Origin of the sequence: Rahnella aceris (genome assembly GCF_011684115.1) — a bacterium.
GTDB classification, from domain to species: Bacteria; Pseudomonadota; Gammaproteobacteria; order Enterobacterales; family Enterobacteriaceae; genus Rahnella; species Rahnella aceris.
The window spans coordinates 459544-690229 of the sequence record NZ_JAADJV010000001.1 but is presented as its reverse complement, the minus strand read 5'-3'; the positions used below and the strand labels follow the sequence as shown (position 1 = coordinate 690229).

Sequence of the window (230686 nt, the reverse complement as noted above, 5' to 3'; positions counted from 1 at the left end):
CACCAGTAATGTCGCCTGTTCACCGCTTTCCATCACCTGCACCTGAGCAAGCTGACCATTAGCAGGCTGGAAAGGACGCATCTGCTGACTGAAATGCCAGCTCTTCGGCATCAGCGGTTTTAAAAAACGATAAGCGACTAAGGCATTCAGAACTAATTCAGCGCGTTGTTCAGCTGCGAGACGAATATGTTTGCACTGTTCTTCAAAATCAAAATACAGCGCCGCATCATCGACACAAAATGACATATTTCCGAAAGCATCAGGAGTTAACATTTTGGCGGGAAAACGGGAACGGAAAATCATGCCATTGGCGAGGTCCAGCATAAGCCGGTCATGTTCTGTATCAAAATACCAACGCCAATTATCATCTGGTTTAATTTTCATTTCGTCATCCTGTTTACCCTCATGCCCTCTGCCTGACTTCATTACCGGCTAATCTGTAAGAATATATTTTTCAGTAACGAAACGATATCAGACAAATCCTGAGCCTGAATTACGGTCAGTGGACAAAATATAGACGAGCCGGGTTAATAAATAAACCCCTGACTCGTCTTCAGGATGAAAAATATTAGATATGGGTAACAATATCTTTGATCAGACCCGGACCTTTAAAGATAAAGCCGGAATAGATTTGAATTAAGGAAGCGCCTGCGGCCATTTTCTCACGGGCCGCCGTTAATGAATCAATACCGCCAACACCAATAACCGGCAGACGCCCTTGTAATTCATGAGAGAGCATACGGATAATTTCTGTGCTGCGCAGCTGCAACGGGCGCCCGCTCAGACCACCAACCTGTTCGCAATAATTTAGCCCCTGAACCAGTTTACGATCGAGTGTGGTATTGGTCGCAATCACGCCATCCATATTATGGCGCACTAAACTGTCGGCTATTTGGATCAATTCTTCCTCAGAAAGATCCGGTGCGATCTTCACCGCAACAGGCACATATTTCTGATGGCGTTGCTGTAACTCAAGCTGCTTATTCTTAATCGCTGCCAGCAAATCATCCAGCGCTTCACCGTATTGCAGTGAACGTAATCCCGGCGTGTTAGGTGATGAAATATTCACCGCGATATAACCGGCGTACGGATATACTTTTTCCATACAGGTCAGATAATCGTCTGCGCCGTGCTCAACAGGCGTATCTTTATTCTTGCCAATATTAATCCCCAGAATGCCGCCAAAATGTGATTTTTTGACATTATTCACCAGATTATCCACGCCATGGTTATTGAAACCCATGCGGTTAATCAGGCCTTCAGCTTCCACAATACGGAATAAACGCGGCTTATCATTACCGGCCTGCGCACGCGGGGTCACAGTACCGACTTCAATAAATCCAAAGCCCATTGCGCCCAGCGCATCAATACATTCGCCGTCTTTATCCAGGCCTGCGGCCAGTCCCAAAGGGTTCTTAAAGGATAATCCCATGCAGTTTACCGGTTTGGTGGGCACTGACTGGCGGATCAAGAATTCAAACGGGGTGCCGGAAATGCGGCTCAACTGACGAAAGGTTAACTCGTGGGCGCGCTCTGGATCGAGCTGAAACAGTGCTTTCCTGACAAGAGGATAATACATGGAGACTCCTGGATTCCCGGTGGCTAGACGGGGCGGTATTATTGACTAAGCGCCGGACAATTGGAAATGATAACCGGCATATTGACCAAATAATTGCTTCGCTGCGCAAACGATTACCTTTTTGTTACCTTTAATTCACTTTTATTTCCTTTCCCCCCATCGCCCCACAGCACACCCGACACGTGCTTTATCTGATTTGAAACTTTCCATAGCCAAAATTGAGATTTCCGCTGCGCCGCCTCTGCCTGCTAGGTTTACCTCACTTCGTTAAGAAAAATGATAGTTCTATAACAGATTGTTATAAGGAATAAGCAAATGCGTGTAGTGACTCTGGCAGGCAGTCCGCGACAACCCTCCCGCTCCTCTTCCCTGCTGGCACTCAGCCACCAGTGGCTGGCGAGCCGTGGCGTTGAAGTCTTTACCTACAATATTCAGGATTTTTCAGCAGACGATCTGCTTTTCGCTAATTTTGGCAGCCCGCAACTCAAGCAACTGAATGCTGAACTGGCGAGTGCTGATGGCCTGATCGTCGCCACACCAGTGTATAAGGCGTCTTTTTCCGGCGCACTGAAAACCCTGCTCGATTTACTGCCAGAACGCGCGCTCGACCATAAAGTGGTGTTGCCACTGGCTACAGCCGGATCTATCGGCCATATGCTGGCCGTCGATTACGCCCTAAAACCGGTACTCGCCTCGCTGAAAGCACAGGAAGTTTTGCAGGGCGTTTTCGCAGATGACAGCCTGATCACCGATTATCAGACGTTCCCTGCGAAGCTGGCCCCCGCACTGGAAGAGCGTTTGATCGAATCTCTGGAAAACTTCTACCTGGCGCTGAGCCGCCGCCGTCCACAGCTTCCGTCTGTTGCATCCCTTTCTGCGCAAGCACTGCGTGTCTGACTTTAAAAGGAATTAATCATGCCTGCTTCTTTCTCTTTATTACGCCGTATCCCGGTTGTGGCCAGCCTGCTGACCAGCCTTTTCCTGAGCGGCACCGCAACGGCTCAGGAAAAGGATCCGGCGCAATTACGTATTGCCTATCAGAAAGGATCTGTCGGACTGGTGCTGGCGAAATCACACCAGTTACTGGAAAAACGTTTCCCGGACACAAAAATAAGCTGGGTAGAATTCCCTGCCGGGCCGCAAATTCTTGAAGCGCTGAACGTCGGAAGTATTGATCTGGGCGGTACCGGTGATTTGCCGCCGTTGTTCGCGCAGGCAGCGGGGGCAGATTTGTTGTATATCGGCTCTGAACCCCCGAAACCGAAAGCAGAAGTGATTCTGGTCGACAGCAAGAGTCCGATCAAAACCGTCGCAGATCTCAAAGGTCATAAAGTCGCTTTCCAGAAAGGCTCCAGTTCGCACAACCTGCTGTTGCGTGCCCTGCAACAGGCGGGCCTGAAATTCAGCGATATCCAGCCGGTCTATCTGACCCCTGCCGATGCACGGGCCGCATTCCAGCAACATGATGTGGATGCCTGGGCTATCTGGGATCCGTATTATTCGGCCGCGCAAGTTCAGGGTGATGTGCGCGTTCTGACCGACGGCTCGACGCTCCACCAGACGGGCTCCTTCTATCTGGCACCGAAAAAATACACCGAGGCCAATCCTCAGTTCATCAGTCAGGTTCTGGAAGTGTTAACGCAGGCGAATGCGCTGACCAAAACTGACCGTGAACAAAGTATCAAACTGCTTTCTCAGTCGATGGGGTTACCGGAAAAAGTGGTCGCCTCTTATCTGGATCATCTGCCGGATATGCCTATCACGCCGGTCAGTGCGGAAACAGAAAAGCGCCAGCAGCAAACCGCCGATTTGTTCTATCAGAACCATATTTTGCCAAAGCCGGTTGAAATTAAAGACCGCATCTGGAAACCAGCCGTACAAGCTAACTGAACATCCATTTAGCCGCCGCTGAGCAGTAACGAATCGCACACTTTGAGAGGAACACAACGATGAGTCTGAACGTATTCTGGTTTTTACCTACCCACGGCGACGGCCGCTATTTAGGCACAGAAGAAGGTGCCCGCGTGGTCGATCACGGCTATCTTCAGCAGATCGCGCAAGCGGCTGACCGTTTAGGTTTTGGCGGCGTGCTACTGCCAACGGGTCGTTCATGCGAGGACTCATGGCTGGTAGCGGCTTCCCTGATTTCTGTCACACAACGTCTGAAATTCCTGGTGGCGCTGCGTCCCGGCATTATTTCTCCGACACTGGCAGCCCGTCAGGCAGCAACACTCGACCGGCTTTCCGGCGGTCGTGCACTGTTTAATCTGGTGACCGGTGGCGATCCGGCTGAACTGGCGGCTGAAGGTTTACACCTCAATCATAAAGAACGTTATGAAGCGTCGGCGGAATTTACGCGTATCTGGCGTCGTGTTCTGGAAGGCGAAACCGTCGATTACGAAGGCAAACACATTCAGGTCAAAGGCGCGAGCCTGATGCATCCACCGGTTCAATACCCCCGCCCGCCGCTGTATTTCGGTGGTTCTTCCGACGAAGCGCAGGATCTCGCCGCCGAGCAGGTGGAACTTTATCTGACCTGGGGCGAACCTCCGGCGTTAGTGAAAGAGAAAATTGAACAGGTGCGTGCCAAAGCTGCCGCACAAGGCCGCACCGTGCGTTTCGGCATTCGTCTGCACGTGATTGTGCGTGAAACCAACGAGGAAGCCTGGCGTGCTGCCGACAAACTTATCGCCAACGTGGATGATGAAACTATTCAACGCGCGCAGGCGGCTTTCGCTAAAACCGACTCTGTCGGCCAGCATCGTATGGCGGCATTGCACGGCGGCGACCGCAACAAGCTGGAAATCAGCCCGAATCTCTGGGCCGGCATTGGTCTGGTACGCACCGGAGCCGGGACAGCGCTGGTGGGCGATGGCCCGACCGTCGCCGCGCGTATGCAGGAATATGCTGATCTGGGCATTGATACCTTTATTTTCTCCGGTTATCCGCATCTGGAAGAAGCGTACCGCGTCAGCGAACTGCTGTTCCCGCATCTGGAACTGGCGAAACCGGAAGATGACAATACTGTGAAGAAAGCCATTTTGCCGCGTGGCGAGCTGGTCGCTCATGACTTTGCGACCAAACGCACCGCCAGTCAGCACTGAGGAGAATACCGATGACAACGACACAACGCTGGCTGAACCGCGCTGCTCCCTGGGTAGTGCCGGTGGTTCTGATCTGTGGCTGGCAGCTGGCTGTCGAAGCGGGCTGGTTATCCAACCGCATTCTGCCCGCTCCCAGCGCAGTGGTGGAAGCCTTCTGGACACTGGCGAAGAGTGGCGAGCTGTGGCAGAACCTGAAAATCAGTACCTTCCGCGCTCTGATTGGTTTCGCTATCGGCGGCAGTCTCGGCTTGCTTCTCGGCTTTATTACCGGGCTTTCCCGCTGGGGCGAACGTCTGCTCGACAGTTCTCTGCAAATGCTACGAAACATTCCGCATCTGGCGCTGATCCCGCTGGTAATCCTGTGGTTCGGCATTGATGAATCCGCCAAGATCTTCCTGGTGGCGCTGGGAACGTTGTTCCCGATTTATCTCAACACTTACCACGGCATCCGCAATATCGACCGCGGTCTGCTTGAAATGTCGCGCAGTTACGGGCTTTCCGGTTTCCCGCTGTTTATTCAGGTGGTATTACCGGGCGCGTTGCCATCAATTATGGTCGGCGTACGATTTGCGCTGGGGTTCATGTGGCTGACGTTGATTGTGGCCGAAACCATTTCCGCCAACTCCGGGATTGGTTATCTGGCGATGAATGCCCGCGAGTTTTTACAAACTGACGTCGTGGTTGTCGCCATCGTGCTTTACGCCATTCTTGGCAAACTGGCCGATGTCCTTGCCCGCCTGCTGGAAAGTGTCTGGCTGCGCTGGCACCCTGCATATCAGAAAAAACAAGGAGATGCCGCATGAACGCCCCCGCACGTATTCCGCAAGGCACGCCGGTGACACTGTCCGGCATCACCAAAAAATACGGTAACCGCGCCGTGCTGAACGATATCAATCTGCGCATTCCGCCCGGCCAGTTTGTAGCCGTCGTCGGGCGCAGCGGTTGTGGCAAAAGTACCCTGCTGCGTTTGCTGGCCGGGCTGGAAAAAACCACTCAGGGCGAACTGCTCAGCGCCAGCGCACCGCTGAGTCAGGTGCGCGAAGATACGCGTCTCATGTTTCAGGATGACCGCCTGCTGCCGTGGAAAAAGGTGATTGATAACGTGGGATTGGGCCTGAAAGGCCAGTGGCGTGAAGCCGCACAAGCTGCACTGGAAGAAGTCGGGCTGGCAGATCGTGCCGACGACTGGCCGTCAGCATTATCCGGCGGACAGAAACAACGCGTGGCACTAGCGCGTGCATTAATCCACCGCCCTCGCCTGCTGTTACTGGATGAACCGCTGGGCGCACTGGATGCCCTGACGCGCATCGAGATGCAAAGCCTGATCGAGCGTTTGTGGCAGCAGCATGATTTCACCGTGCTGCTGGTGACGCACGATGTCAGTGAAGCGGTGACCGTCGCTGACCGTGTGATCCTTATCGATCAGGGGCAGATTGGCATGGATTTAACGGTTGATTTGCCACGTCCGCGTCGTAAAGGTTCTGCGCGACTGGCGGAGCTGGAAGCCGAAGTGCTGGAACGCGTGCTGACGCCACAGCCTCCACACACGGTGGCGCAGGAAGCAAAACGCGCGCAAAACTGATCTCTCTGTTCAGCGAATACAAAACGAAAAAAGGGCGATGTTTCCATCGCCCTTTTGCTTTGCGGTTAATTGCGATTACGCATCTAACGCTTTGGTAATTTTCTCGAACAAATCACCGGACAGATTTTCCAGCCCTTTCAGCTGTTGCAGCGCCTGACGCATCAGCGCCTGACGGTTTTGGTCATAGCGTTTCAGGCGGATCAACGGCTCGATCATACGCGCCGCTACCTGCGGGTTACGGGTGTTAAGATCGGTGAGCATTTCAGTCAGGAACTGATAACCGCTGCCATCTGCGGCATGGAATGCAGAAGGATTGGCAGACGCAAAAGCACCGATTAATGAACGGACCCGGTTCGGGTTGCCCATGCTGAATGAACGGTGGTTCAGCAGTGAGCGGACTTTCTGCAATACATCGGCTGCCGGGCTGGTCGCCTGCTGGATAAACCATTTATCCATCACCAGACCGTCGTGATGCCAGCGCTCATCGTAAGCCGCCATCAGGGATTCACGGCAAGGCAGTTGCGCGGAAACCGCCGCAGACATCGCCGCCAGAGAATCCGTCATGTTATCAGCCTGCTCAAACTGCGCTCTGACAAGTTGATCTGCCAGCGTCACATCGGCAAAGGCCAGATAATGCAGGCAGGTGTTACGCAGCGAACGTTTACCGATATCTTCATGCACGACACGGTATGCAGGCAGACGGTTAGCGTTGTAAACCGCCAGGAATTCATCCGCCATTTCGGTTGCCAGACAACGGGTGATCGCATCGTGAACAGCGCTGATCGCTTCAGGATCGATAATATCGAACAGTTCAGCAATTTCATTTTCAGACGGCAGAGTCAGAATCTGCGACGCCAGCGCCGGATCAATGTTCTCATCCAGCAATACCGCCCGGAACGCATCTGCCACATGCAACGGGAGGGACAATGGCAGTTTCTGCTGATGACGCGCTACGTTCAGTTTGATGTAAATTGCCAGCAGGCTTTGTGCCGCATCCCAGCGGGCGAAATCATTACGCGCGTACTTCATCAGGAAAGTCAGCTGATGATCGCCCCATTTGTAATCGAGTTTCACCGGTGCGGAGAATTCACGTAGTAAGGAAGGCACCGGCGGATATTCCACGTCGTCAAACACAAACGTCTGCTCAGCTTCAGTCACGTTCAGCACGTTACTGACCGTCTTACCCTGTTGTTTCAGCGCAATCACATTGCCCTGCGGGTCATACAGTTCAATATCCAGCGGGATATGCAGTGGCAGCTTTTCAGTCTGATCAGGCGTCGGCGGGGTTTTCTGGCTGACAGTCAGGGTGTATTGCTGTTTTTCCACGTCATAGTCGTCGCGCACGGTCAGCACTGGTGTACCAGACTGGCTGTACCAGCGACGGAACAGGGAAAGATCGACGTTTGAGGCATCTTCCATCGCCTGTACAAAATCGTCACAGGTTGCCGCGCTGCCATCATGACGCTCGAAATACAACTGCATGCCAGCCTGGAATTTCTCTTCACCCAGCAAAGTGTGCAGCATGCGAATAACTTCTGAACCTTTCTCGTACACCGTCAGGGTGTAGAAGTTATTCATTTCAATGACTTTTTCCGGACGGATCGGGTGCGCCATCGGGCTGGCATCTTCAGAGAACTGCGCACCACGCATGACACGTACGTTATCGATGCGGTTAACTGAACGCGAGCCCAGATCAGAGCTGAATTCCTGATCGCGGAATACGGTCAGGCCTTCTTTCAGGCTCAGCTGGAACCAGTCGCGGCAGGTCACGCGGTTGCCGGTCCAGTTATGGAAGTATTCATGGCCGATCACCGCTTCGATACCGAGGTAATCTTTATCGGTTGCGGTTTCGGCTTTCGCCAGCACGTATTTGGAGTTAAAGACATTCAGGCCTTTGTTCTCCATCGCGCCCATGTTGAAGAAATCAACGGCGACAATCATAAAGATGTCGAGGTCGTATTCCAGATTAAAACGGGTTTCGTCCCATTTCATGGACTGCTTCAGGGATTCCATCGCCCAGCCTGCACGATCCAGATTGCCACGATCGACAAACAGTTCGAGCGCTACATCCCGGCCGGAACGGGTTTTGAAGGAATCGCGCAACACATCAAAATCACCCGCGACCAGCGCAAACAGGTAGCAAGGTTTCGGGAACGGGTCCTGCCATTTGATCCAGTGTTTGCCGCCTTCCAGCTCACCCTGATCAATACGGTTACCGTTTGACAGCAAATAAGGATAGCGGGCTTTATCCGCCACAATGCGGGTCGTGAAACGCGCCAGCACATCCGGACGATCCAGATAATACGTAATATGGCGGAAACCCTCGGCTTCACACTGCGTACAAAGCGCTTCACCGGAAAGATACAATCCTTCGAGCGCAGTGTTTTTTGCCGGATGAATTTCATTAACAATCGCCAGTTCAAAGGCTTCCGGCACACCGGTAATTTCCAGTGCGCCTTCTTTTAACTGATATTTTGGCCAGTCCTGGCCGTTAACCTTCAGGCTAATAAGGGTCAGGTCTTCGCCGTTGAGCACCAGCGGCGCGCCCTCTGCGCCCTGTCGTTTAATCTGACTGACCGCAGTCACAAGGGTCTTCTGTGCATCAAGCTCGAAATTAAGGTCAATGTCCGTGATGGTATAGTCCGGCGCACGATAATCGTGGCGGAACTTGGCTTGTGGCAGTTGAGTCATAAAAAACCTTTTGACGTGTTGGTGGTTAGTAGTGATGGCGATATTGATTGATGAAGCAGGTTTTGCAAGTCAGCGAATCGCTGCACAGCACACCGGACGACCTTCATACTTTTTATCTTTAAACTCTACCACAGGCATCAGGAAATCCCAGATTGTTGCCAGTTTGTGAGTGCGTATGCGCACCTTTCAACCAAAACACAGAAATTTCTGTAAAACAGCGGGTTTGGCGCATCCGGCAAAAACACAACCGTCACGGACAGCTTGTCGTATGGCTTCATGGTATTCACATACTGGTCGTGATGTGGGTGATCGGTATTTGGGGCAAAAAAAACCTGAATCACTCTCGAAAACATCAGTTCGTTTACTATCGTGAACAAACGTAGCGAAATGAACATAAGAAAACCGGGGTTTAATCGCCCCCAATTTTTTCTTCCTTAATGTCAGATTGATTAAATTTATGTAATCAATTCGTGCTTTTTTTACGCCGGAAAATCGCCAGCTTGCCCATATTTCCTACATTTAAGCACATTTAGACCTCGACCATTCCCCGACAATTATGATGTGATGAGGGTTCTTTGACGGGATAATACGGTATACTTCACAGACTTTGCTGTTTTATCCAGAACGTTTTTTTTACGGAACGGTTGTTTGTGTTCAAACACTCAGTTTCTGACGAGGATGCTGTAAACGCGCTATGACTCCATACGCCTCCCCGATTTTGACTTCGCTGTTAGATACCGATGCCTACAAGCTTCATATGCAGCAAGCAGTCTACCATCGCTACCACAACATCAGCGTCGTGGCAGAGTTCCGTTGCCGTGGTGATGAACTGCTGGGCGAATACGCCAGCGAGGTCCGCCAGCAAATCCAGATGATGAGTCAACTGGCGCTGACGGACGACGAGTTCACCTACCTTTCCGGGCTGCCGTTCTTCACGCAAGATTACCTGAACTGGCTAAAAACCTTCCGCTACAATCCTGAACATGTAATGGTTTCCGATCGCAACGGACATTTGCATGTGCGCATCGAGGGCCCGTGGCGTGAAGTGATTATGTGGGAAGTGCCTCTGCTCGCGGTCATCAGTGAAGTTGTCCATCGCCAGCGTTCTCCACAAGTGACGGCGCAAATGGCAGTGGAGCACCTGCGTAAAAATCTCGCCAGTTTTAAAGAACAGGCCGCAGATATCGATCTCGGTGCCTTCCGTCTGATGGATTTCGGTACCCGTCGTCGTTTCTCCGGTGAAGTTCAGGAAGCCATCGTCAGCACACTGAAAAATGAATTCCCTTATCTGGTCGGCACCAGTAACTACGATTTAGCGCATAAATTGCAGCTGGCACCGGTCGGCACGCAAGCCCACGAATGGTTCCAGGCACATCAGCAAATCAGCCCGGTTCTGGCTAACAGCCAGCGCGCGGCGTTGCAGGCCTGGCTGGACGAATATCCGGATCAGCTGGGGATCGCTCTCACTGACTGCATTACGATGGATGCTTTCCTGCGTGATTTCGGCAGCAAATTCGCCAATGCCTATCAGGGACTGCGCCATGATTCCGGGGATCCGTTTGAATGGGGTGAGAAAGCGATAACGCATTATCATGCGCTGGATATCGACCCGATGACCAAAACGCTGGTCTTTTCCGACAATCTGGATCTGGACAAAGCGTTACACCTGTATCGCCATTTCCATCAACGGGTGAATCTGATATTCGGGATTGGTACGCGTCTGACATGTAATATTCCGGGCGTGAAGCCGCTGAATATTGTCATTAAATTGGTACAGTGCAATGGCAAACCTGTCGCGAAACTCTCTGACAGCCCAGGCAAAACGATTTGCCAGGACAAAGCTTTTGTTAAAGCCCTGCGCAAAGCTTTCGATCTGCCGCTGGTGAAAAAAGCGTCCTGACTCTCCCTAAAGTGCCGGAAATCAATCCGGCGCTTTATTCAGATTTTCTTTCCTTTATATAGTTGCGATCTAATTCTGCTCGGCTTTTATTCACTCTCTCAATATTTCCCCACAACTCTCTTCATTCGCGCCACAATTCTTGTCCGCTGACGACGATTTCTGCTTGTGTCCTGAGAAAGCCTAAGTAACATAGCAAAATCCCTATTTACAGGGTGTCCAATATTTCTTAGTCAACATATATAAAGAAAGAGAGAAATCTATGAGCGTTGTGCCTGTAGTCGACGTACTGCAAGGCCGTGCTGCGGTTGACAGTGAAGTCACCGTACGCGGTTGGGTACGTACCCGGAGAGATTCTAAAGCTGGTATCTCATTCGTCGCCGTTTATGACGGCTCCTGCTTTAATCCTTTACAGGCCGTCATCAATAATTCTCTGCCCAATTATCAGGAAGACGTATTGCGTCTGACGACGGGTTGTTCAGTAGAAGTGACCGGTATTGTTGTCGCCTCACCTGGCGAAGGCCAGAGTTTTGAGTTGCAGGCAACGACCGTCAACGTTGTTGGCTGGGTGGATGACCCTGATACTTATCCGATGGCGGCAAAACGCCACAGCATCGAATACCTGCGTGAAGTGGCTCACCTTCGCCCGCGCACCAATCTGATTGGTGCTGTCGCCCGTGTGCGCAACACCCTCTCTCAGGCCATTCACCGTTTCTATCATGAAAACGGGTATTTCTGGGTGTCCACACCGCTGATCACTGCCTCCGATACTGAAGGCGCGGGTGAGATGTTCCGCGTATCGACACTGGATCTGCAAAATCTGCCGCGTACAGACAAAGGCGAAATCGACTTCAGCGAAGATTTCTTCGGCAAAGAAGCGTTCCTGACGGTTTCCGGCCAGCTGAACGGCGAAACGTATGCCTGTGCGCTGTCCAAGGTTTACACCTTCGGTCCGACTTTCCGTGCAGAGAATTCCAACACCAGCCGTCACCTTGCGGAATTCTGGATGGTAGAACCGGAAGTCGCATTTGCGACACTGGATGACATCGCAGCACTGGCTGAAAACATGCTTAAATATGTTTTCAAAGCCGTTTTAGACGAACGCGCAGACGATATGGCCTTTTTTGCTGACCGTGTAGACAAAGATGCTGTTGCACGCCTTGAGCGATTTGTAACATCCGATTTCGCCCAGGTAGACTACACCGATGCAGTAGAAATATTAATGAATTGTGATCAGAAATTCGAAAACCCGGTTTCATGGGGTGTCGACCTTTCTTCTGAGCATGAACGTTATCTCGCGGAACAGCATTTCAAAGCGCCGGTGGTGGTTAAAAACTATCCGAAAGATATCAAAGCCTTCTACATGCGTATGAATGACGATGGTAAAACCGTCGCGGCAATGGATGTTCTGGCACCGGGCATTGGTGAGATTATCGGTGGCTCTCAGCGTGAGGAACGTCTGGACGTACTGGACGCCCGTATGGCTGAAATGGGGCTAAATAAAGAAGATTATTGGTGGTATCGCGATCTTCGTCGTTACGGCACAGTCCCGCATTCAGGCTTCGGCCTTGGCTTTGAACGTTTAGTCGCCTATGTAACCGGTGTTCAAAACGTTCGTGACGTGATCCCGTTCCCACGTACACCACGTAGTGCAACCTTCTAATTAATTAAACTATTTTTAATTAACATAATAGTTACAAAACTAAGGCCAGCTTTGCTGGCCTTAGTCATTTTCAAAGATAGATCCCTGTCACAAAGTTCCGTAAAATACACATTTTGAAATACATTCTTTCCTGCTGAAACATATTTAGTAATTTAGTAGCATTTTCGCTGTGGATTAAGCTCACCACGGATGGAATAGTGCGTTCAGACACAGGAGACACCAAACTTTCGTGAATAGTTCCGTAAAGAATTATTTAGGCAGTGGCAGGTGTCCAAATAAAACCAATGAGGGTAATAATAATGATGAAGCGCAATATTCTTGCAGTGGTAATCCCTGCTCTGTTAGTTGCTGGTGCAGCTAATGCAGCTGAGATCTATAACAAAGATGGCAACAAACTGGATCTGTACGGTAAAGTTGACGCACGTCACACCTTCTCTGACAATGCTGGCGACGATGGCGACCAGACCTATGTCCGTTTCGGCTTCAAAGGCGAAACTCAAATTACTGACCAACTGACCGGTTACGGCCAGTGGGAATACAACGTTCAGGCTAACCATGCAGAAAGTGCTGGCGATGAAGGCAACAAAACTCGTCTGGGCTTCGCAGGTCTGAAATTTGGTGATGCAGGTTCTTTCGACTACGGTCGTAACTACGGCGTAATCTACGACGTAATGTCCTACACCGACCAATTGCCAATCTATGGCGATGACACCATGTACCAGAACAACGACAACTTCATGGTTGGTCGTGCTAACGGTGTGGCAACTTACCGTAACAGCAACTTCTTCGGTCTGGTTGATGGCCTGAGCTTCGCTGTACAGTACCAGGGCAAAAACGACGAAGGTCGTGATGGTCGTGGCGCAGTTGATTCCAATGGTGACGGCTGGGGTACTTCTGCCGCTTACGCTATCGGCAACTCAGGTGTTAGCATTACTGGTGCTTACTTCTCTTCTAACCGTACTGTTACTCAGAAACAAGACGGCACTGGCGACAAAGCTGACGCATACGCATTCGGCGCTAAATACGACGCTAACAACCTGTACCTGGCAACCTTCTACGGTGAATCACGTAACACCACCGATTACGGTAACCCGGATGCAATTGCTAACAAAACTCAGAACTTCGAAGTTGTTGCTCAGTACCAGTTCGATTTCGGTCTGCGCCCATCTATCGCATACCTGCAGTCTAAAGGTAAGAGCCTGAACGGTTTCACCAACAACGGTTCTACCTACGCTGGCGGCGATGCTGACCTGGTTAAATATGTAGAAGTTGGTACTTACTACTACTTCAACAAAAACATGTCTACCTATGTTGACTACAAAATCAACCTGCTGGACGACAACAGCTACACCAAAGCAGCGGGTCGCAGCACTGACGACATCGTGGGTGTTGGTCTGCAATACCAGTTCTAATATCACTTAACGATGCGCTTACGGGCGCATCAAAGTGGATATCAAGGCAGAGCTTCGGCTCTGCCTTTTGCATTTCTGAGTCTTGAAAAGACCGCTTTTCCACCCTCGCCTATAAAATATTTTAATCTCCCACGCCTTCTCACAACTCTGTTTTCTTTTTGCCGCAAACGGTTGGCAAAAGGGGGCGCTGGCGTTACCCTGATGACCTCTTTCGTAATATCAGGCTATGGAATTTTCCGACATGTTTGAAAAAATCACTGCAGCACCTGCTGACCCTATCCTGGGTCTTACCGATCTTTTCCGCGCTGACGACCGCTCTAATAAAATCAATCTGGGGATTGGTGTTTATAAAGACGAAACAGGTAAAACGCCGGTTCTGGCCAGCGTGAAAAAAGCCGAACAGTTCCTGTTGGAAAATGAAACCACTAAAACCTATCTGAGTATCGACGGGTTGCCTGATTTTGCCCGTTGTACACAGGAACTGCTGTTTGGCAAAGACAGCACGGTTATTGCTGATAAACGGGCACGCACCGCACAGACTCCGGGCGGCACCGGCGCTTTGCGTATCGCAGCGGATTTCATCGCTACACAAACCAGCGCCAGACGCGTGTGGGTCAGTAATCCGAGCTGGCCGAACCATAAAGGTGTGTTCTCTGCTTCCGGTCTGGAAGTTGTGGAATACAATTACTATGACGCTGCAAATCACAGCCTTGATTTCGATGGCATGCTGAAAAGCCTGAGCGAAGCGAAAGCAGGCGACGTGGTGCTGTTCCATGGCTGCTGTCACAATCCAACCGGTATCGATCCTACAGAAGAACAATGGGCACAGCTGGCAGAATTGTCGGTGAGCAACGGCTGGTTACCGTTGTTCGACTTCGCCTATCAGGGCTTTGCAAAAGGTCTGGAAGAAGATGCGGCGGGTCTGCGCCTGTTCGTGGCAAAACATAAGGAATTGCTGGTCGCCAGTTCTTACTCGAAGAACTTCGGCTTATACAATGAACGCGTAGGTGCTTGTACGTTAGTCGCAGCCGATGAAGAAACTGCCGGTCGCGCTTTCAGCCAAATGAAATCGGTTATCCGTGCAAACTACTCCAACCCGCCGTCACACGGTGCTGCGGTTGTAGCCACCATACTGGGTAACGAAGCTTTGCGCACGCTGTGGGAGCAGGAACTAAGCGATATGCGCCTGCGTATCCATCGTATGCGCCAGCTATTCGTCAGCACCTTGCAGGAAAAAGGCGCTCAACAGGATTTCAGCTTTATTATTAACCAGAACGGGATGTTCTCTTTCAGCGGCCTGACCAAAGATCAGGTATTGCGTTTACGTGATGAATTCGGCGTGTACGCGGTGAACTCCGGCCGTATCAACGTTGCCGGCATCACGCTCGAAAATATGGCACCGCTGTGTGAAGCCATCGTCGCCGTACTGTAAAAGATAAGCAGTGTTGCTCAATTAAAAAAGCCCGTCAGGTATCCTGACGGGCTTTTTGTTTTTTGCTGATAAACAGCAAACGTAATTACCAGACCGGCATTTCATCCTGCAGGAACGGGTTCGTTTTACGCTCATAACCAAAGTCTGACATCGGGCCATGACCGGGAATAAAGACCATGTCATCGCCGAGCGGTAATAATTTCGTTTTGATGGAATGAATCAGCGCCTGATGGTCACCACGCGGGAAATCACTGCGGCCTACGCCACCCTTGAAAATCACATCACCAGAAACGGCAATTCGCGCTTTATCATTGATGAAGACAATATGCCCCGGCGTATGGCCTGGACAATGCAACACGGATAAGATTTCTTCACCAACACTCACTGAATCCCCTTCTTCCAGCCAGGTATCCGGCGTCAGCGGGTCACAATGGTCGAGGCCAAACATCTGGCTTTGGGTCGGTAACGCATCCAGCAGGAATTCATCTTCTTTTTGTGGTCCGATAACCGGTACCTGATAGTGCGCAGCCAGTTCTGCTGCGGCACCCACGTGATCAAGATGTCCGTGAGTCAGCAAAATTTGCGTAACCAATACACCTTTGGCAGAAACTTCCTGGATGATCCTGGCGGCTTCACCGCCCGGATCAACAATGGCGGCCTGATTGGTTTTAGCACACCAAATCAGTGAGCAGTTTTGGCTGAACGCCGTGACGGTAATAAGATGGGTTTTCATAGAGCTCCACAAAATGACCTGCACATTCCGGCAGGCCATTAATTACACACATCACCAGGTCCGTGCGGGACCGGTATCGATGTGCACAAAGTTACTTCGTGGATAATATCCTACACCACCCATCCGCATTTTTAATGCTGCTTTGCGGATATTGCTCAGTTCGATGCCCTGAATATGGAAATCCATTGCCTGCCCAAGCGTGTGATAGCTGTGCTTCGCTACCCCGCTTCCGGGTTCACGCATGCTGTTGTTTGTCGCCAGTGAGCGGTAACCCGAAATCAGCTGGACTGGTTTATTCGTTCCGCCAAGCATCACCTGCAAACGATAGAGGTGATCGAACAACGCGGGATCGATAGATTTTACTTTTTCCGCACGATAGTCCCTGAACAGATGATTCAACCGGGCCAACTCATCCTTGTTGTAACGCTTTCCATCAAAAAACTCGGTTTTGAGGGTTTCGCCGGTATTGATATTGTTAACGACTAAAATACGCGGGCGAGGTGTGGAAAGAGTGGCGAATGCACGACCTGGAAGTAATGCAATCCCCATAGCGGCACTGCCTAATGCCAGCCATTTACGGCGATGTTTGTCGATTTCATTCATGAACAGTTTACTATCCGGTAAGAGAGTCAAAAATAAGCTCTGATCTGAGCCGTTTTGAACCTTAACTGCCAATTTTCTGCGAGTCAAGGGAACCCATATAAGCAAAACGAGCGTGCCAGTGGCTCACGCTCGTTCGATGGCCAAATACTCTGACCCTTATCAGATTAGTTTTACTGCATTTATTGAAGCAAAATTTCCGCCTGAGGCAGAATTTGTGCACCGGATCTCACCGTTGAATCATAATTGTAAATATCTGTTCTGAATTGCGGCTTACCGTCATCCGCGACCCATGCCGTCAGATAAAACAGTTTTACCGGTATATGATGGCGTATTGCCACATACGTGGTATTGCCGCCCTGCAATGCAGAGGATATTCGCGTGTCATTCCAGCCTGCATCCTGTAACAGCATATTGGCTAATTCAGAAGCCTTATTCACCCTCACACAGCCAGAACTCAGCGCACGAATGTCTTTGCTGAACAAGTTATGGTTTGGCGTGTCATGCAGATAAATAGCATCAGAACTCGGCATATTAAATTTATACCGCCCCAGAGAGTTGCTTACGCCCGGCGCCTGACGGATGCGATAGGGGAAATGGTTGGGTGATATCATTGCCCAGTCGATCATTGAAGGATCGATGATTTCAGCATCGTTACTCCAGCCAGACAATACCTGATAGCCATGTTGCTGGAAGTAACCGGGATTGTTCATGGCTTTAGGCACGATATCTTCACGCACTAACGTTGTGGGCACATTCCACGGTGGATTGACCACCACATTATTCAACGCACTGCTCATTAACGGCGTTTTACGGCTTGGACGACCGACAATTACCCGTGACGACAACACTTCATTGCCATTGAGATAATAGGTGAGCTGATAGTTTGGAATGTTCACCATGATTCCGGTGTTCACATTGCCTGGAAGAATGCGCAGACGCTGAATATTCAGCGCCAGCAAGGTAGCACGCAATTGCGGAGAGGCATTCAGCCACTGACGGGTACGTCCGCCAATAATACCGTCCGCTTCCAGCCCCTGCCATTTTTGAAAACGCTTAACAGCTTCCACTAAATCCGGTGTGTACTGATTATCAGCGACAGCCACTGGCGCGGGTGTCGCTGGCACTTCTGTCGACTGAACCGTTGGCAGGACATCTTGTACTGATGTTGCGGAAGGGCTGACAGCCGGGGTCGATTGCTGGGCCTTATCAGCGGTTTCATCAACAGACAGATCGTCATTTGCCGCGCTTCCCGGCGTGTTCGGGGCGATAGTTTCATCTGTCGGTTTAGCCACCTTATTCTCTTCAGGCGAGGCGACCATCATACCGGTTCGGGTCAGGATCTCCCGCAAGGCCGGGACATCGTCACTGATCTGGTCCGGACGCAAACTGGCTGATCCTGTCATCACGGGCCATGGTCGATTGTCCGTCAGCATGGTTTTCAATGCATCATGCATTTTGGTGTAATAAGGGTGCTGTGGTGCGAGAGTCGACAAATAGTGTGACGTATTGCCCTGACGCACAGCCAGCTGCCACTGATTAATCACAGTCAGCGACGGCGTCGTCATTTTGTACGGTGTGGCGCTGTATAACCACTTATCTCCATTGGCTTCCACGCTGCTCGTAAACTGCAAATAGCCCAGCATTGCATCTGACAACACCACATCACGGGCCATGCCGGTAACTTGCGGATCCGTCAGCCATTTCACCCATTGCGTGAACTGAGGCTGGATCCCCGATATGGCCAGCTCGGCGAGTTGCTGCTGGAATAACTGAACTGTTTCGCGATCGTTCCACATGGGCTGCATATGATTTGCAGCATAAAGCGATGACAGAGATGACAGATACAACGGCCTGATGCCCCTTGGCAATAACTCTGCCTGCAACTGGCTCATGCTCTGTACGCTTGATAGCGTGGTTTTTCCTAATGGCAGCGCGGGCACGGTAGCCCATGCAGCAAACCACGGCGAGAGACCGCTCGCCAGCAGACAGCTGGCGACTAAAAACCTGAGAGACCTTTGATTCATTAACATCTTCCCTTGCCTCCCGATAAGGTGCTCAATCTCATCCCCAAAATTGAGCCAACAGCTCTTGGAATAAGTATATAAAGAGAATTCTTTTTTTGCGTAGGAACTCAATGAAATAGAGCCCGCGTGTAACGTAAAGACTCTAAGCCAGCTGTCAGTTTAAATAAAGTCTTCCCTTACGTGTTTATGTGCTGTTTTCAGGCATTCGTCTATAAATTGCGCAGCACCCTAGCGTTGGCTTACAAACTATTTAGTTCACCACAACTTTTTAAAGAAATATAAGTGAAATGGATGCAATTTCAATAAAAAGCCCCGGCGCTCAGGCCGGGGCTTTTAAAAATCAGACATCTTATTTCTCTGAAAACACTCAGGAAACGTCAGCTTCCGTATTGACCAGTGCCGGAAGTTCAGGTGCGAATCCACGCAAACCGACCACGTGTACATGTTCATTATTGCCGAACACTTTACGTACCAGTTTATAGGTCGTGCCTTTTTCAGGGCTGATGTTTTCCGGTGCCGCAATAATCAGCTGCATTTCCAGACGGTCGCAAAGCTCGAACAGCGTGGCGATAGATTTAGCATCCAGACGTGCGGCTTCATCAAGGAACAGCAGACGACAAGGCGAAATATCCTTCCCACGCATACGGCTCGATTCGTCTTCCCAGCTCTGAACCACCATCACCAGAATCGACATACCGGTACCGATCGCTTCACCCGTTGACAGCGCCCCGCTTTCTGCGCGTAACCAGCCGTCAGAACCACGGTTCACTTCCACTTCCATTTCGAGATAGTTGCGGTAATCCAGCAGTTCTTCACCAATAGTTTGCGGTGTGCGCTGACCCATATCGATTTGCGGGTTCAGACGCTGATAGAGTTTCGCCAGCGCTTCCGAGAAGGTCAGACGGTTACTGCTGAAGAGATCCTGATGCTGTTCCTGCTGTTCAGACAACACATCCAGCAGTCCCGCGTGCGCTTCGCGTACATTCACGTTCAAACGCACACTTTTCACCTGACCAAAGGCCACAGCCTGCAGGCCCTGGTTCAGCTGGCGGATACGGTTCTGTTCGCGCTGAATGGTTTTACGGATGATATTCGCCACACTTTTCGAACTGATGGCCAGTTGCTGCTCGCGGGCTGTCAGTTCTTCGGTCAGACGGCCCAGTTCGATTTCCATCTGTTCAATCGCTTCAACCGGATCATCGGTACGAATAATATCCTGACGGATACGTTCGCGCAGATGCTGGTATACAGCAATGTAGAACTGGATTTTACGTTCAGGGCGTTTTGGATCTTCGGACAGACGCAGTACATCGCGCAGATGTTCGTTATCAGAGACCGCCAGACGCAGCGCGCCAAGGGATTTATCCGACATGGAACGCAGTTCGTCGCCATCCATATACGCCAGCTCACGACGGTGCAAACGACGTTCAACGCCATTGTCTTTCACCAGACGCATCACCGCACACCAGCCCGCTTTCGAGGTCACTACCTGTTCGCGGCTCTGATGATAATCACGCTCAAGTTTGCGCAATTTCTTCTGCAGGTTATCCATTTCTGCTTCGCAGAAGGTGATTTGTTTTTCGAGCTGATTACAGCGTGCCCGGTTGGTGCTGAGCGCGGTGTGCAGTTCGTCACGGCGGGTTTTAGCACGTGCTTCAGCATTTGCATCAGCCTGAACACCGATATCCTGCAATTCCTGGCTAAGTTCTTTGAGCATATCGCGTTTGGCATCGAACGAACTTTTCAGCGAGGCCAGAACCTGACTGTACTGCGTCAGTTGTGTCTGATGCTGACGCATTTGTTCACGGGCACGCGTACGTTCCGCTTCCGCATGTTCCAGACGCTGACGCAGTTTGTCATTCAGATCACTGTTTTCATTCAGCATGCCGGCGGAGTCGGTATAGCTGAAGTGAGCACGGCGCTGAACCACTTCCGTCAGAGCGAATGCCTGTTGCTTCGCCAGACGCTGTGCATGCTGCGCCTGTGCGTAATCTTCTTTCAGTTGCTCATGCTGTTCCGGGTCGCTTTGCAGCACCGATACCAGCGGTTCCAGCTTGCTCAGTGAAACACCGTGTTGCTGAATGAAACGGGCGGAATCCTGTGCCTCTTCCATTTCTTCGCGGATTTCTTCAACGCGATCAATCAGCGTTTCGTCACACAGCAAGCCGACACGTGGCTGCAATTTATTGAGCATGCCGATAGCGTCTTTCGCCTGCTCGTATTGCTGACGCTGTTGCTGATTCTGGCCTTCATGCGCATTGATAGCGCGTTCCAGTTCGCCACGACGCCCGCTCAGAGTGCGGATTTCAGCTTCCGGGTCGGCGTCAAACGCCACGGCTAAATGACTGCCGATGAAACGACTAAATGCCTGATGTGCACGCTGAATTTTCTGCACGTCAAACGACAATGTCGCGTAACGCTCTGACAGGTTTTCGCGTTCTTTATGCAAGGTTTCCAGACGGTTCTCACGCGCCGCACGGCCAAACAATGGCACCTGTGGGAAGTGAGAATAACGCCACTGGCGATCACCCGTTTTGACCAGTACCGCGCCCTGCATTTCTTCTACTTCAAAGACATTGTCATCAAATGACTGTGGATCCCCTTCGATAAGATAGAGGTCTTCCGGGCAATCATCCAACCCATCCAGCTGATCGCGGATCAGGGATAAATCAGGCACCACAATCGCGTGGCGGGACGGACCATACAATGCAGAGAAGTAAGGCGCATCGTCGATGGTGACGTCATCATAAATTTCCGACAACAACACGCCACCGAAGCGTTCTGCAAGCGCGATCATGCGGGAATCTTCCGCACCACTTGGCTGGCTGAGGCGGGTTATCTGCCCTTCAATACGACGCTTGCGGGCAGCCACTTCGTCACGCTCAACCGTCGTTTCGCGTTCCGTTTCCAGCAACTGCTGCATGTATTCGGTCACCTGCTGGCTGCTTTCCAGCGGTTCCTTACTTTGCTCGCTTAACTGGCTAAGTGCTTCCTGCGCGGCCAGCCAGACGGGTGCACGGGCGGTCAGTTCGCGAATGCGAGACTGAACACGTTCAAGTTCCTGACGCATTTCCATGCGACGCTCACCTGCCTGCGACACAACACCCTGTAATTCTTCGATCTGTACTTCCAGCTCACGCTGCATTTCGTCCAGATCTTCGGGATGCACATCCTGACCCGTACGCTTGCAGAATTCCTGCAACTGACGTTCGGCATCCTGCTGTTCACGCAGGCGGCCTTCAAGTTCGGACAAGCGCATGCGCAGCGGTTCGACACGTTCGGCCTGATGCTGTTGTGAAGACCAGTCGCGCAGTAATTCACGCGCCGTTTGCCAGGCGTCACTGCGGCTCACTTCACCGGCGATTTTTACCACCAGCTGATAAGCCGTTTCAAACTGATTATGGGCGGCAGAAGCGACGCTCATCTTCTGTTCCAGCATCAGCAGGATTTCAGTCGCTTCCTGCTCTTTACTCTGGAAAGTTTCCAGCCATGCTTCACTGTTCTGAATGCTCAGATCGGGGATCTGGCACAAATCGCGCGCACGCTCAATGGCCTGCAACGCCTGCTGATACTGAATCGCACGGGTCTGCTGAACATCCAGCGCCTGCTGGTAATCGGCCAGCTGGCTTTTCAGCTCATCCACTTCCAGTTCAGCGGCTTCAGCGCGCGCTTCATGTTCAGCGTGCAGCTCGCTGGCTTCAGCCACCACTTCGTTCTGTTCTTCGAGACGATACGTCAGCTCTTCGAGATCACTTTCATAACGCTCGATTTTTTCCTGTTGACGCATTGCCGTCTGAACCAGACTCAGATGATCGCTGGCAGCCTGATAATCGGTTTCTAAATCGCTTTGCGCACCACTTTGCTCAGCCAGTTCACGTGCCATTTCGACATGACGGTATTGCTCGCCGGACAACTGTTTGCGGCTGGTGAACAAATCATTACGCAGTACCAGCGCACCATCGAGATGAATACGGCGTTCATTGGCGTGACGCATATAGTCTGCAGCCACGTAAGACGTCGCTTCAGAAATCAGGTGTTTAAACAGGTCGCGGTCAGACTGAGTAACGCGGATAGCTTCCAGCGTCATACGGTTTTCACGCAGCGCCGCTTCCATATCCTGGAAGGCTTTCCGCACACCACTGTTTTCCGGCAACAAATAGTCGCGCAGGGAACGGGTGATGGCACTGGAAATACCGCCATAAAGCGAGGCTTCAATCAGACGATAGAACTTGCTACGGTCGGATGCCGATCGCAAACGACGTGGAATAACACCCAGATCAAACATCAGGGCATGGTAATCGGTAATCGAGTTGAACTGCTTGAACTGCACGCCTTCCATCGCTTCCACGCGATCTTTCAGTTCCTGCAAAGACAGCACACGAGCCTGACGCTCGCCGACCGTTTCAGTCAACATTTCCGTCGGATTGACCGCAACCGGCAAGCCCTGAATCGTGAAAGGTTTAATGTCGACTTTACGGTCACGACCAGCGACCTGCTGCAGACGAACCCCCACGACAATACGCTGGTGACGGGAGTTCACCACATCCAGAACCGAGTAACAGACACCCGCGCGCAATTTACCGTGCAGGCCTTTATCACGCGAACCGGAAGTTGCGCCCGCTTCGGTGGTGTTACGGAAATGCAGCAACGTCAGATCGGGGATCAGCGCCGTAACGAAAGCCGCCATCGTGGTGGATTTACCGGCCCCGTTACCGCCGGAAAGCGTGGTGACCAGTGAGTCGAGGTCAAAAGTACGGGCAAAGAACCCGTTCCAGTTAACCAGCGTCAGTGAGCGAAATTTACCGCGTTCAATCATTCCTGTTCATCCTCTGCGCTCTCATGCCCTTGCTGCACTGCCAGCGATTCGCCGTCCTCACTTTCGTCATTCAGTGACAGCGCGCTGTCGACGGGCATTGCTTCACCGTCGCGGATCATCCGCAGTTGTGCTTCGCGCGCGTCATCGCCGCTGCGGACATCCGCACCAAACCGGAATACCGCTTCAGTGATACGGAATTTGCTGCTATCAACCCCCATGAAATACACCATGCCCAGCCGGCGTAGTCGGTTCAGGGACGTGCGGACTTTGTCCTGCAATTTCTGGCGATCCAAATCTGAGCCGGTTGAACGTTGGTTGACGTATTTAAGTAATTTGCTTTCATCCGCCAGGCTCAGTAATTCGTCATACAGTTCCTGCTGGGTAAAAATCCCCTCATGCGCCAGACGTTCCGGGCTGAGATACAGATAGCAAAGGATTTTACCCACCATCATATCCAGCTCAGATAGTACGGAGCGCGGGATAAGCGTGGTGGAGCGCGGGCGCAGGTAGAAGAAACCTTCTGGTGCCCGGATTAACTCCACGTTGTAGCGGCTGTAAAAGAGTTCCATTTCTTCCTGATAGTCCATCAGGAAAGCGTGGTTATCCAGCTCATCAATACCGATATGACGGCCAGAACGCAGCTGGCTGTCGAGAGCAGGAAACACTGAGTTCGCCAGTGCCTGCGCCAGCTTAGCTGGCATTATGTGTTCAATATTTGTCGATGACATGGGCCTGCACCTTGGCTCCGTAATCATTGATTGCCTGCCATTCGGCATGCAATCCTGAAAAATCTGCTTCAGCCACACCAAGGCGCACAGCCTGGTCGACCACAATTCGCGCGACATCAAAATGTCGGGCACGCGGATACTGTTTAAGATATTCGCGCATTACCATGCCCAGATTGAGCGGCGTTTTTTGTTGCTGATAAACCTGTAATGCCTGTTCAATCAATGCCGCAAGTTGTTCGCGGATTTCGTTAAATTCTTCAAACTCAAGATCTGGCGGAAGTTCGCCGGTCACTTCCTCGCTGCGCAAGGCCAGTTCTTCATCGCGCATATCCAGCAGACGGTCAGCATTGGCGAAGGTCAGCGTCCATGGCTGATCAAAATAGTTCTGAACCGACTGGCGCAGACGCTGGGCGAACACCCGGTTTTTATCCATGTCGATGGCGGTACGGATAAATTTATGCACATGCCGGTCATAGCCAATCCACAGGTCAATAGCCTGCTGGCCCCAACTGGTAATGCGGTCGAGTTTGTTCTGCAGGTCGAAAACCAGTTTGTCGACAAAGCTCAAATCGAGTTCGACCATCGTGGCATCCTGAATACGCATAAGATGCGCCTGCAACAGGTTACCGGCCGCCTCGAGCGTATCCTGCAATTCACGCAGCGTGCCGGAAGTTTCTGACAGGAGGATTTCACAACTGGAAATTGCCGCACGCCAGTCTTTATTGAGCAACGCGGCAATGTCGTCTTTCACGCCCTGCTGCTGCTCGTCCATGATCCGCTGGGTCATGTCGATACTGTCAAAAATTTCAGCTACGGAGTATTTAAGTGGCGCGTAAACATTGCGATGCCAGTGAAAATCATCACCGCCCTCTTCGGCTGCATCGGCTGCACGCTTGAGTTCCTGAGCAACGATCGACAACTGCATAGACAACCGCAACGTTGAGAACTCACGCTGGCGGATGTAATAATCTGAAATGCCGATCGCCAAAGGCGTCAGGCGATAAATGGCATTACCGTCGGCCAGTTCACTGACAAAACGGTTGAGCAAACGCTGACGCACCATGTCATTGATGGCGTTATTGGCACGTACGGTGATGGTTTCATTTGTCTGCTCAAATCCCTTGCTGACATGACGAAACGCGTCGACCAGTTCACCCTCACTCATTTCTCCATCAAGGCGCTCGCTGTTTAATGTGGCGATTGCCAGAAGAAAAGCCAGCCGCTCCGTTGGCAGCGAAATTGAGAAATCATTTTTGCGTGCCCAGGCGACCAGTTCGGGTACAGTCTGGGAAAATTCACTCATAATTCGTCCTTCAGAATGGGTTTGTGCGCCATCACGTGGATGTAACGTCCCAAACTAACAAAAGGTTCCTGACGACAATAACGCTGTTCCAGCGCCAGAAGCTCATCAAAATCCTGTTTATGTTGTTGTCTGTTTCGCAAATAATCGTGGAACACTCTAACACCGGTCTTGCCGCTGATCTGCATCCCAAGTTCTTCCAGCCACTGGTAAACCTGTGCGGGCTCCAGCGGGTGATCGGGTAACAGGGAGCTTTTTTTGATTTTTGGCACACCCGCTTCAACATGAGCAAAATTGCCAAGGATCATGTGCCGCATGACCAGACCGTGGATATTGTAAAACATCAGTGATATTGCGCCACCGGGGGTCAGACAATCGACCAGTGCGGCCAGAGCCTGTTGAGGTTCGGCCAGCCATTCGATGACCGCATGGAACAATATCAGATCAACCGGCTGTTCCAAATGTTCGGCGATATGCTGAGCCGGACATTGTACAAATTGCATGTTGTCGCTCACACCTTTTTCCAGCGCAGCCGCCTCGGCGCGGCGGATCATCTCACCGGAGAGATCACACAACAAGACCTTATGTCCTAAAGCTGCCAGTTCACAGGCCATTTGTCCTTCACCGCCGCCCGCATCAAGGATGCGCAGTGGCCGCTGAGGCAAAGTCTGTAGTAAATCATGCAGATCCTGACCCAGCACAGCCTGACGGATACGTCCCTTTGTTGTGCCGTAGATATTGCGCGAAAACTTCTCGGCCATATCGTCGAAATTACGATCCTGCATGAAATGAACCCTGTTTCTAAAAACAATTTGTTAATGATGGCTGTGCGGTGATACCGGGTGAAGTGCTATTTTGGCACAGGCTGGCATAGAATAAATCATCCTGACGCGGATTCACGCCCGGATGTCGTTTTTTCACCCAAAAGGATCGGTTTCTGATGTTATTTATCCTAAAAAAGACGCTGGGGGGCCTGTTATTACCTCTGCCATTTATTCTGCTCTTCATGGCGATTGCACTGGTGTTGCTGTGGATGACCCGCTGGCAAAAAACCGGAAAAGTGTTTTTTTCACTGAGTTGGCTGCTTCTGTTGCTGCTCAGCTTGCAACCTGTTGCGGATAACCTGCTGCGTCCTATTGAATCGGTTTACCCCACTTATCAGGCCAGTGGCAATGTGCCGGTAAAATATGTTGTCGTACTGGGCGGCGGTTATACCTATAACCCGGCGTGGGCACCGAGTTCTAATCTCATCAATAACAGCCTTCCTCGCGTGGCCGAAGGGATCCGCATTTACCGGGCAAATCCCGGTTCAAAAATGATCTTCACCGGTGCGCGGGCCATGACTAACCCGATGAGCAGTGCTGCGGTCGCCGGGAAAGTTGCGGAGAGTTTAGGGGTGCCGGAGAGCGATATTATTCTGCTCGACAGGCCACGGGATACACATCAGGAAGCTTTGCAGGTTAAAGAAATGCTGGGAGAGCAGCCGTTTGTGCTGGTGACGTCGGCAAACCATCTGCCGCGGGCAATCATTTTCTTCCGGCAACTGGGACTGAACCCTATTCCGGCACCGGCGAATCAGCTTGCGATAGATTCCCCGCTCAATCCGTGGGAAAAAGCGTTGCCTCAGGCACTGTTCTTGTCTCACAGCGAGCGGGCATGGTATGAAGCGCTGGGGCGCGTATGGCAATGGATGACGCTGCCGGCACCCGCAGCGAAGTAACTCAGTTAAGCCACGGCAACAATTGTTGCCGTGCATAATCGAATTGCCGGCGATCAAGCTTACCGGTATGAATCAGATGCGCGACTGATTCCCACACCAGATACAACCAGCGCCGTGCGAGGAATGTTTCTGAAACAGGTGCTTTTTGCAGATAACTGAACAGCAATTGCTCGCTCATGCCTTTTTCCCACAACCTGAAAAGATCAAACTCCCTCGGCGCCCATAACACGGTGCCGGGATTAATCATTGCCAGCAGTTGATCGCTGCGAGGATCTTTGAGCATGCTGCGCAACGAGAGATTGCCGTGTACCAGTACCGGTGTATCGTCGAACTCTTCAAATAGCTTAGGAATGCAGGCACGGGAACGGAAAAGCAGCGTGCGATCTTCAGGTGTGAGTTCGGATGCCTGTAAATTCGATAACGTTGCCCACAACACCTCCACCCGCTGCGGGTACCAGTTTTCCCAGCGATTTTCCTGCGTGCTGTCAACAGAACCGACGCAACCGTGGCTGTCAATCCGGTGCCACGCCAGCATCGCCTCGACAATTTGCTCCTGCAAGATTTGCCAGCGATCAGGGGTGCGTGTTGGCGCTTCCGCCGATACGCCGCGCAGACGTTCAATCAGCAATATTTCCTGATATGGTTTCTGATGCGTGGTGACCATGCCATAAACCGTCGGCACCCTCACCACGCCCTCCCGCGCCAGCATTGATAATTTATAAGCCTCCTGCCCGGCAATTCCCTGACAAGTAAAACTCTTCGCCATCAATGGCATCGCGTAACCCTGCTCATCATAAAGGGAAAAAAGATGGGCATAAGGCTGCTCACTGACACATTCGAGGCGGGATAAACGCTCGCCCAGCACAATACTCAATTCGGCTTTTAGCTGTTCCATAACGTGTTCGCAGTGACGAATAAATTAACGTTTATGATGAAAGTTTCAGGAAAGGATTACCCCGTTTCAGATCAAACAAAAACCGGATAGTCGGGGCAGAAACAGGAAGGCAGTGCGCAAAACGAAAAGAGAACAGTGATGACAAAACGGAATGCCGGAACATTCCGCTTTTATGACTTTTTATACTCTGTGTGGTCAGGAATTTTTATGCCCCAAAATCACGCGCACACGTTCCAGATCCTCAGCGGTATCGACACCCACAGAAGGAATGGCCTTCGCTACATCAACGTGGATTTTTTCACCGTACCACAGCACCCGGAGTTGTTCGAGTAATTCGATGTGCTCAAGTTTAGTCGGTTCCCACTTCACATACTGGCGAATGAAACCAGCACGGTATGCATAAATACCGATGTGACGAAGGAAGACATCACCAACCGTTTCTTTCGACACGGCAAAACGTTCACGTTCCCACGGAATTGTAGCGCGGGAAAAATACATGGCGTAACCTTTGGCATCCCGAACCACTTTGACCGCATTCGGGTTAAACGCTTCTTCCGCTGTTTCAATTGGCACTGCCAGTGTTGCCATTCCTGCTTCACTGTTTGCCAGATTATCAGCCACCTGACGGATGATAACAGGCGGGATCAGCGGCTCGTCGCCCTGAACATTAACGATAATTTCATCATCGGAAAACTGACATAAATCGATGACTTCTGCCAGACGCTCAGTGCCTGACTGATGATCAGGTCGGGTAAGACAAACTTCACCACCCGCAGCTTCAACCGCCGCCACAACGTCAGGATGGTCTGTCGCAACAATTACACGTTTAGCACCCGACTCCCGTGCACGTTCCATCACATGCACAACCATAGGTTTACCGTTGATATCGGCCAACGGCTTACCCGGCAAACGGCTTGACCCGAAGCGGGCCGGGATAATAGCAACAAAACTCATGGGTGTGTCTCATCAACAGAAAGCGGGCGGGCCTCGTTTTCTAATAAAACAGGGATCCCTTCACGCACGGGATAAGCCAGGCTGTCTGCCTTACACACTAATTCCTGCGACTCTTTATTAAAGTAAAGCTTCCCGTTACATACAGGGCATGCAACGATTTCAAGCAAACGGTGGTCCATAAATTCCTCCCGGAGGCGAATACACCGCATTTTCAGCAAGGTGTAACGTAAAAAAGCATTGGAAACACAACATAGCGGTTCAGGAGAATAACATAACGCCGCACCCCGCGTTAATCCTCACTCATCCTCCGATACGACTTCAAAGAAGTTACATTTCTGTAAATAAAAAATATCTCCTGAGGAGCATTGCGCTGCCGATTTCGTGGGAGTACAATTTTTTTGTGATGCACGTCACACTAAACACCTTCAATATGAGCACTAAAAATGAAAACCATTAACAAAATCATCGCAATGTTCGCTAACTTCAGCCACTAAGCTGGATGCCACCTGCAATCATCGTGAAATAACGGCTGCCTGATGCAGCCGTTTCATTTTGTGACATTAAATCTGCCAGTCTCTTTCCCAAAACACCGTTAACGTTTCAGGTACTTTCAAGGTTTTGACTTTTTCAGCTCCCTGCCACTGTGCAAACCGGCTGATTGCTCCGTGTATATCTTTTGCACGTCGTGAAGACATCGTCACATCGGGCTCGAGATGGAGGCTTTTCACTTCCAGTAGTTTTTCTTTGCGATGCATTTTTGCATCCACCCGACCAATCAGTTCACCCCGCTGCAGTATGGGTAGCGTGAAATAGCCGTACTGGCGTTTTGCTTCCGGCGTATAGCATTCGATCCGGTATTCAAAATTAAACAACATTGAGGCGCGTTTACGATCCCATACCACGGGATCAAAAGGTGAAAGCAGCGTGGTGACCGTTGAACCGATCCGTGATTCAGTGGCTTGTTGCAGAAGGGGAAACTGTTTCCGGTGGACATAGTAAATATCTTCAAGCCCGGCCACTTCGACCGGTGTAATTTCCTCGTCCATCAGTAATTGTGCAATCACAGCCTTGGTATTCACCCGCCTGAGGCGATAATAGTCCGCCAGCCATTCCGGTCTAAAGATGCCAAGATATTGCGCCGAACGCCGCAGCATCTGATATTCCGCTGCAGACTGTTCAAGAGTCTGGCTCGCATCGTCCCAGCCAGGCATCACCCGTTCAGCAAGGTCGTAAACCCGGTGGAAATTACGCCGTTCAGACACCATCAGTTTCCCGGAAGTAAACAATGTTTCCAGGTGTTTTTTATGAGGCTTCCAGTCCCACCAGCCGCTGGCAGACTTTTTATCTGTACTGAAATCGGCCGAACGCACAGGGCCATTTTCAGCAATGTGTCCCAGCAGTGCCTCAATATCCGTCTGATGTTCATCAAACCAGGTCTGAGAAAATTTCCACCCCATCCCCTGAGGATTGAGCATCCGGTGGCGCAGGAGTCCGTAATCTTCACTGGGAATAAAACAGGCCTCATGTGCCCAATACTCGAATATTTTTCCTGCCGGGAGGGCTTGTTCCAGCCATTGAGGGTCGTAATTACCTAAGCGGCTGAACAACACCAGATAAGGACTGCGCGCAACCACGCTTATCGTGTCAATTTGCAGCAATCCCATATCACGGATCGCCTGAACGACATCCGCAGCAACAGGCTTTCGGGTCACTGGTTTAAGAAGATTTTGCGCAGATAGATGCAGGGTGCGGGCTGAAGCAAGAGATATAACCGGGTGAGACATATCGGTATCCGTGGCAGCAATTTAACTGTGGATACCGATAGCATATTTTTACCGGAGCGTAAAATTCAACTCAACGGTGAACAACAAAACCGGACTCAGAAAGCAATAACATCAGCCGCGGAAGGGCCATGTGTTACGCTGCGGTAAGTGGTGAACTCCACCTTCTGACCGGCACTCAGAGATTTATTCCCTGTATTGGCGATGGAAGTACGCTGAACATAAATTTCAGAAGAACCATCAAGCGGGCAAATAAAACCGTAGCCTTTAGCCTGATTATACCATTTAACTAAACCCATTTTTAACATCATAATTTCTATCCTTTCTTTTGGGCATCCATGAACACACTTTTTTATTATTGTTCGGATGCGTTTGCCCATTGCTAAGTTATTTTTTTATAAAAAACCTCTAATGAGCGAATTAGTTTTAACGACTACTTTTACAACTTTCACGACGTCTTATAAACGCCGTATTTACCTTTTCAGGTATGTAAAACCCGCCATCCGGCGGGTTTTACTCTGCTGATATGATTAGCGATTAACGTTGTTTCATATCATCACGTTTGTCTCTTATCAGAGTGCAATAACGTTAGCAGCAGCAGGACCGCGCGGGCTATCCTGAATGGTGTATTCTACACGCTGGCCTTCGGCCAGAGTTTTGAAACCATCGGTTGCGATTGCAGAGAAATGTACGAATACATCCTTACCGCCATCAGCCTGTTCAATAAAACCAAAACCTTTGCTTTCATTGAACCACTTAACCTGACCATTTTTCTTCGACATATTTAAAACCTTTTACAAAATATAAAATCCTGCCATTCGGCAATGCTAGCCAATAGTTCAGACAATTACTTATGGGGAGGACTTAGAAGGTTCGTCTTGGAAGCGGAATCATCGGGAAAGAGATAACGTCTGGGAGGAACTGCTTTACTCTACACTCATACATAAATAGCGCTGCAACACAGGCTGCACGCATTTACTCATAAGTGCAGCGCAATAGCAAGTCACGTTGCGCAATTATTCTGACGTTAAACATTAACGGTGAATATTAGTCTTTAAAATCAGGGGGATTGAAACTTTAGATTTACGTAAATTTTTATCAGACGCACGAAAACGGGCTGTTTTTGCTGTATCAATGCATCTTTTGCAAAATAAGCTCAGCTATTCTTTGGAGCAGTTTCTCAGCCTGATCACCCTCGATTTTGGCGTCAACCGGTAAATACCACCAGTCTGGCTGAGCAAAAGAACGACATTTTACTGCATCCTTTTCAGTCATCAGAAGGATCTGTCCTGGTGCCTTCACAGCTGACAGTTGTCCGGAGGTGTAAGCCTGATGATCCGAAAAAGCGACTTCCTTTTGTACATTTATCCCTAGCTGTTTCAACGTGGAAAAGAAACGCGGTGGATGCCCGATGCCGGCAATCGCAACCACATTTTTCAATGCAGAAGCATCACACTGTTCACCTGTGACCAAATTTATCGCTTTGCCAGGTTGCAAGAACATCGCTAACTCACCAGGACGGGCTGTGCCGCCATTGGTAATAACCGCATCCACTGAACGCAAACGAGATTCTCTTTCACGCATAGGTCCTGCAGGTAACCAGTGACCATTACCAAAACGGCGGACTCCGTCGATCACAACAATTTCGATATCACGCTGAAGTGCATAATGCTGTAATCCGTCATCCGTAATGATAACGTCTAACTCATTTGCACCAAGTAATGCTTTTACCGCATCAGAGCGAACCGGAGACACCGCAACCGGTGCCCCGGTTCTCTGAAATATTAGCACTGGCTCATCACCTGCCTGCGTGGTGGGCGTCGCCTCCGTCAGCAATAAGGGATAGTGCTCAGCCCTGCCACCATAACCGCGCGAAACGACTCCAACACGAAAACCATGCTGCTGGAGTGTTTCAACCAGCCAGATCACCACCGGCGTTTTACCATTACCTCCGGCAGTCAGATTTCCGACCACCACGACAGGCACCGAAGCCCGCCAGCTTTTTTTCAGCCCCGTTTTATAGCTGTAACGGATCAAAGTTGAAACTAACCCGTACAACCATGAAAGAGGCAGGAGTAACAGATATAGCGGTGATTTCCCTGACCAGATGCGCTCAATCATTGGCCAAACTGCATCCGGTACAGCTGTGAGTAAACACCACGCTCTTCGAGCAGGCTCGTATGTGAACCACGTTCCACCACGCAACCATCTTCAATGACCAGAATCTCATCGGCCTTTTCAATAGTGGATAAACGGTGTGCGATCACCAGGGATGTGCGGTTTTTCTGTAGTTCGTCGAGTGCAGCCTGAATAGCACGCTCAGATTCAGTATCAAGGGCAGATGTCGCTTCATCAAGGATCAGAACCGGCGAGTCACGCAGCAAGGCACGCGCAATTGCGATACGCTGACGCTGGCCACCAGAGAGCAGAACGCCATTTTCACCAATGACCGTATCCAGCCCTTGATCCATTTTGCTGATAAAGTCCATCGCGTAAGCCATCGTCGCCGCTTTTTCGATTTCTTCGCGGGAGTACATATCCGTACGGGCGTAAGCGATGTTATTGGCAATGGTATCATTGAACAGGTGGACGTTCTGAGAAACGAGTGCCACCTGATCACGTAATGACGACAGGGTATATTCCCGCAGATCATGACCATCCATCAGGATATTACCTTCCTGAATGTCATAGAAACGGGTCAGCAAATTCGCGATAGTCGATTTACCGGAACCTGAGCGGCCAACCAGTGCAACAGTTTTACCCTCCGGCAGGTTGAAGGAAATATCACGCAAAGCAGGAATATCGCGTCCCGGATAAGTGAAGGTCACGTTTTTGAATTCGACATTTCCGTTAACGCGTTTGACTTCCAGTTTCCCTTCGTCTTTTTCCTGTTCCATATCCAGGATTGAGAACAGCGTCTGACAAGCGGCCATACCGCGCTGGAACTGGGAGTTCACGTTAGTCAGGGACTTCAGCGGACGCATCAGGGCAATCATAGAAGAGAACACAACGGTGATAGTACCCGCGCTGAGCGTTTCCATCACGGACGGGAAGCTTGCCGCATACAACACGAATGCCAATGCCAGAGAGGCGATCAACTGAATAATCGGGTCTGAAATTGAAGAAGCGGAAACCATACGCATACCTTGCTGGCGCATACGGTTACTCACTTTATCAAAACGCGCGGTTTCAACTTTCTGGCCACCGAAGATCAACACTTCTTTATGACCTTTGAGCATCTGTTCCGCGCTGGTCGTCACCTGTCCCATAGTGTTTTGCATTGTTTTACTGATATTACGGAAGCGTTTAGACACCACACGGATAACAACAGAAACAATCGGCGCAATCACCAACAGGATTACAGAAAGCTGCCAGCTGTAATAGAACATCATGACAAACAGACCAATGATTGACGCACCTTCACGTACGACGGTCACGAGCGCACTGGATGATGAAGACGCCACCTGCTCGGAATCATAGGTGATACGGGAAAGTAAGGTACCGGTAGATTGCTGGTCAAAGAATGCTACGGGCATTCTCATCATGTGACCAAACAGACGACGACGCATATGCATCACCACTTTGCCCGAAACCCATGAAATGCAGTAACTCGAAATGTAGCCACTGACCCCACGCACAACCATCAGACCGATAACGACCAATGGCATCCAGAGTAGGATCGAGCGGTCAGCTTTACCAAAACCGTCATCCAACAGAGGCTTCAGCAAAGACAGCATGAAAGTATCACTGGCAGCGTTTGCGACCAGCGCAATAGCCGCAGCGATCAGCCCGGCTTTAAAAGGTGTGATCATCGGCCAAAGGCGACGAAATGTCTGCCATGTGGAGAGATCTTTATCGTTCATCATGCAATATCAACCAGCATCGAAAGAAATAGCGGTCTATTCTACTCATTATCTGTAGATACTCCAAACTGGCGGTGATACCAACGGGGGATTAATTGCTCACGTAAGCCTTTAATTGTCCAATAATCATCAAAAACGAAGAGGCTGAGTTGACCCGATTCAGACGTTGAATGCCAGTCATAGTGCGCTTTGTTGTATCTGCTAACAACTTTATGTGCCGGCAGATGCCATTTATTAAAACGGGATGCGGACGCCAGTGCGATAACCGGCTTAACTGCCCGCAAAAATGGAGGTGTCGATGACGTATTGCTGCCATGATGAGGAACCTGAAGTACAGTGGCTTGCAGTTCGCTCCGCCACTTCCTGACTAACGCTTTTTCTGTTTCAGTTTCAATATCTCCGGTCAGGAGCAAACTGAATGAACCGTCATCAATGCGGATAACGCAGCTGTCGTTATTCCCTGCATCCTCTGACATTTTATCCGGCCACAAAACGTTAAAATCCAGCCCCTGCCAGCGCCATTGCTCGCCTGCTATGCATTTCAGATGATGCTGATCCGACAAAGCACTTTCACGTACGCTGGCTGCAGGATAACGGTTTTGTAACGGGGCCAAACCGCCCCGGTGATCCATGTCATTATGACTGATAATTATCTGTTCCAGCTGAATATTCTTCCAATTTAAATAAGGGATAATATTTTGTTCAGCGGCTGAGCCCCCTTCCCAACGGTTGCCGGTATCATAAAGAATGCCCCGGCCGTTTTTGCTGATAAGAACAGACAAGCCATGTCCGATATCAAGCATATCAACCCGCCAGCGCTCCGATGGATTTCTGTTCAGCCAGACAGAAGAGATCGCAAAAAGCGACAGCAACAGTGAAAGGCAATATCTCAACGGGCAAATCCGCCAGCACAGAAGCACCAGCCATCCCATCAGGCTCACGGCCAGAAATGACTCACCCAATGGGATCCAACCGTCCGGTAATGCTTTTACCCCCCACAAAGCCAATCTCAATGTGGCATCCGCCAGTTGCCAAAGCAGAGCTTGTGCGTTATCCATCAATGCGCAGGGCGCGGCGTTCGTCAACAAGGCCAGTAATACCAGCGGGACTGTGATCAATGAAACAACCGGAACTGCCCACATATTGGCCGGAAACGAGAAGACGTTTACGCCGTGGAAAATCCAGACCTGTAAGGGCAACAGAAGAAGTGTCATTCCCACCTGCAGATGCCCCCAGCGAAACAATGCCCAATACCATGCCTGCTGAAACATTGCAGGAAGAGGCACCCACTGGAACCAGAAAACCAGAGCCCCCACCGCGAAGCATGACAACCAGAAGCTGTCGGACAATAAATTCATAGGGTCGACCAGCAGAAGCATAGCCACCACCCAAAGCCATATCTGGCACGGATGACAGCGGACACGGAACAGACGCAGCAGGATCCACATCAACACCGCAAACGCTGCACGCAGCGCAGGTGCATTACCTCCGGAAAGCCAGGTATAGAACAGCAGAAAAACGCCGCTCACGAATAACGGAAATCGGTAGTCAATCAGTTTTACCGGCAGCAGATACTGCAATCCACGCGCCAGCCACCATCCAAATAACGCCGCAATTCCAATATGTAGGCCTGATATCGCCACCAGATGCGCGATGCCAGTCTGTTGTAACAGTAGCTTATCTGCAGCCTGTATTAATCCTTTTTCGCCAAAAGCCAGTGCAATCAGTACAGGCGTATTTTCCATCGGTGGCATCTTCTGCTGCAACCGCTGAATAAATTGCTGACGAAGCGAACTTCTGGCATCTAATAGCTGCCTGTTACGGACAGTTGCTGTCAGAGGTGCATGCTGAGCCAACGCCCAACGCTGGGCATCAAATCCGCCTTCATTCAGCAAGCTGTGGACGGGCCGCATACTGACGATCATATCCCAGCGCTGGCCCGCTAACAGTTCTCCCTCTGTCTTGTCCCATTTAGTGCGGAACATGACCGGCGGGAAAATTATTTTTCCTTCTGCTTTTTCTATTTTGAAGAGTACAGAAGAGGTACTGGTGCTCCCGAGATTAATACTCTCTACCACGGCGATAACATGACGCTTTGTGCCCTGAAGCGCTGAAATCTGATCGAGCTGAATACCGCCCTGAAACGAGGCCCAACTGAAACTCAGCAGGCCGATCGCTATCAGGCTGAATATTTTGTGATGAAATCTGAAGCAGCATGAGGCGCAAAGACACAGCGTGACCAGATGAATAGCCGAAGGAAGTTGGGAAAAAATAAGCAGTGGCAACATCCCTGCAATAACCGCTAAAGCAGCCTCGTCCAGTGAAATTTTGATGTTTTACTCCCTTCACGTTCATCAGACATGTTTTCGTGCCGGAGTATGATTTTCATGCAAAGAAGGAGCAACCAGGAAAGCAAAACGCTGCGTGACGTTACGCAAAAATTTTATGATCGCAACTGAAAGAGGGGGAACTTATTCGTCATAAAGCAAAAAAAACGGCACCCCGAGAGGTGCCGCTTTACGTTCGCTATAGGCAGACATTTACGTTCAGGCGAAAGCCTCAGCCGTAAATATTCGCGCGATCACGCAACTCTTTCCCTGGCTTAAAGTGAGGAACGTACTTGCCGTCCAGCTCGACTTTATCGCCAGTTTTAGGGTTGCGCCCAACACGCGGAGCACGGTAGTGAAGAGAAAAACTGCCAAACCCACGGATTTCGATGCGTTCACCATCAGCCAAGGTTGCAGCCATATGCTCAAGCATCTCTTTCACTGCATCCTCAACAGCTTTCGCCGGGATATGAGAGTGCTGGCCAGCAAGTCTTTCAATAAGTTCAGACTTGGTCATAGTACCTCCAAGCTTTGCAGCTAAACTACCGTTTCGGGGCGACTGAGCCGCCCCCCGTCATTACTCGCCTTTTGCCGCTTTGAACGCTTCAGCCATAGCACTAGAGAAGTTGCTTTCGTCTGGTTTGTTGTTAACAACAGCGATTGCATCTTTCTCGTCTGCTTCGTCCTTAGCACGGACGGACAGGCTTACTACGCGGTTCTTACGATCAACACCGGTGAATTTAGCTTCTACTTCATCACCAACGCTCAGAACCAGAGTTGCGTCTTCAATACGGTCGCGAGAAGCTTCTGAAGCGCGCAGGTAACCTTCTACGCCGCCAGCTAATTCAACTGTAGCACCTTTGGCGTCAACTGCTGTAACTTTACCAGTAACAATAGTACCTTTCTTGTTAACAGACAGGTAGTTATTGAATGGATCTTCAGCCAGTTGCTTCACGCCCAGGGAGATACGTTCACGTTCTGCATCAACTTGCAGAACCACAGCTGCGATTTCGTCGCCTTTTTTGTATTCACGTACTGCTTCTTCGCCTGCAACGTTCCAGGAGATGTCAGACAGGTGAACCAGGCCGTCGATGCCGCCGTCCAGACCAATGAAGATACCGAAGTCAGTGATTGACTTGATTTTACCTTCAACGCGGTCGTTCTTGTTGTGGGTTTCTGCGAATTGCTGCCATGGGTTGTTTTTGCATTGTTTCAGGCCCAGGGAGATACGACGACGTTCTTCGTCGATATCCAGAACCATAACTTCAACAACATCGCCCACGTTAACAACTTTAGATGGGTGGATGTTTTTATTAGTCCAATCCATTTCAGAAACGTGAACCAGACCTTCAACGCCTTCTTCGATTTCTACGAAGCAGCCGTAATCAGTCAGGTTGGTAACGCGACCAGTCAGTTTAGTACCTTCTGGGTAACGTTTAGCGATAGCGACCCAAGGATCTTCGCCCAGTTGTTTCAGACCCAGTGATACACGGGTACGCTCACGGTCAAATTTAAGAACTTTAACAGTGATTTCATCGCCAACATTAACGATTTCGCTTGGGTGTTTAACACGTTTCCAAGCCATGTCAGTGATGTGCAGCAGGCCGTCAACGCCGCCCAGATCAACGAATGCACCGTAGTCAGTGAGGTTCTTAACGATACCTTTAACTTCCATGCCTTCCTGCAGGTTTTCCAGCAGTTGATCGCGCTCTGCGCTGTTCTCAGACTCAATTACTGCACGACGGGAAACAACAACGTTGTTGCGTTTCTGGTCCAGTTTGATGACTTTGAACTCAAGATCTTTGCCTTCGAGATGCAGCGTGTCGCGAACAGGACGAACGTCTACCAGTGAGCCTGGCAGGAACGCACGAATACCGTTCAGCTCAACAGTGAAACCGCCTTTAACTTTACCGTTGATAACACCGGTAACAGTTGCAGATTCTTCGTAAGCTTTTTCCAGCGTGATCCAAGCTTCATGACGTTTAGCTTTTTCACGGGACAGCAGAGTTTCACCGAAGCCGTCTTCAACAGCGTCCAGCGCAACATCAACTTCGTCGCCAACCTGGATTTCCAGTTCGCCCTGTGCGTTTTTGAATTGTTCTGCCGGGATTGCAGACTCAGATTTCAGACCGGCGTCAACCAGTACGATATCTTTGTCGATAGACACAACAACACCACGAACGATGGAACCAGGACGGGTTTCGATTGTTTTTAAGGATTCTTCAAAGAGTTGAGCAAAAGATTCAGTCATGTTGATAATCTTTAGGTTCTTAAGTTTAACGTCCATCTGGCTTCCTGCTGGATGGGGTTGTTTCAAATGCCCCGCTACAGATCCTTGCGGCGAGGTTAAAAAAAACTATAGCCAAAACTGGCACTGAATATTCTTCAGCACCAGAGTGAGGCTCGATTACCGGGTTTGTTTTTGCGGCAATCCTAGAATTTCTGTGGCATAAGCCAGTGCTTTTTCGATGACTTCGTCGATGGACATGCTGGTTGAATCCAGCAACAACGCATCGGAAGCAGCCACTAGAGGCGCGACGGGCCTGTTACGATCACGGTCATCGCGCTCTTTGATCTCGGCTAAAAGCCGTTCAAAGTTAACACTAAAGCCTTTTTCCTGCAACTGTAGCATTCTTCTGTTTGCACGTTCTTCCGAACTGGCATCCAGAAATATCTTCACCGGTGCATCAGGGAAAACCACCGTCCCCATGTCACGACCATCCGCAATCAGGCCCGGTGCATCACGGAATGCGCGCTGCCGGCGCAATAATGCTTCACGAACGCGGGGAAATGCCGCCGCCTGAGACGCAGTATTGCCTACCGTTTCGGTGCGGATTTCATGGGTAACATCCTCACCTTCTAAAATAACGTGCAACTGCCCATCCTGAGCCACAAAACGAACGTCGAGATGTGCGGCAAGCGGAACTAGCGCCTCTTCTGAGACAATATCAACCTGGTGATGCAAAGCCGCCAGCGCCAAAACGCGGTAAATCGCGCCGGAATCCAACAGATGCCAGTTAAAGGCTTCGGCCAACGCTTTACACAACGTACCTTTACCTGCACCACTTGGCCCATCAACGGTGATTACCGGGGCTAAAGCCGTCATTTTTGTCTCCTTTCGGTGGGGTATGCCCGCTTCATTAGCCTCACAGGACTAATTCAGGAGCGGCATTATACGCTGCCTTCACTGCAACTGTTACCCCACATTTTTCAGTTGGCTAAAAAGCGGACGGTTCTGAGCCTGAAAACAAAAAAACGGACATCAGGGATGTCCGTTCATACACGGGCAACCAAGTGAAAAACTATGCCAGTGTGCTGATTGCCGCCAGACGGTCAAAATAGTCCGGGAACGTTTTTGCGGTACACTTCGGATCAAGAATGGTCACCGGCGTATCGGATAACGCCACCAGCGAGAAACACATCGCCATGCGGTGATCATTATAGGTGCCAATTTCGGCAAATTTCAGCGATTGAGGCGGATCAATACGAATGTAATCTTCGCCCTCTTCCACTGTTGCACCGACTTTACGCAGCTCAGTCGCCATCGCCGTCAGGCGATCGGTCTCTTTAACACGCCAGTTGTAAATATTACGCAACGTTGTCGGGCCTTCAGCAAACAAGGCAGCGGTAGCAATGGTCATTGCTGCATCAGGAATATGGTTCATGTCCATGTCAATGCCGTTCAGTTCACCGCGGGTACATTCGATATAATCATCAGCCCAGTGAATAGTAGCACCCATTTTTTCCAGCACGTCTGCAAAACGAATATCGCCCTGCATGCTGTTTTTGCCGATTCCGGTCACACGAACCGTACCGCCCTTGATCGCCGCAGCGGCCAGGAAGTAGGACGCTGAAGAGGCATCACCTTCGACCAGATATGCCCCCGGAGACACATAATGCTGACGTCCTTGGATGCTAAATCTCTGGTACTCGTGGTTTTCCACTTCAATACCAAAGGTTTTCATCAGGTTCAGCGTGATATCGATATAAGGTTTGGAAACCAGATCACCTTTAATCTGAATGGTTGTATCGTTATCTGCCAGCGGAGCTGTCATCAATAACGCTGTCAGAAACTGGCTGGAAACACTGCCATCAACACTGACGTCACCGCCACTAAATCCACCCTGCAGGCGCAAAGGCGGATAGTTTTCCTGCTCCAGATAATCAATCTGCGCACCGCCCTGACGAAGCGCATCAACCAGATGCCCGATCGGGCGCTCTTTCATGCGCGGCTCTCCGGTCAGTACAACATCCTGTTCGCCCAGGCATAATGCTGCCGCCAGCGGACGCATTGCGGTTCCTGCATTCCCAAGAAACAGTTCCAGACCTTTAGCATTGGAAAAAGCCGTGCCCAGACCATCGATTTCACACTCGGTGCGGGATGCAGATAAACGATGCGTGACACCCAGTTGAGTGAGTGCTGTCAACATATGACGCACATCATCGCTGTCGAGCAGGTTAGTCAGGCGGGTAGTACCCTGTGCAAAAGCAGCCAGTAAAAGTGCGCGGTTAGAAACACTTTTTGAGCCAGGTAAATTGATGCTGCCGTTAACCAGCGCAACGGGTTGTAATGTCAGGGATTCCACTCTTTCTCCAATTCTTCTTTTCATAAAATGACCCCGGACATTGAGCCGGGGTCATTTTTAAGGCTTCTCAATGAAGCATTCTGCGAGCCTGAAAGCCAGCACACTTAACCGTGACGTTTTTCGAACTCCGCCATAAAGTCGGTCAGGGCTTTTACGCCTTCAATCGGCATTGCATTATAAATAGATGCGCGCATACCGCCAGCCACGCGGTGGCCTTTTAGTGCATGCAGACCGGCTTCCTGTGCCTGATCAAGGAACAGTTTATCCAGCGAGGCATCTGCCATCTGGAAAGGAACGTTCATCCACGAACGGTTAGCCGCCACCACAGGGTTACGATAGAAGCCGGTGCGATCGATTGCGCCATACAAAAGTTCGGCTTTTGCACGATTGCGCTTTTCCATTTCGCGCAGACCGCCCTGCTCTTTCAGCCACTTGAATACCATACCTGACAGATACCATGCAAAGGTCGGCGGGGTATTGAACATAGAGTCGTTCTCAGCCAGCACGGTATAATCGAGGATAGAAGGCAATTCAGTGCGCGCTTTGCCCAGCAGATCATCACGAACGATAACCAGGGTCAGACCCGCAGGACCGATATTTTTCTGCGCGCCAGCATAAATCACCCCAAAACGGCTGACGTCAATCGGGCGGGAAAGAATGCAGGATGAATAATCTGCTACCACGATTTTGTCGCCAAAATCAGGCATTTCATCAATAGCGATACCATCGATAGTTTCATTCGGGCAATAATGAACGTAGGCAGAATCTGCACTCAGTTTCCATTCGCTCATCGGCAGAATGCCACGCTTACCATCAATCGTAGTGGTGACATCAATCACGTTTGGCGTGCAATATTTTTGGGCTTCTTTAACTGCGCTGTGTGCCCAATAGCCACCATCAATATAATCAGCGGAGGATTTTTCACCCAAAAGGTTCATTGGCACAGCAGCAAATTGCGCACGGGCGCCGCCATGGCAGAACAGCACTTTATAGTTCGAGGGAATATTGAGCAGGTCACGGATATCCTTTTCGGATTCTTCAGCAACCTGGATAAATTCCTTACTACGGTGACTGATTTCCATCACCGATGTACCCAGTCCGTGCCAGTTACAAAGTTCCTGTTCCGCACGACGCAATACTTCAGCCGGGATCATTGCCGGACCTGCACTAAAATTATAAACCTGAGTCATTTCCCCTCACCACTTCTCTGAGACAGTCACATAGTAGTCACTAATTTAACGGTTTTATCATCCGAGACAAGCAGTCTGCAACGGTTATTGATGACGACCTGATAAACAGCGATGAGATGTTGATCACAAGGTTCATTCCTCCTTTTAACCCTGATTTTTCGGAATAATATGTGTAAGCACCGTCAAATTTCACACGGTATAACAGCGTGTTCAAACTCAAGCCTTTGACTTCACACAGCGATTACATTCTTAACACGAATACATGGAGCTAATGTGCAAAACCCCGTATCATTGCACGTTTTTAGCACGCTCAAAAGTGAACTCAATGACCCAAACTTTTATTCCTGGTAAAGACGCGGCGCTGGAAGACTCCATTTCCCGCTTCCAACAAAAACTCACCGATCTCGGCTTTAATATCGAAGAAGCTTCGTGGCTGAATCCGGTTCCCCACGTCTGGTCAGTGCACATTCGCGATCGCGACTGCCCGCTGTGCTTCACCAACGGTAAAGGCGCCAGCAAAAAAGCCGCACTGGCTTCTGCTTTGGGTGAATATTTTGAGCGCCTGTCGACTAACTATTTCTTCGCTGATTTCTATCTGGGCAAAGAAATCGCTAATGGCGATTTCGTTCATTATCCGAATGAGAAGTGGTTCCCGCTTCCGGAAGACGACAGTCTGCCCGCCGGGATCCTGGATGAGCGCCTGCACGCATTTTATGATGCCGATAAAGAACTGGTTGCCCGTGATCTGATCGACCTGCAATCAGGCAATCCTGATCGTGGTATCTGCGCTCTGCCATTTACCCGTCAGTCCGATCTGCAAACCGTCTATATTCCGATGAACATCATCGGCAACCTGTACGTTTCCAACGGGATGTCCGCGGGTAACACCGCCAATGAAGCGCGGGTTCAGGGGCTGTCAGAAGTCTTCGAGCGTTATGTCAAAAACCGCATCATTGCAGAATCCATCAGCCTGCCTGAAATCCCTGTTGAGGTTCTGGCACGCTATCCTGGAGTGGTTGAAGCCATTGCCAAACTGGAAGAAGAAGGTTTCCCTATTCTTTCTTATGACGCCTCGCTGGGCGGCAATTATCCGGTCATTTGCGTGGTTCTGTTCAACCCGGCGAACGGGACCTGTTTCGCGTCCTTTGGTGCACACCCTGATTTTGGCGTCGCACTGGAACGTACCGTGACGGAACTGTTGCAAGGCCGCAGTCTGAAAGACCTGGATGTCTTCACGGCGCCTACTTTTGACGACGAAGAAGTGGCTGAACACGCTAACCTTGAAACCCATTTCATCGACTCAAGCGGTCTGATTTCATGGGATATGTTCAAACAAGACGCAGACTATCCGTTTGCAGACTGGAGTTTCAGCGGTACCACTGAAGAAGAATTTGCGACACTGATGGCTATCTTTGATAAAGAAGATGCTGAAGTGTATATCGCCGATTACGAACATCTGGATGTATACGCCTGCCGCATTATCGTTCCGGGCATGTCTGACATTTATCCTGCCGAAGATTTATTGCTGGCGAATAACAGCATGGGCGCGCATTTGCGTGATCAACTGCTGGCGTTGCCGGGCAGCGATCTGCCAAAAGAAACCTATCTTGAGATGATCACTCAACTCGACGATGAAGGTCTGGATGACTTTACCCGCGTTCGCGAACTGCTGGGGATCGCCAGCGGCAAAGACAACGGCTGGTACACGCTGCGTGTCGGTGAGCTGAAATCTATGCTGGCTCTTGCCGGTGGTGATTTGGATCAGGCGCTGACCTGGGCTGAATGGGCGCATGAGTTCAATTCCTCGGTGTACAGCGATGAGCGCAACAACTATTACCGCTGCCTGCAAACCCTGCTCCAGTTGTCTCTGGAAGAAGATCGCGAGCCAGCCCAGTACTACAACGCTTTCGTGAAAATGTATGGTCAGAAAGCAGTTGAGGATGCTTCGGCGGCCATCAGTGGAGAAGTCCGTTTCCACAGTCTGTTTGCAGTCGACCCTGAGCTGAAGGCCTTGCCAGCCCATCAGGCGCTGCTTGGTGCATACGAAAAGCTGCAAGTCGCCAAACGTCGTCACTGGTCGAAAGCCTGATTCACTGACACTTTGAAGCGATTAAAACCGACGGGATTTCCTGTCGGTTTTTTTGTTTATAAATTCGCTATCAGTTCACTATAAATCCTAAGCTTCTGCTGCTGTATTTGTCCGCAAAAGTTTGACTCGACCATCAAAATGACGTGTAATTCCGCGCGAAATAATACCCGCTTGTCATTTTTGCGAGAAAAATATAGCAATTATTTTATAAGTTAATTGAAAGTGAAATTTATAAAATCAAAATAACGATATTTATTAACACTGAATCCTTTGTATTAACTGAAATCTGAAAATAAACGCTTGCTTTCTCAACTTTATTTGCAAAAATTAAAATCTTTTTATTCGTTTATTTTCAATTAATTACCCATAAAACCACCCCTTTGGCAGTCCATTAAAAACCACCAAAAACCCCCTCATATGATCCACGTCAATTTTTACGTTATACTGCTTTGCTAGTATCTCGTTGCGCAGTGCATAGCCCTGAATAAGAGAGTTAATGTGAAAGCTGACAACCCCTTCGATCTCATTTTACCCGCCGCGACAGCGAAAATTGCTGAAGATGCTGGCGTTTATAAAGCCACCAAACAGCCGTTAAAAACATTCTTTTTAGCCATTACTGCTGGCGTCTTTATTTCTATTGCTTTTGCTTTTTATATCACCGCCACTACAGGCACCGGTACCGTCCCTTATGGCCTTGCAAAACTGGTTGGGGGCATCTGCTTCTCTCTGGGTCTTATGCTGGTTGTCGTATGTGGTGCGGACCTGTTCACGTCCACTGTACTTATCGTCATTGCGAAAGCCAGCGGTCGAATCACCTGGGGGCAATTGGCGTGCAACTGGGTCAATGTCTATATTGGTAACCTGGTCGGCTGCTTATTCTTTGTGGCTCTGATTTGGTTCTCCGGTGAATACATGGTTGATAACGGTTTGTGGGGACTGAACGTTCTGCAAACTGCTGATCATAAAATGCATCACACATTTATCGAAGCCGTATGTCTGGGGATCCTCGCAAACCTGATGGTTTGCCTGGCGGTATGGATGAGTTACTCCGGCCGCAGTCTGATGGATAAAATGTTCGCTATGATTTTACCGGTCGGCATGTTTGTCGCCAGCGGCTTTGAACACAGCATTGCTAACATGTTCATGATCCCTTTAGGCATCGTAGTGAAAAATTTTGCGACACCAGAATTCTGGCAGGCTGTCGGGGCAACACCGGCACAATTCGCAGAGCTGAATATCCCTAACTTTATCATAGACAATCTCATCCCTGTGACCATCGGTAACATCATTGGGGGTGGTTTGCTGGTAGGGTTAACGTACTGGGTCATATATCTTCGCGATGAGAAACACCACTGAAACAATGTGGCAGTCTTGTTACGACAGTTTTACACGTGATTTTTAAAGAAATCCAAATTAGAAGGTAGGTGCAAAATGTCCAAGCTCAATGAAAAATTGACCAACGCATGGCAGGGTTTTAGTGCTGGTGAATGGCAGAATGGCGTAAACGTCCGTGACTTCATTCAGAAGAACTACACACCGTATGAAGGTGATGAGTCCTTCCTGGCTGGCGCTACCCAAGCGACAACCACCCTGTGGGATAAAGTAATGGATGGTATCAAACTGGAGAACCGTACTAAGGCTCCAGTAGATTTCGATACCGACGTTGCCTCTACCATCACCTCTCACGATGCCGGCTACATCAACAAATCATTGGAAACCATCGTTGGTCTGCAAACTGACGCGCCATTGAAACGTGCCCTGATCCCTTTCGGCGGCATCAAAATGGTGGAAGGTTCATGTAAAGTTTACGGTCGTGAACTGGATCCGGCACTGAAAAAAGTCTTCACTGATTACCGCAAAACCCACAACCAGGGTGTTTTCGATGTTTACACTAAAGACATCCTGAACTGCCGCAAATCTGGTGTGCTGACCGGTCTGCCAGATGCCTATGGTCGTGGCCGTATCATCGGTGACTACCGTCGCGTCGCGCTGTATGGTATCGACTTCCTGATGGCCGACAAATACGCACAATTCCAGTCTCTGCAAGACGACCTGGAAAATGGCGTAAACCTGGAAATGACCATCCAGTTGCGTGAAGAAATCTCAGAACAACACCGTGCTCTGGGTCAGATTAAAGAAATGGCTGCTAAATATGGCTGCGATATCTCTGGTCCTGCAACAACTGCACAAGAAGCTGTTCAGTGGACTTACTTCGGTTACCTGGCTGCCGTTAAATCTCAGAACGGTGCTGCGATGTCCTTTGGCCGCGTCTCTACTTTCCTTGACGTGTACATCGAACGTGATATCAAAGCAGGCAAACTGAACGAAGAACAAGCTCAGGAACTGATTGACCACCTGGTTATGAAACTGCGTATGGTGCGTTTCCTGCGTACCCCTGAATATGATGAATTGTTCTCCGGTGACCCAATCTGGGCGACAGAATCCCTGGCAGGTATGGGTGTTGATGGTCGTACTCTGGTTACCAAAAACAGCTTCCGCTTCCTGAATACCCTGTACACCATGGGACCTTCACCAGAGCCAAATATGACCATTCTGTGGTCAGAAAAGCTGCCAATGAACTTCAAAAAGTACGCAGCGAAAGTGTCTATCGATACCTCATCTGTACAGTATGAGAACGATGATCTGATGCGTCCTGATTTCAACAACGATGACTATGCTATCGCTTGTTGTGTGAGCCCAATGGTTGTGGGTAAACAAATGCAGTTCTTCGGCGCTCGTGCAAACCTGGCGAAAACCATGTTGTACGCAATCAACGGCGGCGTTGATGAAAAAATGAAAATCCAGGTTGGTCCTAAAGAAGCACCAATGATGGATGAAGTGCTGACCTTTGATAAAGTCATGGATCGCATGGATCACTTCATGGACTGGTTGGCTAAACAGTACGTGACTGCGCTGAACATCATTCACTACATGCATGACAAATACAGCTACGAAGCATCGCTGATGGCTCTGCATGACCGCGATGTTTATCGCACCATGGCATGTGGTATCGCAGGATTGTCTGTTGCTGCTGACTCCCTGTCTGCTATCAAATATGCAAAAGTTAGCACCATCCGTGACGAAGACGGCCTGGCTGTAGACTTCAAAATTGAAGGTGAGTATCCACAGTTCGGTAACAACGATTCTCGCGTAGATGACATCGCTTGTGACCTGGTAGAACGTTTCATGAAGAAAATTCAGAAACTGCGTACCTACCGTGGCGCTGTAGCAACTCAGTCTGTTCTGACCATCACCTCTAACGTGGTTTATGGTAAGAAAACAGGTAACACTCCAGATGGTCGTCGTGCTGGTGCTCCGTTTGGGCCGGGTGCTAACCCAATGCACGGTCGTGACCAGAAAGGTGCGGTTGCCTCTCTGACCTCCGTTGCTAAACTGCCGTTTGCTTACGCGAAAGATGGTATTTCTTATACCTTCTCTATCGTGCCAAATGCGCTGGGTAAAGACGATGATGTGCGTAAAGCCAACCTTGCGGGTCTGATGGATGGTTACTTCCACCACGAAGCGTCCATCGAAGGTGGTCAACACCTGAACGTGAACGTCATGAACCGTGAAATGCTGTTAGATGCGATGGAACATCCTGAAAACTATCCTCAGCTGACCATTCGTGTTTCTGGCTACGCAGTGCGTTTCAACTCACTGACTAAAGAACAGCAACAAGACGTTATTACCCGTACTTTCACTAAGTCCCTGTAATAATTCAACCTTGTAATCTGGTCTGATAAAAAGGCTCCACAACGTGGAGCCTTTGTTTCATCCCTCCCTGCCCGCACTGTCTGTACGACAGTCTGTTTTGCCAGAGCGCTATACGTTGTGGACTTCTGGCAAAGCAGTACCGCCATTGCTGACAATCAACCTTATTGATTGTCTGGTATCATAAACCTGTGGTTTCCAGTTTATCTCTGCCAGGCCAGCATCCGCACATGTAGACTGCTATTTATTGGTCACTATGGAGAACAACCCGCAATGTCAGTTCAAGGTCGCATCCACTCATATGAATCCTGTGGCACCGTTGACGGCCCAGGTATCCGTTTCATTGTTTTCTTCCAGGGTTGCCTGATGCGTTGCATGTATTGCCACAACCGCGATACCTGGGATACACATGGCGGAAAAGAGATCAATGTTGATGATTTAATGAAAGAAGTCGTGACGTATCGTCACTTCATGAATGCTTCCGGCGGTGGTGTAACAGCCTCTGGTGGCGAAGCCATTCTTCAGGCAGAGTTTGTGCGTGACTGGTTCCGCGCCTGCCAGAAAGAAGGGATCAACACTTGCCTGGACACCAACGGTTTTGTCCGCCGTTATGATCCGGTGATCGACGAATTATTGGATGTCTCTGATCTGGTCATGCTTGATCTCAAGCAGATGAATGATGACATTCACCAGAATCTGGTGGGCGTGTCCAACCACCGCACTCTGGACTTTGCCCGCTATCTGGCAAAACGTAATCAGCGCACCTGGATCCGTTATGTCGTGGTGCCGGGCTGGTCTGATGATGATGACTCCGCGCATAAGCTGGGTGAGTTCACCAAAGATATGACCAACATCGAGAAGATCGAACTGCTGCCATACCATGAGTTGGGCAAACACAAATGGACGGCAATGGGTGAGAAATACGGTCTGGATGGCGTAAATCCACCCACCAAAGAGATCATGGAAAGAGTGAAAAATATTCTTGCCAGTTACGGGCATAAAGTTATTTATTAACAGTCTGATATGCTCATAAAAAAGACGCCAAATGGCGTCTTTTTTGCTTTATGGCTCAGAACATACCCAAAATCATTGGGGTTGCGGCTTTAATTATGAAAAAGGATTAAGCAGTCGCTACAGGATTATGCGTATGATCCGCTTTGCGCATCAGCATCACCAGATACACCAGCGAAACCACCGCAATCATCACGAACAACAGACGGTCGGAATAACTCTGCATTAGCATCGCGGTCATTGTCGGCCCGGCGAGGCTACCGATGGTGTAACTCATCAGTAATGCCTGGTTCATCGCCACCAACTCCTCTGCGTTGACTTTTTCGCAAGCCCAGGACATAGCGACCGGATACAGCGTGAAACCAGCACAGCCCAGAATAAACAGCGTCGGAGCCATCGCATAGCCACTGAGCATCGCAATGCTGCCAAGGATAACGGCGAAGATCTGAATGCGCAGAACCATCAGACGGCCATAACGGTCAGCCAAACGCCCTACCGGCCATTGCCCGATAATCCCGGCGCTGACCAGCAATGCCATCCAGTAACCTACATCTGCATCGCTCATTCCCTGATGCGTCAGGAACAAAGGCATCAGGCCGTATAAAGATCCCAGAACGATGCCGGAAATAATACAGCCGTTAATCCCCAGCCGTGCATTACGGCGTCTGAACATCGGCATTACCGCATGACGCGGCTGCCCGCTTTCCTGGTTCTCAATATGCGTTAATAACAATGGCAGCATTGCAATGACAATCAGCGCTGTCACCCACGGCAGTACACTTAAAATTGCCGTCGGCACCGTACCTACCAAAAGCTGCCCAACCACCGTGCCGATGTAATACATGATCATATACGCTGCCAGTAACTGGCCGCGGTTTCTGACGGTTCCGCTGCGTAGCAACGCACTTTCCACCACCACCCAGATCAATGCGCAGCCGATGCCTGCAACGAATCGCGCCGTCACCCAACTCCAGAAACTTATTGAAAGTGCCAGACCTGCGGTCGCGACAGCAAACAGGATGCAGGAAAGGTAGTAACTGCGGTTAAAACCAACACGTTTAATCAGTCCGCCCGCAAGCAAAGTACCCAGCAGATTACCGGTAAAATAAGACGAACTGACGAGTCCGACCTGCCAGGTTGGAAGTTGCTCATGACTGAGCCACAAAGGGACCAATGTGTTTAAAACGGCGATAGAAATCGTCAACAACAGAAGTCCGCACAGGAGCAGAGAAACAGGACGGGAATAGGCGGACATAGGGCGGTGATGACCACAAAGAGGAAGAAATTGCGCGCATCATGCCACCGGCGGTTTAAAAGTCAATCTGGCAAAAATTGACCTGAGCACAAAGTGGAGAAGAATGATTGAAAACACTAATCAAGCTTAATGATTAAGATGAATGACACTTTAAAGACAGGTTAATATCACCATGATAACAAACAAGTTTGCATTTCCCGCAGCCATTACATTTTGCGTCATCAACAGAAGGTTGATTCTGTTGATTAAAAAATATTGCCGTGCGCGGACAGGCAATTTCGCACATTCGGCACAAGTCATCCAGCCGTCCCAGACACTGGGACAAAATAACCGGACGCAAACCAGTATCCATTGGCACACACTGATCCAGCGCCTCTCTTTCGCAAGCCTGAGTACAGGCACCGCAAAAGTCACATTCAGCATAATCGATAGCCAGCGAAGCCTTTCCTCCCTGGATGCTTATAATGCCGACCGGGCACGCCTGTGCGCAACGTCCGCATCCATCACATTGTTGCTGAAACATCGGTTCGGCAATGGCCTGAGGCGGACGGGCAATCACGCGCGCCAGCAAGTTCGCAGAAGGCTGTGCCGCCTGTTCAATTGCCTGTTTGCCCGGTGACAGCAAGCCGCGGAATAACCCACGGCGGCTGACCGTTCTGCTGCTCATCCAGGCACGATAGTATCTGGCGTCGCGGGAATCGCTCATCAGAAATACAGATCCACGACGGGCGCTTCCAGACTACGTTGTTGTTTCCAGCCCTGTAGTGTGGATTCTGCCAGTACGGCCACTCCGAGATAAAACGGGTGTTCTGCTTTCTGACGGAGTAATTCGAAATAGCGTCCGGCCCACGGCAATAAATGCTCTGTCAGAAATTCATCCAGCAAAGAAGGTGAATTCTCGGCTAACCATGCAGACATCATCAGCAGCAAACCGATGTGATCTTCCGGCTCTGCCTGCTCCAGATGGGGTTCAATACCGTTTTCACGCATCCACTGGCGCAATGCCAGCGTTGAATCGCCAAACAGCACTGATTCTTTGTCCAGATACACCGAGCCCCAAGGTGGCGCGGGTAACGAATAAGGGCCGATAAAAAGACGCTGATACGCGTCATCCAGACTTTCAGACGCGGCCGTAATCTGGCTGAATGTTTCTCCCGCCTGAGTTTTAGCCTCGTCACTCGCACATGGCCATGACTCGGTCCAGACGCTGCTTTCAAGTAACGTAATTAAGACGCTAACTTCAGGAGAGCTCGGCGGATAAAACAGCATCGCGCCTAATACTTTACCGGTTAAACTAATTGATTCTGCTGACATAATTAACTCATTTTGCAGAGGCACATCCTTACTGGCGACGTGCCTCCTGATAAACCTGACTACCTGAAATTAGCCGCCCACTGCCATTCCCACTGTCATATGCAGACCGTAGAAAATCGCCCGACCAATCAGTTCTCCGGCAAACACCAGCACAAAGGCCAGTATCATTGAGGCCAGTGCAGGTCGTTTACGCAGTATAAGCGGACAGAACCAGCAGCCCAGTCCAAGAACAACCAGCACCAGCCGCCACACCGACAACACACCGTATTGTGGGATAAGCGCTGACGCAGCCTGAACGGAACTGCTGATGCCTGCCAGACTGGCGCTTTGCATAACAACAACAGCCATACTCACGACCAGTGACACAAAGCTGATGACCGGCAGCAGACGTAGCGCACAACCATTAATATTAGCACCACGCAGCAGCAGGTAGCCCAGAACCGGTCCGCCAATCAGTACCGTCAGGCCAAAATGAAACGCGGTATACGCATTGTCCCAGGTTGGCACAGTATTGATTGCATACACACGACACATCGCGAAGACGAATCCAACACCTGCCAGCATGGTCACGATTAACCAGATTTTAGCGAGCACGCGTGGCATCTTGTTGATCATCGCCAGCAGCCAGTAAATCCCGCCCAGCGCAAAGAAGAGCGAGCCGCTGCCAATTTCGTTGCTCAGCGGCGACGCGCCCAGCCGGTTAAGCGAATTGAATGCCCGCAGCGGTGACCCCAGATGCAGAACCGAGGCGATGAAAGCGATCGCCATCAACACCCACAAAAAGAACATCGAGAGATGGATCTGGCGGTATTCTTCCCTACTGCGCTGAGTCAGCAACGCAATGGCAAGCACAATAAATGCGCCAACGACACATTGCCCCAGAACCGTAAAGACCATCAAAGGCCATTCATGCCATCCGTTTCCCATCTCAAACCTCCTTCGGGTTAGCCAGATAACCCGTGGTATCGCCTACAGGACGGCAATTCGCATTGGGTTTAATGACGATATTTGGGTGAGTGAAATGTGAAGCAGGCAACGGTGCCACTTCAGCCAGTTCACCGTATTTCGCACGCAGTTCTTCGATTGGCGCCATATCCAACGCACGCAGCGGGCAGGATTCAACACAAATCGGTTTTTTACCTTCAGCAATGCGTTCGTAGCATCCGTCACATTTGGTCATGTGACCTTTGGCTTCATTGTATTGCGGCGCGCCATACGGACACGCCATATGGCAATAACGACAGCCAATACAGATATCTTCGTTTACGACCACAAAACCGTCTTCACGCTTATGCATCGCGCCACTCGGACAGACCTTGGTGCAGGCGGGATCCGCACAATGGTTACAGGAAATTGACAAATAATAGGCGAAGACATTCTGATGCCAGCCATCTCCGTCTTTTTGCCAGTCGCCGCCAGCATATTCATAGATACGGCGGAAACTCACGTCCGGGGTTAAATTTTTGAAGTCCTTGCATGCCAGTTCACAGGTTTTGCACCCTGTGCAGCGGCTTGAGTCAATATAAAAGCCATATTGAGTTGTCATGATTTACTCCGTTAAACCTTAGCCACTTGCACAAGGTTGGTATGAGAGGGGTTACCTTTCGCCAGCGGTGAAGGTCTTTGAGAAGTCAGTACATTAATGCTGCCCGCACGATCTATTTTTTTACTGTCAGGGGAATACCAGGCACCTTCGCCAAGTGCGACAACGCCCGGCATCATGCGCGGTGTCACTTTGGCGGCTATATGCACTTCCCCGCGATCGTTAAAGATGCGGATCATGTCGCCGTTGGTGATACCACGCTGTGCGGCATCCATCGGATTGATCCACATTTCCTGGCGACAGGCTGCTTTCAGTACATCAACATTGCCGTAAGTGGAGTGGGTACGCGCTTTGTAGTGGAAACCCGTCATCTGTAACGGATATTTACTGGCCAGCGGGTCGTCATAGTTTTCGAAACCGGCGGCATACACCGGTAATGGATCAATAACGTCCTCTTTAGAGAGTTCCCATTCAGCCGCAATCTTGGCCAGTTCAGCAGAGTAAATTTCGATTTTACCGGACGGCGTACTCAGCGGATTGGCCGCAGGATTTTCACGGAATGCTTTGTAAGCCACATGATGCTGGTCGGGGTCACGTTTTTTGAATATGCCCTGTTTGCGGAAGGTCTCGAAATCTGGCAGTTCTGGCAGCGCTTCACGTGACTGCTGATACAGATGACGCAACCATTCTTCCTGCGTACGGCCTTCGGTGAACTGCTGCTCTACCCCCATGCGGCGGGAAAGCTCGCTGGTCATTTCATAGATGTTCTTGCACTGGAAACGTGGCGTAATCGCCTGATCGGCAAAAATTACATAATCCATGTTGCCGCACGAGGCATCGAGACAGAAATCCATCTGCTCAGAGGCCGTGCAGTCCGGCAGGATAATATCTGCGTATTTTGCTGACGAGGTCATGTGGTTATCAATCACCACAATCATTTCACACTGTTTGTCATCCTGCAGAATGTCATGGGTGCGGTTGATATCTGAATGCTGATTGATCAAACAGTTACCAGCGTAGTTCCAGATAAACTTAATGGGCACATCAAGTTTATCCTTGCCGCGCACGCCATCTTTCATGGCGGTCATCTGCGGACCACGCACAATTGCATCCGTCCACAGGAACATAGAAATACTGGTCTGAACCGGATTTTCCAGCGTCGGCATACGTACAAACGGGATCTCATAGGAACCTTCGCGGGCACCGGAATTACCGCCGTTAACGCCCACGTTGCCAGTAAGGATCGCCAGCATCGCAATTGCACGGGTTGCAATTTCTCCGTTAGCGTGACGCTGCGGGCCCCAACCCTGCGTGATAAATGCTGGTTTTGCCTGTCCGATTTCACGTCCCAGCTTGACGATTTTATCCACGGAGATGCCCGTGATTTTTGCCGCCCATTCAGGCGTTTTCGCTACACCATCTGGCCCTTTGCCGAGAATATAAGCCTTGTAATGCGCATTCTCAGGCACACCCGCCGGCAAGGTTTTTTCGTCATACCCGACGCAATACTTATCGAGGAATAGCTGATCAACCAGATTTTCAGTGATCATGACGTGCGCCAGCGCCGCTGCCAGCGCGCCATCAGTACCCGGACGGATCGGCACCCATTCGTCTTCGCGTCCGGCACCGGTATCGGTATAGCGCGGATCCACAATGATCATACGGGCGTTCGAACGCTGGCGAGCCTGTTCGAGGTAATATGTCACCCCGCCACCGCTCATACGGGTTTCACCCGGGTTATTGCCGAACAGCACCACCAGTTTGCTGTTTTCGATATCAGACGGGCTGTTGCCGTCCGCCCAGCCGCCATAGGTATAATTAAGACCCGCTGCAATTTGCGCTGAACTGTAGTCGCCATAATGATTCAGATAACCACCGCAGCAGTTCATCAGACGAGCGATCAGTGTCTTACCTGGCGGCCATGAACGCGTCATCGTGCCACCCAGCGTACCGGTGCCGTAATTCAGATAAATCGCTTCATTGCCATAGCGATGAATAATGTCTTTAAGGCTGCCCGCCAGGGTGTCAAAGGCTTCGTCCCAGCTGATAGGCTTGAATTTCCCTCCACCACGTTTGCCCACACGTTTCATCGGATACTTCAGACGGTCCGGGTTATAAACACGACGACGCATTGAGCGCCCGCGCAGACAGGCACGAACCTGATGCAGTCCTTCATAATTGTCATTACCGGTATTGTCGGTCTCGACATAGCGGATCTCGTTATCAACGACGTGCATTCGCAACGGACAGCGGCTGCCGCAGTTAACAGTACAGGCACTCCAGACGATTTTCTCATCTGTAGCTTTGGCAGGAGCCTGTAGCTTTTCCGCACGTATTGATTTGAACGGCAACGATATGCCGCCAACTGCGGCTGCTATACCGGCGAGTGTGGTTCCCTTAACCAGGTCACGGCGGCTGATCCCACCGCCTGAATCGGTTTTATTACTGTTTGAATCTGACATTGCTTACTCCGTAACGCCCTTATCTGAAGGACGAAAATTTAACAACCCTGTCATCGGGCCCTGGCTCGTGGCTCGTGGCTTCTTTAGACTTTTTCTATTTGAATCAAATTTGTATGCTGAGGATTACCCTTCGCTAACGGTGAGGGGCGTTGGGTTGTCAGCGTGTTCATACAGGCACCATGGTCAATACGGTCACCACTCATATTGGCCTGATGCCATGCGCCCTGCCCCATAGCCACAACGCCGGGTATGATGCGCGGGGTGACTTTTGCCGCTACACGCACTTCACCGCGGTCATTAAAGACTTTCACTTTGTCACCGTTTTCAATGCCACGGGTTTTGGCATCGATCGGGTTAATCCAGACTTCCTGCCGGCAGGACGCCTGCAAAACATCGATATTGCCGTATGTGGAATGGGTGCGGGCTTTGTAGTGGAAGCCGAACATCTGCAACGGAAACTGGCTACGTTTCGGATCGTCCCAGCCTTCAAAGGTTGAGGCATATACCGGCAGCGGACTAATGGTTTCATCTTTTTGCAGCTCCCATTCGCCGGCAATTTTCGCCAGAGCAGAGGAGTAAATTTCGATTTTACCGGAAGGTGTTTTCAGCGGATTGGCCTGGGGATCCTGACGGAATTTTTTATAAGCCACAAAATGCCCGGCAGGATCCTTACGCTTATATATCCCCATTAGCCGTAGTTCTTCATAAGCAGGCAATGCCGGGTCTTTCGCCAGCATTTTGGCATACAGATATTGCAACCACTCCCGCTGGGTACGGCCTTCGGTGAACTTGTTATAAACATCCGGGCCAAGACGACGCGCGACTTCGCTCATCATCTCGTAGATGCCTTTACGTTCGAACTTAGCGGACGTTGCGGGCTGGATGAAAATCAGATACCCCATATTTCCGGCGTAGTCATTTGGAATAATATCTTCCTGCTCGACGGTCATAAGGTCAGGCAGCAGGATGTCGGCGTACTTCGCCGAGGAGGTCATGAAGTTTTCCAGCACGACGATCATCTCGCACTGCGTGTCATCCTGCAGAATATCGTGGGTTTTATTGATGTCGGAATGCTGGTTGGTGATGGTATTACCGGCATAGTTCCAGATGAATTTGATCGGCACATCCAGTTTGTCTTTGCCGCGCACGCCATCTTTCGTGGCAGTCATCTGCGGGCCACGGGCAATAGCATCAGTCCAGCTAAAACAGGAAATCTGTGTGTTGACCGGATTTTCCAGCACGGGCATGCGTTCAATGGTGATGGTATAGGTGGATTCACGTGCGCCACTATTGCCGCCATTAATGCCAACATTGCCGGTTAAAATCGGCAACATAGCGATGGCTCTGGACGTCAGTTCACCGTTGGCCTGACGCTGTGGGCCCCAGCCCTGAGAAATATAGGTGGGTTTTGCCTGACCGATTTCGCGGGCCAGTTTGACAATACGATTGGCCGGAATACCGGTAATGCGGGACGCCCATTCAGGTGTCTTTGCCGTCGCATCTTCGCCCTGGCCGAGAATATAGGCTTTGTAATGACTGTTGGCCGGTGCATCCGCAGGCAGGGTTTTTTCGTCGTAGCCCACACAATACGAATCAAGGAAAGGTTGGTCGACCATGTTCTCAGTGATCAGCACATGCGCAAGGCCAGCCACCAGTGCGGCATCCGTCCCCGGGCGGATAGGGATCCACTCGTCTTCCCGACCTGCAGCAGTATCCGTATAACGCGGGTCGATCACGATCATACGGGCATTGGAACGCTGGCGTGCCTGTTCGAGGTAATAGGTGATGCCGCCACCACTCATGCGCGTTTCAGCCGGATTGTTACCGAACAGGACGACCAGCTTGCTGTTTTCAATATCTGACGTACTGTTGCCCTCGTTACTGCCATACGTGTATGGCATGGCGCAGGCGATTTGCGCGGTACTGTAAGTGCCGTAATGACTGAGAAAACCGCCATAGCAGTTCATCAGGCGGGCAACCAGCGAAGCGTAAGGGGAAGAACGGGTGATGTTGCCGCCTACAATGCCGGACGTGTAATTGATATATACCGCTTCATTGCCGTATTTCGCGACAATACGCTTCAGGTTATTGGCAATTTCATCGAACGCCTCTTCCCAGCTAATGCGTTTAAACTTACCTTCACCGCGCTTGCCGACGCGCTTCATCGGATAATTCAGGCGCTCCGGATGATTCATGCGGCGGCGGATAGAACGCCCGCGCAGGCAGGCGCGCACCTGATGATCACCGTAAATATCCTGCCCGGTATTGTCTGTTTCGACCCAGTACACCTCATCATCACGTACATGCAAACGTAACGCACAACGGCTACCGCAGTTGACTGAACAGGCGCCCCACACCACTTTATCTTCGGAGACTAAATGCTTCGCCTCACCCACTCCCTGGGCCAGTGCTTTACGGCTAAAAGGAAGGGATACGCCATCCGCAGCCACGGCCAGCCCTGCCAGCGTTGATGTTTTGATCAGTGTCCGGCGGCTGATACCACTTTTTAGCGTGGTGATTTCTGGTTTGATTTCCGACATTTTTCGCTCCGGTAATGAGGCAATACCCACTCAAACAGCATGGATACTACTTATTAGGGGGTACGAAACCTTGTCTGCTATCAAAAAAGGCGGGGTTGAAGAGAAAGAAATACGGAATTCGTAACGTAACGCATGATTTCATGCATAAAAAAAAGCGCCCTAAGGCGCTTTTCGCTATGTTAGTGCAGATATAACGGGATTAACCGATATATTCTAAACCGCCCATGTACGGACGTAATACTTCCGGCACTTCGATACGGCCATCAGCTTGTTGGTAGTTTTCCAGCACGGCGACCAGTGTACGACCTACAGCCAAACCAGAACCATTCAGGGTATGAACCAGACGTGGTTTTTTATCGGTTTTGTTGCGGCAACGCGCCTGCATACGACGGGCCTGGAAATCACCCATGTTGGAGCATGAGGAGATTTCACGGTATGTATCCTGCGCTGGCAACCAAACTTCCAGATCGTAGGTTTTGCAAGAACCAAAGCCCATATCGCCGGTACACAACAAAACTTTGCGGTATGGCAAATTCAGCAGCTGAAGCACCTTTTCTGCATGGCCGGTCAGTTCTTCCAGTGCGTCCATTGAATCTTCAGGACGAACGATTTGCACCATCTCAACTTTGTCGAACTGGTGCATGCGGATCAGACCACGGGTGTCACGACCATACGAACCGGCTTCTGAACGGAAACATGGCGTATGCGCTGTCATCTTCAGTGGCAGAGATTCTTCTTCAAGAATTTCATCACGGGTCAGGTTGGTCAGCGGCACTTCCGCCGTCGGGATCAGCGCATAGTTACTGCTGCCCGCCTCTTCATCCAGGGGTTTGGTATGGAACAGGTCTTCGCCAAACTTAGGCAACTGACCGGTACCGTACAACGTTTCCTGATTGACCAGATAGGGAACATAGGTTTCCAGATAACCGTGTTGCTCTGTGTGCAGATCGAGCATGAACTGCGACAGCGCGCGATGCATACGGGCGATTTGCCCTTTCATCACGACAAAACGCGCACCCGTCAGTTTAACGGCAGCGGCAAAATCCAGGCCGCCAGCCATTTCGCCCAGCGATACGTGATCGCGCACGGTGAAATCGTACTGACGCGGCGTGCCCCAGCGGCTCACTTCCTGGTTATCGTTCTCATCTTTACCGGCAGGCACGGAGTCATCAGGCATGTTTGGAATAGCAGAAGCGATATCGCGGATGTCATTTTGCAATGCATCCAGTTCAGCTTTCGCTGCATCCAGCTTCTCACCCAGCGTATTCACTTCCAGACGCAGGGGTTCGATGTCTTCGCCACGGGCTTTTGCCTGACCGATAGATTTCGATCGGGAGTTACGTTCAGCCTGTAGAGTTTCCGTTTCTACCTGCAAGACTTTGCGGCGTTCTTCCTGAGAACGCAGCGTTTCCACATCGAGTTTAAAACCTCTGCGAGCGAGTTTTTCTGCAACTGCGTCTAGCTCATTACGCAGCAGATTGGGATCCAGCATGCTAATCCTGTACGTGTCGTTATTGAATGTTAATTTGATGATGCACGCTGTCTGAAATGGCAGCGTGTCAAAGAGTTATCACGGTAACCTTACCGCAACGATAAAATTAGCGGTAGCGTTTTGTCGGGCTATTTTGATCTTGTTCGGCAAGCCATGCCAACTTTTCGCCGATCTTGCCTTCAAGCCCGCGTGATGTCGGGTAATAATACTGCGTACGGGCCATTTCAGGCGGGAAATAATCCTCTCCCGCCGCATATGCATTCGGTTCGTCATGCGCATAACGATACTCAGCACCAAGCCCCATTTCTTTCATCAGTTTGGTCGGCGCATTACGCAAATGTTCCGGCACATCAAAATCTGCCATTTCGCGTGCATCACGCATGGCAGATTTGAATGCGGTGTATACAGCATTACTTTTCGGTGCACAGGCCAGATACACAATCGCCTGGGCAATCGCACGCTCACCTTCAGCCGGGCCAACACGGGTAAAACAATCCCAGGCAGCGAGCGCCACCTGCATGCCCCGTGGATCGGCATTCCCGACATCTTCTGAAGCAATCGCCAACAAACGTCGGGCGACATACAACGGATCACCACCGGCGGTGATGATTCGGGCATACCAGTAAAGTGCCGCATCAGGCGAAGAACCCCGCACTGATTTATGCAATGCAGAGATTAAATCGTAAAAACGATCGCCTTTATTGTCGAAGCGCGCACTGCGTTCACCGGCAATCTCAGTGAGTAATTCCGGCGTGAGTGTCCTGTAACCATTGGCGTCGATTTCCGCCATATCGGCCATCATTTCAATACTGTTCAGCGCCCGGCGCGCGTCGCCATTCACCAGCTCCGAAAGCATCCGGCGGGTTTCCGGCGGAACACGGATTTTCTCATTGGCGTAACCGCGCTCAGAATTGCTCAGCGCCTGATCAATCACTTTCTCGATATCTTCAGCCGTCAGTGATTTAAGTAAATACACACGAGCGCGAGACAGCAATGCGGAATTGAGTTCGAAAGAAGGGTTTTCGGTGGTCGCACCAATAAATGTAATGGTGCCATCTTCAATGTGCGGCAGGAAAGCGTCCTGCTGACTTTTGTTAAATCGATGGACTTCATCAACGAACAAAATGGTACGACGCCCGGCATCGCGATTCTGCCGGGCTCGCTCAATCGCTTCCCGAATATCTTTAACACCGGATGTGACCGCAGATATACGCTCAACATCGGCGTTTGCATACCGGCCAATCAGTTCTGCCAGCGTCGTTTTCCCGGTACCCGGCGGCCCCCACAAAATCATCGAATGCAATTGCCCTGTTTCAATGGCCCGCGGCAGAGGTTTGCCCGGCGCTAACAGATGCTGCTGTCCAATATATTCTGCAAGAGTGACTGGCCGCATTCTGGCGGCCAGTGGCTGGAATTCATTTTGGGAAAAATCGAGTGACAGATTACTCAAACTAACCTCACTGACGCTGGTCGTCCACCGTCACACCCTGCGGCGGAGTAAATTTAAACTTGGCATCATCAACAGACGCATTTTGCTCACCTTTCAGGGTATAAGCACTTTTCTGCCCGTCCTGTTCAACGGCAGTGAAGCTTTTGATAGTGCCTGAAGGGGTCACATTGATCGCAAATTGTTTCAGATTACCGGTCGCAGCTTTCGGCGTTAATTCAAAGTCATCGCCTTTCTGTTTCACGTTATATTTTGCCCAGTCACTGCTATCATTACGCGTGATCAGCATGAACGGCGTGTTGCCGGTGGCATTTTTAAGCCAGGTTGCCGTGACTTGTTCAACGAACGGGTTATAGAACCATAGGGTTTTACCGTCGGAAACTAAAATGCTCTCATCCGGCGTAGTCATATGCCAGTTAAACAGGTTTGGACGTTTCACCCACAACTGACCTTCGCCCTGCTGAACGGCTGCACCATCATCGCTGGTTACCGTCTGCGTGAAGCTGGCATGGAAAGTATTGAGCTTACCCAGACGAGATTTGAGATCACTGCTGGCATCCGCTAAAACGGAAGCAGAGGTAAATGCGGTCAGTAAACACCCTACCATTAACAATTTTTTCATTCTTATACTTACCTCAGAAATCCATAAACTTCAGACGATGCCTTTTACACAGGCAAAAGACGTATGGTGCGAACTCTATCCGAGGCAGCGCCCCGGCGGTAGCTCATTCATCTGAAAAACAATAGTTTTACGCATCTTTGCACAAGGGTCGCATTCGCGACCCTTCTTAACAAATGCAGGCAAACCGGCTGGGTTTACTCGTGTGACGGTGGTGCCAACACTTCGCGGTTACCGTTATGACCCGGAGTACTGACAATGCCCTGCGCTTCCATTTGCTCAACAATGCGCGCCGCACGGTTGTAACCGATACGGAACTGACGCTGAACACCCGAAATCGACGCACGGCGTTTATCGACTACGAACGCAACCGCCTGATCAAACAGCGCATCGAGCTCTTCATCACCGTCCAGCCCTAAACCGCCACCCTCACCATCTTCACCACCGGAAACAATGCTTTCGATGTATTTTGGACGACCGCGCGCTTTCCAGTCCTGAACCACCGCATGCACTTCCTGATCACGGACAAAAGCACCGTGAACACGCACCGGAATCGAGGAGTTTGGTGCCATATACAGCATGTCCCCCATCCCCAGCAGTGATTCTGCGCCGCCCTGATCCAGAATGGTGCGGGAGTCAATTTTACTCGAAACTGTAAAGGCAATTCGGGTCGGAATGTTGGCTTTAATCAGACCGGTAATAACATCGACAGAAGGACGCTGAGTCGCCAGAACCAGGTGAATACCTGCCGCACGGGCTTTCTGGGCCAGGCGCGCAATCAGCTCTTCAACTTTTTTACCGACGGTCATCATCAGGTCAGCAAACTCATCGACCAGCACCACGATAAACGGTTCTTTCTGCAGATACGGCGGCTCAGCAGCCATGCCATCGCCCGGCTTCCAGAACGGATCAGGAATGGGACGTCCCATCGCCTCCGCTTCCAGAACACGTTCATTGTAACCGGCAAGGTTACGCACACCCAGCGCCGACATCAGTTTATAGCGACGTTCCATTTCACCGACACACCAGCGCAGCGCATTGGCTGCATCTTTCATGTCAGTAACGACTTCGGTCAGCAGATGTGGAATACCTTCATACACCGACAATTCGAGCATTTTCGGGTCGATCATAATGAAGCGCACATCTTCAGGTTTAGACTTGTACAGCATACTCAGAATCATGGCGTTAACGCCGACGGACTTACCGGAACCGGTCGTACCGGCCACCAGCAAGTGAGGCATTTTCGCCAGATCGGCGATAACCGGCTCACCTGAAATATCTTTACCCAGCACAATTGTCAGCGGCGACGTACTTTCTTTAAATTTCGCACAGTCCAGCACTTCGCGCAGATATACCGTCTGGCGCTTCTTGTTTGGTAATTCCAGGCCGACATACGGTTTGCCCGGGATCACTTCCACAACACGCACCGCAACCGCAGACAATGAACGGGCAAGGTCACGCGAAAGGTTAGAAATACGTGCAGCTTTCACGCCCGGCGCCAGATCCAGTTCGAAACGGGTAATCACCGGCCCCGGCAATTTCCCCACGACATCGGCTTTAATGCGGTAATCATTCAGACGCGCTTCGATCAGATTTCCCATCTGTTCCAGCGCGAACTCATCCACAGGCTCAGCTTCAGCCGGCGGTGAGGTCAGCAAATCCAGTGATGGCAGCGGTGTGGTCGGTTTCACCAGCGGCTGTTCATTACGCATAAGGAACGGATGGATCAGGCTATCCATATCAGGCTGCGCCGATGGCGAAGACTGTCGTGGAGCCTCATATTCCTGCGCATGCTGTACGGGCTCAGAAGACGTAGCGCGCTGATAAGGTTGTTGTGCAAACGTTGCAGGCTGCGGTTCTTCTTCCGCTTGTGCCGGCAATGTAAACAGCGGTTCAGAAGGCGTATCGTCCACCAGGTCAGCCATTGGTGAGAAGCTGAATGCATCATGCTGGCTGAGTTTCATGGCCGCAGCGGCAAAATCATCAGCAACAGCCGGTAATTCAGTCTGCTGATTTTGTGAATGATGATGCTGTACCACGCCGCTTAGCGGTTCGACATCCTGCTGATAGCGGGCCTGCTCACGCGCAGCAAACGCATTGCGCAATTCGGCTTCCTGCAAGGCAGTTTCTTCATCAGGTTCATTTTCAGTGACCGCATCGCCATAGCGCTCTTGTTGCTGAGCGGCAAACGCCTGCTGCAATGCTGCTTCCTGTAGCGCTTCTACGTCTGCCTGGATCTGTGGATCGCTATGCGTCGCAGACTGTGCCTGTTCCTGCTGTTCTGCCATACGCTGAGAAGGCAGCTTGATGCCATACGAGGCCAGCTCACGGCGTGTAGGTATACGCACCGGATTAGGACGCGGCAACTCAGGGCCAAAGCCTTTTTTCACCTGTGGATTTTCATCGCTCACAGCACTGAAGGCCGGCATAAAGGTGTTACCAGCGGAAGATGCCGTGGACTGCCCTGCCTGTGCAAGGCCGGTCGCCAGTGCTGCGGTGGCCGCCACGCTGGCCGCCTGAGCGGCATCAGGCACTGCTGAACTGAAATCAAACGGAGAACGGGAATGCTCCACGGCAGTTTGCCAGTTGCCCAGACTTGGACCATCTTCCTCTCTGCGCTCAACTGGTGCTGGTGAAGGCGATTGCTGAACGGGCTGCGGATGGCGCGGAACTGGTGTTTCTTCCGGGATCTCGAAATTGTATAACGGCGGAATGGCCGTTGCCGGTGCTGGCTGCGGTGAAATATTAGCAACCGGCGGCTCAGCAGCATAAGGATCCGCTGCCTGTACCGGTTCAGCAACAGCCGCGCTCGCAGCAGGTGCGGTAGCCTCAGAAGATGCCTGCGCTACAGGTTCATTCACCGAAGGCGCAGAGAACAGCACGTCATCTTCATCAGCTTCGGAAGCTTCGGCAGTTGCAGGAGCCGCTGCAGCAGCGACGGCCGGCGCGACTTTAGCAGCCGGTTTTGCGTCATCGTCTTCCAGTAGCGGATCGTCCTCCTCGTCGTAATCATAATCATCGTCACGACGGGACCGGTTGGTCACGATATTTGTTACACCCAGCACGGCACCACCGATCTTTTCGGCGATCGTCAACCAGGACCAGCCGGTAAATAAGGTCAGGCCAGCAGCCCAGACGCATAACAGCACCAGAGTCGCCCCCACATTATTAAAGTAAGGTGTCATCGCGGTACTGAGCAAACTGCCGATTACACCGCCGGAAGCGAAGTAATACAGGTCATCAACGTTGACGGCTGCAAGACCACAAGACGTGACAATGAGCGCCAGCGTGCCAATAAGGCGCAGCGAAAGGGCAAAATAATCGACGAAATCCTGTTTATCCCGCTGACGGAAAGCCGCCCAGCAGAGACACAGAATAATAGGTGGAATAGCGTAACCAAATACGCCAAAGATGAAGAACAGCGTGTCGGCCATCCATGCACCTACACCACCGCCCCAGTTATGAATTGGCCCATGCCAGGCTGTCTGAGACCAGCTTGGATCAGAGGGGTTAAAACTCACCAATGCCGCCATTAAATAAGCAGCAAAAATCGCTACCACAACCAGCAAAGCCTCCAGAAGACGGCGGCCATTGCTCAGTTTTTTCAGGGTAACTTCTTTATCTTCTGTATATTCCTGGCTCAAGAAAGGCTCTCCAGGTTCCTGTGAACTGAGAAAAAGCAACAGCGCCGAGACTCCCCGGCGCCATAGCTGTATAGATACACAGGAGTGTAGCTAAAATGACAAGGTTTTGCACCAGAACAATTACCGGGTCTTAATGACCAGGCGATTTGTCTGTTTCACTTCTTCCATCACCACGTAGGTGCGGGTGTCGTTAACACCTGGCAGACGAAGTAAAGTCTCACCTAACAGCTTACGGTAAGCAGACATATCAGGTACGCGGGTTTTCAACAGGTAGTCGAAGTCCCCTGAAACCAGATGACACTCCTGAATATCTTCGAGTTTTTGTACTGCCGCATTGAACTGTTCAAACACATCCGGGGCGCCGCGATTGAGGGTAATCTCAACAAATACCAGCAACGATGCGTCCAGATAATGCGGGTTGAGCAATGCAGTATAACCATTGATGAAGCCCTGACGTTCAAGACGACGAACGCGCTCCAGACATGGAGTTGGAGATAATCCCACACGTTTGGAAAGCTCGACGTTTGAAATCCGGCCATCCTTTTGCAATTCGTTGAGGATGTTACGGTCAATACGGTCGAGATCTTTTCCCGGACGTTTTTTGTTGTCTACCATTATTATTGTCTCTCTGCTGTCCTTCCCTGCACCTGCCATACCCCAGCCAACTTCAATGTCTAAGGGTTGTCCCAAGCGAAGACCCGATGATTAAGGTTTACGCATCCAAAAGCCGCGTTGATCCCCTGTCAAAAGGAACACGGCCATAAAACGGATACTCAAAAGAAATAACCTTGTGAAATTAATAGATTGAAAACCACCAACCTGATTCACTAAACCCTGCTGCAACATAAAAACCAAAAAGCAATACCAGGACGGGTCCGTAGCAGCCAATTGCATAAATTCAAGTCACAGACAGGCAGTTAATTTCTTCTTCCCCTGATGTTTTCGCAAATGCACAGCGGATTGTCAAAGTAAAAGAAGCAAAATCAGAAGAACGTGCCAGATTGAAAAGCGGACGCCCCCTTTTTAGCTGTCTTTTATCTATGAACAATAACAACGCATCTCACCCATTATTTCGGCCAAATCCCTACAAACAATCCTGAATTGTGGCTAAATTAACGCGTTCTGATGAACAACGTTCACAACGATGGGTCGCCGGAATGCTGGTTTTTCATCCTATCCATCAAACAGTTATCTGCCTCATCAATATTGGCGAAATCCTTTTTACGCGGGTTACGCAGTAAAAACTATCAGACAAATCGTTAACAACATCTGAGTTTACTTTTTTTACTGCGCCGTTTTCCCTACAATCGGTTTATCGCTTGTCGCCATCGCGGAGATGAATTACGCATGAGTACGGTTAAACACAGTAAGTTATTGATCTTGGGTTCCGGTCCGGCGGGTTATACCGCAGCGGTTTATGCTGCGCGTGCAAACCTCAATCCGGTATTAATTACCGGTGTGGAAAAAGGCGGTCAGCTGACCACCACTACCGAAGTGGAAAACTGGCCAGGCGATCCGGAGGGTCTGACCGGTCCGGGCTTAATGGAACGTATGCATGAGCATGCCACCAAATTTAATACTGAGATCATTTTCGACCACATCAACAAAGTCGATTTGCAGAACCGTCCGTTCCGCCTGACTGGTGACAGCGGTGAATACACCTGTGACGCGCTGATCATCGCAACCGGCGCTTCAGCACGTTATATCGGTCTGCCTTCTGAAGAAGCTTTTAAAGGTCGCGGCGTGTCAGCCTGCGCAACCTGTGATGGCTTCTTCTATCGCAACCAGAAAGTCGCGGTTGTCGGCGGTGGCAACACCGCTGTTGAAGAAGCTCTTTATCTGGCCAATATTGCCTCTGAAGTGCATCTGATTCACCGTCGTGACAACTTCCGAGCGGAAAAAATTCTGGTGGATCGTCTGAACGACAAAGTGGCCAGCGGCAATATCGTTCTGCATACCCATAAGACCCTGAATGAAGTGGTCGGCGATCAGATGGGTGTGACAGGCGCGAGCCTGCTCGACGTGCGCACTGATGAGAAATCGCAAGTGGATGTGGCGGGCGTGTTCATTGCTATCGGTCACAGCCCGAATACCGGCATTTTTGAAGGCCAGCTGGAACTGAAAGATGGCTACATCAAAGTGCAGTCCGGCTCTCATGGCAACGCCACCCAGACCAGTATTCCGGGCGTCTTCGCAGCGGGCGATGTTATGGATCATATCTACCGTCAGGCGATCACTTCTGCCGGAACCGGTTGTATGGCCGCACTGGATGCAGAACGCTATCTGGACGGTTTATCTCAAGCCCCGGATTTATAATTACGCCTGCGGCTAGTTATCGGACCAAGAGTCCATACAAAGAGTAACGAATAAGGCGGCTTAATTGCCGCCTTATTGTTTTCAGTGTTGAGCCAAGCATGTAACATGAGCGCCCTCCCATCCGGATTGCTGCACAGACTGATGCCTGATGAATAAAACACGACAACAAGAACTTATCCGCTGGTTAAAACAACAAAGCTCACGCGCCAAAGGCTGGATCCGTCTGTCTATGATGCTGGGTTTACTTTCCGGTTTGCTGATCCTCGCGCAAGCCTGGCTGATGGCCGGATTACTGCACAGCCTGATCATTGACCACACACCGCGTGATGCCCTGCTGCAAAGTTTCCTGTTAATGGCGCTGACGTTTGTTCTGCGCGCTGTGGTCACCTGGCTGCGTGAACAGGTGGGCTTTATTTGCGGACGTGTTATCCGTCAGGAAATGCGCAAGCTGGTGCTGGATCGTCTCGAGAAGCTGGGACCTGCCTGGATCCAGGGAAAACCGGCTGGCAGTTGGGCCAGCATTATTCTTGAACAAATCGAAGATATGCAGGATTACTATTCCCGTTATCTGCCGCAGATCGCTCTCGCAGGTATTATTCCCCTCCTCATTCTGGTCAGTATTTTCCCGATTAACTGGGCCGCCGGGCTTATTTTGCTGGTGACAGCGCCGCTGATCCCGCTGTTTATGGCACTGGTCGGTATGGGGGCCGCTGATGCGAACCGTCGTAACTTTGTCGAGCTGGCGCGTCTGAGTGGGAATTTTCTCGACAGCCTGCGCGGTCTTGATACGCTTCGTCTTTTCCATCGCGGCACAGCGGAAATCGACCAGATTAAGCGTTCAACTGAAAACTTCCGCGCCCGCACGATGGACGTTCTGCGTCTGGCCTTTTTATCTTCCGCTGTACTCGAATTCTTCGCCTCTATTTCTATCGCCGTTGTCGCGGTTTACTTCGGCTTCTCCTATCTCGGTGAACTCAATTTTGGCAGTTACGGCACGCCTGTGACCTTGTTCGCTGGCTTTCTGGTACTGATACTTGCCCCTGAGTTTTTCCAGCCTCTGCGTGATCTGGGCGCGTTTTACCACGCCAAAGCGCAAGCCATCGGCGCAGCAGAAAGTTTAGTCACGTTTCTGAGCGCAGAAAGTGCCGATATGGGTGACGGCGAGCAACCCTGGCCAGCCGGGCAGACAGTGGCACTGGCAGCCCGCGACGTCATTATTCAGTCACCGCAAGGCAAAACGCTGGCCGGTCCGTTAACGTTTAGCATTCAGACCGGACAACGTATCGCGATTGTCGGCCTGAGCGGCGCGGGGAAAAGCTCCCTGCTCAACGCCCTGCTGGGCTTCCTGCCTTACCAGGGTTCCCTTACTGCCAGCGGTATTGAACTGAAATCATTGCGTAGTGACGAATGGCGTAAACAGCTGAGCTGGGTGGGCCAGAACCCGTATCTGCCCGAACTTACCCTGCGCGCCAACATTCTGCTTAATCAGCCGGAGGTCAGTGACGAACAGCTTCAGTCCGCCATTGAACGTGCGTATGTGAATGAATTTCTACCCTTGTTACCGCTGGGGCTGGAAACTGAACTGGGTGACAGTGCTGCGCGGTTATCTATCGGACAGGCGCAACGCGTCGCCGTTGCCCGCGCCCTGCTCTCACCATGCAGTTTGTTACTGCTCGATGAGCCGACCGCCAGCCTGGATGCGCACAGCGAAAAACGTGTGATGAGCGCGCTGAGCGAAGCCTCTAAAGCACAGACTTCACTGCTTGTAACGCATCAACTGGAAGATACCCGTGACTATGACGAAATCTGGGTGATGGAGAAAGGCCTGATCGCTGAGCGTGGCACCTTCGCGCAACTGGTGACTCAGAACGGTTTATTCGCCAGTCTGCTTTCCCGGCGGAATAAGGAGCTTTAATGATGAAAACCCTTCTGCCTTATCTTGCTCTGTACCGCCGCCACGGGTTCCGTCTGTCACTGGGTGTTATTCTGGCCATCGTCACCTTACTGGCGAGCATCGGTCTGCTGACGCTCTCTGGCTGGTTCCTGGCAGCCTCGGCAGTGGCCGGTGTCGCCGGTTTATACAGCTTCAACTATATGCTGCCCGCAGCCGGTGTGCGCGGTGCTGCGATATTTCGTACCGCAGGCCGCTATGCTGAACGTCTGGTCAGCCACGACGCGACCTTCCGTGTGCTGGCGCATTTGCGGGTGTTTACATTCACAAAAATTCTGCCGCTGTCACCGGGGGGAATTGCACATTTCCGTCAGGCTGACCTGCTTAACCGCCTGGTCGCCGATGTCGATACGCTCGATCACTTATATCTGCGGGTCATTTCTCCGCTGGTGAGTGCGCTGGTGGTGATCATTCTGGTGACCTTCGGCCTGAGCTTCCTCGACGTGAAACTGGCGCTGACGCTGGGCGCGATTATGCTGGTGCTGATGCTGCTCCTGCCGGTGATTTTCTACCGCGCGGGAAAACCTGCCGGACGTGAACTGACGGCGCTGCGCAGTAACTACCGGATGCAACTGACATCGTGGTTACAGGGGCAGTCTGAACTGGTGGTTTTCGGCGCTCAGTCGCGGTTCCGCCAGCAACTCAATGATATCGAACAGCGTTGGATGTTGCGCCAGCAGCAGCAGGCAAAACTCACGGGCCTGTCTCAGGCAATGGTGATCGCGGCGGCCGGTCTGACCGTCACACTGATGCTATGGCTGGCTGCCGGTGGTATCAACCAGTTCCCGCAACCGGGCGCACTGATCGCACTGTTTGTCTTCACCCCGCTGGCGGCATTCGAAGCGCTGGGACCTGTAGCCGCCGCATTCCAGCATCTCGGGCAGGTTATCGCCTCAGCTCAGCGCGTCAGCCAGATCATCGACCAGCCCGCAGATGTGACCTTCCCGTCTCAGGGCCCGCTGGCCGGTGAACGGGTTAGTCTGTCGCTGAAAAATGTGAATTTCACCTATCCGGGGCAACCGTTGCCGGTGCTGAAAAATATCAATCTGGATGTCCGTGCCGGTGAGCACATCGCCCTGCTTGGTCAGACCGGTTGTGGCAAATCCACCCTGCTGCAACTGCTGACTCGCGCCTGGGATATCAGCAACGGTGCGTTGGAAATCAACGGTCATCCGGTTGCTGATTATGATGAAGCGACACTGCGCAAAATGATCACCGTCGTCAGCCAGCGTGCGCACGTCTTTAACACCACGCTGCGCGAAAACCTGCGCATGGCATCGCCGCAGAGCACCGACGAACAAATCGCCGATGCTCTGAAACAAGTTGATTTACATGTCCTGCTGGAAAACGAAGGCCTGAATGCCTGGCTCGGTGAAGGCGGACGTCAGCTTTCCGGCGGCGAACAGCGTCGTATCGGGCTGGCGCGAGCTTTGTTACATGACGCGCCACTGTGGTTGCTGGATGAACCCACGGAAGGGCTGGATGCAGAAACGGAACAACACATTTTGGCACTGCTGCACAAGCATTGTCAGAATAAGACGCTACTCTTAGTGACGCACCGTTTGCACGGTCTAGAAGCCCTCGACAGGATATGTGTTATGGAAGAGGGGCAGATTGTGGAACAAGGCGATCACCAGACGTTAGCCGCGGCACAAAGTCGTTATGCAAGGTTCCTTGCCCGCGCCTGACGGGGTTGTTTGTGGTTTTACGGCGGACGTGTCCGCCGGATAAGGAGATCTATGCGGTTAGTTAAGCTTGAGGCCAATTCATTGAATTTCCCGGAACCTGAAACCGCATTGCAGGAGCCGAATGGCCTGCTGGCTATCGGGGGCGATCTTACCGCTCCCCGCCTGCTTTCCGCGTACCAGCATGGCATTTTCCCCTGGTTCGAGCCGGGGGAAATGATCCTCTGGTGGTCACCTGACCCCCGCGCAATTTTGGTCCCGGGAGAACGCCACGCCAGCCGCAGTCTGAAACGTTTTATGCGCAAGATGCCGTTTCGTTTCACCCTCAACCAGCAATTTGAGCAGGTGATCCATGCGTGCGCCATGCAGCGTGAAGATGGCACCTGGATCGGGCCGCTGGTGCAGCGTGGTTATCAGGAATTGCATGAAGCCGGACGCGCGCACTCGGTTGAAGTCTGGGAAGGTGAAGAACTGGTTGGCGGTTTGTACGGCGTTTCTGTCGGCGGATTATTTTGCGGTGAGTCGATGTTCAGCCGGCGGGAGAATGCCTCTAAGTGCGCGCTTATGCTTTTTTGCCAACATTTTTCCCGCAATGGAGGAGAACTGATTGACTGTCAGGTGCTCAACCCTCACACTGCGTCGCTGGGTGCGAGAGAGATCCCCCGCCGCCAATTTTTGCAGCAGTTATCCGCACTTTCGCAACGCGCGTTAGCACCGGATTGCTGGTTGCCACAAGACTTATCCCCACATGATGAAGACCTGCCGGTGTTCCCGAAGGATAGGGAATAGGTGCGGTCATGGACCATACTTCTTTACATAATGTGGGTTTTTCGGCATTATCTTGCCGGTTAAAAACTATGGTAGTTAGACCTAGAGGATTCGATGGCCAAAGAAGACAACATTGAAATGCAAGGCACCGTACTTGATACGCTGCCAAACACTATGTTCCGTGTAGAATTAGAAAACGGACACGTAGTTACCGCTCACATCTCCGGTAAAATGCGTAAGAACTACATCCGCATCCTGACGGGCGACAAAGTCACTGTAGAGCTGACCCCGTACGACCTGAGCAAAGGCCGCATTGTCTTCCGTAGCCGTTAATAAGCGGCTCACTCATCGCTGATTTTCCGGCGATACCTGAGGATACCCTTTTCGCCCTTCCTGCTGTTGCAAGGGCGTTTTGTGGTATCCGCAATCCGGCGTTTTGTTCCATTATCCTTTCTGAAATCCCTCACTAATTACTGCAATTAAATAAAGAATTTCAGAAAGAAAAAAGGCGATGTTTTCACATCGCCTTTTGTTTTTTCATGCTTTATGAAAAATTAATGCACCGCACCTTCCGGTTTTTTCTTCTGCGCACTCATAAAGTGATAAGTGAGCTTGTCAGCCGCCTTATCCAGTGCCACAGAGACGGAACCGCCATCCACCAGTGAACCAAACAGCAGCTCGTTAGCGAGTGGTTTTTTCAGGTTTTCCTGAACGGTACGGGTCATCGGACGCGCACCCATCGCACGGTCATAGCCTTTCACTGTCAGCCAGTCGCGAGCCTCGTCGCTGACTTCCAGAGAAACGCCTTTCGCATCCAGTTGCGCCTGCAGTTCGACGATAAACTTGTCGACAACCTGCTGGATAACTTCCGTAGACAAATGGTTGAACCAGATAACGTTGTCCAGACGGTTACGGAATTCCGGCGTAAAGGTCCGTTTGATCTCTTCCATCGCATCCGGGCTGTTATCCTGATGCACCAGACCAATCGATTTACGTTCCGTTTCACGCACACCGGCGTTAGTGGTCATCACCAAAATCACGTTACGGAAATCTGCTTTGCGACCGTTGTTATCGGTCAGCGTACCGTTGTCCATTACCTGCAGCAGCAGGTTGAAGACATCCGGATGCGCCTTCTCTATTTCATCAAGCAGCACGACGGCGTGCGGATGTTTAATCACCGCATCCGTCAGCAAACCGCCCTGATCAAAACCGACATATCCCGGAGGCGCACCGATCAGACGGCTGACCGTATGACGTTCCATGTATTCCGACATATCAAAACGCAGCAGTTCGATATCCATCGCTTTCGCCAACTGAACCGTCACTTCGGTTTTCCCCACCCCGGTTGGACCGGCGAACAGGAACGAACCGACAGGCTTGTGATCCTGACCCAGACCGGCGCGGCTCATCTTGATCGCTTCGGTCAGTGCTTCAATGGCCGGATCTTGTCCGAAGACCAGCATTTTCAGGCGGTCGCCCAGACTTTTCAGGACATCACGGTCTGTCGCAGACACAGTTTTTTCCGGAATGCGGGCAATACGCGCTACGACACTTTCGATATCGCTGACATTCACGGTTTTCTTGCGTTTGCTGACCGGCATTAACCGGCTACGTGCGCCCGCTTCGTCAATCACGTCGATGGCTTTGTCCGGCAGATGACGGTCATTAATGTATTTGACCGACAGCTCGACCGCCGCACGCACCGCTTTTGCGGTGTAGCGCACATCGTGATGCGCTTCGTACTTGGTTTTCAGGCCGTTAATAATCTGGACGGTTTCTTCAACGCTTGGCTCAGTAATATCAATTTTCTGGAAACGCCGTGCCAGAGCGCGATCTTTCTCAAAGATATTGCTGAATTCCTGATAGGTCGTCGAACCAATCACGCGGATTTTGCCGCTCGACAGCAACGGTTTGATGAGGTTTGCCGCGTCCACCTGACCACCTGACGCCGCACCGGCACCGATAATCGTGTGGATTTCATCAATAAACAGAATGCTGTTTTTATCCTGCTCCAGCTGTTTCAGCAGAGATTTGAAACGTTTCTCGAAATCACCGCGGTATTTGGTACCCGCCAGCAACGAACCAATATCCAGAGAATACAGGGTGCATTCTGCCATCACTTCCGGCACATCGCCCTGCTCGATTCGCCATGCCAACCCTTCGGCAATGGCCGTTTTACCTACGCCGGATTCGCCCACCAGCAGCGGGTTGTTTTTACGGCGACGGCAGAGCACCTGAATGGCGCGCTCCAGTTCTTTGTCACGGCCAATCAGCGGATCGATACCACCTACGCGCGCTAACTGGTTAAGATTAGTGGTGAAGTTCTCCATACGATCTTCCCCCGCCGACTGTTCTTCGTTAACTGGGTTTTCCGCATTGTTTTGCGCCTGGCTACCCGATTCATCTTTACGGGTGCCGTGCGAGATAAAGTTCACCACATCAAGGCGGCTGACATCATGTTTACGCAGTAAGTAGGCAGCCTGAGATTCCTGTTCGCTGAAAATCGCGACCAGAACGTTGGCGCCGGACACTTCACTGCGGCCAGAAGATTGCACGTGGAATACCGCACGTTGCAGAACGCGCTGGAAACTCAGCGTAGGCTGGGTGTCACGTTCCTCTTCACTGGCAGGTAAGGTGGGTGTGGTTTGCTCGATGAAGGCTTCCAGTTCCTGGCGCAGGGCCACTAAATCAACTGTACAAGCTTCGAGCGCTTCACGGGCAGCAGGGTTGCTGAGCAACGCCAGCAACAGGTGCTCCACGGTCATAAACTCATGCCGGTGCTCACGGGCTCTTGCGAAAGCCATGTTGAGACTGAGTTCAAGTTCTTGATTGAGCATAGGCACCTCCCAAATAGATTGCCTTAATCAGGCTTTTTCCAGCGTACACAGCAACGGATGCTCATTCTCCTTGGCGTACTCATTTACGTGTGCGACCTTGGTTTCCGCGACTTCGGCAGTATAAACACCGCATATCGCTTTACCTCTGTAGTGCACCTGGAGCATCAGTTGCGTTGCACGTTCAATATCATAAGAAAAGAACTTTTGCAGAACGTCAATCACAAATTCCATTGGAGTGTAATCGTCGTTGTTTAATATAACTTTATACATAGATGGCGGTTTTACCTCATCCTTTTGCTTATCCGCCGCCAAATGTTCAAAATTTAGCCAGTCTTGATTATTACCCATTGCCTGTTCATCACCTGTGAAGATCGTATTGGAAGCCAAATACACAAACGGGAAGACTTTCTGCAGAGCCTCGCGCTGTTATTACCGTATTTTACCATCTCTGGCCTCACCTTGCCGCTGCACAAAATGTCTACGTACGTCAGACAACGCCGGGCAAAACTTAACAAAATATGTCAATAGCGTTACCTGCTTCAAACTTTGGTTATCTGCTCCCCCGCGACAAATGCCGTTTCCTTGACGTCTAACTCTATTCCACTAGAGTGTAAATTCGTGAGCTGAACGGAGTTTAAACCGGCCTGAACAGACGCTTATCCGCCGTGTTCCGGCCTTCGGGCTCACTCAACTGGCTTTATCTATTTACTACCAGACTAGTCATGAGAGGGATGAAGAAGCATGCAGACGGGTACTGTTAAATGGTTCAATAATGCTAAAGGCTTTGGCTTCATTTGCCCGCAAAATGGCGGTGAAGACATCTTCGCTCACTACTCCACAATCCAGATGGAGGGTTACCGGACTCTGAAAGCCGGCCAGCAGGTCAATTTCGACGTTCATGAAGGCCCAAAGGGGAATCATGCCAGTCTCATTATTCCAGTGGAAAGTGAAGTGGTCGCCTGACCGGTTCAGCATCACGCATCAGATAACGCTTCAACTGCAAATGCCGGTCACTTACTGACTGGCATTTTTATTTATGGGGGAGAATGCTTCCGGCTTCAAGTCCTGAGCGTGAAAAAAAGTACATTTTTTAGACACAAATTGCTAAGACACATCATATGAGGATGTAAATCTAAACATCATCTCAACAAATTACATGCAATTTCTCCATAATTCCCACCGTTGTATACCTGTTTATTCTTGGCCTGATGAAATAGCCACCACAAAACTCTGGCTCACGACAACAGGTATTTCCATGACTACTTTCAGCTACCCTTCTGTAGAAAAGGCGCCACTTACCGGCCTTCAGTTAATGAAGGCATTGCTCACCCGTCAGATAACGCCGGGGCCATCATGGGAATTACCACGCTATCGCCTCAAATTCCTCTTCCGCACGCTGGCGCACCCGCGCAGAACGTTTGGGATGCTTGATTATCTGGCACAGCATCCGCAGCGCGACGAAATCCTGACCGCCATGCCCAGCCTGCCTTGTAAGCTGCACCGGGCGTATCAGTCGGCAAATATCACGCCGCAACAGGCGATGAAACGCATCACTGATCACTACGATATGATTGGTCATTGCCTGCCCGACGCGATTAATCACGGTTATCTGAATAAAAAGCCGATGGCGATCGCCACGCTGACAGGCAAAGAGGGGCAACATTTTTTTGTCGCCTTTAATGCCATCAGCCGTCTCGATAAAGAAGGCGAAGCCACCCTGACATTTAATACTCCGCAGGGTGAACCGATTGCGATCGTGACGTTTTCGTTTATTGAATATCAGGGGCGTCCTACGCTGTTTATCGGCGCGTTACAGGGGCCACGCGCGCACGTGGATCATCTGGAGATACAAACAGCGACCAAAGCCTGCCACGGTTTATTCCCTAAACGTCTGGTGATTGAAGCGCTGACCACACTCGCAGACGTCACCGGCATGCAGCAAATCGTGGCGGTGGGAAATCACACCCATATTTATGAAAACCCGCGCTACAAAAAACGCAAAGGCATGGTGTTTGCCGATTACGACAGTTTTTGGGAAACGCTGGATGCTAAACCGGGCGATGACGGTTATTTCCATTTACCTTCACAGATTGCCCATCGCCCGCTGGAAGAAATCGCCAGTAAACGACGCTCGGAATACCGTCGCCGTTACCAGCTGTTAGACGATCTGGAAACGCAGATCCGTCACACTTTTTCCAGCGGACATGGCAACCCCGTGATAACCGAAAACAGCCACGCCGCTTAATCCGCCCTGCCGCGTGCCAGCCATGCCACGCGGGAAAACATTTGCCGCAGCAGCGGAGGAATAGACGAGGTTCCCCGCAACGAGGCCGCAAGTGCCACATCAATCGCCAGATCCGGCTTCGAACTGCGGTGAATGGCTTTATCGATAATTCTTCTCGGCGACATCGGCACATTGTCCGGTATCGCCGCATTCTTGCGGTAAACGTCTTCGAAACCCTCGCGATACAGGAAGTGTTCGATATCCTGCGACGGCAACGCCGTCAGGCGATATCGCAGCGTATCGTTGTGGTTTTCCACGTTCGCAATCACTGTTGCAGCATATTTGCGACCGGCTTCGTCACCGTCGACCAGCGCATGCCATTCGATGCCCATTTGCCGCGCAAAACGCAGCAGAGGCTTCAGGCCACATTGTGCAAACTCAATAACCTTTATCCCTTCCGATTCAAAATGATAACCACACTGACGCGCCAGCTGGTTCAGCAACCAGACTTCGGTCTCGCCTTCCACCAGCAGCCAGCAGCGGGCGAATAAAGACGAGGGACGGTTAAAACGGATATGGAAAGCGATGCGGCGGCTGTCTTCCATACTCAGCCCTTCAGGACCGATGGCGTAAGCCGCGACGCGGCCGGACTCACGCACCAGTCTGCATATTTGCTCAACGGGCACCAGCGACAACAAATCGCCGGAGTTGGTGGTGGTGATACGCTGCAACGGCAACTGATCCAGTAATCCCCAGGCCACCGATAACATGATCGGATGCAAACGGGTTTCGGGGTCTTCAATGAGTAACAGTGGCCGGGCATCCGGATGCAGCACCACCGAGCCTTTCGCCTGTAACAATGTCGAGAACATGCCAAGCAGCATCACCCGCATACTGCGGCTGTTGGGTTCGGCAATCATGCGATTGATGTTATCCAGCGAACGCCATGCGCGGCGGCTCTCCGCCCGGCCATGACGCTTTTGCTGCCAGGGTGCGCTGCTGGACGTCCCCTGCTCGGCAAAATAGTGTTCCAGCAACTGTCGCATCGCCGACAGGCCACTGCGCAGTTCACTGTTTTTCAGCGTCTGCGGGCTGTGAACCAATTCGCGCGTCAGTTCATCAAGCTGTTTTGCCAGCTCTTCATTATTGACTGCCAGCCGCGGCGCCAGTGTTTCGCTGCGCAGACGGCGAATAAAGCGCGCATCGCGTAAGCGTAATACCGGGTTCAGGCGGATCAACGCCTGCGCAAGCGGATCAATCGTCGTCAGATTTAAAGGCTGACCGTTGGACGACAGAAAACTGCGCAGCGTCATCACGCTGCCATCGTCGTCCAGCTCTCCTTCAAGACGATAATAGATACGGTTCAGTTTATCGGCACATTTCACCCAAAGCGGTGAGAGCGGATTAAAGCGCGGCGACATATGATGACCGGCCTGGTTCTCGCAAAATGTAAACACCACGTGCAGGTACTGTGATTTGGCCTCCTCTTCGCCTGCCGGGAAATAGAAATCCTCCTCTTTAAAGCAGTACAATTTAGATTCGGGGGAAAGCAGCAGAGTTAACGCATCGAGCAGGCTGGATTTCCCCCAGGCGTTCTCGCCGATTAACACGGTGTTGGTCAGAAAGGATTCGGCCTGCCCCTGATGGGCAGAACCGGTAATCGATGCGCCACGTTGCGCGGGCTGCGTCAGCGTCAAAGACAGGCGGTTAATCCCGCGAAAACCGACAATATCAACACGTTCCAGATACATCAGACGCCTCCTGTGTGCTCAAAACTTTCCTGAGCATGGCGTTAAAAATCGGTTCAGGTCAAGCTCGCAGAGATATCTCTGCGTGCCGAAGCTGCTTTACAGTCAGATAACTTTTCGTTAGCGTGGCGGGCGGCATTTTATGTGCTGCGCGCCACTCATGGGATCTTACTTTTCAGGGACTTTTGCATCATGTATTCCGGGCTGTTAATTATTCTTTTGCCGCTGATTGCCGGCTACCTTATTCCGCTCAAAAACCGTGCCCTGTTGCATCTTGTTAACCAGTTACTGAGCTGGATGGTGTACGTCATCCTGTTCATTATGGGCATCAGTCTGGCTTTCCTGGACAATCTCAGCACCAATTTGCTGCTGATTTTCAAATATGCCGCCGTCTGTTTCCTGTGCATCTTCGTGATGAACTACGCCGCGCTGTGGTTGCTGGAACGCCGCAAGCCCTGGAAAACGCAGTATAAACAGGAAAAATTGCCGTCCCGCATTCACATGGCACTGGAATCACTGAAACTGTGCGGCGTGGTGGTCGGGGGTTTTGCGCTGGGTCTGACACAATGGCACTGGCTTACCTTCGCGTCGCAGGCCAGCGAAATCGCGTTGTTATTCCTGCTGGCGCTGGTCGGTCTGCAACTGCGCAACAGCAGCATGACCCTGCGCCAGATTATCCTGAACCGTCGCGGCATGATGGTAGCAATCGTGGTGGCCCTCAGCGCCCTGATTGGCGGTGCACTTGCCGCACTGCTGCTGGGTTTACCGCTGAAAACCGGGCTGGCCATCGCCTCCGGTTATGGCTGGTATTCGCTTTCAGGCATCGTTCTGACAGATTCTTTCGGACCGGTGATTGGCAGCGCGGCTTTCTTTAACGATCTTGCCCGCGAACTCTGCGCCATCATGCTGATTCCGACACTGGTGCGCAGCAGCCGTTCGACGGCACTCGGCCTGTGCGGCGCGACATCCATGGACTTTACCCTGCCGGTGTTACAGCGCAGCGGCGGACTGGATATGGTGCCTCCGGCCGTGGTGCACGGTTTTATCCTCAGCCTGATTGCCCCGGTCTTAATGGCCTTTTTCTCTGCCTGATCCCTGCCCGTCCCGCTGCCATCCCGCAGCGGGAACCGCCCTGCAAAACTTGCGATAAATCAACTCCGCGTCACTTTGTCTTAAAAATCCCTTCATTTCTATCTCAGCCAGCTCTAGGCTTGCATCAAAACAAGCATTTCAAATGCAACTTTAAAAGGACCTCATTATGTTTTGTGTGCAATGTGAACAAACAGTCCGTACCCCGGCGGGCAATGGTTGCGCGTATGCGCAAGGTATGTGTGGCAAAACAGCCGAAACTTCTGATTTACAAGACTTACTGGTCGCGGTGTTAGAAGGTTTATCTGCCTGGGCACTGACCGCACGCGGCTATGGCATCATTGATGAAGAGATCGACAGCTTCGCACCCCGCGCCTTTTTCTCCACGCTGACCAACGTAAACTTCGATTCCGAGCGTATTGTCGGCTATGCCCGTGAAGCCGTTCTTTATCGCGAATCGCTGGCTACCCGCTGCCGTCTGATGGATGCGGAAATCACCATTAACCATCCGCTGGCCGCACTGGAACTGGTGAGCGATAATCTCAGCGAGCTGCAACAGCAGGCACAGCAATTTGCGCTCAACGGTGACAAAGCGCAGATCGGTGATGACATTCACGGCCTGCGTATGCTGTGCCTGTATGGCCTGAAAGGTGCAGCGGCGTATATGGAGCACGCGCATGTTCTGGGCCAGTCTGATAGCGCCATTTACGCCGAATATCATCGCCTGATGGCGTGGCTGGGCACGCAACCGTCCGACATGGGCGAGCTGCTCGCGAACGCGATGGCAATCGGCAAAATGAACTTTGGCGTGATGGCCATTCTGGACAAAGGCGAAACCGATGCTTACGGACATCCGCAACCGACGGCGGTCAATGTCCGTCCGCTGGCAGGTAAAGCGATTCTGATTTCCGGTCACGACCTGAAAGATTTGCAGATGCTGCTCGAGCAAACCGTCGGCACCGGTATCAATATTTACACCCACGGCGAAATGCTGCCGGCGCACGGTTATCCCGAACTGAAAAAATTCCCGCATCTGGCCGGTAACTACGGCAGCGGCTGGCAAAATCAGCAGGTGGAGTTCGCCAAATTCCCCGGCCCTGTCGTCATGACCTCGAACTGTATTATTGACCCGAATGTCGGCAATTATGGCGACCGCATCTGGACCCGCAGCATTGTCGGCTGGCCGGGCGTGCAGCATCTGGAAGGCGAAGATTTTGCGCCGGTCATTGCGCAGGCATTGCAGCTTCCGGGCTTCCGTTACAGCGAGATTGAACAGGAAATTACCGTCGGATTCGGCCGCCAGACCTTACTCAGCGCAGCAGACACCGTCATCGATCTGGTTGCCGCAAAAAAACTGCGCCACATCTTCCTGATCGGCGGGTGTGACGGCAGTCGCGGAGAACGCAGCTACTTCACCGATCTGGCGCTTAGCGTACCGCAGGACTGCCTGATCATGACGCTGGCCTGCGGCAAATACCGCTTCAACAAACTGGATTTCGGTACGCTTGAAGGCCTGCCTCGTCTGCTGGACGTCGGCCAGTGTAACGACGCCTATTCCGCCATTATTCTGGCCGTGAATCTGGCCGAGAAATTAGGCTGTGGTGTGAATGATTTACCGCTGAGTCTGGTGCTGTCGTGGTTTGAACAGAAAGCGATCGTGATCCTGCTGACCCTGCTGTCGCTTGGCGTAAAAAATATCGCCACCGGCCCGACGGCACCGGCCTTCCTCACCGATAACCTGCTGGCGATCCTGAATGAAAAATTTGGCCTGCGCGCAATCACCTCGGTTGAGCAGGATCTGAAAACCATGCTGCCGGAGTAAGCTGACATGAAATTTCCTTTATTTCCCGATCAGCCGACCGCGTTGTGCCAGAACCGCATGCAGGTGTATTCCGTTACACAGGAAACGCCGGATGTCCGCACGCTGTCGCTGATTAATCACGATGTGTATTCGTACCGTCCCGGCCAGTTTGCTCTGGTGAATATTGGCCAGCGTGGTGACGTACAGCGTGCCTATACACTGTCTTCCACACCGGGCAATAGTCGCTTTATTCAGCTGACGGTGCGCCGCATCGGGGACGGCGTAGGTTCGCCATGGCTGACGCAGCAGGTTAAAGCCGGTGATTATCTCTGGCTGAGCGATGCGCAGGGGGAATTCACCTGCGATACGCCACAGCCTTTGTTGCTGCTGTCGGCTGGCTGTGGCGTGACGCCGGTTATGTCGATCACGCGCGATATTCTGGCGCATCATCCGGCGCAAAGCGTGCAGGTGTTTTACAGCGTGCGCAGCCCGCAGGACATCATTTTTGCCGAAGAATGGCAGCAACTGGCCGCAGCGTATCCGCAGCTTAATCTGACTCTGCTTGTGGAACAGGATGCAAAACCCGGCCAAATCGCCGGTCGCCTGAGCCAGGATCTACTGCAAAGTCAGGTGCCGGATATCCGTGAACGTCGGGTAATGATTTGCGGCCCTGCGCCTTATATGCAACTGGCCGGAGAATGGGTGAAAGAACTGGGCGCAGCGGCAGAGAATATCGTCAAAGAGCAGTTTCAGGCACAGCAAACTGAAGTGTCTGCCGACCAGCAACTGACGCTGACCCGCCTGACACCGTTACAGAATTACCGCGTACCGGTTGGAACGACATTGCTGGCTGCCATGGAACAGCACAGTTTGCCGGTCACCGCAGCCTGCCGTGCAGGTGTATGCGGCAGTTGTAAAACCCGGATACTTTCCGGTGATTACCAGACCACCAGCCGCATGACGCTGACCGACGAAGAGGTCGCTCAGGGTTATGTGCTGGCCTGTAGCTGTCAGCTCCAGGGCGACGTCACCCTCGCCTGATCTCCCGCAGTAACTCACTGCCCGCTCATGACTTTTTACAGTCTGCGCGGGCAGATTTACAATTCTTCACCTCCCTCCTCCGCATATTTTTGTATGGTTTAAGGCTGAACATTCAAGGATGTAATCAGTGGACTATGCTTAATCCACTTATTTGAAAATTAGCCCTAAATCATTCGAGTTGGATCAAGGCGGCAACTGAGTGAATCGCCGGGAGCATACATAAGTATGTGACCGGGTTCGCGAAAGCAGCCAACGCAGAGGCAGCTCGAAGGATGACGGGCGCACCGGAGGGACTATGAAACAAAGCGTAGCAGCATACCTGGCGAAAACTCTCGAGGCAGCAGGCGTAAAAAGGATCTGGGGCGTCACCGGCGACTCCCTGAACGGGTTAAGCGACAGCCTGAACCGCATGGGTACCATCGAATGGCTGGGTACGCGCCATGAGGAAGTGGCCGCATTCGCCGCCGGAGCCGAAGCACAAATCACCGGCGAACTGGCGGTGTGCGCCGGTTCTTGTGGCCCGGGCAACCTGCATCTGATCAACGGCCTGTTCGATTGCCATCGCAATCACGTGCCGGTGGTCGCGATTGCCGCGCATATCCCGTCGAGTGAAATCGGCAGCGGTTACTTTCAGGAAACCCACCCGACCGAATTATTCCGTGAATGCAGCCATTACTGCGAACTGATCAGCAATCCCGAGCAACTGCCGCAGGTGCTGGCGATCGCCATGCGCAAAGCCATTCTCAACCGTGGCGTATCAGTGATTGTGCTGCCGGGTGATGTGGCGCTCAAGCCTGCGCCGGAAGATGCTAAAGTCAGCTGGTATCCGCCTGTGCTGCCAAAAGTCACGCCACAGCCTACAGAACTGGAAAAGCTGGCGGAACTGCTGAACGGCGCGACCAACATTACGATGATGTGTGGCAGCGGCTGCGCGGGTGCGCACGATGAAGTGATCAGACTGGCTGAAACCCTGAAAGCGCCGGTGGTGCATGCACTTCGCGGCAAAGAACATATCGAATGGGATAACCCGTACAGCGTCGGTATGACCGGGCTGATCGGCTTCTCTTCCGGTTATCATGCCATGCTCAATGCCGACACGCTGATCCTGCTCGGCACGCAATTCCCGTATCGCGCGTTTTATCCGACCGATGCCAAAATCATTCAGATTGATATCAATCCGGGCAGCATCGGTGCACATTGCCATGTGGATATGGCGCTGGTTGGCGACATCAAATCCACCCTGACCGCCCTTCTGCCGCAGTTGCAGGTAAAAAATGAACGCAAGTTCCTCGACAAGGCGCTGAAGCATTACGAGGAAGCGCGCAAAGATCTCGACGGGCTGGCGACGCCGAACGACAAGCAACCGATCCACCCGCAATATCTGGCGCAGCAGATTAGCCGCTTTGCCGCTGCCGATGCGATTTTCACCTGCGACGTCGGCACGCCGACCGTCTGGGCGTGTCGTTATCTGCAAATGAACGGCCAGCGCCGTTTGCTCGGCTCGTTCAACCACGGCTCGATGGCCAACGCCATGCCGCAGGCGATTGGTGCGCAGGCCATTGACCGCTCACGTCAGGTTGTGGCGCTGTGCGGCGACGGCGGATTTGCCATGCTGATGGGGGATTTCCTGACGCTGGCGCAGCAAAAGCTGCCGGTGAAAATCATCATTTTCAATAACAGCGTACTGGGCTTTGTGGCAATGGAAATGAAATCCGGCGGTTATCTGACGGATGGCACCGAGCTGAAAAATCCGGATTTCGCCGCTATCGCTGAAGCTGCAGGCATCAAAGGCATTCGGGTTGAAAAAGCCTCCGATATCAACACCGCCTTGCAGGATGCGTTCGCCTACGAGGGGCCGGTGCTGATCGATGTGATCACCGCCACTGAAGAACTGGCGATGCCACCGCAGATAAAATTCGAACAGGCAAAAGGCTTCAGCCTGTACATGCTGCGCGCGGTGATCAGCGGCCGGGGCGACGAAGTGGTCGAACTGGCAAAAACCAACTGGCTGCGATAACCCCGACAGGGCTATAGTGCATGATTAAATAATCATACCTGCCCCCTTAAGGGGCATTCACCCAGAAGGAAGCCACGTTGATCGATTTACGCAGTGATACCGTAACCCGCCCCAGTGAAGCTATGCGTCAGGCCATGGCCCGCGCTGAAGTCGGCGATGATGTCTACGGCGATGACCCAACGGTAAATGCTTTACAGGACATGGCGGCAAAGTTGTGTGGCAAAGACGCGGCGCTGTTTTTACCAACCGGTACGCAGGCCAATCTGGTGGCGTTGCTGACGCACTGCCAGCGTGGCGAAGAATATATTGTTGGCCAGAAAGCTCACAATTATATGTATGAAGCAGGTGGAGCCGCGGTGCTCGGCAGTATCCAGCCTCAGCCGCTGGACATGGATGCTGACGGTTCTATCCCGCTGGATAAGATCGCGGCAGCCATCAAGCCCGATGATATCCATTTTGCCCGGACCCGTCTGCTGAGCCTGGAAAACACCCACAGTGGCAAAGTGCTTCCGCTGGATTATCTGCAAAAGGCGTTCGCCTTCACCCGCGAAAAAGGGCTGGCACTGCACATTGATGGCGCGCGTATCATGAATGCGGCAGTGGCACTGAACGTGGAATTACGTGAGATCACTCAGTATTGCGACACGCTGACCATCTGCCTGTCGAAAGGTCTGGGCGCACCGATTGGTTCCCTTCTGGTCGGCAGCAAAGAGTACATCCAGCGCGCTAACCGCTGGCGCAAAATGACCGGTGGCGGTATGCGCCAGTCCGGTATTCTGGCCGCAGCAGCAATTTACGCGCTGGAAAATAACGTTTCACGTCTGCAAGATGACCACGACAATGCACAGTGGCTGGCACAGGAACTGCGCAAAATCGGCGTAGAAATCGCTGAACCCGGTGCCCAAACCAATGTGCTGTACATTAAACAAAGCGCGGAACTGGCAGCCAAAATGGGGCCGTGGATGCAGGAGCGCGGTGTGATCATCAGTGCGGGGCCGGTCACACGCGTGCTGACGCATATCAATATCAGTCGTGAAGATCTGCAAAAAGTCGTGGCGCTGTGGCAGGAATTCCTGCATCAGCACGCCTGACAATCCGGTTGACGGCGATAGCCTGCGCGGGTATCGCCGTACTTTCTGCTTTATCTCCCTTACACTGACCGAGCAAATGGAAATGCCAATCACGACACACACTGGCCGGATCGTCGTTCTCGGTGCCAGCGGGTATATCGGACAACATCTGACGGCGCATCTGAGCCAGCAAGGTTTCAAGGTAACGGCCGCCGCACGCCGTATCGAATGGCTGCAACAGCAAAAATGGCCAAACGTCCGCTGCTGCTTCGCGGATGTCTATCAGAGTAAAACGTTGGCTGCCGCCTTTGAAGGCGCTGACGTGCTGGTGTATCTGGTTCACGCCATGGCAGAAGATGATGATTTACTGGAAAAAGAACGGCAGGCGGCGCAGCACACTCTGCTGGCACTGAAAGATTCCTCCATTAAGCACATTGTTTATCTCGGCTCGATGCAGCCGGAAGACAACCATTCGCCGCATTTGCAGGCGAGAAAACTGACCGGCGATTTGCTGCGCATGAGCACCATCCCGGTGACAGAACTGCGCACCGGCATTGTGATTGGCGCGGGTTCCGCCGCGTTCGAAGTGATGCGTGACATGGTGTACAACCTGCCGGTGCTGACGCCGCCGCGCTGGGTTCGCTCAAAGTCATCGCCCATTGCACTGGAAAATCTGCTTAATTATTTACAGGGGCTGGTGACACTGCCTGCCACAGAAAATCAGATTCTGGAGGCGGCGGGGCCGGAATACATCAGCTATCAGACGCTGTTTAAACTCTTTATCGCGATGAGCGGTAAACGCCGCTGGCTGCTCCCCGTTCCCCTGCCAACATCTTTTGTTTCGGTATATTTTCTCAGCCTGATCACCTCCGTGCCGACGTCACTGGCAAAAGCGCTGATCCAGGGGCTGAACCACGATTTACCGGCCGACAGTGAGAAACTGCAAAAGCTGATCCCGCAGACACTGATCCCCATTGATGAGGCGATCCGCAGTACGCTGGAAAAAGAACAGCAACAGATCATGGATTCACCGGACTGGGGATACGATCCTGACGCCCGCGCGCGCTGGCGTCCAGGCTACGGTTATTATCCGAAACAGGCGGGTTTCACGTTGGAAACGTCGGCGTCAAAAGCCGCATTATGGAAAGTCATTCAGCAGCTTGGGGGCGCTGAAGGGTATTTCTATGCCAACGGTTTGTGGAAAACGCGGGCACGGATCGACGATTTACTCGGCGGCGGCGTGAAATACGGCCGTCCGGATCGTGATTTCCTGAAACCTGGCGATAAAATTGATGGCTGGAAAGTGATCGGCCTGAAACCTCAGCGCGAACTGGCGCTGTTATTCGGCATGAAAGCGCCGGGGCTCGGTCGTTTAACGTTCACGATTACCGACCACGGTGAAAGCCGCAGCCTGGATGTGCGCGCCTGGTGGCATCCGGCAGGGTTCAGCGGCCTGCTTTACTGGTTCAGTATGATGCCCGCTCATCAGTTTATTTTTCGTGGTATGGCAAAACGCATCGCCAGCCTTGCCCGGCAGAAAGACCGTTGCGGACGCTAAAGAGGGTCATTTAATCTGCTTTCAGACACAGCTTTCCCCCTTTCCCATTGCAACCCGCACAATTTCACGAAAGAATGGCACCCTTATTGCTCAGGGGTGCCAGAACCCCGACGCTGACAACAATTTTTCTCTATTTATGAAGGCATTGGCCTGTATATGAAGGTTTTGGTTACCGGTGCGAGCGGCGGTCTTGGAAGAAATGCCGTTGAGTTTCTGCGAAATAAAGGCATCAAAGTCAGGGCGACGGGACGGAATGCCGCCATGGGATCGCTTTTGCAGAAAATGGGCGCAGAATTTATTCACGCCGATCTCACCACGCTGGTGTCTGCTCAGGCCAAAGCCCTGCTGGCAGATATCGATACCGTCTGGCACTGCTCAGGGCTGATGTCGCCGTGGGGCAGTGAACAGGAATTCGAGCTGGCGAATGTGCGCGCCACACGGCGTCTGGGCGAATGGTCCGCGGCATATGGTGTGGAAAACTTCGTGCATATTTCGTCACCGGCGATCTACTTCGATTTTCACCATCACCGTGATATTCAGGAAGACTTTCGCCCGCACCGTTTCGCCAACTCCTTTGCACGCAGCAAAGCCGCCGGTGAACAGGTGATCCACACGCTGGCATTGTCGAATCCACAAACGCATTTCACCATTTTGCGACCGCAGGGCATTTTCGGCCCGCACGACAACGTCATGATGCCGCGTTTGCTGCAAATGCTGAAATATGGCGGAACACTGATGCTGCCACGCGGCGGAGAAGCGCTGGTGGACATGACCTACGTTGAGAATGCCGTGCATGCAATGTGGCTGGCGACGCAGTCGCAGGCAACAGAATCAGGTCGCGCGTTCAATATTACAAATCAGCAACCGCGTCCGCTGTGTACGTTGGTGAAACAACTGATGGAAAATCTGGATATCAAATATCGCATCCGTTCGGTGCCGTATCCGCTGCTGGATATGATGGCGCGGGGCATGGAGCGCATCAGCAAAAGCTCGCAGAAAGAACCGGTGCTGACGCATTACAGTGTGGCAAAACTCAATTTCGATCTCACGCTCGACACACAGCGTGCGCAGAAAGAACTCGGTTATGTGCCGGTGATTTCACTCGATCAGGGGATTATCCGCACCGCCGACTGGTTACGCGATCACGGTAAACTTCAGGGGCTGCACGGCATCGGTCCGAAACGCGACTGACCGTACAGGTCAGTCGCTGGTTTCAGTCGTTCTTCTCCGGAAACTGCTGTAACAGCGCCCGGACGATCGCTTCAGTTTCAGCATCCGCATGGCCGCGATAATCACTCTGGCGGAAATGCATCTGGAATGCCGCAATCACCCGACGCTGCTGACGCGGCGTCATATTATCTTCCACTGAATATCCGTACGCTTTCAGCAACACCAGCAACTGCGCCTGATCGACAGGCTGTTGCGGATTACGTCCCGCCAGATACTGATTCACCCGCGCCGCATCCGGCCACGCGCCAATCCCACGTTCGGCCATTTCCTGCCAGGGGAACAGCGGACCGGGGTCATCTTTGCGCTGCGGCGCGATATCGCTGTGCGCCACCACATTGCGCGGTTCTATCTGATAACGCGCGACAATCTCCTGGCTCAGATTAGCCAGTAAATCTATTTGCGCAGGCGGGAACGGATAGAATTTTTTGCCGAGCAAATAGTTGCTGTAGCCTTTGTTCTCCAGTTCGATGCCCACCGACGTATCGTTAAGATTGGTACGCCCGCGCCAGCCGCTGGCACCGGCATGCCAGGCGCGCATATTTTCAGGCACCAGTTGCCACGCCACCGGTTTACCCGCTTCAAGTGGCGGTTGCGCCGGGATCAGATAATGTGCGCTGACGTGCTCATCTGTAAGCGTATTTAATGCGTTGTTGAAATCTTCAGCGGTGTAATGGATCACCAGAAAACGGATCCGCTGATCTGCGCCCTGCGCCTGTCGCGCCGTTTCCAGCCGGAATGGCGCATCCGCGCCCTGCTGGCTGGCGTGCTGACAACCGGCCAGCATGAGTAATGCGACAGTGAACAGACCCCGTTTCACACGCTGACAGATCATTTGCGATGCACAATCACTGCGGTGCCGGACACGCTGACCATCAGCATGCTGCTGTCTTTGCCCACGGTTTCATAATCGATATCAATACCGACAACCGCGTTCGCACCGCGCTCTTTCGCCTGTTCTTCCAGTTCACGGAAAGCAATTTCACGCGCCTTGCGCAGCTCTTTTTCATAAGCGCCGGAACGCCCACCGACGATATCGCGCACACCAGCAAAGAAATCACGAAAAATATTTGCCCCTAAAATCGCTTCGCCCGTCACTACGCCGCAATATTCAGCGATGGTGAAACCTTCGAGGGTCGGAGTGGTTGAAATTTGCATGCGTATTCCTTATCAGTTGTCGTCCAAATCCTGGCAATAATGTCATTAATAGCATAAACCCTGCTTGAGAGATCAAGGTATTACCTTTGACTGATTTCTCTTCGTCATGCATTAAGCCAAATCGGTTTTATACTGTATGGTAAAGAACGTCATGGTGAAAATGTTCAATCTTTCAGTAAGGAATACAATGAAAAAGAAAACCCTTGTCGCCGCCATCCCGCTGGTACTGATGTTAAGTGCCTGCACCACGGTAGAACCTGCATATAAGGACATTGGCAGCCGCACCGCACCCTGTGTCGATGGCGGCCCTGACAGCGTTGCTCAGCAATTCTATGATTTTCGCATTAAACAAGGCGGCAGCGGATTACCCAATTCCAGCCAACTGGCGGCATACCGACCTTATCTGAGCACCGCATTGTATGATGCGCTGCTGAAAGCGCAGTCACATCCGAAAGTCGATATCGCCGCCTCACCGAACGAGAAAACGGGTGCTGGTTCTGGCGATGGTGACATTTTCTCCAGCCTGTTTGATGGACCGACGTCTGCCTCCGTAGACAGCGCCTCCACCATACCGAACACCGACGCCCGTAACATTCCCCTGCGTGTCACCTTCACACATGAGAAAGACAAAGGCGCATCGACAAGCTGGAAAGATGAAGTGCTGATGGTGCGTGAAGGCCAATGCTGGACGGTTGATGATGTGCGTTATATGGCAAACCTCGATTTCGCTTCAAGTGGCACACTGCGCCAGGTTTTAGAACACCAGTAAGCCATTCCTTTCTCTAAAATAGCGGTTGCATAATGTGGGTCAGTGATGAATATCGTCATTGACCAACATCCCCGTCACAGCGGTTTAACAATATGATGTGCTACACTTTGGCATTCCTGCGGTAACACATAATTTTTAAGCCGCGATCGTTGCATAACTATGCTGCGGAAGTTACCATCTGCGGCATCAATGGCTATTCACTATTTGCGCATGAGTATTCAACTTAATAGCATCAACTGCTTCTACGGCGTGCATCAGGCGCTTTTTGACATTCAGCTCGACTGCCCTGCCGGTGAAACTCTGGTTTTACTCGGCCCAAGTGGTGCAGGCAAAAGCTCCCTGTTACGTGTTCTGAACCTGCTGGAAATGCCGCGTTCAGGCACTTTGCAGATCGCCGGTAATACCTTCGATTTCACCCGCAAACCGGATGAAAAAGCCGTTCGCGAATTGCGTCAGAACGTCGGCATGGTTTTCCAGCAATACAATCTGTGGCCGCACCGCACGGTGCTCGACAACTTACTGGAAGCGCCTATGCGAGTGCTGGGGCTGACCAAAGACGTTGCGCTCGCGCGTGCCCAGAAATTGCTGACCCGTCTGCGTCTGACCGATTACGCCGATCGTTTTCCGTTGCATCTTTCCGGTGGCCAGCAACAGCGTGTGGCGATTGCCCGTGCGCTGATGATGGAGCCTCAGGTTCTGCTGTTTGATGAACCTACCGCCGCGCTTGACCCGGAAATCACCGCCCAGATCGTCAGCATTATTCGCGAACTGGCCGGCACCGGCATTACTCAGGTTATCGTGACCCACGAAGTTGAAGTTGCGCGTAAGACCGCCAGCCGCGTGGTGTACATGGAAAATGGCCGCATTGTCGAGCAAGGCGATGCCTCCGTTTTCGCACAGCCGCAAACCAAAGAGTTTGCCAGCTACCTTTCCCACTAAACTGTATTTCTATCAATACATTGATTGATGTTTCTACGGAGTTTGCGATGAAAAAATTAGTAATTGCCGCGGTTCTGGCTACCGTCAGTTTGTCTGCCAGCGCTGCTGATACCATCCGTTTCGCGATGGAAGCGTCTTATCCTCCGTTTGAGTTTGTAGACTCCAGCAATCAGATCCAGGGCTTTGACGTCGATCTGGCGAACGCCATGTGTAAAGAGATGCAGGCAACCTGTACGTTCACCAATCAGGCGTTCGACAGCCTGATCCCGAGCCTGAAATTCCGCCGTTTTGACGCGGTGATTTCCGGTATGGACATCACGCCTGAACGTCAGAAACAAGTGGCATTCACCAACCCGTACTACGATAACTCTGCTATTTTCATCGCCCATTCTGGTCAGTTCACTGACGTTGCTGCGCTCAAAGGCAAACGTGTCGGTATGCAAAACGGCACGACTCATCAGAAATACCTGATGGATAAGCACCCTGAAATCACCGCCGTACCTTACGACAGCTATCAGAATGCCGTACTGGACCTGAAAAACGGTCGTCTGGATGCCGTATTCGGTGACACCGCCGTGGTGAATGAATGGCTGAAACAGAACAAAAATCTGGCCGCTGTGGGTGACAAAATCACTGACCCGACTTACTTCGGTACCGGCCTGGGTGTTGCGGTTCGTCAGAACAATACCGAATTGCTGACTAAACTGAATGATGCTCTGGCAAAAGTGAAAGCAGACGGCACTTACAAGACGCTGTATTCAAAATGGTTCCAGCAATAAGTTTGCCTATCAATGACTGAATTCCAACCTTTAGCAAGCGCCGCCGGGATGACCGTCGGCCTTGCCGTTTGTGCGCTGATCCTCGGCCTGGTGCTGGCGATGATTTTCGCAGTCTGGGAATCCGCGCCGTGGAAGCCGCTTAGCTGGCTGGGCACCGCGTGGGTTACCGTGCTGCGCGGTCTGCCGGAAATCCTGGTGGTACTGTTCATCTATTTTGGTTCCTCACAGCTGCTGATGGTGCTGGCCGATGGCTTCAGCATCAATCTTGGCCTGTTCGCCATCCCGATCAAGTTGCCGATTGAGAACTTCGAAGTCAGCCCGTTTGTGTGTGGTGTGATCGCCCTTTCCCTGCTGTATTCGGCTTATGCATCGCAGACATTGCGCGGCGCACTGAAAGCCGTGCCACAAGGACAATGGGAGTCCGGTCAGGTGTTGGGCATGAAAAAGTCGGCGATTTTCTTCCGCCTGATCATGCCGCAGATGTGGCGTCATGCGTTGCCGGGACTGAGTAATCAGTGGCTGGTGCTGCTGAAAGATACCGCGCTGGTATCCCTTATCAGCGTGAACGACCTGATGCTGCAAACCAAAAGCATTGCGACCCGTACGCAGGAGCCATTTACCTGGTATGTGATTGCGGCGTGTATCTATCTGCTTGTTACCCTGTTCAGCCAGTTCGTGATTAAACGTATCGAACTGCGTACCACACGCTTTGAACGGAGTGCATCCTGATGTGGGAATATTTACCTGAAGTCCTGAAAGGATTGCACACCAGCCTGACACTGACCGTGGCGGCACTGATTGTTGCACTGTTACTGGCGATGATTTTCACCGTCGTTCTGACGCTGAAAGTGCCGGTTGCCAGTCAGATCGTTAAAGGTTACATCACGCTGTTTACCGGCACACCGTTGCTGGTGCAAATCTTCCTGATTTACTACGGACCGGGCCAGTTTCCGTCGATCCGCGAAATTCCGTGGTTATGGGAAGTCCTGTCGCAGCCGTGGCTTTGCGCGATGTTTGCATTGGCGCTGAACAGCGCGGCATATACCACACAGTTGTTTACCGGTGCGGTACGCGCTATTCCGTCCGGCCAGTGGCAGTCGTGCGAAGCACTTGGCATGTCGAAGCCGCAAACCTTGCGCATTCTGTTGCCGTACGCCTTTAAACGCGCGCTGTCATCGTATTCCAACGAAGTGGTGCTGGTGTTTAAAAGTACCTCGCTGGCCTACACCATTACGCTGATGGATGTGATGGGTCACAGCCAGCTGATGTACGGTCGTACGTATGACGTGATGGTATTCGGTGCGGCCGGTGTGGTTTATCTGTGCGTGAACGGGTTGCTGACCCTGATGATGCGCCTGATTGAGCGTCGTGCACTGGCATTTGAACGCCGTAACTGATAGCCAGAGAAGAATCTGAAGGGACGAGAAATCGTCCCTTTTTTTGTGCCGGAAAAAACATCCCCTTGTTTCAATTTATAATTTTTTAATCAAATTTATTGCATATAAATTCATTTAGTGGCACTTTATTCTCAGGTTTCACTTCCTGCCAGTTACCCGATTAAATTAATAAAATCAGTAAACTGTACCATGAAGGGAATGTCATTTTTTGAACAGGAATGTATTGCATGAAAAAGCTGATCCTCGCCGCCCTCTTGTCTGCCACGGTTTTCACTGCCACCGCTGCGGACACCATTCGTTTCGGTACTTCCGCCACGTATCCGCCGTTTGAATCTATCGGCGCTGACAACCAGATTATTGGTTTTGATATCGACCTGGCGAACGCGCTGTGTAAGCAAATGCAGGAAACCTGTACCTTCACCAATCAGCCGTTTGATGGTCTGATCCCGGCACTGAAATTCCGTCGTTTCGATGTGATTATTTCCGGTATGGATATCACGGAAGAGCGCAGTAAACAGGTGACGTTCACCCAGCCTTACTACGCTAACACGGCAATGATTATCGGGCCGAAAGGCAAGTTTGCTTCTATTGCGGATCTGAAAGGTAAGCGTGTTGGCCTGGAAAATGGCACCACGCACCAGAAATACCTGATGGAAAAGCATCCTGAAATCACTACCGTCGGTTACGACAGCTATCAGAATGCGATTCTGGATCTGAAAAGTGGTCGTCTGGACGGGCTGTTAGGCGACACCGCCGTGCTGAACGGCTGGCTGAAATCCAACCCGAATCTGGGTGAAGTCGGCGAGCTGATTAAAGATCCGCAATACTTTGGTACCGGCGTCGGCATGGCGGTGCGTCCTGATAATAAGGAACTGCTGGCGAAGCTGAACACAGCGCTGGAAGGGATCAAAGCTAACGGCGAATTTAAAAAGATCAATGACAAGTGGTTCCCGGCTCACTGATTCCCCGTCATCCTTTTTTAACAGCCGTCTGGAAAGGCGGCTGTTCTGCGTAACATCTCCCAAATATGCAACGAAGCAGAACTTATTACATCGAAAAAGTGACATTCATCACACTACATTCATGGAATGACTTTTACACTGTTCAACCGTAATCACTGCGAGATCGAATGTTTATGCACGCACGTTTTCACACCGCCTTTGCGGCACTCCCTGAAAATTTATCCTCCGCGCTTGAGCCGTTTTTGCGTCATGATGACTTCCCGGCAATGCTCACTGCGGCTGATGTTGCGCAGATAAAACAGGCGACCGGACTGGACGATGACGCGCTGGCATTTGCCCTGCTGCCTCTGGCCGCAGCCTGTTCCGTTACGCCTATCTCTCATTTCAATGTCGGTGCGGTTGCACGCGGAATTTCAGGCAATTTGTATTTCGGTGCCAACATGGAATTCGCCGGTGCGCCGATGCAACAAACGGTTCACGCTGAGCAATCCGCAGTCACGCACGCCTGGCTGCGTGGTGAAACCCGTCTGGCCTCCATCACCGTGAATTACACCCCTTGCGGGCATTGTCGTCAGTTTATGAATGAGCTGACCAGCGGCACAGCGCTGGATATCCATCTGCCCGATCGTGATGTAGCAACACTTGGCGATTATCTGCCGCACTCCTTCGGCCCAAAGGATCTGGACATCACCACCCTGCTGATGGACCAAGTGAATCACGGTTACACACTGGAAAGCACCGACTCCCTGGCACTCATGGCACTGGATGCCTGCAATCAAAGTCATGCGCCTTACAGTAAGTCGCACAGTGGTGTGGCGCTGGAAACTCATAACGGCAAACAGTTCGGTGGCCGTTACGCCGAAAACGCCGCATTCAATCCGAGCCTGCCTCCTTTGCAGGCCGCGTTAATCCTGCTGAATATGTCAGGTGAAGATTGCCTGAAAGTGCGCCGTGCAGTACTGGTCGAGCAAAAAGATGCGTTGATCACGCAAAACGATGCCACGCGTGCCACGTTAAAAGCACTGGGCTGCAAAGATATCACCACGCTGACCTGCTGATAGTGTGAGCCGGTTAACACTAAAGACTCTGTTTCCGGAGTCTTTAGTTACATAACATTGTCATTACATTTGTCATTTGAAATCCTTATTTCCTCTCTGTTACCCTCACCGCTCCGAAATATAAAAAACAACATTCTGAAAACCGGAAGAGTAAAACGATGGAACTTGAATACGAAAGTAAACGCCCCCTGTACATTCCCCACGCTGGCCCGATCCTGTTAGAGTTTCCGTTACTGAATAAAGGCAGCGCTTTTACTGAAGAAGAGCGCAGCAACTTTAACCTTCACGGTTTACTGCCGGAAGCGGTGGAAACCATCGAAGAACAGGCTGACCGTGCCTACCGCCAGTTTCAGAATTTCAAAACCGACATCGATAAACACATCTATTTGAGAAACATTCAGGACACCAATGAGACACTGTTCTACCGTCTGCTGGACAACCATCTCAGCGAAATGATGCCGGTGATTTATACCCCGACCGTCGGCGAGGCCTGCGAACACTTTTCCGATATCTACCGCCGCGCCCGTGGCCTGTTCATCTCTTATCCCAACCGCGCCCACATCGATGACATGTTGCAGAACGCCACCAAACAACACGTAAAAGTGGTGGTGGTGACTGACGGCGAACGCATTCTCGGCCTGGGCGACCAGGGCATCGGCGGCATGGGCATTCCGATCGGTAAGCTTTCCCTGTATACCGCCTGTGGTGGCATCAGCCCGGCGTATACCTTGCCGGTGGTTCTGGACGCCGGCACCAACAATCCGCAGTTACTCAACGACCCGCTGTACATGGGCTGGCGTCATCCGCGCATTACGGGTGAAGAATATGAAGCGTTCGTTGATCAGTTCATTCAGGCCGTAAAAATCCGCTGGCCAAACGTGCTGCTGCAGTTTGAAGATTTCGCGCAGAAGAATGCCATGCCGATCCTCGAACGCTACCGTGATGAACTGTGCTGCTTTAACGACGATATTCAGGGCACAGCGTCCGTGGCGCTGGGTAGCCTGATTGCCGCCAGTAAAGCCGCCGGGGGCAAACTGAGCGATCAGACAGTCGCCTTCCTCGGTGCCGGTTCTGCCGGTTGTGGTATCGCAGAACAAATCGTTGCGCAGATGAAATCTGAAGGTCTGAGTGAAGAAGAAGCCCGCGCCAAAGTCTTTATGGTCGACCGCTTTGGTTTGCTCACCGATAAACTGCCTAACCTGCTGGATTTCCAGAGCAAACTGGTGCAGAAAAGCAGCGCACTGGCCAGCTGGGGCATGGAAAGCGACAGCGTTTCCCTGCTGGATGTGGTGCGTAACGCCAGGCCAACCGTGCTGATCGGCGTTTCCGGCCAGCCGGGGCTGTTCACCGAAGAAATTATCCGCGAAATGCACAAACACTGTGCACGTCCGGTGGTGATGCCCCTGAGCAATCCGACGTCCCGCGTGGAAGCCACACCTGCCGATATCCTGAACTGGACAGACGGCGCCGCGCTGGTCGCCACCGGCAGCCCGTTTGCACCGGTGAGCCACAAAGGCAAGCTCTACCCTATCGCACAGTGCAACAACTCCTTCATCTTCCCGGGGATCGGGCTGGGTGTGATTGCCTCGGGCGCCACCCGCGTTACCGACGGGATGCTGATGGCCGCCAGCAGAACACTGGCAGAGTGTTCGCCGCTGGCCACAGAAGGCACAGGCTCGCTGCTGCCGGACGTTGACGATATTCAGGGCGTGTCTAAATGCATCGCGATGGCCGTCGGTAAGGCCGCGCAGTTGCAGGGCGTGGCGATGGTAACGTCAGAAGATTCTCTGTCGAAAGCCATTGAGCACAACTTCTGGGCACCGCAGTACCGAAGTTATAAGCGCACGTCTTTCTGATCCGACGGTAGTAAAAGAAGTCCGGCTATGATCCAGACCAATGCCTTATGCATTGGTCTTTTTTTTCGTCCAAATTGCAGTACGTCGCGCAGATTAAGAAGTAATTCACTGAAAAGTGCTGAAAAAAGCTGCGAAGCCTGTGGATGCAGAGTCCAACGTATTGCGAACCCCGAACAGGTAAAGTAGCCTTGGATCCGATTTCCATCCGGTCATAACAGGGATACCTATGATTAAGCGACTTATAGCTGGCGTTTTCGGCATCATTATTCTGATGCTGGCTGTCGCTATTGGGCTTGATCAGTGGATAAGCTTACGTACCCAGCCCTACATTTATGACGAAGTACAAACCCTGCCGCACCGTCAGGTCGGCGTGGTGCTCGGAACAGCGAAGTATTACCGCACCGGCGTCATTAATCAGTATTACCTGTACCGGATTCAGGGCGCGATTAATGCCTACAACAGCGGCAAGGTAAAATATCTGCTGCTGAGCGGTGACAATGCACAGCAAAGTTATAACGAGCCGAGCACCATGCGCCGCGATCTGATTGCCGCCGGTATTCCCGCCAGCGATATCGTGCTCGACTACGCCGGATTCCGTACGCTCGACTCCATCGTGCGTACCCGTAAAGTCTTCGACACTAACGATTTCATCATTATCACCCAGCGTTTCCACTGCGAACGCGCGCTGTTTATCGCGCTGCACATGGGCATTCAGGCACAATGTTTCGCCGTACCATCGCCAAAAAATATGCTCAGCGTGCGCAGCCGCGAGATCTTCGCCCGCCTCGGCGCGCTGACGGATTTGTATCTGCTTAAACGCGAACCCCGCTTCCTTGGCCCGCTAATCCCTATTCCTGCGGTACACACCATTCCGGACGATGCCCAGGGCTACCCGGCGGTAACACCGGAACAACTGCTGGCATTACAACAGCAACTTGAAGCCGAGAAGAAAGCCGCTATCGCCAAAGCCGCGGCAGATAAGGCAGCAGCGGATAAAGCTGCTGCGGAAAAAGCGGCCGCAGACGAAGCGGCCAGAGTCAAAGCGGAGCAGGAAGCCAATGACGCCGCTCAGGATGAAACCGAGGATGCCGCACCGGCACCGCAACCTGAACCACCGAAACCGGTGGGCAGAAATCCTTTCCAGCAGTAAGAACCGGACTGCGCCTCCCCTTCGAAAGGGTTTGGCCTTTAGCGCCTCACCCTGCGAAAGGGGAGGGAGCAGTCCGGTTCCGAATTTACGACAGCAAAAAGGCCGCGTATGCGGCCTTTTGTTTTTACTGCCCGATCACTTATTTCTTCTTGGCGTATTTCAAAGAGTCCAGCGCCACCGCAAAGATGATGATGCTGCCCTTGATAATGTACTGCCAGTAAGGGTTCACGCCGATGTAGGTCAGGCCGTAGTTGATGACGGTGAAAATCAGCACCCCTGTCACCACCCCTGCCACAGAACCCACACCACCGGCGAATGACACGCCGCCGACCACACAGGCTGCGATGGCATCGAGTTCATACATAAAGCCGAGGTTGTTGGTCGCACTGCCGATACGCCCCGCTTCGAGCAAACCGCCGAACGCGTAGAACACACCAGACAATGCATAAATCATAATCAGGTTTAACGGGACGTTAACGCCGGAAACTTTCGCGGCTTCAGGGTTACCACCGATAGCAAAGATGTTTTTACCGAAGCGGGTTTTGTTCCACAACACCCAGACAAAGGCGATCGCAATCAGCGCGTAGAACGTAATGTAGGAAAGCTTCAGACCACCTAAATGGATAAAGCCTTGTGCAAACTGGGAGAAGCCCGGGTCAAAGCCTGCGACCGGTGAAGAACCAACATAATCGTAATACAGGGAGTTAATCCCGTAGACGATAATCATCGTGCCCAGCGTGGTAATAAACGGCGTTACGTTCAGGTAAGCGATAATAATACCGTTCAGCAAACCAATTAATGCACCAACAATACACACGGTCAGAATAACCAGCGGAATGGGCACCACTTCCAGATTCGGGAATACTTTGTTGACGTTGTCCATCGCCTGCAACATGGTGGCCGCAACAACCGCTGCTAACCCGACCTGACGCCCGGCTGACAGGTCAGTACCCTGGGTGACGATAAGCCCTGCCACGCCCAGTGCGATAATAACGCGCACAGATGACTGAGTCAGAATGTTACTTAAGTTGACGAGACTGAGGAAGCTCGGATCCTGGATGATAATAATGGCCAGTAAGACCAGCAGGACCACATAAATCCCGCCCTCTTTTAAATAAGTGAGCACACTTTTCTTATTTAATGCTTTCATAATAAGAACCCTTAAAAATTAGAGATGCAAGGAAGCCAGGCGTAATATTTCGTTCTGCGAGGTATTTTTAGTTTCAACAATACCTGCAACCTGTCCATTACTCATAACCAATATTCTGTCAGTAATACCCAGCAACTCCGGCATTTCAGAGGAGATAATAATGATCCCCTTCTCTTTTTTCGCCAACTCGGTGATTAACTGGTAAATTTCAAACTTAGCGCCAACATCAATGCCGCGCGTCGGTTCGTCCAGCATTAATATCTCAGGGTTGGTTAATAACCAGCGCCCGATAATAACTTTTTGCTGATTACCGCCTGACAATGAACCAATGCTGGTTTTATGTCCCGGCGTTTTCACCCGCATGGAATCGATAACCCATTGGGTATCGCTTTTCATCCGGGCAGTGTCGAGTAAACCGGCTTTATTTTTATATTGACGAATATTAGAAATCAGCGAGTTAAAGCCGATGTCCAGATATGCATAAATACCGGTGGAACGACGTTCTTCCGTCACCAGTGCAAAACCATGGTTAATGGCTTCATTGGCACTGTGATTATTAATTTTTTTGCCGTGTAATTTAATGGTTCCGGCGACTTTCTCGCGGATACCAAATAACGTCTCGACGATATCTGTACGTTTTGCACCGACTAAACCGGCAATTCCGAGGATTTCCCCTTTGTGTAAATCAAAGGAAATATCACGAATGGAAGGCTGGCGCAGCGAGGTCAGATTACGGACTTCGAGGATAACTTCACCCGGTACGTTCTGGCGGTCAGGGAAACGCTGGCTCAGTGAGCGGCCGACCATCATGGAAATGATTTTATCCATGTCCAGGCCTTCCAGCGGCTGAGTAATAATCCACTGACCGTCGCGCAGAATGGTTATCTCATCGCACAGCTGGAAGATTTCTTCCATCTTATGCGAGATATACACAATGCCGCAGCCACGATCTTTCAGCTTACGGATGATGGTGAACAGATGGTTCACTTCCTTTTCCGTCAGCGAGGACGTCGGTTCGTCCATAATGACGATTTTTGCATTGTAGGAAAACGCCTTAGCGATTTCGATCATCTGCATCTGCGAAACGGACAACTTACCGACCTTGTCGCGCGGGTCGATATCAATATCCAGTTCGTCGAAAATCGCCTTGGTGTCTTTGTACATTTTGTCCTGATCGACAAATAGTCCTTTGGTCGGATAACGTCCCAGCCACATGTTGTCCATGACCGTACGTTGCAACACCAGGTTTAATTCCTGATGGACCATCGACACGCCTTGTTCCAGCGCTTCTTTCGAACTTTTAAAATTAACTTCCTGTCCCTGAAAAAGAATGGTACCGGAATCTTTGCTGTATATCCCGAAAAGGCATTTTAATAATGTGGATTTACCGGCGCCATTTTCACCCATCAGGGCGTGAATAGAATGAGGACGCACTTTTAAATTCACATTATCTAACGCCCTGACGCCAGGAAATGATTTATTGATGCCACTCATTTCCAGAAGGAATTCGTCCGGTTTTGATGTTGTGTCAGATAACGTATTATCGGCCATAGTTATACCTGGCTAAAGATAAAAATAAACGGGTGTATTAATACCTGATGTCAGCCCTGCGTATGGCCGGTATACGCACCACACGCAGAGCGACATGACGTCCTGTCAGATAAGCATTAACGTCTAATCATACTTAGTCTTTATTTACGGCTTAACCGCAATTATTTTTGCCACTGCTTAGCTTTGTTTTTTATTGCTGTCTGTCTTTACTGCTACCGTTGCATTCTTATTTCACGAAGGAAGACAGGTTGTCTTTATCCACAGCGACGTAAGGAATACGCACGACTTTGTTTTCGATTTTCCAGTTAGTCCCTTCGGCCGCTGGTTTACCGTCAGCCAGATTTCTCGCCAGATCAAACGTGGCTTTCGCCTGGTTGTTTGCATCGTTCAACACGGTACCGGCCATTGCGCCAGATTTCACCAGTGCCAGCGCTTCTGACAGGGCATCCACACCAAATACCGGAATGCTGGTTTTGTTATGAGATTTCAGCGCTTCTACAGCACCCATTGCCATCGCATCGTTGTTGGCGATAACCACTTCGATTTTGTTAGCGTTAGGACCGGATAACCACGCATCCATCTTGTCTTTCGCCTGTGCGGTATCCCACATGGCGGTATCAAGCTGCAGTTGTTGAGTTTTCAGGCCTTCTTTGCCATTCAGGGTGCTGATGACGTACTTAGTACGCGCTTCAGCATCCGGATGGCCCGGCTCGCCTTTGATCAGCACGTATTGAATCACGCCGTCTTTGTTCAGATCCCAGGCCGGGTTAGCTTTCCAGTGTTTAGCAATCAGCTCACCCTGGATCACGCCGGATTCTTTAGAATCAGTCCCGACATAATAGGCTTTGTCGTAGCTGTCTAAATCTTTACGGGAAGGTTCTTTGTTATAGAAAACGACAGGAATGCCAGCACCGCGGGCTTTTTCAATGATGACCGGGGCAGCAGCCGGGTCAACCAGGTTAATGGCCAACGCTTTAACACCCTTCGCCAGCATAACGTCAACCTGGTCGTTCTGGGTAGACTGGCTGTTTTGCGAGTCATTCATCAGCAGTTGCACATCTGGAGTGGCTTTCGCATCTTTCTCAATGGCTTTACGAACTTCGGACATGAAGTTGTCGTCATATTTGTAGATGGTGACACCGATTTTAGTATCAGCAGCATGTGCGGCAAAACCAAACATCATGCTTGCAGCCAGAGTCGCCAGGGTGAAGACCTTCTTATTCATTTGTATCTCCGGTTATGTAGGGTGTTACAGAATTTGGCACCGGAAATCCCTGCGGGAGCAGTACAGCTCCACGTCACGATTGTGGGTGCCTGCCATCCTTGACTTATAACGTCCTGACTCGCTGTGAAACAAGTCCGGTAAACCGGACCCAAATTGAATCATATTGAAAACGAATGAATCATAATGCGCCCGATGTTAATAAACTGTGAAAGTTCTCACAGATTGAAAACGGTTACATCGCGTTATTTGATCAATAAGTGACGGGTGCCACATTTTGCCAGGGAGCTACCGAGTGGCGTCTGACCAGCGTAGGCATGAAGCAATGCGAAATGCCCGCAGCTAACTGTTCTGCCGCACCTTTTAAAGCCAGTTCAGTGGCAAGCGTCGCCATGGAAACGATCGGATAACGCACAGTGGTCATTTTCGGGCTGGTATAGCGGGCAATCGGAATGTCATCAAAACCGATCAGCGAAAAGTCATCGGGAATGTTAATTCCGTTTTCTTTCAACACGGCCATCGCCCCCGCAGCCATCGAATCGTTGTAGGCGAACACCGCGCTGAGGTGCAGATTACGCCCGAGCAGTTCCACCATCGCCGCTTCCCCGCCCTGCAGATCCGGCGAACTTTGCGCCCGCCATGCAGCAGGTGGCGCATCTCCGCTCTGATGTGCCTGCGTCATTGCCTGCGAATAGCCCTGGTAGCGCTGCAAATCGTCTTCGATACCATGACTTGAACCGATGTAACCAATGCGCTGGTGCCCCTGGGACAGCAACAGGCGGGTTGCCATTTCCGCGCCACTGACGTTGTTAAGCCAGACACAGCGGTGCTCGTAGCCCGGAATGACACGGTTAATCAGCACCATGCCCGACACCTGATCCATAAATCGCGAAAGCTCGTCATCCCCCAGCGCCTTGGAATGCACAATGAGTGCGTTACAGCGCTGACGAATCAGAACTTCAATGGCGTACCTTTCTTTTTCAGCAATATGATAGCTGTTGCCTATCAGGACGTATTTCTGATGCTGCTGCGCGACGGTATCAACGGCTTTCACCAGCGCGCCAAAGAACGGGTCTGAAACATCCATCACCACCACGCCGATGGTATCGCTGCTTTGCGTCGCCAGTGCCTGCGCATTGGCATTGGGCCGGTATCCCAGCGTGGCGACGGCCTGTAACACCTGCTCGCGCGCTTCTTTGCTGGCAATAGACGGATTGTTCAGAACACGTGACACGGTGGCGACAGAAACCCCCGCCAGCCGGGCGACATCACGAATTGTGACCATGCGTCGCTCCGTGATCAGTCAGGGAATGGTACGGAGGAATACGGAAATTTTTGACCCAGGAGGTAAAGAAACCAGACAAAGAGAAGCGAGGTGAAGTGCGCATGGCGTTTCCTTTTTTAGTGTAGTGGTCATCGGAGAGGCACGACCGCTATCCTAAACATTTTGCGAAAACGCCTGCGTGAATCTCGTCACAGGAAAGAAAACGTTTACATACAAATATGCAACCTTCATCCCAAATCCATCATTTAGGATGATATATCAACGTCAGGTTCAGGCAGCTTTTAGTTCTTCACCCGCTGCTTTCGCCGTCAGTTGACGCCAGAGCCACTCCACCGGCCCCTGGCGGAAATGACGCAGCCACAGCAATGTCACCAGCACATTGCACACCCAGACCAGCGGCACCAGTGCGACCAGCTGCAGGCGGTCAAAGTGCTGATAGAAGCCGAAAACATTGAAGAAGGTGATGCAGATGAGCGTCTGTAACAGGTAATTGGTCAGTGCCATGCGGCCAGTCTGCGAAATCCAGTGCGTTATGCGCCAGCGGGAAATCAGCGGCCAGAAGCCGTAGCACAGCGCCAGATAGCTCACCGCCTGCATCAGCGAGCCAATTTCACGCGGCACCTGCAACAGAAAACCGCTCCAGCGGTAGTCCCAGCCGGTACGGTATTGCAGATAAATCGCCGGGATCTGAATCAGCAATGAAAGCGGTAACAGTACGGCTGCGACCTTGCGGTAATGCGAGACGCGAAACGCACCTTTGAGCCATCCGCTGCGCATCAGGCCGGAGCCAATCAGCATGGCGCCCGCCAGTTCCCAGCCGTATTGCGCGCCAATCGCCAGCAAACTGGATGACAGTAAATCGAGCCGGTTGCGGATAGCTTCCCAACCCCCTTTCAGCCGCCAGTATTGTTCATACTGAATTTCCGCCGGTCCCGGAAGCCAGAAACTACCGGGCTTCGGCGAGGTAATAAATCCCAGCATCGCCAGCACGGCCACACCGATCAGATACAAAATGATGCCCGTTGAAATCAGCGACTGACTGCTGCGCCCTTCCCGCACCATCCTCCAGCACACCAGACCAATCAGCCCGTATGACAGCAAAATATCACCGTCCCACATCAGGGTGGCATGAAGAAAACCGCACAGTAATAAAATCGACAGCCGGGCCTGGATCCAGTGTTTGCCGCGCGGCAGCAATAAAAACAGACCGCCGCCAAACAGCATGGCGAACATCATCAGGAATTTGCCTTGCGCCAGCGCGTCGAGCACCGCCCAGGTCCAGGTATCAGAAGCTGAAGGCGTTCCGGCAAATGCCGGATTCAGGTAAGCGGCTTTCGGTAAACCGAAGGCGCTGATATTGAGCAGAAGAATGCCAAAAATGGCGAGACCACGGGCAAAGTCGAGCGTGGCAATACGTGAGCGCACCCTGACATTCCTTTTGAAGATTATTGAGATATTTAAGAATAAGGGAAGAAAATCAGGGTGGCTACCATCCAAGTAAATGAAGTTGCAGCATGGCAGCCAGCGAGAAGAACCCGATGAGCTGACTGATGTCAGTGATTCGGGTCTCCGAACGCAGCGAACACCGCTGCGGCTTTAGTTACGACGGATGGCGGACGGTTCTTAAAAATTCTTGTCGCGTATTCTGGCTGGATTTGAAAAGACCACCGAGCGAAGTCGTCGTCGTTGCGCTGGTCGCGTCACGCACACCACGCGCTTTCACGCAGTAATGCACCGCATCAATGGAAACCGCGACATTGGTGGTGCCGAGCAGGGTTTGCAGGGCAACCAGTATCTGCTGGGTCAGACGCTCCTGAACCTGCGGGCGCTGTGAGAAGAACTGCACAATGCGGTTGATTTTCGACAGGCCGATTACGGTGTCTTTCGGGATATACGCCACGGTCGCTTTGCCGTCGATGGTCACGAAATGGTGTTCGCAGGTGCTGGTCAGGGTGATATCGCGCACGGTGACCATTTCATCCACTTTCATCTTATTTTCGATGACGGTGATTTTCGGGAAGTTGGCGTAATCAAGTCCGGAGAAGATTTCATCCACATACATCTTGGCGATGCGGTGCGGCGTTTCCGCCAGACTGTCATCGGAAAGATCCAGATTGAGAAGCTGCATGATGCCGGTCATATGTTCCTGGATCCGCTGCTTGCGCGTTTCATTGTCGATCGGCAAAGCTTCACGCAGAGGGGTTTCCAGACCACGGGCTAACAGGGCCTCGTGAACCAAAATGGCTTCTTTACTCAGGATTGGCATTCTTTCTTCTCCGGCAGATGTAATCACTTTGACGCAGATCACGCTAAAATGAGGTGGCTTACTGTAGTAGAGAGCCGGTTCAGAATCCAGTGAATGTGCTTCATGATGGATGAAATAGCTGCAACTTATCGTTTATGCCGGAAGACCAGCGCCCCGGCAATAATAAAACCGGCCAGCGCGACATACAGCGCAGGCTCCAGACGATGGGTCAGCGCGGTAGAAATCGCCGACAGAACCGGTCCGAATAACTGGCCAACAGCGTAACCGGTCGTCAGCAACCCGGCCATATAACGGCTGTGATTGGGTGCAAGCTCGCGGCTGTATTGTAAGGCCAATTGCACCACGCTGAGGAAACCACCGCCGGTCAGTAGCGCGCCAAGCACCAGACCACTGACGCCCGGCACCACTTCCGCGCACAAAATCCCCAGCCCCTGAATCCATAGTGTCAGCGCCAGGCGGGTATGCGTAGTCAGACAATGGCGGGTAAGAATACCGATGATGATGCCGATAACCGCAGCGCCGCCAAACACCGGCCAGACAAACTGCGCGAACAGACTGTCAGGAAAACGTGCACTCGCCATCTGAGATAAAAACGTCGCGGGCAGGATATAGCCAAAGCCCGCCAGACTGTAACTCCACACCAGACGTTTCAGCGCAGGCGTCATTATCAGCGGCTCAGTCGCCATGTGCGAACGGTGCAGGTCGCCTTTGCGCGGCAGATTCGGCGTGATAATTGCCACGAAAATCAGCGCCAGCACGCCGTAAACACACCAGGCCTGCGCAGAGGTGAGCTGCAAACTGTGAATACCCACCGCTAGCATGCCGCTGAGGAAAATCCCCGCGCCCGGCCCGGCAAACACCGCGGCACTCATTGCCGGACGGCCATAATGCGCCAGCCGTTCGTTACACCACGCTGATACCATGACCATCGCCCAGCCGCTGGTCCAGCCGATCAGGAAGCGCACAATACTGTGCAGCACTTCGCCGGAAATTACCGCCGACAGCAATGTCAGGATCACGCCGCCCCACACGCCCAGCCACAAACGGCGTTCAAGATGTTTGCTGGCACGCATGCCATCAAACGCGCCACACAGATAACCGAGATAGTTGAACGCGGCGACCAGCCCCGCGCCGGTCAGGCTGAACTGATGTTCAGCTATCATTAAAGGAACCTGCGGCGTAAAGGCAAAACGCCCGATACCCATCGCGACGACAAAAGCCAGAAAACCACTTAGCGCAATACGAAAAGCCATAACTGCTCCGTCAAAAGAAACCGCAATGCAACATATTAGAAACAGTGAGTAAACATACTCAAACCTGTCGCCGAAAACAGCAGATTTCTTAAAAGAAAGTTAATTGGAAGTTGTCGCTATGATGCCTTATGAGTACAATCACGGAAACTGAATAATACAAACCAACTTGTTTACGATTAGAGAACACAGGAACCCATCATGGATCTCACTCAGTTACGGATGTTTTGCTGCGTAGCGGAAACCGGTTCGCTGGCGCGTGCGGCAGAGCAACTGCATCGTGTCCCGTCGAACCTGACCACCCGCCTGCGCCAGCTCGAACTCGAACTGGGCACCGATCTGTTTATCCGCGAGAAGCAACGCATCCGCCTGTCCGCCATGGGCCATAACTTCCTCAACTACGCCGAGCGCATTCTGGCGCTGAGCGACGAAGCGATGAGCATCATGCATGCCGGTGAACCGGCCGGGAATTTCGCGCTGGGGTCGATGGAAAGCACGGCGGCAACACGCCTGCCTTCTTTGCTCGCCGCTTATCATCAGAAGTTTCCGCAAGTGGCGCTGTCGCTGGTGACGGCGACTTCCGGAGAAATCATCGACAGCGTGCGTGCCGGACGTCTCGCCGCAGCCCTGGTTGATGGCCCGATCGATTTTGACGATATCAATGGCTGTATTTCTTTTCGCGAGCGCATGGTGGTGATTACCCCGCCGGGCGAGTCGCCGCTGGAAGTGCCTGCGGGTCGCAGCGGCCACACCGTTTTTGCATTCCGCCCCAGTTGTTCCTACCGCCAGCGTTTACAGGGCTGGATCAAACACATGAATGTGCCGGTCGCTAACACCCTGGAGATTCAGTCCTATCATTCCATGATGGCCTGTGTCGCCAGCGGTGCGGGTATCGCCATGATCCCGCGTTCTGTGCTGGAACAGTTGCCCGGCCACGAGCGGGTAGAAATTCACGAAATGCCGGATGAATTCGCCGATACCGCCACCTGGCTTATCTGGCGCCGGGATGCGTTCAGTCCGAATGTCCGGGCGCTGAAAGAACTGATCATCGAACAGAATGACGGGGTGATCCCGTTACTGAAACATCCGCTCGCCGCAGAACACGATCCGGCGTTGCATCCGACTTATTAACTTAAAATCCGAATAAGTAAAAACACCTGACTGGAGCTAAAAAATGCAAATGATCAAAACACGTGCGGCCGTCGCCTGGGGCCCGAATCAACCTCTGTCCATCGAAGAAGTGGATTTGATGCCGCCGCAAAAAGGCGAAGTGCTGGTGCGTATTGTCGCCACCGGTGTTTGTCATACTGATGCTTACACGCTGTCCGGCAAAGATCCGGAAGGCGTTTTCCCGGCGATCCTCGGCCATGAAGGCGGCGGTGTCGTCGAAGCCGTCGGCGAAGGTGTCACCAGCGTGGCCGTGGGCGACCACGTGATCCCGCTGTACACACCGGAATGTGGCGAGTGTAAGTTCTGTAAATCCGGCAAGACCAACCTGTGTCAGGCGATCCGCACCACACAAGGCAAAGGCCTGATGCCGGACGGCACCACCCGTTTCTTTAAAGACGGCAAGCCGATTTTCCATTACATGGGCACTTCGACCTTCTCCGAATACACTGTGGTGCCTGAAATCTCCCTGGCGAAAATCAATAAAGAAGCGCCGCTGGAAGAAGTGTGTCTGCTCGGTTGTGGCGTGACCACCGGGATGGGCGCGGTCATCAACACCGCTAAAGTGAAAAAAGGCGACACCGTGGCGATCTTCGGTCTCGGCGGGATTGGTCTTTCTGCGATTATCGGCGCGGTGATGGCTGGCGCAGGCCGCATCATCGGTATCGATCTGAACACCAGCAAATTCGATCTGGCGCGTAAACTCGGCGCAACTGATCTGATCAACCCGAAAGATTTCGACAAGCCGATTCAGGACGTTATCGTCGAAATGACCGACGGCGGCGTGGACTTCTCCTTCGAATGTATCGGTAACGTCAATGTGATGCGTTCCGCACTGGAATGCTGCCACAAAGGCTGGGGCGAATCTGTCATCATCGGCGTGGCCGGTGCAGGCGAAGAAATCTCCACCCGCCCCTTCCAGTTGGTGACAGGCCGCGTATGGCGTGGTTCTGCTTTCGGCGGTGTGAAAGGTCGCAGCCAGTTGCCGGGCCTTGTGCAACGTTATCTGGACGGCGAATTCGCCCTGAACGATTTCATTACCCACACCCTGCCGCTGGAAGAAATCAACCAAGCCTTTGACCTGATGCACGAAGGGAAATCTATCCGTACGGTTATTCATTTTAATAAGTAAGGAATGTGTCAATGAGCAGCTCGATTGAACTACTCGAAGAACACCGGATGTTTGGCGGCTGGCAGCAGCGCTACCGCCATACCTCTGAGAGCCTGAATTGCAGCATGACGTTCAGCATTTATCTGCCTCCGGCGCAACACGACGCGCCGCCGCCGGTGCTGTACTGGCTGTCGGGCCTGACCTGTAATGATGAAAACTTCACGATCAAAGCCGGGGCGCAGCGCGTCGCGGCAGAACTCGGTGTGATTCTGGTGATGCCGGATACCAGCCCGCGCGGTGAAGGTGTCGCCAACGACGACGGTTACGATCTCGGTCAGGGCGCCGGTTTTTACCTGAATGCCACGCAGGCGCCATGGGCAGCGCATTACCGGATGTACGATTACCTGCTTGATGAACTGCCTGCGCTGATCAGCGACCATTTCAAGGTCAGCGAACGTCAGTCGATTTTCGGCCACTCAATGGGCGGCCACGGTGCGCTGATGCTGGCGCTGCGTAATCCGCAGCGTTTCTGTTCGGTGTCAGCGTTTGCGCCCATCGTGAATCCGGCTCAGGTGCCGTGGGGACGTAAAGCGTTCAGCGCGTATCTGGGGGATGACGAAAGTCAGTGGCTACAATACGACAGTTGCCACCTGCTGAGTTCATTGCCAGCGGATCAAAAACCGTTCCCGATTTTAGTCGATCAGGGCGATAGCGATCAGTTCCTGGCGGATCAGCTACAACCGGCAAAACTGGCGGAGATCGCCCGACAACGCGGCTGGCCGTTACAACTGCGGGTTCAGCCGGGGTACGATCACAGTTACTTTACGATTGCGTCATTTGTGGAAGATCACCTGAAATTCCATGCGGAGTTTTTGCACTCCCCTTCATGAGTGCAGGTTCCTAAAAATAGAAGCCATCTGCTTCTCCCCTGCGAAGGGGGAGAAGCAAAAATCTCAGTTCTTCAATTTTGGATCCAGCGCATCCCGTAATCCATCCCCCAGCAAATTAAACGCCAGTACGGTCAGGAATATCGCCAGACTTGGGAAGATTGCCACGTGCGGCGCCATGACCATATCGGCCCGGGCTTCGTTGAGCATCGCTCCCCACTCCGGCGTTGGCGGCTGTGCGCCCATGCCCAGGAACGACAGACTGGCGGCGGTGATGATCGAGGTACCGATACGCATGGTGAAATACACCACTATCGATGACAACGTGCCCGGCAGGATGTGGCGGAATAAAATCGTGGCGTCAGAGGCGCCAATGCTGCGCGCCGATTCAATATAGGTTTGCTGTTTGAGTACCAGCGTGTTGCCGCGCACCAGTCGCGCAAAGGCAGGAATGCTGAAAATCGCCACGGCAATAATCACGTTCGACATGCCATTGCCCATCACCGCCACGACGGCAATCGCCAGCAAAATACCGGGGAAAGCAAACAGGACGTCACAGACGCGCATGGTGATGCGATCCCACCAGCCTTCGTAATATCCCGCCAGCAAGCCGAATACCGTGCCGATTGCCGCGCCGAGCACCACAGAAAGGACACCAGCCGTCAGTGAAATCCGCGCACCCATCAGAATACGGCTGAAAATATCACGCCCCAGCGAATCCACACCCAGCCAGTGGATCAGCGACGGGCCTTCGTTCAGACGGTCGTAATCAAAATAATTTTCCGGGTCAAAGGGCACCAGCCACGGCGCAAGAATGGCCGCAGCAATCAGCAGCAGGATAAAAACTCCCGCAATCATCGCAATGTGCTGCCGTCGAAAACGACGCCAGAACGCTTTCCACGGTGTCCTTCCCGCCTGTGGTTGCACAGTTCCCGGCGTGATTACCGGTAAACCCGCGAGTACGGCATTTCGCCGCCAGTTTTTCATGCGCTTACTCACTTGTATCGGATGGAAGGGTTGATGACGGCGTACAGCATGTCCACCAGCAGATTGATGAGGATAAATTCCAGCGAGAACAACAGCACTTCTGCCTGAATCACCGGATAATCGCGCATCTCAACCGAATCGACCAGCAACCGCCCTAACCCCGGCCAGTTGAACACTTTCTCCACGACAATCGAACCGCCGAGCAGGAAGCCAAATTGCAGTCCCATCATAGTCACGACGGGGATCATCGCGTTACGCAGGCCATGTTTGACCACGACCACCGCTTCGTGCACGCCTTTGGCACGCGCAGTACGCATATAATCTTCCTGCATCACTTCGACAAAAGAGGCGCGGGTAAAGCGGGCCATGATCGCCGCCACCGCTGCACCGAGTGTGACAGAAGGGAGAATATAGTGCTGCCAGCTGTCAGCGCCCACCGTCGGCAACCAGCCCAGTTCAACAGAAAAGATTTGCATCAGCAGCATGCCCAGCGCGAAGGCCGGGAAGGAAATACCGGAAACGGCGAGCGCCATGCCCAGTCTGTCCGGCCAGCGGTTACGCCACACGGCGGATACCACGCCAATCACCAGCCCGAAAATCACCGACCACACCATGCTGGTCAGCGTCAGCCAAAAGGTCGGCATAAAGCGCGAACTGATTTCATCAATGACCGGGCGTTTTGAGACCATTGAGTGGCCGAAATCACCGGTCAGCGCATTGCCAAAGAAAGTGAAGAATTGCTGATAAAGCGGTTTATCCAGCCCCAAATCCTGACGCACCAGCGCCACTACGCTGGCATCGGCATCCTGCCCGGCCATCAGCCGCGCCGGATCGCCCGGCAGCAGATGCACAAATAAAAACACCAGCACGGCCACAATCAGCAGTGTCGGGATCAGTCCGAGTAATCGTTTTAAAAAATAATTAAGCATGATTCGCTGTCTGTGATTTCACGGTAGACATCCATGTTCCGGACCCGGAACACACGAGTTCAGGGCACGCACGCTGTGCGCCACGCGCCCTGAAAGCCTCACCGCCTGTTATTTCACATCTGCATCATCAAAACTGAACGCCGTATCGGGCATCACATAGAAGCCGGTCAGACGTTTGTTTTTGGCTGAAACCAGACGTTCAGTGACCAGGAACGCCCACGGCGCATCGCTCCAGATTTGCTTCTGGGCATCAGCGTACAGTTTAGCTTTCTCAGCTTTGTCAGTCGTTTTCAGCGCATCGGTCAAATCTTTATCCACCTGCGCATTGCTGTAGAACGCGGTATTGAACTGCTTCGGTGGCGCGGCCTGTGTGGAGAACAGCGGAGACAACGCCCAGTCTGCTTCACCGGTAGACGCCGACCAGCCGGTGTAGAACATGCGGATGCCCGCCTCTTTCTGCCCCACATTCTCAACCTGCGCAGCACGCTGTGCGGCGTCCATGGCGGTAACCGTCACCTTGATACCGACCTGTGCCAGTTGTTGCTGGGTGAACTGCAACACTTTTTGCGCGGTACTGTTGTTGTGTGAGGACCACAGCGTAGTGGTGAAACCATCCGGGTAACCGGCTTCTTTCAGCAATGCTTTGGCTTTTGCCGGATCATACGGCCACGGTTTAAATTTCGCGGCGTATTCGATGCCCTGCGGCAATGGCCCTTCAGACGGCACAGCATAACCGGCAAACGCCACTTTGATCAGCGCCTGCTTGTTAATCGCGTAGTTAATCGCCTCACGCACTTTCACATTATCGAACGGTTTTTGCGTGACATTGAAACTGATGTAGCGATGCAGAATCGATGGCGCCGTCACCAGATCCAGTTTGGCATTTTTCTCCAATAAGGCTGCCTGTTCGTAAGGCACCGGGAACGCCAGATCCGCTTCGCCGGTTTGCAGCATGGCTGCCCGGGTGTTGTTATCAGCCACCGGACGCCAGGTAATGGTATCGAGTTTCGGCTCACCTTTTTTCCAGTAACCGTCGAACTTCTTCACTTTCACAAAGTCAGTCTGGTTCCATTGTTCAAGCGTATACGGGCCGGTACCGACCGGATGGAAACCGATGTCTTTGCCGTATTTGGTCAGCGCCGCCGGGGAAATAATCACCGCAGACGGGTGCGCCAGAATGTTGATAAAGGCGGAGAACGGCGCTTTCAGCGTGATTTTCACCGTGGTGTCATCAACGGCTTCAGTGCTGGCGATATTTTTAAACAGGTTATAACGCTTGAGGTGACTGTCCGGGTTACTGGCACGATCAAAGTTGACCTTCACCGCCGCCGCATTGAAGTCAGTACCGTCCTGGAATTTGATGCCCGGATGCAGTTTGATGGTGTAAACCAGACCGTCTTTACTGACGGTATAGCTGTCCGCCAGAACGTTTTCCAGTTTCATATCTTTATCAAAGCCAAACAGCCCCTGATAGAAAGATTTGGCGACCGCCTGCGATAAGGTGTCGTTAGCGTCATACGGATCAAGCGAGGTGAAGTTAGAACCTACGGCGATAACCACGTCTTTTGCCGCCCATGCAGAAGCCGACGCCAGCGAACCGAAAACAGCGGCAGCGAGCACGGCCTGACGGACAACGTTCTTACCTTTAGATTTCTGCTGATTCATGTCAGTTCCTTTTCCTGTCTTACCCGTTTGTCTTACTAAGAATTGACGACTCAAAATAAGCCGCCACAAAAATCAGTAAATACCCGCAATCGTATGTCTGGCGACGAAATGACCTTCGCCCACCTTCACCAATGGCATCACCACCGGGTCATCGTGCAGCCCGCGGATCGGGCTGGGGATTTCATCCACCAGCAGCGCCTGGTCTTTTCGCTTGTGCGCCGGATCGGCGACCGGTACAGCCGCCATCAGTTTGCGGGTATACGCATGTTGGGGTGTTTCAAATACCGCACGGCGCGAGCCGATTTCCACTATCTGCCCGAGATACATCACCGCCACGCGGTGGCTGATGCGTTCAACAACGGCCATATCGTGAGAAATAAACAAAAATGCCAGACCAAACTCTTTCTGCAAATCCATCAGCAGATTGATGATTTGCGCGCGGATAGACACATCCAGCGCCGAAACCGATTCATCGGCAATCACCACTTTTGGATTAAGGGCCAGCGCACGCGCAATGCAAATTCGCTGCCGCTGGCCGCCGGAAAACTCATGAGGATAGCGCTGCGCGTGTTCCGGCAGCAGTCCGACTTTTTCCAGCAACCACGCCACACGGGCTTCGGCTTCTGCGCCTTTTGCCAGATTGTGAACCAGCAGCGGTTCCATAATGGAATATCCTACCGTCAGGCGCGGATCGAGCGAGGCGTAGGGATCCTGAAAAATAAACTGGATATCACGGCGCAGATGTTGCAGTTCACTGCCGCCGATATCAGTCAGCGTCTGGCCGTTAAAGGTGATGGTGCCCCCCTGACTCTTCACCAGTTTTAGCAGCGAACGGCCGGTGGTGGATTTACCACAGCCTGACTCCCCCACCAGCGCCAGCGTTTCACCGGGATGCAAATCAAAACTGACTTTTTCCACGGCATGAACCCGGCGGGTCACGCGATTGAAAATGCCGCTGCGCAGGTCGAACCGCGTAACCAGATCACGCACCTGTAATATCGGGGGCACGCCTGGCGTCAGGGTGTTTTGAATCAGTTCCGGATCGCTTTCCTGTTGTGTGGGTGCCGGGAAGCGTGCGGGCAGCGGTTTACCCGCCATCGAACCGAGTTTTGGCACCGCCGCCAGCAACGTCTGGGTATAAGGCGCCTGCGGAGAACGGAATATCGCGTTCACTTCCCCCGTTTCCACACTGTTGCCCTGATGCATCACCAGCACACGATCAGCAATTTCGGCCACCACCCCCATGTCATGCGTGATAAAAATCACCCCCATCTGCATCTCTTTTTGCAGCACCCGGATCAGTTGCAGAATTTGCGCCTGAATGGTGACATCCAGCGCCGTGGTCGGTTCGTCGGCAATCAGCAACGCAGGTTTACAGGAGAGTGCCATCGCAATCATCACCCGCTGGCGCATACCGCCGGAAAGCTGATGCGGGTAACTGTCGAGAATATTTCTGGCTTCGGGAATCCGCACCAGATCCAGCATCCGTAATGCTTCCGCACGGGCTGCCCGGTGATCTTTATTTTGGTGCAAGCGGATCGATTCGGCGATTTGCTCCCCCACCGGGAAGACCGGATTGAGCGACGTCATCGGCTCCTGAAAAATCATCGCCATATCCGCGCCGCGCAGGTTACGCATGGCGGGCTGCGTGGCATTCATCAGATCGACTATCTCACCGTTACGGCGGCGCAACTGCATTTCACCTTGTGAAATCTTCCCGCCGCCCTGTTCCACCAGCCGCATCAGCGCCAGTGAGGTCACTGATTTTCCGGAACCCGATTCGCCAACAATCGCCAGCGTTTCACCGCGTTTTACCTGAAAACTGAGATGACTGACCGCCTGAATGACCTGCCTTTCATGGGCAAACTGCACGCTAAGCTGGCTGACGGCAAGCACGTGTTCGGGCGGCAGAATAAGAGGACCGTTCATCGGGCTGTTCATGAACGGTAAATGCTGACGACGGGCACATCGCCCACACGGGCGAATCCACGGTACATGCCTTCGCTGTTGAAAGGCAGCACCACATTGCCAAATTTATCCACCGCAATCATCCCGCCGCTTCCCCCCAGGGGCAGCAGTTTTTCCTGCACAACTTTATGTGTGGCCTCTTCCAGTGAAAGGCCGGCGTATTCGATAAGCGCGGCCACATCATAGGCCGCCACCGTACGCATAAACACTTCGCCGGTACCGGTGCTGGAAATCGCCACCGTATTATTGCTGGCGTAACAACCTGCGCCAATAATCGGCGAATCGCCGACGCGTCCGGCCTGTTTGTTGGTCATACCGCCAGTGGATGTGGCTGCCGCCAGATTGCCCAGCGCATCCATCGCCACCGCACCGACGGTACCGAATTTATGTTCAGGATCCAGCGGGTCAGCGTCGTTAAGCGAAGCGCCGTCGTGATCGAGCATGACACCCTGATCAGCGGCGATGGCCCGCTGCAACTGATCGTAACGTTCCTGGGTGAAAAAATAGTCCGCCCCGACCATTTCCTGGCCGTGCTCGCAGGCAAAGGCTTCCGCCCCCGCCCCGGTGAACATCACATGCGGACTGACTTCCAAAATTTTGCGGGCGGTCAGGATCGGATTACGGATATGATTCACGCCACTGATGGCTCCGGCATCGAGCGTCCGGCCATCCATAATGCAGGCGTCTAACTCATGCGTGCCCTGATGGGTAAAAACAGCCCCTTTTCCCGCATTAAATAACGGACACTCTTCGAGCAGACGCACCGCCTCGGTGACCGCATCCAGTGCACTGCCGCCGGAGGCCAGAATAGCCTGTCCGCAGGTGACTATTCTCTCCAGTTCGGCTAAATAAAGTCGTTCTTTTTCAGCGCTCATTGCCGCGCGGGTAATCGCCCCTGCACCACCGTGGATCGCAATAACCGGCCGCTTCTTGTCCGAAACGGAAGCCGCTGAATTATCAGTAGAAAAACTCATTAGCGCTGCACCTTTCGATGTTGTATTTATGTATAGGAAAATGTTGAGCTGTTTTTGACTATATTTAGCCCGCAACAGTATGTAAAGCGGAAATGTCGCACCATCAAAAAGTCGCTAATTGCTTAGATTGTTTAGGAAAAACAAATGCTGCAATTGAATATACCTGCGGGACAAATGACCAAAGAACAGCAATAATAAACGTCTTAACTACGGATAAAAGCATCTCTGGATAAGCTTTCCGCCGCTTTTTTATTTTCTCTTTTTAGGAAATCAGTTTATGGAAACTGTTTATAACCGCCGTCGGATTAATGTGATCTCATGGCTCAGCTATTTCTTTACCGGTGGACTGGTTTCCACTCTGGGCATTGTTATCGGGCCGGTGGCTACGGCATTTAACAAAGATCCGGGCTTTATCGGTCAAATGTTTTCCTTAATGAACATTGGCCTGTTCCTGCCCATTATGATCAGCGGCATTCTGATGCGTAAGTTTGATCTGGGCAAACAACTGATGACCGGCTCTTTCATTTCCGTGCTGGTGTGTATCGCGCTGTTTATCATGCCGTCTATTACACTGTTCGGCGTGGGTGTGTTCCTGATCGGCGCCACGGCGGGCCTGATGATGTCTATCGGCAGCTATCTGGTCGTACGTATTAATGACGATCCGAAAAAACGTTCCGCGAACCTGATCTTTACCGACTTCTTCTTCGCGCTTTCCGGTATGACGCTGTCGCTGGTGCTGGGTTTCCTGTTCAAACATGGCGCAAGCTGGCTGGCGATGTACGGCATCATGGGTGTCCTGAGCCTGCTGATGATTTTACTGTGCGCGGGTCAGAAATTCCCGAATGTTCCGCAACCGGTTAAAAACGAATCGACGCACAACGTGGTGAAAGAGCCATGGGGCATCGCGGTATTCTTCCTGTGTATTGCGCTGTTTGCTTTTGTCTTTACCGAGCTGGTCTTCACGCTGTGGATGCCAAGCTGGCTGCATGAGCACTTCAATATGGAAACGGACCGTGCCGCGATTTACATCACCACCTACTGGATGGTGAAAGCGATTGGCCTGTTCCTGAACCAGTTCACCGTGCGTTTCGTGAAACTGCGTACTTTCCTGCTGATTTCCGTGATTGTCGGCATGGCAAGCCTGGCGGTGCTGACCACCAGCAATTCGCCGACGCTGGTGCTCGTCGCCGTGGGTCTGTTCGGTTTCTGTAACTCAGGAATGTTCTCCGGTCTGATGAGCTACGGCAGCCTGCAGGTGAAAAACTCCCCGCCAACGCTGACCTCTGCGCTGCTGACCACCAGTTCCGTCGGCACGCTGATTTTCGCGTCCTTCTCGTCTTTCATCTACAACGAATACGGTTTGTTCTGGGCGCTGAATATCGCGACCATTTCCTATGCGTTGCTGGTGCTGATGGTGGTACTTGCCGGCCTGAAGAGCAAAGCAGAGAGAATTAACCACGAAGTCAGTGCACACTGAAAACGTTGTTTGAGTAATAAAAATCCGACCGCATTTTTGCGGTCGGATTTTTTGTGTCTATCCGTTCGATAATATATACACACCTCGAAACAATATTATCACCCCCTATTATTTAATCCCCATTATTCATTACGTTAACGCCCACATATTACACATTCATAAACATCTTAAATTAAGCATACCTTAATATACAATTAATAACTTAAAAAATAAATATGCGTAGAATGTCCGCCAGACTCTTTAAAAAATTCTGACGGGACGAAATATAAAATGGGAAATAATCCGGAAAAATGGAAAACTGTAGCACTTAGATTAATAAAGCTGACCCCTCTGGCGATATCTATCTCTCTGGCTAATTACGCGCTTGCAACAGATATTAGTGATAAAGATGAATTTGGCAATGTGACAAATTTACCCGTGTTAGATATCAGCGGAATGGTCCCCTTTGACCTTTCCACCGAAGGGTATCTGGATGGCGTAAATGCAACCACCTGGTCGGAAGGCATCACTTCCAGTATTCCTGCCTTTTATATTCATGATGGTGGCGCACTGACACAGTCAGTTGCGGCACCGGTGACGATCACCACTCAGGGCTCTTTAACTGATGCGATGCTCATTAACCGTGGCGGAAGCGTTGATTTACTCGGACCGCTTATTATCAACACTTACGGCCAAAGTAAAGGCATTATGATGGAAGGAATAGGAACCTCTTTCCTTTCTAAAAATGATGTTACCATAAATACCTATAATAACAGCACCCCCGGATTCACGGTGAATAATAATGCCACCGCGACGATTGCCGGCACTCTGTATATTAATTCAATGCAGAACGGCTCTGATGGTCTGGTTATCCAGAATGGGGCAAAGGGCACAATCAATAAAGTCAATATCACTACTGCGGGTGATTATTCAGAAGGCATTATTTTAAACAACATCAATTCCAGTCTGCACAAGAGGAACGACGTTCTTATCACGGGAAGTGGTAGCACAGTGACCACCCACGGTAAGCATACCAATGCCTTATATGCAGAAGATAACGGATTTATTCTGTTTTCTAATGACGCGATAATTACCACGACGGGCGAGGACTCGCGGGCGATTTATTCCACCCGTAATGCCGGTGTATTAATGAATGGAGGTTCTGCTAATACAGAATATGCAGGCAGTACGGCGATCGAAAGTAATCAAAACAGCTATGTCACCTTAGTGAACACTGACATCCATTCCGCAGGCACGGCGATAAGCTCAAACGACAACTCTGTTATCTCGGTATTCAATGGCAATATCAGCAGCGGCAATACCACCAGCGGCATAGAAATCAGTCATCAGGGCAACGTTAACCTTAACCAGGTCGTGATGGAAAATGCACTGTCGGACCAACCGCTGGTTGACCTGATCACTTCCTACGCCACACCTGATTATGCCTACGGTGGCACACTGGACGTCAAAAACTCCCGGCTTGCGGGTAAAACCCAGGGCGTACACGCCACCGAAGGCGAATGGGCCGTCACACTGGATAACAGTTCCCTGAATGCCGCCGATGCCTTTGTCGTTGCCGGAAGCAACAGCAACCAGATTGCAGACCTTTCGGTCAACGCCAGCAACGGCAGCATCATTAACGGTAACCTTATTGCGTTAAGCGCAGATGAAGACCCGATCGCCAGCCAGCTGACGCTCAATTTGCTTAACTCAACCTGGCAAGGCAGCGCGATGAATGGCACGGAATTTTCTTCTGCTTCTGCCGGTACGATTAATATTGATGCTCAGGACAGTCAGTGGCTGATGACCGATTCCTCGCGCATCGACTCACTCAACATGAATAACGCCAGCGTTCAGTTTTCCGGACAAGGTGATTATAAAACGCTGGAAACGCACAATCTGTCAGGCAAGGGTACGTTCTTTATGAATACGTCGCTGGAGCAGGATGCGCAGGGAAACAGCACTGGCGATCTCATTCATGTTACGGGCAACGCGTCCGGGCAGTTCGGATTACATATCTCTGCGTCGGGTAAGGCAGCACAGACAATTAACGACGGAATACGTGTCGCTCAGATTGATGATGCCAGCCGTCATAATGGCCTGTTCAGTCTGGAAAACAGCGTCAGTATCGGCGCTTACGACTATTATCTTTTTGAAGGGAGCAAGGATGCCACCGGCGATATGAATGACTGGTATCTGCGCGCTGAAATCCCAACACCTGACGCGCCGGTTCCTGATGTCCCAACGCCAGATAATCCGACACCGGATGTTCCTGCGCCTGCCCCGGCTACACCAGACACTTACCGTGGCGAAATCCCCAGTTATATCGCAGCACCTTATCTGAACTTGTATTATGGCATGCGTATTGCTGGCACGCTGCACGAGCGTATGGGCGATACAGAAACCTATGGCAAAGGCTACAACAATCGCGCATGGGCGAGAACCGGCGGAGAACACACTTCCTTCGATGCGGGACGTTTTGGGTACGACAGTGATTACTGGTTCGCGCAATTCGGAACCGACTTATATCAGGATGAACTGAAAAACGGCACACGCGTCCACGCTGGCATCATGGCGACATTGGGCAACCAGAGTACCGACACGCAGGATCAGGTGCGCACGTTGGCGGGGAAAAGTGCGGATGCTGGCTCAGTGCGCAGTGATGCCTACAGCGTTGGCAGCTATTACACCCGATATGCACAAGATGGCGCTTACGTTGACCTTGTCGGCCAGTTCACCTGGTATCGTAACCAGTATGAGAGCCTGCATGATACGAAACAGGACAGCTACGGCGTATTGCTTTCTGCTGAAGCAGGTCAACCCTATGCCGTCAGCACCAACTGGAAAATCGAACCTCAGGGGCAGATCATTTATCAGTATCTGAATTCAGAAGATTTCAGCGATGAAATTTCTGATATCTCTGGCGTTTCTGTCAATCAGGGCACAGCGCGTGCCGGGTTGCGTTTGTTACGCGACCAGGCAGAAGATAAAGCCAGTGAAAAATTCAAACCTTACCTGACCGCCGACGTACTGAGTAATTTCTCGGATTCACCGGATATCAATGTCGGCGGAATCGATGTCAGTACAACGGATTTTTCCGATCAATACTGGCAGACCGGCGCGGGCATGACGGCGCAACTCGCACCGAATACCTCGGTGTATGCTGATGTGAAATACGTCAAAGGGTTTGACGGCGATATGGAAGGCTACGTCGGCCATATTGGGATCCAGGGGCGTTTTTAATTCAGGTCTCTGAATCACACGCATAAAAAAGGGAAGGCATCAAAGCCTTCCCTTTTCTTATTTCGTTGCTGCGTTTAAAGCTGCGGGCAACGCTGCAAACTGTTTAGCCAGGATGTTTCAGGCTGAGCGGCCAGACGACGCGCACGTCCGTGGCGGCGTAAAATCAATCCTTTGTCCTGCATTTCACTCAGATCGCGTCTGATCGTTTCGAGACTTACATCCAGCGATTGTGCCAGTTCGCTTACCTGTAGCACTTCATGTTGTTCAACCAACTGAAGGATGGCCTGATGGCGATTTTTTTTAAGCACCGGTTATTCCTGTTTATATGACAGTTATGTGACGAAGGTCACAAATAACGGTAACTATAATACCTGCGTTACATTGTTAATTTTGGGATCGATCTCAATTTTTCAGGAATCCGCGCAGAATTTTTACGCCTTCGGCGCTTTTTGGTTCGCTGCGTTTCTCTGTCATACTATGCGCATGCTCCATTTCCCTGCCCGGCACCGCTGAAAATACCTGCTACGCCGGGACGAATGACTAAGGATTTTTTATGGAATTCAATACTGCCGGTCTGATCTCACTTGACGAAGCGCTGGATAAAATGCGCGACTGTGTACCGCCTAAAACAAGTCAGGAGGCCGAATCCCTGCCACTTGCTGGCGCCGCGGGCCGCATAACCGCCGCACCGGTGCTTTCACCGGTTTTTGTGCCACCTTTTGATAACTCCGCGATGGATGGCTATGCCGTACGTTGCACAGACTTGCACGACGGCGCGGTGTTCCCGGTCGCGGGCAAAGCCTTTGCCGGTGCGCCTTTTCATGGCGAATGGCCTGCCGGAACCTGTATCCGCATCATGACCGGTGCGCCAGTTCCCGCCGGTGCCGATGCAGTAATCATGCAGGAACAGGCTGAAGTTTCAGATGCAGGAGTACGTTTCACTGCAACAGCGCAAAAAGGCCAGAATATCCGCCTGACCGGAGACGACATTAAACAGGGCGACAGCGTGCTACCTGCCGGTGTACGGCTCGGTGCGGCAGAATTACCGCTGCTGGCCTCGCTGGGCGTCACCCACGTCAAGGTCTGGAAACCGCTGAAAGTCGCCGTATTCTCCACCGGCGATGAACTGCAACCGGTGGGAACGCCTTTGCAGGAGGGGCAGATTTACGATACCAACCGTTTCGCTGTGCGCCTGATGCTGGAACAACTGGGCTGTACCGTCCTGGATTTAGGCATTATTCGCGATAATCCCCTGGCGCTGCGTAAAGCCTTCGAAGAAGCCAATGCGTTTGCCGATCTGGTGATTTCCAGCGGCGGCGTATCGGTCGGTGAAGCCGATTACACGAAGCAGATTCTGGATGAACTGGGTGAAATTGGTTTCTGGAAACTTGCCATGAAACCGGGCAAACCTTTTGCTTTCGGTAAACTGGAAAGCAGCTGGTTCTGCGGTTTGCCGGGGAATCCGGTGTCGGCAGCACTGACGTTTTATCAGCTGGTTCAGCCATTTATTGCACAGTTGTCCGGCCATACGGCCTGGCAGTTCCCGCCCCGCCTGAAGGCAAAAGCGGTGACACCCTTGAAAAAATCCCCCGGACGTCTCGATTTCCAGCGCGGTATTTTCAGCACCAGCGCCGAAGGACAACTGGAAGTGCGCACCACCGGCCATCAGGGTTCGCACGTATTCAGCTCATTCAGCCAGGCCAACTGTTTTATCGTGCTTGAACGCGGGCGCGGTAACGTGGCCGCAGGCGAAATCGTTGAAATCGAACCGTTTAACGCCCTGCTGCGGAGCTGAATATGCCTCAACTGCCGGAACTGACGGACGCTGAAACCCTGCGTTATAACCGCCAGATCGTTCTGAAAGGGTTTGATTTTGACGGCCAGGAACAACTGAAAGCCAGTCATGCGCTGATTGTCGGACTGGGCGGTTTAGGCTGTGCCGCTGCGCAATATCTGGCGGCGGCAGGCACCGGTACGTTAACGCTACTGGATTTCGACACGGTCTCGCTGTCAAACCTGCAACGCCAGACGCTGCATACTGACGCCCGGATCGGCATGTCGAAAGTGGAATCCGCCGCAATGGCGCTGGCGGCAATCAATCCGCACATCGTCATTCATCAGATTAATGCACAGGCCAGCGATGACATGCTGCGTGACCTGATCGCCGCCTGCGACGTGGTGGTCGATTGCACCGACAACGTCACCACGCGCAATCAGCTGAACGGTGAATGTTACGCGCAGAAAAAACCGCTGGTTTCCGGGGCCGCCATCCGCATGGAAGGCCAGCTCAGCGTGTTCACTTATCAGCCGCAGGAACCCTGCTACCGCTGCCTGAGCCGGTTATTCGGTGAAAACGCCCTGACCTGTGTGGAAGCCGGTGTAATGGCACCTTTAGTCGGCACCATCGGCAGTTTGCAGGCGATGGAAACCATCAAACTGCTGACAAAATTTGGTGAAACCCCGCGCGGAAAACTGCTGATGTTCGACGCCATGACGTTGCAGTTCCGCGAAATGAAACTGATGAAAGACCCGCATTGTGAAGTGTGTGGGGATTGTTGAATCAGTAAATTCAGACACAAAAAAACCGCCTTTATCGGCGGTTTTCTATTTTTTATGACACCCAAAACAATTCGCATAATCATTCGCGTTATATCAAGGCGGCAACTGCACGAATCCCCGGGAGCTTACATCGGTAAGTGACCGGGGTGAGTAAAGGCAGCCAACGCCGAGACAACGTGAAGGATGCAGCGAATTAACTATTGATGCCCTGGCTACGCAGATAATCTTCGTAATTACCCGAGAAATCAATCACGCGGGTCGGCGTCATTTCCAGAATACGGGTTGCCAGCGAGCTGACAAACTCACGGTCGTGGGAAACGAAGATCAGCGTACCTTCATACATTTCCAGCGCCATGTTCAGTGACTCGATGGATTCCATATCAAGGTGGTTGGTTGGTTCATCCATAATCAGGATGTTCGGACGTTGCATCATCAGTTTCCCGAATAACATACGACCTTTTTCACCACCGGAAAGTACTTTCACTTTCTTCTTGATATCGTCCTGACCGAACAGCAGACGGCCTAACACACCGCGTACGGCCTGCTCGTCGTCTTTCTCGGATTTCCACTGGCTCATCCAGTCAAACACGTTCAGGGTGTCATCGAATTCATATTCGTGATCCTGCGCGTAATAACCGATCTTGGCGTTTTCAGACCATTTTACTGAACCGCTTTCCGGTTCATGCTCACCGACCAGCGTTTTCAGCAGCGTTGATTTACCGATACCGTTGGCACCCAGAATCGCGACTTTCTCGCCCACTTCAAGCATCAGGCCGAGATTTTTAAACAGCGGACCGTTGTCGAAACCTTTGGTGATTTTTTCCACTTCCAGCGCATTACGGAACAATTTCTTGTCCTGCTCGAAGCGCATGTAAGGGTTCTGACGGCTGGATGCTTTGATTTCATCAAGCTGAATTTTATCAATCTGACGGGCACGGGAAGTCGCCTGTTTAGATTTGGAGGCGTTCGCGCTGAAGCGGCTGACGAACGATTGCAGTTCAGCAATCTGTGCTTTCTTCTTGGCGTTATTGGCGCTGAGAAGTTCACGAGCCTGCGTCGCCGCCGTCATGTATTCATCGTAGTTGCCCGGATAAACACGCAGTTCGCCATAGTCGAGATCCGCCATGTGCGTACACACCATGTTCAGGAAGTGACGGTCATGGGAAATGATGATCATGGTGCTGTTACGTTCGTTCAGCACCTGCTCCAGCCAGCGAATAGTATCGATGTCCAGGTTGTTCGTCGGTTCGTCGAGCAGCAGGATTTCCGGATCGGAGAACAGCGCCTGCGCCAGCAAAACACGCAGTTTAAAGCCCGGGGCGATTTCGCTCATCGGGCCATAATGTTGCTCGACAGGGATCCCCACGCCCAGCAGCAATTCACCCGCACGGGATTCTGCGCTGTAGCCGTCCATTTCGCCGTAAGCGACTTCCAGATCAGCCACTTTGTAGCCGTCTTCTTCGCTCATTTCCGCCATCGCGTAAATACGGTCGCGCTCTTCCTTCACTTCCCACAATTCGGTGTGGCCCATGATAACGGTGTCCAGCACACTGAACTGTTCGAAGGCGAACTGATCCTGGCGCAATTTACCCAGACGCTCGTTCGGGTCCAGCACAACGTTACCGCCAGAAGGCACTAAGTCGCCACCGAGGATCTTCATGAAAGTGGACTTGCCACAACCGTTCGCGCCAATCAGGCCGTAACGGTTACCGCCGCCAAATTTCACGTTAATATTTTCAAATAACGGCTTGCTGCCGAATTGCATGGTGATGTTGTAAGTACTTAGCACAACGCTCGCTCTTAATTGGGAAATGTGATTTGGCGCGCATTATGCCACAACAGCGCGTCAGGATCGCCTGTAGTTGTGGTCATTTTTCACTCAACAGCTAAAAAAAATGCCTGATGTGCGACTTTTCAGAAAGCAACAAAAACAAAAAACCCGGCCGGAGCCGGGTTTGTCGTACAACCGCTGAAATCAGAAGTTGTAGCCAATCACGCCGTAGTAACCCCAGCCGGTGGACTTCACATCGAAGTTACCGTTACCGAAGTTCAGTTCAGCGCCGTCAGCCCACTGGCCGCCGTTGTGGAAGTAACGCGCCACGAACGAGTAATGCCAGTGTGTGTAGTTCAGCGACAGGATATGGCTGGAGGCGATAGAGTTGTTAGAACGCGCTTTGTTGCCGTTCAGATCACGGAAATCGTCATCACCCAGTGAGGAGCCCCAGTCGAAGTTGGTGAACCCGATATAGCTCAGGTTGCCACCCCACAGTTGCGTCAGAGGAACGAAATATTTCACTTTGAAACGGTAACCGTCCCAGCTGTTTTCGTTCGCTGCGCCGTAGTTTTCCCACTGGTATTTCGCATACACGTTCAGAGACAGGCTCATCGGCAAACCGGTGTCGATGTCGGTGCCCAGCCCCATGTACCAGGTATTTTGACGGTTATCGCTATCCGGACCCATGTCGTAGATATAGTTGTTCGCGAAGTACCATTCTTTGAACGGACCGAAGCTCAGATCAGTACCGGTCAGCTTATCAATAGAGAAACGCGGTTCGATTTCCATAAACAGCGGAGAACCGTTTTTATCCCAGATACCGGTGTCATTACCATTACCGGCGCCGAAGGTTTTAGGAATATCGATATAACCGTAGAAATCAAACCAGTCTTTGTGCGCAAACGCTTCATATTCAAGGTAAACATCGTTACGCAGCGTAGGCCCGAAACGGGTATCGGCGCTACCTACAACGTTGACACTTTGGTGCCACCAGTCAGAAACAAATTCGCCCTTGCTATCATCAGCGAGCACGGTCGCGCTGTAGGACAAAGCCATCAAAGCGCCTGCTGCAATAATTTTATTTTTCATATTTTTACCAGAAGCGGGGGGTGGAACAACGCCTTGCCACTTTCAGACGTTGCATAAAACAAACCCTAAAACTGTGATCCGCAACCGATTGCTGCACATAGTGCAAAAAACCTGCAATTACCAGTTACTTCCTACAAGAGTCGACTTTTCTTAGCTAATAAATAGATTTGGTCAAGGTTTGTCAATTTCTGTTTCATTCCGATACATCCCCAATGTGACATTCATCACATTTATCTTTCCGTGCGCTTTTATTCAGTACGGACTGATGCAAAAAGTTATCGTTGATAAAATGACCATTCGTTATTTGTCATGCTATAATCATGACAAATAACGGTGCGGAGGCACACATCATGAATTCAAAAATTACCGGGCTGTCTTCCAGCTCTGTGCAAGATTCTGCAACGCCGCTTTGGCAATCTGCGGGCCTTCCCGCAAGCAGCGGAATCAGTTTGATAAATGCCATACAAAAGGGATTTCCGGTTGATAGTATCAGCCGTCTTAATACTGAGCTGGGATGGCCAAAAATGGTGTTACTGGAAATCATGGGCATTAACGAACGCAACTATGCCCGGCGTAAAGCCGGGAACGGATTGCTAAAAAGTGAAGAGAGTGAACGTGTGGCGCGACTGGTTCGCATCGTGGATGCCGCAACTGATTTGTTCGAAGGGGATCGTGTCTCGGCGCTCGAATGGTTCACCCGCCCTGCTCCGGCACTGGATGGTTCACGTCCGCTGGAACTGCTGTCTTCTGAAGCGGGTGCTGTGGAAGTCAGCCGCCTGATTGGTCGTCTCCAGCACGGTGTTTTCAGTTGAAGCTGTTTCGTATCGTGCAGACCCGCCATCTGGCGACAGCCTGGTCGGGAGCCGGCGCGCAACTTTATGGCGGTCGCTGGAATCCGCCAGGCAGGCCGGTCGTCTATGTCACCACCAGCATCTCACTGGCTATCCTGGAAATTCTGGTGCATTTGCAAAACAGCATGTTGATGCGTTCCTATACCTTGCTGAGTATTGAGGTGCCAGAGGAACTGCTGGATACGCTGGAAGTTTCAGAGCTTGCCGCCGACTGGCGAAGCGCATCAGTGCCTGACAGCACTCAACGTCAGGGTGACGTCTGGCTTGCAGAAGGTGAATATGTCGGGCTGAAAGTGCCGTCAGTGATTGTGCCGTCGGAATACAACGTATTACTTAATCCGCTACACCCGGCTTTTGCCGATTTACTGAGTTCAGTAGAACGCGAGCCCATGATGTTTGACCCGCGCCTGCAATAAAGCGCGGGTCTGCTCTCTGTCAGGAAATCACTCTGCTTTCCGGTTGCTGCGATAAATGAGTGCCAGTGCGATGATCAGGCAGGGAATAGCCGCAATCCGGTGCCATGACAGCGCGATCTGCGGATTATCCAGCCAGCCGAAATTATCAATCAGCATACCCATTGCCAGTTGTCCGAGGATTACCGCGACAGTTGCCACCGCCGTTCCGACACGGGGTACCGCTGTCACCATCACAATGATGTAAGGCACGCCAAATAATGCGCCCGCGAGTTGCCACTTCGGTACGGTGAGCAAAGTTTGCGGCTGTGGTGTTTGCAAAAACAGCACCAGCACTGCGGTAATGGCAGCCCCGACGCTGAACGTCAGGAATGCGCTTTTCAGTACGCCCACTTTCCCGCCTAACTGCCCGTTCACCGCCGCCTGCATACTCAGCGCGGCACCGGCTACAATGGCCAGTATTATCATCATCAGTTCAGTCATGGTTCAGTCCCAGGCAATCAAAACAAGTGCAGCAACGATAAACAGCAGCGCCAGCAGGCGTTCGCCGCCGACTTTCTTGTGCGGTGTACCAAACCAGCCGTAATGGTCGATCAGCACGCTTTTCGCCACCTGCCCTGACAAAATCGCAATCATGGTCATGCCGATACCAATGACCGGCGTCGCGAGCGTCAGCACCACGACATAGACCGGGCCGAGCACGCCACCCAGCAATGTCCAGCCCGGTTGTTCATTGAATGACGGCGCATTACGCGGGCTGAAAAACAGCACCAGCAGGCCGGTGAGCACCGCACCCACACCAAAAATACTCAGCGTGGCCCACAGATGGCCAACCTCCGTTCCCAGCGGACCAATCAGCCCGGCCTCCAGTGAAAGCCCCATCCCCGCCAGAACGACCAGCGGAATTAACATCAGATTCATCATTGCCCTGCTTTCTGTTTTTTCGAAGCGGCGACTATAACGTGACAGAACTATGCGAAAAACAGCACAATCAGGAAAATACCTTTGCGGGATACGCACAGATGAAAGGTTTTAATCAGATCAATATTCAGGCATTACGGCTGTATGTCGCGGTACTGGATCAGGGCAGTTTCTCTGAGGTGGCGCGGCGTGAGGCGATGTCGCCGTCAACCGTATCGCGGGTGATTTCCCAGCTTGAACAGGCATTACAGACGCAACTGCTGTATCGCAACACACGCGCCGTCAGCCCGACAGAATCCGGCAAACTGCTCGCCGGACATGCGCGACAGGTGCTGGCACAGCTGGATCTCGCCACGCTGGATTTGCAGGAGCAGGACAGCGAACCCGGCGGACTGGTGCGCATCAATGCGCCGGTAGTTTTTGGTCAGCGCCATCTTGCGCCGTGGTTGCATGAGCTGAGTACACGTTATCCGCGCCTGAATATCGAGCTGATGCAGACCGACGATTTTATCGACCCGTTGCAGGACAGCGTTGACTTGCTCATCCGTATTGGCGTGATGGCGGACTCCACCCTGCAGGCGCGCACGCTCGGCCACCAGAATTTTCGCCTTGCCGCCAGCCCTGCTTATCTGGCCCGCGCAGGAAAGCCGGAAACACCGGAGGATTTAGCCAGTCACAGTTGCCTGGTGTTCAAAGGATTTGCCGGTCCGCAACGCTGGTACTTTCGTCAGCCGGAACAGGAATGGCATTCGATGACCCTGCGGGGATTACTGACCAGCAATAATGCGGAAACCCTGACGCAGGCCGGGATCGACGGCATGGGGCTGGTGGTGTTCCCCACCTGGCTGATTGGCGATGCCCTGCGCGACGGTCGGCTGGTCAGCGTACTGGAAAATTATCAGGTATCGACGTCACCGGAGCCGCAAACCATCAGCGCGCTGTATCCGAACAGCCGCCGCCCGTCGATCAAAGTCAGGGCTGTGATTGATTTTCTGCTGGAGAAATTTGGCAGTCCGCCGTACTGGGAAAGGTAAACATATCCGTCTTCTGAGTTGCCATTAATACCCCCTCCCCGCCTCCCCCTTCGCAGGGGGAGGAGTAAAACCCGATCGGCGATATCCCATGCAAAGGGCTCGATCGGCTCCCTCCCCTGCGAAGGGGAGGGTTGGGGGTGGGGTATTAATGACAAAAACAATGCTGAAGCTTGCGCTTCGCCCAATATCAGGAATTCAACTCCATCCCCACATGCGGTATCCCATCTTCGTCATAAATTTCGGTATACGCCACAAACCCCAGCCTGCCATAGAATCCCTGCAAATGCGCCTGTGCGGAAATCGCGACGCGCGCACCCGGCCAGTGTTTCTGGCAGGCAGCCAGTGCCTGTTCCATCAGCTGATAACCCAGTTTCAGGCCGCGTGCAGAGGGCGCGACAATCACCCGTCCGATTGCCACGTCATCTTCAAAACACAGAATACGCGCGTAGGCAGCAATCTTGCCATCCAGCCAGGCGACGATATGACGGTTTTCGCCGGTCAGATCCTGTCCGTCGATATCCTGATAAACACAGGTTTGTTCCACCACAAATACTTCACTTCGCAGTGCAAGAATGGCGTAAAGCTGCGCCGCGTTCAGTTCACTGTGATGATAATCCTGCCAGTGAAGCGATGATGATTCCGTCATGAGTGAATGCCCTGCCTGTTTTCTGAAAGCCAAAAAAAAGAGATATTCCTGAGAATATCTCTTTTTAACACAGATTTTACAGCCAATTTATCAGGCAGATTTCTTCAGCGGCTGCGTGCGAACCGGTGCGTCGCCCGCGGTGTAATACGCCGCCGTACTGCGCGGTAATGGCTGGCGGCCACGGATTTTATCGGCAATTTTTTCGGCGATCATAATAGTTGTCGCATTCAGGTTACCGGTAATGATCTGCGGCATGATGGAGGCATCAACCACGCGCAGCCCTTCCATACCGTGAACCCGCCCTTCTCCGTCTACCACCGCCATCTCATCCGTGCCCATTTTACAGGTGCATGACGGATGGAAAGCCGTTTCCGCATGTTCACGGATAAACGCATCCAGCTCTTCGTCAGTCTGTACGTTTTCACCCGGGCTGATTTCACGACCACGGTAAGGATCCAGCGCTGGCTGATTCATGATTTCACGCGTGATGCGGATGGCGTCACGGAACTCCTGCCAGTCCTGCTCCGTCGCCATGTAATTAAACAGAATGCTCGGATGCTGGCGCGGATCTTTCGATTTCACCTGAACGCGGCCACGGCTGGGTGAACGCATTGAACCGACATGCGCCTGGAAACCGTGCTCTTTTACCGCATTACTGCCGTTGTAATTAATCGCCACCGGCAGGAAGTGATACTGAATATTCGGCCAGGCAAATTCTTCACGGCTGCGGATAAAACCGCCCGCTTCAAACTGATTGCTGGCACCCACGCCGGTGCCTTTAAACAGCCACTCGGCACCAATCGCTGGCTGGTTGTGCATCTGCAATGCCGGATACAACGAGACCGGCTGCGTACAACTGTATTGCAGGTACATTTCCAGATGATCCTGCAGGTTCTCCCCGACGCCCGGCAAGTCATGCACCAGCGGGATATCCAGACGGTTCAGCAGTTCAGCCGCACCGACACCGGAACGTTGCAGAATTTGCGGAGAGGCAATCGCGCCGCTGCACAGCAACACTTCGCGTTTCGCCTTCGCCGTTTTGGCGTTGTATTCATCACCGTGGAAATAGCTGACACCCACCGCGCGCTTGCCATCGAACAGGATCCTGTCGGTCAGGGCATGCGTCACAATGGTCAGATTGGCGCGCGGTTTGGCCTGATCCAGATACCCGCGGGCAGTGCTCGCACGACGCCCCTTCGGCGTCACGGTTCTGTCCATCGGGCCAAAACCTTCCTGTTTGAACCCATTCAGGTCATCCGTGCGCGAATACCCCGCCTGCACACCGGCTTCAATCATCGCGCCGAACAGCGGATTATTACCGTTTTTAGGCGTCGCCACGCTCACCGGCCCTTCGCCGCCGTGGAAGTCATTCGGGCCGATGTCGCGGGTTTCTGCTTTACGGAAATAAGGCAGGCAGTCCAGATAACTCCAGTCTTCCAGACCCGGTGCTTTCGCCCAGTTATCGAAATCCATCGCGTTACCGCGGATGTAACACATGCCGTTAATCAGCGACGAGCCTCCCAGCCCTTTACCGCGCCCGCACTCCATGCGGCGGTTATTCATATGCGGCTCCGGGTCGGTTTCGTACGCCCAGTTGTAACGACGACCCTGTAACGGAAATGCCAGCGCCGCAGGCATCTGCGTGCGAAAATCCAGACGATAATCCGGGCCACCGGCTTCGAGCAGCAACACGCTGACACTGCTGTCTTCAGTCAGACGGGTGGCGAGTACGTTGCCGGCAGAACCGGCCCCGATAATGATGTAATCGTAATCCATTGAATCTCCTCTGTTGCAGCGGATCAAAATACTGAGCTGAATTCGCCCAGTTCGACCTGCACGGATTTGATTTGGGTGTAATGCTCAAGTGTGGTGATGCCGTTTTCGCGCCCGACACCGGAATGTTTGTAACCGCCGACCGGCATTTCTGCGGCAGATTCGCCCCAGGTGTTAATCCAGCAAATCCCGGCTTCGAGTTTGTGGATCACGCGGTGGGCGCGGTTGAGATCCTGCGTCACCAGTCCGGCGGCCAGACCATATTCAGTATCATTGGCGCGGCGGATCACTTCTTCTTCGCTTTCATAAGTCAGAATGCTCATCACCGGTCCGAAGATTTCTTCACGGACGATCAGCATGTCATCACGGCAGTCGGTAAATACCGTCGGGGCAACGTAAGCGCCTTTGGCGAATTCACCGGAAGTCATGCGTTCGCCACCGGTCAGCAAGGTCGCGCCTTCACGTTTGCCGCTTTCGATGTAACGCAGCACGGATTCCATGTGCGCGAAGCTGACCAGCGGGCCGAAGTTGACATTTTCATCTGTCGGATCGCCTGAGCGAATGCGTTTCACCCGTTCCAGCACTTTGGCTTCGAACGCTTTATGCAATGCTTTGGGGATAAACACCCGGGTGCCGTTGGTGCACACCTGTCCGGCGCTGTAGAAATTCGCCATCATCGCGATGTCGGCGGCTTTATCAAGATCGGCATCATCAAAAATAATCAATGGCGATTTACCGCCCAGTTCCATAGTGACTTCTTTCAGCGTCGAGGCCGAGGCGCTGGCCATAACTTTCTTGCCGGTTTTGATACCGCCAGTGAAGGAGACTTTGGCGATATCCGGATGATCGGTTAACGCCTGACCGACGCTGGCCGCGCCCGTCACCACGCTGAAAACGCCGTCCGGCACACCGGCTTGGGTGTAGATTTCTGCCAGTTTCAGGGCAGTCAGCGACGTGTTTTCACTCGGTTTGAACACCATCGCATTACCGGCCGCCAGCGCAGGAGCAGATTTCCACAAGGCAATCTGAATCGGATAGTTCCACGCGCCGATACCGGCGACCACACCCAGCGGCTCGCGGCGGGTATAAACGAAAGAAGAATCACGCAGCGGAATTTGCTGGCCTTCAATCGCCGGGATTAACCCGGCGTAGTACTCCAGCACATCCGCGCCGGTGACGATATCCACGGCCAGCGTTTCAGACAGCGGTTTACCGGTGTCTGCCGTTTCAATGGCGGCCAGTTCGTCGTTGCGCTCACGCAGAATATCCACCGCGCGGCGCAGAATACGGGCGCGGCTCATGGCGGTCATCGCGGCCCAGACTTTCTGGCCTTTCTGCGCGGATTTCACCGCCAGATCGACATCTGCATGTGTGGCGGATTGCACCGTGGCAATCACTTCGCCGTTGGCCGGATTAACGGCGTCGAAGGTTTCATCACCGGTGCTGTCCTGAAAACGCCCGTTGATATAAAGTTTTTGCTTGCCGTAGCGGGACATACATCTCTCCTCGGTCTGTGCGGTCTGAAAATTTTCTGCGCCGTTTACTGCCCGACAACGCGCGGTGCGAACTGCGATTCAATATGGCGATGTGTTATCTGCATCGCCTCGTCGCGGTTAAACGCTTTACCGCTGAGTGCGCCGCGCAGCCACAGGCCATCAATCAATGCCGCCGTGCTTTGCGCTGCGAGACGCGCCTCGTTTTTAGGCAGAAAACGTCTGAATTCAGAACATAAATTGGAATAGAGCCGGCGGCTGTTAACCTGTTGCAGCCGGTACAACTGCGGGTGATGCATGCTGCTCGCCCAGAAGGCCAGCCAGGTTTTCATCGCCGCGCTGTTAGTCTGACTGTCGTCAAAATTGGCTTCTGCAATCGCATGCAGCCGCGCCGTCGGTGCGGTATCCGTCATCTGTGATAAGCGCAACTGCACACCTTCTCCCAGATGACTGAGCAAATAACGCATAGTGGCTTCCAGCAGCCCGTTCTTGTCACGAAAGTAGTGACTGATGATGCCGTTGGAGACGCCAGCGCGTCGGGCAATTTGCGAAATCGAAGCATCGTGCATACCGACTTCGTTCACCGCAGCCAGCGTTGCCTCAATTAATTGCTGCCGTCTGATGGGCTGCATTCCTACTTTGGGCATGGTTCCGGCTCCTGAAAATGAGCGGGTTGCAATGCGCTTAAAAAACCCTTTTTACGCTCCCGCTCAGCCTTGTTAAAACGCTCTCACTCCTCCTATTTAACTTTTTTTTGATTGAACGTTCAATTAAAAATGCATATATTTTATTACCAATACGTTAGTAATTTGTATGAATTTTGAGATTTAAATGAATCCAATTTATTGAAAAATAGCGATTAATTGACATAACAGGGGAAAAGATGGCGATTGCCGATACGACAGAGAGAAAAAGCGAAAAACCTCGCGACCAGCTGAACAAGGTTGTGTTCTTCACCTCCGCCGGGCTGATTTTAGCCTTCACATTAATGACCATTTTCTTCACCGATTTATCAGGAAAATGGATCAGCCTGACCCTTAACTGGGTGTCCGCCACCTTCGGCTGGTATTACATGCTGGCGGCTACGCTGTACATCGTGTTTGTAGTGTTCATAGCCTGTTCACGTTTTGGTTCGATCAAACTGGGCCCTGAACAATCCAAACCCGAATTCAGCATGATGAGCTGGGCTGCAATGCTGTTTGCTGCCGGGATCGGCATCGACCTGATGTTCTTCTCGGTCGCCGAACCGGTGACACAATACATGTTGCCACCGGAAGGCAACGGGCAAACGCTGGAAGCCGCGCGGCAGGCCATGACCTGGACGCTGTTCCACTACGGCCTGACCGGCTGGGCGATGTACGCGCTGATGGGCATTGCACTGGGCTATTTCAGCTACCGCTATAACCTGCCGCTGACCATCCGTTCGGCGCTGTACCCGATTTTTGGTAAGCGCATTAACGGCCCGATCGGTCATAGCGTGGATATCGCTGCCGTGGTCGGGACTATTTTTGGTATCGCCACCACGCTCGGCATTGGTGTGGTGCAGCTTAACTACGGCCTGAAAGTGCTGTTCCATATTCCGGAAAACCTGACCGTTCAGGCCGCGCTGATCCTGCTTTCTGTGATTATGGCGACGGTGTCGGTGACCTCCGGCGTTAACAAAGGTATCCGTATTCTGTCGGAACTCAACGTACTGCTGGCGCTGGGGCTGATTCTGTTCCTGCTGTTCTTCGGCAATACCGAATTCCTGCTCAATGCGCTGGTGCTCAATATTGGCGATTACATCAATCGCTTTATGGGCATGACGCTCAATACCTTTGCCTTTGACCGCCCGACCGAATGGATGAACAGCTGGACCCTGTTCTTCTGGGCGTGGTGGGTAGCGTGGTCGCCGTTTGTCGGCCTGTTCCTGGCGCGTATTTCACGCGGTCGTACCATCCGTCAGTTCGTGTTCGGCACCCTGATTATTCCGTTCGTCTTCACCCTGCTGTGGCTGTCAATTTTCGGTAACAGTGCGCTGTACCAGATCCTGCATGGCAATCTGGATTTCGCTAACGAAGTGATCTCACACCCTGAACGCGGCGTTTACAGCCTGCTGGCACAGTATCCCGGCTTTACGCTGAGCGCGTCCGTCGCGACGATTACCGGCCTGCTGTTTTATGTCACCTCGGCGGATTCCGGCTCGCTGGTGTTGGGTAACTTCACCTCAAAACTGGCAGACATCAATAACGATGCGCCAAACTGGCTGCGGATTTTCTGGTCGGTCACCATCGGCGTACTGACACTGGGTATGCTGATGACCGACGGCGTTTCTGCACTGCAAAACACCACGGTAATTATGGGTCTGCCGTTCAGCTTTGTGATTTTCTTCATCATGGCCGGATTGTATAAATCACTGCGTCTGGAAGATTACCGCCGCGCCAGCACCCAGCAGACTCTGGCTCCGCTGCCTGCCACCAGCGACGCGGCGCTGAACTGGAAACAGCGTCTGTCGCGGGTCATGAATTATCCGGGCACACGCCATACTCAGAAAATGATGGACACTGTTTGCCGCCCTGCGATGCAGGAAGTGGCCCAGGAACTGGAACTACGCGGGGCAAAAGTGACCTTTAACGAGCACGCGCCACAGGAAGACGAGAAAATCGGGCCGCTGGAATTGCAGGTCGCGTTGGGCGAAGAGCAAAACTTTGTCTATCAGATCTGGCCGGTACGTTATGCGGTTCCTGCCTTTACCTATCGCGCACGCGCCGGTAAATCGCATTATTACCGTCTGGAAACCTTCCTTCTTGAAGGGACTCAGGGTAATGACCTGATGGACTTCACCAAACATCAGGTGATCAATGACATTCTGGATCAGTACGAACGTCATCTGAACTTCCTGCATATCAACCGTGAAGCGCCGGGCAACACCCTCACCTTCCCCGAACAGCCAGTCTGATACGTGCCCACAAAAAACCCGCGCCATGCGGGTTTTTTTATAGGCTTCCCCCTCTCAGCGAAGAAACGGCAGCACTTTCTCCAGCAATAATTCCGGTTGTTCTTCAGCAAGATAATGCCCGCACGGCAACGCCTCGCCCTGAACGTCTTCCGCCACCTTTGCCCATTCCTCCAGCGGCGTAAAACAGGTGCCGACAATGCCCTTTTCGCCCCACAGGATCAACAGCGGACACCGCACTTTGCGAGATGCATTCACGTCAGTCTGATCGTGTTGCAGGTCAACAGCAGCGGAAGCCCGGTAATCCTCGCAAATCCCGCGCGCCGTTCCATCAAGTTGCAGACAACGCAAATAATCTGCGTAAGCTTCGTCGGTGAAAGGTTGCATACCGGCGCTGCGGCTGCCCATTACGCTGCGCAGGTAAAGATCAGGATCAGCCTTGATCAGTGTTTCCGGTAGCGGTGCCGGGCGGATGAGGAAAAACCAGTGCCAGTAAGCGCGCGCAAAAGCTTCACTGGTTTGCTGATACATGGAAAGCGTCGGCGCAATATCCATCAGCACCATCCGTTTCACTGCCTGCGGGTGATCAAGCGCCAGCCGGTGCGCCACGCGGGCACCCCGGTCATGCGCGATCACACTGAACTGGCTGAAACCGAGCGCGGCCATCAGTTCGAGCTGATCCTGCGCCATTTCGCGCTTGCTGTACCGCAGGTGATCCGCGTCCGGCTCGGGTTTACCGCTGTCACCGTAACCGCGTAAATCGGCAAGCACCACGGTGAACTGAGAAGTGAGGTAGGGTGCGACTTTATGCCAGATCGCCTGCGTCTGCGGGTGTCCGTGCAGCAATAACAGCGGTTCGCCCTGTCCGGCAATCCGGTAAGCAATGTCCGTTCCGCTGACCACCATCCGGCCTTGGGTAAAATGTTCAAACATGGGTTTTCTCCTTTTTTACCCATCTTAGTCGCTCGCCGGTTGGCAACAAGGCCACAAGTGAAGATCGCTGATTCACGATCTGTGTTTTGACTCATCACACTCAGGCCGTTGCCCGATAAGCGTGAAGTTGCGACGCTGGCATTATCCGTTACGTTTATCAGGGCAATGAAATGAAGCCAAAAACGCTGTATGAAAAACACATCGACAGCCACAGCGTTCGTACGCTGGATGACAAGGGCCACGTGTTGCTTTACATCGACCGGCAGGTGATTAACGAGTACACCAGCCCGCAGGCGTTTAGCGGTTTGCGTGAAGCCAGCCGTCGCGTATGGCGGCCGGAAACCTCACTGGCGGTAGTCGATCACGTCAACCCGACGGCACCGCTACGCACCCGTCAGATGCCGGATGCCGGTGGCGCGCGTCAGGTGTCATATCTGGCTGAGAACTGCGCCGAATTTGGCATTGAGTTGTTCGATATTCTCGATAAACGTCAGGGGATCGAACATGTTGTTGCACCGGAACAGGGCTTTATCCTGCCCGGTATGGTCATTGCCGCCGGAGACAGCCACACCACCACATACGGCGCATTAGGGGCGTTTGGTTTTGGTATCGGCACCTCGGAAATTGAACATCTTCTGGCGACGCAAACACTGGTGTATAAGCGCCTGAAAACCATGCGGGTTACCGTCACTGGCACACTGGCGACAGGTATCACGGCCAAAGACCTGGTGATGGCGCTGGTGGCAAAAATCGGGGCGGCGGGCGCGACCGGTTATGCCATCGAATTCTGCGGACCGGGTATCGACATGCTGAGCGTTGAAGGTCGTATGACCATTTGTAATATGGCCGTGGAAGCCGGTGCGCGTGGCGCGTTCATGGCACCCGACGATAAAGTGTTTGCCTATCTGCAAGACAAACCACGCGCGCCAAAAGGCCAGCAGTGGCGGGATGCCGTGGAGGTCTGGCGCGAATTACGCAGTGATCCGGATGCCGTTTTTGATCGTGAAGTGACACTGTGTGCGGAAGAGATCGCGCCGATGGTCAGCTGGGGGACCAGCCCCGATCAGGCACTGGCGATAAACGGTCAGGTGCCTGATCCGCAAGCCGAACCGGATGCCTCACGCCGCCAGGATCTGCAACGTGCACTCCGCTATATGGGATTGCGTGCCGGTCAGTCGCTTAACAGCATTCCTGTCAGCCACGCGTTTATCGGCTCGTGCACCAACGCGCGTATTGAAGATTTACGGGCAGCGGCAGACGTCGTGCGCGGTAAAAGCGTCGCCGCCACAGTGCGGGCGATAATTGTTCCAGGCTCCAGTCAGGTTCGGGCACAGGCTGAGCAGGAAGGTCTGGCGGAGATATTTATCCAGGCCGGTTTCGAATGGCGACAATCGGGTTGCTCAATGTGTCTGGCAATGAACGACGACGTGCTGTCGCCCAGCGACCGCTGTGCATCCAGCACCAACCGTAATTTTGAAGGCCGTCAGGGTGCGGGCGCACGCACCCATCTGATGAGCCCGGCGATGGTTGCGGCAGCGGCTATTTGTGGCCATCTGACCGATGTCCGTGACCTGTAAGGAGTCATCATGGAAGCATTTACTACACTGACCGGTATTGCCGCGCCGTTGCCTGCGGCGAATGTGGACACCGATGTGATCATGCCAAAACAGTTTCTCAAAGGCATCGACCGCAACGGTTTAGATCGCGGGGTGTTTTTCGATCTGCGTTTTCTGGCGGACGGCTCGCCCGATCCGGCGTTTATCCTCAATCAGCCCCAATGGCAGGGGACGAAATTCCTGCTGGTCGGTCCGAATTTTGGCTGCGGTTCCAGCCGTGAACATGCGGTATGGGGGCTGAAACAGCTCGGTATCCGGGCGCTGATCGGCACCACGTTCGCGGGAATTTTCTTCGATAACTGTCAGCGCAACGGCGTGCTTACAGTGCAACTGGATCCCGCGCAGTGGTTGCAAATGGCGCAGGCGGTGATCCATGGCGATAAAAATGAAATGACTGTCGATTTATCCGCGCAAAAAATCATCCTGCAAAATGGTGAACGGATTGATTTTGCTATCGATGAACTGAGTAAGATTGCGCTACTTAACGGGCTGGATGCCATCGGTACAACACTGCAATTTCGCGATGAAATCAGTCAGTTTCAGCAGGCGCATTTGCAGCGCAATCCGTGGCTGGCGTAATAAGCGTCAGCCCGGTAACTGGCTGAATCGCTGTTGCAGAAACTCAACACAGACCCGCAATTTTGCCGAATCCGCCAGCCGCGTGGGATAAACTGCCCAGACGCTGGCGGGTTGGGAATATTGCGGCAGCACCCGCACCAGTTCACCACGGGAAAGATAAGGCTGAACATCCCACTGTGAACGCAAAATGATGCCATGGTGTTTCAGCGCCCACTGTAATACCACTTCGCCACTGTTCGATGAGAGCGCCCCTTTCACCCTGACGCGGTGTTCCTTGCCTTCTCCCGTAAGCGACCAGATGCCAAAAGGATTGTCGCGCTCTTTGATCACCAGACACTGATGCTGCGCCAGCGCTTGCGGTGAGTCAGGCGTGCCGTGAGCAGCCAGATATTCCTTTGATGCGCAGAGGATCCGCTGGTGCTGCGCCAGTTTTTTGCCGATGTACTGCTCAGGTACGTCATCGCCGACCAGAATTTCCAGATCAATACCTTCCGCGACCAAATCCACCACGCGGTCGAAAAGATCAAGGCGCAGATTGAGTTGCGGATAACGTGCCGCCAGTTCCGCTATCGCCGGAGCCACATGGCAACGTCCGAAACCAAACGAGCTGCAAATATGCACGTTGCCACGCGCTTCACTGCGCGAATCTGACAGGTCACCGATGAACTGATCAAAGGTATCGAGAATTTGTAACGCCCATCGCTGCGTGCGCTCGCCGTCTTCTGTCAGCCGCACACCCTTTGTTGACCTGTGCAGCAAACGACAGTTGAGCGACTCTTCGAGGATCTGAATACGCTTGCTGACATACGCCGGTGACTGCCCCAGTTCGATAGCGGCAGCGGCAAAACTTTGCTTATTCACTACCGCCAGGAAGACCTGTAAGTCTTCAGCCAGCGGCAAACGCTCACGTTCACTGCTCATGATTAACGTCCGTAAACCGGCTGGTTAAGCTTGTCAGCCTTGTGCACATCACTGCTTTTCACCCCGGCACCGGACAGTTTTTCTTCCGCTTCCTCAATGTCTTCATTGTCGATTTCCAATGATTCCTGATCGATACCCTGAGAAGGCGTCAGCGCCAGTTCCACCAGGATCGGGAAGTGATCTGAACCCATAAAATCAAGACGTTTCAGATCAATCAGGGTGAAATCTTTGCTGTGGAAAACGTGATCCAGCGGCCAGCGCAGGAACGGATAACTGGCATGGAAGGTGTTGTACATGCCACGACCGCGGCGAGGATCCAGCAGGCCACTGATTTTCATGAACAGCCGCGTGGTGCGCGACCAGGCCACGTCATTCAGGTCGCCGGTGACAATGGTCGGGTAACGCGCTTTCGCGGCCGTGTGTCCGACAGCAACCAGTTCCCCGTCACGACTGGTGGATTCATCCGCTTCTGTCGGGCTGGGCGGCATCGGGTGCAGACAGTGCAAAATCACCTGCTCGCCGGACGGCAGTTCAGCGCGAAAATGCATAGAAGGAATATCATCAGCCACCAGATACTGAATCTTCGCCGCCTGCATCGGCAGGCGCGAATACACATGCATACCGTACAGATTTTCCAGCGGACAGCGCAGGCTGTGCGGATAATCGGCATCCAGTTCTGCCATCTGATCTTCCCACCACTGATCGGTTTCCAGCAGCACCAGAATATCCGGTTGATAATGCCTGACCTGCGCGAGTAATTTTTCCGGCTCACGGTTAGTGGTCAGCACATTGCTGTTCATGATCTTGATACGCGAATGGCCGTTGGGCACCGTTTTCTTCACCTGTACCGGATACAGGCGGGTATAAGGCAAAATCCACCAACTCTGATACGCCATGCAGGCAACGGTCAGGATGATCACCGTGGTGGTGATCGCATCACCGAACGGCATGATCGCCAGTTCAGTCAGCAGAAAAAACAGGCACAGCGAGGCCATCTGTAAACGCGGAAAATCCCAGACACGCACCCACCAGCGCTGATTGCGCGACACAGGAAGAAGCGTCAGCAGGGTCATAATGACCGTCAGTACGCAAATGGTTATTCGTAATGCTTGCATCGGTTATCGGCCCTGATAAAAAAGCAAAAATAATACCCTCAATATGACGGGTATTTTGTTGTTAACCGATTGTGACTGAAAAAGAGGGATATGTCGCCGCCTTCTCCCATCATCAGAAAAAGGCGGCAGATTCAGCAAAGATTATTTTGTGGCGGCTGCCTGATCAGGCACATGGCACCAGTTGTGCTGCTCGACAATCCCGCCATTTGGCGAGGTATAACCGATACAGCCCAGAATGGTGTCATACAGTTTTTCATGGAACGCCGGTTTCTTCTCGGCAGCCATTTTTTGCAGTTGTTGGAAACTGGCCTTGTTCTGATCATTCGCCAGGAATTTGTCCGACGCCCAGACCATGATCGGCACCGTACGTTGCTCGGCTGGCGCATGATCACGCGGTGTACCGTGGAAATGCATGCTTTTCGAAATCGACTCACCGTGATCGGAGGCGTAGAACACGATCGCATTCTTATCGCGTAACTGGTCAAAGACCTGCGACAGGAAGTAATCGGTATACAGCAGTGAATTATCGTAAGCGTTAATCATTTCCCCGGTGGAACAGGAATCATCGATGCCCATACATTCCGGCTTATATTTAGCGAAAGAACGCGGATAACGGTCTGAATACAGATAATGAGAACCCTTGGTATGCAGGATAATCAGATGCTTACCTTTAGGATGGTTATTCATCGAGTCTTTCATTTCATCGATGAGCAGCATGTCATCCACCGGCTTACCGGCGTTGCGCTTTTCGGACGCGATGTTTTCACGCAGCGAATAATCATCCGCACGGGTTTTGTTATAGAACCAGGCTTCACTCTGCATGGAATATAACTCTGAACTCCAGCCATTACTTTTCAGCACGGAAAAGACGTTCATTTCTTTCAGCGTACGCTGTGGCTCTTCAGATGCCCCGCCTTCGCGGACAAACATACAGCGCAAGGAAAGCTTGGTGGCGGTATCACAGGAATAGCCCTGCAGGGCGACCAAATTTTTCTCTTTGTCGAGATTTGGCGTGTTGTCACGGTCGTAGCCGTACAGCCCCATATGGTCGCGGCGGGCGCTCTCGCCGATCACAAACACCACGTACATATCTTTGGCATCTGCCGGTGCGGTATACGTGAAATGTTTGGCCGGATCGTACAGATTTTTGGTGTCTTCCGCCTGGCTGTAACTGCTGTAAGTATACAAACCCAGCGCCGAAAGCCAGTTTGACGGCGAATACGTGCCGGCAACCACACCGCCATAACTCGCCATCATGCGGTTGTTTACGATGTCATGGCGATCCTGCACTTTGCCCATCAGTTGCAGCGGCATGTAACAAAGCAGGCCGGAGACCGCAAGCAGCAGGGTTCTGACCGCCAGTCTTTTAAAAGTCGTTTGTTTGAGAGCCGCACCCGGCATTTTGCTCAGCCACAGCAACAGTACCGGCAACAAACTCACCAGCACGGTCCAGGCGATGAAATGTGTTCCGATAGATTCTTTGGATAAATCAATGGAATCAGACGCCAGCGCTGCCGCTAAAATTCCGTAGCCGATATCAACGTTAAACAGGATCATGTAGTAACTGGCGGCGGCAGAGGAAATCACGATAGCGGTCATCAGGACACGGAAAACGGTTTTTCCGGTATACGACAGCAACATACAAAGGAAATAGACCAGGGCAAAACAGGCAACCATTTCGACAGCAATCGACAAGGCATTGTCATAATGCAGTTGCTGATAACGACGGATGAAAATCGGAAGGTTTAGCAGAAGCCCCAGGTAAAGTGCAACGAACAAAGAAATGCTCTGTTGCGAAAGTGTACGAATTTTATGCATTGGCAATAACTGGCTCTTTTGTGAGTCTGGCTGCGTTGTACTAACCGCTCATACCGGAGGTTGGAACCCACTCCTTAGGACATATAGACTCCGGGCTGAGCATTTTCGTTCAAACTGAATGGTGACTTCCAATGTGATAATGTAACAAAATTAACGAATCCTTTTTATTTCAATTACATGAAAAAGATATATTCCGGCTTTTTTTACGCAATTTTTCCCTTTCATTGAGAAACTATTGAGAAAGCTTGCGGTCGGATACGGGAAAATAAAGGGTAAAACACGTTTCTCCCTGTGCGGAACTGGTTACGCTGACACTTCCCTGATGCAGGGCCATAATGGCCTGAACAATCGACAATCCAAGGCCGCTGGAACTGCCACCTTCGCTACGTGAAGCATCCGCGCGATAGAAGCGGTCGAAAAGTTTTCCGAGTTTTTCCGGCGGAACAGGCTCACCCTGACTGATCACCCGGATATTCATGCCTTTTGCATGGGGTTCGGCGCGCAGCACGATGGCACTTCCCTCGCGGCCATAACGCACCGCATTAGCGACCAGATTACTCAGCGCGCGCTGGAAAAGGATCGCATCCGCATGCAAGGTTCCCTCACCTTGCCCGTGAAGCGTCATTTCACGCTCTTCGGCCAGCCCTTCGAAATATTCCTGGATACGGGTAATTTCAGATGAAACATCAATACTGGTGATGGTCAGAACCGAGCGCGCATCGGAAGCACGCGCCAGGAACAGAATGTTTTCCACCATACGTGAAATGCGTTCCAGCTCTTCTATATTGTTCGCCAGCAGCGTTTCGTATTCTTCCACCGTCCGGGGCTGATATAACGCCACCTGACAATGCCCCATCAGTGCCCCCACCGGGGTGCGGATTTCATGCGCCAGATCGGCGGAAAATTGCGTCAGCCGCTGATACCCCTCGGCGAGCCGGTCCAGCATGTCATTGAAAGAATAAATTAATTGCTGCAATTCCTGCGGCGCATTTTCCGAAGACAAACGCGTAGACAGACTGGCCGGATGGATCTGCGCCGCTTCATGCGCCATATTGCGCAGCGGCCGCAATCCGCGGCGGATCACCAGATAACCCAGTGCGGCAATCAGCAAATAAGCGAATAACACCGCGCCAATAATTTCCCAGCGGAAAGTCTGCAACAGACGCGACTCCTCGGTCATGAAATGCGCGCCGGTGATTTCAACTGTCCGCCCGTCCTGAATCTGTACCGCCGCACGGGCAAAGCGTACCGGCGTACCATCGGCGGCGGTGAGATGATGCACCGTATTCAGCGTCAGCGGCTGGCCGTCAGGCACCGCCGCTACCGGGGGCAATGCCAGCCGCGACGGATTGACGTTGATCAATAGCTTCTCACCGGACAGACGAAACGTCAGGATATCGCGCTCATTGCCAAGCATATTTTCAAACAGGCCGGGATTACGGCTGAGTTGCGACAGCGGGAATTCGTTGGCAAGCAGATGACGGAAATACTGCACACGCCCGCTGACCTGGTAATCCGCGCGGCGTACCAGTTCTTTATCCATCGAGTAATAGAGGTAGAAACCGACGGCACTGACCACCATCGAGGCGATCAGCGCGAAAAGTAAGGTGGCGCGAAGCGTCAGCGACATGGCGCGTTTCGGGAGGTGAGTCAATTGACGATCACTCATGTCGCACTTCGCACACGTAACCAATGCCACGCACGGTATGGATCAGTTTCACCTCAAAGCTGCGGTCAACCTTGGCACGCAGGCGCTTAATGGCGACATCCACTACATTGGTATCACTGTCGAAATTCATGTCCCAGACCTGCGAGGCGATCATGGTGCGCGACAGAACCTCACCCTCGCGGCGCATCAGCAACTGCAGCAACATGAATTCCTTATTGGTCAGTGCGATGGTCTGATCCTGACGGGTCACGCGGCGGCGCAGCACATCAAGATTCAGATCCGCCACCGAATACGCATCCGGCTCACGGGCGGCCGGGCGGCGCAGCAAGGTGCGGATACGCAACACCAGTTCGGTGAAGGAGAACGGTTTGATGAGATAGTCGTCAGCCCCCAGCTCCAGCCCGTGAATGCGATCCTGTACTTCATCGCGGGCGGTGAGAAACAGTACCGGCACGTCGCTTTTTTTGCGCAGGACTTCCATCACCTGCCAGCCGTTCAGCCCCGGCAGCATGACGTCGAGGATCACCGCGTCGTACCCCTCTTCCAGCGCCAGAAACAGGCCGTCGGCACCGTTGCGCGCCAGATCTACGCTGTAACCTGCTTCTGTCAGCCCTTTTTTCAGGTAATCGCCTGTACTGACATCGTCTTCAATCACCAGTATTCGCATTCAGGCCCTCAGCGCCGCATGACCATTCACCTAGAGAATGATTCACCCGAAAGTTTATCAGTTTCGTCAGACACCTTTGATGACAATTTTGTCATCAATTTGTCATCAGCCAATACCGGTTTATCGTCCACTCTTAAGAAAGTTATTCATCACTGGCAGGTTCAGTGATTCATCTAACAGAATGAAAAAACGCTGGAAAATGGAGAATTAATCATGAATGCACCAACACGTCTCGCTGGTCTGTTACTGGGTTCCCTGCTGATGTGCAGCGGGATGACATCGGCATTTGCCGCCGATAATGTGATTAAACCTACACGCGGAACCATTGACTCAGTTAATGACTCATCGGTACAAATCACCACACGTCAGGGCGAAAAACTCGACGTTAAGCTGACCGACCAGACCAAGATCAATGCCGTCACCAAAGGGCAGATCAGCGATATCAAAGCGGACAGCTTCATCGGGACGGCCGCCGTTCCGCAGGCTAATGGCACGCTGAAAGCACTGGAAGTGCACGTATTCGCACCCAGCCTGCGCGGCAGCGGTGAAGGCTTCAATCCGTTTGAATCCGCCGATGGCAAAATCAATACCATGACCAACGGCACCGTCGGCAAGCTGGTGAACAGCAATGGCCGCACCCTGACCGTGAAATATCACGATGCCGAGAAAACGGTCATTGTGCCTGACGATGTACCGGTTGTTCTGCTGGCGCCGGGCGACCGCAGCCTGCTGAAACCGGGCACTAAAATCGTATTGTTTGCCATGAAAGATGACAAAGGTGCACTGGTTGCCCGTGGTATTGCTGCCGGTAAAGACGGCATCGCGCCGCCGATGTAATCCGGCCGAACAACAGGAGATTAAGCGTGAAACCTCAGCTCTCATCGCCCCGGAAGCGCCGGATTCATTCCTGGCCGGTTCGCATTTGTCATTGGATCAATCTGCTGGCAATGATCGGCATGGTGATGAGCGGCTGGGGGATTTATAACGCCGACCCGCTTTTCGCTTTCACTTTCCCGCAGAACACCACCCTCGGCGGCTGGCTGGGTGGCAATATTGCCTGGCATCTGGCGGTAATGTGGCTGCTGGCGGCCAATGCCCTGTTCTATCTGCTGTGGGGGATTTTCAGCGGTCATTTCAGACGCGACTTTTTCCCCTTTTCGCCCCGTACGGTCTGGCGCGATAGCGTTCGCGCACTGACATTCAAACTCCCGCACAAGCTGGGTCAGTACAACGCGGTGCAAAAACTGATGTACAGCGGTGTTCTGTTGCTGGGCGCGCTGCTGGTGCTGTCGGGTTTGTCGATCTGGAAACCCGCGCAGTTCAGCGGTCTGGTCTGGTTGTTTGGCGGTTTTGATATCGCCCGTTATGTGCATTTCTTTGCGATGAGCGGCGTACTGCTGTTCGTCATTATTCACGTACTGATGGTTCTGCTGGTGCCGAAAACCTTCGTGGCGATGCTGACCGGCGGCAAAAAAATTAGCACGGAGGACCGAGCCGATGAGTGATAAAACACAGCGGCCAAAAATTATTCTTGAACCCGATCAGCGCAAGCAACTGGTTAATATTCAACGCCGTATGTTATTGCGCTCCGGCCTTACGCTGGGCGCGGTTTCGATGCTTACCGGCTGTAATCTGCAGGACGGCGATCAGGTCGATAAAGTGCTGTGGGCGATGTCCCGCTGGAACGACCGGGTACAAAGCTGGCTGTTCAGCGGCCAGAAACTGGCGCAAACCTATCGCGCCGATCAAATCACCACACCGTTTCGTTTCAATGCGTATTACCCCGAATACAACGTGCCGGAAATCGACATCCCCAATTACCGGCTGGAAGTCTCCGGTTTGGTGCAAAAGAAAGCGCCGTGGACACTGGAACAATTGCAGCGCCTGCCGCAGGAAAGCCAGATCACCCGGCTGATATGCATTGAGGGCTGGAGCGCCATCGGCCAGTGGAAAGGCGTACCGCTGAAAACGTTTCTGCAACACGTCGGCGCGGATCTGACAGCCAAATATGTCGGATTCAAATGTGACGACCGCTATTATTCCAGTATTGATATGGCGACGGCACTGCATCCGCAAACCATTCTGGCTCTGGATTTTGGCGGCAAACCCTTACCCCCCGATTTTGGTTACCCGTTACGCCTGCGGATGCCAACCAAACTCGGCTTTAAAAACGCCAAACATATTGGCGCGATTTTCGTCACCAATGAATATCCCGGCGGCTACTGGGAAGATCAGGGTTATAACTGGTTCAGCGGGATCTGACAGGCATAAAAAAACCGCTCAGCTGAGCGGTTTTTGTTTTCGCGGGAGGGTAACGGCAAAGCGTTACGCTGCGGCGAAGAATTAGAAGCTGTAACCCACGCCTGCGATCCAGGTACCAACATCAACACTGCGGATGCGGGACTGTTCGTAAGACACGTCCAGAGCAACGTTCTGGATTGGGTTGAACTGCAGACCAGCACCGTAAGAGAAACCGTAATCGCTGGTGTCATTTTTTTCACGGTTAGCAGTAGATGCTGCCGCTTCGTTGTACTGGAATTTGCCGTAGCCAACACCCACAACACCGTAGATGGAAACCCAGTCAGCCAGACGGTAAGCAGGACCCGCAGTCAGACCGTAGTATTGTGCTTTACGGTAGTCGCCAGATGCAGGAGAGCTGTCATCTTCGATGTAAGTGAAAGAACCGATAGCGCCCAGTGGGTTGCTATCTTGTTCCCAGCGGTATTTTAAGTTGAAGCCGTTTGCTTTGTTAGCAACGCCTTGTGCGTCACCCTGAGCGTAGCCAGCAGTTACGGTGCTGGTGTCAGCGAAAGCGCTTGAAGAAACGCCCAGTGCAACTACGCAAGCTAATGCGGAAAGACATGCAATTTTTTTCATAAACCACCTCAAAAAGAGAAACCAAAGTAACCTTCACGTTTGAAAATATAACAAAAACTAGTGTGAAACTCTGCCTCAATTAAGATGTCCAAAGCATCATATGGTGTAACAGGAAGTTTCCAGCACACGCTATCCATTTAATTTTATTGGGATTTTAGTCACACAAACTATAAGGTAAACTTATTGAACTTTTTGAGATTAGCAGATAATTCCTAAAAATTTGCTCAAAAAACAAACTATTTTAGGAAGTTTTTTAACAAACACGTTCCGAAAAAAACTTTTTCGTGAGGATTTTTTCTCGCCACTTTTCCCTCTACACTGACAGCGCTTTACCTTTCTTTTCAAAACTATAAATCTGAAGTTTCCGGATTCATGGGATCACCTCAAAAGGCGCAATGGATGACACAGTCAGGACAAAATCAGCCGCAGGATCCGCAGATCGCTCTGCAGGCAGCGACGCATAACAACAGCCCGCCCGTCCCTGCGTTACCGAAAAAAACCTCACCGCTGGTGGCGATTCTGTTGCTACTGATCGCCATGTTGTCATTACAAGGCGGCGCGTCGCTGGCAAAAACGCTTTTCCCGGTGGTCGGCCCGCAGGGTGTCACGGCTCTGCGTCTTGGTATCGGCTCTATTCTGTTGCTGCTCTATTTTCGTCCGTGGCGCCTGAAAATGCGCGGCGGTAATTTGCGTGCACTGATGATGTATGGCCTGGCGCTGGGCTGCATGAACTATTCGTTTTATCTGGCCCTGCGTACCGTGCCGCTGGGCATTGCCGTTGCACTGGAATTTACCGGCCCGCTGGCGGTCGCGATGTTCTCCTCACGCCGTCCGGTGGATTTCATCTGGGTCGTGCTGGCCGTAATCGGGTTACTGTTCCTGTTACCCCTGGGACAAAGTGCCGGCGGTGTTGACCTCAAAGGTGCGTGCTTTGCGCTGATCGCCGGTGGCTGCTGGGCGGTTTATATCCTCGCCGGACAACGTGCTGGCAGCAGTTACGGACCGGGCACCGCCGCGATGGGGTCACTGATTGCGGCGTTAATCTTCTTCCCGATTGGCGCAATCCAGGCACACACCTCTATTTTCAGTTGGGATATTTTACCGCTCGGCTTGCTGATCGCCCTGCTCACTTCCGCCATTCCTTATTCACTGGAAATGATGGCGCTGACCAAACTGCCAGCCAAAACCTTCGGTACGCTGATGAGCATGGAACCGGCGATGGCCGCGCTTTCCGGCATTATCTTCCTCGGTGAATTCCTGACCGCGACGCAGTGGATCGGGCTGGCGGCGATTATCGCGGCTTCCGCCGGTTCAACACTTACCCTGCAGCGCAAAACCAAAATCGAGACGGTGGATATTGCCGGAAATACCCCTTCCGGGAAGTAATTGCACCGCATCGCATAAAAAAGCCACATCATCCCGATGTGGCTTTTTCTTTTCTATCAGCAGGTTGAAAATTATTTTCATTTATTTCATTTTTCCTGCATCCAAAAGCAGAGGGTCATTCGTATGTATAGATGTGAGGCAAGACCTCACCTCCTAACTGACGAAGGACACCATCATGAAAACATTACTCCGTACCGCAATCTGTGCTTCTCTGCTGCTCAGCACCGCGTCAATGGCTGCAATGATGTCTCAAAGCACCACCATGGTCGGTGGCGCTGAAATGTATCCGTCCAAAAATATCGTAGAAAATGCCCTGAATTCGAAAGACCACACCACGCTGGTGGCGGCGGTAAAAGCAGCAGGACTGGTGGATACGCTGCAGGGCAAAGGCCCGTTCACCGTGTTTGCGCCAACCAACGCCGCGTTTGCCAAATTACCGGCGGGTACCGTGGATAATCTGGTGAAACCAGAAAACAAAGCCACCCTGACCAGCATCCTCACGTATCACGTGGTGGCCGGTAAATATGAAATGAAAGATTTGGAAAAACTGCTGAAAAAAGGCAACGGCACGGCGGAACTGAAAACCGTTAACGGCCAGCCACTGTGGATCCTGAACAACGGACCTCACAATATTCAGCTCAAAGATGGCAAGGGGAATATCGCCAACATCAGTACTTATGACGTCCAGCAGAAGAACGGTGTGATCGACGTCATTGATACCGTCCTGATGCCAAAATAATACCGGCTATACTGAGGGCATGATTTCTCTTATGAAACAGCACCTCAGTAAGTCAGGACGCGCGAATGCATGACAATTTTTTCGTTAAGCCAACACCAGAGAATGCGCCGGAAGTACAGCGCGAACTGATGAGCGCCATGGCCGTTGGCGATCGTCAGGCATTTGAGCAGTTATATCGTCTGACGTCCCCCCGGCTATTCGCCGTCGCATTACGCATGTTGCGGCGACATGCCTGGGCAGAAGAAGTGTTGCACGACAGCTATATCACCGCGTGGAACCGGGCTGCCTCGTATAATCCGGCGCTCAGTTCCCCGATGACCTGGCTTACCCATATTGTCCGCAACCGCGCTATCGACTGGATGCGCGGGAGCGATAACCAGTTAGATGAACTGGACGAGACAATGCATGACGGAGATGCCAGCGACTATGATGACCCCTTGCAACGGCTGCAACAGGACAGTGACGCCAAAATTCTGGCCACCTGCCTCGCACATCTGCCCGCCGAACAAAGACAAAGCCTGATCCTTGCCTATTATCAGGGCCTGTCGCACGGTGAGGTCTCATCGCATCTTCAACAACCTCTGGGGACGATCAAAAGCTGGATACGTCGCGCCCTGGATCACTTAAAGAGCTGCGTAGGACTATGAAAAGCAGAAGCCATTATCATGCCGCCCTGGCGGCTGAATATGCGCTCGGCACCTTGCGCGGCGCGGCCCGGATTCAGTTTGAGCAAAAAATGCAGGAAGACCCTGAACTGGCGGCCGAAGTGGCACGCTGGCAGGAAGCTTTCACGCAACTGGATAATCAGATAACCCCGGTCATCCCACCTGCATCGGTGTGGAAACGCATTCAGCATAACCTTGCGCTGCAACCGGCCAGACTTCCGGCTCCGGCGACACGACCGGTGCGGGCTTATATGGGCTGGGCGCTGGCCGCCGGGCTTGCCGCATTGTTGCTGATCCCCCGCCTGCTGGTTCAGCCAGAAGCGCCAATGCCGGTGGCGATACTGGCCAGCAGCGCCGGTACGCAAAGCGGACAGTGGGTGGTCAGCGCGGACAGAAGCACCCGCAGCCTGTTGCTGACGCCGATCAATGCGCAGAATATCGCCGCAGATCACAGCCTTGAACTGTGGGCCATTCCGCCGGGAGGCAAGCCGCATTCCCTCGGCTTGCTGAATACGCAACAACCGACGCAACTGGCGCTGGCAGCGAAAATGCCGGATGCAGGTTTTACGCTGGCAATAAGCCTCGAGCCTCACGGCGGTTCGCCGACCGGGCAACCGACGGGTGCCGTTTTGTATAGCGGTGCGATGGCGCTTTAAAGGACAGCAGACAGTGATTAACGGCGGGTATTATCCCGCCGTTATATTTCAATATTAAATACGGCAAACTGTTATGCCGACTGGTCATATTCCATACCAGAACAAAGTCCCGGTAAAAATATATCCGCACACTGTCACTTACATTTAAAAATATCTTTCCCCACGTAATGAAAATAATTATCAGTCTTAGTTTATTTTAGCAGATTAATAGAAGTGGAAGTTCAGGAGGAATCCTATCCACCTTATAAATCAGCATGATAAGCTGGAAGTGAAATCACAGCAGAGCTTATAAGACACACGCTATCAGAACGATAGGAATGTACGCCCTGCAAATTTTCAATTTATTGCTATACTGAATGCAGTTACGAAATACATTAGTAGCAATTAATTTTAATGAAACAAGGAGATATGTATATGAGTACCGCTAAACTGGTCAAAACGAAATCTTCTGAGCTTATCTACACACGCAATGATTTAGATGAAAGCGTCAAACTCAATACTATCAAGGTGCTGAACCGTCTGGTGACTGAATACATCGATCTGTCGCTGATCACCAAACAAGCTCACTGGAACATGCGTGGCGCAAACTTTATTGCCGTACACGAAATGCTTGATGGTTTCCGTACCGCGATTATTGACCATCAGGACACCATCGCAGAACGTGTGGTGCAGTTAGGTGGTGTGGCGCTGGGTACCGTGCAGGTTGTTAACGATAAAACCCCGCTGAAAAGTTACCCGACCAACATCCATACCGTGCAGGAACATCTGAAAGCCCTGGCGGAACGTTATGGTGTTGTCGCGAACGATACCCGTAAGGCTATCGGCGAAGTGGAAGATGAAGACACCGCAGATATTTTCACCGCTGCATCGCGCGACCTGGATAAATTCCTGTGGTTCATCGAATCAAATATTGAGTAACAATGTGCTCTGACCGCGGGATCATGCGACGGTAAAATGAGCGATTAACAAGAAAAGGCCGGTGACGAAAGTCACTGGCCTTTTCATTTTCGATAACAAATACCTGTATCCTCTTCTGGCGAATTGCACTTAAAACCCCTCTTACCCTGTAACTTTACATCTACATTTAATAATCCCGCTGATAAATAGTTACATTTTCAACTACATTCTCAACTTCACCCCCTGGAACCGGTTTCATTATCCCACTGATAAACTTAATGTTTATTTTCATCCTAAGAGAATTCTTAAACCAATAGGCAGTGTGAATGATTTAATACAAATTAATAGCTCAAAGCAATTTTACATAACCTCGATCACACCTGAAACTTGCTGAAATATTTTTTCGCAACCTTTGCATTTTTGTGAAAAACGCCTGCCAACCTAACCTAATAAAATTAAAGATAATTTACAGGGATGTGACACCGCATTAACCCCCTAAATGCAACTTACGGAAAAGTGACTCCCCTGCTGCGGCAGCATCAAAGATGTGCCGCCTCCCACAATCCGACCCGATTCCGAGCGCATTGGCTGCTGTAAGCCAGGGGCGGTAGCGTGGAAAATGTAAAAAACTGGAATAATCTGATGGCACGTAGTGGCTTAGAAGTACAAAAAGCGGCGGTGAAAGCGCTGTTTTTAAGGGAAATCAAAACCCGTTTTGGTAAGTACCGGTTAGGGTATCTGTGGGCGGCGCTGGAGCCGATGGCGCATATGTTGATTATGCTGGCCATTTTTGGCTACGTGATGCACCGCACTATGCCGGATATTTCGTTTCCGGTTTTCCTGATCAACGGCATTATCCCTTTCTTTGTATTTAGCAATATTACCAACCGTTCTATTGGCGCGATTGAAGCCAACCAGGGTTTGTTTAATTACCGCCCGGTTCGCCCTGTGGATACCATTATCGCCAGAGCAATGCTGGAAGCGCTGATATACGCGGTCGTTTACGTGTTACTTATGGCCATTGTCGGCCTGCTGGGCGAGGAGTTTGAAGTCACCAAGCTTATTACTCTGATTCTGGTCTGGATACTTTTGGTGCTGTTCTCCTGCGGTATGGGCTTAATATTTATGGTGGTCGGAAAGTCATTCCCGGAGACCGAAAAGTTCCTGCCTATTTTGATTAAGCCTCTCTATTTCATTTCCTGCATTATGTTTTCTTTGCATAACATACCGAAGGAATACTGGCCTTACCTGCTGTGGAACCCTATCGTCCACGTGGTTGAGCTTTGCCGCGAATCAGTCGTACCGGGTTATATCAGTGAAGGCGTCAGCCTGAATTATCTGGCTGCCTGTACTCTGGTTGTATTGTTTATCGGCCTGGCCCTCTACCGGAATCGTGAAGAGGCGATGCTGACATCATGATAAAAATCGAAAACCTGACAAAATCCTACCGCACACCGAAAGGCCGCCATTACGTTTTTAAAGATCTCAATGTTGAGCTGCCTTCAGGTAAAAGCGTGGCGTTGATTGGCCGTAACGGCGCGGGTAAATCAACATTATTACGCGTCATCGGCGGGATTGACCGCCCGGATTCCGGCAAAATTCACACGGAGAAAACCATTTCCTGGCCGGTTGGCCTGGCCGGCGGATTTCAGGGAAGCCTGACCGGACGTGAAAATGTAAAATTCGTCGCCCGCCTCTATTCCACACCAGATCAGTTACGTGAAAAAGTCGCCTTTGTCGAAGAGTTTGCCGAACTGGGCAAATACTTTGATATGCCGATTAAAACCTATTCTTCCGGTATGAAATCCCGTCTGGGTTTTGGCCTGAGCATGGCATTTAAATTTGATTACTATCTTGTCGATGAAGTCACCGCAGTCGGCGATGCCAGATTTAAACAAAAATGCGCAGACTTATTCAAAGCGCGACATGAGGAAGCCAGCTTTCTGATGGTTTCACATAGCCTCGGATCACTGAAAGAGTTTTGCGATGTGGCTTTGTTTATTGGAAGAGATAATAAAGTGAAGTACTTCGAATCGGTTGATGAAGCTATTACTACTTATAAAAGTGATGAAGGGATCTGAATGAACTTGTCTTTCAGATTCCTTCATCACCTTTGTCAGCGCGTAGCCGCACAGTATATTGCTGACAGAGATGTATCATTGCTTTGCCCCTGAGGATTTTCTATCGAATGAAAAAAATCAAAAAATTCATTAAGAGCCCAGGAATTTTCTTCAGAGATTATTTCAATAAAAGATATCCGATAATCAGAAATGAAATTCAGTGCCCTGAGTTAGAAGAAAGTATTTTGATCCGGCATGATCTTGCGATTGAAAATCTGTTGCACATTAATTTCCCCATCGATGTCGTATTTACATGGGTTGATGATTCAGATGTGCAGTGGAAAGAAAAGTATTTGCGTTTCAAATCTGAAGTTGGCGCAGAAACACTAGGTAATTTTGCCACTGATGATGCGCGTTTTAGTAATCATGATGAACTGCATTATTCAATTAAAAGCATTGAGCGCTATATCCCCTGGGTAAGAAATATTTTTATTATCACGGATAATCAAAAACCAAAGTGGTGCGAGTCAAATGATAAAATAAAAATCATTGATCACAAAGAGATCATTGATGATAAATACCTCCCCACCTTTAACTCACATGTCATAGAAGCGAATTTACATAAGATCCCAGGTCTTGCTGAACATTTCATTTATTTCAATGATGATGTATTTGTTGCAAGACCCTTACCAGCGGGACATTTTTTCAAAAGTAATGGTATTTCATCTTTATTCTTATCACAAAAAAGTCTGTCGGCAATGAGTGCTCGAGGTACTAATACCCCCACGTTATCAGCATCACAAAGGGCCTCTCAGATTTTCAAAAATGACTTTGGATCCCTTATCGACACACCATTAGTTCATACTTACGTCCCGCTTAGAAAAAGTGTTTTCGAAGAAGCATGGCGTTCCTACGAACCTGAAATCACGCGATTTTTACCCAACAAGTTTCGGACTAATCAGGATATCAACTTAGCCACATTTTTTGTGCCCTGGCTAAGCTACATTACAGGTAAGGCCGCCCCCTCACGAGATATTTGCTACTACTTTAATATCCGTTCAACAGCGGCGCGAAGCTATTTTAAAGCACTTAAAAAAGCGAAACAGGATGATGCCTCACCTCATTCTTTTTGTGCAAATGATTTCAATACACAAAAAGCATCGCTTGAAAATTATCAACTCCTCTTAAGTACTGCGCTTAAATATCACTTTAACGATTAAATAATATAAATATAATCGATAAATTTAGAATTAAATATCCATAATTTCAGGTGATAATATATATGAATATATTGCATGTAATAACACATGGTGGATGGGCAGGTTCAGAATCCATTGCTGCAGGGATTGCTAACGAACAAGCGATTAGAGGTCACGAAGTCTCAGTGATACTTCGTCGCCACGAAGCGTTTAAAACTAAAGATATCCTAAAAAAATTTCATACCTCAATAAATGTCTTTTGGGTAGAGCAAAAAGAAACCCATCCAAACAACCAAATTAATACTTTATTGAAAAATGATTTCTTTGTAAAAAAACTATCAGAAGTTGATATTTTCCATGCTCATCTTCCATATGGTTGTTTGTTAGGTAAGTTACTTAGAGAAAGATTCACTACAAAATATAAAATCTGTGTGTCGATGCATGTTCGATATCATCCGCTATATTATTTTGCTGATAAATTATTTACTGTAGCGAAATGGCAAATACAAGAAGTACCCAAAGATTTCACAGGGGAAGTGTTTGTTATAGAAAATTTTCTTTGCAATAAAGAAAATAATAACGACAAAAAATTAAAGTTATTTAAAAGAAAGTTTCACATAACTGACGACTATAAATACATTATATATATAGGGAGGTTAGACTTAGTTAAAGGAGCAGATGTTCTAATCCGTGCTTTCAATAAAGCAAAATTGGAAAATTATAAATTAATAGTTATTGGCGACGGTAGTGAAGCAAGAAGCCTACATACTATGGCTTCTGAAAACGTTGTGTTTACTGGAAAAATTTTGGACGCCTCGTTTGCGCTTGAAGTTGCAGATATTTGTATTGCACCATCAAGGTTTGAGTCTTTTGGCCTGGTACTTCTTGAAGCCGTAAATGCAGGAAAAAGAGTTATCGCAACTGACATTCCATCTTTCAAGGAAATATTAGGAAGTGATGACTATCTATTTGAAAATGAAAATATAAATTCTCTTTCACAGAAATTGATTTCTTATGCTAATAATCCTTCAATCGGTTATGCTGACTCTTTCATAAATGAAAAATTCTCCCTTACCCGTTCACTAGATAAACTAGAAATTGCTTACTCTACAACAACCGCTTTAGATGAAGATCAGAGCGGCATTGACGATATTGAAGTATCTGTTGACGAATTGGAAGTTGCTTATAATGTCTAAATTGGTAAGAAAAACAAAAAAGCTCTTTAAATCTCCGCGTTTATTTTTCAAAGATGCTGCAATCTTTAAAGACAAAAAAACTGGAGCAATTTCTTTAGTTAATCCGGAGATTAGGGAAAACCAAGAATTAGTATTACCATCAGAAATATTAAAAACAAACACCAAAAAAAAATCACATGATAAAGCAGAGATTCTTGCAAAAGACCCCTCAGTTAGAATATCAAGTTTAATTGAGGACTTCCTCACTCCTCACGATCAAGAGAAGGTCCTCTTTAAGCTGTTGGATAAAGCTGGAATAAACTATCACTTAGTGAATGTTCCTTGGCAACACATAATTCGTATCGCAATCCAAGACTCTTTTGTAAACAATGTACTAGATTTAATAAAAGAACATGAAGAGTTCACAAAAAAAGTTTTTATCTCAAAGGGCTCTAATCGTTATGATCTCGTTAAATTGTATTTTCATGATGATACATATATATATAAAAGCATTCTGATTCAATTTGACCCATGGTACTTAACACCTACTGGTGTTATGACTAGGAACAAAAACAGCCTTATACAATTTATTCCCAAGGCCCATATCAACAAAACCGTACATTCATTCGCACCAATACGACTTGGTCGTAGTAATGAAGATATCGATAATATCAATTCGATGTTAGATACGAATTCATTCATGTTTGATGAATACAATGGTCCAATTGATATTGTTTTCACATGGGTTAGTGATAGCGATCCTCGCTGGCTGGCAAGTAAAAATTTATACTCAGGAAATAACCAAGGAAAAAGTGATACTCGTTTTGTCGACTATGAGCAACTACGATATTCCTTACGGAGTGTTGCATATTACGCAAAATTCGTTAGAAATATCTTCATAGTAACTGATAATCAGATACCATATTGGTTAGATATCGATCATGAAAAGATTAAAATCATTGATCATAAAGATATTTTTGATGATTCCTCTGTACTTCCTGTATTTAACTCTGTAGCAATAGAATCTTGGATACATAAAATAAAAGGACTTTCTGAGAATTTTATTTATGCTAATGATGATTATTTTTTTGGTTCTCCGGTAACAAAAAGCCATTTTATACATTCCAATAGCGTTGCAAAACTATTCTTAGAACCAATTCCAAATGTATTTGGAGAGGTATTTGATGATAGCGAACCAACCAATCAACTATCATTATTCACAGCAGAATGCTTCTATAAAAAATTCAAGAACTGGCCTTCATATTGGCCTTTACATGCTCCTATGATAAAAAACATAAATGTAATTGAGGAAATGATATCCGAGTTTAAGGACTTGACGGACAAGACAAGTCGTTCGCGTTTTAGAGAAACTGGCACTATTTCCCCATTATATTTGATGTCCTCTTATTATTCATATCATAAAGGCTACAGTGTCTCATCTCCTATCAGATATGAGTATGTAAGTAGCGATGATCCTGCTTTGGAATCTAAACTAGCGACTCTCCTTAGCAAGGTTAAAGCTAATCAATGTGACGTCTTCTGTCTAAATGACCACCGCTCGGTTACTGAAATACAAGTGAATCAAGTTGTAACCTTTATGAAAGAAGCATTCCCTATAGCTGCCGATTGGGAACTTGATAAAGAGCACACCTTATAACATCCCCCCCTAGCTTTAATTGTTTAAAGCTAGGGGATAACTTTATTTCTTGTGTAAGAAAACACGATTATCTTTTGTAAAGACCTTTACACCATCACCCTCAGCCAAAATCTTATTATTTTGATATGCATCAATAGTAAGGTGATTTTTCCTAGTGATATTTCTACATGTTAGATTTATCCACATCTCATATTCGCCAGCCTCAATATCTGCCAACTCTAATCCAGCATGCGAAGGTGTGCAAAACCAACCTTTATCATAATTTACAAAATTACCATCGTAAAGAAATCTTGTTAGATATGGCTTATGTGCTTTTGCCAAATGAATCTCTTTCTCCCTTTCTGTATTTTTAAGACATAGCTTTATCACGATGTCCTTATTTTCACCACATGAAATGCCCCTAAGTATTGAGACACCTTCTGGAAAGAATCTACCCTTTTCAATTTTTATATTTTTTAGCACAGTTAACGGTATAGCTGATGGTTTGACGGGCTCTGAATACTTATCACCCCCTAACTCAGTATATCCATAATGAGGTACAGCTCCCTGTGACAGGGAGTAAATTATACCTAATATAAGCGGCAAGTGGTGAACAGTAACTTGGTTATGTTCTCTTACCAAAATTGAAGTTGAGACTAATAAATTAAAATTTTTATATTTTACAAATAATGAAATATTAGGTTCTATTTCTGACTTATATTGAACATCTGCTCTAGAAGTCAAAAGATATATATTTTTGTCGGGGTAGGCATCTTCATTAATTGATTTTGGCAAAACCGTATCCAATTCATTTACATGAGAATCACTAAGTTCACCCATCATGTTTTTTGCAACTACTGGCCAATTGTTTTTTACATATGACCCAATATAAAACTGAGGAACTGTAGAAACAATATTTTTAATATTGAATTTCGCCCCAAAATAAAGCGCAGCAGAACCTCCTTTCGAAAAACCAGCAACTGTACATTGCTCCTTAGTAATATTTAACTCTTTAAGGTTATCAAGTATAAAACCATGGACCGCATTTTCAATTGCATAATCCATATTTTGACATATATAATAAGTGCAGTGCTCCATGAAATCATCTTTAATCCATAAAACAGTTGCAGGACAATCTTGTAAGGCATTTTCAAAATCATAAGTAAATTCTCCAGACCCCCCAAAACCCGAAAAAATTACTACTAGGTGCTGCGTGTCGTATTTTCTGGGTTTCTTTTTATATTTTATCTCGACGCCATTAACTATCTTCTTCAGCTCAATCACAAAACTCACCTCATCATAACCAATATTGATTACTTCATTAAACTATTATGCTTACCATCATTAATAACTAAATTTTTTACTTTTAAAAACTGATTTTGGCCTACAACATTATTATCGGCATAATCAGGATAAAACTTAAGGCTTCCTTCCCTCGGTTTATCCCCGCAATCAAATCCTGATAAGTCCCGGTTCTGCCGGGATGCCAGCCAGATGCCTACGGGTTCATTCACAAAGGTATTGTTGCGAATAACGTTGTAGTCGCTGTGCTGCCAGCGGATCACGGATTTGCCAGTGCTGAAATGCTCGCCGCAGTTCTTATACAGAAACACACCCCCTGCCCCGTTGGATTCAAAACGGTTGCCTTCAATCAGGTTGTAAGCTGACGAATCGACGGCTAATCCTTCACGCTTCCCCTTGCCGAAACGCTCATGGCCGTTGTTGATAATCTGATTACCCACAATTTTGTTATTACGTGAGGAATGTTCCAGGTAGATACCGGACATATACGAATCACGGACAATCGAGTGGCTTAGCGTTGAGTGGGTGACGTAATCGTCAAAGTAAATTCCTACGCGTCCGCTGCCGCTCACTTCAACATTCTCAAGGGTGATCCGTGTGGGTGTCCGGCGGTAGTTCTCTTCGTGGTTCGGGCTGAGTTTATTGGCTGCGATGTCTGAAGTGATACGGATGCCGCTGCGGGTGAAGTGTCGCACTTTGCAGTTACGGACGGTGACATCGGATAATGGCTTACCCTTGCTGTTGATCAGTATGCCAAAAGGGCGTTCATTGTCCCCCTCCAGCACCGCTCCCCGGCAATCTAACGTGGTGTTGCTGCTGGTGATGATGACCGCTTCTTTATAAACGCAGTGAGGGGACAGCGTGGTGTTGCCACGCACCTCAGGCAATTCGCACTCATGAGAGTGCATCGAGGGAACTGCACCGGCACAGGCAGAAAGAAATAAAGGCAGAAGAACAGCTAATGAGAAATATGCACAGGGTGGAACTGATAAACGTTTTTTGCATCTGTGCATATTCCTCTGCCTGTTTTTGAAGGTTAATCGTTATGAAGGCTGATGTTTGGTGTAATTCATAATCAGTTTCTGACTGATAAATACCGGGTGATATGGGTTATCAGTCGCTGTGGCGATATCCACTTTATTGCCACCATAAAATACCGCATTAATCTGCGTATTCTTCAGCAAGTATAGCCGGAACTGCTTAAACAGCTTCGCATCGGGTTTAAACCCTGACTGCCAGAACTGGTTCAGGTGTCCCTGATACGTAATGCCTTTAATGTCATACAGCGCGTTGCCCATCACTTTCAGCGGCTTGTTATGAATAAGCGCTGATATCCCGGCGGTGCTGTTAATGGTAACAACCGCTTTGGAATGCGTCAGCAACTCAGGCATCGGCAGGTCATGCACGTAGATTACGCGGTCAGCGATGCCGTATTTTTTGCCAAGCTGGCGGATCAGCGGTCCGTAAAGGCGGTGCCCTCTGTCCATCGGGTGATGCTTGATCACCAGAAACTCCGTTGATGGCCCTTTTTTGGCGAAAGAATGCATCACTTCATTAATGTAATCACGCACGTCGTTATACGGGCTGTGATTACGGATCTGGCTGTCGTTATATACCTGCAAAATCGCCAGATAATAGCGCTGATCCAGATCCGTCTGCAGTTGCTGCAAAATGTTGCGCTGGCGGAAGGCGTACAGCTTTTTACGCCAGGCAGCACGGGTCCAGCAGCGCGCCTCATACCACGGCGAGAAGGATTTGTGATGGCGATATTTTGGGAAGTCGTGCCGGTAGCGCCAGCCCGCCAGGTAATACACGGCCGCATGACGCACGCGCTGCCAGCCTGAAGGTTTCAGCTGTTCAACTTCCGGCATGGTCATTTCTGGCAGGCTGCGGTAGAACTCCGCATCGCGTGGCAGGCTGGAATAGGCATTCACGCCATTCTGCTCCAGCGTGATGTAATGCGGGCGCAGATATCCCTCCTCAAACGCGAGGAAGCGTATGCCTTTAGCCTGTGCCCAGCGTTTTGCTGCCTGATGCAACGGACGACAATCCCCGAAACACACGATGGTATCGAAGTCGTAATCCTGCCAGGTGGCTTTCAGCCAGGTCGGAAACTCTTTTGGCGTTTGCTGGTACAAGCGGTATTCACGCTTTCGCGAATACACCCTGTCACCGCCGTTAAAGACGACATTCACCGCCTCACGCCCCAGAGACTCCAGCCACTGAGCTAAATCGCTGAAGAAAGGCCCCATCGGCCCCTGCAACAGCAAATATTTTTTCCCAGAAAGTAATGTCGTAAGCGCCTTACTGTCCATTTCTGTCCGTTTCCATTAATGCAATAAGCTTGTAGTAAGAAGCCGGTTCAGGTCGTCAACGTCACCCGGACCAGCATGAGCAGTTTTCTGTAATACCGGACTATCCTGCCCGCTTTAACTCTGGTGAATTGCATTTGTGCCCGGGGCGTCGCAGCAAGAAGTTCAACCGCCTGCTCTGCCAAAATGGGCTCCCGACTTTGCGGGTCGATATACGACGGGTAGGCAATCAGCGCCTGGTAAACCACATCGTCTAAGGTGAGGCTGCGCAGCCGGCGTGAACAGGCATGCTCATCCTGCGTCAGTCCCCATCCGGCATAAAATGGCATGCCGTAACACACCACTTTTTTACCGTGTAACAACGCTTCAAAACCTGACAGCGACGTCAGCGTGTGCAGTTCGTCGGCAGCCTGAATACATTGAATAATGTCTGCATCCAGCGCCTGACTGTCCGCCCAGCGGCTGACATCTTCGGCGGGAATGTGTCCCTGCCGGTTCCCCACCAGAACATCCGGATGAGGCTTATAAATAATGTAAGCGCCGGGGTTACGTTCCCGGACAGTGCGTAAAAGCGCGCTGTTGGTACGCAGGGATATCGTGCCGGTCAGGATAGAGGCATCGTCCTCAACCTGCCCCGGCACCAGAATCACCGTTTTATTCGTCGCTTCAGCGGGCAAGGTAAACGCCGCACCCAGGTTGTATTTACTGACTTTGCTGGCAACCAGTCTCTGGCGTAACGTGGCGGCCCGCTGCTGCTGGCATGGCGCCAGATTGCTGTGACTCAGCAACAGTTCCAGGTCGCTCGGGCGCGTCGCATCGTAATAGATACCGGTTTTATCCAGCACCAGCGACAGCGGCGGATGCAGATCAGACCCCAGCCCGGCAGAACGCAGGAAACCATCTTCCATTCGCCATTGCGGGATCTGACGCTGCTGCGCCTGAGCACCCCAGCGGGCCTCGCCTTTGATACCCCACACGACACAGGCCACTTCACCGGCATAGCGTTTACTGAAATTCACTTTGTTGCTTTTAGTTCGCAGGAAAGGCCCGAGAATGCTGCGCTTCCAGAGGGTCAGCCCCGGCGACCAGAGGCGCCCCGCCCGCTGTTGCTGATGCTTTCGCTGCATCAGCAGCCAGCTGAGCACATCAAACAATGTGCCGCTTTTGCCATTAGCCGGATTGATGTACCGGCTGTAACGCAAACAGGCCGCGCTGAACAACTCTTCCAGGCTGGCCGTACCCCGGCGTGCCCGGAGCGATGCGGACTGAGGATGACGGTCATCCGTCAGTCCCCAGCCTGCGTACCACGGCTGACCAAACACGCTGACCGGTTTTCCGGCGATCAGCGCTTCAAATCCGTAGTTAGACGTCACCACGTAAACCCGGCTGACAACGCGCAACAGCGATTGCGGGCTGACGTTTTCAGCCAGCAGTTTGATGCGTGGATCCTGCTGCGCCAGTTGGGTAATCTGCGTGAAATAGCCGGCTTTTTTGCCCAGCAAAACATCCGGGTGGATCTTTACCCAAATCTCAGACGTCGGATTTTCTGCCATGGCGGCCTGCAACATCTGTTCGAACTGCTCCGCGCCTGCATTGCCATAAACCACCGCCATATCACCGAAAGTCTGATCGACCACCAGCACCGCGCCACACTCGGGTTTTGCCTTTGTGCAGGCCGGTGCCTGGTTGTATTTCGACAGATCACCTTCCACGATGATCTGCATGGCCTGCCGCGCCGTATCCTGCAGCGGCTGATTCTCTTCACGCTGGCGGATCAGCATTTCAAGCGTGCTGGGTTTCGAGGCGTCGTAATACATTCCCTGCGTCTCTAAAACCATTGAGAGCGGCGGACATCCCGACACGCCCAGTCCCAGGGAGCGGATAAACCCGTCTTCCAGCCGCAGCACCGGCAAGCCTGACTGTTCTGCCCGCGCGACGGCTTTCCCGCCGGTTGGCCGGTAACCCCACACCGCGATGCGGGTGATGCCATCCGGCACCGGTCGCAGCAGCGAAAGCTTGCGACAGGGTTCGCCGAGAAACGCTTCCAGATGCGGGATACGTTGTATGCCCGCTGAAAAGATCCCAATCATTAAATCGTCAGCACCACTTTCGCGGCGACGGCCAGCTGATACAGGATCGTCGAGATGCCACGGGTGATTTCGATATTTTTCGATTCGTATTTCGGCAGAACCATCAGTTCATCCCCCGGCTGCAACGTCTTCACGTCTTCCGCGTTAATCGCTTCGCCGTTTTGTTTAATCAGGATGACTTTCGAGTTCCCGGCTTTTTGCGTGTAGCCACCGACTTTCTCAATGTAATCATCCGGGCTCAGACCTTTCTGCCAGCTCACCGCATTCGGGAACAGCACTTCGCCGTGGATCATCACGAGTGAGGTTTTCTCCGGAATGTTGATGACATCGCCGTCTTCCAGGATCACTTCATTCAGATTATTTTCGCTCAGGACCACTTCGCCTTTCGGCACCACCTGACGCGCCTTCGCCACGAAACGGCTGACTAACTGGGCTTCCTGCGCACGCAAACGCCCTTCTTCCTGTGTCGAGGACTGTGCGGAAAGTGATGCTTCTTCGAGTTTCTGCAAGGTCAGATCCAGCATCTCTTTCTGGCGAAGCGCGACAGAACGACGGTAAAGCTGGATGGCGTTAATCTGCGACATGCTGTTGGTGCGGATTTTTGGCAACAGCTGGCTCATGGTGGCGCCATACGGCAGCACCACGGCGTGTTCACCGGAATGCGCGCCTTCGATGCGAACCTGAATGGTGCCTGCATAACGGTCGGAACTGACAATCAGTTTGTCGCCATCCTGCAATGAGCGCCCCGGTGCGGACCCCAGCGGGTAATACTCGCTGCGTTTCATGCTGCCCTGCTGGCGGATAATGGTCATGTGCGTCGCGCCCGGTTTCGGGCGTGCCCAGCTCAGGGCTTCGCTGACCGGAATGGTGCTGTCGCGGAATTCAAAGTCGTAGCTGTTAAAGACATCGCCTTCCACGCTGAACGTGTGCTGACGCGGCCCGACCACGATGGTATCGCCGTCAGAGAATTGCGACAGACGCAAATCGCCGTTGAGCAGGAAGTCATACAGGTTAATGCGCGAACGCACGCGGTCATTGTGTTTCACCACAATGTCGACATAACTGCCGCGTTCAGTATCGACGCCGCCGGCTTTACTCAGATAGGAAAGCAGGGAGTCAGACGCCACACCGCCGTATAAACCGGGATTGGTCACATAACCGGTGACAAACACTTTGACCGGCTGTGCCTGAAGCAGGGAGGCATAGACGTTGACGTTGGCCTGATAAACCTGTTTTACCTTGGTAGTGATCACGCTGTTCAGCTGGCTGTTCGAGACGCCTGCGACTTTCAGCGGGCCGACGTTTGGCAGGAAGATATTACCTTTCGGGTCAACGGTCAGCGCGCCGTCAAAATTGAACGCGCCCCACAAACGGATTTGTACCTGATCGCCGAGGCCAACAATGTAATTCGGGTTGAAACCGATACTGGCCGCGTTATCGGCAGCCGCACCGCCGGTAAATAACTGCGCACCGAACATGCGGCTCATCACTGCCGGAACCGGAGGCGGTGGGGAATCATCAAAGCCGGTATCCGGACTCGTCTGTTGCGTCTGGCCGGTTAAAAATGTCGGCAACGGTGCCGCGCCGGTCATATTCGGATCGGCATTGATCCCCACGGCATTGGCCTGGGTCAGCTGGAAGGCCAGCAAGATAACAACGGACTTCAATAATTTCATAACAAACTCTGTAGGCGATTCTTCAGGCAAAAAGGGAAAGCGATACAGACCACATCAGTCTTTATGGTCATCGATAACGGCCAGCAATAATTTAATCGTTCCGAACAGCAGACAGCACACCAGCAACCAGCTGGCGATCATATAAGGGACATTCGGGAAGGTGGTTTCTTGCGGTAACTGAGGCGAACTGATCACCGACAGCACTTTCAGTTTGCGGGCAGCTTCAACACGCGTCTTTTCAATGGATGTCAGGGTGAGTTTGTAGAGTTCAGTATCAAACTGCACTTTCGACTTAATCTCTTCGAAATCCACGGCCATGGTATTGAGCTGACGGCCATCAGGCGCAGTAATTTTACTTTTTTCCTGATCAATCTGTTTGCCCAGAGACGTAATCGCATTTTGCGCACTGATCACCTGTGGCGCATCGTCACGCAGGTAAGTCAGCAGATTGCGTAACTCCGCTTCCATCTGAATTTTTTGCCCGACGAGCGTGTTCACCAGCGTGGTGGCGGCAATCGCCTGCGCTTCAGGGTCGAGAATATTGTTGTGGTTCTGATACGCCAGCAACTGCGCTTTACTCGCATTGAGACGTGCACGGGCCTCAAGCATTTCGTTTTCAGCAAATGCCTGCTGATCGCGGGCGATCTTATGAGAAATTTCATTGATGAAGCGTTCAGATTCTTTGAGAACGGCTTTGTTAAACTGCTCAGCGAACTGCGGGGTGAAGCCCTGTGTGCCGATAGTCAGCAGGCCAGATTTATCGTCATACGTGACGGCAATACGATCGCGATAATAATTTAAAAACTGCTCGCGGCTGGCATCTTTGGGCAAATGATAGAGGAAATCTAAGCCGCTCCTGCCGAACACGGAATGGAAATCGAGTTGCTTATCCAGCGCGGTCAGCATGTCAGGTGAGTTGATGTATTCTTTTAAATACATCGCATCCTGGGCTGTGCCCGGGTTTCCTGCCCCCAACAGTAAGCCGACATTCAGGCTGGTGCCGCTGATGTCGTTAGAACTTTTGATCGCAACGGTGGATTCACTGAGATAACGCGGACGACTGAAAATCACCAGATAGATGATCAGTAACGCCATCGGCAGGCCAATGACAATTTTACCCAAATTGCGGTTCAGCGTTGCCATACTAAAATACGGAGACCGACGAACCCGGGCGATATGTTCCCCGGGCCATGCTGACTTCATTTTTTCAATAAACATTTATTATCATCATGACAAACTGCACGTTTTTATTATCGTGCTTTATTAAAAGTACCGTGAAACTGCGTTGATATCCCCAGCCAATGGATCACGGTGCGAAATCTTCATCGTGTTTAGGACTACACTTAAGAGTGGGCACTTATCATGGTTAGCCAAGCAAGCACATGTGTCTGACGAAATCCATTTCCTGGTCTGGCCGGTCGTAGCTGCGAGGCAGCGAGGGGAACTGAATGAGAAGTCGCTAAGACCTGCCAGGAACAAGGCTCCGCGGGCAGATCATGAGGTCACGAATATGCGAAAAGCAACAAATTCACACAATCTATTTATGTCTGAAATACATTCATTCAATTCATGGGTTTTTTTAACATAGAGCTCGAAATAACACAAACTCTATCGGATAACTCTTAGGAAAAGTGGTCACTATGGCAAGCGGATGGGCGCAAGATGGCGCAGTGCAGGATCAGATTGATTCAACGGTCAATGATGCCGTTGATCGCGCACGTCAGTCTCTCGGGCATGGCGAAAGTGCGCATTATTGTAAGGAGTGTGGCGAACCCATTCCGGAGGCGCGCCGGAAAGCCCTTCAGGGCGTACAGTATTGCGTCACCTGTCAGGCCGCCCTGGATAAAAAGCAGCAAGATCACGCGGGCTACAATCGTCGTGGCAGTAAAGACAGCCAGTTGCGCTAGAACTTTACCTTATACGTTGACGCACCATTATGGTTCAACACAAGTCATTCCCCCCGTTATTACCCCCGCTTTTCTCTTTACATTTGCTTCAAAACTGAGCACAGGTTTTGCTCATGTACCAATAAAGTTAGAGCAAGTTATCATTTGAGCAGCGCATTTGTTAATTAATGATTGTTTAAAATACATCATATGGTTAATGATGAAGCCGTGCACCATGAGAGAACATGGCGACGTGCAGCAATGCGCCAAACTGGTGCAATCTGATTTTTAATCACTGCCTGATCGGTTCAGCAAAGCGATAAGCCATTGAATTTTAATATACCTATCATTTGGCATGAATATTGCATCAAAGCGCCGTAATATAAAGTCGTTCCCATAATATGTACAAAGGAAATTCACTGATGAAGTCACTCTTAAAAGTTTCCCTGGCCGCGTTAACTCTGGCCTTTGCCGTTAGCTCCCACGCAGCAGATAAAAAACTGATCGTAGCTACCGACACTGCGTTTGTACCGTTTGAATTCAAACAAGGCGATAAGTACGTCGGCTTCGACATTGACCTGTGGGACGCGGTCGCTAAAGAGATGAAAGTCTCCTATGAACTGAAACCAATGGACTTCGGCGGCATCATTCCTGCCCTGCAAACACACAACATCGATCTGGCGCTGGCGGGTATCACCATCACGCCTGAACGTAAAAAAGCCATCGACTTCTCTGACGGCTATTACAACAGCGGCCTGATGGTGATGGTTAAGAGCAATAACGACGCCATCAAAAGCGTTGCTGATCTGAAAGGTAAAACCGTTGCAGTGAAAAGCGGTACCAGCTCCGTTGATTACATGAAAGCCAACGTGCAGACCAAAGATCTGCGTCAGTTCCCGAACATCGACAGCGCTTACATGGAACTGGGCACGGGCCGTGCTGATGCGGTCATGCACGACACGCCAAACATTCTGTACTTCATCAAAACGGCCGGTAAAGGTCAGTTCAAAGCGGTCGGCGATTCACTGGCTGGCCAGCAATACGGTATCGCATTCCCGCAAGGCAGTGACCTGCGTGAGAAAGCCAACGCCGCGCTGAAAACCATCAAAGAGAATGGTACTTACGCAGCAATCTACAAAAAATGGTTTGATACCGAACCTAAATAAGTCCTTTTCATTTAAGTCGTTCCTTTTCAGAAAGAGCACTTGATAAGAAGCGCCTGTCAGATGCAAATCTGCACAGGCGCAGTTTGTGGTTTTACCAGGAGATAATCCATGCAGTTTGACTGGAGCGTAATTTGGCCCGCTCTGCCTATCCTGCTCGAAGGCGCCAAAATGACATTGTGGATTTCGGTCCTCGGTCTGGTTGGCGGTCTGATTATTGGTGTGATTGCGGGTTTTGCCCGCGCGTTTGGTGGCTGGTTTAGCAGCAACGTCGCACTGGTCTTTATCGAGCTCATTCGCGGTACGCCTATCGTCGTACAGGTAATGTTCATTTATTTCGCCCTGCCGATGATGGTGCCCGATCTGCGGATCGACCCGTTCAGCGCGGCGGTGGTGACGATCATCATCAACTCCGGTGCTTATATTGCTGAAATTACGCGCGGCGCGGTGTTGTCGATTCACAACGGTTTCCGTGAAGCGGGTCTGGCGCTGGGTCTGTCGCGCCGTGCAACGCTGCGTTACATCATCATGCCGCTGGCATTGCGCCGCATGCTGCCACCGTTGGGTAACCAGTGGATTGTGAGTATCAAAGATACCTCGCTGTTTATCGTTATCGGTGTCGCCGAGCTGACCCGTCAGGGCCAGGAAATCATCGCCGGCAACTTCCGCGCCATGGAAATCTGGAGTGCGGTTGCTGTTATCTATCTGATCATCACGCTGGCTCTGAGCTTTGTTCTGCGCCGCTTAGAACGCAAACTGAAAATTATATGATTGAATTCAAGAACGTCTCAAAACACTTTGGTAAAACCCAGGTGCTCCACGACATCGATCTGAACATTTCTCAGGGTGAAGTCGTGGTTATCATCGGGCCATCCGGCTCCGGTAAATCCACACTGCTGCGCTGCATCAACAAGCTGGAAGAAATCACGTCCGGTGAGCTGATTGTTGATGGCCTGAAAGTGAACGACCCGAAAGTCGATGAACGTCTGATCCGCCAGGAAGCCGGTATGGTGTTCCAGCAGTTCTACCTGTTCCCGCACATGACAGCGCTGGAAAACGTGGCTTTCGGCCCGATCCGCGTTCGTGGTGCGTCGAAAGATGAAGCCAATAAACTGGCGAAAGAACTGCTGGCAAAAGTGGGTCTGTCTGAACGCGCCAACCACTATCCGTCAGAGCTTTCCGGTGGCCAGCAGCAGCGCGTGGCGATTGCCCGTGCACTGGCGGTTAAGCCAAAACTGATGCTGTTTGATGAGCCAACCTCGGCGCTGGATCCTGAACTGCGTCACGAAGTGCTGACCGTCATGAAGCAGCTGGCAGAAGAAGGCATGACAATGGTTATCGTGACCCACGAAGTCGGCTTTGCCGAGAAAGTGGCTTCACGCTTAATCTTTATCGACAAAGGCCGTATTGCTGAAGACGGTAAACCGGCTGATCTGGTGAACAACCCGCCGAGCGAACGTCTGCGCGAGTTCCTGCAACACGTTTCCTGATGCTACTTGCTCCTCCCCCTGCGAACTGCCTCTTTATCAGATCTCTCCATCAAGAGGCAGTCGCAGGGGAGGGAGTCACCACACTTTATTACCCAAAACTTCACTTCCCTATCCTGCTCATTTCGTGGTCATGTAGTGGATGACGACGTTCACGTAATTCTTCCCCGCCAGACAATATTAAATAGCCTATTAAGGGTTAAATGCATGAGTAAACCTTTTAAATTTGGCTTATATGAGGGAGATTTAGGTTAATTCAGGAAAAGAGGTATGATTAAAACTTGATCAACTCAACCCGCAAGGATTAGCAGGTGGAACATGTTTACTCTCTATAGACATAGTGATATTGAATGGCAGCTAACCCCCGAAGATTACCCCCTCGTTTTATCACCAGACAGAGCAATGGATCAGGTAAAAAAGCATTATGACCTTGATCAAAGTCATTACAACCGTTTTGGGTATTTCGAGTTACCTGAGCGTTTGTCTTCATGCCCGCAAACGTGGCGACGTGCGCAAAGTGGATATGCCGATGAGGTTTACGATACCGTCAAAGACTCTCTTCGAATAGGCTGGCTGATTGGCATTGATCATTGGGAGGATTGGTGTTCATTTAATAATCCTTTCTATGTAGATGGAAATGGCGATCTGGTATGTGAAAACCCGAACGGGTATGACGAATGGTATCTTCGCGAAATTATTGACGGTTATAACAACGCCGTTGCCAGACGAAACGGCGTGAAGGCTTCACCGACTCAGCGGATCCCTTATGGCAGTTCCAGCGCAGAACCAAAACAATATGCTCAGGTGGCAAGGGAGATCAACAGCAAAGCGGCAGGCCGTTTGTTGGCCGCCGGGGGTATTTACAATGGAAACATTGAAGGTTATGCCAAAACAGCGCAGCAACTCGGCGGTGATGTTCAGGCCGGTTATGATCAGGTATTAAATGAGACAACTGTGGGTTCTGCTATTGCAATCACGTCAGTGGTTGCCGGGCTCGGGCTCAGTGGGTTAGGGGCTGTCAGTGAAATTTCTCAGTTAGAAAAACTAGCTCCAAGACAGAGCACATCAGCAGCAGGGGCTGTCCGCGCTAAGAAATTTTCGGGAAATTGGCGGACTGCGGATCTGGATGCAGCATTGAAAAAATTTGCCGGAAATCATCCTTTGGTTACAACGACGAACTCAGGAAAACGAATTTACGCTCACCCTGAGACTGGTGTACAAGTCGTTGAAGACTTAAGCGGCGACTATTTCCGCATCAATAACCCCTCCCTGCCAGGCAAAAGAACCTATTTAGATCTTGACGGTATTGTTCCAAATAACAAAATACTCGAAGGGGGTAAGCAGATAGGAAGGACTCAGAGTGAATATAATGAAGTCACTCATTTTAACATTCCAGGACGTAAATAACATGAAATGTATCTCTGTACCAACCAGCCAAGATGCCATGCAACGTCTTGATCTTGATGTATCTCTTGAGGATGATTTGATCGAAGTTACGATAACTGATGAACAATTTCAGTCTCTTATCGATACAGGTGTTATCAGTCGATTGAACCAGTTCATCGAAATTAACATAGACGAATTCGAAGATGAGAAAATTGTTGGCATTCGTGATTTAAGATTGGCTAAGAGTATTCTGGGGCAAGTTTCTCCATCAGATTGTACCAGTGCTGAAGTATTGGTGTCTCAAATAAATAAAGCGATTGAGTACAATACCGGCGTATTCTTCTACTTTTGACCTTAATGCTCCTCCCCCTTCGCAGGGGGAGGAGCAGATCTCATGTTTATGATCGTGAGGGCGATTCAGAAATCTTGCTGAACGGAGCGGCCTGAAGACCTATGGCTTCAGGACCGAGAGAAGGCACCGCGCAGCGGCAAGATTTCCAGCCTGTCACGGTGGTACCTGAAACATAGCCTGCGAGCGAAGCACTTTTTGTAAAGGCGGGGAGGAATCCAAAGGAGGGAAAGCACTTCCCTCCTTTGGGCAGTTTCGGCGCGAGAGGCCGCGTGATAACCGTTATTGAGAAACCGAAATATTCTCGATCAAAGGGGTTGAAAGCCTCCCCGTTGCAGCGGCCTCCTGCAACTAATGCCTGGTCTGTTCCTTTTCCCTCGCCACGACCGAAAACTCCGCCATCATCCGCACCAGATCCTGCATACCGAGGTTAACCTGATTGATCACATCACCGGCATTGCGGCTCAGCACCACGCCACCGCCTGCGCGGTTGACGCAATTCCCCATACCATCAATCGCGGCCATCACACCATCACGGATGCTTTGCGTAAGCTGGTCAATTTCGACGGCAGCCTTGCGGGACTGATCGGCCAGTGAGCGAACCTCACCCGCCACCACTGCAAATCCCCTGCCCTGCTCGCCCGCATGCGCGGCTTCGATGGTGGCGTTGATGGCTAACAGGTTGGTTTGAGACGAAATACGGCGGATGGTATCAACCATTTCGCCAATACGTTCAGATGTCTGACCGAGCTGCCCGATGATGTCGGAAGTCCGCCGCGCCAGCGCTTCGACTTCCTGCATATCTTCCACTGCCTGCCGGACGATGGTCACGCCCTCTGCCGCGGTTTTGTCAGTAGTCAGCGACAGTTCATGCACGTGCGTCATCATGCTTTCCTGCTGACGCTGCTGATCCATCTGATCCGTAATGTCATGCGCGATTTTGACGATTTTTATCACTTTGCCGTCATCATCGATCACCGGGTTATAGCTCGCCTCCAGCCAGACAGACTGACTGTGGCCAGTGATGCGCTCAAAACGGCCAAGGATAAATTCACCGTTTCTCAGACGCTGCCAGTGATTGCGGTACTCGTGGGAATCACAGTATTGCGGGACACAAAACATCGTGTGGGAATGGCCCTTAATTTGCTGCAAAGAATAACCCATGACTTTCAGGAAGTTATTGTTCGCAGAAATCACATGACCTTCAGGTGTAAAGGTAATCAGCGCCATTGAACGGTCAAGTGCTTGTAAAATTCCCTGATGCTCGTGGGATTCATTAATTCTTTCAGATACATCACTGGCAATTTTAATTATTTCGGTCACTTTGCCTTGTTTATTTTTCACCGGAACATAATTTGCCTCAAGCCAGATTATATTCCCGTTTTTGTGTACACGTTTAATATTTCCGCTGACCGACTTTCCCTGCCGCAAACCTTCCCAGTGAAGACGATACGCATCGCTGGCAACAAACTCCGGGGTGCAGAAAATCCGGTGAGGCTGACCAATCACCTCGTTTCTGCTGTACCCCATGCTGCTGAGAAAGAGGTCGTTAACCTCAAGCACCACGCCTTCCGGCGTGAAAGCGATCATCGGAACCGCCTGCTGGATCGCAGCGAATTTATCACGCCATATCGTACTAAACTGATGAGAAAATAATTGCATAGGACAGACACCCTGTGGCTGATAACGTGAATTAATGTGTAATCACAGTTAATTTATAAAAATACACGTGCTAATTCCCACAAATGATGAGTAAAGTTACTCATCATCATGCGAAAGATTAGTCTGACCCCTGGGTGGGTTTAGGCAGGTGCGTGAAAATTTAAATAGCGCAGTGAAAAATAAGCTCACCAGCAAAATCATTACTCTGATAATTAACAAACTTTATTATAGTCAATTAAGCTTAATTTAATTCACCAAAAAAGAAAGGGGCTGGCAGGAGTATTTTTTCCAGCATATTCACCGTCAGATAAACACGCTGGAATACAGGAATTCACAACGTGATCAGACTGACCAGCGTTTGATTGCCCAACTTTTTTGCTGCGAAGGCGTCAGGAAAGTCCAGGCGACAAAACGGCTGATCTTGTTGCCATGCACCATTTCGACAGTGCGGACATCCGTCGCTTCCTCTTCACGAAGTGCGTCATACAGTAACGGCAGCGTCGTTTTTTTGGAAATCAGCACGGTGTACCAGAAACAGTTCTGCGCTTTACCGGCGCTCTCTTCTGCCATACGGACCACAAAGGCTTCTTCACCACCTTCACACCACAATTCGTTGTGCTGACCACCGAAGTTAAGCTCTGCGGTGCCCGCACGTCTGTCCAGACCCAGGTTTTGACGTTTACGCTGGCTGCCGGATGCCGCATCTGCCGCTGAAGCGTGGAACGGCGGATTACACAGCACCGCGTCGTATCGCTCATCATGGCGGATAATGGTGTCGAGAATACGCTGCGGTTTCGCCTGTAAACGGAAACGCACCTGATTGGTCAGTTGCGGATTGGTGGCGACGATTTTTTTAGCCGCCGCCATTGATATCGGATCAATCTCACTGGCGGTGAAGCGCCAGCCGTATTCACGTAAACCAATAATCGGGTAAATACAGTTCGCGCCCACACCGATATCCAGCACGGAAATGTCTTTGCCTTGCGGGATATTGCCGTTGTTGCTGCCCGCCAGAAGATCTGCCAGATGGTGAATATAATCTGCACGCCCGGGAATTGGCGGGCACAGGTAATCAGCCGGAATATCCCAGTTTTCAATCTGATAGCAATCGCGCAGCAAAGCACGGTTCAGGGCTTTTACCGCCTGAGCGTTGGCGAAATCAACCGACAAATCGCCCCATTTATTTTCGACGACGAACGGTGCAAGTTCCGGGCTGCTGGCAATCAGGGCCGGGAAATCATAGCGGCTGCGATGACGATTTCGCGGGTGAAGACCGCTTTTTTCCTGAGGGAAGACTTTCTTTTTTTCCACCTGAGTGACTCTCCGAAAGGTGTGCGCGACGCATGAAATATGCGATGGGGCGTTGGATATTTATGAATGGCGCACAAGATACCACAAAGCGCCGCCGCCTGCCGGATGCATGCTGACTCGGGCGGGCACATAAAAACGGTCAACGTCTGATTAATTCGGGTAATGTACAAATCATAGTCTTTATGAATTATTTGCTGAGGAAAATCATGAACACTGATGAACGTTACTACTACGAGCCCGCTAAAGGCCACGGCCTGCCCCATGATCCGTTAAACGCCATTGTCGGCCCGCGTCCGATTGGCTGGATTTCATCACGCAATGCCGCCGGACAACGCAACCTGGCGCCGTACAGCTTCTTCAACTGTTTCAATTACCGTCCGCCGATCATTGGTTTTGCCAGCAGTGGCTGGAAAGACAGCGTGGCGAATATTGTCGAAACCGGTGAATTCGTCTGGAATCTGACCACCCGACCGCTGGCGGTGAAAATGAATGAAAGTTCGGCCTCGCTGGAACATGGCGCGGATGAGTTTGATTTCGCCGGTCTGACGCCGCAACCGGGAACACTGGTTGCCGCGGATCGCGTGCTGGAAAGCCCGGTGAACTTTGAGTGCAAACTGACGCAGTGTATTCAGCTTAAAACGGCCGCCGGTAGCGATATCGATACCTGGCTGGTGCTGGGCGAAGTGGTTGCCGTGCATATCGCGCCACATCTGCTGATTGACGGCATTTATCAGACTGCGCTTGCCGAACCGGTATTACGCGCCGGTGGCCCTTCCGCCTACTACGGTATTTCAGAAGATTTACGCTTTGACCTGATACGCCCCGACGCCCGTTGACCTGAGGCGTAAGACAAAAAAAAGCCACCGCACGTTGACCCTGCCGGTGGCTTTTTTACGCATGATCTTTATTTTTTGCTGTAACTATTTTCTACCGTAGTTCTGTTCAACGAAATCCGCAAAATCCTGACACATCGCGTCATCACCGTCGGCACTGTCAGCGAGGATCAACGCACCATCCACCACGCGGATATGCACATTCAGATCGAAATCCGCTTCAGGTTGCTCACGTTTTGATGCCTTTTCAATGGTCTGCTGCGCTTCCTGCCACGCCGCATCCACGGTCTGATTACAGGCCTGCGCCAGATAATCCGGATTGAACCCCTCGCCGGTCAGGCTGCGCAAGGTATCGTCGTGACTGACGCTGTTACCCGGCGTCCAGTAATGCTTCGCCAGATCCGGACCGATGGCCGGATTGTCGGTCAGATAACCATCGCGTTTCAGGAAGAAAGCGCGGGTCTGTTCCACGGCCATCATCGCCAGCAGATAGCCCTGATACGAACAGGCGGATTCCATGGAAAGCAGATGCGGGATAGCGAGCGTCGGACGCGGACTGCCGGTGACGCCCAGAATATGGGTTTCAACATCACGCGCCAGCGCGGTCATCGCTTCCGGCGTGCGTTTCTCATCCGGCCACTGATAAAGCTGCCACTCGAAATACGGCACCAGCAGAATGTGACGTTCATTGAAGGAACGCATCGGCTGACGGGCTTCAATACTGGCGCGGATCAGTTCATCCGGCACCGGTTCACCTGCGGTATTTTTCGCATAACGTTTCAGCCAGTCAGCATCTTCCAGCAGGCTGTCGCAAAACATGGATTGCGTTTCCGCATAGGCCATGGACGTCGGCGGGAATTCCTGCGAGAAGCATGGCGCATTCTGGCGGATATTGGCGAAGTGCGCCGCATGGCCGCCTTCATGGAACAGCGTATTCAGGCCATTCGCGCCACTGCCAATCTGATCAGGTTTCGCCAGGCTGGTGAAGTTAATCACCGCTGGCACCCATTTGCCGTTGTCATAGAACGGCGGCACCGGCCCGTGCATAAAACCATTTTCAAACTTGCCTTCGCGTACCAGCAAATCCAGCTGCATTTCTGCGCCGTTAAAGCCGATATTCAGGCGCTTGAAGCTGTCTATCCAGCGACGCAGGGAATCAGCGAACGGGAAGTAAGGATCGAGCTGGCGGGTGACGTCACCGGCGCTGGCGAAGCGGATATTCCATGGCAATAGTGCGGCGTCGCCTTCACGCGCGACCAGTTCATTGAGGCTGCGGGTGTTGCTTTCGCGGGTTTGCTCTTCGAAACGATCGAGGATGGCGAATAACTGTTCCGGCGACATGCGCTCGGTTTTATTCACTTTATAATCGAAGTAGTTGCGGTAACCGAGCTGACGCGCAAAACGGTTACGCAAGCCGATCAGCTCAGGCAATCCGTTATGCAGCAGCCAGTCCTCCAGTTCGCGCAATGCATTTTGCGAACTCCGGCGGTAGACTTCATTTTCGTTATTCGCCTGATTGGTCAGCAGCTCGCCAAGGGAGGCATTAACGCGCTCGCCTTTGCTGTTGATGTGCGTCATGCGGTACTGCTTACGTTTGCCGAACAGCGCCGATTCTGCCTGAATAATTTCATCCAGCAGCGCCTGTGCTTTAGGGTCTTCAATCACGTTGCAGTCAAAGAAATTCAGCCAGCCACGCAGACCATGCAGTAAGGCATCACGCGCCTCGCTGGCGGATTCTTTTTCGACGCGGGCAATCGCATCACGTAATTCCTGCGGGCGGGAAGGTTGGGCGATAAAACGTTTGTACGCCGTTTCAGCAGCGGAGAAAGCCGCAGAAACAGTGTCATCACCGGTGCCCATATAGTGTTGCCAGAACAAATTTTCTTTGTCCTGATGAACGTTGAGGTAATCGCGATTGAGGGCGTTAAAGTAGTCCTGGGCCTGTTTCATGCATTCTTCTCTGCTGAAAGTTAACGAGATTATGCATTGAGTGTATGTTCGCAAAGCGGTTATGTCGATATGGCAAAACCGCTTTTGAACGTCAGGCAGGAAGGTGCGGAGATCAGTTTTTCTTAACAAACTCAGATTTGAGTTTCATCTGGCCGAAACCATCAATTTTGCAATCGATGTTGTGATCGCCTTCGACTAAACGAATGCCTTTCACTTTGGTGCCGATTTTCAGCATCGAAGAACTGCCTTTCACTTTCAGGTCTTTGATCACGGTGACAGAATCGCCATCCGCCAGCAGATTGCCGTTGGCATCCACCACTTTCAGTACATCATCATCTGCCGCAGCATCACTGTTCATCGACCAGACATGTCCGCATTCAGGGCAGTTAAGCATTTCGCCGTCCTGCCAGGTAAATTCGGATTGACACGTCGGGCAAGCTGGTAAAGTTTCCATATTTAAATCCCCATAAAGTTTTATAAAAAAACGAATGAAATCATGAAATAAATTTCGTAGTTTCTCTATTTTAGCGGTTAACCACACTTTTGAACAGGGTAACGGAGTTTTTGGGGAGCTGAGCCGGACTTAAACGCAGGATTTATAGAGGAATACAGGCAGTTTTTTAACTCCTCCTCCTGCGAAGAGGGAGGCCGGGAGGGGGTATTAAAGGCGAAACCCATGCTTATGCACACTTAAACGCCTGATTTTGACCTTAATACCCCACCCCAACCCTCCCCTTCGCAGGGAGGGAGCGGATCGAGTTCGGTTAAAAAATCTGATCCACAATCATTCTGGCCTCAACCATATCGGCACAAACCTCTGCGGCCACCAGACAACACGCCAGTTGCGTGATGATCGCCTGCGGGATCGCGCGTTCGCCCTTCAGGCATTCCTGAATGTAGGCAACGGTAGTGGCGACATCTTTGCTTGCCGGCACGTCCGCACCGAAAATCTCTTCTTTTTCGGCCAGTACGCGCTGTTCGCCACCGGCGATAAAGTGCGTCTGCGGAAAGCGTGAAGGGTTCGCGTACACTTCCCCTTCAGTGCCTTGCGTCAGGAGCGCACGGCCATCAATCTGGCGGAAGAACGAGGAAACACGCTGCACGTATTCAGGGTGCGAAACACTCGATAAACGCAGGGAATCCTGACCGGTAAACGGCGTGATAAGTTTCGCCAGGGTATGGCTGCTGTTTCGCACCCCCATCTGCCAGCGCAACGCGAGCTGTTTTTCGACTGGCGGGCAAAGTACGGAGATTGGCACAAATACCGGTGCGTCAGCCGCATCTGAAAGCTGTTGTGCGTCCTGCTGGCTTTGTGCTGCGCGGATGCCGAGCGCGCGAAAAATCTCAGCACTGGTGATGCGGGTAGGATCTTCATCCACACCATGCACCAGCACCGGCAAGCCGAGACGGCTGAGCAGGATAGCCAGCAGCGGCGTCAGATTCGCCTGTTTACGTGCACCGTTATAGGTTGGGATCACGACCGGCAGCGGACGATCAGCCGGTGCCTGAAGGCGCATCACGCACTCGTCCATCGCCTGATAAAAACCGAGCATTTCTTCTTCCGCTTCGCCTTTGATACGAAACGCAATCAGCAGCGCACCGAGTTGCAGATCCGGCACCTCGCCCGCCAGCATGTGGCGATACAACGCATGCGACTGCTCACGGTTCAAATCGCGGGCGTGATTTTTGCCCCGTCCCACTTCTTTGATGAGTTTGGTGTAATCCATCGTAGCCTTACCTTGTCTGTGCAATCATGTTTCAGTGGAAAGAAGTTATCGTCTGCGCGCACGGCGACGAACCGGGTCTTTCTTCGCGGTCTTGAGAATATCGGGACGCTTCACTGAACCGGGCGCTGGCATTTCGCGCTGTTCAATCGGGAATACCGGCAATGCCGCCAGCAGGCGTGCACCGTAACTTTTTGTCAGCAGGCGCTTATCGTAAATCACGATTTCGCCCGTACATTCATGGCTGCGGATCAGTCGCCCGACCTGCTGGATCAGATTGAATGACGCGCTGGGCAAACTCTGCACTTCAAACGGATAGCGTTTCAGCGTTTTCAGCCATTCACCTTCCGTCAGAATAACCGGACTGTCGATAGGGGGGAAAGCGATCTTATGGATATGTACCTGCGTCAGCAATTCCCCTTTCAGGTCCAGCCCTTCGGCGAACGATTGCAGGCCAATCAGTACGCTGGTGGTGCCCGCAGCGACGCGTTTACGGTGCTCCTCGACCAGCCGGTAGCGCGGCTGATCGCCCTGCACCAGTAACATCAGGCGTAAATCCGGTAACAGCGCCACAAACTGCTGTAACGCACGGTTGCTGGCAAACAATACCAGTTGACCGGTATGCCCCCCTTTCGCCAGTTCAGCGCGGAAGAAATCTGCCATTTCCTGAATATGCGCGGCCTCATTGGCCATCACCGGTTCGAGGGTCATTTGCGGAATGACCAGCTTGCCCTGCTCGACGTGATTAAACGGCGAATCCAGGCTGACAAACCGGTCACCGGCTTTTTCCGTCAGCCCGCTCATTTCCTGAAGCCGGGAAAAACTGTTCAGCGAACGCAATGTCGCGGAAGTGATCACCACATGCGGCACTTTGCGCCACAGCATTTTTTCCAGCTGTTCGCTGACGCGGATCCCCGCGCAATGAAACACCAGATGTGTCTGGTTATCGAAATACGAACGCGTCACCCATTTGCCAATCGGGGCATTCGAGGCCTTGTCCAGCGCCGCCAGCCGCCACAGTTTGCTCATGGTTTCGAGATACCCCTGCATGCGGCTCATATGCAGAATCGCGCGGTGTAAACGCATAATATCGTGCTTGCCGGTTTTCTCGCTGAGGTCATTCACCATGTATTCTGCCAGGCTGCGCAGGCCATCGGTGAGTTTAAACAGGCGGCTGCACTGTTCGGTCAGTTCAGGGGGTAAGACGCCCAGCTCGAAACGGTATTCGGCTTCCGGTTCTGCAGGCGGCAGATGCTGGCTGACCGCTTGCTCGATCAGCAGCAGCAGTTCGCGCATTTCGGCACAGTGGTTATGCAGGCGTTCAGCATGGGTCAGCGGCGGCGGATTTTTCGGGGTGAACAGCGCCAGACATTGCTCAATCTGGCGCACAAAGTTGTCCAGTTGCAGGTTATTCCACACCGCAGTGATTTCGGCCTCGACTTCCAGCGCATCACGCGCCACTTCCGGCAAATGATGGCCTTCATCAAGCACCAGCAGCAGATCTTTCGCCGGCGGCAGCACCGATTCCGATTCCAGCGCAGCCATCACCAGCGCGTGGTTAGTCACCACCACATCGGCACTTTCAATCTCTTTGCGCGCCACAAAATACGGGCATTCGCGGAAATAGTGGCAGTTACGGCTGAGGCAGTTGGCTTTGTCGGTGCTGATTTTTATCCACAGCGGATCGTCGATGGTTTTCTGGTAATGATCGCGCAATCCGTCCCACTCGTAGCGGGACAACGCGGTTTCCAGCGTTTTACAGAGTTTCTGTTCTTCGCCGCTGGAAGGCGCCAGTTCATCGCCGAGGAACAACCCGAGGTCGCCCTGCGCATTCTCGTTACTCATCGCCGCCAGATTACGCGGGCAGACATAACGGCCACGCCCGAATGCGCCGGTGAATTTCAGATCCGGAATAATTTTTTTCAACAGCGGGAGATCTTTACTAAAAATCTGATCCTGCAACGCCACGTTGGCGGTGCTGACAATCAGCGGTTTTTCTTCCTCGCGGCTGACGGCAATGCCGGGGATCAGATAGGACAGCGTTTTCCCGACGCCGGTTGGCGCCTCAATGGCCAGATGCCGTGCAGAATCCCCCGAGAACGCTTTCGCCACCTCTGCAATCATCTGACGTTGCGGAGCGCGGGAAATGAAGTCCGGGATTTGCTGTTGCAGGGCTTTGTACCACTGGCTTATCTGATTTTTTACTGCGGGGGAAAGCGCCATGCATCTCTTTTTTGTTGGAAGTGAGACAGGAATGTCGGGGGCTATTGTCACACAGACCCGCTTCCGGCGCAGCCCGAAATCTCAATTCCTCCTCCTTACGGGTGAACGAAAATTGTGCAGAAAAAACGGAGGATGTGTAAAAAAAGAAAAAGTTCATTTCTGACTGTCATAAATTGATCACAAAAATACGGTAAAAAACTCTCGCTGAGAAAAATCCGAGTCCACACGGAATGCACAGCAAAAAATGGTGATTAGCGTCTTTCCATAAGACTTCATATAAAGCTTTCCCAAAAAGCTTTTAATAGAAAATGCAGGGTAAAAATTCATGAAACGTAATATTCTGGCACTTTTAATTCCTGGTTTATTGATTGCATCAGGCGCACACGCAGCGGAAGTTTATAATAAAGACGGCAATAAACTGGACCTGTACGGTAAAGTGAAAGGTCTGCATTACTTCTCTGACGCTGCCAGCAATGACGGCGACCAGAGTTATATTCGTTTCGGTTTTAAAGGCCAGACACAAATTAATGACCTGATCACCGGCTACGGCCAGTGGGAATACAACGTCATGGCTAACCATGCTGAATCTGACAGCAAAACGCCAAGCACCACCGGCACCAAAACCCGTCTGGCCTTCGCTGGCCTGAAATTCGGTCAATACGGTTCCGTCGACTATGGCCGTAACTACGGTGCGCTGTACGACGTTGAAGCCTGGACCGATATGTTCCCTGAATTCGGCGGCGACGGTTATACCAAGGCTGACCGCTTCATGACTGGCCGTACCAACGGCGTAGCCACCTACCGTAACCGTGGCTTCTTCGGCCTGGTTGACGGTCTGAACGTTGCCGTTCAGTACCAGGGCAAAAATGAAAACGACGGTCGCGGCAGCAGCACAGCTAACGGCGACGGTTATGCACTTTCCACCACTTACGCACTGGGTGACAGCGGCGTGAGCCTGGGTGGTGCCTATGCTTCTTCTGACCGCACAACTGCTCAGAGTAATTCCACTTACGGCAAAGGTGATAAAGCAGACGCATGGACTGGCGGCATGAAATATGACGCAAATGGCGTTTATTTAGCCGCAATGTATGCTGAAACCCGTAATATGGTGGCAATCACCGTCCCTGGCGGAATTGCAGGCGCACCGGCTGGCAGCGGTTTTGCGAATAAAACACAAACCTTCGAAGCCGTTGCACAATATCAGTTTGAAAATGGCCTGCGCCCTTCACTGGGTTATGTCCAGACTAAAGCAAAAGATATTGAGAATATCGGTGATGCCGACCTGGTTAAATACGTTGACGTAGCCGCGACCTATTATTTCAACAAAAATATGTCTGCGTATGTTGATTATAAAATCAACCAACTGTCTGACGACAATAAACTGGCTCTGAACAACGACGATATCACTGCCGTTGGCCTGGTTTATCAGTTCTAAATTTAAGCGTTTTACCCCCTCATTGTTATTTCTCTGTCTTTGATTTTTTTGGCCGGACTCACCCTCCGGCCTTTTTCATTTCTGTCATTTTCCGGCACATCTCGCGTAACTCATCATTTATTCTTTCACACCCCGCTGAATCTGCTAAAGTTTTAACGATTTTCATGAATGCGAATCCTTCGTAACAAGCATAGGGACAACCAATGAATAAAATTTCGCTTTGCACCACCAGTGCTTTAATCATGCTGGCCCTCAGTGGCTGTGCGCAGCAAAAAACCGATGCCCAGCAGAAGCTGAACGATCAGTCCGTCATGGCACTGAACTGGTTCCAGCAATCCGGTGAATATCAGGCGCTGGCTTATCAGGCATTTAACACGGCCAAAATGGCTTTCGATCAGGCGCAGCCTCTGGCTGGTCAGAAGAAAGCCGTTGTCGTTGACCTCGATGAAACCATGCTCGATAACAGCGCATACAGTGCGTGGCAGGTCAAAGCGAACAAGCCATTCGACAGCAAGACCTGGTCTCAGTGGACAGCAGCCCGCCAGGCAACAGCCGTTCCCGGTGCGGTTGAATTCGCTAATTATGTCAACACTCACGGCGGCACGATGTTCTACGTGTCCAATCGCAAAACCAGCGAATACGCCGCGACACTGGACAATATGAACCGTCTGGGCTTTACCGGCGCCAATGAAAAAACCATGCTGCTGAGTTCTGATACCTCCAACAAGCAGGCACGTTTTGATTCCATCAAAGCCGCGGGTTATCACGTGGTGATTTACATCGGCGACAACCTGAATGACTTTGGTTCTGCCACCTACCATCAGGGCAACGAGCAGCGTCGGGCGTTTGTGAATCAGAACCATCAGCACTTCGGTACACAATATATCGTGCTGCCAAATCCGCTGTACGGTGACTGGGAAAGTGGTCTGGCGAAGGATTACAACAAGCTGACGCCTGAGCAGAAACTGTCAGCGCGGGAGCAGAATTTGAAGGCGTGGAGCGGGAAATAAGCCCGTTGCGGTTTGCTCCTCCCCCTGCGAAGGGGGAGGTTGGGAGGGGGTTTTAGACTGTAAATCAATTGCCTGAGCGGAAACTTCACCCAACGTTTTTGCTTTAATACCCCACCCCAGCCCTCCCCTTCGCAGGGGAGGGAGCGGATCGGTGAACGCCTGAGTAATGTCTGCCTTTTGTCAGGACATCGCGTTAAATCTCCGGATTCCCCACTAACCCATCGATCAATATCTGCGGTGTCCCCTGCGAGCAGCGCTCAATTCTGCCGCGTACGCCGTAGACCCGCGCCAGACTGTCGGCAGTGATCACGTCTTCCGGCTCGCCATCGGCAATCAGATTACCGTCTTTAAGCATCAGCACGCGGTCGCCATGACGCAGGGCGATATTGATGTCATGCACCACAACCACTGTCACGATATTGCGTTTCTGCGTTTCCTTGCGCACCAGATCCATGACATGGAACTGGTAGTTGAGATCGAGTGCGCTGAGCGGTTCGTCCAGCAGGAGTAATGACGGCTGACGGATCAGCGATTGCGCCAGGCCAACCAGTTGCTTCTGACCACCGGAAAGCTGATCGAGATAACTCAGCGCCAGATGTTCGATACCCAACTGACGCAAAAGCGCCATCACTGTATCGGTACCTTCCGCATTCTTGCCTTTACCGCCGCCGGACGCGCGCTGCGCCACGATAATGGATTCCAGCACATGCAGATGTACGCCCGCAGGCAGAGTTTGCGGCAGATACACCACCTGCTCTGCACGTCGTGCAAACGGCATCGGCATTAAATCGTGTCCGTCGAGCATCAGCTGCCCTTCCGCACGGTTAAGCCCGGCGAGAGAACGCAGCAACGTCGACTTACCGCTGCCATTTGGCCCGAGCAGAACGGTAATTTTCCCGCGTGGCAACATCGGCACATTCAGATTGCGGATCACGCGGCGCTTCGGATATCCGGCGTTGAAATCGCGGATTTGCAGGCCCTGCGTAGCAGCATTCAGTAAATCTTCAGGACGCGTTTCTAACATCGCAGACATCAGATGTTCCCCCGGTGGCGCAGAATAATACTCAGGAAGAACGGCACGCCAACCAGAGACGTCACGATACCGACAGGAATAATGACGCCCGGCACCAGATTTTTAGAGGCTACCGACGCCATCGACAACACCAGCGCGCCAATCAGCGCACTGGCGGGCAGATAGAAACGGTGATCTTCACCAAACATCAGGCGGGCGATATGCGGCGCCACCAGCCCGATAAAACCGATCGGCCCGACGAAAGCCACCGCCAGTGCGGAAAGAATACTGATGCGCAGTAACGTACCGAGACGCAGGCGACGCACGTCGATACCAAAACTGACGGCACGATCTTCACCCAGACGCAGCGCGGTGAGTTTCCACGCGCTCATCATCGACCACGGCAATAAAATCAGGAATGCCAGCACCATCACGCCGAGTTTTACCCACGACGCCCTCGCCAGGCTGCCCATCGTCCAGAAAACCAGCCCCTGTAAGGTGTCTTCGGTGGCGATAAACTGCATCAGCGAAACCAGTGCGTTGAAGGTAAAGACCAGTGCGATACCAAACAGCACCACACCGGAGCTGGCAACGCGCGTCCAGCGGGTGATACCGTCGAGCATCAGTGCGGCAAATAAGGCAAAAATGAAGGCGTTGGCGGAGATAAACCATTGATCCGGCACGCCGGGAATACCAATGCCAAGCACAATCGCCAGCGCCGCACCAAACGCCGCAGCAGAAGACACGCCCAGCGTAAACGGACTGGCCAGCGGGTTATTGAGGATGGTCTGCATTTCAGCACCGGCAAGGCCCAGTGACATACCGACCGCCACCGCCATCAGCGCGTAAGGCAGACGAATATCCCAGACAATCACCCGCGTGCCCGGATCCGCCGCTGCGGCGTCAAACAGCGTTTTCCACAATGTGCCGAGCGATAACCCCGAAGGCCCCATAATGAAATCAATCACCAGTGAAACGACAATCGCCAGTACCAGGATCAGCATAACTAACAGACGGCGGCGCACGATATTCTGGTATCGCCCCATAACGCTGTCTTCGGCGTTGACGTTCACCCTCAGGGTGGGTTCGGTAGTTGCACTCATTTTCGCTTCAATCTCATTAAGTTAAAACTTACGGCGGGAGAACATGTTCTGGGGTTCCCGTAGGAAGGAAATAAATGATAATAATTATCAATGTGTTTTGCAAAACCTATCAGACATTCAAAGTAAACAAGGGCGTAACAAAGCATGACGTAATGGGTCTCCTGGCGTGAATCGCAGGCATGAAAAAGCGGAGCCTGAGCTCCGCTTTTCAATGCCATGGAAATCGGGGTCTGTTACTTATCGACGTGATCCGGGAATTCCATTTCGCTGTATTTCACCACTTTAGTGCCTTTGCTCAGCTTGTAGCCGAACCAGATGATCAGGAACAGTGGCAAGCCAATGTAAGTCGCCGCTACGCCACCCCAGTCAATGGTGTCTTTCAGGAATGCCTGATAGTTCTGGCCCAGCGTAATGATCAGACACAACACAAAGGCGAAAACCGGACCGAACGGGAAGAAACCTGACAGATAAGGCAGTCTCTTCAGATCACGGCCCTGTAAGACATAACCGCGACGGAAGCGGTAATGGCTGACCGCAATCCCCAGCCAGGCGATGAAACCGGTCATGCCCGACGTGTTCAGCAGCCACAGGTAAACGGTCTGATTACCAAACATTGAGCTCAGGAAACACAACGCCGCCACGATAGTGGTGGCATACAGCGCGTTACGCGGCACACCCCCTTTCGACAGCTTAGCGAATATGCGCGGCGCTTTGCCTTCGCTCGCCAGGGTAAACAGCATGCGGGTTGAGGCGTACATTCCGGAGTTACCGGCTGACAGTACCGCCGTCAGGATCACAGCATTCATTACCGCCGCCGCTGATAACAGACCCGCATTACGGAATACCAGCGTGAACGGACTTACCGAGATATCGCCGACTTCATTACGCAGCAGGTTCGGATCGGTATAAGGAATGATCAGGCTGATCACCAGAATCGCCAGAATATAGAACAGCAGAATACGCCAGAAAACCTGACGCACCGCGCGCGGAATATTCTTGCCCGGATTCTCAGATTCGCCCGCCGCCACCCCGATCAGTTCAGTGCCCTGGAAGGAGAAACCGACAATCATCGCCACGCCTATCATCGAGGCAAATCCGCCCGCAAACGGCGCATCCCCGATGGCCCAGTTATGCCAGCCCGCCGTTTCAGCACCGCGCATAATGCCGGTGATCATCAGGACGCCAACGGCGATAAAGATGATGACGGTAACCACTTTGATCAGCGAGAACCAGTATTCCGCCTCGCCAAAACCGCGCACGGAAATGTAGTTGAGCAGGAAAATCAGACCAAGGAACAAGGCGCTCCAGATCCAGCCCGGTGTGTCCGGGAACCAGTAATTCATCACCAGTTGTGAGGCCACCAGGTCAACCGCGATGGTGACTGCCCAGTTGTACCAGTAGTTCCAGCCCAGTGCGAAACCGAAGCCTTCTTCAACATAACGGGAGCCGTAAGTGGAGAATGAACCGGAAACCGGCATGAACGCCGCCAGCTCACCGAGGCTGGTCATCAGGAAGTAAACCATGATGCCGATTAATGCGTAGGAAAGCAGTGCCCCACCCGGGCCTGCCTGGGAAACTGTCGCACCTGATGCAACGAATAACCCTGTACCAATTGAACCGCCTATGGCGATCATCGTTAAGTGACGTGCCTTCAGCTCGCGACGCAGTGTGGGAGCCCCCTGCGTATTTTTTGTAGGTTGTTGAGCCATTTTTTCCCTATATCCGCTCGTCATGTGCAAATTTAAGCGCGGATTGTAGCAAAACCTGCCGCTCTGAATAGCAGGAACGACCTGTTATAAGACACCTTCATAACTGGCCGCAGATCATTAGTGAAAGACCGTTATTGGGCTTCGCGACAATAGGTTAGAAAACGTGATAATGCGCCGGAGATATGTTTTTGCCGGTGATGAATCAGGTAAAGCTTACGCACCAGCGGCGCGACGGGCAGCCGGATTTCCACCAGCGAACCGCTGCTCAGCTGCTCAGAAATCACCCGCCGCGAGAGGCAACTGATCCCGATGCCATGCCTTACAGCGTGCTTAATGGCCTCGGAATTCCCCAGTTCCATCACCAGGTTAAAATCCGGCAACTGAGGCAACAGCAGATGATCTAACACCTCACGGGTACCGGAACCGCGCTCGCGCAGGATCCAGGGTTCACGCGCCAGCGATTCCAGCGAAACGACCCGCCCTGCCAGCGGATTTTCCGGCGCGACAAACACCACCAGTTCATCATCCAGCCAGGGCTGAGTGATCAGTTCCGGCATCTGACACGGGCCTTCGATCAGACCGAGATCGACACGAAAATCCGCCACCGCGTTAATAACATCATTGGTATTACCGACATTCAGCTCCAGCGGCGTATTGGGGAAATCCAGGCGGTAATCCGCGATCATCGCCGGCAGCATATAGTTGCCGATGGTGCTGCTCGCGCCGATGCGCAGCGAACCGTTATCGTGATTGAACAGTCGCTCGATTTCGCCCGCCTGTTCGAGCAACGCCAGCGCTTTCGGATACAGTAAACGCCCATGCTCATTAATTACCAGCCGCTTCCCGACACGGTCAAATAACTGCACGCCAAGCTGCCCTTCGATATCGGCCAGCGCCGCACTGACCGCCGATTGTGATAATGAAAGCACAACCGACGCCTGCGTGGTCGAACCGCTTTTCAGCACCTCGGCGAAAACTTCAAGTTGTCGCAATGTTATGTGCATAAATGTCCCGCTATTCTCACGCGCCTGACAGCACGCTGTGCTTTAAGTATAGACCCTTGCCTTGCAGGCCTCTTTTGAATGAAGGTTTTATACCAGTTTTACAGCTAGGTTATAAAGTAATAATCTATTTCATTTTTATATAAGCGCGGCGTAGCCTTGTTTCATCACTCCTGAACGAGGAACGGACAATGAGTACACTTGCGCTTAAAAATGAAAATAAAAAGACGGCGGATAAGCACCCTTTACCCCATTTGTCGGGCTTTGGCCGCGTGTTACCCGGCCTGGCGCTGACCGGTGTGATCACTGCACTCGCGCTCTGGCTGAGCGATATTCCTGCACTGAGTCATCTCGGCCTGAGCGCGCTGACGCTGGCGATTGTCATCGGCATGGTGGTCGGCAATACGGTATATCCGGCGGCAAAACCCTGGTGCGAAGACGGCGTGACGCTGGCGAAACAACGTCTGTTGCGTCTGGGGATTATCCTTTACGGCTTGCGGCTGACCTTCGCACAAATCGCCGATGTCGGCGCGACCGGTATTGTGATCGACGCGCTGATGTTGTGTTCCACTTTCGCCCTCGCCTGCTGGCTTGGACAGCGGGTGTTTAAACTGGATCGCGATACCGCGATGCTGATTGGCGCAGGCAGCAGCATCTGTGGCGCAGCGGCGGTGATGGCGACGGAACCGGTGCTGAATGCCAAAGCAGAGAAAGTGACGGTTGCAGTCGCCACTGTCGTTATCTTCGGGACAGCCGCCATCTTTCTGTATCCGTGGTTATGGCATCTGAATGCGCAGTATCACTGGCTGAGTTTTACCGCTGCTCAGTTCGGCATTTACACCGGTTCAACGGTGCACGAAGTGGCGCAGGTCGTGGCGGCCGGTCAGGGTGTCAGCCCGGATGCGGAAAACGCGGCAGTGATCGCCAAGATGATCCGCGTCATGATGCTGGCACCATTCCTGCTGCTGCTCTCTGGCTGGAAGTCACGTAAAGAGGTACAACAAGGTGGCCAGAATGCGGGCATGCGCAATATAACTATCCCATGGTTTGCCCTGCTGTTTATTCTGGTGGCAGCATTCAACTCGCTGAATATTTTGCCACACAGCTGGATCCCGGCGCTGATTACGCTCGATACCGTGCTGCTGGCGATGGCGATGGCGGCGCTCGGGCTGACCACCCACATGAGCGCACTGCGTCAGGCGGGGCTTAAACCGATGCTGCTGGCGGCGTTGCTGTTTATCTGGCTGATTGTCGGCGGTGCCGGTATCAACCAAGTGGTTCAGCATCTTTTTGGCTGATATTGCTGCTTTTAACACTTCAGTGCTGCGCCTCCTGCCCGGAGGCGCTATCATTTGTCCATAAACGCGATGAATAACTGAGGAGCAAAAATGAAGTTTGTGGGAGCACACGTGAGTGCGGCCGGGGGTGTCGATCAGGCGGTTCTGAGGGCACACGAGCTGGAAGCCACGGCTTTTGCGCTTTTCACCAAGAATCAGCGTCAGTGGAAAGCCGCACCGTTGCCGGAAGACGTCATCGAAAAATTCAAAGTGGCCTGTGAAAAATACGGTTACCAAAGCAATCAGATTTTGCCGCACGACAGCTACCTGATCAACCTTGGTCATCCGGTCACCGAAGCGCTGGAGAAATCCCGCGAGGCGTTTCTTGATGAGTTGCAACGCTGCGAACAGCTTGGCCTGTCGCTGCTGAATTTCCATCCGGGCAGCCACCTGATGCAAATCGAAGAAGATAAATGCCTGGCGCTGATTTCTGAATCCCTGAACATTGCGCTGGATAAAACCAAAGGCGTGACCGCGGTTATCGAAAACACCGCCGGTCAGGGCAGCAATCTTGGCTTCCGCTTCGAGCACCTGGCCAAAATTATTGAAGGCGTGGAAGACAAAAGCCGCGTTGGCGTCTGTATCGATACCTGCCATGCCTTTGCGGCAGGTTACGACCTGCGCACGGCAGAAGAATGCGAGAAAACCTTTAAGCACTTTGAAGAGGTGGTTGGTTTTCAATATCTGCGAGGGATGCACCTCAACGACGCGAAAAGCGAGTTCAACAGCCGCGTTGACCGCCACCACAGCCTTGGCGAAGGCAATATCGGCAATACCGTATTTAGCTGGATCATGAAAGACGCGCGGTTCGACGGCATCCCGATGATCCTCGAAACTGTCAATCCGGATATCTGGAAAGATGAAATCGCCTGGCTGAAAGCGCAGCAGACTGCCGAGAATGACGAAGCCGCGGCGTAGTTTTTACCGTAAATTCCGGTCGGCGCCCTCCCCTGCGAAGGGAAGGCGCAATAAAAAAGGCGCGACATTCACATGTCGCGCCTTTTTGTTTTTTAACGATTTACTGTTATGCAGCAGCTTTCGCGGCTACCGCAGCATCTGAACGTTTCAGAATCGCGTATGCGCCACCCGCCAGAACCGTACCGGCGATAATCGCCACCAGATAACCGAGAACCGGCGTGATTGCACCAGGGATCAGCAGTACGAACAGACCGCCGTGTGGTGCCATCAGTTGTGCGTGGAATGCCATCGACAGCGCACCGGTCAGTGCACCACCTGCGATACAGCATGGCAGAACACGCATCGGGTCACGGGCCGCAAACGGAATCGCACCTTCAGAGATAAAGCACAAGCCCAATACCAGCGCCGCTTTACCGCCTTCACGTTCGCTTTGCTCGAACTTATGACGCGCCAGCAATGTCGCCAGCCCCATCGCCAGAGGTGGCACCATACCGGCAGCCATGATGGCGGCCATTGGTGCGTAGACGGAAGAACTCAGCAGTGCCACACCGAACGCGTAAGCAGCTTTGTTCACCGGGCCACCCATGTCGGTACACATCATCGCACCGAGAATTGCGCCGAGCAGTACCGCATTGGCTGTACCCAAAGATTGCAGCCAGGCAGTCAGACCCGCCATGATTTTAGCAACCGGCGTACCGACCACGTAAATCATCACCAGACCGGTAATCAGACTCGCCACCAGCGGAATAATCAGGATAGGTTTCAGCGCTTCCATACTTTGCGGTAATTTCAGCTTGCCGCTGATGGCTTTCGCCACATAACCCGCCAGGAAACCTGCGATGATACCACCGAGGAAACCAGCACCGGTGCTGACAGCCAGCATGCCGCCGATAAGACCCGGCGTCAGGCCCGGACGGTCAGCGATAGAGAAGGCAATGAAACCGGCCAGAACCGGCACCATCAGCGCGAAGGCTGAAGCGCCACCGATTTGCATCAATGCCGCCGCCAGCGTGCCTTTCACTTCAAAGGCTTTGATACCGAAGACAAATGACAGTGCGATACACAGACCACCCGCAACCACCATTGGCAGCATGTAAGACACGCCGGTCAGCAGGTGACGGTATGGGCCTGCGCCGCCCGCTTCTTTCTTCCTGGTGCCCGTCGCTGCGCCCTGAGATTTCGGCTCAAACACCTCAGCTTCAACCAGCGCTTTGTCCAGTTCCTGTTTGGTCTTTTTCAGTGCCAGACCGGTAGACGTGCGGTACATCGGCTTACCGGCAAACTTCGCCAGATCCACTTCGATGTCAGCCGCGACAATCACCAGATCGGCCGCTGCAACTTCTTCCGGTGTAATAGCATTGCCTGCACCTACAGAACCGCGGGTTTCAACTTTTACCCACCAGCCACGTTTTTTGGCTTCAGTTTCAATCGCTTCTGCAGCCATAAAGGTGTGTGCAACACCGGTCGGGCAGGCAGTGATGGCGACGATACGTTTCGGGCCGCTGGCTGCCGGAGCGGCAACGGCTGCCGCAACAGGTGCGACATAAGGTTTAGCTTCAGCCACAGCGCGTTGCAGGAAAGCCTCCGGATCACGGACTGCATCAGCCACATTACCGGTATAAATATTTTTGCCAGCCAGCGCAGGTTCGTTTGGCACGGTTTCACCGGCCACAATCACTACATCAGCGTCAGCGGCCTGTTCGGTCAACGAGTGGCCTGCTTTCGCCGCAGCAGCAGCGAGCAAATTTTTTGCCAGTTGGCTGCGAGCCTGTCCCAGCGAACTGTCTATCATCAGCAGCATTTTCATTCTGACTCCTGCGGATTAAAAGGGTTTCAGATCAACACGGGCCATCATCGCCGCGAGTTGCGGACGATCGGTGACACCGACATTACTCTGGCTGACAGCCAGGGCAGCAACAGCAGTGGCCAGTCGTAGCGTATGTTCACTGGATTCACGCATCAGCAAACCGTAGATCAGACCACCGACCATGGAATCACCTGCACCCACGGTGCTGACGACTTCACAGGCTGGCGGTTTGGCGATCCACGCACCGGAGGCGTTAACCCACAATGCACCTTCAGCACCCAGAGAAATCACCACATGGGCGATCCCCTGATCACGTAAGGCATGCGCGGCTTCTACCACGTCGCTCAGTTCCGGCAATTTACGGCCAGCCCAGATTTCCAGTTCACGGCGGTTAGGTTTCACCAGCCAGGGCGCGGCTTTCAGACCGGCAACCAGCGCTTCACGGCTGCTGTCGAAGATGATGCACGGGCACTGTGCGCGCAGACGTTTCATCCAGTCGGTGAAAGCGTCAGGATCAACACCCGCTGGCAGACTGCCGCTGACGGCAACCATGTCGAACTGGCCCAGCCATGACAGGGAATCCGTTACGAAACGTTCCCAGTCAGCAGGCGTGACGTTGAAGCCGGAGAAATTGAAATCACTGACTTCACCATCTTTTTCAGTCAGTTTGACATTGATACGGGTGCGGCCATTAACCACCTGGAAGCGGTTCGCAATACCCAGATCGCTGAATAACAGCTGGAAGCCATCCTGATTTTCTTTACCGAGGAAACCGCCAACGGTGACATCGATGCCGAGATCTTTCAGCACTTTGGCAACGTTAATCCCTTTACCTGCCGCGTGCAGGCCGGTGGTTTGTACCAGGTTGACTTCACCCCGTTCGATTTCGGGGCAGTATCCGACCAGATCATAGGCCGGGTTTAAGGTAATAGTGGCGACCCGACGGCTCATGCGCCCTCCCCAAGACCTTCAGCAATCGCTTCACCGATGGTTTTTAATGCCAGCTCTGCATCCTCACCACTCGCGGTAAAACGCAGGTGGTGACCTTTTTTCACGCCCAGCGCCACGACTTTCATCAGGCTGCGGCCGTTGGCAGGTTTACCGCTGCCATCAAGATTCGTTACCGTGATTTCGCTGCTGAACTGTTTAATAACGTTCACCAGTGCGGTACCCGGACGGGCGTGCAAGCCGTGTTCGTTACGGATAACGTATTCAGCGGTCAGCACGTTGGCTTGTTCTTCGACTTCGCTGGTCAGCAATGCCAGCACACCGACGGAATCTGCCGTCAGCAAGCGTTCAGCTTTGTTGGCAATCAGCAAATCACTGAGGTAGTTCAGCACATCGAGCGGCTGATCGTCAGCAACGGAAATCGTCAGCAGCATGGAGACTTTTTCGCCATCCAGATCAAATGCCTGCTGTGCACGGCTTACCGTTGCAGCACTTTTCAGGTTGCCTTCGGTACTGTCGCTCAGCCAGATGCCCTGCCCGAGGTTCAGCGGTTTACGGCTGATCACATCACTGACAAAAGCGGTATCGACAGCGCCAATCTCTTTCAGGCGGCCAGCGTTCAGCGCCTGTAACGTGATCAGGTTTTCTGCGGCCACATCGACTGCGATCAACTGGCTATCAAACAGGAATTCAGCCGTATTTTTTTCGCCCATCAGCAGGGTGCGTAATTCTTCAGCGGAATCTGTTTTTGCCAGGCGATCAGCCACGCTGTCGTCACTTAAGACGTGCGTCAGCTGACGCAGCAAACCGAGGTGTTCATCAGAACGAGCTGCGATGCCGATCACGACATATGCCGTCTGGCCTTCGCCCCAGGTAATCCCTTGCGGAAACTGGAAAACCTGCACACCGGTATCAAGCACCAGATCACGGGTATCTGTGGTGCCATGCGGGATTGCGATGCCGTTGCCAAGGTAAGTAGAGGTTTGCAACTCACGCGCCAGCATGCCGTCTACATAACCTGCGCTGACGCGACCGGCCTGAGTCAGTGCTGCTGCAACCTGGCGAATAGCGTCCTGCTTATCGCTGGCAGCCGCACCGAGATGAATATCTTGCTGTGACAGTTGGAACATAATTCTCCTCTCCTGCTGAAATTGAATCGTTTCAGCTTTACTGAGAAAAAAGGAGCGTCATCAGATTTCAGAAGAAAAACCGACAACGCTGAAACGTTTCAAGAAGTCTCAATCCGGCCTGTATTTAAATCAAGCTTTCCCTGATTTTGCGTAACGATTTTTTGATGTTACGCACAGTTTCCTTTCTGAGAGCTTTCCGAAACGGATAACTTAACGCAAATGCTGAAGTCAGGCTGACGAAAAATGCTGACGCAAGCTGTCCCCTTCTCTGCGGACAATATTGCGGTGAAGAAGCGACGCCTCACCCGGTCATTTTTGACACAAAGTGCGGTTTTATTATTCAGTATGGCAAATTCACTGTGGTTTACATTTTTGATGATCAAAACCTGTTTTTGTTTTTTTTAAACTGTCGTAACATTCGCGCAAATTTCGTCCCCTCCTCTACTTCTGGTTCACTTAGCTAATGCGAATTTCTACAACGTCAGCCCGCCGTTTACCCGACATGACGTCAACTGCTTTTCTGATCATCGCCTTCCTTACCGGCATTGCAGGCGCGTTACAGACCCCGACGCTCAGCCTGTTCCTCACTTCTCAGGTTCACGTCAGCCCGTTTATGGTGGGTATCTTCTTTACCGGCAGTGCCGTGATTGGCATCTTCGTCAGCCAGTTGCTGGCGACCTGGTCTGATCAACGCGGTGACCGCAAAACGCTGATTTTGTATTGCTGCATTCTGGGTGCGCTGGCTTGTGTGCTTTTCGCCTTTAACCGTAATTACTTTATCCTGCTGTTCATCGGCGTTTTGCTGTCGAGCTTTGGTTCCACAGCTAACCCGCAGATGTTCGCGTTAGCACGGGAGCATTCCGAAAAAACTGGTCGCGAAGCCGTGATGTTCAGCTCCATTTTGCGCGCACAGGTTTCGCTGGCATGGGTCGTCGGACCGCCGCTGGCCTTTGCCCTGTCGATGGGCTTTGGTTTTACCTTTATGTACTGCGCTGCCACGCTGGCTTTCTTGCTGTGCGGCGTAATGGTGTGGATGTTCCTGCCTTCGATGCCCAAGGCGCACATCAAGACCACCGCCACGCTGGAAGCACCACGCCGTAACCGCCGTGATACGCTGATGCTGTTCATCGCCTGTTCACTGATGTGGGCAGCAAACAGCATTTATCTGATCAATATGCCGCTGTATGTGGTGCGTGAACTGGGTCTGCCGGAAAAACTGGCAGGGGTACTGATGGGCAGTGCAGCCTGTCTGGAAATTCCGACCATGCTGATCGCCGGATATCTGGCTAAACAGTTGGGGAAACGCTTCCTGATGCGTTTCGCTGTGCTGGCGGGGGTGATTTTCTACGGCGGCATTCTGTTTACTACCGGTGCGGCAATGCTGATTGCTTTACAGTTGCTGAACGCAATTTTCATCGGCATTCTGGCCGGGATCGGCATGCTGTATTTCCAGGATCTGATGCCGGGTCAGGCAGGCGCGGCCACCACGTTATTTACCAATTCAACGCGGGCGGGCTGGATCCTGGCCGGTTCGCTGGCCGGGGTGATCGCCCAGTTCTGGACATACCATGCGGTATTTTATGCCGCACTGGCGATGGTGATTGGTTCGGTGTTATGTATCTGGAATGTGAAAAACGTCGATAAACCGGCGGAAGACGTGCCCGCAGCGGTGGTTTAAGGCGCGGTATCTGCCTCAAGCTGAATCAGATAAGTCAGCGCCTGGTCGCGATGTGTAAAGCACATTTCGCGGCTGGCCTGCAGGCTGGCGCAAACTTTCGGACGCAGTGGTGAGGTGAAAATCTTACACAGAAAGTTATCAGCCAGCTGAACACAGCGCGTATTGGCAGGCTTACCGTCTGGCATTCCCGGGATCGGGCTGGAAATTGAAGGCGCTATGCAACAGGCTCCGCAATCAGTACGACAGTCCATCAACAGCCTCCTCAGGCCTCATTTTGAGCCGCGACAATAGCAGGCAGCGTAATGCGCCACCAGCGAAATATTTACGACTCTTTAACACGATAACCCGAACATTTTTCATACCGGCAGGCGAAGCGCAAAATATGCGTCATAAAGCGGATTTTCGCGACTCTTTTTACGCTATCTGCTTGCCTGAAATCAGCGGCGCGGGTAACGTGTCGCAAATTATTTATCTCTCTCCTGACAGGTTATTTATATGGCACGTGCTAACGAAATTAAACGCGGCTTCGTTGTGAACTACGACGGCAAATTGCTGCTGGTAAAAGATATTGATGTTCAGAGCCCGAGCGCCCGTGGTGCCAGCACCTTGTACAAAATGCGTTTTGCTGACGTTCGTACTGGTGGCAAAGTGGAAGAGCGCTTCAAAGGCGACGATATCCTGGATACCGTTACCCTGACCCGTCGTAAAGTGAACTTCTCTTACGTTGATGGTGACGAATACATCTTTATGGATGACGAAGACTTCACGCCCTACACCTTTAATAAGGCGCAGATTGAAGACGAACTGCAGTTCATCCCTGAAGAAGGTTTGCAGGGCATGCAGGTTCTGACGCTGGACAGCCAGCTGCTGGCGCTTGAAATGCCGCAGACGGTGGATCTGGAAATCGTGGAAACGGCACCGGGCATCAAAGGCGCTTCCGCCAGTTCCCGCACCAAACCTGCGGTCATGAGCACCGGTCTGAACATTCAGGTTCCTGAATATCTGAGTTCTGGCGACAAAATCCGTATTCATATCGCAGAACGTCGTTATATGGGGCGCGCGGATTAATCAGCGCCCCGCTCTCTGCTGAAAGGAACGCTGCGGCGTTCCTTTTTTATTGTCTGCATTTTGCGATTAATCCTTCAGACTGTGGATCTGCATCACAAAATGAGTGGCTATCTGGACTTACCAATTCCCCTTTCTATCATATGACTTTACACTCTAAGCCCTGATTTCGGCTTAAATCGTCGCTTTATCCAGCATAAAATTCAACTGACGGGTAAATAGCCCCAATTTGGCCTGACCAATTATTTATTTCTGACTTGCCTGGAGTATTGCATGAAAACTATTGCCACAGCGTCCCTGCCTGCAGCAGTGTCATTGCCTGCTTATGATCGCGATGTGTTAAAAAGCCGTATTGTTCATCTCGGATTTGGTGCCTTCCATCGCGCTCACCAGGCGCTACTGACCAACCGCGTGCTGAACCTCCAGGGGGGCGACTGGGGCATTTGCGAAATTAGCCTGTTCGGCAATGAAACGCTGATCCAGAGTTTGCGTCAGCAAAATCATCTGTTTACCGTGCTGGAAAAAGGCGCGGACGGCAATCAGGCGATTATCATCGGCTCTGCACATGAATCTGTGCACGGCGGGATTGACGGGCTGGAAGCAGTACTTGAAAAACTCACTGAGCCACAGATCGCGATTGTTTCCCTGACCATCACTGAAAAAGGTTATTGCATTGAGCCGGGCACCGGCGAACTGGATCTGCAAAATCCAAAAATTCAGCAGGATCTGGCGGGCGGTCAGGCGCCGGGTACCGCTCCGGGCGTTTTAGTCGAAGCCCTGCGTTTACGTCATGAGCGCGGCTTACCAGGCTTCACCGTTTTATGCTGCGATAACATTCCTGAAAACGGTCTGGTGGTAAAAAACGCCGTACTGGGCATGGCGAAAGCACGTTCCGCAGAACTGGCTGAATGGATCGCCGGAAACGTCTCTTTCCCAAGCACCATGGTTGACCGTATTGTTCCTGCCGCGACGGAAAATACGCTGGAAGAAATCACCGAAGCCCTCGGAGGTGTGACCGATCCTTGCGGTATCGCCTGTGAACCCTTCATTCAGTGGGTCGTGGAAGACCATTTCGTGGCGGGCCGTCCGGACTGGGAAAAAGCTGGCGCACAGATGGTTGCCGACGTTTTGCCTTTCGAACAGATGAAGCTGCGCATGCTGAACGGCAGCCACTCTTTCCTCGCCTATCTCGGCTATCTGGCCGGTTATCAGCACATCAACGATTGCATGGAAGATGCCAACTATAAGGCCGCTGCCCATCATCTGATGCTGCATGAACAAGCTCCGACGCTGAGCGTCGAGGGTGTCGATCTCGGTGCGTATGCTGACAGCCTGATTGCACGTTACAGCAACCCGGCGCTGAAACACCGAACCTGGCAAATCGCGATGGACGGCACCCAGAAACTGCCACAACGTATGCTCGATTCCATCCGCTGGCATGTTAAAAATGGTGGTTCCTATGAATTACTGGCGCTGGGCGTGGCAGGCTGGATGCGTTATGTCGGTGGTACTGATGATGCCGGGCAGTCCATTGAGATTAAAGATCCGATGGCTGAAACCGTCGCTAAAATTGTGGCATCAACCGAAGATGGCGAACAGCGGGTGAAAGCCCTGCTGGCCCTGACGGGCGTATTCGGTGAGCAATTGCCTCATGAAGAGAAAGTCGTAGCGGCCATACTGAGCGCGTATGCCGATCTGCAAAGAATTGGCGCGAAGAAAACCGTGGCAAAATACGTAGGTTAAGCCCGGCAACTGAAGCTAAGAACGGCTGCTGCGGCAGCCGTTCTTATTTGTACGGCGGTATCAGTCGTTCAGTTCTGAGGGGACTGAGGAAAAAAGGAATCCGTCAAAAGACGGATCATCAGCATCCGAAACCTGTAACAGCATATCTTTGACATTTTCCAGATGCTGCCACATCGCCTGCTTCGCGGCTTTCGGATCCCTGCGAAGTACTGCCTGCAAGATTGTCTGATGGTCCTGCAACCAAATCTGACTGTAGTTTTTATCGCCGACATGCTGATGGATCCCCTGCCACATGGAGCTGCGCTGGCGGATCAGCCACAGATCATCCACCAGTTTAACCAGCACACTGTTCTGGGAAGCCTGCGCCAGCAAGGCATGAAACCGCTGATCTTCAGCATCATCGGAGACGCCACGTGCAATGCATTCTCGCTGTGCATCAATGGCATCGCGCATTTGCAGAATATCCGTCTTAGTGGCCTGCATCGCCGCAAAAGCCGCGACTTCGCTTTCCAGCAATTGCCGCGCCTGTAATAACTCGAACGGGCCATATCCGCTGTCAGCGCTTTCCGGCTGGCTATCTTCCGGTTGATGCAATACATAGACGCCGGAACCTTTACGCACTTCGACCACTTTTTCCAGCTCCAGCATGATCAGCGCTTCACGCACTACACTTCGGCTGACGGAATAAGATTCCGCAATGTCACGCTCCGGAGGGAGGCGATCGCCAGGGGCATATTTTCCGGCATGGATATCGCGACGTAAATGACCGCCTATCTCCTGATAAAGTCGCATGTTTTGCCCCTTTCACTGACACAAGCTCAATTGGTCTGACATCTGATTAATCGTTCTGATGCCTGAAATAAGAGAGAAAATTATAACATGTCAGCAGAAAGGGAAAGGACAGGAATAGAAAACTGACGGCCCGATCAAGATTGGGCCAGCCAGTTCATAAAGTTGTCCGGCCACATAACGATACATTGCATTACCGCGCTCAATGACCGGAGCGAAACATATTAACGATACTAACTATTTACAGCTACTTAGTTATAACTCACCGTCATCACCGCAAGGCGAGGATCATTATTAATATGCCGCGTGGTGACCTGCCCGAGAGACAAAGGCAAGGCGAAAGAAGAAGGATTTTGCGCATTCAGCGTATGAACTTGCCTCACCTGTTTTCCGCCACGTTCACAGTCGCTGATCACCGCATTACGTGCGGCACTGACGTGACATCCTCCGTCAACAATTGACCCGGTAATATGAATAATTCCGCCTGTTGCAGCGGCACTGGCAAACTGAATCGTCCCTGAGGCCATGACTCCCAAAAACAGTACACAGGTAATTCTGTTCATGGTGACACCTCATCATAACTATTAATTTTAAAGTTCCCGTAACCACAATTTAACATTAATACATCTAATTGAATTTACACGTCTGGAGGCAAAATAAATCTTGCTTGCCTGCCGGCAAAAATAAGCAATCCATGTCTTACATCGGCGCAACGCTGGATTTTCTTAAGGAGTCGCTGCACATTGGCGGGGAATTTTTCAAAAAGGATGTGCAACCATGACCAAAACCAACCTGATCACCGGCTTTCTGGGAAGCGGAAAAACCACCACGCTGCGCCACCTTCTGGCTCAGAAGCCTGAAGGTGAAAAGTGGGCCGTGCTGGTGAATGAATTCGGCGAAGTCGGCATTGATGGTGCATTACTGGCTGGCAGTGGTGCGGTTTTGAAGGAAATCCCCGGTGGTTGCATGTGCTGTGTGAACGGATTGCCAATGCAGGTCGGTCTGAATATGTTATTGCAGCAGGCTAAACCTGACCGCTTGCTGATAGAACCCACCGGGCTGGGGCATCCGAAACAGATTCTTTCTTTACTGACGTCTGACGTTTACAGCAACTGGCTGACACTCAATGCCACGCTTTGCCTGCTGGATCCGCGTCAGTTAAGCGATCAGCGGGTGACTGATAATGAAAACTTTCGCGATCAGTTAGCCGCAGCAGACATTATCGTGGCAAATAAGTCTGATGTGACGCAGGCGCAGGACACGCAGAAGCTGGACGAATGGTATCAGCAGAATGGTCACGAGCGACTTCTGGTGACGGCTTCGCAAGGTGAGATCGACCTGACATTACTTGATTTTCCGCGCCAGAATCTGGTTGAGTTACCGCAAGGTAAACATCATCACGCTCACGCCGCTAAACAAGGACTGGCTGCACTGAGCCTGCCGGGAAAACAGCGCTGGCGTCGCGCGCTGAATCAGGCTGACGGTTATACCAGTTGCGGGTGGATATTTGATGGCGAAACGCAGTTTGAGACCGCGGGCATTCTCGACTGGGCGCGCGCGGTGCCGGTTGATCGCGTCAAAGGGGTTATACGCATTAAAGAAGGCACATTACTGATTAACCGTCAGGGCAATGACTTACACATTGAAACGAAACCGGTGGCGCCGTTAGACAGCAGAATTGAGCTTATTACGCAAAATGAAGTGCAGTGGAATGCAATACAATCCTCCTTGTTGAAGATTCGTTTAAGTTGATCAGATTAAGTTAACGCTAACTAAGTTATTCCTTACTTTGCTAAGAATAGGTCTTCCTTTATGTGGCGCCGCAATATTCCCGCAATCCTGATACTCAATGTATTAGGTGTTGCCTTATTTTTATCTTTCTATTTGCCAGCAAACCATGGTTTCTGGTTCCCGATTGATAAATCGATTTTCTTCTTTTTTAATCAACATCTGGCCACTGATGCGTGGTTTCTGCACCTGGTCGCCGTGACCAATAATCGTGCCTTTGATCTGATTTCATTGCTGGCGATGGGAATCCTGTATCTGAGCTATTTCCTGAAGCAGGATAGCGACGGGCGTCGCCGGTACATCATTATTGGTGTCGTGATGTTGCTGACTGCCGTTGTGCTCAACCAGCTCGGACATTTATTGCCTGTCAGCCATAAAAGCCCGTCACTCAGCTTCCCGGGCGTAAACCGCGTGAGCGAACTGACCGGCATTCCCACCAAAGATGCTTCCAGCGACAGCTTCCCCGGCGACCATGGCATGATGCTGATTATTTTTTCATGCTTTATGCTGCGCTACCTGAGTAAGTCAGCATTCGCTGTCGCCTTGATCATCACCTTCATCTTCTCACTCCCACGCGTGATGATTGGTGCACACTGGTTTACTGATATCGCGGTCGGCTCAATGTCCGTCGTGCTGGTCGGTGCCAGCTGGTGGCTGATGACACCAGCCAGCGATACGCTGATTAACTGGCTTGATCAAAAATTACCCGGTAAAAAAAATCCTAAGACACACGCATAATTTTGGATGCATACATAATATTTATGGCCCGGCAGATCTTTATGATTTGCCGGGCCTTTTTAAAGGATGTTTCTCAACGCCTCTGCGCTGTATTATGTCCCCTGAACGCGCTATTGATGCGGTTTTAACCCAAATTCGCGTAAAGATCACACAGCATTTTTAACATGTTTACTTACATCACCTTACATCACAATTTCTTATAAAAAATCTCATAATACCTCTCGCAATCACCTGTTCATTACGGTAATCTCCAATTCGCCTGTATAGAATTGTGTTAAAAACACCCCGGTTCAGGAAAAAAACGTGCTGCGACGCACATTTCCTCCCCCTGGTATTTGTCCCACAGATATATGGCAGGTAATCTCGCTTCGTTTGGCAATTTTAATAACGATTTCATCGTTAAGGACAGCAAGGGATAACAACAATAATGGTCAAGTCTCAACCGTTTCTGAGATATATCACGCGGATAATTCCCGCGATTGGTGCAGCAATTATTCTTTCTGCATGTAGTGGTACACATTCTTCGAACACAGAAAACGCGCAAACTGATATGCGTGCAGTAAATGGCAATGATGGCCTTCTACTGCAAGCCTCTCAGGATGAATTCGAAGCAATGGTTCGCAACGTCAACGTTAAATCCAAAATTATGGATCAGTACGCTGGCTGGAAAGGCGTTCGTTATCGGTTGGGCGGTGACAGCAAGCGTGGTATCGATTGCTCAGCGTTCGTTCAGGTAACATTCCGCGAACAATTTGGTATGGATTTACCTCGTTCAACCTATGAACAGGAAGAGAAAGGCAAGAAAATCCAGCGCACGAAACTGCGTCCGGGTGATCTGGTTCTGTTCCGTGCGGGTTCAACAGGCCGTCACGTCGGCATTTATTTAGGTAACGATCAGTTTGTACATGCATCCACCAGCAACGGTGTGATGATTTCAAATCTGAAAGAGTCCTACTGGAATGCACGTTATCGTGAAGCAAGACGAGTTTTAGCTAACGGCTGATCCCGTTACCTTATGATTTAGTTCTTGTTGTCCTATGCCAAGCGAATAAAAAAACGTCATCTTTGGATGGCGTTTTTTTATGCCTGTAATAAAGTGTATGAAGTGTCTGTTGATTTTTTGACGACGTTATTCTTTTATTTCCTCTGCGCGAAAAGGGCAAAACATATGGGTTTAAAAACGGCGTTAACACACACCGTATTGCCCAAACATCTGTATTTAAAGAGAAGCCTGCTTTTTTCAGCCCTGTTTTTCATTTTATTTATCGCAGTTACCCTCACCGTTATTAAAACCAACAATCTCCGCGAACAAAATGAAATCGCGCAACGAACGGCACAATTTACTGCTGATTATCTGCGCCAGTTAACCGACACGATGCACAGAATCGGACTGCTCACGACAGAACCCTGCCATTCCATTGCCGGGGAATTAAACCGTGACGTCGCATTCAGCATGGGTGTTCGTGATTTTCAGCTGGTGCGTAATGGCATCGTTTTTTGTTCCTCGGCTTCCGGTAATCAGCACATTCCTGTAAACAGTACCCTGCATGACCTCGAATTTGATAACAACATGAGTATCGGCCTGCAGATGGGCACCCCTGCCGTCCCGAACCGCGCGGTGATCCTTATATGGCAGCGTAACCCCGGTGCAACGGACGATGGCGTGATAGCAACGCTGGAACTGACGTTGTCGCCGTATATGCTTTTTGCGCAGCCAGGTTCCGGCTACCGGGGTTTTGCACTGCTGGTGGGAAAAAGCGCACTGATTTCTTCTCAGGCCGGTCTGATCAAGATCAGTGATTTGCCCCGCAGCCATTTTACTCAAGTCAAAATAGATAATTATCCTTTCAGCATTCGTCTCTACTCTCCTTCCCTGACCCGCGATAACATACTCTTTACGTTCTCAGGCGGCCTGCTGCTTAGCCTGCTGGTTTGCGCGCTGATTTACCACAGCCTGCTGAACCGCCATAACGTTGAGCGTGAGGTTCTGCGCGGGCTGAAAAATAAAGAATTCTTTGTTGAATATCAGCCGGTTATCGACTCAAAGAGCCTGAAGGTGACTGGCGTTGAAGCCCTGCTGCGCTGGCAGCACCCCATTGAGGGGCCCATTCCGCCCGATGTTTTTATCAGCTATGCTGAAAATCAGGGGCTTATCGTCGACCTGACTCAACATATGATGGCTCTGGTGGCAGCGGACGCCCATACCTTGCAGCACGCTTTTCCCGGTCCGGGCAAACTCAGTATCAACATTTCTCCTCACCACATGAACAAAATCAGCTTTCATGACGATGTGATGAATTTTATTGAAGCGTTACCTGAGAATGCTTTCCAGGTGGTATTCGAAATTACAGAACGTGGAATGATTGATACACAAGGTGCATTACGGGAATTTAACTGGCTGCGCCGCCATAAGATTGAAATAGCCATTGACGATTTTGGCACCGGCCATAGCGCGCTGATCTATCTTGAGAAGTTCACGCTGGATTATCTGAAAATTGACCGCGGCTTTGTCATGTCGATTGATCAGAACACCCTGATCGCCCCGGTGCTGGATACCGTCCTTAAACTCACGGAAGAACTGAAGATCAAAACCGTAGCCGAAGGCGTCGAAACCCAGATGCAGGCGGAGTATCTGCGCAATCACGGCGTGACCTATTTACAGGGATATCTGTACAGCAAATCGCTCGGTGTTCCTGAGCTGCTGGACTTTATACGTGATTTCAATGAGAAAGAAGCCACCTGGCAGATTTGACCTGCATCAGTCCCGCATCTTTTGTTCCATTTTTCTTTTAGGCGTCTGCATCCGGTTGTGATAAAAAGGCCAAAATCAGGGACGAAACCGAAGAGTCGTGCGTGACAAAATCTTTGCTTTCAATTGATTAATATCGAAATAGCCCGCGGTAATGCCGCATTATGCTGTCGTCATCACAGGAGTGCAGATTCAGGATGTTTTCTCGCGTTTTTGCCGGTGTGCTGTGCCTGCTGAGTCTCAGCGCACAAGCTGAAGTCATACAGGACAGTTACGCGTTCGCCATATTAGGCGAGCCCAAGTATGTCTCAAACTTCACCAGTTTTGACTACGTCAATCCTGCCGCCCCGAAAGGCGGTCAGATCACACTGGCGGCCATTGGTACTTACGACAACTTCAACCGCTTCGCGTCTCGCGGTAATCCGGCTGCGCGCAGCGGCTCGCTTTACGACAGCCTGTTTACCACCTCCAGCGATGAGATTGGCAGTTATTATCCGCTGATCGCCGATTCTGCCCGTTATGACAGCCAGTACCGCTGGGTCGAAGTGGATATCAATCCGCGCGCCCGTTTCAACGACAATACCCCGATTACCGCCAGTGATGTGGCCTTCAGCTTCCGAAAATTCATGACCGAAGGCGTACCGCAATTTCGCGTGGTGTATAAAGGTGTGGAAGTAAAAGCCATTTCGCGCCTGACAGTACGCATGGTGTTGCCGAAAGCGGATAAAGACATGATGCTCGGCCTGCTCGGTTTGCCGATTTTGCCGCAGACATTCTGGGAAAAGCATAAATTCAATGAACCGCTGAGTACACCGCCGCCGGGCAGCGGGCCTTACCGCATCAGCGATTACAAACTCGGTCAGTACATCACCTATTCCCGCGTGCCGGATTACTGGGCGGCCAATTTGCCCGTCAACCGGGGCCGCTATAATTTTGACACCATCCGCTACGACTATTACCTCGACGACAATGTGGCGCTGGAGGCGTTTAAGTCCGGCGCGTTTGATTTCCGCATGGAAACCTCGCCGAAAAATTGGGCGACGCAATATCAGGGCGGTAATTTCAGCAAAAACTTTATCGTTAAAGCTGATGTGGAAAATCAGGCAGCGCAGGATACCCGCTGGCTGGCATTCAATATCCATCGCCCGCAATTCGCCGACCGCAAGGTGCGCGAAGCCATCACTTTGGCTTTTGATTTTGACTGGATGAACAAGGCGCTGTATTTCGGGGCGTATCAGCGGGTGAACAGTTACTTCCAGAATACCGACTACGCGGCAAAAGATTATCCGAACTCCGCAGAACTGGCGTGGCTGGGGCCGCTGAAAGGCCAAGTGCCGCCTGAAGTCTTTAGCGCGCTGTATCAGCCACCCGGCTCTGACGGCACCGGTAATGACCGCGCAAATCTGCTGAAAGCCACCGCATTACTGAAAGAAGCGGGCTGGGAAGTGAAAAATCAGGTGCTGGTGAATGGCAAAACCGGTAAGCCGTTTACCTTCGAGCTGCTGTTACCTGGCGGCGGGAATTCACAGTACGTCTTGCCGTTCCAGCATAATTTACAGCGACTGGGCATTAAGATGTCGATCCGTGAAGTGGATAATTCGCAGTTCGTGCGCCGTATGCGCCAGCGTGATTACGATATGCTGCCGACGGTTTATCCCGCCACGTCGTATCCGAGCAGCGATTTGCAGATTTACTGGAACAGTAAATATCTCGATTCCACCTATAACAAATCAGGTGTCAGCGATCCGGCCATTGACAAGCTGACCGACGAAATCGCCGCCAATCAGGGCAAACCTGATGCCCTGTTGTCGCTGGGCCATGCGCTCGACCGTGTGCTGACGTGGAATATGCTGATGATCCCAATGTGGTATACCCATCACGAGCGCTACGCTTACTGGGATAAATTCTCGATGCCAGCCGTCACCCCATCCAACGGAATGGAACTCGACACATGGTGGTACGACGTTAACCGCGCAGCCCGTTTACCTGCGCAACGCCGCTGAGGAGCATACTGTGGCCGCCTATCTTTTAAGACGACTGCTTCTGGTGATCCCCACGTTGTGGGCGATCATTACCATTAACTTTTTTATTGTGCAGATTGCTCCCGGCGGTCCGGTTGATCAGGCGATTGCCGCTATTGAAATGGGGCAGTCAGGCGGTTTACCGGGTGCCAGCGCGGGCAGCGGAAATGGCAAAGCATCGCCGGGTTTAGCGCAGTTTGGTGAAGGTCAGTATCGCGGCGCACGGGGCCTGGATCCGGAAGTCATTGCTGAAATCACCCACCGCTTCGGCTTCGATAAACCGCTGCATGTGCGTTATTTCGAGATGTTATCCAACTATGTTCGCTTTAATTTTGGCGACAGTCTGTTTCGCGGCTCATCCGTTATGGGACTGGTGAAAAGCGCGCTGCCGGTTTCCGTTACCATTGGCCTGTGGAGCACGCTGATTATCTACCTGGTGTCGATCCCGCTCGGGATCCGCAAAGCGGTGCGCAACGGCACGAAATTCGATACCTGGAGCAGCTCCGTCATCATTGTCGGTTATGCCGTTCCCTCTTTCCTGTTTGCCATCTTATTGATTGTGCTATTCACCGGCGGCAGTTATCTCGACTGGTTCCCGCTGCGCGGCCTGACGTCGCCGAATTTCGATACCCTGCCGTGGTACGGCAAAGTAACCGATTACCTCTGGCACATCACATTGCCGGTGCTGGCGACGGTGATTGGCGGGTTTGCCACGTTGACCATGCTGACTAAAAACTCGTTTATGGATGAAGTAGGCAAGCAATATGTGGTGACCGCGCGCGCCAAAGGGCTGAACGAAAAACAGATTTTGTACCGGCATGTATTTCGCAACGCGATGCTGCTGGTGATCGCCGGTTTCCCTGCCACTTTTATCAGCATGTTTTTCACCGGCTCGTTGCTGATTGAAGTGATGTTCTCCTTACAGGGGTTGGGATTGCTGGGCTACGACGCCATCGTACAGCGCGATTTCCCGGTGATTTTCGGCACGCTGTATGTTTTCACGCTGATTGGATTGCTGCTCAATATCGTCAGCGACATCACTTACACGCTGGTTGACCCGCGTATCGATTTTGAGGGCCGCCAGTAATGAGCCTTTTTAAACTGAACTCCGTCAGTCAGGCGCGCTGGGCGCGTTTTTGCCAGAACCGCCGTGGTTACTGGTCGCTGTGGATTTTCATGGTGATGCTGATCCTGGTGCTGTTATCCAACGTCCTCGCCAACGACAAACCGCTGCTGGCACGTTATCAGGGACATCTCTATGTGCCGTTTCTGGTCAATTACAGCGAAACGACGTTTGGTTGTGAGCTGGAAACGCCAACCGATTATCAGGATCCGTTTGTTGTGCGCCAGATTGAAGACCACGGCTGGGCGATTTGGGCACCGATCCGCAGCAGTTATAACTCCATTAACTTTTCTACCGCGCAGCCCTTCCCTTCACCGCCTTCTTCTCAAAACTGGCTGGGCACCGACAGTAACGGGCATGATGTGCTGGCGCAAATCCTTTACGGGTTGCGGATTTCGCTGTTCTTCGGCGTTCTGCTGACGGCGATGACCTCGGTGATTGGCATGATTGTCGGTGCCACGCAGGGCTATTACGGCGGATTAATCGATTTGCTCGGGCAGCGCTTTATCGAAGTGTGGTCGAGCATTCCCACGCTGTTCCTGATTATTATTCTGGCCAGCGTGGTGCAACCCAACTTCTGGTGGCTGCTGTTGATCACCGTACTTTCCGGCTGGATGATGCTGGTCAGCGTGGTGCGCGCCGAATTCCTGCGTACCCGTAACTTTGATTATATCCGCGCCGCGCAGGCGATGGGCGTCAGCGACCGCGCTATCATGTGGCGTCATATGCTGCCTAATGCGATGGTCGCCACGCTGACCTATCTGCCGTTTATCCTATGCGGCTCGATCACCACACTGACGTCACTGGATTTTCTCGGTTTCGGCCTGCCGCTGGGCTCGCCATCGCTGGGTACACTGCTGATGGAAGGGAAGAATAATTTGCAGGCGCCGTGGCTGGGGATCAGCGCTTTCGTGGTGCTGGCCGCGCTGCTGTCATTATTGATTTTCATTGGTGAAGCCGTTCGCGATGCCTTCAATCCGTCCGCACACCATAATGAGGTGCTCTGAAATGACAGACGCTGCGTTATCCGCCCCGTTACTGCAAATCAAAAATCTCAGCGTCGCATTCCGTCAGGGAAAACAGCAACGTGAAGTGGTCAGCAATGTATCGCTCGATATCCGTGCCGGTGAAACCCTGGCGCTGGTGGGTGAATCCGGCTCCGGCAAAAGCGTCACTGCGCTGTCAGTGTTGCGTCTGCTGCCCTCTTCCGTGGTCTATCCGCAAGGCGACATTCTGTTTGCTGGCCAATCCTTACTGAACGCAGATGCCAGCACATTGCGCCAGATCCGTGGCAACCAGATTTCGATGATATTTCAGGAACCGATGGTGTCGCTAAATCCGCTGCATACCATCGAAAAACAGCTGACTGAAGTGCTGACGCTGCACCGTAATCTTCACGGTGATGCAGCACGCACTGAAATTCTGCGCTGTCTGGATCGCGTGGGTATTCGTCAGGCAGCCTCGCGCCTGCGGGATTTTCCGCACCAGCTTTCCGGCGGTGAACGCCAGCGCGTGATGATTGCCATGGCGGTGCTAACCAGGCCAAAGCTGCTGATTGCCGATGAACCAACCACCGCGCTGGACGTCTCCGTGCAGGCGCAGATTTTATCGCTGCTCGACGAGCTCAAGCAGGAAATGGGGATGGCGATGCTGTTTATCACCCATAACCTGCGCATAGTGCGCCGTCTGGCAGACACCGTAGCAGTCATGCAACACGGGCGCGTCGTGGAGCAGCAATCACGTACCGCACTTTTCAGTCAGCCTCAGCACCCTTATACCCGCCAGCTGTTACAAGCCGAACCACAGGGTCGCCCGCAGCCGCTGACCGGTAAACCGCCTGTTCTGCTGGATGTGAAAAATCTGGATGTCGGTTTTCCCGTCAAACGCGGCCTGCTGCGTCGCACGGTCGGCATCAAACACGCGGTGAACCAGGTCAGTTTCCAGCTTCGCCGGGGAGAAAGTCTCGGTGTGGTGGGCGAGTCCGGTTCAGGCAAAAGCACCACCGGGCTGGCATTGCTGCGTTTGCTCAAATCGCAAGGGGAAATCTGGTTTGACGGCCAGCCACTGCATGCTTTCTCGCGCAAGAAAATGCTGCCGTTCCGCAGCCGGATTCAGGTGGTGTTTCAGGATCCTTTCTCTGCGTTAAATCCGCGCTTTACCGTCGGGCAAATCATCGCTGAAGGTCTGCTGGTGCATCGCAACGTCAGTGAACAGGCGCGCGATAAAGCAGTGATCCGCGCAATGCAGGAAGTGGGGTTGGATCCGCAATCCCGCCACCGCTACCCGACGGAGTTTTCTGGCGGCCAGCGCCAGCGTATCGCGATCGCCCGTGCGTTAATTTTACAACCGGAAATGCTGATCCTGGATGAACCTACGTCGTCGCTGGATAAATCGGTTCAGGCGCAGATTCTGACCATTTTAAGTGAGTTACAGCAACGTCACGGCCTGACATATCTGTTTATCAGTCATGATTTACACGTGGTGCGGGCTTTGTGCCATCAGCTGATGGTGTTGCGAAACGGAGAAGTGGTCGAACAGGGAGAGTGTGAGCAGATTTTTACTGCACCGCAGCAGGCTTATACCCGCGAATTACTGGCCGCGTCAGAGGCTTTCGACACCCACCAGCGCTGAGACGCAGGCAAAACACGCCGGAATGCCTCGGGATTGCGGCGTGTCAGAAAGGATAAAGTGCGGTTACAGATTCCGCGATCGCTGCGCCGATATTTTTCAGGCAGCAGAGCGTGGCACTTTCATCTTCACGATGAACGAATAAACACGGCTCGCCGTCGATTTCAACAATCGCCGCTTTTACCTGAATATCTTCTAATGCATCAGTGAGCTGATGCATCACCTGCCAGGCGAATTCGCCCTCATGGCTGAGCAGTTTCAGGCCGATCAGATTGTTATCTTCATCATTACCAGGCAGCGGAATCGGTTCAACTTTGATACCCGCAAAACCTGACAACCAGCGATAACTTTGCGGCAAACGATGTACTACCGAAAGTTGGATATTATTCACGTCGTTCCCCAGACAATGATACATGCAAATTATTTACACGCTGTTTTTACAAAATAGCTACAACCACACTGCTTAAGTTATAGCCGACAGGCTGCTCTTTGCCTACTCCTCGTTCAAATTATTAACATTGAATTAACGCAATAGGATACAAATTGACAGACTGTTGCTAACTTTATGTCTGCTCCCGACCATATTGAGAGGCAGATCTCATTTTGGCTTATTTGTAACCTTTTACGCCTTTATTAACAACCACTTTAATCAATTGCCGCTACCTTTTGATCCTTATTTTTTACATTTAATATACAAATCAAACTACGTAAACATGACTAATTCCGCACTAAAATGATTAATATCAACAGGATAGTTAAGTCAGAGGAGTTAAGAATGATGCGGTATCGGTTAATTTCATTTTGAAATGAACCTGTTGGTTACATTTTTTATCGTCGCGCATCATACGTTAAAATCTGGATCTAATGTTAATAAATCCGCACAATTTGTTTGCACAAATCCCTCTTCTCTGGCTTATCATCCGCATCGTTATAAGTGGTATACCCTATCGGGACAGACATCGGCAAAACTAACCCGCTGATAAATCTCGTATTACGCAAATTATAATAAGAATCAGACAGCGAACTCCCTGCCTTTTGGCAAAAACCCATTCCCAGAGAGAAAGAGATGGAAAACGATCCTTCAATCATTGGAAGCAACACACCCGAAAATGGAACCGGTTTCAGTCGTCGTGAACTCCTCAAAGGCCTGACGTCTGCGATGGTGGCAACTACCCTGCTCGGTTTCCCGTTCCTGAGCCAGGCGGAGAAAGAAACCGCCACGCAGGATCCGGTTATCTTCGGCCAGTTCTACCTGGTATCGCAGGCTATCACTGAACATAAAAATATCAGCGAAGGCTCTTCCGCACAGATTTTCAACGCATTCTATCGCTCACAACCCGACTTCCCTGCGCAGGTCAGCAAACTACACGCGCTGGTGAAACCCGGTCAGGCAGCGAAGGATTTGCAGGAAGTGGCAAAGCAAAACGGTTTGGGTGAACTGGTGACCCGCATCGTCACCGCCTGGTATACTGGCACGGTTGGACATGGAACCGATTCCATTTTAATTGCATACAAAGATGCGCTGATGTATCGCCCGGTCAGTGACGGCCTGATTGTGCCCACTTACTGCGGAAACGGTCCGCTGTACTTCACCGCCGCACCTCCCGCCGCTGCGATGCCTGAATCCATGAATGCTGATCGTTTTACTAATCCTTCTGAAACACATGTTGTGAGCAAAGCCTGATGAAAAAACCAGAATTTACGGCAGACGGCGATGCGTCTGCTGATGTGATTGTTGTCGGTTCCGGTATCGTGGGCGGCATGATTGCCGATCAGCTGGTCAGCCAGGGATATTCCGTTCTGGTGCTGGAAGCAGGTTTGCGCATTGAGCGCGCGCAGGCCGTTGAAAACTGGCGCAACATGCCTTTCGAAAACCGCGCTGGCTCTGACTTCCAGGGGCTTTACCCGCAGTCTGAAAAAGCCCCCGCACCGCTGTACTTCCCGGAAAATAACTACGTCCATCTGACCGGGCCGAGCGCCAGCAGCTTCAAACAAGGTTATCTGCGCACCGTCGGCGGCACCACCTGGCACTGGGCAGCATCCTGCTGGCGTCACGTTCCCAACGATTTCAAAATGAAAACGTTGTACGGCGTGGGCCGCGACTGGCCAATTTCCTATGATGAACTCGAACCTTATTACTGCCGTGCTGAAGAAGAAATCGGCGTAGCCGGTCCCAATGACCCTGAGTTGCAGTCGCCTTCTGAGCGCAGCAAACCCTATCCGATGGAACAGGTGCCTTACGGTTACGGCGACACCCGTTTTGCTGAAATCGTTAACCCGCACGGTTACCGTTCCGTGCCAATTCCGCAGGGTCGCAGTACGCGTCCGTGGAATGGCCGCCCGACCTGTTGTGGCAACAACAACTGCCAGCCAATCTGCCCGATTGGTGCGATGTATAACGGAATTGCGCACGTCGAACGCGCTGAGAACAAAGGTGCCGTGGTACTGGCTGAAGCGGTGGTCTACAAAATTGACACGGATGAAAACAACAATGTGACCGCCGTTCACTGGCTGGATAATCAGAAGAAATCGCATAAAGCGACCGGTAAAGTGTTCGCGCTGGCCTGTAACGGCATCGAGACGCCACGCCTGTTGCTGATGGCCGCGAACGAAAAAAATCCAAACGGTATCGCCAATTCGTCTGATCATGTTGGTCGTAACATGATGGATCACTCCGGTTTCCACTGCACGTTTATCGCCAAAGAGCCGCTGTGGATCGGCCGTGGTCCGGCGCAGAGCAGTTGTCTGGTCGGCCCGCGCGATGGCGATTTCCGCAAAGACTATTCTGCCAACAAAATGATCCTCAACAACATCAGCCGCGTGATCCCTGCGACCTCTAAAGCGTTGCAGATGGGGCTGGTGGGCAAAGAGCTGGATGAGGAAATCCGCCGCCGTTCCATCTTTGGCGTGGATTTGTCCATCAGCCTGGAACCGCTGCCGGATCCAAATAACCGCCTGACACTCAGCACCACCCGTAAAGATCCACACGGTTTGCCGTGCCCGGATATTCACTACGATGTCGGGGATTACGTGCGCAAAGGCGCGGAAGCGGCTCACAAGCAGCTTGAGCACATCGGTTCCCTGTTCATGGCAGAAGAATTCAATATCACCACCAGCCTGAACGCCAACAACCACATCATGGGCGGCACCATCATGGGCAGTGATCCGAAAGATTCTGTAGTCAACGGCGAATGCCGCGCACACGACCACGCTAACCTGTGGTTGCCGGGCGGCGGCGCGATCCCGTCCTCCAGCGTGGTGAACAGTACGCTGACTATGGCCGCACTCGGCCTGAAAGCCGCCGATGATATGGCGAAAAAACTGGCAGGTGCCGCATGAAGAAACTTCTCACCGCCTGCCTGCTGAGCGCATCGCTAAGCGGATTCGCCTTCGCTGCGGACAATCAGGCTGAACTGATCCGTCAGGGGCAAGAAGTGGCGACAGCCGCCGACTGTCAGGCCTGCCATACTGCCCCGGAAGGCGGTAAAGCGTTTGCCGGTGGCTATGAAATCCATTCACCAATGGGCACGATTTACACCACCAACATCACACCGTCGAAACAGTTCGGTATCGGTAATTACACCGAAGCACAGTTCACCCGCGCGGTGCGGGAAGGTGTTCGCCCTGACGGTGCCAATCTGTATCCGGCCATGCCTTACACTTCCTACAGTCATATGAGCGATGCCGACATGCATGCGCTGTATGTCTATTTCAAAGAGGGTGTGAAGCCGGTCGAACAACCGAATGTTGAAACTGCCCTGCCGTTCCCGTTCAACATGCGTATTGCGATGGCGGGCTGGAACATGATGTATCTTGACAGCACGCCGTTTAAGCCGGATCCGTCGAAAAGTGAACAATGGAACCGCGGTGCGTATCTGGTCAACGGTGCCGGTCACTGTGATACCTGTCATACGCCACGTAACCTGATGATGGGTTCTGTGACCGATAAACCGCTGGCAGGCGGCATGGTCGGCCCGTGGTATGCCCCGAATATCAGCTCGGATCCGGTCAGTGGTATTGGTAACTGGTCGCAACCTCAGCTGGTGGAATACCTGAAAACGGGCCGCACCGCCGGGAAAAACCAGGCAGCGGGCGGTATGGCGGAAGCGGTTCAAAACAGTCTGCAATACATGTCTGACAGTGACCTGAACGCGATTGCTTTCTACCTGAAAAACAGCACGCCGGTGCGTGACCCGCGTGATACGCAGGCGGCGGACACCTTCGGTAAACCGGTGAACGTGGAAGAAGGTTTACGCGGCGCGCACCCGTTTAATGCGAACAAAACCATCGACAACGGTGCGGCACTGTTCAGCGGTTATTGCGCCAGTTGCCACCAGCCGGACGGTTCTGGCAGCGAAAATCAGGCATATCCGTCGCTGTTCAACAATACCGCCACCGGCATGGGTAATGCGTCTAACCTGATTTCCGCCATTCTTTACGGCGTGGATCGACAGGTCGGCGACCATCACGTACTGATGCCGAAATTTGGCGTGGGCTCGTATGTCGGTCAGTTAGATGATCAGCAGATTGCTGACATCTCCAACTACGTGCTGAAAAACTACGGCAATGCGACCATTCAGGTCAGCGCACATGATGTCGCGGTGTTACGCGCAGGCGGTCCGGTGACATTACTGGCGAAACTGCAACCGTTTATGGCTCCTGCAATGGTGGCTGGCGTGATTGTTCTGCTGGTGCTGATTTTCTGGCTTGGCCGGAAACGCAAAACCAAAGCAGCGTAATCCGTACACTGAAATGCAAAACGGCCCTGTTTGGGCCGTTTTTTATATGCGGATCTGAAAGCTAACCGCGCCCGACCAGCGGCATGGCGCTGGCCATTACGGTCATGGTCAGCACGTTAGTGTCGAGCGGTAAACCGGCCATAAACGCCACCGCCTCACCGACGCGCTCCACCGGGATCACCGGTTCCTCAGCGATATGTCCGTCCGCCTGCATTCTGCCTGCCAGCGCTTTATTGCCCATATCCGTCGCCGCATTGCCGACATCGATTTGCCCGCAGGCAATGTTGAACGCGCGACCATCGAGCGCGGTGGATTTGGTCAGTCCGGTAATCGCGTGCTTGCTGGCGGTGTACGGCGCAGAATTCGGGCGCGGCGACTGCGCCGAAATCGAACCGTTGTTGATGATACGTCCGCCTTGCGGCGTTTGTTGTTTCATCAGTTTTACCGCCGCCTGCGTACACAAAAAAGCGCCGGTGAGATTGGTATTGATCACCGACAGCCAGTCTTCCACCGGCAGTTGTTCGATCGGCACATCCTTCACGTTATTACCGGCGTTATTGAACAGCAAATCCAGCCTCCCGCAGGTTTCCTGAATATCCTGAAACAGCGCGGCCACCGATTGCGGGCTGGTCACATCCAGCTGACGTGCCACCGCCTGCCCCGGTGTAAACAACGCGACCGCCTGGTCGAGTTTTGCCTTATTACGCCCGGCCAGAATCACTTTAAATCCGATCGCTTCCAGCGCTTTCGCGGCGCTCAGGCCGATACCGCTGCCCCCGCCAGTGATTAATGCGATTTTGTTCATTGGGCCTCCTATACTGCAGCCAGCATGCCGCCATCAATAAAGAGTAAATGACCATTCACGAAATCTGAGGCCCTAGAGGACAGATAAACCGCGCCGCCCACCAGCTCTTCAGGATTGCCCCAGCGTGCAGCCGGCGTGCGTTTACACAGCCATTCGGAGAACTCTTTGTTATCGACCAGCGCCTGGGTCATGTCAGTTTTGAAATAGCCCGGCGCGATGCCGTTCACCTGAATATTGTAGCGTGCCAGTTCAACGCACATGCCACGGGTCAGCATTTTTACCGCGCCCTTTGAAGCGGCGTATGGCGTGATGGTGTCGCGACCCAGCTCGCTTTGCATCGAACCGATATTAATGATTTTGCCGCGCTCGCGTTGGATCATGTAACGCGCCACCGCCTGCGATACCAGGAACACAGATTTCTGGTTTACGGCAATCACGTCGTCCCAGTCTTTTTCCGGAAACTCGGTGAATTTATGGCGGCGCTGAATACCGGCGTTATTCACCAGCACATCAATCGGCCCGATGGTGCTTTCGATATGATCAATCGCCTGATTCACCGCCTGACTGCTGGTGACATCAAATGAGACGGCATGGGCGATAAAGCCTTCAGCACGCAGGGCTTCGGCCGCTTTTTGCGTGGATTCCTGTTGTGTACCGTTAACGATAATTTCCGCGCCATGCTGCGCCAGCCCTTTCGCCAGCAGGAAACCCAGACCGCGCGTCGAGCCGGTAATCAGAATCTTTTTATTGTCCAGTGAGAAGAGATTTGTCATGACGTTGGCCTTATTGAACGCTGATTTAAAAAGTTAGCTTCACTACACCGGTTTACCCCGCGCTAAACTGTGATGCAGATCACCTGACGGAATGTTAAAAAACCCTGTTACTCCGGGTGTGATCATCATCATTTTGATAACAATCTCCGGCGCTTTCTGTTTCAATAACAAGGTATATTTGCAGGCCCAATCAGGAAAACTCCGCATGAGAAACCAGCGCGTGACACTACAGGACATCGCCCAACTGGCGGATGTCACGAAGATGACGGTGAGCCGTTTTCTGCGCACGCCGGAAAAGGTGTCTCCTGAAACCCGCGAACGCATCACGAAGGTGATGGAAGAAGTGGGATATCCGCTGGAAGAAGCCCGCGGACCGGCCAAAGCGCCGCGTATCGGCATTTTAGTGCCGTCATTTAACAACCAGATTTTCTCCGACTTACTGGCGGGCATTGAGTCGGTCACTTCCGCGCAGGGCTTTCAGACGCTGGTCGTCAATTACGATTACAGCAAAGAGCGCGAGGAAGAACACATCATTAATCTGCTCGGTTATCAGCTTGCCGGACTGATCCTCACGGATTCCGTGCATACCCTGAAAGCCGATAAGTATCTGAATGCCGCAGAAATTCCTGTTGCGCAGGTGATGGATCTCGACGATCCGCACGGGCGGATTGCCGTCGGTTTTGATAACCAGCAGGCCGGTTACGATATGGCGAATACGTTGCTCGCCAGCGGCAAAGAACATGTGGTGTATTTCGGTTCGATGTCGGATGCCCGCGACCAGAAGCGTTATCAGGGTTACAGCCGCGCAATGGATGAACGCGGGCTGACGCCGGTGCATATCACGCCTAATAAAGTGTCGTCGGTATCTATCGGTGCGGGCATGCTGGCCATGGCGCGTCAGTTATATCCGCAGACCAACGCTATTTTGTGTACCAATGACGATATTGCCGTCGGCGTGTTACAAGAATGTATCAAACAGGGGATCCGCGTCCCGCAGGATATGGCAATTTCCGGTTTCCACGGGCTGGATATCGGCCTCGCCACTACACCATTATTAGCCAGCGTGATCACCCCGCGCTTTGAGATGGGGAAAGTGGTGGCAGAGATATTGCTCAAAAAAATCAGGAACCTGCCGACGATCGAAAGGGTGGATTTGCATTACCGTATTTCCCTCGGCGGCACCATTTAATCCTCCTTTCCCGTCCATTTCTCCCCCTTCGTCCTGCACGCCAACTCCGGTGCAGGATCACGTAAGTGGTAACACCTTTTCTTAACATAATTCAACGTGACTCCTGTCACGAAATACTTTCCTCAAAATGCTTTTATTAAGCCATCACCGGTTACAGGCACACAGAGGAAAGAATATGGATAATAAGATTCCTAAGGCTCGCTGGCTTCGAGTAATAACGCCAATCCTTATCGCTTGCATTATTTCCTTCATGGACAGGGTCAATATTAGTTTCGCCATGCCCGGCGGGATGGACGCGGAATTAGGGATTACCGCTTCAATGGCCGGTCTGGCCGCCGGTATCTTCTTTATCGGCTATTTATTCCTGCAGGTGCCGGGCGGCAGCCTGGCGGTACACGGCAGCGGACGGAAATTCATTGCCTGCTCATTGATTGCCTGGGCGGTGATCTCCATCCTGACCGGCTTTATCACCAATCAGTATCAGCTGTTGTTCCTGCGCTTTGCGCTGGGTGTGGCAGAAGGCGGGATGCTGCCGGTGGTGCTGACGATGGTCAGCAACTGGTTCCCTGATAAAGAACGTGGCCGCGCCAATGCTTACGTGCTGATGTTCGCGCCGCTCGGCGGGATGATCACCGCGCCGTTGTCCGGCTTGATTCTTGATACGCTCGACTGGCGCTGGTTGTTCATCATCGAAGGGGCATTATCTTTCGTGGTGATGATTTTCTGGTGGTTCACCATCAGCGACCGTCCGGAAGAAGCGAAATGGCTGTCAGAGCGTGAACGCGACTATCTGGTGACGGAACTGAACCGCGAACGCGAAGCCCTGAAAGCCCTGGCGCCGGTAAACAATGCGCCGCTGAAAGAGGTGTTCCGTAACAAGTCTATCGTCAAACTGATCATCATTAACTTCTTCTATCAGACCGGGATTTACGGCTATACCTTGTGGCTGCCGACCATCCTGAAAAACCTGACCGGCGGTGACATGAGTTCGGTGGGTATGCTGGCGATTATCCCTTACGTCGGCACCATGCTGGGGATCCTGGCGATGTCGGTGCTGTCGGATAAAACCGGTAAGCGTCGTATGTTTATCGCCCTGCCGCTGTGTGGTTTCGCAGCTTGTCTGGCGGCCTCTGTCGCATTTGGCCATAACATCATGGCGGCCTACGGTTTCCTGGTCGGTGCCGGTTTCTTCCTGCAAGCCGCCACCAGCGCCTTCTGGACCATTCCGGGTAAAGTCACCACGCCGGAAGTGGCAGGCAGCGCACGGGGTGTGATCAACGGTCTGGGGAATCTGGGCGGTTTCTGCGGTCCGTATCTGGTCGGCGTGCTGGTCAGTCTCTACGGCCAGAGCACCGCGATTTATGCCCTGGTGGCCTCATTACTGATTGCCGCGGCAGTCACCACGTTGCTGCCAAAAGAGTGCGATATGGCGCTGGTACCGGGGGCGAAGGCCAAAGCCATGGCCGACGAATATGCCCGTGCCAAAGCGGCGCGCCGGGTTCAGGGAGTGAAAGCGGAAGTGATTTAATGATCCAGCACGAAGCAGAGAAAACGGTGCTGGTTTTGCTCCTTCCCCTGCGAAGGGGGAGGTTGGGAGGGGGTTTTAAGGGCTAACATCTTGTCAAAGCACACTTTACCTTTTTGATTTTGACCTTAATACCCCACCCCAGCCCTCCCCTTCGCAGGGGAGGGAGCAGACCGAACCCTGCTTCTACGTCTGTAAAACCAGCAGATCAATCGGACTTTGCACCTCCCCCGCCAGGGAGACAAGTTATGCCGTTTCCGCAGACACTTTCACCGGACGGCTGGCGTAGAGATACAAAAGCGTCGCCGCCAGTATGCAAAACGCCATTGAACCGACCATCGGCCAGGCGCTTTTCGCCGTAAACAGTGACAGCACAGAACCAATCGCCGCACCGGTTCCGAAACGAATCGTGCCAGCCAGTGAAGCGGCTGTACCGGCCATGTGCGGGAAGTCATCCATAATGACGGCCATGGCGTTAGACGTCACCATCGCAATCACACCGACATACCCCGCCACACCGATCACCATCGCCCAGAATGGCAATCCGAAGGTACACACAATCACCAGCCACATCCCCATCGTCAGTTGCACAAACAACCCGAAGCGGAACATTTTCACCGCGCCCGTACGGCGCACGTTACGGCTGTTGATGAGTGTCAGAATGACCAGTGCGACGATGTTCAGCGCAAAGTAAAAGCCGAAGTTCTGCGGCGAAACGCCATTAAGTTCGATGTAAACAAACGGACCGGCGCTGAGGAAAGAGAACATCCCGGCAAATGAGAAACCACTCGCCAGCATATAACTAAGCACACGTTTGTGACGGAACAGGGACGCAAAGTTACCGACGCTGGTACGCAGATGAAATTTCTGCCGTCGTTCCTTGGGCAGTGTCTCTTTGATATAGACGCCCACCAGCGTCGCGGCAATCAGCGCTGCGATGGCCATTGCCCAGAAAATCGCGTGCCAGCTGAATATGGCCATCAGCAAACCACCGAGCATCGGTGCCAGCAGCGGCGCAACCGTCATCACCAGCACCACAAAAGACATCATTCGCGAGAATTCATCTTTGGTGAACATATCGCGCATCAGCGCGTTGATGACCACACTTGCGGCAGCGGCTGCCAGACCGTGCAGGAAACGCATCCAGACCAGTTGCTCGACCGACTGCGCCAGCGCACAGGCACCGGCCGCGACGGCAAAGATCATCACGCCCCAGAAGATAACCGGCTTACGCCCGAGGCTGTCCGCCATCGGTCCGTAAAACAGCTGCCCTATTGCAAAACCCAGCACGTAAGCGCTGAGCGTCATTTGCACGCTGCCCGCCGGAACGCCATATTCCTGTGCGATCACGGGCATACTTGGCAGATACATATCGATGGCCAGAGGCATCAGCATCGATATCAATCCCAGGATGAAAATCAGTCCGACGTGGGAGACCGGTTTTTCTTGCACTTTCAGCTGCTCCAGTTATCGAAAAAACTATCGCGAAGGAACGCCAACGCTGGCCACTTCCTGCTCAGTTAACGGACGGTACTGACCCGGTTCTAAATCTTCATCCATCACAATCTCGCCGATACGTTCACGGTGCAACGCAACCACACGGTTACCGACGGCGGCAAACATGCGTTTTACCTGATGGTAACGGCCTTCGCTGAGGGTGAGACGCACCAGACAGTCTTCGATTTTTTCGAGCTGTGCCGGTTTGGTCAGGGAATCTTCGTTATGCAACTGCACACCGGCCTCAAACTGCGCAGCGGTGTCGTCAGCCAGCGGATGTTCGAGCGTCACCAGATAGGTTTTTTCGCAGTGATGACGCGGCGAGGTGATGCGGTGTGACCACTGACCGTCGTCGGTCATCAGCACCAGACCGGTGGTGTCGATATCCAGACGCCCCGCGGCATGCAGTTTGTAGGCAACGGGTTCTTCGAGGAAATACAGCACGGTCGGGTGATCCGGATCATCGGTAGAACACACGTATCCCTGCGGTTTGTTGAGCATGAAATAACGCGGACCGGTAATTTGATCCAGCACATTGCCATCAAACTCGACGCGTTGTTCAGGGCTGATTTTCATTGAGCCGGTTTTGACGATTTCACCGTCTACGGTGACACGTTTGTTACGCAGTTCGCGCAAAACCAGCGCGCGGCTTACGCCTAATTGCTGAGAGAGAAACTTGTCCAGACGCATTGGATCGACTTGCCTTCATGGCGATCTGAGTGATCGCGTTACTGATAAAACACAAGACCCCGCCGTCGCAATACAGCAACTGACAGGGTTCAGGGTTGTTCGGTTCGTAATAATTGCAAAGAGTTATTATTACTTCGGGGGGGCAGAAATACTGCCGCATTGAGCGCATTAGTATAGCCGTGCATCCTGCAAGGAAGAAGGAAAATAAGCAGGCTAAACATTCACAGCGGGCGATTTCTTTGCTCATCGCCATCAGCCGGATTTCTTGGCATACTGCATTACTGTTTTTATAAACAGGTAAGTTAACTCAATAACGAACAGGTGATCATCGCGTGACTGTTTTTACCCTCCGCCCTTACCAGCAAGATGCCGTGGATGCCACGCTGCGTCATTTTCGCCAGCACGACGAACCGGCTGTGATTGTGCTGCCGACCGGCGCGGGAAAAAGTCTGGTGATTGCCGAACTGGCGCGCGTTGCCCGCGGGCGTGTGCTGGTGCTCGCCCACGTCAAAGAACTGGTGGCGCAAAACCACAGCAAATACCTTTCTTACGGGCTGGAAGCCGATATCTTCGCAGCCGGTCTGAATCTCAAGCAAAGCAGCGGCAAAGTGGTATTTGGCAGCGTGCAGTCCGTCGCGCCTAACCTGGCGGAGTTCAGCGGTGAGTTTTCCCTGCTGATTGTCGATGAATGCCACCGTATCTCCGACGATGACAACAGTCAGTATCAGCAAATCATCGGCCACCTCAAAGCACAAAACCCGCGCCTGCGGCTGCTCGGCCTGACCGCCACGCCCTACCGTTTGGGCAAGGGCTGGATTTATCAGTATCACCATCAGGGCATTGTACGCGGCGATGCCAACAGCCTGTTCCGCGACTGCATCTATGAACTGCCATTGCGTTACATGATTAAAAACGGCTTTCTGGTACCGCCGGAACGGCTCGATATGCCGGTAGTCAGTTACGATTTCAGCCGCCTGCAGGCCAGCAGTAATGGTCTGTTCAGTGAAGCCGATCTGAATGACGAATTGCGCCAGCAAAAGCGCATCACGCCGCACATCATCAGCCAGATTATTGAGTTCGCACAGGACCGCAAAGGGGTGATGATTTTTGCCTCGACGGTGGAACATGCCGGTGAAATTTTCGGTCTGCTGCCGAAAGGCGAAGCGGCGCTGATCAGCGCACAAACACACGCGGTGGAACGGGACAGGCTGATTACCGCGTTTAAAGCGCAGCAGTTACGCTATCTGGTGAATGTATCGGTGCTGACTACCGGCTTTGACGCACCGCATGTGGATCTTATCGCCATCCTGCGCCCGACCGAATCCGTCAGTCTGTATCAGCAAATTGTCGGACGCGGGCTGCGGCTCGCACCGGGCAAAACGGATTGCCTGATCCTCGATTACGCCGGAAACCCGCATGACCTGTTTACGCCGGAAGTCGGCAGCCATAAACCGGCGGGCGATAACAAACCGGTGCAGGTGTTCTGCCCGGCCTGCGGTTTCGCCAATATTTTCTGGGGAAAAACCACCGAAGACGGCACAGTCATCGAGCATTTTGGCCGCCGTTGTCAGGGCGTGCTGGAAGATGATGAAGGCAATCGCGAGCAATGTGATTTCCGCTTTCGCTTTAAAAGCTGTCCGCACTGTGGCGCCGAGAACGATATCGCCGCACGGCGTTGTCATCAGTGTCAGGAAATTCTGGTCGATCCCGATGATATGCTGAAAGCCGCGCTGCGCCTGAAAGATGCACTGGTGCTGCGCTGTGGTGGTATGAATCTGCAAAACGGGCGCGACGACAAAGGCGAATGGCTGAAGATTACTTATTACGATGAAGACGGTGCTGACGTTTCCGAGCGCTTTCGCCTGACGACGCCTGCCCAGCGCATGGCGTTTCTGCATAACTTCCTGCGTCCGCACCAGCGCGCGCCGGGCGTACCGCTGGAATGGAATACCGCCGCGGATATCGTCGCGCAGCAGATTTTATTGCGTCATCCGGATTTTGTGGTGGCGCGCATGAAAGGCCAGTTCTGGCAGGTGCGGGAAAAAATGTTTGATTATGAAGGCCGCTACCGGCGCGCTAACGAACTGCGCGGGTAACAGGGATGACCAAATCGGTAATTATTCATTGTTGCTGCGCGCCGACTCCGGTATCATACCGCCCGCTTTCGCCTTGTGTGAAAGCCGCAGTACTCAACTCGTCACTCGGTCGCAGGTGGCGGGGCACATTTTAGAAGTAGTTCTAATCGAGAAACATACAATGATCACTATCAATGTAGAAGTACGTCCACAGGACGAGCAGGGCAAAGGTGCGAGCCGCCGCCTGCGTACAGCAAACAAATTCCCAGCTATCGTTTACGGTGGCTCAGCTGCTCCGGTTTCTATCAAACTGGACCACGATTCTGTCAAGAATCTGGAAGTTAAAGCGGAGTTCTACTCTGAAGCAATTACTCTGGTTATCGACGGTAAAGAAACCAAAGTTAAAGTTCAGGCTGTACAGCGTCACCCGTTCAAGCCAAAACTGGCTCACATCGACTTCGTTCGCGTTTAATCGCTGACTGAGTTGTTGCGCATCGGGACGCCGTGCGAGAACAAATAAAAAACGCCGCTTATGCGGCGTTTTTTATTGGGCGCTATTCTGATTTGCTCCTCCCCCTGCGAAGGGGGAGGTTGGGTGGGGGTTTTAAGGGCTAATACCCTTTTCTAAAGCACACTTCAACATCTTGATTTTGCTTTAATACCCCACCCCAACCCTCCCCTTCGCAGGGGAGGGTGCGATTATTTATTGCCCGCTTTGCGCTGCAATTGATCCCGCAAATTCGGCGGTGTGCCTTTGATGGTCAGGGTATCCGTGGCCGGATCCCAGAAAATGCGTTCGCCCATCAGCATGGCATCGAAGTTGATGCTCAGACCGCCGCCGCTGCCGGCGAATTTGGTCAGCTGACGCAAGGTGCTGCGGTCGGCCGGGAAGGTTTCTTCCAGCTGATAGCCCTGCTCCTGGGTAAATTCTTTAAATTTCTTGTCATTCCACGGCGGCAGTTCTTCGGACAGATCATCCAGCGCGATCTCCTCGCCCGCCTGCAGTTGCTCGTTGCAGTAGGTATAAACCTGCTGACGGTAATTCTGACGCTCGTTTTTATCGAGCTGCGCTTCGGTACAGAAATCATCAACCGCCTGCAGCAGGCCACGGTTCTGCGCCTTGGTATCCAGACCTTCGGATGCGCCGAGGAAATCCATAAAGAAGTCAGAGACTTTGCGCCCTACCCGGCCTTTCAGGAAGGTGAGGTAACGGGTCGATTCCGGATTGGTTTCCCATTCCGTCAGATCAATACGCGCCACAATATCCGCATGATTGATGTCGAGATAATGAATGCTGCTGACATCCAGCTGTTCATTGACGCGCATACTGCTGCGGCTGTTCAGCACGGCAACCAGTAAATATTCGACTGCCAGGAAGCGGTAATGACAGAAAAGCACCACGCCGCCTTCGGCAAACGGGTATTTCGCCAGTTCGTCACGCAGACGGCCAGTGGCAGCGCGGCTGAATGACAGGAAATCGTCGTCCCCTTTGCGGCAACTGCGTAATGCGACTGCCAGCTCGCTGTCTTCATTGAACAGACCGTACGCTTTGCTTTTTGCACTGTAGACGCGGTGCAGTTCTGCCATCATTTCATCAACGGCAGCATTGGGCGTCAGAAGCGTATCACGCAGCACAACATCCAGCGTTTGCTCATCACGTTTGTTCAACTGGTGCAGAGCGATCTGCTCGAGATCCAGACTCATGGGGATTTTCTCCTGTAAGAATTGCAGCCGTGTAAGAAGGGTTTGTCTGCGGGGCGTATTCAAACACCGAAGCGTCAAAGCCGCAACCGCTCATGCCTTAGAAATAAGAGTTTGATGCGAGAAAAAACCCAAAATAATTCGTGTTGCAGGAAGGCGGCAAACGAAGAAATCCCGATGAGCTTACGCCGGTAAGTGATTCGGGTGACTGAGTGCAGTCAACGCATCTGCAACCCGAAGTGTGAAGGGGTTATAAAAATGCGGAAAACAGAGGCGTGATACGCTAAGATATTGGACTTTGTCGGATCAAGAAGCACAATACTCTATGGCACAATCATCCCGTTACAGTGACGAACACGTTGAACAGCTCCTTTCCGAGCTGGCGACAGTTCTGGAAAAACACCGCGCCCCGACAGACCTGTCTCTGATGGTTCTGGGCAATATGGTGACAAACCTTATTAATACCAGCGTCGCTCCTGCACAGCGCAAAGCCTTGTCGCAGTCCTTTGCGAAAGCGTTGCAAGCGTCGATAAGAGAAGATAAAGCCCATTAATTCACAACTTGCCCAAACCCTCTCATGGTGACAAATCGTCAGCGCTATCGCGAAAAAGTATCCCAGATGATCAGCTGGGGCCACTGGTTCGCCCTGTTTAATATCCTGCTCATTCTTGGGATCGGCAGCCGCTACCTGTTTGTTTCTGACTGGCCTTCTTCATTGCAGGGGCGTATTTACGCGCTGGTCAGCTGGCTTGGGCATTTCAGTTTTATCGGTTTCTCGGCATATTTACTGATCATCTTCCCGCTCACCTTCGTGGTGATGTCGCAACGCCTGCTGCGGTTCTTATCCGCTATTCTGGCTACCGCCGGGCTGACCCTGCTCCTGGTCGATACCGAAGTCTTTACCCGTTTCCACCTGCATATTAATCCGGTTGTGTGGGAACTGGTGGTCAATCCCGTTCAGGGCGAGATGGCACGCGACTGGCAGCTGATGTTTATTGCTGTGCCGGTGATATTCCTGCTCGAAATGCTGTTTGGTACCTGGGCGTGGCAAAAGCTGCGCAGCCTGAACCGCCGTAATTTCGCCAAGCCGATTGTCGTGCTGTTCATTGCCAGCTTCTTTGCTTCGCATCTGATGTATATCTGGGCGGATGCCAACTTCTATCGCCCGATCACCATGCAGCGCGCGAATCTTCCGCTGTCGTATCCGATGACGGCGCGCAAATTCCTTGAAAAACACGGCTTGCTGAATGCCGGTGAATACCAGAAACGGCTGATCGAACAAGGCAACCCTGAAGCGCTGGCCGTGGAATATCCGCTGAATAGCCTCAGCTTCGCGAAAACCGGGTCGAAGTATAATTTGCTGATGGTGGTACTCGACGGTGTCCATACCACCACGCTGGATAAAGACATGCCAGCACTGAGTGATTTTGCCAAACATAACATTCGTTTTGATCAGCATTTCAGTTCCGGAAACCGTAATGACACCGGGCAGTTCGGCCTGTTCTACGGGATTTCGCCAAGCTATATGCAGGGCATTCTGGCAGCGCGTAAACCTTCTGCGCTGGTGACATCGCTGGAGCAACAAGGTTACGAATTTGGTTTATTTGCCTCAGACGGTTTTAACAGCCCGCTGTACCGCCAGGCGTTACTGACCGATTTCACCTTGCCGCCGCCAGTCAAACAGACTGACCAGCAAACCGTTTATCAATGGCAACAATGGCTGAATGGCCTTGGCAACGGACCGTGGTTCTCCTACGTGAACCTGAACGGCATCAGCAGTGCATTGCGTCAGGACGGGGCCAGTGTGCCAACCGGTAACACCTTTATTCGTCGCTATCAGAACGGTGCACTGGGCGTGGATGATCAAATCAAGGCCATCCTGCAATCGTTAAAAGACCGCGGAGAGCTGGAGAAAACCGTGGTAGTCATTACCGCCTCACACGGTATTGAATTCAACGAGAATGGCACCTGGGGGTCAGGTAACTCGATGAA

General features: G+C 51.8%; 191 protein-coding genes (2 of these 191 running past the window's edge). 94 read left to right on the top strand and 97 right to left on the bottom strand.

Translation table 11 applies throughout. The features are described 5' to 3' along the window. Both GW591_RS03075 and pyrD read right to left on the bottom strand, forming a co-directional pair. Window positions 1-384, bottom strand: the 5' portion of a protein-coding gene (locus tag GW591_RS03075; RefSeq protein ID WP_013574864.1) for a cell division protein ZapC. It extends 165 nt beyond the left edge of the window; the window shows 384 of its 549 coding nt (coding positions 1-384); it begins with the start codon at window positions 382-384; the stop codon falls past the left edge of the window. A 184-nt stretch (window positions 385-568) separates the two neighbouring features. Further along, the gene (pyrD, locus tag GW591_RS03070) at window positions 569-1579 is read right to left on the bottom strand and encodes a quinone-dependent dihydroorotate dehydrogenase (protein WP_013574863.1); all 1011 of its coding nucleotides are present in this window, start codon (window positions 1577-1579) and stop codon (window positions 569-571) included. Between the two features lie 315 nt (window positions 1580-1894). On the opposite strand from pyrD, the gene ssuE reads away from it, so the two are divergent. The 5 genes from ssuE to ssuB are packed head-to-tail and all read left to right on the top strand — an operon-like array spanning window position 1895 to window position 6265. Beyond that, a complete protein-coding gene (gene ssuE / locus GW591_RS03065; protein WP_013574862.1) occupies window positions 1895-2476 on the top strand; it encodes an NADPH-dependent FMN reductase in 582 nt (193 codons plus the stop codon). 18 nt (window positions 2477-2494) lie between these two features. Then, complete coding sequence (locus GW591_RS03060) at window positions 2495-3469, top strand: sulfonate ABC transporter substrate-binding protein (RefSeq protein ID WP_013574861.1); 975 nt, start codon at window positions 2495-2497, stop codon at window positions 3467-3469. A 59-nt stretch (window positions 3470-3528) separates the two neighbouring features. Continuing rightward, window positions 3529-4683, top strand: coding sequence for an FMNH2-dependent alkanesulfonate monooxygenase (gene ssuD, locus GW591_RS03055; RefSeq protein ID WP_037036006.1), 1155 nt, complete (start codon window positions 3529-3531; stop codon window positions 4681-4683). 11 nt (window positions 4684-4694) lie between these two features. Next, the gene (ssuC, locus tag GW591_RS03050) at window positions 4695-5486 is read left to right on the top strand and encodes an aliphatic sulfonate ABC transporter permease SsuC (RefSeq protein WP_166860071.1); all 792 of its coding nucleotides are present in this window, start codon (window positions 4695-4697) and stop codon (window positions 5484-5486) included. Continuing rightward, window positions 5483-6265, top strand: coding sequence for an aliphatic sulfonates ABC transporter ATP-binding protein (ssuB, locus tag GW591_RS03045; protein ID WP_013574858.1), 783 nt, complete (start codon window positions 5483-5485; stop codon window positions 6263-6265). The genes ssuC and ssuB overlap by 4 nt, the downstream gene beginning before the upstream one ends. 75 nt (window positions 6266-6340) lie before the next feature. Here the strand turns inward: ssuB and pepN are convergent, their stop codons facing one another. Then, window positions 6341-8956: an aminopeptidase N gene (pepN, locus tag GW591_RS03040; protein WP_166860068.1), complete on the bottom strand. Its 2616-nt coding sequence runs from the start codon at window positions 8954-8956 to the stop codon at window positions 6341-6343. A gap of 694 nt (window positions 8957-9650) precedes the next feature. Between pepN and pncB the strand changes: the two genes are divergently transcribed. From pncB to GW591_RS03020, 4 genes are all read left to right on the top strand, one after another. Further along, window positions 9651-10856: a nicotinate phosphoribosyltransferase gene (pncB, locus tag GW591_RS03035; RefSeq protein ID WP_013574856.1), complete on the top strand. Its 1206-nt coding sequence runs from the start codon at window positions 9651-9653 to the stop codon at window positions 10854-10856. A gap of 259 nt (window positions 10857-11115) precedes the next feature. Beyond that, window positions 11116-12516 carry an asparagine--tRNA ligase gene (gene asnS / locus GW591_RS03030; protein ID WP_013574855.1) on the top strand — a complete coding sequence of 467 codons (1401 nt, stop codon included), beginning with the start codon at window positions 11116-11118 and terminating at the stop codon, window positions 12514-12516. A gap of 299 nt (window positions 12517-12815) precedes the next feature. After that, a complete protein-coding gene (gene ompC / locus GW591_RS03025; protein ID WP_013574854.1) occupies window positions 12816-13928 on the top strand; it encodes a porin OmpC in 1113 nt (370 codons plus the stop codon). 241 nt (window positions 13929-14169) lie between these two features. Beyond that, a complete protein-coding gene (locus GW591_RS03020) occupies window positions 14170-15360 on the top strand; it encodes an amino acid aminotransferase (RefSeq protein ID WP_013574853.1) in 1191 nt (396 codons plus the stop codon). Between the two features lie 85 nt (window positions 15361-15445). Here GW591_RS03020 and GW591_RS03015 read toward each other — a convergent pair whose 3' ends face one another. From GW591_RS03015 to cmoM, 7 genes are all read right to left on the bottom strand, one after another. Next, the gene (locus GW591_RS03015) at window positions 15446-16093 is read right to left on the bottom strand and encodes an MBL fold metallo-hydrolase (RefSeq protein ID WP_013574852.1); all 648 of its coding nucleotides are present in this window, start codon (window positions 16091-16093) and stop codon (window positions 15446-15448) included. A gap of 51 nt (window positions 16094-16144) precedes the next feature. After that, window positions 16145-16696: a YcbK family protein gene (locus tag GW591_RS03010; RefSeq protein ID WP_013574851.1), complete on the bottom strand. Its 552-nt coding sequence runs from the start codon at window positions 16694-16696 to the stop codon at window positions 16145-16147. Window positions 16697-16875: 179 nt separating this feature from the next. Continuing rightward, on the bottom strand, window positions 16876-18726 hold the full coding sequence (ldtD, locus tag GW591_RS03005; RefSeq protein ID WP_121019479.1) for a L,D-transpeptidase: 1851 nt from the start codon (window positions 18724-18726) through the stop codon (window positions 16876-16878). A gap of 361 nt (window positions 18727-19087) precedes the next feature. Beyond that, a complete protein-coding gene (mukB, locus tag GW591_RS03000; protein WP_013574849.1) occupies window positions 19088-23536 on the bottom strand; it encodes a chromosome partition protein MukB in 4449 nt (1482 codons plus the stop codon). Beyond that, window positions 23533-24264 (bottom strand): chromosome partition protein MukE, encoded by a 732-nt coding sequence (mukE, locus tag GW591_RS02995; RefSeq protein ID WP_013574848.1) that lies wholly within the window; start codon window positions 24262-24264, stop codon window positions 23533-23535. Before mukE ends, mukB begins: the two co-directional genes overlap by 4 nt. Next, window positions 24245-25567 carry a chromosome partition protein MukF gene (mukF, locus tag GW591_RS02990; RefSeq protein WP_013574847.1) on the bottom strand — a complete coding sequence of 441 codons (1323 nt, stop codon included), beginning with the start codon at window positions 25565-25567 and terminating at the stop codon, window positions 24245-24247. Before mukF ends, mukE begins: the two co-directional genes overlap by 20 nt. After that, window positions 25564-26349: a tRNA uridine 5-oxyacetic acid(34) methyltransferase CmoM gene (gene cmoM / locus GW591_RS02985; RefSeq protein ID WP_013574846.1), complete on the bottom strand. Its 786-nt coding sequence runs from the start codon at window positions 26347-26349 to the stop codon at window positions 25564-25566. The genes mukF and cmoM overlap by 4 nt, the downstream gene beginning before the upstream one ends. A 155-nt stretch (window positions 26350-26504) precedes the next feature. Between cmoM and elyC the strand changes: the two genes are divergently transcribed. Beyond that, window positions 26505-27284, top strand: a complete 780-nt coding sequence (gene elyC / locus GW591_RS02980) for an envelope biogenesis factor ElyC (protein ID WP_166860065.1) — start codon at window positions 26505-26507, stop codon at window positions 27282-27284. A 1-nt stretch (window position 27285) separates the two neighbouring features. Here elyC and GW591_RS02975 read toward each other — a convergent pair whose 3' ends face one another. The 14 genes from GW591_RS02975 to serC all read right to left on the bottom strand — a co-directional run bounded on the left by GW591_RS02975 (window position 27286) and on the right by serC (window position 42880). Further along, entirely contained in the window at window positions 27286-28179 is an 894-nt protein-coding gene (locus tag GW591_RS02975; protein ID WP_037036018.1) for a YcbJ family phosphotransferase, read from the bottom strand. A gap of 195 nt (window positions 28180-28374) precedes the next feature. Then, a complete protein-coding gene (gene kdsB, locus GW591_RS02970; RefSeq protein WP_013574843.1) occupies window positions 28375-29133 on the bottom strand; it encodes a 3-deoxy-manno-octulosonate cytidylyltransferase in 759 nt (252 codons plus the stop codon). Then, window positions 29130-29312 (bottom strand): Trm112 family protein, encoded by a 183-nt coding sequence (locus GW591_RS02965; RefSeq protein WP_013574842.1) that lies wholly within the window; start codon window positions 29310-29312, stop codon window positions 29130-29132. Before GW591_RS02965 ends, kdsB begins: the two co-directional genes overlap by 4 nt. A 381-nt stretch (window positions 29313-29693) precedes the next feature. Beyond that, entirely contained in the window at window positions 29694-30917 is a 1224-nt protein-coding gene (locus GW591_RS02960) for a winged helix-turn-helix domain-containing protein (RefSeq protein ID WP_112197631.1), read from the bottom strand. A gap of 95 nt (window positions 30918-31012) precedes the next feature. Further along, window positions 31013-31225, bottom strand: a complete 213-nt coding sequence (locus tag GW591_RS02955) for a cold-shock protein (protein WP_013574840.1) — start codon at window positions 31223-31225, stop codon at window positions 31013-31015. Window positions 31226-31486: 261 nt separating this feature from the next. Further along, window positions 31487-31696 carry a transcription antiterminator/RNA stability regulator CspE gene (gene cspE, locus GW591_RS02950; RefSeq protein ID WP_013574839.1) on the bottom strand — a complete coding sequence of 70 codons (210 nt, stop codon included), beginning with the start codon at window positions 31694-31696 and terminating at the stop codon, window positions 31487-31489. 349 nt (window positions 31697-32045) lie between these two features. Beyond that, window positions 32046-33035 carry a tetraacyldisaccharide 4'-kinase gene (lpxK, locus tag GW591_RS02945; RefSeq protein WP_112151113.1) on the bottom strand — a complete coding sequence of 330 codons (990 nt, stop codon included), beginning with the start codon at window positions 33033-33035 and terminating at the stop codon, window positions 32046-32048. Continuing rightward, window positions 33032-34780, bottom strand: coding sequence for a lipid A ABC transporter ATP-binding protein/permease MsbA (gene msbA, locus GW591_RS02940; protein ID WP_013574837.1), 1749 nt, complete (start codon window positions 34778-34780; stop codon window positions 33032-33034). The genes lpxK and msbA overlap by 4 nt, the downstream gene beginning before the upstream one ends. Before the next feature lie 38 nt (window positions 34781-34818). Next, the gene (locus tag GW591_RS02935; RefSeq protein WP_225444904.1) at window positions 34819-37098 is read right to left on the bottom strand and encodes a ComEC family protein; all 2280 of its coding nucleotides are present in this window, start codon (window positions 37096-37098) and stop codon (window positions 34819-34821) included. A 238-nt stretch (window positions 37099-37336) separates the two neighbouring features. Next, complete coding sequence (ihfB, locus tag GW591_RS02930; protein WP_013574835.1) at window positions 37337-37621, bottom strand: integration host factor subunit beta; 285 nt, start codon at window positions 37619-37621, stop codon at window positions 37337-37339. 60 nt (window positions 37622-37681) lie between these two features. Further along, the gene (gene rpsA / locus GW591_RS02925; RefSeq protein ID WP_015689619.1) at window positions 37682-39355 is read right to left on the bottom strand and encodes a 30S ribosomal protein S1; all 1674 of its coding nucleotides are present in this window, start codon (window positions 39353-39355) and stop codon (window positions 37682-37684) included. Window positions 39356-39511: 156 nt separating this feature from the next. Beyond that, entirely contained in the window at window positions 39512-40210 is a 699-nt protein-coding gene (gene cmk, locus GW591_RS02920; RefSeq protein ID WP_013574833.1) for a (d)CMP kinase, read from the bottom strand. Between the two features lie 196 nt (window positions 40211-40406). After that, on the bottom strand, window positions 40407-41690 hold the full coding sequence (gene aroA, locus GW591_RS02915; protein ID WP_037036023.1) for a 3-phosphoshikimate 1-carboxyvinyltransferase: 1284 nt from the start codon (window positions 41688-41690) through the stop codon (window positions 40407-40409). 104 nt (window positions 41691-41794) lie between these two features. Further along, a complete protein-coding gene (gene serC / locus GW591_RS02910) occupies window positions 41795-42880 on the bottom strand; it encodes a 3-phosphoserine/phosphohydroxythreonine transaminase (RefSeq protein ID WP_037036024.1) in 1086 nt (361 codons plus the stop codon). A gap of 325 nt (window positions 42881-43205) precedes the next feature. On the opposite strand from serC, the gene ycaO reads away from it, so the two are divergent. The 4 genes from ycaO (at window position 43206) to pflA (ending at window position 49694) form a co-directional block, all read left to right on the top strand. Next, complete coding sequence (gene ycaO, locus GW591_RS02905; protein ID WP_112197640.1) at window positions 43206-44969, top strand: 30S ribosomal protein S12 methylthiotransferase accessory factor YcaO; 1764 nt, start codon at window positions 43206-43208, stop codon at window positions 44967-44969. Between the two features lie 498 nt (window positions 44970-45467). Then, window positions 45468-46325 (top strand): formate transporter FocA, encoded by an 858-nt coding sequence (gene focA / locus GW591_RS02900; RefSeq protein WP_013574829.1) that lies wholly within the window; start codon window positions 45468-45470, stop codon window positions 46323-46325. A gap of 75 nt (window positions 46326-46400) precedes the next feature. After that, a complete protein-coding gene (pflB, locus tag GW591_RS02895) occupies window positions 46401-48683 on the top strand; it encodes a formate C-acetyltransferase (RefSeq protein WP_013574828.1) in 2283 nt (760 codons plus the stop codon). Window positions 48684-48953: 270 nt separating this feature from the next. Next, on the top strand, window positions 48954-49694 hold the full coding sequence (gene pflA / locus GW591_RS02890) for a pyruvate formate lyase 1-activating protein (RefSeq protein ID WP_015689580.1): 741 nt from the start codon (window positions 48954-48956) through the stop codon (window positions 49692-49694). A gap of 106 nt (window positions 49695-49800) precedes the next feature. On the opposite strand, the gene GW591_RS02885 is transcribed toward pflA, so the two are convergent. From GW591_RS02885 to lrp, 12 genes are all read right to left on the bottom strand, one after another. Next, window positions 49801-50946 carry an MFS transporter gene (locus GW591_RS02885; protein WP_119261428.1) on the bottom strand — a complete coding sequence of 382 codons (1146 nt, stop codon included), beginning with the start codon at window positions 50944-50946 and terminating at the stop codon, window positions 49801-49803. Between the two features lie 133 nt (window positions 50947-51079). Then, a complete protein-coding gene (gene napF / locus GW591_RS02880) occupies window positions 51080-51652 on the bottom strand; it encodes a ferredoxin-type protein NapF (RefSeq protein ID WP_013574785.1) in 573 nt (190 codons plus the stop codon). Further along, window positions 51652-52260 carry a Tat proofreading chaperone DmsD gene (dmsD, locus tag GW591_RS02875; RefSeq protein ID WP_112151145.1) on the bottom strand — a complete coding sequence of 203 codons (609 nt, stop codon included), beginning with the start codon at window positions 52258-52260 and terminating at the stop codon, window positions 51652-51654. The genes napF and dmsD overlap by 1 nt, the downstream gene beginning before the upstream one ends. Before the next feature lie 69 nt (window positions 52261-52329). Continuing rightward, window positions 52330-53187, bottom strand: a complete 858-nt coding sequence (locus tag GW591_RS02870) for a dimethyl sulfoxide reductase anchor subunit family protein (protein WP_013574783.1) — start codon at window positions 53185-53187, stop codon at window positions 52330-52332. Between the two features lies 1 nt (window position 53188). Then, window positions 53189-53806: a DMSO/selenate family reductase complex B subunit gene (locus GW591_RS02865; RefSeq protein WP_013574782.1), complete on the bottom strand. Its 618-nt coding sequence runs from the start codon at window positions 53804-53806 to the stop codon at window positions 53189-53191. An 11-nt stretch (window positions 53807-53817) separates the two neighbouring features. Then, window positions 53818-56265 carry a dimethylsulfoxide reductase subunit A gene (gene dmsA / locus GW591_RS02860; RefSeq protein WP_166860063.1) on the bottom strand — a complete coding sequence of 816 codons (2448 nt, stop codon included), beginning with the start codon at window positions 56263-56265 and terminating at the stop codon, window positions 53818-53820. An 83-nt stretch (window positions 56266-56348) separates the two neighbouring features. Then, window positions 56349-58805 carry a selenate/tellurate reductase subunit YnfE gene (ynfE, locus tag GW591_RS02855; protein ID WP_166860062.1) on the bottom strand — a complete coding sequence of 819 codons (2457 nt, stop codon included), beginning with the start codon at window positions 58803-58805 and terminating at the stop codon, window positions 56349-56351. Window positions 58806-59004: 199 nt separating this feature from the next. Beyond that, entirely contained in the window at window positions 59005-60297 is a 1293-nt protein-coding gene (gene serS / locus GW591_RS02850) for a serine--tRNA ligase (RefSeq protein WP_013574779.1), read from the bottom strand. Window positions 60298-60403: 106 nt separating this feature from the next. Then, window positions 60404-61747, bottom strand: a complete 1344-nt coding sequence (locus GW591_RS02845; protein WP_166860060.1) for a replication-associated recombination protein A — start codon at window positions 61745-61747, stop codon at window positions 60404-60406. A 7-nt stretch (window positions 61748-61754) separates the two neighbouring features. Beyond that, complete coding sequence (gene lolA, locus GW591_RS02840) at window positions 61755-62366, bottom strand: outer membrane lipoprotein chaperone LolA (RefSeq protein WP_013574777.1); 612 nt, start codon at window positions 62364-62366, stop codon at window positions 61755-61757. 194 nt (window positions 62367-62560) lie between these two features. Further along, window positions 62561-66007, bottom strand: coding sequence for a DNA translocase FtsK 4TM domain-containing protein (locus GW591_RS02835; RefSeq protein WP_126124724.1), 3447 nt, complete (start codon window positions 66005-66007; stop codon window positions 62561-62563). A 120-nt stretch (window positions 66008-66127) separates the two neighbouring features. Next, complete coding sequence (lrp, locus tag GW591_RS02830) at window positions 66128-66622, bottom strand: leucine-responsive transcriptional regulator Lrp (protein WP_013574775.1); 495 nt, start codon at window positions 66620-66622, stop codon at window positions 66128-66130. Window positions 66623-67354: 732 nt separating this feature from the next. Here lrp and trxB point away from each other — a divergent pair. From trxB to infA, 5 genes are all read left to right on the top strand, one after another. Further along, a complete protein-coding gene (trxB, locus tag GW591_RS02825; protein WP_015689578.1) occupies window positions 67355-68323 on the top strand; it encodes a thioredoxin-disulfide reductase in 969 nt (322 codons plus the stop codon). A gap of 148 nt (window positions 68324-68471) precedes the next feature. Further along, entirely contained in the window at window positions 68472-70238 is a 1767-nt protein-coding gene (gene cydD, locus GW591_RS02820; protein ID WP_166860058.1) for a heme ABC transporter permease/ATP-binding protein CydD, read from the top strand. A gap of 2 nt (window positions 70239-70240) precedes the next feature. After that, a complete protein-coding gene (gene cydC, locus GW591_RS02815; protein WP_119262227.1) occupies window positions 70241-71962 on the top strand; it encodes a heme ABC transporter ATP-binding protein/permease CydC in 1722 nt (573 codons plus the stop codon). 51 nt (window positions 71963-72013) lie between these two features. After that, on the top strand, window positions 72014-72748 hold the full coding sequence (gene aat / locus GW591_RS02810; RefSeq protein WP_015689576.1) for a leucyl/phenylalanyl-tRNA--protein transferase: 735 nt from the start codon (window positions 72014-72016) through the stop codon (window positions 72746-72748). Window positions 72749-72841: 93 nt separating this feature from the next. Beyond that, entirely contained in the window at window positions 72842-73060 is a 219-nt protein-coding gene (infA, locus tag GW591_RS02805) for a translation initiation factor IF-1 (RefSeq protein WP_002211347.1), read from the top strand. A 221-nt stretch (window positions 73061-73281) separates the two neighbouring features. Here the strand turns inward: infA and clpA are convergent, their stop codons facing one another. Together clpA and clpS are read right to left on the bottom strand one after the other, a co-directional pair. Further along, window positions 73282-75564 (bottom strand): ATP-dependent Clp protease ATP-binding subunit ClpA, encoded by a 2283-nt coding sequence (gene clpA / locus GW591_RS02800; protein WP_112151150.1) that lies wholly within the window; start codon window positions 75562-75564, stop codon window positions 73282-73284. 27 nt (window positions 75565-75591) lie between these two features. Beyond that, the gene (clpS, locus tag GW591_RS02795) at window positions 75592-75912 is read right to left on the bottom strand and encodes an ATP-dependent Clp protease adapter ClpS (protein WP_013574769.1); all 321 of its coding nucleotides are present in this window, start codon (window positions 75910-75912) and stop codon (window positions 75592-75594) included. Window positions 75913-76305: 393 nt separating this feature from the next. On the opposite strand from clpS, the gene cspD reads away from it, so the two are divergent. Then, window positions 76306-76527, top strand: a complete 222-nt coding sequence (cspD, locus tag GW591_RS02790; protein WP_013574768.1) for a cold shock-like protein CspD — start codon at window positions 76306-76308, stop codon at window positions 76525-76527. Window positions 76528-76819: 292 nt separating this feature from the next. Beyond that, window positions 76820-77809 (top strand): VirK/YbjX family protein, encoded by a 990-nt coding sequence (locus tag GW591_RS02785; protein ID WP_037036068.1) that lies wholly within the window; start codon window positions 76820-76822, stop codon window positions 77807-77809. Here GW591_RS02785 and GW591_RS02780 read toward each other — a convergent pair. Further along, the gene (locus GW591_RS02780) at window positions 77806-79539 is read right to left on the bottom strand and encodes an ATP-dependent endonuclease (protein WP_013574766.1); all 1734 of its coding nucleotides are present in this window, start codon (window positions 79537-79539) and stop codon (window positions 77806-77808) included. The genes GW591_RS02785 and GW591_RS02780 overlap by 4 nt on opposite strands. 189 nt (window positions 79540-79728) lie before the next feature. Here GW591_RS02780 and GW591_RS02775 point away from each other — a divergent pair, with 189 nt between their 5' ends. The 7 genes from GW591_RS02775 (at window position 79729) to GW591_RS02745 (ending at window position 89303) form a co-directional block, all read left to right on the top strand. Continuing rightward, a complete protein-coding gene (locus GW591_RS02775; RefSeq protein ID WP_013574765.1) occupies window positions 79729-80628 on the top strand; it encodes a lysine exporter LysO family protein in 900 nt (299 codons plus the stop codon). 166 nt (window positions 80629-80794) lie between these two features. Next, a complete protein-coding gene (gene hcp / locus GW591_RS02770; RefSeq protein WP_013574764.1) occupies window positions 80795-82447 on the top strand; it encodes a hydroxylamine reductase in 1653 nt (550 codons plus the stop codon). Window positions 82448-82453: 6 nt separating this feature from the next. Further along, the gene (gene hcr / locus GW591_RS02765; RefSeq protein ID WP_166860056.1) at window positions 82454-83467 is read left to right on the top strand and encodes an NADH oxidoreductase; all 1014 of its coding nucleotides are present in this window, start codon (window positions 82454-82456) and stop codon (window positions 83465-83467) included. A 295-nt stretch (window positions 83468-83762) separates the two neighbouring features. Next, the gene (gene poxB, locus GW591_RS02760; RefSeq protein WP_112151153.1) at window positions 83763-85484 is read left to right on the top strand and encodes a ubiquinone-dependent pyruvate dehydrogenase; all 1722 of its coding nucleotides are present in this window, start codon (window positions 83763-83765) and stop codon (window positions 85482-85484) included. 77 nt (window positions 85485-85561) lie between these two features. Further along, the gene (gene ltaE / locus GW591_RS02755) at window positions 85562-86575 is read left to right on the top strand and encodes a low-specificity L-threonine aldolase (RefSeq protein WP_013574761.1); all 1014 of its coding nucleotides are present in this window, start codon (window positions 85562-85564) and stop codon (window positions 86573-86575) included. An 82-nt stretch (window positions 86576-86657) separates the two neighbouring features. After that, entirely contained in the window at window positions 86658-88112 is a 1455-nt protein-coding gene (locus tag GW591_RS02750; protein WP_166860054.1) for a DUF2867 domain-containing protein, read from the top strand. Between the two features lie 156 nt (window positions 88113-88268). Then, the gene (locus tag GW591_RS02745; protein ID WP_013574759.1) at window positions 88269-89303 is read left to right on the top strand and encodes an NAD-dependent epimerase/dehydratase family protein; all 1035 of its coding nucleotides are present in this window, start codon (window positions 88269-88271) and stop codon (window positions 89301-89303) included. Between the two features lie 22 nt (window positions 89304-89325). Here the strand turns inward: GW591_RS02745 and GW591_RS02740 are convergent, their stop codons facing one another. Together GW591_RS02740 and GW591_RS02735 are read right to left on the bottom strand one after the other, a co-directional pair. Continuing rightward, window positions 89326-90174: an N-acetylmuramoyl-L-alanine amidase gene (locus tag GW591_RS02740; protein WP_112198006.1), complete on the bottom strand. Its 849-nt coding sequence runs from the start codon at window positions 90172-90174 to the stop codon at window positions 89326-89328. Continuing rightward, a complete protein-coding gene (locus GW591_RS02735; RefSeq protein WP_013574757.1) occupies window positions 90171-90497 on the bottom strand; it encodes a heavy metal-binding domain-containing protein in 327 nt (108 codons plus the stop codon). Before GW591_RS02735 ends, GW591_RS02740 begins: the two co-directional genes overlap by 4 nt. Before the next feature lie 187 nt (window positions 90498-90684). Between GW591_RS02735 and GW591_RS02730 the strand changes: the two genes are divergently transcribed. The 9 genes from GW591_RS02730 to sanA all read left to right on the top strand — a co-directional run bounded on the left by GW591_RS02730 (window position 90685) and on the right by sanA (window position 99407). Next, entirely contained in the window at window positions 90685-91266 is a 582-nt protein-coding gene (locus GW591_RS02730; protein WP_013574756.1) for a lipoprotein, read from the top strand. A gap of 210 nt (window positions 91267-91476) precedes the next feature. Further along, window positions 91477-92205 carry an arginine ABC transporter ATP-binding protein ArtP gene (gene artP / locus GW591_RS02725; protein ID WP_015689572.1) on the top strand — a complete coding sequence of 243 codons (729 nt, stop codon included), beginning with the start codon at window positions 91477-91479 and terminating at the stop codon, window positions 92203-92205. 47 nt (window positions 92206-92252) lie between these two features. Continuing rightward, window positions 92253-92984 (top strand): arginine ABC transporter substrate-binding protein, encoded by a 732-nt coding sequence (gene artJ / locus GW591_RS02720; RefSeq protein WP_013574754.1) that lies wholly within the window; start codon window positions 92253-92255, stop codon window positions 92982-92984. Between the two features lie 12 nt (window positions 92985-92996). Further along, window positions 92997-93713 carry an arginine ABC transporter permease ArtQ gene (artQ, locus tag GW591_RS02715; protein ID WP_013574753.1) on the top strand — a complete coding sequence of 239 codons (717 nt, stop codon included), beginning with the start codon at window positions 92997-92999 and terminating at the stop codon, window positions 93711-93713. Further along, window positions 93713-94381 (top strand): arginine ABC transporter permease ArtM, encoded by a 669-nt coding sequence (gene artM / locus GW591_RS02710; RefSeq protein ID WP_112151156.1) that lies wholly within the window; start codon window positions 93713-93715, stop codon window positions 94379-94381. Before artQ ends, artM begins: the two co-directional genes overlap by 1 nt. A gap of 227 nt (window positions 94382-94608) precedes the next feature. Continuing rightward, window positions 94609-95343: an arginine ABC transporter substrate-binding protein gene (locus tag GW591_RS02705; RefSeq protein ID WP_013574751.1), complete on the top strand. Its 735-nt coding sequence runs from the start codon at window positions 94609-94611 to the stop codon at window positions 95341-95343. A 173-nt stretch (window positions 95344-95516) separates the two neighbouring features. Further along, entirely contained in the window at window positions 95517-96401 is an 885-nt protein-coding gene (cdd, locus tag GW591_RS02700) for a cytidine deaminase (RefSeq protein ID WP_015689569.1), read from the top strand. 158 nt (window positions 96402-96559) lie between these two features. Next, window positions 96560-98257, top strand: coding sequence for an NAD-dependent malic enzyme (locus tag GW591_RS02695; protein WP_013574749.1), 1698 nt, complete (start codon window positions 96560-96562; stop codon window positions 98255-98257). Window positions 98258-98483: 226 nt separating this feature from the next. Continuing rightward, window positions 98484-99407: an outer membrane permeability protein SanA gene (gene sanA, locus GW591_RS02690; protein ID WP_013574748.1), complete on the top strand. Its 924-nt coding sequence runs from the start codon at window positions 98484-98486 to the stop codon at window positions 99405-99407. Window positions 99408-99546: 139 nt separating this feature from the next. On the opposite strand, the gene mglC is transcribed toward sanA, so the two are convergent. The 7 genes from mglC to GW591_RS02655 form a co-directional block, all read right to left on the bottom strand. Continuing rightward, window positions 99547-100557, bottom strand: a complete 1011-nt coding sequence (gene mglC, locus GW591_RS02685; protein WP_013574747.1) for a galactose/methyl galactoside ABC transporter permease MglC — start codon at window positions 100555-100557, stop codon at window positions 99547-99549. 18 nt (window positions 100558-100575) lie between these two features. Then, window positions 100576-102108 carry a galactose/methyl galactoside ABC transporter ATP-binding protein MglA gene (mglA, locus tag GW591_RS02680; RefSeq protein WP_112151158.1) on the bottom strand — a complete coding sequence of 511 codons (1533 nt, stop codon included), beginning with the start codon at window positions 102106-102108 and terminating at the stop codon, window positions 100576-100578. A 226-nt stretch (window positions 102109-102334) separates the two neighbouring features. After that, window positions 102335-103333 (bottom strand): galactose/glucose ABC transporter substrate-binding protein MglB, encoded by a 999-nt coding sequence (gene mglB / locus GW591_RS02675; RefSeq protein ID WP_013574745.1) that lies wholly within the window; start codon window positions 103331-103333, stop codon window positions 102335-102337. Window positions 103334-103583: 250 nt separating this feature from the next. Next, window positions 103584-104615, bottom strand: a complete 1032-nt coding sequence (gene galS / locus GW591_RS02670; protein ID WP_119261423.1) for an HTH-type transcriptional regulator GalS — start codon at window positions 104613-104615, stop codon at window positions 103584-103586. A 270-nt stretch (window positions 104616-104885) separates the two neighbouring features. Beyond that, window positions 104886-106040, bottom strand: a complete 1155-nt coding sequence (yeiB, locus tag GW591_RS02665; protein WP_015689565.1) for a DUF418 domain-containing protein YeiB — start codon at window positions 106038-106040, stop codon at window positions 104886-104888. A 175-nt stretch (window positions 106041-106215) separates the two neighbouring features. Further along, window positions 106216-106881 carry a GTP cyclohydrolase I FolE gene (gene folE / locus GW591_RS02660; RefSeq protein ID WP_013574741.1) on the bottom strand — a complete coding sequence of 222 codons (666 nt, stop codon included), beginning with the start codon at window positions 106879-106881 and terminating at the stop codon, window positions 106216-106218. Window positions 106882-107006: 125 nt separating this feature from the next. Continuing rightward, window positions 107007-108134, bottom strand: coding sequence for a YbfB/YjiJ family MFS transporter (locus tag GW591_RS02655; protein WP_112198005.1), 1128 nt, complete (start codon window positions 108132-108134; stop codon window positions 107007-107009). 198 nt (window positions 108135-108332) lie between these two features. Here GW591_RS02655 and ptrR point away from each other — a divergent pair, with 198 nt between their 5' ends. From ptrR to fghA, 3 genes are read left to right on the top strand one after another with little or no spacing between them, the layout of a single operon-like run. After that, window positions 108333-109262 carry a putrescine utilization regulator PtrR gene (ptrR, locus tag GW591_RS02650; protein WP_013574739.1) on the top strand — a complete coding sequence of 310 codons (930 nt, stop codon included), beginning with the start codon at window positions 108333-108335 and terminating at the stop codon, window positions 109260-109262. 43 nt (window positions 109263-109305) lie between these two features. Next, a complete protein-coding gene (locus GW591_RS02645) occupies window positions 109306-110430 on the top strand; it encodes an S-(hydroxymethyl)glutathione dehydrogenase/class III alcohol dehydrogenase (RefSeq protein WP_013574738.1) in 1125 nt (374 codons plus the stop codon). Window positions 110431-110441: 11 nt separating this feature from the next. Continuing rightward, window positions 110442-111299: an S-formylglutathione hydrolase gene (fghA, locus tag GW591_RS02640; protein ID WP_013574737.1), complete on the top strand. Its 858-nt coding sequence runs from the start codon at window positions 110442-110444 to the stop codon at window positions 111297-111299. Window positions 111300-111362: 63 nt separating this feature from the next. Here fghA and gsiD read toward each other — a convergent pair whose 3' ends face one another. The 5 genes from gsiD to GW591_RS02615 all read right to left on the bottom strand — a co-directional run bounded on the left by gsiD (window position 111363) and on the right by GW591_RS02615 (window position 117819). Continuing rightward, entirely contained in the window at window positions 111363-112283 is a 921-nt protein-coding gene (gene gsiD / locus GW591_RS02635; RefSeq protein ID WP_013574736.1) for a glutathione ABC transporter permease GsiD, read from the bottom strand. 8 nt (window positions 112284-112291) lie between these two features. Beyond that, on the bottom strand, window positions 112292-113212 hold the full coding sequence (gsiC, locus tag GW591_RS02630; RefSeq protein WP_015689564.1) for a glutathione ABC transporter permease GsiC: 921 nt from the start codon (window positions 113210-113212) through the stop codon (window positions 112292-112294). 108 nt (window positions 113213-113320) lie between these two features. Further along, entirely contained in the window at window positions 113321-114877 is a 1557-nt protein-coding gene (gene gsiB / locus GW591_RS02625; protein ID WP_112198003.1) for a glutathione ABC transporter substrate-binding protein GsiB, read from the bottom strand. A gap of 72 nt (window positions 114878-114949) precedes the next feature. After that, the gene (locus tag GW591_RS02620; protein WP_013574733.1) at window positions 114950-116818 is read right to left on the bottom strand and encodes a dipeptide ABC transporter ATP-binding protein; all 1869 of its coding nucleotides are present in this window, start codon (window positions 116816-116818) and stop codon (window positions 114950-114952) included. Continuing rightward, window positions 116815-117819 carry an isoaspartyl peptidase/L-asparaginase family protein gene (locus GW591_RS02615; RefSeq protein WP_166860052.1) on the bottom strand — a complete coding sequence of 335 codons (1005 nt, stop codon included), beginning with the start codon at window positions 117817-117819 and terminating at the stop codon, window positions 116815-116817. The genes GW591_RS02620 and GW591_RS02615 overlap by 4 nt, the downstream gene beginning before the upstream one ends. Before the next feature lie 277 nt (window positions 117820-118096). Here GW591_RS02615 and tsgA point away from each other — a divergent pair, with 277 nt between their 5' ends. Beyond that, on the top strand, window positions 118097-119296 hold the full coding sequence (gene tsgA / locus GW591_RS02610; protein WP_013574731.1) for an MFS transporter TsgA: 1200 nt from the start codon (window positions 118097-118099) through the stop codon (window positions 119294-119296). Between the two features lie 402 nt (window positions 119297-119698). After that, window positions 119699-122518, top strand: coding sequence for an autotransporter family protein (locus tag GW591_RS02605; RefSeq protein WP_240966955.1), 2820 nt, complete (start codon window positions 119699-119701; stop codon window positions 122516-122518). A 74-nt stretch (window positions 122519-122592) separates the two neighbouring features. Here GW591_RS02605 and GW591_RS02600 read toward each other — a convergent pair whose 3' ends face one another. Further along, on the bottom strand, window positions 122593-122826 hold the full coding sequence (locus GW591_RS02600) for a DeoR family transcriptional regulator (protein WP_013574728.1): 234 nt from the start codon (window positions 122824-122826) through the stop codon (window positions 122593-122595). Between the two features lie 245 nt (window positions 122827-123071). On the opposite strand from GW591_RS02600, the gene moeA reads away from it, so the two are divergent. Both moeA and moeB read left to right on the top strand, forming a co-directional pair. Beyond that, window positions 123072-124313, top strand: a complete 1242-nt coding sequence (moeA, locus tag GW591_RS02595) for a molybdopterin molybdotransferase MoeA (RefSeq protein WP_112151161.1) — start codon at window positions 123072-123074, stop codon at window positions 124311-124313. Window positions 124314-124315: 2 nt separating this feature from the next. After that, a complete protein-coding gene (gene moeB, locus GW591_RS02590; protein WP_166860050.1) occupies window positions 124316-125077 on the top strand; it encodes a molybdopterin-synthase adenylyltransferase MoeB in 762 nt (253 codons plus the stop codon). A 193-nt stretch (window positions 125078-125270) separates the two neighbouring features. On the opposite strand, the gene GW591_RS02585 is transcribed toward moeB, so the two are convergent. Both GW591_RS02585 and GW591_RS02580 read right to left on the bottom strand, forming a co-directional pair. Continuing rightward, window positions 125271-126866, bottom strand: a complete 1596-nt coding sequence (locus tag GW591_RS02585) for an ABC-F family ATPase (protein WP_013574725.1) — start codon at window positions 126864-126866, stop codon at window positions 125271-125273. A gap of 186 nt (window positions 126867-127052) precedes the next feature. Continuing rightward, a complete protein-coding gene (locus GW591_RS02580) occupies window positions 127053-127940 on the bottom strand; it encodes a nucleoside-specific channel-forming protein Tsx (protein WP_013574724.1) in 888 nt (295 codons plus the stop codon). A gap of 449 nt (window positions 127941-128389) precedes the next feature. On the opposite strand from GW591_RS02580, the gene parS reads away from it, so the two are divergent. Then, window positions 128390-128752: a type II RES/Xre toxin-antitoxin system antitoxin gene (gene parS, locus GW591_RS02575; protein WP_231576083.1), complete on the top strand. Its 363-nt coding sequence runs from the start codon at window positions 128390-128392 to the stop codon at window positions 128750-128752. Next, on the top strand, window positions 128749-129207 hold the full coding sequence (locus GW591_RS02570) for an RES family NAD+ phosphorylase (RefSeq protein ID WP_013574722.1): 459 nt from the start codon (window positions 128749-128751) through the stop codon (window positions 129205-129207). Before parS ends, GW591_RS02570 begins: the two co-directional genes overlap by 4 nt. 27 nt (window positions 129208-129234) lie before the next feature. On the opposite strand, the gene GW591_RS02565 is transcribed toward GW591_RS02570, so the two are convergent. Both GW591_RS02565 and GW591_RS02560 read right to left on the bottom strand, forming a co-directional pair. Continuing rightward, window positions 129235-129687 (bottom strand): DMT family transporter, encoded by a 453-nt coding sequence (locus tag GW591_RS02565; RefSeq protein ID WP_013574721.1) that lies wholly within the window; start codon window positions 129685-129687, stop codon window positions 129235-129237. Between the two features lie 3 nt (window positions 129688-129690). Next, window positions 129691-130125 carry a DMT family transporter gene (locus GW591_RS02560; RefSeq protein WP_013574720.1) on the bottom strand — a complete coding sequence of 145 codons (435 nt, stop codon included), beginning with the start codon at window positions 130123-130125 and terminating at the stop codon, window positions 129691-129693. A 101-nt stretch (window positions 130126-130226) separates the two neighbouring features. Here GW591_RS02560 and GW591_RS02555 point away from each other — a divergent pair, with 101 nt between their 5' ends. Continuing rightward, on the top strand, window positions 130227-131159 hold the full coding sequence (locus tag GW591_RS02555; protein ID WP_013574719.1) for a LysR family transcriptional regulator: 933 nt from the start codon (window positions 130227-130229) through the stop codon (window positions 131157-131159). A gap of 187 nt (window positions 131160-131346) precedes the next feature. Here the strand turns inward: GW591_RS02555 and GW591_RS02550 are convergent, their stop codons facing one another. From GW591_RS02550 to betI, 4 genes are all read right to left on the bottom strand, one after another. Next, complete coding sequence (locus GW591_RS02550) at window positions 131347-131805, bottom strand: GNAT family N-acetyltransferase (protein WP_119261418.1); 459 nt, start codon at window positions 131803-131805, stop codon at window positions 131347-131349. 90 nt (window positions 131806-131895) lie between these two features. After that, complete coding sequence (gene betA / locus GW591_RS02545; RefSeq protein WP_013574717.1) at window positions 131896-133581, bottom strand: choline dehydrogenase; 1686 nt, start codon at window positions 133579-133581, stop codon at window positions 131896-131898. A gap of 23 nt (window positions 133582-133604) precedes the next feature. Beyond that, the gene (gene betB / locus GW591_RS02540; protein WP_013574716.1) at window positions 133605-135074 is read right to left on the bottom strand and encodes a betaine-aldehyde dehydrogenase; all 1470 of its coding nucleotides are present in this window, start codon (window positions 135072-135074) and stop codon (window positions 133605-133607) included. Window positions 135075-135118: 44 nt separating this feature from the next. Continuing rightward, a complete protein-coding gene (gene betI, locus GW591_RS02535) occupies window positions 135119-135718 on the bottom strand; it encodes a transcriptional regulator BetI (protein ID WP_013574715.1) in 600 nt (199 codons plus the stop codon). Window positions 135719-135954: 236 nt separating this feature from the next. Here betI and GW591_RS02530 point away from each other — a divergent pair, with 236 nt between their 5' ends. Further along, window positions 135955-138009 carry a choline transporter gene (locus tag GW591_RS02530; RefSeq protein ID WP_013574714.1) on the top strand — a complete coding sequence of 685 codons (2055 nt, stop codon included), beginning with the start codon at window positions 135955-135957 and terminating at the stop codon, window positions 138007-138009. Between the two features lie 54 nt (window positions 138010-138063). Here GW591_RS02530 and GW591_RS02525 read toward each other — a convergent pair whose 3' ends face one another. After that, window positions 138064-138939, bottom strand: coding sequence for an alpha/beta fold hydrolase (locus GW591_RS02525; RefSeq protein WP_013574713.1), 876 nt, complete (start codon window positions 138937-138939; stop codon window positions 138064-138066). Between the two features lie 170 nt (window positions 138940-139109). Between GW591_RS02525 and leuC the strand changes: the two genes are divergently transcribed. After that, the gene (gene leuC, locus GW591_RS02520; RefSeq protein ID WP_013574712.1) at window positions 139110-140516 is read left to right on the top strand and encodes a 3-isopropylmalate dehydratase large subunit; all 1407 of its coding nucleotides are present in this window, start codon (window positions 139110-139112) and stop codon (window positions 140514-140516) included. Between the two features lie 9 nt (window positions 140517-140525). Further along, window positions 140526-141134 carry a 3-isopropylmalate dehydratase small subunit gene (gene leuD, locus GW591_RS02515; RefSeq protein ID WP_013574711.1) on the top strand — a complete coding sequence of 203 codons (609 nt, stop codon included), beginning with the start codon at window positions 140526-140528 and terminating at the stop codon, window positions 141132-141134. 6 nt (window positions 141135-141140) lie between these two features. Here leuD and GW591_RS02510 read toward each other — a convergent pair whose 3' ends face one another. The 5 genes from GW591_RS02510 to GW591_RS02490 all read right to left on the bottom strand — a co-directional run bounded on the left by GW591_RS02510 (window position 141141) and on the right by GW591_RS02490 (window position 147324). Further along, window positions 141141-142055, bottom strand: coding sequence for a LysR substrate-binding domain-containing protein (locus GW591_RS02510; RefSeq protein ID WP_013574710.1), 915 nt, complete (start codon window positions 142053-142055; stop codon window positions 141141-141143). 2 nt (window positions 142056-142057) lie between these two features. Then, window positions 142058-143170: an endonuclease/exonuclease/phosphatase family protein gene (locus GW591_RS02505; RefSeq protein WP_013574709.1), complete on the bottom strand. Its 1113-nt coding sequence runs from the start codon at window positions 143168-143170 to the stop codon at window positions 142058-142060. 141 nt (window positions 143171-143311) lie between these two features. Then, entirely contained in the window at window positions 143312-144988 is a 1677-nt protein-coding gene (eptB, locus tag GW591_RS02500; protein WP_013574708.1) for a kdo(2)-lipid A phosphoethanolamine 7''-transferase, read from the bottom strand. Window positions 144989-145220: 232 nt separating this feature from the next. After that, the gene (locus tag GW591_RS02495; RefSeq protein WP_119261414.1) at window positions 145221-146657 is read right to left on the bottom strand and encodes a heavy metal sensor histidine kinase; all 1437 of its coding nucleotides are present in this window, start codon (window positions 146655-146657) and stop codon (window positions 145221-145223) included. Further along, window positions 146650-147324: a heavy metal response regulator transcription factor gene (locus GW591_RS02490; RefSeq protein ID WP_013574706.1), complete on the bottom strand. Its 675-nt coding sequence runs from the start codon at window positions 147322-147324 to the stop codon at window positions 146650-146652. The genes GW591_RS02495 and GW591_RS02490 overlap by 8 nt, the downstream gene beginning before the upstream one ends. A 213-nt stretch (window positions 147325-147537) precedes the next feature. Between GW591_RS02490 and GW591_RS02485 the strand changes: the two genes are divergently transcribed. The 3 genes from GW591_RS02485 to GW591_RS02475 are packed head-to-tail and all read left to right on the top strand — an operon-like array spanning window position 147538 to window position 149586. Further along, window positions 147538-148161 (top strand): hypothetical protein, encoded by a 624-nt coding sequence (locus tag GW591_RS02485; protein WP_112198490.1) that lies wholly within the window; start codon window positions 147538-147540, stop codon window positions 148159-148161. Between the two features lie 26 nt (window positions 148162-148187). Beyond that, a complete protein-coding gene (locus GW591_RS02480; RefSeq protein WP_013574704.1) occupies window positions 148188-148829 on the top strand; it encodes a cytochrome b/b6 domain-containing protein in 642 nt (213 codons plus the stop codon). Then, window positions 148822-149586 (top strand): molybdopterin-dependent oxidoreductase, encoded by a 765-nt coding sequence (locus GW591_RS02475; protein WP_013574703.1) that lies wholly within the window; start codon window positions 148822-148824, stop codon window positions 149584-149586. The genes GW591_RS02480 and GW591_RS02475 overlap by 8 nt, the downstream gene beginning before the upstream one ends. 81 nt (window positions 149587-149667) lie before the next feature. Here the strand turns inward: GW591_RS02475 and ompX are convergent, their stop codons facing one another. Next, the gene (gene ompX, locus GW591_RS02470; protein ID WP_013574702.1) at window positions 149668-150201 is read right to left on the bottom strand and encodes an outer membrane protein OmpX; all 534 of its coding nucleotides are present in this window, start codon (window positions 150199-150201) and stop codon (window positions 149668-149670) included. 399 nt (window positions 150202-150600) lie between these two features. Between ompX and rhtA the strand changes: the two genes are divergently transcribed. The 10 genes from rhtA (at window position 150601) to GW591_RS02420 (ending at window position 160635) form a co-directional block, all read left to right on the top strand. Further along, complete coding sequence (gene rhtA / locus GW591_RS02465; RefSeq protein ID WP_013574701.1) at window positions 150601-151587, top strand: threonine/homoserine exporter RhtA; 987 nt, start codon at window positions 150601-150603, stop codon at window positions 151585-151587. Between the two features lie 175 nt (window positions 151588-151762). Further along, complete coding sequence (locus GW591_RS02460) at window positions 151763-152326, top strand: fasciclin domain-containing protein (RefSeq protein ID WP_013574699.1); 564 nt, start codon at window positions 151763-151765, stop codon at window positions 152324-152326. A gap of 65 nt (window positions 152327-152391) precedes the next feature. Next, window positions 152392-152973 (top strand): sigma-70 family RNA polymerase sigma factor, encoded by a 582-nt coding sequence (locus tag GW591_RS02455; protein WP_013574698.1) that lies wholly within the window; start codon window positions 152392-152394, stop codon window positions 152971-152973. Continuing rightward, complete coding sequence (locus GW591_RS02450) at window positions 152970-153647, top strand: anti-sigma factor (RefSeq protein WP_013574697.1); 678 nt, start codon at window positions 152970-152972, stop codon at window positions 153645-153647. The genes GW591_RS02455 and GW591_RS02450 overlap by 4 nt, the downstream gene beginning before the upstream one ends. 414 nt (window positions 153648-154061) lie before the next feature. Further along, window positions 154062-154565: a DNA starvation/stationary phase protection protein Dps gene (gene dps, locus GW591_RS02445; RefSeq protein ID WP_015689551.1), complete on the top strand. Its 504-nt coding sequence runs from the start codon at window positions 154062-154064 to the stop codon at window positions 154563-154565. 621 nt (window positions 154566-155186) lie between these two features. Next, window positions 155187-155963, top strand: a complete 777-nt coding sequence (locus tag GW591_RS02440; RefSeq protein WP_166860690.1) for an ABC transporter permease — start codon at window positions 155187-155189, stop codon at window positions 155961-155963. Continuing rightward, the gene (locus GW591_RS02435) at window positions 155960-156625 is read left to right on the top strand and encodes an ABC transporter ATP-binding protein (protein ID WP_166860048.1); all 666 of its coding nucleotides are present in this window, start codon (window positions 155960-155962) and stop codon (window positions 156623-156625) included. The genes GW591_RS02440 and GW591_RS02435 overlap by 4 nt, the downstream gene beginning before the upstream one ends. 107 nt (window positions 156626-156732) lie before the next feature. After that, entirely contained in the window at window positions 156733-157824 is a 1092-nt protein-coding gene (locus tag GW591_RS02430; protein WP_166860046.1) for a Stealth CR1 domain-containing protein, read from the top strand. Between the two features lie 62 nt (window positions 157825-157886). Further along, a complete protein-coding gene (locus tag GW591_RS02425) occupies window positions 157887-158999 on the top strand; it encodes a glycosyltransferase family 4 protein (RefSeq protein ID WP_013574692.1) in 1113 nt (370 codons plus the stop codon). Next, window positions 158992-160635 (top strand): Stealth CR1 domain-containing protein, encoded by a 1644-nt coding sequence (locus GW591_RS02420; protein WP_166860044.1) that lies wholly within the window; start codon window positions 158992-158994, stop codon window positions 160633-160635. Before GW591_RS02425 ends, GW591_RS02420 begins: the two co-directional genes overlap by 8 nt. A 42-nt stretch (window positions 160636-160677) precedes the next feature. On the opposite strand, the gene GW591_RS02415 is transcribed toward GW591_RS02420, so the two are convergent. Genes GW591_RS02415 through GW591_RS02390 form a run of 6 tightly spaced genes read right to left on the bottom strand, consistent with a single transcriptional unit; the run spans window position 160678 to window position 169137 of the window. After that, window positions 160678-161898, bottom strand: a complete 1221-nt coding sequence (locus GW591_RS02415; protein ID WP_166860042.1) for an accessory Sec system protein Asp2 — start codon at window positions 161896-161898, stop codon at window positions 160678-160680. A gap of 29 nt (window positions 161899-161927) precedes the next feature. Further along, window positions 161928-162929 carry a right-handed parallel beta-helix repeat-containing protein gene (locus GW591_RS02410; protein ID WP_166860040.1) on the bottom strand — a complete coding sequence of 334 codons (1002 nt, stop codon included), beginning with the start codon at window positions 162927-162929 and terminating at the stop codon, window positions 161928-161930. A gap of 30 nt (window positions 162930-162959) precedes the next feature. Continuing rightward, a complete protein-coding gene (locus tag GW591_RS02405) occupies window positions 162960-164231 on the bottom strand; it encodes a capsule biosynthesis protein (RefSeq protein ID WP_166860038.1) in 1272 nt (423 codons plus the stop codon). A 47-nt stretch (window positions 164232-164278) separates the two neighbouring features. After that, a complete protein-coding gene (locus GW591_RS02400; protein WP_166860036.1) occupies window positions 164279-166318 on the bottom strand; it encodes a capsular polysaccharide biosynthesis protein in 2040 nt (679 codons plus the stop codon). Further along, window positions 166318-167994 carry a polysaccharide biosynthesis/export family protein gene (locus GW591_RS02395; protein WP_013574686.1) on the bottom strand — a complete coding sequence of 559 codons (1677 nt, stop codon included), beginning with the start codon at window positions 167992-167994 and terminating at the stop codon, window positions 166318-166320. Before GW591_RS02395 ends, GW591_RS02400 begins: the two co-directional genes overlap by 1 nt. A gap of 54 nt (window positions 167995-168048) precedes the next feature. Continuing rightward, complete coding sequence (locus GW591_RS02390) at window positions 168049-169137, bottom strand: capsule biosynthesis protein (RefSeq protein WP_373689694.1); 1089 nt, start codon at window positions 169135-169137, stop codon at window positions 168049-168051. 497 nt (window positions 169138-169634) lie between these two features. On the opposite strand from GW591_RS02390, the gene GW591_RS02385 reads away from it, so the two are divergent. The 6 genes from GW591_RS02385 to GW591_RS02360 all read left to right on the top strand — a co-directional run bounded on the left by GW591_RS02385 (window position 169635) and on the right by GW591_RS02360 (window position 174268). After that, window positions 169635-169901: a DksA/TraR family C4-type zinc finger protein gene (locus tag GW591_RS02385; RefSeq protein WP_013574684.1), complete on the top strand. Its 267-nt coding sequence runs from the start codon at window positions 169635-169637 to the stop codon at window positions 169899-169901. Window positions 169902-170302: 401 nt separating this feature from the next. Beyond that, a complete protein-coding gene (gene glnH / locus GW591_RS02380; protein WP_013574683.1) occupies window positions 170303-171046 on the top strand; it encodes a glutamine ABC transporter substrate-binding protein GlnH in 744 nt (247 codons plus the stop codon). A 108-nt stretch (window positions 171047-171154) separates the two neighbouring features. Then, window positions 171155-171814 carry a glutamine ABC transporter permease GlnP gene (gene glnP, locus GW591_RS02375; protein WP_013574682.1) on the top strand — a complete coding sequence of 220 codons (660 nt, stop codon included), beginning with the start codon at window positions 171155-171157 and terminating at the stop codon, window positions 171812-171814. Beyond that, window positions 171811-172533 carry a glutamine ABC transporter ATP-binding protein GlnQ gene (glnQ, locus tag GW591_RS02370; RefSeq protein ID WP_013574681.1) on the top strand — a complete coding sequence of 241 codons (723 nt, stop codon included), beginning with the start codon at window positions 171811-171813 and terminating at the stop codon, window positions 172531-172533. Before glnP ends, glnQ begins: the two co-directional genes overlap by 4 nt. A gap of 315 nt (window positions 172534-172848) precedes the next feature. Beyond that, window positions 172849-173937, top strand: a complete 1089-nt coding sequence (locus tag GW591_RS24045) for a hypothetical protein (RefSeq protein WP_225444881.1) — start codon at window positions 172849-172851, stop codon at window positions 173935-173937. Window position 173938: 1 nt separating this feature from the next. Then, the gene (locus GW591_RS02360; RefSeq protein WP_119261406.1) at window positions 173939-174268 is read left to right on the top strand and encodes a hypothetical protein; all 330 of its coding nucleotides are present in this window, start codon (window positions 173939-173941) and stop codon (window positions 174266-174268) included. A 348-nt stretch (window positions 174269-174616) separates the two neighbouring features. On the opposite strand, the gene GW591_RS02355 is transcribed toward GW591_RS02360, so the two are convergent. Next, complete coding sequence (locus GW591_RS02355; protein ID WP_013574679.1) at window positions 174617-175927, bottom strand: methyl-accepting chemotaxis protein; 1311 nt, start codon at window positions 175925-175927, stop codon at window positions 174617-174619. Window positions 175928-176269: 342 nt separating this feature from the next. Then, window positions 176270-177238 carry a 23S rRNA (adenine(1618)-N(6))-methyltransferase RlmF gene (gene rlmF / locus GW591_RS02350; RefSeq protein WP_119261405.1) on the bottom strand — a complete coding sequence of 323 codons (969 nt, stop codon included), beginning with the start codon at window positions 177236-177238 and terminating at the stop codon, window positions 176270-176272. Between the two features lie 206 nt (window positions 177239-177444). On the opposite strand from rlmF, the gene GW591_RS02345 reads away from it, so the two are divergent. Next, window positions 177445-178074 (top strand): flavin reductase family protein, encoded by a 630-nt coding sequence (locus GW591_RS02345; RefSeq protein WP_119261404.1) that lies wholly within the window; start codon window positions 177445-177447, stop codon window positions 178072-178074. 84 nt (window positions 178075-178158) lie between these two features. On the opposite strand, the gene GW591_RS02340 is transcribed toward GW591_RS02345, so the two are convergent. The 4 genes from GW591_RS02340 to dinG all read right to left on the bottom strand — a co-directional run bounded on the left by GW591_RS02340 (window position 178159) and on the right by dinG (window position 183968). Continuing rightward, complete coding sequence (locus GW591_RS02340; protein ID WP_015689543.1) at window positions 178159-180021, bottom strand: M3 family metallopeptidase; 1863 nt, start codon at window positions 180019-180021, stop codon at window positions 178159-178161. A gap of 112 nt (window positions 180022-180133) precedes the next feature. Next, the gene (locus GW591_RS02335) at window positions 180134-180475 is read right to left on the bottom strand and encodes a zinc ribbon domain-containing protein YjdM (RefSeq protein ID WP_013574675.1); all 342 of its coding nucleotides are present in this window, start codon (window positions 180473-180475) and stop codon (window positions 180134-180136) included. A 310-nt stretch (window positions 180476-180785) separates the two neighbouring features. Continuing rightward, window positions 180786-181748, bottom strand: a complete 963-nt coding sequence (ybiB, locus tag GW591_RS02330) for a DNA-binding protein YbiB (protein ID WP_013574674.1) — start codon at window positions 181746-181748, stop codon at window positions 180786-180788. A 45-nt stretch (window positions 181749-181793) separates the two neighbouring features. Next, the gene (dinG, locus tag GW591_RS02325; RefSeq protein WP_013574673.1) at window positions 181794-183968 is read right to left on the bottom strand and encodes an ATP-dependent DNA helicase DinG; all 2175 of its coding nucleotides are present in this window, start codon (window positions 183966-183968) and stop codon (window positions 181794-181796) included. A 325-nt stretch (window positions 183969-184293) separates the two neighbouring features. Here dinG and ompC (GW591_RS02320) point away from each other — a divergent pair, with 325 nt between their 5' ends. Continuing rightward, complete coding sequence (gene ompC / locus GW591_RS02320) at window positions 184294-185403, top strand: porin OmpC (RefSeq protein ID WP_013574672.1); 1110 nt, start codon at window positions 184294-184296, stop codon at window positions 185401-185403. Window positions 185404-185606: 203 nt separating this feature from the next. Continuing rightward, the gene (locus tag GW591_RS02315) at window positions 185607-186413 is read left to right on the top strand and encodes a 5'-nucleotidase, lipoprotein e(P4) family (RefSeq protein WP_013574671.1); all 807 of its coding nucleotides are present in this window, start codon (window positions 185607-185609) and stop codon (window positions 186411-186413) included. Window positions 186414-186606: 193 nt separating this feature from the next. Here the strand turns inward: GW591_RS02315 and GW591_RS02310 are convergent, their stop codons facing one another. From GW591_RS02310 to yieE, 4 genes are all read right to left on the bottom strand, one after another. Continuing rightward, window positions 186607-187446, bottom strand: coding sequence for an ABC transporter ATP-binding protein (locus GW591_RS02310; RefSeq protein WP_013574670.1), 840 nt, complete (start codon window positions 187444-187446; stop codon window positions 186607-186609). After that, window positions 187446-188528: a FecCD family ABC transporter permease gene (locus GW591_RS02305; protein ID WP_013574669.1), complete on the bottom strand. Its 1083-nt coding sequence runs from the start codon at window positions 188526-188528 to the stop codon at window positions 187446-187448. The genes GW591_RS02310 and GW591_RS02305 overlap by 1 nt, the downstream gene beginning before the upstream one ends. 233 nt (window positions 188529-188761) lie before the next feature. Further along, window positions 188762-190237, bottom strand: coding sequence for an amino acid permease (locus GW591_RS02300; RefSeq protein WP_119261402.1), 1476 nt, complete (start codon window positions 190235-190237; stop codon window positions 188762-188764). Window positions 190238-190368: 131 nt separating this feature from the next. After that, the gene (gene yieE, locus GW591_RS02295) at window positions 190369-191241 is read right to left on the bottom strand and encodes a DNA-binding transcriptional regulator YeiE (RefSeq protein WP_013574667.1); all 873 of its coding nucleotides are present in this window, start codon (window positions 191239-191241) and stop codon (window positions 190369-190371) included. Window positions 191242-191429: 188 nt separating this feature from the next. On the opposite strand from yieE, the gene GW591_RS02290 reads away from it, so the two are divergent. Both GW591_RS02290 and nfo read left to right on the top strand, forming a co-directional pair. Beyond that, window positions 191430-192536, top strand: a complete 1107-nt coding sequence (locus GW591_RS02290; RefSeq protein WP_166860034.1) for a YeiH family protein — start codon at window positions 191430-191432, stop codon at window positions 192534-192536. Window positions 192537-192626: 90 nt separating this feature from the next. Then, window positions 192627-193493, top strand: coding sequence for a deoxyribonuclease IV (gene nfo / locus GW591_RS02285; protein ID WP_013574665.1), 867 nt, complete (start codon window positions 192627-192629; stop codon window positions 193491-193493). Window positions 193494-193599: 106 nt separating this feature from the next. Here nfo and fruA read toward each other — a convergent pair whose 3' ends face one another. From fruA to fruB, 3 genes are read right to left on the bottom strand one after another with little or no spacing between them, the layout of a single operon-like run. Then, a complete protein-coding gene (gene fruA, locus GW591_RS02280) occupies window positions 193600-195300 on the bottom strand; it encodes a PTS fructose transporter subunit IIBC (RefSeq protein WP_013574664.1) in 1701 nt (566 codons plus the stop codon). A gap of 15 nt (window positions 195301-195315) precedes the next feature. Further along, complete coding sequence (gene fruK, locus GW591_RS02275) at window positions 195316-196251, bottom strand: 1-phosphofructokinase (RefSeq protein ID WP_013574663.1); 936 nt, start codon at window positions 196249-196251, stop codon at window positions 195316-195318. Beyond that, entirely contained in the window at window positions 196248-197378 is a 1131-nt protein-coding gene (gene fruB / locus GW591_RS02270; RefSeq protein ID WP_013574662.1) for a fused PTS fructose transporter subunit IIA/HPr protein, read from the bottom strand. The genes fruK and fruB overlap by 4 nt, the downstream gene beginning before the upstream one ends. A gap of 463 nt (window positions 197379-197841) precedes the next feature. Between fruB and GW591_RS02265 the strand changes: the two genes are divergently transcribed. Next, the gene (locus GW591_RS02265; RefSeq protein WP_013574661.1) at window positions 197842-199056 is read left to right on the top strand and encodes a sugar efflux transporter; all 1215 of its coding nucleotides are present in this window, start codon (window positions 197842-197844) and stop codon (window positions 199054-199056) included. On the opposite strand, the gene GW591_RS02260 is transcribed toward GW591_RS02265, so the two are convergent. Then, a complete protein-coding gene (locus GW591_RS02260) occupies window positions 199053-199307 on the bottom strand; it encodes a YkgJ family cysteine cluster protein (protein WP_013574660.1) in 255 nt (84 codons plus the stop codon). The genes GW591_RS02265 and GW591_RS02260 overlap by 4 nt on opposite strands. Window positions 199308-199551: 244 nt before the next feature. On the opposite strand from GW591_RS02260, the gene yeiP reads away from it, so the two are divergent. Together yeiP and GW591_RS02250 are read left to right on the top strand one after the other, a co-directional pair. Beyond that, entirely contained in the window at window positions 199552-200124 is a 573-nt protein-coding gene (gene yeiP / locus GW591_RS02255) for an elongation factor P-like protein YeiP (protein ID WP_013574659.1), read from the top strand. 270 nt (window positions 200125-200394) lie between these two features. Continuing rightward, window positions 200395-201864, top strand: coding sequence for a mannitol dehydrogenase family protein (locus GW591_RS02250; RefSeq protein WP_112151184.1), 1470 nt, complete (start codon window positions 200395-200397; stop codon window positions 201862-201864). 60 nt (window positions 201865-201924) lie between these two features. On the opposite strand, the gene GW591_RS02245 is transcribed toward GW591_RS02250, so the two are convergent. Both GW591_RS02245 and GW591_RS02240 read right to left on the bottom strand, forming a co-directional pair. After that, on the bottom strand, window positions 201925-202656 hold the full coding sequence (locus tag GW591_RS02245) for an FCD domain-containing protein (protein ID WP_013574656.1): 732 nt from the start codon (window positions 202654-202656) through the stop codon (window positions 201925-201927). Window positions 202657-202904: 248 nt separating this feature from the next. Beyond that, window positions 202905-203216, bottom strand: a complete 312-nt coding sequence (locus tag GW591_RS02240; RefSeq protein WP_112151185.1) for a hypothetical protein — start codon at window positions 203214-203216, stop codon at window positions 202905-202907. A 214-nt stretch (window positions 203217-203430) separates the two neighbouring features. Between GW591_RS02240 and GW591_RS02235 the strand changes: the two genes are divergently transcribed. The 8 genes from GW591_RS02235 to yejF all read left to right on the top strand — a co-directional run bounded on the left by GW591_RS02235 (window position 203431) and on the right by yejF (window position 213703). Beyond that, on the top strand, window positions 203431-204405 hold the full coding sequence (locus tag GW591_RS02235; protein WP_166860032.1) for a CobW family GTP-binding protein: 975 nt from the start codon (window positions 203431-203433) through the stop codon (window positions 204403-204405). A 60-nt stretch (window positions 204406-204465) separates the two neighbouring features. Continuing rightward, the gene (locus GW591_RS02230; RefSeq protein ID WP_112198103.1) at window positions 204466-205179 is read left to right on the top strand and encodes a phosphatase PAP2 family protein; all 714 of its coding nucleotides are present in this window, start codon (window positions 204466-204468) and stop codon (window positions 205177-205179) included. Between the two features lie 427 nt (window positions 205180-205606). Next, the gene (mepS, locus tag GW591_RS02225; protein WP_013574652.1) at window positions 205607-206182 is read left to right on the top strand and encodes a bifunctional murein DD-endopeptidase/murein LD-carboxypeptidase; all 576 of its coding nucleotides are present in this window, start codon (window positions 205607-205609) and stop codon (window positions 206180-206182) included. A gap of 165 nt (window positions 206183-206347) precedes the next feature. Beyond that, entirely contained in the window at window positions 206348-207931 is a 1584-nt protein-coding gene (locus tag GW591_RS02220; protein ID WP_225444880.1) for a cyclic di-GMP phosphodiesterase, read from the top strand. A gap of 194 nt (window positions 207932-208125) precedes the next feature. Further along, a complete protein-coding gene (locus GW591_RS02215) occupies window positions 208126-209931 on the top strand; it encodes an extracellular solute-binding protein (protein ID WP_112198101.1) in 1806 nt (601 codons plus the stop codon). Window positions 209932-209941: 10 nt separating this feature from the next. Beyond that, window positions 209942-211036, top strand: coding sequence for a microcin C ABC transporter permease YejB (gene yejB, locus GW591_RS02210; protein WP_013574649.1), 1095 nt, complete (start codon window positions 209942-209944; stop codon window positions 211034-211036). Continuing rightward, entirely contained in the window at window positions 211036-212079 is a 1044-nt protein-coding gene (locus GW591_RS02205; RefSeq protein WP_166860030.1) for an ABC transporter permease, read from the top strand. The genes yejB and GW591_RS02205 overlap by 1 nt, the downstream gene beginning before the upstream one ends. 1 nt (window position 212080) lies before the next feature. Then, window positions 212081-213703, top strand: coding sequence for a microcin C ABC transporter ATP-binding protein YejF (gene yejF, locus GW591_RS02200; protein ID WP_037036151.1), 1623 nt, complete (start codon window positions 212081-212083; stop codon window positions 213701-213703). Window positions 213704-213746: 43 nt separating this feature from the next. Here yejF and GW591_RS02195 read toward each other — a convergent pair whose 3' ends face one another. Next, a complete protein-coding gene (locus GW591_RS02195; RefSeq protein WP_015689537.1) occupies window positions 213747-214091 on the bottom strand; it encodes a YejG family protein in 345 nt (114 codons plus the stop codon). Between the two features lie 675 nt (window positions 214092-214766). Here GW591_RS02195 and GW591_RS02190 point away from each other — a divergent pair. From GW591_RS02190 to GW591_RS02180, 3 genes are read left to right on the top strand one after another with little or no spacing between them, the layout of a single operon-like run. After that, the gene (locus tag GW591_RS02190) at window positions 214767-215384 is read left to right on the top strand and encodes a sorbitol dehydrogenase family protein (RefSeq protein ID WP_037036152.1); all 618 of its coding nucleotides are present in this window, start codon (window positions 214767-214769) and stop codon (window positions 215382-215384) included. After that, a complete protein-coding gene (locus GW591_RS02185) occupies window positions 215384-217039 on the top strand; it encodes a GMC family oxidoreductase (protein WP_112151188.1) in 1656 nt (551 codons plus the stop codon). The genes GW591_RS02190 and GW591_RS02185 overlap by 1 nt, the downstream gene beginning before the upstream one ends. After that, window positions 217036-218439, top strand: coding sequence for a cytochrome c (locus GW591_RS02180; protein ID WP_166860028.1), 1404 nt, complete (start codon window positions 217036-217038; stop codon window positions 218437-218439). The genes GW591_RS02185 and GW591_RS02180 overlap by 4 nt, the downstream gene beginning before the upstream one ends. A 61-nt stretch (window positions 218440-218500) precedes the next feature. Here the strand turns inward: GW591_RS02180 and GW591_RS02175 are convergent, their stop codons facing one another. Together GW591_RS02175 and idnO are read right to left on the bottom strand one after the other, a co-directional pair. Next, window positions 218501-219244: an SDR family oxidoreductase gene (locus GW591_RS02175; RefSeq protein ID WP_037036157.1), complete on the bottom strand. Its 744-nt coding sequence runs from the start codon at window positions 219242-219244 to the stop codon at window positions 218501-218503. A gap of 8 nt (window positions 219245-219252) precedes the next feature. Beyond that, window positions 219253-220017 (bottom strand): gluconate 5-dehydrogenase, encoded by a 765-nt coding sequence (idnO, locus tag GW591_RS02170; protein ID WP_112151190.1) that lies wholly within the window; start codon window positions 220015-220017, stop codon window positions 219253-219255. A 205-nt stretch (window positions 220018-220222) separates the two neighbouring features. On the opposite strand from idnO, the gene GW591_RS02165 reads away from it, so the two are divergent. Both GW591_RS02165 and GW591_RS02160 read left to right on the top strand, forming a co-directional pair. Further along, complete coding sequence (locus GW591_RS02165) at window positions 220223-221206, top strand: LacI family DNA-binding transcriptional regulator (RefSeq protein WP_013574640.1); 984 nt, start codon at window positions 220223-220225, stop codon at window positions 221204-221206. A gap of 175 nt (window positions 221207-221381) precedes the next feature. Continuing rightward, window positions 221382-222734, top strand: coding sequence for an MFS transporter (locus GW591_RS02160; RefSeq protein ID WP_037036162.1), 1353 nt, complete (start codon window positions 221382-221384; stop codon window positions 222732-222734). A gap of 243 nt (window positions 222735-222977) precedes the next feature. Here GW591_RS02160 and GW591_RS02155 read toward each other — a convergent pair whose 3' ends face one another. Both GW591_RS02155 and rsuA read right to left on the bottom strand, forming a co-directional pair. Next, complete coding sequence (locus GW591_RS02155; protein ID WP_013574638.1) at window positions 222978-224183, bottom strand: Bcr/CflA family multidrug efflux MFS transporter; 1206 nt, start codon at window positions 224181-224183, stop codon at window positions 222978-222980. A 27-nt stretch (window positions 224184-224210) separates the two neighbouring features. Continuing rightward, window positions 224211-224918 carry a 16S rRNA pseudouridine(516) synthase RsuA gene (gene rsuA / locus GW591_RS02150; protein WP_013574637.1) on the bottom strand — a complete coding sequence of 236 codons (708 nt, stop codon included), beginning with the start codon at window positions 224916-224918 and terminating at the stop codon, window positions 224211-224213. 332 nt (window positions 224919-225250) lie between these two features. Between rsuA and GW591_RS02145 the strand changes: the two genes are divergently transcribed. Together GW591_RS02145 and rplY are read left to right on the top strand one after the other, a co-directional pair. Next, complete coding sequence (locus GW591_RS02145; protein ID WP_112198745.1) at window positions 225251-227014, top strand: DEAD/DEAH box helicase; 1764 nt, start codon at window positions 225251-225253, stop codon at window positions 227012-227014. 160 nt (window positions 227015-227174) lie between these two features. Beyond that, a complete protein-coding gene (gene rplY, locus GW591_RS02140; protein ID WP_013574635.1) occupies window positions 227175-227465 on the top strand; it encodes a 50S ribosomal protein L25 in 291 nt (96 codons plus the stop codon). A gap of 227 nt (window positions 227466-227692) precedes the next feature. On the opposite strand, the gene yejK is transcribed toward rplY, so the two are convergent. Then, on the bottom strand, window positions 227693-228697 hold the full coding sequence (gene yejK, locus GW591_RS02135; RefSeq protein WP_013574634.1) for a nucleoid-associated protein YejK: 1005 nt from the start codon (window positions 228695-228697) through the stop codon (window positions 227693-227695). Between the two features lie 322 nt (window positions 228698-229019). Between yejK and GW591_RS02130 the strand changes: the two genes are divergently transcribed. After that, a complete protein-coding gene (locus tag GW591_RS02130; RefSeq protein WP_015696497.1) occupies window positions 229020-229247 on the top strand; it encodes a YejL family protein in 228 nt (75 codons plus the stop codon). A gap of 24 nt (window positions 229248-229271) precedes the next feature. Continuing rightward, window positions 229272-230686 carry the 5' portion of an LPS biosynthesis-modulating metalloenzyme YejM gene (yejM, locus tag GW591_RS02125; RefSeq protein ID WP_126124699.1) on the top strand. The gene runs 367 nt beyond the window's last position, so the window shows 1415 of its 1782 coding nt (coding positions 1-1415); the start codon lies at window positions 229272-229274; its stop codon lies off the right edge, out of view.

What these genes read in the sequence shown, in the direction of transcription:
- pyrD (WP_013574863.1), bottom strand. Translation starts at nt 1,579, where the DNA reads ATGTATTATCCTCTTGTCAGGAAAGCACTGTTTCAGCTCGATCCAGAG.
- ssuE (WP_013574862.1), top strand. Translation starts at nt 1,895, where the DNA reads ATGCGTGTAGTGACTCTGGCAGGCAGTCCGCGACAACCCTCCCGCTCC.
- GW591_RS03060 (WP_013574861.1), top strand. Translation starts at nt 2,495, where the DNA reads ATGCCTGCTTCTTTCTCTTTATTACGCCGTATCCCGGTTGTGGCCAGC.
- ssuD (WP_037036006.1), top strand. Translation starts at nt 3,529, where the DNA reads ATGAGTCTGAACGTATTCTGGTTTTTACCTACCCACGGCGACGGCCGC.
- ssuC (WP_166860071.1), top strand. Translation starts at nt 4,695, where the DNA reads ATGACAACGACACAACGCTGGCTGAACCGCGCTGCTCCCTGGGTAGTG.
- ssuB (WP_013574858.1), top strand. Translation starts at nt 5,483, where the DNA reads ATGAACGCCCCCGCACGTATTCCGCAAGGCACGCCGGTGACACTGTCC.
- pepN (WP_166860068.1), bottom strand. Translation starts at nt 8,956, where the DNA reads ATGACTCAACTGCCACAAGCCAAGTTCCGCCACGATTATCGTGCGCCG.
- pncB (WP_013574856.1), top strand. Translation starts at nt 9,651, where the DNA reads ATGACTCCATACGCCTCCCCGATTTTGACTTCGCTGTTAGATACCGAT.
- asnS (WP_013574855.1), top strand. Translation starts at nt 11,116, where the DNA reads ATGAGCGTTGTGCCTGTAGTCGACGTACTGCAAGGCCGTGCTGCGGTT.
- ompC (WP_013574854.1), top strand. Translation starts at nt 12,816, where the DNA reads ATGATGAAGCGCAATATTCTTGCAGTGGTAATCCCTGCTCTGTTAGTT.
- GW591_RS03020 (WP_013574853.1), top strand. Translation starts at nt 14,170, where the DNA reads ATGTTTGAAAAAATCACTGCAGCACCTGCTGACCCTATCCTGGGTCTT.
- GW591_RS03015 (WP_013574852.1), bottom strand. Translation starts at nt 16,093, where the DNA reads ATGAAAACCCATCTTATTACCGTCACGGCGTTCAGCCAAAACTGCTCA.
- GW591_RS03010 (WP_013574851.1), bottom strand. Translation starts at nt 16,696, where the DNA reads ATGAATGAAATCGACAAACATCGCCGTAAATGGCTGGCATTAGGCAGT.
- ldtD (WP_121019479.1), bottom strand. Translation starts at nt 18,726, where the DNA reads ATGTTAATGAATCAAAGGTCTCTCAGGTTTTTAGTCGCCAGCTGTCTG.
- mukB (WP_013574849.1), bottom strand. Translation starts at nt 23,536, where the DNA reads ATGATTGAACGCGGTAAATTTCGCTCACTGACGCTGGTTAACTGGAAC.
- mukE (WP_013574848.1), bottom strand. Translation starts at nt 24,264, where the DNA reads ATGTCATCGACAAATATTGAACACATAATGCCAGCTAAGCTGGCGCAG.
- mukF (WP_013574847.1), bottom strand. Translation starts at nt 25,567, where the DNA reads ATGAGTGAATTTTCCCAGACTGTACCCGAACTGGTCGCCTGGGCACGC.
- cmoM (WP_013574846.1), bottom strand. Translation starts at nt 26,349, where the DNA reads ATGCAGGATCGTAATTTCGACGATATGGCCGAGAAGTTTTCGCGCAAT.
- elyC (WP_166860065.1), top strand. Translation starts at nt 26,505, where the DNA reads ATGTTATTTATCCTAAAAAAGACGCTGGGGGGCCTGTTATTACCTCTG.
- GW591_RS02975 (WP_037036018.1), bottom strand. Translation starts at nt 28,179, where the DNA reads ATGGAACAGCTAAAAGCCGAATTGAGTATTGTGCTGGGCGAGCGTTTA.
- kdsB (WP_013574843.1), bottom strand. Translation starts at nt 29,133, where the DNA reads ATGAGTTTTGTTGCTATTATCCCGGCCCGCTTCGGGTCAAGCCGTTTG.
- GW591_RS02965 (WP_013574842.1), bottom strand. Translation starts at nt 29,312, where the DNA reads ATGGACCACCGTTTGCTTGAAATCGTTGCATGCCCTGTATGTAACGGG.
- GW591_RS02960 (WP_112197631.1), bottom strand. Translation starts at nt 30,917, where the DNA reads ATGTCTCACCCGGTTATATCTCTTGCTTCAGCCCGCACCCTGCATCTA.
- GW591_RS02955 (WP_013574840.1), bottom strand. Translation starts at nt 31,225, where the DNA reads ATGATGTTAAAAATGGGTTTAGTTAAATGGTATAATCAGGCTAAAGGC.
- cspE (WP_013574839.1), bottom strand. Translation starts at nt 31,696, where the DNA reads ATGTCGAAGAAAAATGGTCAGGTTAAGTGGTTCAATGAAAGCAAAGGT.
- lpxK (WP_112151113.1), bottom strand. Translation starts at nt 33,035, where the DNA reads ATGATTGAGCGCATCTGGTCAGGGAAATCACCGCTATATCTGTTACTC.
- msbA (WP_013574837.1), bottom strand. Translation starts at nt 34,780, where the DNA reads ATGATGAACGATAAAGATCTCTCCACATGGCAGACATTTCGTCGCCTT.
- ihfB (WP_013574835.1), bottom strand. Translation starts at nt 37,621, where the DNA reads ATGACCAAGTCTGAACTTATTGAAAGACTTGCTGGCCAGCACTCTCAT.
- rpsA (WP_015689619.1), bottom strand. Translation starts at nt 39,355, where the DNA reads ATGACTGAATCTTTTGCTCAACTCTTTGAAGAATCCTTAAAAACAATC.
- cmk (WP_013574833.1), bottom strand. Translation starts at nt 40,210, where the DNA reads ATGACGGCTTTAGCCCCGGTAATCACCGTTGATGGGCCAAGTGGTGCA.
- serC (WP_037036024.1), bottom strand. Translation starts at nt 42,880, where the DNA reads ATGACTCAGGTTTATAATTTTAGTGCAGGTCCGGCAATGATCCCGGCT.
- ycaO (WP_112197640.1), top strand. Translation starts at nt 43,206, where the DNA reads ATGACCCAAACTTTTATTCCTGGTAAAGACGCGGCGCTGGAAGACTCC.
- pflB (WP_013574828.1), top strand. Translation starts at nt 46,401, where the DNA reads ATGTCCAAGCTCAATGAAAAATTGACCAACGCATGGCAGGGTTTTAGT.
- pflA (WP_015689580.1), top strand. Translation starts at nt 48,954, where the DNA reads ATGTCAGTTCAAGGTCGCATCCACTCATATGAATCCTGTGGCACCGTT.
- GW591_RS02885 (WP_119261428.1), bottom strand. Translation starts at nt 50,946, where the DNA reads ATGTCCGCCTATTCCCGTCCTGTTTCTCTGCTCCTGTGCGGACTTCTG.
- napF (WP_013574785.1), bottom strand. Translation starts at nt 51,652, where the DNA reads ATGAGCGATTCCCGCGACGCCAGATACTATCGTGCCTGGATGAGCAGC.
- dmsD (WP_112151145.1), bottom strand. Translation starts at nt 52,260, where the DNA reads ATGTCAGCAGAATCAATTAGTTTAACCGGTAAAGTATTAGGCGCGATG.
- GW591_RS02870 (WP_013574783.1), bottom strand. Translation starts at nt 53,187, where the DNA reads ATGGGAAACGGATGGCATGAATGGCCTTTGATGGTCTTTACGGTTCTG.
- GW591_RS02865 (WP_013574782.1), bottom strand. Translation starts at nt 53,806, where the DNA reads ATGACAACTCAATATGGCTTTTATATTGACTCAAGCCGCTGCACAGGG.
- dmsA (WP_166860063.1), bottom strand. Translation starts at nt 56,265, where the DNA reads ATGTCAGATTCAAACAGTAATAAAACCGATTCAGGCGGTGGGATCAGC.
- ynfE (WP_166860062.1), bottom strand. Translation starts at nt 58,805, where the DNA reads ATGTCGGAAATCAAACCAGAAATCACCACGCTAAAAAGTGGTATCAGC.
- serS (WP_013574779.1), bottom strand. Translation starts at nt 60,297, where the DNA reads ATGCTGGATCCCAATCTGCTGCGTAATGAGCTAGACGCAGTTGCAGAA.
- lolA (WP_013574777.1), bottom strand. Translation starts at nt 62,366, where the DNA reads ATGAAAAAATTGTTAATGGTAGGGTGTTTACTGACCGCATTTACCTCT.
- lrp (WP_013574775.1), bottom strand. Translation starts at nt 66,622, where the DNA reads ATGGTAGACAACAAAAAACGTCCGGGAAAAGATCTCGACCGTATTGAC.
- trxB (WP_015689578.1), top strand. Translation starts at nt 67,355, where the DNA reads ATGAGTACGGTTAAACACAGTAAGTTATTGATCTTGGGTTCCGGTCCG.
- cydD (WP_166860058.1), top strand. Translation starts at nt 68,472, where the DNA reads ATGAATAAAACACGACAACAAGAACTTATCCGCTGGTTAAAACAACAA.
- cydC (WP_119262227.1), top strand. Translation starts at nt 70,241, where the DNA reads ATGAAAACCCTTCTGCCTTATCTTGCTCTGTACCGCCGCCACGGGTTC.
- aat (WP_015689576.1), top strand. Translation starts at nt 72,014, where the DNA reads ATGCGGTTAGTTAAGCTTGAGGCCAATTCATTGAATTTCCCGGAACCT.
- infA (WP_002211347.1), top strand. Translation starts at nt 72,842, where the DNA reads ATGGCCAAAGAAGACAACATTGAAATGCAAGGCACCGTACTTGATACG.
- clpA (WP_112151150.1), bottom strand. Translation starts at nt 75,564, where the DNA reads ATGCTCAATCAAGAACTTGAACTCAGTCTCAACATGGCTTTCGCAAGA.
- clpS (WP_013574769.1), bottom strand. Translation starts at nt 75,912, where the DNA reads ATGGGTAATAATCAAGACTGGCTAAATTTTGAACATTTGGCGGCGGAT.
- cspD (WP_013574768.1), top strand. Translation starts at nt 76,306, where the DNA reads ATGCAGACGGGTACTGTTAAATGGTTCAATAATGCTAAAGGCTTTGGC.
- GW591_RS02785 (WP_037036068.1), top strand. Translation starts at nt 76,820, where the DNA reads ATGACTACTTTCAGCTACCCTTCTGTAGAAAAGGCGCCACTTACCGGC.
- GW591_RS02780 (WP_013574766.1), bottom strand. Translation starts at nt 79,539, where the DNA reads ATGTATCTGGAACGTGTTGATATTGTCGGTTTTCGCGGGATTAACCGC.
- GW591_RS02775 (WP_013574765.1), top strand. Translation starts at nt 79,729, where the DNA reads ATGTATTCCGGGCTGTTAATTATTCTTTTGCCGCTGATTGCCGGCTAC.
- hcp (WP_013574764.1), top strand. Translation starts at nt 80,795, where the DNA reads ATGTTTTGTGTGCAATGTGAACAAACAGTCCGTACCCCGGCGGGCAAT.
- hcr (WP_166860056.1), top strand. Translation starts at nt 82,454, where the DNA reads ATGAAATTTCCTTTATTTCCCGATCAGCCGACCGCGTTGTGCCAGAAC.
- poxB (WP_112151153.1), top strand. Translation starts at nt 83,763, where the DNA reads ATGAAACAAAGCGTAGCAGCATACCTGGCGAAAACTCTCGAGGCAGCA.
- GW591_RS02750 (WP_166860054.1), top strand. Translation starts at nt 86,658, where the DNA reads ATGCCAATCACGACACACACTGGCCGGATCGTCGTTCTCGGTGCCAGC.
- GW591_RS02745 (WP_013574759.1), top strand. Translation starts at nt 88,269, where the DNA reads ATGAAGGTTTTGGTTACCGGTGCGAGCGGCGGTCTTGGAAGAAATGCC.
- GW591_RS02740 (WP_112198006.1), bottom strand. Translation starts at nt 90,174, where the DNA reads ATGATCTGTCAGCGTGTGAAACGGGGTCTGTTCACTGTCGCATTACTC.
- GW591_RS02735 (WP_013574757.1), bottom strand. Translation starts at nt 90,497, where the DNA reads ATGCAAATTTCAACCACTCCGACCCTCGAAGGTTTCACCATCGCTGAA.
- GW591_RS02730 (WP_013574756.1), top strand. Translation starts at nt 90,685, where the DNA reads ATGAAAAAGAAAACCCTTGTCGCCGCCATCCCGCTGGTACTGATGTTA.
- artP (WP_015689572.1), top strand. Translation starts at nt 91,477, where the DNA reads ATGAGTATTCAACTTAATAGCATCAACTGCTTCTACGGCGTGCATCAG.
- artJ (WP_013574754.1), top strand. Translation starts at nt 92,253, where the DNA reads ATGAAAAAATTAGTAATTGCCGCGGTTCTGGCTACCGTCAGTTTGTCT.
- artQ (WP_013574753.1), top strand. Translation starts at nt 92,997, where the DNA reads ATGACTGAATTCCAACCTTTAGCAAGCGCCGCCGGGATGACCGTCGGC.
- artM (WP_112151156.1), top strand. Translation starts at nt 93,713, where the DNA reads ATGTGGGAATATTTACCTGAAGTCCTGAAAGGATTGCACACCAGCCTG.
- GW591_RS02705 (WP_013574751.1), top strand. Translation starts at nt 94,609, where the DNA reads ATGAAAAAGCTGATCCTCGCCGCCCTCTTGTCTGCCACGGTTTTCACT.
- cdd (WP_015689569.1), top strand. Translation starts at nt 95,517, where the DNA reads ATGCACGCACGTTTTCACACCGCCTTTGCGGCACTCCCTGAAAATTTA.
- GW591_RS02695 (WP_013574749.1), top strand. Translation starts at nt 96,560, where the DNA reads ATGGAACTTGAATACGAAAGTAAACGCCCCCTGTACATTCCCCACGCT.
- sanA (WP_013574748.1), top strand. Translation starts at nt 98,484, where the DNA reads ATGATTAAGCGACTTATAGCTGGCGTTTTCGGCATCATTATTCTGATG.
- mglC (WP_013574747.1), bottom strand. Translation starts at nt 100,557, where the DNA reads ATGAAAGCATTAAATAAGAAAAGTGTGCTCACTTATTTAAAAGAGGGC.
- mglA (WP_112151158.1), bottom strand. Translation starts at nt 102,108, where the DNA reads ATGGCCGATAATACGTTATCTGACACAACATCAAAACCGGACGAATTC.
- mglB (WP_013574745.1), bottom strand. Translation starts at nt 103,333, where the DNA reads ATGAATAAGAAGGTCTTCACCCTGGCGACTCTGGCTGCAAGCATGATG.
- galS (WP_119261423.1), bottom strand. Translation starts at nt 104,615, where the DNA reads ATGGTCACAATTCGTGATGTCGCCCGGCTGGCGGGGGTTTCTGTCGCC.
- folE (WP_013574741.1), bottom strand. Translation starts at nt 106,881, where the DNA reads ATGCCAATCCTGAGTAAAGAAGCCATTTTGGTTCACGAGGCCCTGTTA.
- GW591_RS02655 (WP_112198005.1), bottom strand. Translation starts at nt 108,134, where the DNA reads ATGGCTTTTCGTATTGCGCTAAGTGGTTTTCTGGCTTTTGTCGTCGCG.
- ptrR (WP_013574739.1), top strand. Translation starts at nt 108,333, where the DNA reads ATGGATCTCACTCAGTTACGGATGTTTTGCTGCGTAGCGGAAACCGGT.
- GW591_RS02645 (WP_013574738.1), top strand. Translation starts at nt 109,306, where the DNA reads ATGCAAATGATCAAAACACGTGCGGCCGTCGCCTGGGGCCCGAATCAA.
- fghA (WP_013574737.1), top strand. Translation starts at nt 110,442, where the DNA reads ATGAGCAGCTCGATTGAACTACTCGAAGAACACCGGATGTTTGGCGGC.
- gsiD (WP_013574736.1), bottom strand. Translation starts at nt 112,283, where the DNA reads ATGAAAAACTGGCGGCGAAATGCCGTACTCGCGGGTTTACCGGTAATC.
- gsiC (WP_015689564.1), bottom strand. Translation starts at nt 113,212, where the DNA reads ATGCTTAATTATTTTTTAAAACGATTACTCGGACTGATCCCGACACTG.
- gsiB (WP_112198003.1), bottom strand. Translation starts at nt 114,877, where the DNA reads ATGAATCAGCAGAAATCTAAAGGTAAGAACGTTGTCCGTCAGGCCGTG.
- GW591_RS02620 (WP_013574733.1), bottom strand. Translation starts at nt 116,818, where the DNA reads ATGAACAGCCCGATGAACGGTCCTCTTATTCTGCCGCCCGAACACGTG.
- GW591_RS02615 (WP_166860052.1), bottom strand. Translation starts at nt 117,819, where the DNA reads ATGAGTTTTTCTACTGATAATTCAGCGGCTTCCGTTTCGGACAAGAAG.
- tsgA (WP_013574731.1), top strand. Translation starts at nt 118,097, where the DNA reads ATGGAAACTGTTTATAACCGCCGTCGGATTAATGTGATCTCATGGCTC.
- moeA (WP_112151161.1), top strand. Translation starts at nt 123,072, where the DNA reads ATGGAATTCAATACTGCCGGTCTGATCTCACTTGACGAAGCGCTGGAT.
- moeB (WP_166860050.1), top strand. Translation starts at nt 124,316, where the DNA reads ATGCCTCAACTGCCGGAACTGACGGACGCTGAAACCCTGCGTTATAAC.
- GW591_RS02580 (WP_013574724.1), bottom strand. Translation starts at nt 127,940, where the DNA reads ATGAAAAATAAAATTATTGCAGCAGGCGCTTTGATGGCTTTGTCCTAC.
- GW591_RS02565 (WP_013574721.1), bottom strand. Translation starts at nt 129,687, where the DNA reads ATGACTGAACTGATGATGATAATACTGGCCATTGTAGCCGGTGCCGCG.
- GW591_RS02560 (WP_013574720.1), bottom strand. Translation starts at nt 130,125, where the DNA reads ATGAATCTGATGTTAATTCCGCTGGTCGTTCTGGCGGGGATGGGGCTT.
- GW591_RS02555 (WP_013574719.1), top strand. Translation starts at nt 130,227, where the DNA reads ATGAAAGGTTTTAATCAGATCAATATTCAGGCATTACGGCTGTATGTC.
- GW591_RS02550 (WP_119261418.1), bottom strand. Translation starts at nt 131,805, where the DNA reads ATGACGGAATCATCATCGCTTCACTGGCAGGATTATCATCACAGTGAA.
- betA (WP_013574717.1), bottom strand. Translation starts at nt 133,581, where the DNA reads ATGGATTACGATTACATCATTATCGGGGCCGGTTCTGCCGGCAACGTA.
- betB (WP_013574716.1), bottom strand. Translation starts at nt 135,074, where the DNA reads ATGTCCCGCTACGGCAAGCAAAAACTTTATATCAACGGGCGTTTTCAG.
- betI (WP_013574715.1), bottom strand. Translation starts at nt 135,718, where the DNA reads ATGCCCAAAGTAGGAATGCAGCCCATCAGACGGCAGCAATTAATTGAG.
- GW591_RS02530 (WP_013574714.1), top strand. Translation starts at nt 135,955, where the DNA reads ATGGCGATTGCCGATACGACAGAGAGAAAAAGCGAAAAACCTCGCGAC.
- GW591_RS02525 (WP_013574713.1), bottom strand. Translation starts at nt 138,939, where the DNA reads ATGTTTGAACATTTTACCCAAGGCCGGATGGTGGTCAGCGGAACGGAC.
- leuC (WP_013574712.1), top strand. Translation starts at nt 139,110, where the DNA reads ATGAAGCCAAAAACGCTGTATGAAAAACACATCGACAGCCACAGCGTT.
- leuD (WP_013574711.1), top strand. Translation starts at nt 140,526, where the DNA reads ATGGAAGCATTTACTACACTGACCGGTATTGCCGCGCCGTTGCCTGCG.
- GW591_RS02510 (WP_013574710.1), bottom strand. Translation starts at nt 142,055, where the DNA reads ATGAGCAGTGAACGTGAGCGTTTGCCGCTGGCTGAAGACTTACAGGTC.
- GW591_RS02505 (WP_013574709.1), bottom strand. Translation starts at nt 143,170, where the DNA reads ATGCAAGCATTACGAATAACCATTTGCGTACTGACGGTCATTATGACC.
- eptB (WP_013574708.1), bottom strand. Translation starts at nt 144,988, where the DNA reads ATGCATAAAATTCGTACACTTTCGCAACAGAGCATTTCTTTGTTCGTT.
- GW591_RS02495 (WP_119261414.1), bottom strand. Translation starts at nt 146,657, where the DNA reads ATGAGTGATCGTCAATTGACTCACCTCCCGAAACGCGCCATGTCGCTG.
- GW591_RS02490 (WP_013574706.1), bottom strand. Translation starts at nt 147,324, where the DNA reads ATGCGAATACTGGTGATTGAAGACGATGTCAGTACAGGCGATTACCTG.
- GW591_RS02485 (WP_112198490.1), top strand. Translation starts at nt 147,538, where the DNA reads ATGAATGCACCAACACGTCTCGCTGGTCTGTTACTGGGTTCCCTGCTG.
- GW591_RS02475 (WP_013574703.1), top strand. Translation starts at nt 148,822, where the DNA reads ATGAGTGATAAAACACAGCGGCCAAAAATTATTCTTGAACCCGATCAG.
- ompX (WP_013574702.1), bottom strand. Translation starts at nt 150,201, where the DNA reads ATGAAAAAAATTGCATGTCTTTCCGCATTAGCTTGCGTAGTTGCACTG.
- rhtA (WP_013574701.1), top strand. Translation starts at nt 150,601, where the DNA reads ATGACACAGTCAGGACAAAATCAGCCGCAGGATCCGCAGATCGCTCTG.
- GW591_RS02460 (WP_013574699.1), top strand. Translation starts at nt 151,763, where the DNA reads ATGAAAACATTACTCCGTACCGCAATCTGTGCTTCTCTGCTGCTCAGC.
- GW591_RS02455 (WP_013574698.1), top strand. Translation starts at nt 152,392, where the DNA reads ATGCATGACAATTTTTTCGTTAAGCCAACACCAGAGAATGCGCCGGAA.
- GW591_RS02450 (WP_013574697.1), top strand. Translation starts at nt 152,970, where the DNA reads ATGAAAAGCAGAAGCCATTATCATGCCGCCCTGGCGGCTGAATATGCG.
- dps (WP_015689551.1), top strand. Translation starts at nt 154,062, where the DNA reads ATGAGTACCGCTAAACTGGTCAAAACGAAATCTTCTGAGCTTATCTAC.
- GW591_RS02440 (WP_166860690.1), top strand. Translation starts at nt 155,187, where the DNA reads ATGGCACGTAGTGGCTTAGAAGTACAAAAAGCGGCGGTGAAAGCGCTG.
- GW591_RS02435 (WP_166860048.1), top strand. Translation starts at nt 155,960, where the DNA reads ATGATAAAAATCGAAAACCTGACAAAATCCTACCGCACACCGAAAGGC.
- GW591_RS02430 (WP_166860046.1), top strand. Translation starts at nt 156,733, where the DNA reads ATGAAAAAAATCAAAAAATTCATTAAGAGCCCAGGAATTTTCTTCAGA.
- GW591_RS02425 (WP_013574692.1), top strand. Translation starts at nt 157,887, where the DNA reads ATGAATATATTGCATGTAATAACACATGGTGGATGGGCAGGTTCAGAA.
- GW591_RS02420 (WP_166860044.1), top strand. Translation starts at nt 158,992, where the DNA reads ATGTCTAAATTGGTAAGAAAAACAAAAAAGCTCTTTAAATCTCCGCGT.
- GW591_RS02410 (WP_166860040.1), bottom strand. Translation starts at nt 162,929, where the DNA reads ATGCACAGATGCAAAAAACGTTTATCAGTTCCACCCTGTGCATATTTC.
- GW591_RS02405 (WP_166860038.1), bottom strand. Translation starts at nt 164,231, where the DNA reads ATGGACAGTAAGGCGCTTACGACATTACTTTCTGGGAAAAAATATTTG.
- GW591_RS02400 (WP_166860036.1), bottom strand. Translation starts at nt 166,318, where the DNA reads ATGATTGGGATCTTTTCAGCGGGCATACAACGTATCCCGCATCTGGAA.
- GW591_RS02395 (WP_013574686.1), bottom strand. Translation starts at nt 167,994, where the DNA reads ATGAAATTATTGAAGTCCGTTGTTATCTTGCTGGCCTTCCAGCTGACC.
- GW591_RS02390 (WP_373689694.1), bottom strand. Translation starts at nt 169,137, where the DNA reads ATGGCAACGCTGAACCGCAATTTGGGTAAAATTGTCATTGGCCTGCCG.
- GW591_RS02385 (WP_013574684.1), top strand. Translation starts at nt 169,635, where the DNA reads ATGGCAAGCGGATGGGCGCAAGATGGCGCAGTGCAGGATCAGATTGAT.
- glnH (WP_013574683.1), top strand. Translation starts at nt 170,303, where the DNA reads ATGAAGTCACTCTTAAAAGTTTCCCTGGCCGCGTTAACTCTGGCCTTT.
- glnP (WP_013574682.1), top strand. Translation starts at nt 171,155, where the DNA reads ATGCAGTTTGACTGGAGCGTAATTTGGCCCGCTCTGCCTATCCTGCTC.
- glnQ (WP_013574681.1), top strand. Translation starts at nt 171,811, where the DNA reads ATGATTGAATTCAAGAACGTCTCAAAACACTTTGGTAAAACCCAGGTG.
- GW591_RS24045 (WP_225444881.1), top strand. Translation starts at nt 172,849, where the DNA reads ATGTTTACTCTCTATAGACATAGTGATATTGAATGGCAGCTAACCCCC.
- GW591_RS02360 (WP_119261406.1), top strand. Translation starts at nt 173,939, where the DNA reads ATGAAATGTATCTCTGTACCAACCAGCCAAGATGCCATGCAACGTCTT.
- GW591_RS02355 (WP_013574679.1), bottom strand. Translation starts at nt 175,927, where the DNA reads ATGCAATTATTTTCTCATCAGTTTAGTACGATATGGCGTGATAAATTC.
- GW591_RS02345 (WP_119261404.1), top strand. Translation starts at nt 177,445, where the DNA reads ATGAACACTGATGAACGTTACTACTACGAGCCCGCTAAAGGCCACGGC.
- GW591_RS02340 (WP_015689543.1), bottom strand. Translation starts at nt 180,021, where the DNA reads ATGAAACAGGCCCAGGACTACTTTAACGCCCTCAATCGCGATTACCTC.
- GW591_RS02335 (WP_013574675.1), bottom strand. Translation starts at nt 180,475, where the DNA reads ATGGAAACTTTACCAGCTTGCCCGACGTGTCAATCCGAATTTACCTGG.
- ybiB (WP_013574674.1), bottom strand. Translation starts at nt 181,748, where the DNA reads ATGGATTACACCAAACTCATCAAAGAAGTGGGACGGGGCAAAAATCAC.
- dinG (WP_013574673.1), bottom strand. Translation starts at nt 183,968, where the DNA reads ATGGCGCTTTCCCCCGCAGTAAAAAATCAGATAAGCCAGTGGTACAAA.
- ompC (WP_013574672.1), top strand. Translation starts at nt 184,294, where the DNA reads ATGAAACGTAATATTCTGGCACTTTTAATTCCTGGTTTATTGATTGCA.
- GW591_RS02315 (WP_013574671.1), top strand. Translation starts at nt 185,607, where the DNA reads ATGAATAAAATTTCGCTTTGCACCACCAGTGCTTTAATCATGCTGGCC.
- GW591_RS02310 (WP_013574670.1), bottom strand. Translation starts at nt 187,446, where the DNA reads ATGTCTGCGATGTTAGAAACGCGTCCTGAAGATTTACTGAATGCTGCT.
- GW591_RS02305 (WP_013574669.1), bottom strand. Translation starts at nt 188,528, where the DNA reads ATGAGTGCAACTACCGAACCCACCCTGAGGGTGAACGTCAACGCCGAA.
- GW591_RS02300 (WP_119261402.1), bottom strand. Translation starts at nt 190,237, where the DNA reads ATGGCTCAACAACCTACAAAAAATACGCAGGGGGCTCCCACACTGCGT.
- yieE (WP_013574667.1), bottom strand. Translation starts at nt 191,241, where the DNA reads ATGCACATAACATTGCGACAACTTGAAGTTTTCGCCGAGGTGCTGAAA.
- GW591_RS02290 (WP_166860034.1), top strand. Translation starts at nt 191,430, where the DNA reads ATGAGTACACTTGCGCTTAAAAATGAAAATAAAAAGACGGCGGATAAG.
- nfo (WP_013574665.1), top strand. Translation starts at nt 192,627, where the DNA reads ATGAAGTTTGTGGGAGCACACGTGAGTGCGGCCGGGGGTGTCGATCAG.
- fruA (WP_013574664.1), bottom strand. Translation starts at nt 195,300, where the DNA reads ATGAAAATGCTGCTGATGATAGACAGTTCGCTGGGACAGGCTCGCAGC.
- fruK (WP_013574663.1), bottom strand. Translation starts at nt 196,251, where the DNA reads ATGAGCCGTCGGGTCGCCACTATTACCTTAAACCCGGCCTATGATCTG.
- fruB (WP_013574662.1), bottom strand. Translation starts at nt 197,378, where the DNA reads ATGTTCCAACTGTCACAGCAAGATATTCATCTCGGTGCGGCTGCCAGC.
- GW591_RS02265 (WP_013574661.1), top strand. Translation starts at nt 197,842, where the DNA reads ATGCGAATTTCTACAACGTCAGCCCGCCGTTTACCCGACATGACGTCA.
- GW591_RS02260 (WP_013574660.1), bottom strand. Translation starts at nt 199,307, where the DNA reads ATGGACTGTCGTACTGATTGCGGAGCCTGTTGCATAGCGCCTTCAATT.
- yeiP (WP_013574659.1), top strand. Translation starts at nt 199,552, where the DNA reads ATGGCACGTGCTAACGAAATTAAACGCGGCTTCGTTGTGAACTACGAC.
- GW591_RS02250 (WP_112151184.1), top strand. Translation starts at nt 200,395, where the DNA reads ATGAAAACTATTGCCACAGCGTCCCTGCCTGCAGCAGTGTCATTGCCT.
- GW591_RS02245 (WP_013574656.1), bottom strand. Translation starts at nt 202,656, where the DNA reads ATGCGACTTTATCAGGAGATAGGCGGTCATTTACGTCGCGATATCCAT.
- GW591_RS02240 (WP_112151185.1), bottom strand. Translation starts at nt 203,216, where the DNA reads ATGAACAGAATTACCTGTGTACTGTTTTTGGGAGTCATGGCCTCAGGG.
- GW591_RS02235 (WP_166860032.1), top strand. Translation starts at nt 203,431, where the DNA reads ATGACCAAAACCAACCTGATCACCGGCTTTCTGGGAAGCGGAAAAACC.
- GW591_RS02230 (WP_112198103.1), top strand. Translation starts at nt 204,466, where the DNA reads ATGTGGCGCCGCAATATTCCCGCAATCCTGATACTCAATGTATTAGGT.
- mepS (WP_013574652.1), top strand. Translation starts at nt 205,607, where the DNA reads ATGGTCAAGTCTCAACCGTTTCTGAGATATATCACGCGGATAATTCCC.
- GW591_RS02220 (WP_225444880.1), top strand. Translation starts at nt 206,348, where the DNA reads ATGGGTTTAAAAACGGCGTTAACACACACCGTATTGCCCAAACATCTG.
- GW591_RS02215 (WP_112198101.1), top strand. Translation starts at nt 208,126, where the DNA reads ATGTTTTCTCGCGTTTTTGCCGGTGTGCTGTGCCTGCTGAGTCTCAGC.
- GW591_RS02205 (WP_166860030.1), top strand. Translation starts at nt 211,036, where the DNA reads ATGAGCCTTTTTAAACTGAACTCCGTCAGTCAGGCGCGCTGGGCGCGT.
- yejF (WP_037036151.1), top strand. Translation starts at nt 212,081, where the DNA reads ATGACAGACGCTGCGTTATCCGCCCCGTTACTGCAAATCAAAAATCTC.
- GW591_RS02190 (WP_037036152.1), top strand. Translation starts at nt 214,767, where the DNA reads ATGGAAAACGATCCTTCAATCATTGGAAGCAACACACCCGAAAATGGA.
- GW591_RS02185 (WP_112151188.1), top strand. Translation starts at nt 215,384, where the DNA reads ATGAAAAAACCAGAATTTACGGCAGACGGCGATGCGTCTGCTGATGTG.
- GW591_RS02180 (WP_166860028.1), top strand. Translation starts at nt 217,036, where the DNA reads ATGAAGAAACTTCTCACCGCCTGCCTGCTGAGCGCATCGCTAAGCGGA.
- GW591_RS02175 (WP_037036157.1), bottom strand. Translation starts at nt 219,244, where the DNA reads ATGAACAAAATCGCATTAATCACTGGCGGGGGCAGCGGTATCGGCCTG.
- idnO (WP_112151190.1), bottom strand. Translation starts at nt 220,017, where the DNA reads ATGACAAATCTCTTCTCACTGGACAATAAAAAGATTCTGATTACCGGC.
- GW591_RS02165 (WP_013574640.1), top strand. Translation starts at nt 220,223, where the DNA reads ATGAGAAACCAGCGCGTGACACTACAGGACATCGCCCAACTGGCGGAT.
- GW591_RS02160 (WP_037036162.1), top strand. Translation starts at nt 221,382, where the DNA reads ATGGATAATAAGATTCCTAAGGCTCGCTGGCTTCGAGTAATAACGCCA.
- rsuA (WP_013574637.1), bottom strand. Translation starts at nt 224,918, where the DNA reads ATGCGTCTGGACAAGTTTCTCTCTCAGCAATTAGGCGTAAGCCGCGCG.
- rplY (WP_013574635.1), top strand. Translation starts at nt 227,175, where the DNA reads ATGATCACTATCAATGTAGAAGTACGTCCACAGGACGAGCAGGGCAAA.
- yejK (WP_013574634.1), bottom strand. Translation starts at nt 228,697, where the DNA reads ATGAGTCTGGATCTCGAGCAGATCGCTCTGCACCAGTTGAACAAACGT.
- GW591_RS02130 (WP_015696497.1), top strand. Translation starts at nt 229,020, where the DNA reads ATGGCACAATCATCCCGTTACAGTGACGAACACGTTGAACAGCTCCTT.